Below are 174596 nucleotides of genomic sequence, written 5' to 3' on the forward strand. Positions count from 1 at the left end.
CTGCTCGCCGAAACCGATGCCCGGCGCCACGGCCACATCGGCCTTCTCGACCAGCAGCTTGGAGAACTCAAGCGAGCCGAGATGGCGGAATTTTTCCGGGATCTTTGCCCAGGCGAACATGGTGGCCGCCGGCGGCGGCACTTCGAAACCGGCCTTGCCGAAGGTGTCGACCATCACGTCGCGGCGCCGCTTGTAGACATTGCGGACTTCGGCAATGTCGGTACCGTCACCGTTCAACGCATGCGTCGCGGCCACCTGGATCGGCGTGAATGCGCCATAATCGAGATAGGATTTGACGCGCGTCAGCGCAGCGATCAGGCGATCGTTGCCGACGGCAAAGCCCATGCGCCAGCCGGGCATGGAGAAGGTTTTCGACATCGAGGTGAACTCGACGGCCACATCGATCGCACCCGGCACTTCCAGAACAGAAGGCGGCGGCGCGTTTTCGTCAAAATAGATTTCCGAATAGGCAAGGTCGGACAGCACGATCAGCTCATGCTTTTTCGCGAACGCGATGACGTCCTTGTAGAAATCCAGCGTGGCGACATGCGCCGTCGGGTTGGACGGGTAATTGATGATCAGCGCCAGCGGCTTGGGGATCGAATGCTTGACCGCGCGCTCGAGTGGCGGAAAGAAGCTTTCGTCCGGCTCGACCGACATCGAACGGATCACACCACCGGCCATCAGGAAGCCGAAGGCGTGGATCGGATAGGTCGGATTCGGGCAAAGGATGACATCGCCCGGCGCCGTGATGGCCTGCGCCATGTTGGCAAAGCCTTCCTTGGAACCGAGCGTGGCGACGACCTGCGTATCCGGGTTCAGCTTCACGCCGAAACGGCGGGCATAATAAGCGGCCTGCGCCCGGCGCAGACCGGGAATGCCCTTGGACGACGAATAACGGTGCGTGCGCGGATCCTGAACCACTTCGCACAGCTTGTCGACGATTGCCTTCGGGGTCGGAAGGTCGGGATTGCCCATGCCGAGATCGATAATGTCCGCGCCACCCGCTCGCGCGCTGGCCTTCAAACGGTTGACCTGTTCGAAGACGTAGGGCGGTAGGCGCCGGACCTTATGAAACTCTTCCATGTCTCTCCCCTTGGAAGGATAAAAGCCTTGAACCGCAACCAATGCGGCTCACATCAGGCTGGAGGCGTGCTTTGCGACCAAATTAGCGCAAACGCAAGCCTATTGGCCCGAGATTTTCGCGTCAGCTTCAGTGACGTGACCGGTCGCCACGGCCTGCAGTTCGGCCACGCGCTGCTGATATTCCCGCTCGGAGATGGAACCATTGCTGCGGGCACGCCCGAGGGCAGACATCTGCGATTCCTGGCTGGTATATTCCGCATCATCGATCTGGCTATTTGCGGCGGTCAGCTTGCCGTCGAAAGTCGGATAACCCGTGCCCTGCCTGCGCGCGACCGGACCGGCAGTGACGGCGCGTGTCGAAACGACAGTCGCCTGCGGCGCCGTGTTGGGAATGCCGTCATCCAGCGCAAAGGAATTGCAGCCGGAGACACCCACCGGAATGGCGATCAGGGCAGCCACGAAAGCCAGTCTGCCGAACCCATGCCTCATTTTTTCCATTCCCTGCGTCCACCTTTCATCGAAACGTCTGTTGGCGAACGCCAATCGCTGGACTTGTATTCGCTTTCGAGCGCCATATACAAACGAAAATGGACTTTAATTCAACAGAGACCGGACGGCCAGCGTGAGCGCAAAAAAAGACCAGACCGGCAATACGGAAAACCAGGGTTTTCCCGGGTTCGATCCCGCATCCGTGGACGCCTATCTGGTCAAGGATCCCCACACGCTTGCCATGAATATTGCCCGCGCCGCCGAAAATTTTGGCAAGGCCGCGACGGAATGGCTCGGGCCCCGCGAGCGCGGCGAGCTTGTGGATACGCTCGACCCACTGACCGACCTGATCAAGACGCTCTCCAAAGTGGCAGAATATTGGATGGCCGAACCGCAGCGGACGCTCGAAGCGCAGACCCTGCTTCTCTCCAGCTACATGGCCATCTGGTCGCGCTCCGTCGCACGCTTTTCCGGAGAACCGGTGCCGCCGGAACCGGAAATGCCAAAAGACAAGCGATTCTCCGACGAAGACTGGGCGAAAAATCCGTTCTTCGCCGTGCTTCGGCAGGCCTATGTGGTGACAGTGGCGTGGGCCGAACAACTGGTCAAGCAGGCGCAGGATCTCGATGAACACACCCGCCACAAGGCGGAGTTCTATCTGCGGCAGGTGACAGCGGCGCTTTCCCCCAGCAATTTCGCACTCACCAACCCGGAAGTGTTTCGCGAGACCGTCGCCTCCAGCGGCATCAACCTCGTGCAGGGCATGCGCATGCTGGCCGAGGATATTGCGAAAGGCGGCGGCGAGTTGCGATTGCGCCAGACCGACGAAAGCCGTTTCGAACTCGGTCGCGATCTGGCCATCACCCCCGGCAAGGTCGTCGCCCGCAGCGAAATCTGCGAAATCATCCAATACGCGCCGACAACGGAAAACGTATTCAAACGGCCGCTGCTGATAATTCCGCCATGGATCAACAAGTTCTACATCCTCGACCTGACGCCGCAGAAAAGTTTTGTCCGCTGGTGCGTGGAACAGGGGCATACCGTGTTCATGGTGTCCTGGGTCAACCCGGATGAGCGCCACGCGGCGATGGGCTGGGGAAGCTACATCAACGACGGCGTCGATTTCGCGCTGAAGACGGTTTATGCCGCTAGCGGCGAACGGAATATCAACGCCATCGGATATTGCGTCGGCGGCACGCTGCTCGCCACTGCCCTTGCCCGCAGAAACGAAAAACCGAAATCGCGCCAGCCGCGCGTCGTGTCCGCCACCTTTCTGGCGGCACAGGTGGATTTCACCCATGCCGGCGACCTGAAAGTGTTTGTCGACGAGGAACAGTTGGCCATCCTCGAAAAGCACATGACCGATGTCGGTTATCTTGCCGGCTCGAAGATGGCGACGGCCTTCAACATGCTGCGTGCCTCGGAACTGATCTGGCCCTATGTCGTCAGCAACTATCTCAAGGGCCGCGATCCCCTGCCCTTTGACCTGTTGCACTGGAATGCCGATTCCACCCGCATGACGCCGGCCAACCACGCTTATTACCTGCGCAACTGCTATCTCGATAACGCCTTGAGCCTGGGGAAGATGGAACTGGCCGGCCAGCCGATCTCGCTCTCCGACATCAAGATACCCGTCTACAGCCTCGCCACACGCGACGACCACATCGCGCCTGCAAAGTCCGTCTTCAAGGGCAGCATGCTGTTCGGCGGCCCAACCGAATTCGTGCTGGCCGCTTCCGGCCACATCGCCGGCGTGGTGAATCCGCCGGAGCGGAAAAAATACCAGTACTGGTCTGGCGCACCACTCTCCGGCACGCTCGATGACTGGATCGGCGCCGCCTATCCCGAAGAAGGCTCATGGTGGCCGCACTGGCAGGCATGGATCACCGCGCAAGACGACACCCAGGTTCCTGCCCGCCAGCCGGGTGACGGCAAGCTGAAACCGCTTGGCGATGCGCCCGGCACCTACGTCCTCGTCCGCTCCTAAGTTAGTACAGGAATGCTCTTCTCATCTCCCCTCGTGCCGGCCACGCTGATCAGCCGCTACAAACGTTTTCTGTTCGATGCCGTGCTGGAAGACGGCTCGACCATCACCGGCTCCTGCCCGAACACCGGCTCGATGCGCGGCCTGACAACACCCGGCTCACGCATCTGGCTGTCCGAACACGACAGCCCCACCCGCAAATATCGCCACATGTTCGAGATGATCGAGGCGGATGACACAACCGTCGGCATCAATACCGGCCTGCCCAACAAGCTTGCCGAAGAAGCCATCCTTGCCGGTATCGTGCCCGAACTTTCCGGCTACGATCTCCTGAAGCGCGAGCAGAAATACGGACTGAAATCACGTATCGATTTCCTGCTCTCGGGAAACGGTCGGCCGGATTGTTATGTCGAGGTCAAAAACGTGCATTTCGTGCGCACGCCCGGTCTTGCCGAATTTCCCGACACCGCCACCCAACGCGGCGCCCGTCATCTCGATGAACTCGGGGATATGGTCGAGGCCGGCCACCGCGCCGTGATGCTCTACGTTATCCAGCGCAATGATTGCGATGCCTTGCGTATCTGTGGCGATCTCGATCCGGTCTACGCCGCAGCCTTTAGACGAGCCGCCTCCCGTGGCGTCGAAGCCTATGCGCTGGCCTGCGAGGTGTCGCCGGAGGAAATCCTGGCGACGCGACTGATTGCGGTGGAAGAGCTTCTTTAAAGCCGAATCTCACCACAAATCCGCCTCCCCTAAATCAAGGTAATGGACGAACCCCGTCCCACTCCTTTATGAACAGAGGGAAATATCATGAAGGCTTGGCAATGGTAAGTTACATCGACGCGGTTTCCGCTCCCTTGAAGAACACTGGCGCAATCCGGCTCTATACGACCGAGGATTTCGCCGGCATGCGCAAGGCATCGCAACTGACCGCCCGCTGCCTCGATGAACTGGCGTCGCTCGTCAAGCCCGGCGTCACCACCAATGCGCTCGATCGTTTCGTTTTCGAATTCGGCATGGACAATGGCGCCTTGCCTGCGACACTGGGCTATCGCGGCTACAAATATTCGGTCTGCACCTCGCTCAACCATGTCGTCTGCCACGGCATGCCGGATGACAAGCCGCTGCGCGAAGGCGATGTCGTCAACATCGACGTCACCTACATTCTCGACGGCTGGTATGGCGATTCGAGCCGCATGTATCCGGTCGGCCAGATCAAGCGTGCCGCCGAACGGCTTCTCGAAGTAACCCATGAATGCCTGATGCGCGGCATTGCCGCAGTTCGCCCCGGCGCTCGTATCGGCGCCATCGGTGAAGCCATCCAGACCTATGCGGAAGCACAGCGCTGCTCCGTCGTGCGCGACTTCTGCGGCCACGGTGTCGGCCAGATTTTTCACGATACGCCCAACATCCTCCATTACGGCCGCGCCGACGAAGGCCCGGAAATGCGCGAAGGCATGATCTTCACCATCGAGCCTATGATCAATCTCGGCAAGCCTCATGTGAAAGTGCTTAGCGATGGCTGGACGGCCGTCACCCGCGACCGTTCTCTGTCGGCACAATACGAACATGCCGTCGGCGTCACCGCCACAGGCTGCGAGATCTTCACGCTGTCGCCGGGCGGCCTCGACCGCCCCGGTCTGCCACCACTACAGGGCTGACATGGCAAAACCTCCCGCCTCCCTCTTGTCCGACGGTGATAATTCCGCAGACGAAGCGGAGGCGGATGAAGCTTTTGTCGACGAACGCGGTTTCTTTGCCGAACAGGCAGGTCGGCGCGACAATATCAAGAAAGCCATAGAGGTAAGCGGCGCAACGGAGCCACCGGCGCATTACCACGGCCACCGCGAACGCCTGCGTGACAAATATCGCGACCATGGCGATACCTCGCTCGCGGACTACGAAATCCTCGAACTGCTGCTGTTCCGGTCCATCCCACGGCGGGATACCAAGCCGCTCGCCAAAATCCTGATCGCCCGTTTCGGCAATCTCGCGGGCGTGCTCGGCGCACCGCTTGGCCTTTTGCAGGAAGTGAAGGGTATCGGCGAGAATGTCGCGCTGGACCTGAAACTCGTCGCCACAGTCGGCCAGCGCATGCTCAAAAGCGAGCTTCGTGAAAAGCAGGTGCTGTCGTCATGGTCGTCGGTCATCGACTACTGCCATGCGGCCATGGCCCATGAGCCCCGCGAACAGTTTCGCATCCTCTTCCTCGACAAGCGCAACGCCCTGATTGCCGACGAGGTGCAGGGGCACGGCACCGTCGATCACACACCGGTCTATCCGCGCGAGGTGGTGCGGCGCGCGCTAGAACTCTCGGCAACGGCCATGGTGCTCGTCCACAATCATCCCAGTGGCGATCCGACCCCGTCCCGCGCCGATATCGACATGACCAAAACGATCATCGACACGGCCAAACCGCTCGGGATTGCCGTGCATGACCACATCATCATCGGCAAGGACGGCCATGCCAGCCTCAAGGGGTTGAGGCTGATTTGACCATTCGCGCCATGGGCCATCAACCGGCGAAATAGGCGTCCTGATCGAGATCGGCGAGCAGGCCCGGCTGCGTCGGCCTCCAGCCGAACAGAACCGCAGTCTGCGCGCTCGATGCCGGCGAATCCATGCCGGCAAAATGGGCGAACCAGCCAAAATGGTCGGCGACTTCATCGCCCGTCTTCGACACGACCGGAACATTCAGATGTCGCCCGATAAGCTCGGCAATTTTCCGGAAGGCGATGCCCTCCTCCGCCACGGCATGATAGCGCGGCACGGCCGCACCATGTTCCAGAGCCAGCCGGTAAAGCCGTGCCGCATCCAGCCGATGCACGGCCGGCCAGCGGTTCTCGCCATCACCCACATACGCGGCAACGCCCTTCTGCCGCGCCAGATTGATCAGCAGCGGCACAAAACCATGATCGCCAACACCGTGAACCGATGGAGGGAGCCGCACGAGCGAGGCCCGCACGCCGCGTTCAGCCGCAGCCATCGTCGCCTCTTCGGAAGCGACACGGGGAATGACCGAGGAGCCGACATTCGGCGCGTCGTCTTCCGTCGACGGGCGGCCAAGCTGCAGAAGCCCGGTCCCAGAGGTCACCAGAAGGGGTCGGTCGGAACCGACGAGTTCATCGGCCAGCGCAGCGATGACATAGCGATCGGCCTCGCAGCTTTCCTTAAATTTCGAAAAATCGTGGTTGAAGCCGGTATGGATGACACCATCGGCCTTGGCCGCACCGGCCCGCAGGCTGGCATGGTCATCCAGCGAACCACGATGCACATCGGCACCGGCCGCCTCCAGCGACGCCGCACCGGCATCGGAGCGGGAAAGCCCTAAAACCTGATGGCCGGCATCGAGAAGGTCGCGGACGACGGCCGATCCGACAAAACCCGTTGCACCCGTTACAAAGACGCGCATATGAAATCCTCATGCTCTATGCTGATAATCGTCAACTAGAGCCGAGGCTTACGGGTTAAAAGCCGTGACCTTATACCGGTATCGCGACTAACAGGCTGATATCCATGCCACCGATCGAGACATCCACGGACAACACGACTGCCGAAAATCTGCTAGGCAATTACCTGCGCGACCGGCGGGCCAAACTCGATCCGAGTGATTTCGGCATAGAGACCGCACGGCGGCGCACGCCCGGCCTTCGCCGCGAAGAGATCGCCCAGCGCGCCAATGTCAGCGCCACATGGTACACATGGCTGGAACAGGGCCGCGGTGGAGCGCCGTCTGCCGATGTGCTCGACCGTCTGGCTCGCGCCATGGGCATGAATGCCGTCGAACGCGAACACCTATTCCTGCTCGCCCAGCACCGGCTGCCGGAGATACGACGGCTGCCATTCGAGCCGGTTTCGGCGCAATTGCAACGGGTTCTCGATTCGATGGAATTCAGCCCGGCGCTGGTGCGCACAGCGCTCTGGGACGTGGTCGCCTGGAATGACGCGGCATCCGCCGTTCTCTACGACTACGCGACGCTGAAACCGAACGAGCGCAACATCCTGAAACTGGTGTTTCGCCATGCCCGCAAGGTCATGCCGCATTGGGAAATAGATGCCCGCAATGCCGTCGCCGCTTTCCGGGCAGAAGCGGTCCGCACCTGCGATCCGCAGGCTGTGCAGGCGCTGGTCGATGAACTCAGCGCCCAGCACCCGGAATTCGCGGCGATCTGGGAGGATTACGATCTGCAGAATTACGGCGAAGGTTTCAAACGCATGCGCCATGCCACGGCCGGCGATTTGGCCTTCGAATATTCGTCCTTCGCGGTCGATGGCCGGCCGGATCTCGGCCTGATGATTTTCACCCCGGCAACCGCCACTGACGCAGAACGCGTCAGGGCGTTTCTCAACGATCGCCGGGCCAAGGCCTGAACCTGTCCGTCAGCCCAGCTGCACCAGATGGCCTTCCGACACTTCCCGGTACTCGCGAACCGGCGGCTGGTAATCCATGCCGCGCACCGGGCTTTTCAGCTCGTCGTTGGAAATGCCGCGGCGAACGCCACGACGTGCCGGATCGGGCACGGGCACCGCCGATATCAGCTTTTTCGTGTACGGATGCTGCGGATTTCCGAACACCGATGCGCGTGGACCGATCTCGACAATCTCGCCCAGATACATCACCGCCACCCGGTGACTGACACGTTCGACCACAGCCATATCGTGGGAGATGAACAGGAAGGCGATATCGAGGTTCTGTTGCAGATCGAGCAGCAGATTGCAGACCTGCGCCTTGATCGACACGTCCAGCGCCGACACGCTTTCATCCGCCACGATCACTTTCGGATCGAGCGAAAGCGCCCGTGCAATGGCGATACGCTGACGCTGGCCACCGGAAAATTCGTGCGGATAACGATCCGCCATGTCGGCTGACAGGCCAACCTTTTCCAAGAGGTCAGCGGTCTTTTCCTTCGCCTGTTTTGCCGTGCCGAGCTTGTGCTTGATGAACGGTTCGGCAATCGCCGAGCCGACGCTCATACGCGGGTTGAGCGACGAGAACGGGTCCTGAAAGATCATCTGCACGCTTTTGCGCATGTTGCGAAGACCAACCTGATCGAGACGCATGACGTCATAACCATCGAGCGATACCTCGCCCGAGGTCGGCTCGATTAGCCGCATGATCGAACGACCGGTCGTCGACTTGCCGCAACCGCTTTCACCGACCAGCGACAGTGTCTCGCCCTTGAACAGGTCGAACGAAACGTTCTCCACCGCATGCACCGCGCCGGTCTGGCGCGAAAACAGGCCGGAGCGCACCGGGAAACGAGTGATCAGGTTTTTCACCGCCAGAAGCGGCGTCTTGCCCTTGCCGACCGTATCCGACAATTCGATCGGCTCGGCTGCCTCGCCTGTCTTCACGTCAACGATCGGGAACCGCGTCGGGCGCTGACGGCCTTCCATCGAGCCGAGTTTCGGCACGGCCGACAGAAGCGCCCGCGTGTAGGGATGCTGGCCACGGAGAAAAATGTCTTCGGTGGCACCGGCCTCGACCTGATCGCCACGGAACATCACGATGGTGCGGTCGGCGATTTCGGCGACGACGCCCATGTCATGGGTGATGAAGAGAACAGACATGCCCTCCTCTTCCTGCAAAATCTTGATCAGGTCGAGGATCTGGCCCTGAATGGTCACGTCGAGCGCCGTCGTCGGCTCGTCGGCAATCAGCAGCTTTGGCTTGGAAGCGAGTGCCATGGCGATCATCACGCGCTGGCGCATGCCGCCGGAAAACTGGTGTGGATATTCGTCGAAACGCGACGAGGCATTGGGGATGCGCACCTTCTCCAAGAGGCGCACGGTTTCAGCGCGCGCTTCGGTCTGGGTCATGCCCTTGTGCCGAATGAGAACCTCGGAGATCTGCCGGCCGATCGTGAAAATCGGGTTCAGCGATGTCATCGGCTCCTGAAAGATCATCGCGACATCATTGCCGCGGACGCCACGCATTTCCTTTTCCGAAAGCGCCAGAATGTTCTGGCCGTTCAGAAGGACTTCACCCTCGATACGGCTGGAACCCTGCGCCAGAAGCCGCATGATCGACAGCGAGGTGACGGATTTGCCGGAGCCGGATTCACCGACGATGGCCACCGTTTCACCGGCATTCACATCGAAGGAAATATTGCGCACGACGGTCTTCCAGCCATCGCCGGTCCTGAAGGATGTCGTGAGATTGCGGACGGACAGAACGGGAGCATTGGTCATAGGGGCTTCCATGGTTTTGCGAAGGATGCAGATGGAAGGCCCTTGGCCTCGCGTTCCGCTTCCAGCGCCGCAATCTTGCGGTCGATTTGCGTCCGGTCGGTCAGACCGTGGGGATTTTGGCGTGTCGGCATGGTGTCAGTGACATGCAGGAAACGTTCTTGCGCGACGGTGAGAAGCCGGCGCAGCTCGGCCAGCGGATCGGCATGGTCGTCGGCGCGAATATCGAGCCAGGGGTAATCCTGATCGCGGTAAAGAACGAGCGCCGCAGACTGTTTGCCGCGTTTGTCGCCGCCCGCCGTTTCACCGGCATCCATGGCATCGAGCAGGCGTTCCGCCAGCGGCTTAGCAGTGCCCTCGCGATAGACACGCATGGTCTCTTCGATGACCTGCGGCCCGGCCAGCATGTTGCCGGCCACGGACACGCCGTCCTCGACCAGATGCCCGGCCCAGTCGATGCATTTTTCGCCGGTGAAGGCGGCATTGCGTCCCGCAGCGTCAATCAGATGCATCTGGCGCTGTTGGTGGCCATCATCACGCTGCGTCAGGGCGGCGATGATGGCGTCGGGCGCAAAACCCTCCGCCAACATCTTCAGGCCGTCCGTACCGTAAAGGGGGCTGACAAAGGCCTGCGTGGCGATCGCGCCAACACCACCACGGATATGCGGGACGGCGGAGCCGACCGAAAAGAACCGGCTCGCCACGGCGATGCCAAAATGCCCGCTGTCCGGGTCGCGTGCCACGATCGACCACGTCATGGCTTAACGTCCTACCGCATAGGCCTGCATCAGCCGCGGCGTGGCCGCCGCCCTCAGCAGACCATCGGCCTCGCGCTTGGCAGCCGTCAGGCGACCGACGCTCCAGGCATCGGCGACCGTCACATCATGGCCGCGTTTGCGCAGATCGCCGAGTGCTGCCTCACCGACGCTCGTTTCAACCATGATATTGCCCGGCTGGCTGGTGCGCGGATAAAACGAGCCCGGAAAATGCGTGGTGTGGAACAGCGGCATGTCGATGGTCGCCTGCAGGTTCTTGCCGTGGTGCACGTAGCGCAGGAAGAACGGCAACTGCCACTGGTCCTGCTGGTCGCCGCCGGGCGTGCCGAAGGCAAGCGTCGGGCGGCCCTGATGCAGCGCCAGCGACGGCGTCAGCGTGGTGCGCGGACGACGGCCCGGTGCGAGGGAGGTCGGCAGGCCATCCTTCAGCCAGAACATCTGTGCACGCGAATTGAGTGCGAAACCGAGGCCCGGCACGATAGGCGAGGACTGCAGCCAGCCACCCGACGGCGTGGTGGACACCATGTTGCCCCAACGGTCGATGACGTCGATATGCACGGTATCGCCGCGCTTTTCCGAAAGATGCGCCATGGTCGGCTCATAGACCGCACCCTTGCCGCTGAACGTGCCCAGCATCGACATGGTGAGGTCGTACTGATTCTCGAAACCGGGCAGTTTTCCCGGACGAAGTTCATAGGAAGCCTCGGTGCCGATCAGCTTGCGGCGCTCGTCGTTATAGGCATCCGACAGCAGCGTCTGCATCGGCACCTGCGCGAATTCCGGATCGCCGTAATAGACTTCGCGGTCGGCATAAGCGAGCTTCATCGCCTCGACGACGGTGTGCACGAATTCCGGGCCGGTCGGGTCCATCGATGCCAGATCGATCTTCGACAGAAGCGCCAGCGACTGCAACAGAACCGGTCCCTGCCCCCAGCTCGGTGTCTTGGCAACGGTCCAGTCATGATAGTCGTAGGTCTGCGGCGCCTCGATGGTGGCGCTCCAGCCGGCCATGTCGGCGGCGGTCAGCACGCCCTTGTGCTTGGATCCGCTGGCATCCATCACCTCGGCGGTCTTCAAAAAGTCCTCGATCGCCTCGGCAACGAAGCCGCGATAAAAGGCGTCGCGGGCCGCATCGACCTGCGCCTCACGGCCGCTCACGGCCTCGGATTCGCGGATGATGCGCTTCCAGGTTTCGGCCAGAACCGGATTCTTGAAATTTTCAAGCGGCTCAGGCGCGGAACCGCCCGGCAGCCACGTTTCGTAGGAGGTCGGCCATTCTTGTCTGAAAAACTCGGCCAGCCCCTTGATGGTGGCGGAGACGCGCGGCAGCACCGGATGACCGTGTTCGCAATAATAGATCGCCGGTTCCAGCACTTCACGCACGGACATGGTGCCGTAGTCGCGCAGCATCAGCATCCAGCCATCAAAGGCGCCGGGAATGACGGTCGACAGCAGGCCGTCGCCGGGGATCAGCTTCAGCCCTTCCGAGGTGTAATGCTCGATCGTGGCGCCCGCCGGGGCCGGACCCTGTGCGCAGATCACCTCGACCTTGTCCTTCTTGGTCGAATAGATGATCGCCGGCATGTCGCCACCGGGGCCGCACAGATGCGGCTCGACCACCTGCAGCACGAAACCTGTGGCAACGGCGGCGTCAAAAGCGTTGCCACCCTTTTCGAGGATGGCCATGCCGACCGCCGATGCGATCCAGTGGGTGGAGGTGACGACACCGAACGTGCCGAGGATTTCAGGCCTTGTCGTAAAGTCACTCATGTTTGCATTCCTTGGATAAATTAGCTTTCGCGGGGATCCAGCGCATCGCGCAGGCCATCGCCGAGAAGATTGAAACCGATAACCACGAGGAAGATTGCCGCACCCGGCCACATCGCCATCCATGGCGCCTGGCTCAGAAAGTTCTTGGCGACGTTGAGCATCGAACCCCAGCTGGGTGCCGGTGCCTGCTGGCCGAGACCGAGGAAGGACAGAGAGGCTTCGGCAATGATGGCGGTCGCCACCGTCAGCGTCGCCTGCACGATGATCGGTGCAAACACGTTGGGCAGGATGTAACGCGTCATGATGTCGACATGGCCGAGACCGACCGAACGGGCGCCCTCGACATAGTCTTCCGTCTTCACCGCCAGAACCTGACCACGCGTCAGCCGCACAAAAATCGGCATGGCGGAAAGACCGATGGCGATCATCGCATTGGTGAGGCTCGGGCCGAGGAAGGCGGCGAGTGCAATGGCGGTGATCAGGAACGGCATGGCCAAGAGCGCTTCGGTGACACGCTGGATGACCTGATCGACCCAACCCCCGAAATAGCCGGAGAGCAAGCCGAACGGCACGCCGATGGCAACGGCGATTGCCACCGACACCACACCCGCCATCAGCGAGGCACGTGCACCCCAGATCATGCGGGAGAGAATGTCGCGGCCGAGATCGTCGGTGCCGAGCCAATGGGCGGCCGACGGTGCCTTGCGGATTGCGCCCCAGCTTGTGGCAATCGGATCGGGGATCGGCAGGATCGGCGCCAGAATGGCAAGGATCGCGAAAAAGGCGATGATCACCAGGCCGACAAGCGAACCACGATTGGCCTTCATCTTGCGCCAGGCGCGGCTTTTTTCGCGCGGTTTCAGGATCGGTGCGGTCTGTTCGATAACGGTCATAGCGTGGCCCTCAGGCGCGGGTTGAGAGCCGCGTACAGCACGTCGGCAATCAGGTTCATCACGATGAAGCCGATGGCCGTGCACATGACGATGCCCTGCACCACGGCGTAATCACGGGTGAAGACGGCATCGACGGTCATCTTGCCGAAACCGGGAATGGTAAAGATCTGCTCAGTCAGAACGGCGCCGGCCAGAAGCTCGCCGAACAAAAGCGCTGTCAGCGTTATGATCGGCAAAAGGGCGTTGCGGAACGTGTGGCTGAGAATGACCTCGCGCGGCGACAGGCCTTTTGCGCGGGCGGTGCGGATATAATCAGAACTCAGCACACCGAGCATGGCGGACCGCGTGTGGCGCATCAGCTGTGCGGCCAGCGCCGTCGACAGCACGAAGGCCGGCATGATCATGGTTTTGATCGAGCGCACCGGATCGACAAAGATCGATTCGTAACCGGATGCCGGAAGCCAGCCGAGCTGCACGGAGATCAGCAGGATAAGCATGATGCCGAGCCAGAAATTGGGAACCGAAAGACCCGACAGCGCCACGATATTGGCGATGTAGTCGATGGCGCGGTTCTTGTAGACGGCGGCGAGAATGCCGGTCGGAATACCGATCAGCAGCGCAAAGATCATCGCCATCACGGCAAGCTGGATCGTTACCGGCAGTTTCTGGCCGATCAATTCCAGCACAGGCTGGTTGGTACGCAGGGAAATGCCGAAATCGCCCGTCAGCATGGCGCCGAGCCAGCGGAAATACTGCATGATCACGGGATCATTGAGGTGATATTTTTCGCGCAGGAAGTCCAGCGTTGCCGGATCGCGCTCTTCACCCGCCATGGCGAGAATGGGGTCGCCGGGCAGAAGTTTCTGCAGCGAGAACACGAAGATCGAAATGATCAACAGTGTCGGGATCGCGACCAGAAGCCGCTTGCCGATATAGACAGGCATGTCATCGCCCTCTTGTAACTTGAGAGACCGCGCGGACGTTGTTGCCCGCGCGGCGATCGTATGTCCGGATTACTTTTTGGAGACGCCCAGCAGGCGCATCATGCCATCCGGCGAAGGGGAAAAACCCTCGACCTTTTTGGAGATGGCGTAGGCATAGGGGTTGTGGCCGAGATAGATGATCGGCATGTCGTCGGCGAGGATGACGCTGGCGGCATCATATTTCTGCTTGCGAACCGCATCGTCCTGCGAGGTGCGGGCCTCATTGAGCAGCTTGTCGACTTCCGGGTTGCAATATTTCACGTCGTTGATGCCACCCTTGCAGGTGACGAACTGGTGAATGTTGCCATCCGGGTCGATACGGCCCGACCAGTCGGAACGCGAAAGCTGGTAGTTGCCGGCGGTCTGTTCCGAAAGCAGCGTAGCGAACTCGGTTGCCTTCAGCGACACATTGAAGCCGGCTTCCGCCACCATCGACTGGATGACCTGCATGGCCTGCGTCTGCGTGGTGTTGTTGGCGTGCTGAAGCTCGATATCGAGCGTTTCGTAGCCGGCTTCCTTCATCAGCTTCTTGGCTTTTTCAACGTCACGCGCCTCTACCGGCAGGTCCTTGTTGAACCACGGGCTGGTGGATGGGAAAGGCTGGTTGCCGGCAAGTGACGTGCCTTCGTAGACGATCTGGCCGAGCGCTTCGCGGTCGATCGCCAGCGAGAACGCCTGACGCAGGCGCTTGTCCTTGCCGAGCGGGTTGTCGGCGCGCGCACCGTTGTTGATATTGACATACATGGCCATGTAGCCGGGGCCGATAACGTCGGCATAGGTGAGGTTCGCATCATCCTTCACCGACTGCGCGTCGGAGGCGGCGATACGCTCGGCGATGTCGAGATCACCCGAACGCAGGTTGGCGAGCTTTACCGTGGTATCGGGGATCGGCAGGAAGGTCAGCTTGTCGACGAGGATCTTGTCCTTGTCCCAGTAGTCGGCAAATTTTTCCAGAACGATACGGTCTTGCTGGATACGCTCGACGAACTTGAACGGGCCGGCGCAGACAGGCTTGGAGCCAAAGTTGGCGCCGAGTTCCTTGGCTGCCTTGGGCGCGACGATCATGCCGGCGCGGTCTGTCAGCTGCGCGAGCAGCGTCACGTCGGGCGATTTCAGCGTGAACTTCACTTCCAGCGGGCCTGATGCCTCAACCTTGGCGACGGAGGAAAGCTCGCTCTTGCGACGCGATTCCGGCAGCGTCATGTTGCGTTCGATGGTGGCGACGACTGCCGCCGCATCCAGAACCTCGCCGTCGTGGAACTTCACGCCGTCGCGGATCTTCATGGTCAGCACTTTGCCGTCTTCAGACCACGCCCATTCGGTGGCCAGCTGCGGCACGATCTTCATGTTCTGGTCGATATCGACCAGCTTGTCGCACATCGAGGTGTAGACGATACGGCCGACAAAGGTACGCGACTGCGCCGGGTCGAGAACGTCGGCATCGTCATTGAGACCGATGCGCAGTTCGGCGGACATGGCGGGTGCGGCCAGAAATGCGCTGGCCAGCAGCGCCGAGGTAAGCTTGGCAAATTTCTTCATATTCGTTCCTCTGGTCTGATTTGACACTGTTTTTGGCATTGTTCTTGTTGGCCGCCCGAAAAGGTGCGGCAGGTATTTCGAAAAACTCAGGAGGCAGCGCTGAGCTGATCTCCTTCGTCATCAAGAGCTTCCAGCGCGGCGATGTCCGCATCCGTCATGCCCGCTTCGTCCAGCGAGGTTGCCCGGATCAGCCGTGCCTGGTGCATCAGCAGATGCTGGCGCATCGCCTCGCCGGCCTTGCCCGGATCACGCTCGGCAATGGCATCAACAATGGCATGGTGCTGCAGATAGGAGGCACGCGCATTCTTGCCGACGCGACGGGCGCGTTCGCGGATCGACTGCCAGACCTCATCCTGACGGATGCGGTTGACGACATCGAAAATCGACAGGAACAACTGGTTGCCGGCACTCTGTGCGATCTGGCGATGCAACGCGCCATCCCACAGCTCCTTGGCGTCGGCATCGGTGCTCTGGCCGATCTTTTCGGCCAGCGACCGCATGCGATCGACTTCGGCGGGTTTGGCGCGCATCGCCGCCAGCTGCGCCAGTTGCGGCTCGATGCGCAATCGCACTTCCATGATCTCCAGCATGTCGGTGCCGGCGACCAGCGCGTCGACATGATTGCCCCAGTCGTCGGGTTTTTCGCCGACAAAGGTTCCCGCTCCCTGACGGCGCCAGATCAGCCCTTCGGACTCCAGCACTTCCAGCGCACGACGAACCGAGCGCCTGCCGACGCCAAGCGTTTCCGACAGCGCACGCTCGGTCGGCAGCTTGCCGTCAGCCAGCGTATCACTGGCTATCAGCGCCCGCAGGCGCCCCAGAGCATAGGCGGAATTGTCATGCGATGCTTCGCTCACTGCCGGACCATTCATTGAACCAATTTCGAATTGGTTCAAGACAAAGGCATTTCACCATTCACGTCAAGCTAGTTTTTCATCAATTTTTCGCACTGCACAAATCGTGTGCACATGCGTAAAAAAACTGGCAAACCGCAATCAATCCGTTAGAAAATTACTGTAGAAATTGCGACAATTGGTCGCCATATTGCGCATTCGACCGAGCACACCAAGCCGGAGCTATTTTATGAATCACTATGATCTGATCGTCGTCGGCAGCGGCCCCGCAGGCCGCCGCGCAGCCATTCAGGCTGCCAAGCTGGACAAAAAAGTTCTTGTCATTGAACAGGGCAAACGAGTCGGCGGCGTTTCCGTCCACACCGGCACCATTCCTTCCAAAACGCTGCGCGAAACGGCCCTCAATCTGTCCGGCTGGCGCGAACGCGGTTTTTACGGCCTCTCCTATCGCGTCAAGCAGGAGATCAGCGCGGAAGACCTGCGCCGCCGCCTGCTAATCACGCTCGACCACGAGGTCGAGGTGCTGGAACACCAGTTCTCGCGCAACCGCGTCCAGCTGATGCGCGGCAAGGCGACCTTCGTCTCCAAGGACACGATGGCGATCGAGAAGGAAGATGGCGAGATCCTGCACGTGCAAGGCAACAGCATCCTGCTCGCCGTCGGCACCAAACCGTTCCGCCCGGATTATATCCCCTTCGACAACAAGACCGTTCTCGATAGCGACGAATTGTTGGACATCGAAAAACTGCCGCGCTCGCTGGTGGTCATCGGCGCCGGCGTCATCGGCATCGAATACGCCACCATCTTTTCGGCGCTGGACACAGCCGTCACCGTTATCGATCCGAAATCGACCATGCTCGATTTCATCGACAAGGAAATCGTCGAGGATTTCACCTACCAGCTGCGTGATCGCAACATGAAGCTGCTGCTCGGCCAGAAGGCCGAAAAGGTGGAGCGACTGCCCGATGGCAAGGTCAGTGTCACCGTCGAAACCGGCCGCCGCATCGTTGCAGACATGGTTCTGTTTGCCGCCGGCCGCATGGGTGCAACCGACAATCTCAACCTCAAGGCCGCCGGCCTCGAGGCTGACAGTCGCGGCCGCCTCAAGGTCAATCCGGAAACCTTTGAAACCTCCGTGCCCGGCATCTTTGCCGCTGGCGACGTCGTCGGCTTCCCAAGCCTTGCATCGACCTCGATGGAACAGGGTCGCATCGCTGCCCGCGTCGCCGTCGGCGCCATCAGCAAGGAGCCGCAGAAGTATTTCCCTTACGGTATCTATGCCGTGCCGGAAATTTCCACCTGCGGCCTGACGGAAGAGGAAATGAAAGAGCGCGGCATTCCTTATGAATGCGGTATCGCCCGCTTCCGCGAAACGTCGCGCGGCCATATCATGGGCCTCGACAACGGCATGCTGAAGCTGATCTTCTCGCTGAAGACGCGCCGTCTGCTCGGCGTCCACATCATCGGCGAAACGGCGACCGAACTCGTGCATATCGGCCAGGCCGTGCTCAATCTCAAAGGCACGGTGGAGTACTTTGTCGAGAACACGTTCAACTACCCGACGCTTGCCGAAGCCTACAAGATCGCTGGCCTCGACGCCTGGAACCGCATGGGTCCGGCAGTGCCCAAGGACGACACCGTTGCCGGCCAGCCAGCCGAAAAGGTGACGGCAGCCGAAACCACCGAGCCACAGAAGAAAAAAGCCACCGCCAAGTGAGGCGTCCGCTCGGCAAGGAACGTCCGCGTTTTGGCCAGCGCCATCCGGTGCTGGCCTATTTCGCCACGATCATCGCCATCGCCGTCTTCGCCCTATTTCCGCTGATCTCGGCACTCACCAGCCTCTGGATTGCCGATGCGGCCGGCTGCCGTGTCGATGAAGCCGGCAGCTACCCTTGCATGATGTTCGGCACCGATATCGGCGAGCTTCTGGCCTTCCTGTTCATTCTCGGCTGGCTGGGCATGGCGACCGTGCCGCTCGGCTTTCTGGGGTTTCTTGCCTGGACCGGCTTCGTCATCACCCGAATTATCCGCAAGCGCCGTCGCCAAACTCAACAATAGGCAACAGCAGCAAGCACAAAACGAAAAAGCCGCCTTCGGAACAAGGCGGCTTTTTCATACGGCAGATACAAAAATGGCCCCTTGCGGGGCCATTCTCGAAAAGTTTCGTCGCGATTAACGCGAGTAGAATTCGACGACCAGCGACGGTTCCATGATGACCGGGTACGGTACATCCGAAAGCGACGGTACGCGAGCGAAGGTGGCAACCATCTTGTTGTGGTCGACTTCGACGTAGTCAGGAACGTCACGTTCAGCGAGCGAAACGGCTTCGAGAACCGTTACGAGCTGCTTCGACTTCTGGCGAACTTCGATAACGTCGCCGGCCTTGCAACGGTAGGAACCGATGTTGACGCGAACGCCGTTGACCGTGACGTGGCCGTGGTTGACGAACTGACGGGCAGCAAAGACCGTCGGCACGAACTTGGCGCGGTATACGATCGCGTCCAGACGCGATTCCAAGAGACCGATCAGGTTTTCACCGGTGTCGCCCTTGCGGCGGTTGGCTTCTTCGTAGATCGCGCGGAACTGCTTCTCGCGGATGTCGCCGTAGTAGCCCTTCAGCTTCTGCTTGGCGCGCAGCTGCACACCGAAGTCCGAAAGCTTGCCCTTGCGGCGCTGGCCGTGCTGGCCCGGGCCGTATTCGCGGCGGTTAACCGGGGACTTCGGACGACCCCAGATGTTTTCGCCCATACGGCGGTCAATTTTGTACTTGGACGATTCGCGCTTGCTCATCGCATTTCCTTTCGGATTGTTACACCGGTTTGTTGCCAAACCGGATGAAGGAAACACGCCCTCCTCTGAACCTCGTTTTTGGAAGTTCTGACAGGCTTCTCACGATAGCGACCGGAGAAAGCCACGGGACATGTCATTGAAACACCGGGCTTTGACACCCGGCGTTGGCGGGGTGATTACGGACATGTCATCAAAATGTCAACAGGCCGGCATTGAATTGCTGTGCGCCGCAGCCCATTCTTGGTCGTGGGATCCGGGCCCCTCTGGCGTATACCGGACAATACGTGATGTCGGATCCCCTTTAAAGCCAACCTCGTCCGGATAAGGTTGACTGATGGAACTCCTTTACATGGATTTTCTCGGCACGCCCACATGGATGTGGGCGATCTTCATTTCGCTTGTTCTCGGCCTTCTCGCGCTTGATCTCGGCGTCCTCCACAAGGATGCCAAGGAAATCGGCGTGAAGGAAAGCATGCTGATGTCGGCGTTCTACATCGCCATCGGCATCGCCTTCGGCGGGTGGATCTGGTTCCAGCAGGGCCAGCAACCCGCCGTCGAATATCTTACAGGCTTCGTCGTCGAAAAAAGCCTCGCGATGGACAATATCTTCATCATCGCGATGATCTTCTCCTATTTCGCCATTCCCCGACTTTACCAGCACAGGGTTCTGCTCTGGGGCATTCTGGGCGTCATCGTATTGCGCGGCATCATGATCGCCGGCGGCTCGATGATCGTCGAAAACTTCAGCTGGGTTCTCTATCTGTTTGCCGCTTTCCTGGTTTTCACCGGCATCAAGATGCTGGTCTCGTCCGACCATGACGAAAGCGATATCGGCAACAATGCGATGTTGAAATTCCTGCGCCGCCGCCTGCCGGTGACGAAGGAGCTGCATGGCGAACGCTTCTTCGTCAAACAGGCAGACGACAAGACCGGCAAGCTGAAGACATTTGTGACGCCCCTCTTCCTGGCACTGATCATGGTGGAACTGGCCGACCTCGTCTTCGCGGTCGACTCGATCCCGGCGATCTTTGCGATCACCACGGATCCCTTCCTGGTCTACACCTCGAACATCTTTGCCATCCTCGGCCTGCGTGCGCTCTATTTCGCGCTGGCGGCCCTGATGCACCGCTTCGCCTATCTGAAATATTCCCTGGCAGCGGTACTGATCTTCGTGGGTTCGAAAATCTTCGTCGCCGACATGCTGGGCATAGCCAAAATCCCGCCGTCGATCTCGCTCGGCGTGACCGTCTCGATCCTTGCTGCCGGCATTATCGGCTCACTCTGGGCGACAAGAAACGAAAAACAGGAAGCATAAGGGCAACCGCATCCGCCCATGCTTCAGGCGAGAGGCCCCGGCATAACCTGCCGAGGCCTCAGCTCGATGACGACTTTCCAATCGCCGGCATCGTCATCCTTGCGCTTGTCCCAAGGATCTAACCACGTCACCGATATCTAGCCGCAGCAGATCCTCGGGACAGGCCCGAGGATGACGACGGTCAGGTTTTCGGCTCTTATCGGCAGCCTGACACTCCGGCCTCAGCCGCCCGCAAACACTTACGCTTTGTTAAGCGCATAAGAAGGTGCTGATTGAACGCGCCCGGTGGCCTCCCATGTTGATATCAGGAGGAAATCAACATGCCCAAGCACAAGACGACCGAAAGCTGGACGGCACCAATCCACGTCGAGGATCCCGACACGGGCCAGGAAGCCACCATCGGCAGCACCCAACAGGCAAAGGATGTGCTCGACCATGCATGGCCGGCCTATCACGGCAGCCAGTTCGAACGGGCGGAACATGCCTGCGAGGAAGCGCTCGCCGGCCATGCCTCACCGGAGGACGCGCGTCGCGCCTTCATTGCAGCAGCCGTCGAGGCGCATCTGCACCTGCATTCGTAATCGGGAAAAGCTATTATTCGGCAGCGATCTTGGCGTCATTGCCATCCGGCGCCTCGGCGCTGCCCGGCGCCGTTTCGGCCTGCAGATCCGGGAAGGCGACGATGCGCTTGCCGGTAAAGTCCGTATGGACAACGATCAGCCCCTGCTCCTCGAAATACCCGAGAAGACGACGGGCGCGACGCGCCGAATGGGTGCCATAGGCCCGCGCAATACGGGCGTCGGACGGACAAGGTTCGCCACCGAGCGCCGCCTTGGCCATCATCAGGAACACACCCTGCAGATCGTCCGAAACGCCGTTCGAGAGCGACAGAACGGTTGCCCATGCCTCGCTTGCCGCCATTGTCGCGTCAACGCCCGAACGCGCGATCGCGGTACGGCGACGGAAATCGCTGAGCGAGATCGGCGCACCCGGCAGGCGGCGCATACGCGCACGCACCAGAAAATCCTGATAGAGCACGGCATCGGTGCGATAGGCCGATTGCGGATCGTCGAGGATTTCCGACATCACCGCCACTAAACGTTCTTCACGTTCCTCTTCCGACAGTTCCGGCACCGGCACGCGCGGCTCGGATGGTGCCGGCTGCATGATCGCCGGTGTAGAACGTGAAAGTTCGGCCAGAATATCCGTAGTCGGGCGCGGTGCCGGCGTCGGGCGACGCACAGCCGTCAGCGGGCGCGCGAACTCTTCCGGGTCCGGCGTAAAGATCAGGTCTTCGACATCCTGCGGCGCATCCGGCAGCGGCATCAGTTTTGGACTGGACGAGCGCGCAGACGTCTCCACCGCACCGATGACGATTGGCAGCGGACGACGCGACAGCGCCGGGCCAAGCGCTACAAAATTGCCGCGCTTCAGATCACGGAACATCTCCGCCTGCCGACGGTCCATGCCGAGCAGGTCGGCGGCGCGCGCCATGTCGATATCGAGAAAGGTGCGCCCCATCAGGAAGTTGGAAGCTTCGGCCGCGACGTTCTTGGCAAGCTTTGCCAGACGCTGTGTGGCGATGACACCAGCCAGACCGCGCTTACGGCCACGGCACATCAGGTTGGTCATCGCGCCGAGAGACATTTTTCGCGCGTCTTCGGAAACGTCGCCGCCGACCGAGGGGGCAAACATCTGCGCTTCATCGACCACGACCAGCACCGGATACCAGTAATCGCGATCGGCATCGAACATGCCGTTGAGGAAGGCGGCGGCGGCGCGCATCTGCTCTTCGAGGTCCAGACCTTCGAGCGTCAGGACGCAGGAGACACGGTTCTTGCGGATACGGTTGGCAATGCCGGCAAGCTCGGCTTCGGTGCGTTCGCCATCAACGACAACATGGCCGAACTTGTCGGAAAGGGTAACGAAATCGCCCTCGGGATCGATGACGACCTGCTGCACCCACGGCGCGGACTGTTCCAGCAGGCGGCGCAGAAGATGCGATTTTCCCGAACCGGAATTGCCCTGAACGAGAAGACGGGTCGCCAGCAGCTCTTCGATATCGAGCTTGGCGGCGTCCCCTCCCGCCAGATTCCCCATATCGATGCCGACCTGCAATGCACTGCCCTCGTCTGAAATGCTAAAGAATTGATATCATTGAAGCCGCGATCCACGGACACATTTCAGCGCCGGCGCGACTCCCGCCCTATAACAGAGATCTGGATTCGTTTCGCGGTTCAAGAGACGAAATGCACAGTCTTTGCTTCTGCGCTTCTCACGCCGCCCGCTTGAGGCCGAGCGACAACAGCCCTGCCCCGATCATCAGCGAACCGCCGGTGCGGTTAACGATGGTCTGCACCTTCGGCTTGCGGATCGTATCGCGTGCCATTGAGGCCAGCAGGCCGTAAAGCGAGGCATTGATGGTCGCCAGAATGAGGAATGTCACTTCGAACACGGCCATCTGGAAAAATAGCGGCTTGGTGAGATCCAGGAACTGCGGCAGGAAGGCCACGAAAAAGACGATGCTTTTCGGGTTCAGCGCCGTGACGGCGTAGGTGTGAAGGAACACGCGCAACGGCCGGACCGCCGATGCTTCCGCGCCGCCATCCTCCACCGCCTGCCCTGCCACCGGCGCGCGCCAAAGCTTTATGCCGAGATAGATCAGATAGGCAGCACCAACCCATTTCAGCAGCGTGAATAATGCAGCCGATGTCGCCAGCAAGGCACCAAGTCCGAGCATGGAAGCCGTCATCGCCGTAAAATCACCCAGCGCCACGCCTGCGACCGTCGCGCTGGCAACCTTGCGCCCGTGCGTTATCGAATAGGAGATGACCAGCAGGATTGTCGGCCCCGGAATGGCCAGAAGAACGGCGGAAGCTGCAACGAAGGCCAACCAGTGTTCGATCGACATGGATTTTTCTCCTCATAAGGAGGTAAGCAAGCCATGGAATGCGCAAACTGGCAAGCTATCGTTATCATGCGGCTTCGTCGTCCAACCGCCGTATCTTCGGCTGCTCCCGTTCCATGCCTGCGCCAGTTCGTAGCTCGCCTGCACGGCGAATCATGAACACGCCGTACCGGCACCGGCCCCTTCTGGACGAATCGCCAGATCGGGACTGACGGCAGCTCGACCATTCAACACCGTGATGGCGCAACACACGACATTCCAAGCCGCTCAACGGCCTCCGGCACAGAAAGCTGAAGCGGAGCTAAACATCGTCACGTAGAAGCTCGCCGAGGTCCTGCGGAGACTTCATCATGCGGCGCTCCTTCAACGATAGTCCTGATAATCGATGAGTTCGACATCCGCCCCGACAAACCGAAACGTCACGCGCCAATTCCCTTTGAGCGAACGCAATCGGAAACCGGGCGGGTGCAAATCGGCAGGGGCCGCCGCGACATCGAGCAAACCGAGGATACGCGCACGCTTTTCCGGCGTAGGCAGACTTAATCCCCTTCGTCGTGCCAGATCATAAAAGGCCTCCAAACCCTTGTGTCGAAAGCCCGCGACCATGCGCAACCGCATCGCATAAAGATAAGCTTAGCAACATTATCGGCACCACTCGTAGAGCACATCCGGCTCGCGCTCATCATTTTCGGCACCATCCGTTTCTCGCCTCGCGAGAAAGCCGTGCGCCTCATAAAAATGCCGTGCCCCGACATTGCGCTGGAACGTCCAAAGGTTCAGCACGTAATGTGCGGATTTTGCTTGCTTCAGCAGGCGTGCGCCAATGCCCTGCCCCTGAAACTGCGGCAGAACATAAAGCTGATCGATCCAGTTCTCGCGAAAAGCGATGACGCCGACGAGTTCATCCTGCCGCCCTACGCCCCAGATGGCGCAGTTCGCAAAAACATAGCCCGACCAGAAAGCCAGGTCTTCTTCCGGACTGTGACGGCTTGCAAGCCATGGAAGCCGCGCGTCGAATGCGTGGCGAAACACATTCGACGCGTCTGCCATATCCTTCAACGCCAACTGACGGCAGGTTAGCTCTTCGTTCACGGGTAGGCCCTCCATTGCAGAAATCGGGCCTGAAGGGCGCGGTCGACCTCAGGCATGATTTCGGGGGCACCGATATCGCGACGCATGTAGTTGTTCAGGTCGTCGATATGATTTTCACGCCAAGGCGTTCGCCGCCGCAGTGACGCGCCGATCAGCCCCTTCACAATCGCCCACGGACCGTGGCGACGCCACAGCGCCTCCAGCTGGGCTTCTAGTACATCATCAACCATTAATTGTAATTCACGCATAGCTTTTCCGTCCCGGCGCGCGCAAGCGGCCAGGTCCTTTCGAGGTCGGCGACGCGCACGGAAAAGCGGACGGCAAAAGGTGCCGAACGGATAAACCGTTTACGTCAGATTTTGAGATAAATGGATGCCGGAAGGCGGATTTCGGGCGTTATCAGCCCTTGAATGCCACTCGAAGCATATAGCGCAGGCCATTGCCGCGCATGGTTCGGGTGGATCCGCCATGGAGGCGATTGTGTGCAAAATGTGCTGTCATGTCATGCCTCCTATGTTTGAGTTGCGGATGTCGGGAACATGGCACGGGCTTTTTGGCGGCGCAAGTCCCCGCAATCGAAAATTGCATTCGGAGTGAAATCTGTTGCCATATCGCAACAGGAACCCTTCCGGCAGCGTCATCAATTCGTGCTGAGGCCAAAACCCTGCATCAGACGCCGCGTGGCAAAATCCGGATTACCGGAGGTGAAGACGGCAAAGTCGAACTCTTCCGGATGTTCGACGCCATCGACCAGCGGCACTTTGCGACGCGCCTGCCTTGCGATCGCCTCGGCCGGATCGAGCCAATCGACGGGCCATGGTGCGAGGCGGCGAAAAAGGTTGGCCATGAAAGGATAATGCGTGCAGGCCAGAACGACGATATCGGTCTTTTTGCCGTCCATCTCCACGAAACACGGCGCAATCTCGGCGCGGATCTCGTCGTCCGACAGCGCCTCGCCGCGAATATAGGCCTCGGCCATGCGGGCAAGGTTCTCCGAGCCGACAAGCCTCACATGGCATTGCGTGGCAAAGGACTGGATGAGATCGCGCGTATAGGCACGCTTGACGGTGCCGGGCGTCGCCAGAACGGAAACGAGGCCTGAACGGGTCCGCTCCGCCGCCGGTTTGATCGCCGGCACCGTGCCGACGAATGTCATGTCCGGAAATTTTTCACGAAGCGCTGCGCCCGCCAGCGTAAACGCGGTATTGCAGGCAATGATGCAGATCTCCGGGCGATAGTCAGAAAGCAACCTTTCGAACAGCGAGAGGATACGCGCGGTCAGCGCCTCTTCCTCCCAGCCGCCATAGGGAAAACCGGCATCGTCGGCGACATAGATGAAACCGCGTTCCGGCATCAGCACGCGCGCCTCGCGCAGCACTGTCAGCCCGCCAATGCCTGAGTCGAACACCAGTACCGGCCGCGAAACATTATTCGCCGTCATTCCCCTCGATCTCCGTAGCCTCACCCTTTTCCGCCTTCTGCTGCCGCGGTACGACTTTTCGTGGCCATTGCCGCGGGAAACGATCGAGCGAATTGATCACGCCGCGAAACACGCTGATTTCTTGGCTCGTAAAGGCCCGCCGCGTCAGCACAGCGCGGAGATTGTCGATCATTCTCGGCTTTTTCGCGGGCGGATGGAAATAATTGCGGGCATCGAGCGCCTCTTCCAGATGCTCGAACATGCCGAACACCTGTTCCTTGGTGGACGGGCTTTGATCAAGCGCGTCGAACAGCGTCTCGGCATGATCCTCCATGCCGCACTTCATCCACTCATAGGACATCAAAAGCACGGCCTGGGCGATGTTGAGCGAGGCAAAGGCGGGATTGACCGGAAAGGTAACGATCTCGTCGGCCAGCGCCACTTCCTCGTTGGTGAGACCCCAGCGCTCGCGGCCGAACAGGATGCCGGTCTTTTCACCCGCCTTGAATTTCTGCTGCAGCGTCTGGCAGGCAACCACCGGCGAACGCACCGGCTTGAAACCATACCGTTCGCGCGCCGTCGTGGCGTAAACGAAGTTGAGATCGACGATCGCCTCTTCCAGCGTCTCATAGACCTTGGCGCCATCGATGACGTGATCGGCCTTGGAGGCGGCGGAGCGCGCCTTTTCACTGGGCCAGCCATCCCGCGGCTTGACGAGGCGCAGTTCGGCGAGGCCGAAATTGGCCATGGCGCGCGCCACCATGCCGATGTTTTCGCCAAGCTGCGGCTCGACGAGAATGATGGCGGGGCCTTCGGCGATCAGGACGCGTTCGCTATTGGTGCCAGACATGTATTTTTCCGGTTCTTCTTATAAAATGGTCAGCCGGCAATAGCGCGCATGTTCGCGCGCTTCAAGCATTGCGTCGGGATGGGCGACAGCCGGATTACTGTCCCTTGGCCAGTTCCTGCATCTCGGCATAAACGGAATCGCTCTCGTCATCCTCGTAACGATGAATGTCGTCGATGACCGGATGACCGTCTTCCGTGATCACGTCGAAATGCACCTTCTCGACGGAATTCTTGATCTCGTCATCATCCATGCAGGTCCAGAACTTGAAGCTGACGCCGACATCGGTGGCGCCATCCTTGCCCGGCTTCTCTTCCAGCTTCATATCCTGCAGCGGACAGCCATCCTGCGAATTGGTGATCACGTCGTAACCGAAGGGATCACCCGGCTGGCCGTTGTCGGTGTCATAGGCCGGATGTTTTGCCGCTTCGTGATAGGCCGCCTGAAACCGCTTGCTGAACAGTTTTGACAGTGGATCGGCATCGAAAATGAACTTCCAGTCGCTTTCCGCGCTCTTCCAGTTTTCGGACGTGATTCGCATCACCTCCTTCACCGGATCGGTTGCCTCCGCGGCTTGTGAAACAGAGGCTGCGACAGAGAAAAGCAGCGCGAACGAAAGGGTGCGCATCGAAATCAGTCCTTGAGGTGAGAGCGTTGTTGCGACCTTAATCGCCATGCGCATTTTGGCAATGACAATCATTGAAGAGATCGTCGCCCAAACTCTTTGCGTCACGTCAATGCGATGATATAGCGCATGCGCAAAGACCGTTTTTCCATCCGGGTGTGGCTGTTTTTCAACGGCCGTTCCCTCCAATCTCTTGAACGAGGCAGATATATGAAAAAGATCAAGGTCGCCAATCCCGTTGCAGATCTCGACGGCGATGAAATGACGCGCATCATCTGGCAGTTTATCAAGGATAAGCTGATCCATCCGTATCTGGACCTTGAAATCGACTATTACGACCTCTCGGTCGAAAACCGCGACGCCACCAACGACCAGGTCACCGTTGACGCCGCCCACGCCATCAAGAAGCACGGCGTTGGCATCAAGTGCGCGACGATCACGCCGGACGAAGACCGCGTGAAGGAATTCAACCTCAAGCAGATGTGGAAGAGCCCGAACGGCACGATCCGCAACATTCTCGGCGGCGTCATCTTCCGCGAGCCGATCATCTGCCAGAACGTGCCGCGCCTCGTTCCGGGCTGGACAAAGCCGATCGTTGTCGGCCGTCACGCTTTCGGTGACCAGTACAAGGCAACCGACTTCAAGTTCCCGGGCAAGGGCAAGCTGTCGATCAAGTTCGTCGGTGAAGACGGTCAGGTCATCGAAAAGGACGTTTTCGACGCTCCGAGCGCCGGCGTTGCCATGGCCATGTACAACCTCGACGAATCGATCCGCGAATTCGCCCGCGCTTCGATGATGTACGGCCTGATGCGCAAGTGGCCGGTCTACCTGTCGACCAAGAACACCATCCTGAAAGCCTATGACGGTCGCTTCAAGGACATCTTCGAAGAAGTCTACCAGACCGAATTCAAGGCAAAGTTCGACGAAGCCGGCATCACCTATGAACACCGCCTGATCGACGACATGGTTGCCTCGGCTCTGAAGTGGTCCGGCGGTTACGTCTGGGCGTGCAAGAACTATGACGGCGACGTTCAGTCCGATACCGTTGCACAGGGCTTTGGTTCGCTCGGCCTGATGACCTCGGTTCTTCTGTCGCCGGATGGCAAGACCGTCGAAGCAGAAGCTGCCCACGGCACCGTGACCCGTCACTACCGCCAGCACCAGAAGGGTCAGGAAACCTCGACCAACTCGATCGCCTCGATCTTCGCCTGGACCCGTGGTCTCGCACACCGCGCCAAGCTGGACGACAACGCCGAACTGGCCAACTTCGCAGCGACGCTGGAAAAGGTCTGCGTCGACACGGTCGAAGCCGGCTTCATGACCAAGGACCTGGCCCTGCTCATCGGCCCGGATCAGCCGTGGCTCTCCACCACCGCCTTCCTCGACAAGATCGACGAGAATCTTCAGAAGGCCATGGCTGCCTAAGCCAGAGCTGTTCGAAAGACACGAAACGGCGGGACGCAAGTTCCGCCGTTTTTTATTGCCCTGCCTTTAACTCATCTCAGAAACCGCAACACCGCATCGAAAGCCCCCGGTCGATAACGCCGCTTGGGTGCTTGCCGTGTCTCGTAGCGTATCCAGTCATCGATAACATGCACGATCTCCTTTTTGCTGTGATTGCACAGTCCGCCGAAATGCCGGCCACGACTTCCCATGAGTGCACCGGTCCCGACCACGAAACGAGCTAGCCATTTCATTTGCATTTCCGCCTCGATTTCGGCGGACAAGACAATCTGCACGATCGTTGTCTTCCCGGAATGACTGAGACACACGCTCTCCACACAGTTCCAGGGAATGACGTCAGGCCGGAGAGCCGGCCAAAACAATCCTTTATGGAATGCGACAAGCTCAACTTTCCGCTTCCAAGCAGCTTTCAGGAAAAGCGGCAGCCCAACAATGCATAGTGCCGCAAGGCCAACCAACAGCATGTCGATACCGACCCAGCCGCCTTTCGCCAGCTTTTGGAAAATAAACGGCAAGAGGACGACAAGCAAAATGACGGCCAACAACGCCAATAAGGCATGCAAGCCACGCGACCCCCTCACGACCAGATCCTGTGGCAATACATCACTCCAAAGCAAACCAGTGGGCGCTACGATAACACCGGCAGGTGAAGATTTTCTGCCTGATCACGGTTTTGGCATTGAAGGCTGACGAGATATGTTGGCATGTTGTCGAACATACGCTTCAGGGAGAGTGCCCATGGCCGCTGGTGTCGAAATTCGTCCTCTCATCCAGTCCGATCGCGCGGGCTGGGAGCCTTTGTTCGAAGCCTATCTGCGCTTCTACGACTCGGAACTTCCCAAGGAGCAATACGACGTTACTTGGGCGCGCTTTCACGACGATGCCGAGCCGATGCATGTGCTCGGCGCCTTTGATGACGGCAGGATGGTCGGCATCGTGCACGCCATTTTCCATCGCTCCACATGGCTGCCGGATACGACCTGCTATCTGCAGGATCTTTACGTGGATGGAAGCCAGCGTGGCCGTGGCGTCGGTGAAGCCCTGATCGAGAAGGTGGCGCTTCTCGCGCGCGACAAGAATGCCGGCCGCCTGTACTGGCTGACGCAGGAAGACAATGCCACGGCCCGCCGTCTCTATGACCGCGTTGCGGTGGCACCCGGCTTCATCCAGTATCGCAAGCCGCTATAAAATCCGCATAACGGAGTGGCCTCTCTGCTTCACCTCACCCTTTAATGCCCGATGGAGGAAACAATGGCTGAAAAGATTCTGTTCTATACCCATCCGATGTCGCGTGGCCGTATCATCCGCTGGATGCTGGAGGAAGTCGGCGTTCCCTATCAGGCCGAAATCATGCAGTTCGGCACCACGATGAAGGACCCCGAATACAAGGCCGTCAACCCGATGGGCAAGGTACCGGCCATCGTGCATGGCAAGACGGTGGTAACCGAATGCGCGGCCATCTGCGCCTATCTCGCGGACGCCTTTCAGGAAGCCAATCTGGCGCCACCGATAAAAGAACGTGGCGATTATTACCGCTGGATGTTCTTTGCCGCCGGCCCGCTTGAAGCCGCCGTCACCAACAAGACGCTCGGCGTGGAAGTTGCCAGCGACCGTGAACGCATGGTTGGTTACGGCAATTATACCGAGGTCATGTCGACCCTGGAGCGCGCCATCGCAAGCCATGAATTTGTCGGCGGTTATCGTTTTTCCGCCGCGGACGTTTACGTCGGCTCGCAGATCGGCTGGGGCCTGCAGTTTGGCACGATCGAGAAGCGTCAGGCTTTTGTCGATTATTACGGCCGCCTGTCGGAGCGCCCGGCCTACAAACGCGCTACGGAGATCGACGACGCTTTGGTACGTGAGATCAAGGCTGCGGGCTGAATTGGTTCCGGACTGCCCCGGCAGCAAAGCAAGCGTCGTTGAGCAGCGCAGCGTCTGCGGCACGATCGGCTCAAGTCAAGCGCGGTGTCCGGCTGAAAGGCTGGAGTGATAATTAGGACGCAGCTTTCAGCGCCCGGACGGTATGACCCGCAAATCGCCGGTGTTTTGAAAATCTCAGATCACCACGAGAAGCCTCTGCCCTGTTGCCGGGCAGACCCAAACCACCGTTACCGACGGGTTCACCCTTATTGGATCGACGGTTTTTTCAAGAAGCTGTTGCGATCGGCCGAACTGATGCGCAGCCAGGCTTCGCGGCCATCGCGCAGAACCCGCATAGGAATCTGTGCACCGGCCGGACCGCTGCTCCAGACCTTTCGGTAAAAATCGGCCAGCCCATCGACTTCACCATCGCGGATTTCGGAGATCACGTCGCCGCGTTTCAAGCCGCCCTGCGCCGCGGGGCTACCTTCGGCAACACTCATGACGACAACCTCACCGTCACTTTCGGCCGAAAACGCACCGAGCCAAGGCCGAGGCTCGCGGTCGATCTCGCCGCGGTTCAGAAGCTCGTCGAGAATGGGTCGTAAAATATCGATCGGCACGACCATGTTGATATCGGTCACTTCGTTACGCTGGCTCATCTGCAATCGCAGCGAACCGACACCGAGCAGCGTTCCTTCCGCATCGAACAAGCCCGCACCGCCCCATGAAGGATGCGCCGGAGCGATAAAGATCGCCTCGTCGAGCAGATATTCCCAGTAGCCGGCAAATTCCTGCTTGGCGACGATCGCCGACTGCACATAATCGCCGGTGCCATCAATAATCACGACCGGTTCGCCAACCTGCGCCTTGGCGGAATCACCCAGCGGCACTGCGGGCAGATCGAGCGGTCCCAGCGCCTGCAAGAGGCCGAACCCGCTCTCCTGATCATAAGCCATTGGATGGGCTGGTACGACCCGACCATCCTGCAGTGTCAGCCACACATCTTCCGCTTCGGTAATCAGGTAACCGATAGTCAGGATCAGTCCGTTTTCGCGGATGACGATACCACTGCCTTCACGCCGTGTTCCGAGCGAGCCGGCGGTGAACGCATCTTCGGGAATGGTGGCACGCACGGCCACGACGGACCGCATAATTCTCTCGATATCCATGGTTCGAACCCCGAGCATTGGGCAGGCGCACAGCTTGCACCCGCCGGATCATTGGCATTGAAGGTAAGAACTCATGACGCACCGCGCAAGTGGAAGCTTATACTCTGCAACCACTGCGTCTGCGGATTATTAAGCATTCACTCACGGATTTATTGCCGAAATTCACGCTCGTGTTACTAATATTTAGTCCAACTTTGGGCTTGGGAGACTTTCCGTGAATAAGAAAATCGCTTTCGCTGCAGCCATTGCTGCCGGCATCGTCGCGTCTGTCGGTTCGGCACGCGCCGATGACCTTGTCTTCACCCTCAAGAATGCGACCAATTCCACATTGGAGCGCTTTTACACTTCGCCGAACGGCGTCGATGACTGGGAAGATGACGTTTTTGGTCAGGATGTTCTGGAGCCGGGCCAGAGCGTGAAGATCACTATCGCCGACGGTCGCCGCGTCTGCAATTACGACATGCGTTTCGAATTTACGGAGGATTCCGATCTCGACACGACCGAGGACACACAGGATCTCTGCAAGATGGGATCCTACACGATCCACGAGTGACAGGCTCGCCTGGACGCCACCCATGAGGCCATCATGAAACCGATGCGGCCTCATGGGTACCATGCCAATATCTGGGCATTTCCGACCGCGCCTGCGGCCGCTATATCTTTGTCATTCAAGGCAATGATGGATTCCCCGATATGACCGATACCGTCCTCGACCGTTTTCTCCGTTACGTCGTCATCGACACCCAGTCGGACGCCTCCTCGCCCACTCAGCCTTCGACCGCCAAGCAGCTGACGCTCGGGAAGCTGCTGGTGGAAGAATTGCAGGCGATCGGAATTACCGACGCCCATCTCGACGAACATGGTTATGTCTACGCGACCATTCCGGCCACTTCGGCCAAGAACAATGTGCCGGTTATCTGCTTCTGCTCACATATGGACACCGCCCCCGACTTTTCCGGCACCGGCGTCAAACCGCAGGTGATCGAAGACTATCAGGGCGGCGACATCGTGCTTCCGGGCGACACGAGCCGCATCATCAAAGCCAGCGACAACCCGGAACTGGCCAACAATATCGGAAATACGATCATCACATCCGACGGCACGACCCTGCTTGGCGCTGATGACAAGGCGGGCTTGGCCGAAATCATGACGGCCGCCGAAATCCTGATGAGCAACCCCGATATCAAACACGGCGCCATCCGCCTTTTGTTCACCCCGGACGAAGAAATCGCCCGCGGCACGGACAAAGTAGACCTCCAGAAACTCGGCGCTGATTTCGGCTACACGGTCGATGGCGAAACGCCCGGCCATATCGAGGACGAAACCTTTTCGGCGGATGGTGTTGATATCGAGATCAAGGGCGTCGCCATCCATCCGGGCTTTGCCTTCGGCCGAATGGAAAACGCCATCCGCATCGCCGGCGATATCATTGCAAAACTGCCGCGCGACATGGCGCCTGAAAGCACCAAGGGCAAGCAAGGCTTTATCCACCCGACCGGCGTATCCGGCGCGATGGAAGGCGCCTCAATCCACCTCATCATCCGCGATTTCGTCGATGCCGGCCTGATCGAAAAGGAAGAGCTGCTCGAAGGCATCGTCAAGGAGGTCATGGCTACCTATCCGGGCTCGACCTACACGTTCAAGGTCACAGAACAGTACCGCAACATGAAGAACGTGCTCTCTGAGCACCCGCAGATCATGGATTACGCGCTTGAAGCGGTGGAACGCACCGGCATCAAGGCGGTTCGCGGCAGCATCCGCGGCGGCACCGATGGTTCCCGCCTCACCGCCATGGGCCTGCCCTGCCCCAACATCTTTGCCGGCGGCCACGCCTTCCACTCGCCGCTGGAATGGGTCAGCCATCAGGATATGGGCAAGGCCGTCACCACGCTGGTGGAACTGGCAAAGATCTGGGAAGAGCGCGCCTGATTTTGCGCTGACGTGAGAATACAAAAAGCGGCCTCGACGGGCCGCCTTTTCCATATTCGCAGTAGTAACCGATCAGACGTGCAGGCCGGGCGCCTCATAACCGGTACGCTCGACATATTCGGTATAACCGCCACCATACTGGTGAATGCCATCCGGCGTCAGTTCCAGCACACGGTTGGACAGTTCCGACAGGAAATGACGGTCATGGCTGACAAACAGCATCGTGCCCTCATATTCCGACAGCGCCTTGATCAGCATTTCCTTGGTGTCGAGATCAAGGTGGTTGGTCGGCTCGTCGAGAACGAGGAAATTCGGCGGATCGAACAACATGGCCGCCATCACCAGACGCGCCTTTTCACCACCGGACAGCACGCGGCACTTCTTCTCGATATCATCGCCTGAAAAACCGAAGCAGCCGGCCAGCGCGCGAAGCGAACCCTGCCCGGCGCGTGGAAACTCGCTTTCCAGCCATTCGAACACGGTCTGCTCACCATCCAGAACATCCATGGCATGCTGGGCGAAATAGCCCATCTTGACGCTGGCGCCGAGGCCCACCGTGCCTTGATCGGGCTCTGTCGAGCCGGCAATCAGTTTCAAAAGCGTCGATTTTCCGGCACCGTTGATGCCCATGATGCACCAGCGCTCCTTGCGGCGGATCATGAAGTCGAGGCCTTCATAGATCGTGCGGCTGCCATAGGCCTTGTGCACGCCCTTGAGGTTGACGACATCTTCCCCCGAACGCGGCGCGGGCAGGAATTCGAAAGCGACCGTCTGGCGACGCTTTGGCGGCTCGACGCGTTCGATCTTGTCGAGTTTCTTGACGCGGCTCTGCACCTGCGAGGCATGGCTTGCGCGCGCCTTGAAACGCTCGATGAACTTGATTTCCTTGGCCAGCATCGCCTGCTGCCGCTCGAACTGCGACTGCTGATGTCTTTCGTTCAGTGCACGCTGCTCTTCGTAGAATCCGTAATCGCCGGAATAGGAATTGAGCGATCCGGCATCGATCTCGATGATTTTTCCGACGATGCGGTTCATGAACTCGCGGTCATGCGACGTCATCAGCAATGCGCCGTCATACCCCTTGAGGAAGGCTTCGAGCCAGATCAGGCTTTCGATATCCAGATGGTTGCTCGGTTCGTCGAGCAGCATCACGTCCGGCCGCATGAGAAGAATGCGGGCAAGCGCAACACGCATCTTCCAGCCGCCCGAAAGCTTGCCGACATCGCCGTCCATCATTTCCTGGGAAAAGCTCAGGCCATCCAGAACTTCGCGGGCACGGCCTTCCAGACCATAACCGTCGAGTTCCTCGTAACGGGCCTGCACATCGCCATAACGCTCGATGATCTGATCCATTTCATCCATGCGGTCGGGATCGACCATGGCGGCTTCCAGCTCGCGCAATTCCGCCGCGACAATGCTGACAGGCCCCGCACCTTCCATGACTTCCGCCACGGCACTGCGGCCCGACATTTCCCCGACATCCTGATTGAAATAACCGATCGTTACGCCCTTATCGACGGAGACCTGCCCCTCATCCGGCTCTTCGCTGCCAGTGATCATGCGGAAAAGCGTCGTCTTGCCGGCGCCGTTCGGGCCGACCAGACCGATCTTTTCGCCCCTGTTGAGGGCTGCGGTCGCCTCGATGAAGAGAATGCGGTGGCTGTTCGACTTGCTGATGTTTTCGATGCGGATCATGGCTGCCGGTTCGCAATAAGGGAAATCGGCTGCCTTATGTCATGGGAGACGGCTTGTGTCGCGGGGTTTTATGCCGACGCGGATATCATTCGGCCGGATGGCGGTCGGGCCGTGTTTTCCGTTCATTGTAGCGCGAGTACAAGGCGATCCCCATACCGATCGCAGCGACGATCCATGGTAGAACGTACCAGAAGAAAAAATAGGCGGATGTCATGATCTCAATCCTCCGAGAACAAGCCGTCCTGCCAGATGTAATACCAAAGCTGCGGCAATCCAACTGGCAACGGCCGACAGAACACCCCAGGTCAGGCTGATAGCAGCCACATGTGAACCCTGCCCTATTGCTCCCACCGCAAGACACGCCGTAGATGCCCTATCGAGCGCCGCAGCGAGATATTTTGTTCGCTCGTTATGCACCAACGCCATGACGACCCCACATCATGATCACTGGGCGCATTAATTCTCATTATTGGGCTGTTTCCAACCCACGCCCAAAACATGAAAAAGGCCGGGCTGTTTCCAACCCGGCCTTCCCAATTTCCAATCCGAAAAGGATTATTCGGCGCTGTCTTCAGCGGCCTTCTTCTTCGGAGCAGCCTTCTTCTTCGGAGCGGCTTCTTCGCCTTCGGCAGCGTCGTCAGCCTTGGCAGCAGCCTTCTTCTTGGAAGCAGCCTTCTTCGGCTTTTCCGAAGCGTCGTCTTCGTCGTCGGCCATCAGCTCTTCCTTGCTGACGGTCTTGTCGGTGACGTCAACTTCAGACAGCAGCTTGTCGATGACCTTCTCTTCGAAGATCGGCGCGCGCAGCGAAGCGGAAGCGCCCGGCGTGTTGCGGAAGAAATCGAGGATCTCCTTCTGCTGGCCCGGGAACTGTTGCAGCTGTGCGTAAAGCGCGCGCTGCATTTCTTCTTCGGTCACTTCGACGCCGGCCTTTTCGCCGATTTCGGAGAGAACGAGGCCGAGACGAACGCGGCGTTCAGCCAGTTTGGTGTATTCGGCGCGGGCTTCTTCCTCGGTCGTGTCTTCGTCGGCAAAGGTCTTGCCGGACTGAGCGAGGTCGGTGTTGATCTGGCGCCAGATGTTTTCGAACTCGGCGTCGACGAGGCCCTGCGGCGCGTCGAACTTGTACAGTTCGTCGAGCTGGTCGAGGATCTGACGCTTGACCTTCTGACGGGTCACGTTGCCGTACTGGCCTTCGATCTGGCTGCGAACGATTTCCTTCAGCTTGTCAGCCGATTCGAGACCAAGCTTGGTCGCGAGGTCGTCGTTGATTTCCAGTTCGGCAGCGGCAGCGACTTCCTTGACGGTGATGTCGAAGGTGGCTTCCTTGCCGGCGAGGTTCGCAGCCGGATATTCGGTCGGGAAGGTTACGGTGATGACCTTCTCATCGCCAGCCTTGACGCCGACCAACTGGTCTTCGAAGCCCGGGATGAAGCGGTTGGAACCGATGACCAGTTCGGCATCTTCGGCAGCGCCGCCATCAAAGGCTTCGCCGTCGACCTTGCCGAGGTAGTTCATGGTGACGCGATCGCCTTCAGCGGCCTTGCCCTTCTTGGTTTCGTAAGAACGGGCGCTTTCGGCGATCTTGAGGATCTGCTCGTTGACTTCGTCTTCAGAAACTTCAACGACTTCGCGCGTGACCTTGATGCCGTTGGTCGGCTTCAGTTCGATCGGCGGAATGACTTCGTAAGAGATGCTGAATTCGAAATCGGCCTGCGCGGACAGGATCTTGTCGGCTTCGGCTTCGTCCTCGGTCATGGAGATCGAAGGCTGCGTCGCGGACTTTTCACCACGATCCGACAGGATCTGTGTCGGGCGCTCGCGGACGATCTCGTTGACGAGTTCAGCCATGATCGACTTGCCGTAGGTCTTCTTCAGGTGCGCAAGCGGCACCTTGCCCGGACGGAAGCCGTTGATGCGGACCTTATCCTTGGCGTCGGCGAGGCGCACGTTCATCTGCGCTTCCATGTCCTTGGCCGGGATGACGACCTTGAGTTCGCGCTTCAGGCCCTCGGAGAGGGTTTCGGTAACCTGCATTGTCTAACCTTCATATCAAACAGCTGTGTGCACACGGCCGTGGTTTCGATCGCACGGTCCCGGAAACACAGCCGGCCGTGGCTTCAGATACAATCTCGGACGCAACCGGGGAGCTACAGCAGTTCTACGGCCTATAAAGGCTCCAACTGCCAACTCCGCGGCTCTGGTGCGGGTAGAGAGACTTGAACTCCCACGCCTTGCGGCACCAGAACCTAAATCTGGCGTGTCTACCAATTTCACCATACCCGCGCACCGAACCGCGACGAAAATCCTCAATTCAGAGGCCTTCCGGAGCGCGCGTCTCTATATCACCCGTTTTTCAGCACGCAAAGGAAAAATGACAGTTTTTGCACGCCCATACAGCCGCTTCCAACGCTTTATATTGCCATCGCTGTCATCACCGCCCGCATGCATGCCTGTCGCAGGCATTTCGGAAAGAACCGCAGAAAGCCGCAGATGTGCAGCATTCCGTGCGATTTACCAAAAAGCAATGCGCTCGCAGCATGGCTCTCTTTCCCAGATTGCACTCCACATTCAGGCCGGATTGTTTATAACAAAGCCATGCAAGCGATACATAACGCTTGCAACGGCCGGCAGCCGGATGATCACATCAAATCACCCTCAAGCGTCAGCTTGTGATGCAAATTCGGGGTCGCGCATCTCCTCCTCCCAAGCGCCTCCTTGATAGACTAGCGATCCTCCTCCTCCCGGTCGCTGGTCGTTTTCTACGACGCCCACCGGACCTCCTCCCCCGGTGGGCGTTTCACATTCAGCAAACATCGGTCAGACAGCCCATGCGCAGCAAATCTTGTGTGCGCCTGCCTCCATTTTGCTCATTTCCCTAATCGAACTTAACCAGGCCTGCACTTCACGCATAGGTACCCTTCGGGAATAGCGCTGTTCAGCCAATTAAATCGATTTATATTCCGACTCATGAAATTGACGCCGGTCAAGAACAGCGCCGGCAAGCCTCAAAAAAGGAACTCGCCATGAACATCGCTCGCTCGCTCACCAACTGGCGCAAGTATCGTCAGACCGTAACCGAACTCGGCCGCATGTCGGACCGCGAACTGCACGACCTCGGCATCGGCCGCAACGACATTCGTCGCGTTGCCCGCACCGCCGTCGGCAACTGATTTCCTCAAGCCCACAAGGGCTTTGATGGATACCAAAAGAGCGCCCCTTGCCGGGCGCTTTTTTTGTGCTTTATTCCTGCCACACAATTGCCCGGCACTGCACGACAAAGCGGCAAAGCGCTTTTTTTGTTCAACATCCTGCACATTTGCATGGCAGTCGCTGATTTTTTGCACTGCGTTTTGTTGTTCGTCGGTTGTATAAGCTCCTCAGTCGCCGAGGCAAAACGCGCTCGGCATCAGATCACTCGAGGAAAACCATGAACCCGATCCGCATCGCCAAGAACTGGATCAGCTATCGCCGCACCATGAACGAGCTCGGCAACCTGTCGAACCAGGCCCTGACCGATATCGGCCTGACGCGCTACGACATCCGTAACGTTGCTGCCCGTTCCTACCGCTAAGTATATCCTCGCGGCATGAGGCCGCGTTCATGGGGGATGTCGATTGACCGATATCCCTTCGACGGCGCCCACGTGGCGCCGTTCGCATGTCTGGGCATACCTGCCCTCGATTGGCCCTTTTCGCCTTGCGCTCCACACACACTCCGGCAGCCGTCCTCGCGCGCTCTTAAGCCGCCGCCAGACGATCAGCCCATCCATCGCCCATCGGCGTTGACCTCTCGCTCTGTGTTTCCATGTCGCAATCCGACCATTGCCGCAGGACATTTGCGACAAAGACAAAATACATCCGCGCAAAAACAATCACTTGTAAAATAGTTGCGTCTGGTTTCGTCCACCCTCCCAAAACCCATGCCTACAATTCTCGTGTTCCATCGTGGATACACCGGGAGGCGTCCCGGCGAGTTGGAGCCGGCGCAGGGCATAGGGTGAGACGCAAAACCTCATATCTTGGGTTCGCGGAAACTGGTTCCCCTCCGGCGACACGGGGGAAACGGCAAGGTGGTCAAACGCCTCTCCGTTTCTGAAGCCCGAAAGAGCGCGCCGGGCGTGCCTGTGCGGCACACATGATCGCCGGTTCGTGAGCAATCATGGGCACGGCTTTTGCAGAGGGACCGAAGTCGTGGGCAAAAACCGTCCAACGGGGCACTGAGAGGTGTCAATTACTCACTAAATTACGAGGCAGCTTTCAGTGCCCCGACCACATGCCTCGCAAAACGGCGGGTGTTTTTTGAAAATCGAAGATCGCCAAGTGACAACTGCGCTCTTATTTCGGGCCTGCTGTGTGTGATGGCAGGGCCGCGCCATGCTTTCCGGTTGGACGGCGAATGCGCGCATGATAATGAGCGCGCCATGACAAACACGCTCCCTTCCCCCATTCACGTTATCGGCGGCGGCCTTGCCGGTTCCGAAGCCGCCTGGCAGATCGCCAAGGCCGGCGTTCCGGTCATCCTGCACGAGATGCGCGGCACGCGCGGCACCGATGCCCACAAGACCGACGGCCTTGCCGAGCTGGTCTGCTCCAACTCGTTCCGTTCCGATGATGCGACGGCCAATGCTGTCGGCGTCATCCATGCGGAAATGCGCCTTGCCGGCTCCCTGATCATGGCCTGCGCCGACAGGAACCAGGTCCCAGCCGGCGGTGCGCTGGCAGTCGACCGCGACGGTTTCTCCGATGCCGTCACCGCCGCCATTCACGATCATCCGCTGATCACGGTTGTGCGCGAGGAAGTCACAGGCCTGCCGCCTGCAGACTGGGATCTCGCCGTCATCGCCACCGGTCCGTTGACATCCCCGGATCTCGCCGCCTCCATCCAGTCGGAAACCGGCCAGGATGCGCTCGCCTTTTTCGACGCCATTGCGCCGATCATCCATCGCGATTCGATCAACATGGATGTGTGTTGGTACCAGTCGCGTTACGACAAGGTCGGCCCCGGCGGCACCGGCAAGGATTACATCAACTGCCCGCTCGACAAGGATCAGTACGACGCCTTTATCGACGCGTTGATCGCTGGCGACACGGTCGGCTTCAAGGAATGGGAAGGCACGCCCTATTTCGACGGCTGCCTGCCGATCGAGGTGATGGCAGAGCGTGGTCGCGAAACCCTGCGTCACGGCCCGATGAAACCGATGGGCCTGACCAATGCGCATAACCCGACAGTGAAGGCTTATGCCGTCGTGCAGCTGCGACAGGACAATGCGCTCGGCACGCTCTACAATATGGTCGGTTTCCAGACGAAGCTGAAATACGGCGCACAGGCCGAGATCATTCGTCTGATTCCCGGCCTCGAAAATGCGGAATTCGCCCGTCTCGGCGGCCTGCACCGCAATACCTATATCCAATCACCGGTTCTGCTCGACAACTCGCTGACCTTGAAGAGCCGCAAGGGACTGCGCTTTGCGGGCCAGATCACCGGCTGCGAAGGGTATGTCGAAAGCGCGGCTGTCGGCCTGCTCGCCGGTCGTTTTGCCGCTGCAGAGCGCAAGGGCGAAGCACCGTCGCTGCCGCCGGCCACCACGGCGCTCGGCTCGCTGCTCAACCACATCACCGGTGGCCACATCATGTCCGACGATGAGCCGGGCAAGCGCTCGTTCCAGCCGATGAACATCAATTTCGGGCTTTTCCCGGAACTGGAACCGGGCTCGATCGTCAAGCCGGAAGGCGTGAAGCGTTTTCGCGGCAAGGACAAGACGATCATGAAGCGGCAGCTGGTATCCGCCCGCGCGCTGAAAGACTGCAAGGAATGGCTCGGCTGAGCACGCCCCTCGCGGGATACATCGATGACGAACGAAAAAGCCCGCTGATGCGGGCTTTTACATATGATCAGACTGAGTGTCTGCTGCGTCAGACCGTCGGCTGTTCGCCGGGCCTGCCTTCTTCTGCAGCAGCCTTGTCTGCGGCGCTGACATAATTGCCGAGCAGCCAAAGCCCCACTTCCGCAGCAATCTCCTGGCTTGGAAACACGAATTCGCCGTTCTGTGTCGGCGCGTCGAGGAACTCGATGACAAAGCCCTTGCCATCGGCATTGCTCGTTGCGCGCGCCCGACCGGGCTGGATGACATGGCAGGAATAGTGGCGACCGTAATTGCGCATCACGCCGGCCTTGCCGTCATGCAGGCGAATGAAGACGGCATTGCCGTCCGCCGTCTCATGCAATGCGCGGATCGCTTCCGTCGGAAAGGCGCGCCCGAATTCCAGAATGGCGAGACCCGGATCATGACGTTCGCCGTCTTCGCGATCCTTGGCCATGCGCGTGACATAATAAGCCAGCGCAACAACGATAACGCCGATGATCAACCAACTGACGAGGCTCATCTTTCCTCCCGAGAAAAACCCGCACCGTTGCGAGCATGCCGGCACTAGAGCATCAGGCTTGCGCGAGATTGGCCCTGCGACAGGTTAACCCGAATTACTTTATCAGAAATGTTTCTGGCCGCAAAAAAGTGCGCTGCATCGACCTGTCAGATACTACGGCGCAACAGCGCCGAGACCATGCGCAACTGCCGGCGCCATTGCAGCGGCAACAAGGATTGCTCAAGAACACTTGCGCCCAGCTTCCGCGCTTTTTTCAAGATAGCATCTGCCGCCGTTGCCGGCAGGAAGGCAGGCATGAGCGATGCCGGTATCTTGCCGGCTGCACGTGCCTTGCCCAGATGATCGAGACCAAGGCCGGCAAAGGCCTCGATAGCAGCCGAGATCCGCACCTTGTCGTCGCCGGCCAGGAACGTCTCACGGTCGAGGCCGACGGCCGATAGCAGATCGAGCGGAATATAAAGCTGGCCGCGCGTCGAGTGGATCGGCATCAGGAGTAGCGCACCCGATATGGCATGGGCAACGCCGGCATGACCGGCAGCCGTGGCTGACCTTGCCGCATCGGCCGGCGACAGAATGAGCCCGGCAAGCTGGATCAGCGCCGAAGCGGTTTCCCCCGCATAACCTTCGAGCGCATTGCGATCCGGAAAAGCGTCGTCATAGAGGTCGAAAATGCGGGCATCGAGCATGTCGACAAAAGTCTGACGCGGCAGGCGGTATGTTTCGACCGCTGCAAACAATGCTGCAGCAACCGGGTTGGCGTCCGCCTCTTCGTTCGGCCCCTCTTCGAACTGGCCGCGCCACCATTGCAGACGAATCTCGCCGGCCAGCGGCTGGCGGATCACATCGCGGATCTTTGCGATTTCGGCATTGAAGGCATAAAGGGCTGCCAGCGCGCCACGCTTGTCTTCCGGAGACAGCAGGCAGGCAAGATAACGATCGCGGTCGGTTTCGCGAAGCGTGGAGAGGCAGATGTCTGAATTGGCGTCGGCCGATGCGCTCACGGAGCCTTGTCCCTTATGGCGCTTCAGTCGACCGCGATCAGGGCCGCTGCCACCGGTCGCGATTCCATCAGCATGATATTGTAGGTGCGAACCGCAGCGCCGGTGTTCATCGGGTCCGATGCAATGCCGTGTTCATTGAACACTGCCTTCAGCGCTTTCGGGATGGGCCGCAGATCATTGCCGGTGCCGAGGATCAGGAATTCGATCTCGCCGGCATCCGCCAGCACCTTCTCGAAGGCACTCGCGTCAAGCGGCTCGCCTTCCGCAAAATCCCAGCCATAGATGCCGGACGGCAGGCAGAGGATCGAGCCGCGATGCGACATGTCGGCGAAGCGGAAACCGCCATTGCCATAAGCATCGATCTCGGCCCGGCCCGGAAAATGTGCGTCGCGGATCTGTAGAGGTTTCATCGGAAAGGATGCCCTTGCTGGATGTCGCGACGCCCGGATTGAATGTCTTACTTCGCGGCTTCGGTCTTGACCGGCTCGCCCTTGACGCGGACTTCGGCAACATAAGAGCGCAGAACGCGAACGCGGACATTTTCAGCGATTTCGACTTCGACTTCGTTGTCGTCGATGACCTTGGTCACCTTGCCGGCAATGCCGCCGCCGAGAACGACCTGGTCACCGCGACGGATCGCAGACAGGGTTTCCTGACGCTTCTTCATCTGGGCGCGCTGCGGACGGATCAGGAAAAAATACCAGACGACCATGAGCGGTGCGAAAAGGAAAAGCATTTCAAGGCCGGAGCCGAATGCGCCACCGGCTGCGGGGGCTGCACCACTGGCTTGGGCAAATGCCTCGGAAATAAACATCGATAACTCCCAGATTGACGCGATACGCGTAGAAAGCCGTAAAGGCCGCCGAAATATAGTAACCACCACCCCGAATGCAACAGAGACACCGGGTCGCGGGCTTGTTCGGCGTACCGTTTCAAAGCCTCCTACCCTTTCGAGACCTTGAACGCCATGCTACCGCCGGTCGAATACACAAAAAACCCGCACGGGAGCCCGATATGACCGACGAAAACACCGCTCTTCTGCTGGCCGAACTGCGCCGCCTCGCCAATGCCGTGGAGCGGCTCGCCGGGCCGCCACCGGCCGTAAACGACTGGAATGCCGCGGATTGTTTCGTCTGGGTGCCGGCAAACCAGTATCTGCAGCCGGTTCCGCGCCCCAACCGCGTGGCACTGACACTGATCCGCGGTGTCGATCACGTACGCGACATCCTGCATGAAAACACGCTGCGTTTTACCGAAGGTTACCCGGCGAATAACGTGCTTCTCTGGGGCGCGCGCGGCATGGGCAAGTCGTCGCTGGTCAAGGCCGTTCACGAAGATGTGCGCAAGGCAACCGGCGTTTCGCTGAAGCTGATCGAGGTACATCGCGAGGATATCTCCACGCTGCCGACGCTTCTCGACGTGCTGAAAAACTCCGGCCAGCGCGTCATCCTGTTCTGCGACGACCTCTCCTTCGACCATGACGACACCGCCTACAAGTCGCTGAAGGCGGCGCTCGACGGCGGTATCGAAGGCCGGCCGGACAATGTGCTGTTCTACGCCACCTCTAACCGCCGCCATCTCCTGCCGCGCAACATGATGGAAAACGAGCAGTCGACGGCCATCAACCCCTCCGAGGCGGTCGAAGAAAAGGTGTCGCTCTCAGACCGCTTTGGCCTCTGGCTCGGTTTCCACAAATGCAGCCAGGACGACTATCTGACGATGATCGATGGGTATGCCGACCACTTCGATCTCGGCCTCGACCGCGAGACCCTGCACCATCAGGCACTGGAATGGGCAACCACGCGCGGCGGACGCTCGGGCCGTGTGGCGTGGCAATACATTCAGGATCTCGCCGGCCGGCTGCGCAAGCCGCTTACTGCCCCCTTGGCCGGCAAATAAACACCAGACGCAAAAAAGCCCGGCACTGCCGGGCTTTTTCGTACAACCTTGAAACGCACTACATTACTCAAGGAAAGTGACGGGGTTGACCGGGGTCGCATCCTTGCGAACCTCGAAATGGACCTGCGGACGCTTGGCATCGCCACTCATGCCGGACGCAGCAAGCGTCTGGCCGCGCTGAACCTTCTGGCCACGGCTGACATTGATGCTGCCGGCATGGCCGTAAACGGTGACCTTGCCGTCGTCATGACGCACCAGAACAGTGTTGCCGAGCTGCTTCAGACCGTTGCCGGCATAGATGACAACGCCGTTTTCAGCGGCCTTGATCGGCGTGCCTTCCGGAACCGAGATATCGATACCGTCATTGCGGCTGCCATTGACGTTGGAACCGTAACCGGCAACCACCGCGCCGTTGACCGGCCAGCGATATTTGCTGATGCCAGTGGACGCCGGCGAGATCGAAGCAACGTCCGATTTCTTCTCGACATCCGAAACGCTAGCCGATGCGGCAGGCGCCTGTTCGGCGGGCTTTGCAGACTGCTGCGGCGCAACCGATGCAGTTTCAGTCTTGGCCGGAGCCGCCGGCTTTGCAACGGCCGGCTGGGCCGGAATGGACGCGGTCTTGACCGTATCCGAACCTGCACCCGGCAGCGTCAGCGTCTGGCCGATACGGATGTTTTCCGTCGACAGATTGTTGGCTGCCTTCAGCTGGTCGATCGGCGTGCCGGTAGCACGCGAAATCTTGGCCAGCGAGTCACCCGGCTTCACCGTATAAGTGCCGCCAACCGGCTTGCCACCACCAGCGGGAGGGGTCAGCTTGCCGACTTCGCCCTGCGCCTTGTCACGCGCCATCTGTGCGCCCGGCAAAACGGCAACCTTCTGCTCCGGCTGCTGCTGCGGCATCGGCGCCTGGCCTTCGCGAGCCAGATCCGTACCGTCGGCTGCAGCCTTTGCGGCGTTGCGCGGCGTACCATAGGTCGGGATGACTGCGATCTGTCCGGCCTGGACCTTGCCGCCGTTCGCCTTCAGGATTTCCTTTTCCGGAACGCCGTAACGCTTGGAGAGCGATGCAGCGCTTTCGCCAGGGCGAACCGTCACCTTCGGCGCATTGGCCGTCGTCCAGCCGGATGTCGACTTCGTGGTATTTGTCACGACATTGTCGGAAGACGGGGCAGCGAGCGAGCGCGGCGCAAGGCCTGCATTCTGCTGACTTGCCGGCATCGGCTGTGCCATCGCCTGCTGACGGTTTGCTGGCTCAGCGCTTCCCGATGGAGCGGCCAGTTCGGACCGCTGAATGCTGCTCGGGGCAGAAGCGGCACGCGCCGGCGACATGCCGCCGCCGTAACCGCCATTGTTCTGATACCCGCTGTTACCCTGGTAACCGGCATTGTTCTGGTAGCCGCCGCTATTCTGGTAGCCACCATTGCCATGCTGATTATTGTTGGCCATCGGCGCGGACATGCCGCCGCCGTTCAGATCGCCCTGCGGGATCGGAGCCTGACCATAGGCACCACCACCCTGCCGCTGCGGGATGGAGGCTGTCGACATATTGTCCGTTTTGGAAAACAGATTATCGAAGCGCGTCGCATCAGAACTGCAGCCTGTTGCGGCGCTTGCCAGCAAGGCCAAAGCAGCAAACCGCAAGCTCGATTTTCCGACTTTGTATGAACTCTGAAAACGCATAACCCGACCTACTCGTGACGCAACCAAGTGAGATTGATTAAAGCGCGTTAGTCTTACCGTCGGGTTAAAGCTGGCGAAAACTCAGTTTATTTTTGTCAAATTGATAACCATGTCGCCTGTGTTGCAACAAAGACTCACCCCGCCGATACGGCGAAATCACAGCTGCGCGGCGATATGCGGCACGAGCGGCAGATAAGGGACGGTAAAAAGATCTTCGCGTTCGAAACGGCTGCCCGTCTTGGTCAGGCGCACCATCATGCAGGTTTCCTCATCGACCATCAGAGGTGCCATCATGGACCCGCAATGCGTCAACTGATCCGCATAAAACCGTGGCATGGTTGGGAAAGCAGCAGTCACAATAATGCGGTCGAACGTCCCCTCGCCCGGCATGCCGTTGCCGCCATCGGCCTGACGAATAACGACGCCGCGAATACCGAGCGCATCGATTCGGCCCTGAGCCTGGGTAACCAACGTCTTGTAGCGTTCGACGGACATAACCCGCTCGGCCATCCGGCCCATGACGGCCGTCATGAAACCGCTGCCTGTGCCGATTTCGAGCACGCGCTGGCCTGGCTTGACCTGAAGACGGGCAAGGATGCGAACGGCGAGATCCGCACCTTCCATGAAGGAGCCACAGTCGATCGGAATGGTGCGGCTGGAATAGGCATTGTCGGAAAACTGTGCCGGCACGAATTGCGAACGCGGCGTCTGCTCTACTGCCGTCAGAAGATCGAGATCGGAAATACCTTCGGCCCTGAGACGCAGAACGAGCGCCGCAAAACCTTCCTTCTCGACCATTCCCGGCTTCAAGCGGCTACTCCGTTACCAAACTCAGGGCTTCAGCCCAGAACCTTCGCCAACTGATCCTGCACCGAATAATCGGTCAGGTCCAGCTTCAGCGGCGTCACCGAAATACGGTTTTCACGCACGGCGTTAAGATCGGTGCCCTCGCCCGGGCGACCGGTCCGCGAAGCGAAATACAGCCAGTAATAGGGAAAACCGCGGCCATCCTTGCGCTCGTCCACGGCCAGATCGAAATCGGTCTTGCCCTGTGCGGTCACTTCGATGCCGGCAACTTCATCCGGCGCGCAAGCCGGGAAATTGACGTTGAGCAGCGTACCGGCCGGCAGTTCAGCCTGAAGCAGCTTGCGGATGACACCGACGGCATGGGCTTCAGTGGTCTCCCACGGAACGATCTTGGCACCATCCTGCTTGACATAGGCCTGGCTCAGCGCGATCGACCGCACGCCCTGCAGCGTGCCTTCCATCGCACCGGCAACCGTACCGGAATAAGTGACGTCGTCGGCAAGGTTGGCACCGACATTGACGCCGGAGAGAACCAGATCCGGCTTGCCATCCATCACTTGACGCATGCCCATGATAACGCAATCGGTCGGCGTGCCGCGCAGCGCGTAATGCCGGTCACTGATCTTGCGAAGCCGCAGTGGCTCCGACAACGTCAGAGAATGGGCAAAACCACTCTGGTCGGTTTCCGGCGCGACAATCCAGACATCGTCGGAAAGCTGGCGGGCGATCCTTTCAAGGACAGCCAGCCCTTCTGCGTGGATACCGTCGTCATTGGTCAGGAGAATGCGCATCATCAGGCCCTATGCTTTTTCAATTCGTGTGAGGCCGCCCATGTAGGGCAGCAGTGCATCCGGAATTGTGACAGAGCCGTCTTCGTTCAGGTAATTTTCCAGAACGGCGATCAGGCAGCGGCCGACAGCCGTGCCCGAGCCGTTCAGCGTGTGAACGAAACGGGTCGCCTTGTCTTCCTTGCCGCGATAACGGGCATTCATGCGACGACCCTGGAAATCACCGCAGACAGAGCAGGACGAGATTTCGCGATAGGTATTCTGACCCGGCAGCCAGACTTCCAGATCGTAGGTCTTGCGCGCGCCAAACCCCATGTCGCCGGTGCACAGCGTCATGGTGCGGAAATGCAGGCCGAGACGCTTCAGCACCTCTTCGGCGCAGGCGGTCATCCGCTCGTGTTCTTCCAGCGAGCTTTCCTGATCGGTGATTGAGACGAGCTCGCATTTCCAGAACTGGTGCTGGCGCAGCATGCCGCGTGTGTCGCGACCGGCCGAACCAGCCTCTGAGCGGAAGGACGGCGTCAGCGCAGTGAAGCGCAGCGGCAGCTTTTCCTGATCGAGAATTTCGTTCGACACGAGATTGGTCAGCGTCACTTCGGCAGTCGGGATCAACCAGCGGCCATCTGTGGTCTTGAACAGGTCTTCCGAAAACTTCGGCAACTGACCCGTACCGAACATGGCTTCGTCGCGCACCATCAGCGGCGACGACACTTCCGTGTAACCATGCTCACCGGTGTGCAGGTCGATCATGAACTGACCGAGCGCACGCTCAAGCCGCGCCAACTGGCTGGTCAGAACGGTAAAGCGCGAACCCGAAAGCTTTGCTGCACGGTCGAAATCCATGTAGCCGAGGGCTTCGCCGATTTCGAAATGTTCCTTGGCCGGATGGTTCCAGCGCGGTTTTTCGCCGACCACGCGGGCAACGACGTTACCGCCTTCATCCTCGCCGACCGGCACGTCATCGTGCGGAATGTTGGGGATACGCGACAGCATGTCGTCGAGGGCGGCGCTCACTTCGCGCTCTTCCTGCTCGGCCGCTGGCATGGTGTCCTTGATTGCCGCCACTTCAGCTTTCAGCTTTTCCGCCAGCTCCATGTTCTTCTGCGCCATGGCGGCGCCGATTTCCTTGGAAGCGGCGTTACGACGGGACTGCATGTCCTGCAGGCGAGCAATCACCGCGCGGCGCTTTTCGTCTAGCGCTACGAGGGACGCGGCCTGCGGCTCGGCGCCACGCTTGGCAAGCGCTGCGTCGAGCGCCTGCGGGTTCTCACGGATCCACTTGATATCGAGCATCGTCGTTCCACGTCATCGGTCTGGGTATCGGTATGGGCCGCGCCAGCCGGCTCGGCCGTGAGGTTGCTCCGGCCTGAGCTAAACAGTGTTCCGGAACGAATTAGGCCTTGTCCGCCTGAGAACCGTCAGAGCTTTCGCCGGATTCAGCCAATTCCTGATCCTTGCGCTTACGCTCCACGAGTCGTGCGGCATAGATGGAAATCTCGTAGAGAAGGATGGTCGGCAGTGCAAGACCGATCTGGGACAGCGGGTCCGGCGGCGTCAGCACGGCTGCGACAACAAACGCAATGACAATCGCGAACTTGCGCTTTTCACGCAGCCAGTCGCTGGTCAGAAGGCCGACGCGAGCAAGCAGCGTCGTGACCACCGGCAGCTGGAAGACGAGACCGAAAGAAACGACCAGCGTCATGATCAGGCTGAGATATTCCGAAACCTTCGGCAGAAGCGAGATCGCCACTTCGCCATCGCTCGGCGCCTGCTGCATGGCCAGGAAGAACCACATGACCATGGGCGTGAAGAAGAAATAGACGAGCGCCGCGCCCATCAGGAACAGAATCGGCGACGCGACCAGAAACGGCAGGAAAGCCGCGCGTTCGTTCTTGTACAGGCCCGGCGCCACGAACTTGTAGAGCTGCGAGGCAATGATCGGGAATGCGATCACCAACGCGCCGAACATCGCCACCTTCACCTGTGTGAAGAAAAACTCCTGCGGCGCGGTGTAGATCAGTTCGGATTTCGAAAGATCAAGGCCGGCCCAAAGCACAGCCCACTTGTAAGGCTGCACGAGAAAATTGAAGAGAGCCTTGGCAAAAAAGAAGCAGACGAGGAAAGCAGCGAAAAACGCCGCCAGCGACCAGATGAGTCGCGTGCGCAGTTCCAGCAAATGCTCCATCAACGGCTGTGGCTTATCGTCGATATCGCCGGTCATGCTTCATCCTTAGGCGCTTTCGCCTTTCTAGGCGCGCGCGGTGTCTTCATTTCAGCAATACCGACTTCAGGCTGCGCCGCCTTCTTGGCCGATGCCTTTGTCGCTGCTGCTGCTTTTGCTGGTGCGGATTTGCTTGCGGAGGCCTTCGGAGCGATAGCAACCACCTTCTTCGCAGCAGGCTTGACCTTGACCGGAGCGGAGGCACTTACGGGCGTTTCCCCCTCGGCTTTTTGGCGGGACGCACGCGGCTTGCGCACAGGAACGTCCGGAGCGGAGGAAAGCGTATCCGGCACAGTCGCACTCGCGGTCGGCTTTGCCGATGCGGAAGCCATAGGCGTCGCCACGGCAGCAGCAGGTGCAGATACTGCCGTCTGAACGGGACCGGTTGCCGTCTGCGGCGTAGACTTATCAGCCTCGTCGGCGGCTTCATCCGTCCCCTCGCCCGTCAACAGCGGATCGTCGGGTGACGTCACGCTTTCGCCAGGCTTCGGAACGGCGGTGGCCTTTTGCAGGTCTTCGCGGATCTCCTGCCCCATCTGGCGCAGAGGATTGATCGCATCACGCAGCGCATTGGCGGGGTTCAGACTTTTGGCGTCAGAGATCGTCTTACGCACATCGTCCATGTCCGCTTCACGCAGCGCCTCATCGAACTGGGTGCGGAAATCGCCGGCCATCTTGCGCAGATTGCTCGTCATTTTTCCGAACGCCCGCAACATGGGGGGCAAATCCTTCGGCCCGACCACAACGATCAAAACGATCGCTATGACCAAAAGCTCGGTCCAGCCGATATCCAACATTCACGCGGCTCCCGCCGAATCGCGTCTACGAAGAGACGCGTTCTATTATCTGGTCTTGGTCTCTTCGGCCTGGTGGTCGACGGTGCGGGCATCAACGGTCTTTTTGTCATCCGCCGGTGCGTCGTCGTCAGCCATGCCCTTCTTGAAGCTTTTGATGCCCTTGGCAACGTCACCCATCAAGTCCGGAATCTTGCCGCGACCGAAGAAGATCAGCACGATGACCAGAACGATCAACCAATGCCATACACTGAAAGTACCCATTCTCTAACTCCATGGATCGCGCGGCAACCGCGCATTAGGCCCGATGTAAGCGCATTGCCACGATTTTTCAAACACCAAATCGCCCCATACACTGCGGAAGCGGCTTCTATATGAGCAAGTCGATAACGACTACGTCATCAACAGTGCGCGAGGGCGTCTTCAAAACAGGCAAACGGGTTATTCGTCACCACCGCTTGGCGCAAGAAGACCCAGTTCCTCAAGATCGAGTTGGGTGATCGGGTCTTCATCTTCGGCCAGATCGTCGCCGAATGACGGCACCGGAATGTTGAAATTCGGCGGAATGCGCCCGGAAAGCAGCCCCGCTCCCTTAAGTTCTTCAAGTCCCGGCAGGTCACGCAATTCCTCCAGACCGAAATGATCGAGGAAACTGATCGTTGTTCCCAGCGTCACGGGCCGGCCGGGCGAGCGGCGGCGGCCACGGAAACGCACCCACCCTGCCTCCATCAAGACATCAAGCGTGCCCCTCGACGTCTGCACACCACGGATTTCCTCGATTTCGGCGCGTGTCACAGGCTGGTGATAGGCGATAATCGCCAGGACCTCCAACGCAGCGCGCGAGAGCTTTTTCACCTCAGTTTCGTCACGACGGATCATGAAGGAAAGATCGGCGGCCGTCCTGAACGCCCAGCGATCCTCGACCCGCAACAGATTGACACCGCGTCCGGCATAAAATTCTGCAAGTTGCCGCATCACGGAGCCGACATCCGTGCCGCGCGGCAGACGGTCGGCCAGATAGGCTTCGGAGACCGGCTCGGCCGACGCGAACACCAGTGCCTCGACGGTGCGCTGGACATCCAGATCGGACATGGTGAAGCGTGCGACTTCTCCCTCGCTGGCCGCATCGTCCGTTTCCAATGTCGGAGCGTCGTCTTCTACCGTCTGCACCTTAGCTCTCCTGTTCGACCGGCTTCACCGGCGCCGGCCCATTATGTCCCTGCCGCATATAGATCGGTTGGAATGCACCGTCCTGACGAATTTCCAGCTTGCCTTCCCGGACCAGCTCCAGAGAAGCGGCAAAAGCGCTTGCCGTCGCCGTCACCCGCTCTTCGGCCGGCATATATTGCAGAAGATAGTCCTGTAGCGCGGTCCAATCCGGAATTTCACCGATCATCTCGGTCAGCAATTGCCGCGCCTCAACCAGTGACCATACCTTGCGGCGCTCGATCGTCACCTGCGTGACCGCCTGCCTTTGGCGCAGGTTGGCATAGGCCGACAAAAGATCGTAGAGGCTGGCATCGAAAGCAGACTGACTGCGCTGCGGAATATGCTCGGGCGCACCACGCACAAAAATATCGCGACCAATGCGGTTGCGGTTGACCAGCATGGTCGCCTGCTCGCGCATCGCCTCCAGCCTTTTCAGGCGGAAGGCCAGGATGGTGGCCATTTCCTCGCCGCTCGGGCCATCGTCGCCGCGCACCTGTTGCGGGATCAACAGCTTGGATTTGAGATAGGCAAGCCATGCCGCCATCACCAGATAATCGGCAGCCAGTTCGATTCGCACCTTACGGGCGCTTTCGATAAACTGAAGATACTGCTCCGCCAGGGCAAGTACCGAAATCCGCTGCAGATCAACCTTTTGCGTGCGAGCAAGATGAAGAAGCAGATCAAGCGGACCTTCGAAGCCGCTGACATCGATGACAAGCGCCGGGTCGGTGACCGCCCGCTCATCGGCGTCCTGCCAGAGCTTTTCCATCGGCGTGGCGCTCTTCGATATATCCGTCGCCATGCGCCTCTCCTCTGCCCGGCGGTTACGACACCGGCATCAACGACCAGAACTCTGCCCGCACCGCCGCTTCATTGGCACTATCGGGTTTACGGAAACCGGCCTCTACCGCCTTTGCCCGCCGCAGGGCATCTGATGCCAGCAGCGGCACCTCGGCCACGACCTGTTTCATTTCCTCCATCACGCCATTGCAATGCAAGACAATATCGCAGCCTCCGGCCACAATGTTGGCGGCGCGCTCCCCAAGCGTACCCTTCAGAGCATTCATCGAACTATCGTCCGAAATCAGCAGGCCATCAAAACCGATAACGCCGCGAATGATTTCATTGATCACCGTTCGAGATGTCGTGGCAGGTCGTTCGGGATCGAGGGCAGTGAAAACGACATGGGCGCTCATCGCCATCAACTCGTCCTTCATGGCGGTGAAGGGACGAAAATCATGTGCTTCCAGATCCTCACGCGACACGGTCACCACCGGCAATTCGTGATGTGAATCCGCCATGCCACGGCCGTGACCCGGAATATGCTTCATCACCGGCAACATGCCACCGGCCTTCAGGCCTTCGGCCGCCGCCTTGCCCATTTCGGCCACCGTTTCCGGATCGAAACCATAAGCACGGTCACCGATAACGTTGCTCGCGCCTTGCACTGGAACATCGAGTACCGGCAGGCAATCCAAGGTGATGCCCAGTTTCGTCAGATCGAAGGCATGCAGACGCGACATCAGCCACGCGGCTCGCAAGCCCTTTTCCCGGTCGGCACGATAGATGTCGCCCAACACCTGCGCCGCCGGATATTTCTCGATCATCGGCGGGCGAATACGCTGCACGCGGCCACCTTCCTGATCGATCGAAACAGGCGCATCGGGTCTGCCGACCGCATCACGCATGGCGGCCACAAGATCCGTAATCTGCTGGGGTTCCTGCAGATTGCGGGCAAAAAGGATAAAGCCCCAAGGCCGTTCGTCCCTGTAAAGGGCGATTTCATCCGGTGTCAGGGCGGTCCCGGCGCAGCCGAGGATCATTGCTTTTGATTCGCTCATGACAGGATCATAAAGCCAGTCACGGGAAATGCGAGAGCGCTGGTCTTCTTGCGCGGAAAAGGAAAACGGGGCCTGTCGGCCCCGATTTTTAGTATTATCCCTTGGTCGGTTCAGCGCGCCACGAGGCAGCTGCCGCCGGCAGAACGATAGTTTTCGCAAAGCTGCACGGCCTGATCCTTGCTGCCCGCCGGTATACGGACGCGGTAGAAGGTACCCTTGCCGGCGATCTCGGCAGCCTTGATATCGACGCCACGGCCGCCGATGACATTGCCGAACTTCGACGACAGGTTCTGGTACGACTTCTGGGCCTCGGCCTGCGACGGCAGCGAGGCAACCTGAATGAAGTATCCACCCGGCCCAACCGATGCCGTCGTCTGCTGCGATGCCGCAGCCTGCTGTACATTGCCACGATCGGATACAGACGCCACCACGTTGACCGGCTGGTCAACAGGGCGCGATGCGGGAACCGGCCTTGCAGGAGCAGCAACCGGAGCGCTGGCCGTCACAACCTGTGCCGGAGCAGCAGGCGTAGCCGGGGCGCTCATGGGTGCAGGCTGGGCAGGCGCCACATGCGAGGTCTTCGGAGCAACCGTCGGCTCGGCAAGAGCCGGCTGAGCCGGCAGCTTTTGCGGAATGGCAGCCTGCTGCACAGGAGCGGCAGGAGCCGAAACTTCCTGCTCGACCAGCGTGCCATCAGGACGAACCACCATGGTACGTACCTTGCGCGGCATGACGCTGACCGGCTGCTCACCCTGCGGCGCGCCATTGGCCTGCTGCGGCAAGAGACGCGGGTCCTGCGTGTCGAGATTTTCGGCCATCGCCTCTTCCTCGCCCTGCAAAGGCAGGTTGTCGGAAGTCAGCGTGCGCTGAACAACGTCCATCGGTTCTTCATTGCTGGAAATCAGGGTTTCCTGTCGCGGCGCATCATTGGCTCCACCGGCAACACGTTCATAGACGGCCTTGTCCTGGTTCGGCACGGTCTTGCCGCCCGGATTTTCAGGCGCAACCTTGACCGGCTCCTTGTCGGCGGCAATGACCAGCGGTGCACCGCCATCTGCCTTGCCGGGGACGCCGCTTGCATAGAAGGCATAGGCGGAAAGACCACCGAGCAGAAGTACGCCGGCGATTGCGGCAGGCGCAGCCCAGCGCATTTGGCGACGTGCCACAGGCTCCGCATAACCGTCGTCCTGCTCATCGCGCGTGCGTCCGCTATCGGGAAGCGGGCTCGACAGGCTGCGACGGAAATCTTCCTCCAGCGCGCGCTCGAAATCGTCGAGGTCGGCATCATAAGCGGATTTTGCAGGTGCGACGGCAACAGGCTGAGGCGCCGCCACGGGAGCCGTGGTCGGCGTTGCCCGCGGCATCGGCTGACGCGCGTGTACATTCTGCACAGCAGCTGCACTGCCACGCGCCAGAGACGGCGCGGCCGGTGCGGATGAGTGCAGAAGGTTTGCAAGTTCCGCATCAAGGTCGATATCGAAATCCGGGTCATGCTTGGGAGCCGTAACCGGCTCTTCTGCGGGCAGTTCCGGTACCTCCACCTCAACCATGCTTTCGACCTGCTCATCGCCATCAGCGATGAGCGTCGGATCAAACTGGTCGTTATCGAACTCGGCGACCACAGGCTCATTCACGGCCGCAACAGCGATCGGAGCGACAGCAGCCGTCGGCGCATACGATGTAGCAGCCGTATAAGACGCAGCCTGCGAAACAGCCATAGCAGCAGGCTGATAGGCAGGTTCCGGCTGGCGCGTTGCTTGAGACGGCGCGGCCGGAGCTGGGTCAACTAAAACCGGGGCGACTGTTACCGGTGCCGGCTTGTCATCGACAGGCGACATCTCAGAGAAATCAAGATCCAGATCCTCAAGCGCCAGCTCGAAATCATCATCGATCAGATCGGCATCGGTAGCCGATGGCGCGGCAATGACGGCAGCCGGTTTCTGGGCGGAGAAATGATCAGCGTCATGGACGATCTCACCGAGCGGCGAAAACGACGCAGCAGGCTTCTCTGCGTTTTCGGTACGAGCGTGATCGACGGCCAAAGGCTGCGGCCGCACTGGTTCGACACGTGCTTCGGCGGAAATCGGCTTCGGCATTTCGAAAACCGGCAGATCGATCCGCGCCTGTTCGACAGGCAATGCGATCGGCTTGTTTTCAACCGGCTCAAACTCCTCGCCGGTCAATTCGCGCTCAAGGCTGCTCCAGATCGACTCATTGGATTCTGCCAGGATTGGCGCTGGGGATTCTGCCGGGATTACTTCAGGTGCCTGCCTGACCGGCTCAGCGGGCCGGCTGACAGCGATCGGTTCAACCGGCAGGGCCACTTGCGCAGGTTCGACCGGCGACGGGCGGTAGCTTTCACGCGATGGCGTGTCGACGCGCTGGAAGTTGGCGATCGGCATGCGGAATCCGGGCTTGTAGCCCTTTTCTACCGTACGCGCCAAAGGCTCGGCTGTGACCGCAACCTCGGCAACGAAAGGCGCGGGCTGCTGGACCGGTTCGATCGGCTGCAAAGGAGATTGCGCCTCCGACTGTTCAGCCGGTTCGAATTGCGCCTGAGAAGCAGGAGCAAGAGACGATTCCAGCTCGGCCACGAGGTCCGCATGTGAGAACGGAGGCTTCTGATGGATCGGCATAGCCGGAGCGCCGGCGGCCAGATCAAACGGAAGATGCTGCAGCGGCGGAGCAGGCTCGACCGACTGCGGATATGATGGCTGCTCGAAGGACGGCTCAGCACGCTCGACAGGCACCGGGCGCGGAGCATCCATGAACGGCACCTCCACCGGCTGGCGTGCCTGGACAGGTGCACCGACAGCGCCGATATCATTGGCGGGATCGAGGCGCGGAGCGTCGTAACGCTCGAATTCGCGCATCAACTCGTCTTCGAGATTAAACTCGGGTTCACGGCGCGGTGCCGCAGCCTGCGCCGATGGTCGTGCCGACCTGTCTTCGTAACCAACGATACGGGCGAGTTCCGCCAACGGATCGTTTTCCGCAAAGATGTCCGGACCATCGTGCCGGCCGAGTGCAAGGTTGTTGTCTGCCATTCCCTCGTCCACTTACCTACGCGTAACAATTGCATATGCCAGCGCAATATGGGGAAATGGTGGCAATTCTACCGCATTTCTACCGGAGCGTCAGTGCCCGCAATGGCGAGCCCTGACTTCAACACGGAAGCAACGGCATGCACCAACCCAAGTCTGGCTATACTCGATTCTCTATTTTTGTCGTTAATAAATCGTAAGTCCACGTTCTGATTGCCTTTGGCCCAGTGTCCGTGGAAGGCGCTGGCAAGGTCATATAGATAGAAAACAACGCGATGCGGCTCCTGCGCCTGCGCTGCCGCTTCGATGATCCGCGGGTATTCCGACAGCTTGGCGACCAGCTGCAACTCGTTCGGATCGGTAATTCCGGCCACCGAATCAGCAAGATTGAGCGAATCGATATCAAGATCCGGGAACGCCTCGCGCGCCTGCCGGAAGACGGACATGCAGCGGGCATGCGCATACTGCACGTAGAAGACCGGGTTGTCCTTCGACTGTTCCGTCACCTTGGCGAAGTCGAAATCGAGCGGTTCGGAGTTCTTGCGATAGAGCATCATGAAGCGGACGCTGTCGGAACCGACTTCATCGACCACTTCACGCAAGGTCACGAAGTTGCCGGACCGCTTCGACATCTTCACCGGCTCGCCGTCACGCAGAAGGGAGACCAACTGGCAAAGCAGGACCGTGAGCTTCGACCTGCCTTCCGAGACGGCACGCGCCACGGCTTCCAGCCGCTTCACGTAACCTCCATGGTCGGCGCCAAGCACATAGATCATCTCTTCGAAACCGCGATCGAACTTGTCCTTGAAATAGGCAACGTCGGCAGCGAAATAGGTATAGCTACCGTCAGACTTAATGAGCGGACGATCGATATCGTCACCCACTTCAGTCGAACGGAACAGCGTTTGTTCACGATCTTCCCATTCTTCCGGCAACTGCCCCTTCGGCGGCGGCAACGCGCCACGATAGACATGACCCTTGAAGGTCAGGTCGTTGATCGCCGTGCGGATCTTCTGGGCGCCGTCGGCATGCAAGGTGCGTTCGGAAAAAAAGACGTCATGATGTACATTGAGAGCGGCGAGATCCTCGCGAATCAAGGCCATCATCGCATCAATCGCCCTGTTCTTGACGATCGGCAACCAGTCTTCCTGCGGCATGTTGTGAAGGCGCGTGCCGTATTCCTTGGCCAGCTCCTGACCGACCGGCACAAGGTAGTCGCCGCCATATGAGTCTTCGGGCCATTCCCCGATGGTTTCGCCAAGCGCCTCGCGGTAACGCAAAAATACAGACTTCGCCAACTTGTCGATCTGACCGCCGGCGTCGTTGATGTAATATTCCTTGGTGACGTCGTAACCGGCAAAGCCCATCAGGTTGGCAAGAGCGTCACCAACGACAGCGCCGCGGCAATGGCCGACATGCATCGGGCCGGTAGGGTTGGCGGAAACGAATTCGACATTGACCTTTTTGGCGCCGCCGATCGTCGAGCGACCGTAATCGGTACCATCAGAGATCATCACGGCGAGCACGCGCTGCCAGTAGCCGGTCGAAAGGCGGATATTGATGAAACCGGGACCGGCCACCGACACTTCGCTCACGTCGGCATCCGAACGCATCGCTTCGGCGATCAGATCAGCCAGTGCCCGTGGATTGGTGCCGAGCGGCTTTGCCAGCACCATCGCGGCATTGGTCGCGACATCGCCATGGCTCTGGTCTCGTGGCGGCTCGATGGTGATGCGGCCGAAATCGAGCTCGGCGCGCTTTTCCTTCACGATATCCAGAGTTTCCAGGGCGGCTTTGATCCGCAGGTCGAAATCGGCAAAAAGGTTCATCGTCTACAATCCGCGCGGCAGGCAAATGCACCCCCGCGATAAAGGTTCATGTGGCGGGGTGCCTAACGCAATTCGGGGGTGCGGTCAAACAAACGCTGGTGCGCTTTCACCGCATAAGTATCGGTCATGCCGGCCAGATAGTCGCCTACGTGGCGTGCCCTTGCTGCCTCGCTGAGATCGGGCATGTGACTGACCCAGTAATGGCTCTGCATCTCCTGCGGCGCGGCCATATAAGCCCGGAAAAGATCGCAGACGATATCGGCCGCACCGGCGCGGATGCGCATGATATCCGGGTGTCGATAGATGCGACTGAACAGCAGCTTCTTGATCTGCCGGTCCGTCTCCGCCATCTCTGTGGAAAAGGTCGCCATGGCGAGATCGGCACCACGAATATCGGCGGCGCTTTGAGGTTTTAGCGTGCCCAGCCGCTCCTGCGCGACACTGATCACGTCCTCGACCATATGGGTAATCTGCCGCCGCATGATCTCGTGGGCGAAACGGCTCGGCTCGAGCGTCGGATAACGATCGTGGACCTCGCGCATCATGGAGGCCAAAAACGGAACCTCCTCCAACATATCGAGCGTCAGGAAACCGGAACGCAAGCCATCGTCGATATCATGGGTGTTGTAGGCGATATCATCGGCAATCGCCGCCACCTGCGCCTCAAGGCTGGCGAAGCTTGCCAGTTCCAGATCGTGGATTTCGCAATAGTCGAGGATCGGCTGCGGCACCGGGCCTTTGATGCCCTCTCCCGCTTTCGTCATCATCGGACCATTGTGCTTGACCAGACCTTCGAGGCTCTCCCATGTCAGGTTCAAGCCGTCGAAATCGGCATAGCGGCGCTCCAATTTCGTGACAATGCGCAGCGACTGGGCATTGTGATCGAAGCCACCATAGGGTTTCAGCATCTCGTCGAGCGCGTCCTCGCCGGTGTGACCGAATGGCGTATGGCCAAAATCGTGGACAAGAGCCACGCCTTCCGCCAAATCCTCATCAATCTTCATGGCACGCGCCAGGGCACGGGCAATCTGCGCCACCTCGATCGTATGTGTCAGGCGTGTACGATAATGATCACCGTCGACACCGATGAACACCTGCGTCTTATGTTTCAGGCGGCGAAATGCCGTTGTGTGGACGATGCGGTCACGGTCACGCTGAAATTCCGATCGTGTCAGGCTTCCCGCTTCGGGAAACAGGCGGCCGCGCGAGGTCCATGGATCGGCGGCAAAAATCGCCCTTTCCCCGCTTCCAAAACCCAGACTGCGTGTATCGATCGTCATTCAAAAGCCTTCCAACACGGTACGAAGCATTGACGCGCCATTTAACCCTTCATACCTATAGAGCAACAAGGCTATAATGCCGATGACGATAATCTCGCCGGACCTTTACTCCGGAAGGAGCCAGAAATGACCACTACCGCCATGACAAGCGATGTCACCCTTTCAGACGCGGCTGCCAAGCGCATTGCCCAGATTGTCGGCGCCGATGCCGGCAAGCAGGCACTGCGCGTATCCGTCGAAGGCGGTGGCTGTTCCGGCTTTTCCTACAAGTTCGATCTGGTGGAAGACCAGCAGGACGACGACGTCGTGATCGCCAAGGGCGATGCCAAGGTTCTCGTCGACAGCATGTCTCTCGTCTACATGGCCGGTTCGGAAATCGATTTTGTCGACAACCTGCTCGGCCAGTCTTTTCAGATCAAGAATCCGAATGCTGTCGCAAGCTGTGGATGCGGCACGAGTTTTGCCATCTGAGACGGTTCCGAAAGTCTTTTCCCTTCCAATGCGCGGGCCTTGCGATAAAAAGGCCCGAACGGAAGGGATATCTGGCCCATGAAAATCGCGACTTGGAACATCAACGGCGTCAAGGCACGTATCGACAACCTGCGCGCATGGCTGACCGAATCGGCGCCAGATATCGCCTGCCTTCAGGAAATCAAATCCATAGACGAAGGTTTTCCGCGTCTGGAAATCGAGGCGCTCGGCTATCATGTCGAAACCCATGGCCAGAAGGGTTTTAACGGCGTCGCCATCCTGTCAAAGACCAAACCCGACGAAGTAATCCGTGGCCTGCCGGGCGACGACAACGACGAGCAGTCGCGTTACATTGAGGCCGTCTTTTCCGTTCCGAGCGGCGCTATCCGCGTCGCATCAATTTACCTGCCGAACGGCAATCCAGCCGACGATCCGGTCAAATACCCCTACAAGCTCGCCTGGATGGAGCGATTGCGCCTGCATGCCGCCAACCTGCTTCTGCTGGAAGAACCGCTGATTCTTGCCGGTGATTACAACGTCATTCCCGAACCGCATGATTGCTTCGATCCGGCCGTCTGGGCCACCGACGCGCTTTTCCTGCCGCAGACACGCGCTGCCTTCCGCCGTCTGGAGGCACTCGGCCTCACCGACGCCGTGCGTGCTACGACCGACGCGACGAAACTCTACACATTCTGGGATTATCAGGCCGGTGCCTGGCAGAAGAACAACGGCATTCGCATCGACCACCTGCTTCTGTCGCCAGAGGCCATCGACAGGCTGAAATCGACCTCGATCGAGAAGTCTACGCGCGCCTGGGAAAAGCCGTCCGACCACGTGCCGGTATCAGGCGAATTCGATTTCGCCTAAGTTTCGATATGCGGAGGCACCATGCGCTTCTACCGCCCGAAATTCCAACTCGCAGCTTTGCAGCCTCCACAGGATCGCCTCGTCTCTAAGCTTGGCGGCAGCCCGTGGGGCTTTCCACAGTCACGGTGGTCGACATGCAACGATTGCGGCCACCCGATGAGCATGGTGGCGCAAGTCGAACACGCACCTCCGATGATCGATATCGGCGTCTCTGGCAGTGTGCTGCATCTCTTCTACTGCGCCAACCTGCTCTGCATGAGTTATGGCAATCCAAGCTCTTGCAACGCGGTCACTCACCTGCCAGGAAATAGGAACGGGATTAACCGAACAACCGCTGAACGAGGACGGCGAGCGGGTCGTCAACGACGAGGTATGGATTTCTGGTTGGGATACCCATGACGACATCGTAACGGCAGAGCAAATCCCCTCATTCTATGACGAGCAGATTTATACGCGCCTTCCTGAAGATACGGCTCATCCTTGCGACGTTGATCTTGCCTGGCATACGAAAGCCGGCGGCGTTCCATACTGGACCGGTCATGGCGTGACGCTCGACCGGGCCTATACGCCCTGCCCGCCTTTCGAGCTTTTGCTGCAATTCCACGAAACGGTCTATCTCGAAGGTGAGGTTGCGATCGAGGAATTGGCAGATACATCAATCAACCTCTACCAACACGACAACTTCGGGCAGGTCTCCTACTGCGTCAATTTCGCCAATCTGGGAACCGGTACGGGATTTGTCTTCATCGACCGCACAGCTAATCCTCCTCTGGTGAGATGGCACTGGAGTCCGTGACTTTCACAAACATCTCCAAAAGCATCAAAGTATGTTCTCACAACGAAAATTGGGGCCCAAAGGCCCCATTCTCGTCTTCATGCCTACCTCTAAGCAGCTCAGTCGCCGCTTCGCTCAAGGCTCTGAGCAAGAGCGACTGCGTTGCGACGATCGTTTTCCGTGGACAGTGAGAAGGCATCTTCCTGCATCTGCTGCATCCACGGGCAATCCTTCTTGTTGCAACGATCGAGCGCTGCCGTCATGAAGGCGAGGCCGCGCAAGGTCTGGCCTTCGTCAAAAAGGATATTGCCGAACACTGCCATGGCTCCGGCATGGCCGCTTTTGCGGGCCTGATTGAGCCATTTTTTGGCCTGCTGGACATCAACCCGGCCGCCCTCACCTGCCAGCATCATGCGGGCAAGCCGGAACTGCGCCTCGGAGACACCGAAGGCGGAAGCGGCCTGGAAATACAGCTGACGTGCCTGAAACAGGTCAGCCTTCACGGGCGTGCCGGGAATACCTTCGCGATAATAACCGGCCAGCGAAAGCAGCGCATTGATAAAGAAACCGGTATCCTCCGAACCCGGCTCCACGCCTTGGCTGGCGATATCACTGTAAATCTTGAAAGCTTCGAAATCGTTCTGCACGACCCCGTCGCCATAGGCATACATGTTGGCAAGCGCCCAGCGCGAACCTGTATGGCCCTTCTCGGCAGCATAACGATAGGCCTCGACGGCGTCCTTCTTCTGACCGTTCTTGTAGGCCTTGAAACCGAACTTGAAGAGGTCGAAGGGGCCGGATTCTTTATTGACGCCGGCGTTCATGTCGAACGCAAATGCCGGAACCGCCGTCGCGGATGCCAGAATGAGCCCGATGAAAAGAGCCCGCAGAGAGCGTATATCAGTCTTCAGCATGGCTCAGACTTCTTCCGCCTCGCAGTTTCCCGGCTGCAGCACGAAGCCGCACCCTGCCGGTAAAGCGGCGGCTGCACCCGAAGCAGGTGCAAAGTCCCATCCCATGCTCATGCCGATACTCCAATACACACTCTGGCCCCTATTTTCGGAATAGCGGCGATCGTGATTGACCGCCACCGTCCCGGGGAGCTGAACCGCTGTTTCATCGGAGGAACAATAATCATGGTTTTCGGCAAGACTGCGACCTTGAGCCGCATTAGCAAGCATGAAAACGCCACCGAGGGTCGCATATCCCTGCGCGCCTTGATTCAATGGCATTTCTTTCGAATAACCGCCCATGTTTCCCCGACTACGAGCCCCGCCCCCGAGGTCCGTGAATTCCGTTGCAACTATCGCTGCTCCTCCTTTGTGGCGGGAAATGGACAAATTCCACCACAAAGATGCTGGCAATGATTGTCGCAAGGAGATGTTGCCAAATCGTCACATTTATTCGGCGAAGTTCCGATTTTTTGTCACAATATGCACACGTACAAAAGGTCCGGTTGGAAACCGGACCTTCTCTGCATTTCAAGTTTATAGAGTCGAAACTTAGAACTTCACTTTAACTGAGCTCGAGATAGCCGCCACGAGATCATTGTCGAAGTCGTAATGCACATCGTTGCCCACTGTTGCTCCGTCGATCGTTACCGTGCCGGATGAACCGCTGGTGAGGAGACCGAGGACGCCCGCAAGCCTGAACTCGACATTCTTGGTCGGAGCGTAGGAGACGCCTGTACCGAGGGTCCAGGTGTCTGTCTGCGTTCCATATCCCTGCGACGTTCCGCGATCCCAGGTCAGGGAAACGGCACCGCTCCACTGCTCATTGAACTTGTGGCCGATACCGCCGCTGACCGTCCAGCCATCGCGGTACCCGAGATCCAGCGATGTCGCGACGATGCCCGGACCACACAAGGTGGGAGCGCCGGGTACGGAGCAACCGAAGGTCACCCGCTGGAGCTGGCTCCAGTCGGTCCACTTGACCGAACCGAAAGCAAGCCAGTCAGGTGCAATACCGGACTGAACCTTCAATTCCAGAGAATCGGGCATCGCCTGAGACCCGAAAACCGGGAGAATGCCGCCATTTGGCAAGGGAAGCGGGACCTGGCTGAGATTTAGCGTACCGGTGATGTCATCAAGCTTCACTTCGCTATTGTAGACGAGGCTTGCCCGCAGAGCGTATTCGGGAATCTCGTAGGCGACGCCGGCACGCCAGCCCCACCCGTCGCCCTCCAGATCAAGACGGCCGATACCATTGCGACCACCAGTCAGGATAGGCGGTATGCCCGTCAAATCCTGAACGAGACGCTCCTTGAAGCCATAGACTTCCTGGTAAAACGCACCGCCAATCAGGCGAAGCTGACCCGGGCCCGCATCGAAACGATAGGAGCAGGTCAGCGCATAGTTACGGCTGTTGACCTTGGTCTCGATATTCTGGTTGGCACCCGCCCAGTTTCGGCCGGGCTTCAGATGCGCCCCCCACGGCTGCGAATAGTCGAACATGCAGTCCGCGTTTTCGACGCCGCCTTTTATGCCCAGGCGTGTAGTCCAGTAGCTTTCACTATCATCCGCCGTGTTGGGAAGTCCATTGAGGTTGCCACCCGGGCGCGCTCCAGGCGGTGCGGCCACCAGGGCCGGATCGTCGACCACATTCTTCAATTCGCGCTGAGGCGCCACATATGTTGTAGCAGCTTCCGCAGCCACCGAAGATGGATCGAAAAGCAGGTCGATATTATAACCGCCCCGTTCAAGCCCGCCCGCAAAAGCAGGCGCCTGTACGGCAAGAAATCCGCCAGCAGCAAGAAAAATTGTTGCAGTCTTTTTGTTAAACGTCATGAGAACCCGCTCCTCCCAGCAAGTGATGGGAATCAGTGTGATGCAGTCCCTGCCAAATAACAACTTTGCGTGACATTCGGAATATCTATGCATACGCCAAAAAATTGACGTGACCTTTTGAGGATAGTACCAATTTGGCGCATATGCGAAATTTCGTTTTAACATACGCCAATAAGTCTAGGCTTTTTAGAATTTTATCACGCAACTAACGGTGTATGTGCCTGTTCAGCAACATCATGGCGTTTTAAATTCATCCCCAGACATAAAAGGGCGCGTTGCTTCGGCAACGCGCCCTTGAGCTTACAAACCCTTCAATTTTAACGAAAAAGAATCAATCGGCCTCGTTCAGCCGCTGCAAAGCCGTCAACAGGCTGGCACGCTGGATCTCCAGCTCAGCTAGCCGCTCGCGCTCGGCCGCCACCACTTCCGGATCGGCATTGGCAACGAATTTTTCGTTCGACAGCTTTCCCTTTGCACGCGCGATGTCCGCGTCCACCTTCGAAAGTGTCTTTTCGATCCGCGCGCGTTCTGCCGCAAAGTCGATCAGACTCCCGAGCGGCAGGCACGCAGTCGCCTCGCCGACCACGACCTGAGCCGCACTCTTCGGCGCCGTACCCGCCAGCGAAATGGCATCGACACGGGCCATGCGGCGGATTGCTGCATCGTGGCGCTGCAGACGTCCCTCTGTCAGTTCGCTGGCACCAACCATGATCAGCGGCGCCGTTGCGGACGGCGGCACGTTCATTTCCGAACGGGCCGAGCGCAGACCGGTGACGAGATCAACCAGCCAGTTGATCTCGGATGCAGCCGCCGCATCGGCAAATTCCGGCGCAGGCCAATCTGTGTGGCACAGAAGGTTGTCACGGCTGTCGGTATGCGCCCACAGTTCTTCCGTCATGAACGGCATGAACGGATGCAGCAGCTTGTAAATCTCTTCGAGAACGTAAGCGGCACAGCCCTGCGCTTCCTTCTTGGCGGCTTCGTCCTCGCCCATGAAGATCGGCTTAAGAAGCTCCAGATACCAGTCGCAGAACTGATTCCAGACGAAACGATAGAGCGAAGACGCTGCCTCATTGAATCGATGCGATTCAATCGCCTCGGTGACGTCACGGATGGTGATGCCAAGTTCTGTCAGAATCCAGCGGTTGACCGTCAGCGTTGTCGCATCCGGAATGAAGTGCGGGTCGCGCTTCACGCCATTCATCTCGGCAAAACGCGTCGCGTTCCACAGCTTGGTGCCAAAGTTGCGGTAACCGGCGATACGGGCCGGATCGAGTTTTACGTCACGCCCCTGCGCCGCCATGATGGCAAGCGTGAAGCGCAGCGCGTCGGCACCGTATTCATCGATCAGTTCAAGCGGATCGATGACGTTGCCCTTCGACTTCGACATCTTCTGGCCGTTCTTGTCGCGAACCAGCGCGTGAACGTAAACCGTGTTGAACGGCTCGACCGCATTGCCCTCTTCATCCTTCATGAAGTGAAGGCCCATCATCATCATGCGGGCAACCCAGAAGAAGATGATGTCGAAACCGGTGACAAGAGTGTTGGTCGGGTAATAACGCGCCAGTTCCTGCGTGTTGTCCGGCCAGCCAAGCGTCGAGAACGGCCACAGAGCCGACGAGAACCAAGTATCGAGAACGTCCTCGTCACGCGTCAGGATCGAACCCGGCTCATAGTTTTCAAGCTTCTCCTGAACCCATGCCTTCCACGGGCCTTCATGGGCCAGGTAATGCTGGACAGCGGCGTCGAGCGCCTCTTCCTCCGATTTTTCGACAAAGCACTGACCATCCGGGCCGTACCAGGCCGGGATCTGATGGCCCCACCAGAGCTGGCGCGAAATGCACCACGGCTCGATGTTCTCCATCCAGTCGAAATAGGTCTTCTCCCAGTTCTTCGGAACGAAGTTGGTGCGGCCTTCGCGAACGGAGGCGATCGCCGGCTCGGCCAGCGTCTTTGCATCGGCAAACCACTGGTCGGTCAGCATCGGCTCGATGACGACGCCGGAGCGATCGCCGAACGGCTGCATGATCTTCTTTTTCTCGACATAAGGAATGTCGTTGCCTTCGGCATCCTTGATCGTGACGGCAAGGCCTTCGGCATTGATCGTTTCGATGATCTTTGCACGGGCAACCATACGGTCGAGACCGCGATATTCTTCCGGAACGAGGTTGATCTCATCGACCTCGGATTCGCTCGGCAACTCACCGGTCTTGGTGATGTCGGCGGCCTTTGCCGCACATTCGGCATAGGTTTCGCCGTCGGTGCGCATCGCGGCAACCGTATCCATCAGGCGATAAAGCGGGATCTTGTTGCGCTTGGCGACCTGATAGTCGTTGAAATCATGCGCACCGGTGATTTTTACCGCACCCGAGCCAAAATCCTTTTCCGGATATTCGTCGGTGATGATCGGGATCAGGCGGCGATGTTCCTTCGGTCCAACCGGAATTTCGCACAGCTTGCCAACGATCGGCGCATAACGCTCGTCGGACGGATGAACGGCAACGGCGCCGTCACCCAGCATGGTTTCCGGGCGGGTTGTGGCGATCGAGATATAGTCGCGTTCTTCGGACAGCGTGACGTTTCCGTCCGCATCCTTCTCGACATAGGTATAGGTTTCGCCGCCGGCCAGCGGGTACTTGAAGTGCCACATATGGCCGTCGACTTCCTTGCTCTCGACTTCGAGATCGGAAATCGCCGTTTCAAACTTCGGATCCCAGTTGACCAGTCGCTTGCCGCGATAGATCAGGCCCTGCTTGTAGAGCGTGACAAAAACCTCGAGAACGGCCTTGGAAAGCCCCTCGTCCATCGTAAACCGTTCGCGCGACCAGTCACAGGAAGCGCCAAGACGCTTCAGCTGGTTGAAGATCAGGCCGCCCGATTCTTCCTTCCACTCCCAGACTTTTTCGATGAACGCCTCGCGGCCAAGGTCACGGCGCGTAACATTGCTGCCATTTTCGGCCAGCTTGCGCTCGACAACCATCTGCGTGGCGATACCGGCATGGTCCATGCCGGGCTGCCAAAGCACGTCCTTGCCGCGCATGCGCTCGAAGCGGACCATGATGTCCTGCAGCGTGTTGTTGAGCGCGTGGCCCATGTGCAGCGAACCGGTGACGTTCGGCGGCGGGATAACGATGGTGAAGGTTTCCGCACCCGGCTTGGCATTGGCGCCGGCACGAAAAGCGTTGGCTTCGTCCCATGCGGATGCGATTTTCGGTTCGACGGCGGCGGAATCAAAGGTCTTATCGAGCATTTCCTGACCCGTTTTTCTTTTATGAATGAGATGGTGGGTTGTTACGTATGTGGGGCGGGTGAAGTCAATAAAAAAGCCGCCCCGTCGCCGGAGCGGCCATATTCAATGACGTACAACAGCGATCAGCGACCGATTAACGGCGTGGACCGCGTGCCACGCGCTCGATTTCCTCACGCACGAGACGCTCGACGAGCGTCGGAAGATTGTCGTCCAGCCATTCCTGCAGCATCGGGCGCAGCATGTCCTGCGCGATCTCCTCGACCGACTGCTGGTTGAAGCCATCGAGCATATCCGCCAGTTCGCCGAACGAGCGGGCAACCTGCGCGCCGGCTTCGGCGGACATCAGGTTGGCGGCGGCTTCGATCTTGGCTGGCAGGCTTTCGGCTTTCGGCTCCGCCATAGGTAAATCAGAATTCATTTCAGGCTCTTCAGCAACGGGGGCAAGCTCAAAGGTCGTCGCCTCCGCCGGGCGTGGCTCAACGGATTTCTCGACGATACGCGCCATTCGCTCGGGCTCGGCGGGCGCATCATCTGGAATGAACCCGGCAACGCCGAGTTCTGGAATCGGCGGAAGAACCGGCCGTGGCAACGGTCTCGGCTGCGATGAAACAACCGGCTGAGGAGCCTGTTCGGCAGATTTTTCAGCGTCCCTCGGTGTGTCTGACGGCACTTCAGGTGTCCGGCCCGAGGCCGCGCGAACGCGGGCAGCCACGTCGGCCAGCGACAAAGCTCGCTCCGGCACCGCGGTTGCGGCAGAAGGCTGGGTAGAAAAATCATAGGCCTGATGCGCAGGCTTTTCGGCAACATCGTCGCGCACCGGCACGCCCGGATCGTTCGCGGCCATTTCAGGCACGAACGTGTTGTCGCCAACATCTTCCGATGCACGATCCTCGTCGCTGTAATCGGAAAAATCACCACGCGCGGCACCATCAGCCACAGGCTCGTTGCTTTCGATAATCCGGCGAATGGACGCCAGGATCTCTTCCATGGAGGGTTCACGCGCTACGCTTGGCTGAGCCATACTCTTCCCCGATCTGACGGTTCATGGATCCGGAGCCTCAAGGATACGCGAGGACGAATCACCGGCATTTTAACGGAAAAGCCCGCCTCGAAACAATCGAAGGCGGGCCAGTCATGCTGCGCATGCACAGATTTGTTCGGCGCGTTCACACCGATACTTGATCAGAAAACGAACTCTTTGGTCTTCAGGAAACCTGGCAAAGGACGGATCGAGGAGTTGAACTGCGGGGTCGCCGAAACGCCGCCGCTTTCCTTGGTGAACAAAGTCGCGAATGCCGAATTGCCATGGCCGACAACAGCAATCAGTCGACCACCATCGCGCAGCTGGTCGAACAATGCAGCCGGAACCTCTTCGACAGCGCCGCTGATGAAGATTATATCATAAGGGCTTTCGGCATAATGGCCTTTCGCCATGTCGCCGGTGACCGCAACCACATTGCCATAACCGGCAAGCGAGGCCTTGGCCTGCTCCACCAGCGCTTCCTCGCCATCGATGGTGACCACAGCGCCGGCCAGATGCGAAAGCAGGGCCGCCGTGTAGCCGGTGCAACAGCCGATCTCGAGCACGGCATCCTCGCGCGTGACCGCTGCCATCTGCAAAAGCTTTGCAAGCGGCGAAGCGGCCAGCACATAGCGGCCCGGCGTCACTTCGATATCGTTGTCGATATAGGCGATCGGCTTGACGGCATCCGGCACGAAGGCTTCACGCGGAACGGCAAGAAACGCCTTCAGAACCGAGTGGGACGTCACATCGGTCGTACGGATCTGGTTATCCACCATGGTGATCCGTGCTTTTTCGTAATCGGTCATGCTTCTGCGCCTCTTAAAAGCGGTCCAACTGCCCCCGTATTACTGAGGGCGCTATCCGCTTTCAAGCCATCGCTTGAGTCCGAGGGAAAAAACACATTCGGCCGGCCTTCTTTCGGAGCTCCACCTTTCAATCACGGCTCAAATCCCAGGAACTGAAGAACCAGCCAGACTGCGGCCATTAACGTAAAATTCACTATGCGCTGGACCTTTGCGACAGCTTATGGCGATAGAGTGTCACGTCTTCAGGAGATAGAAATGCCCGACACCGTCACCGCTCACCAAAGTATAGACAATGTAACGTCACCCAGAAAATTCTGGTCCGTTCGCGACGACGGCGCACCCGTCAAGTTTGTGGACATGATCACCGAATGTCGCCACCACAATACTGTCGCTTACATCTCGCTCGGATCGGCCATCATCGATCTCGATGGCTCACCGACAGTGGAAGTGGCTGCCCGGCTCAGGTTCGATCGGAAAACAGCAATAAACCTGCACACAATGCTCGGAACGATGATCGCTGAAATGATGCGGAACGATGAAAAACCGTGATTTCTGACATCACGGACCATCCGCGAACTTTGAATTACTGCTGCAGATTGCCTCATCAATCCCACGCTTGAACGGTCAAAGACAGATCTTTGGTGCGCGCGAGCGTGGCGACCATAATGTCGAGAGATCAAAACACAGATATATCGCCCTGATCACGCCATCTTTCTCTCAACGGGCCTGCATCATTTCGGAACAGGCATTTCTCCACGTCGCGGTGACAGTAGTTACAGATTGTCCGACCATGGGAATCTGAGCGTTTCAGAATGTGAGCAGATACGGAACGGGCATCACCATGAAAAAAGGATGCAGGTTCAGAATGAAGGGGCTTGCGTGCCCCATAGATTCGTTCTAAACGCCCCTCACCGCACGCTTTTATCTACCGGATGGCCTCGTGGCGGAGTGGTGACGCAGAGGACTGCAAATCCTTGCACCCGAGTTCGATTCTCGGCGAGGCCTCCATCTTCTTATCTTTTATAGTCAGTTGAAAGACCTGAATATTTTCAGGCGTTGCATTCGGAGCGGCGTAAGCGCCGCCTCAAGAGCAGCAGCTGCGCCATTTCCCGCCTTTATTTAGACCTTTGACAGTCTGGACTTATGCCCGCCCCTCTGTCAAAAGCGCCACAGAACGCGACTGCCGTTAGCTTTAGAACGGGGTCGGGTGACCGATTGACGTCACGTCGCTGCCGCGAGATCACGCAGGCCGTTCTGCAATCCCTCTCTGTTCAGATCAGGCCGGCCAGTAATTGTCCGAGGTAAAATCGGTTGGGATTTTCACAAACCGTGCAATCGCCTGAGCCGCATATTCGATCTGCATACGCAGATAGCGAATCTCCACGGGCATCGGCGCGCCCGTCGCCAACTCCCTCACACGCCAGGCATCATAACCACTTGCGTTGATCCGGCGCTCCGCCTCCTTGCGCACGTCCTGTGCGGTTGGCGCGGCTGATCGCGTTGTTTCGTCCGAGCCCCTGTTTTTCCGGCCGCCTTCGATCACTGTCAGTTTCACCATGTCTGCCGCCTTTCACGCTCGACACCCTGATGAAAAACAAGTTTGCGCCCGCTTCCTTGCGCGTTTCTGACCGGCGGACTATCGAAAACCATCGAGGAAAAATCACAGGAAACCGCTGCGCTGGCGCAGAACAATCAAATCTGCTAAAATAACCGTGTGTTGGAGAGCTGAGGAGATCTCCAACACCGCTTCGCACCCCGCGGAGCGTGCAACGCAAGAGGTGGATTTGCGGCGGATCAATGCCCAACAACCTCGATAACGTAAATTTGTCATGCGGTAAGAGGAGAAACCGTCATGCAATATTTTGAATTTGTCACAACCATAAACCCGTTTGTACTGGGCGTGCTCGCCCTGGTTATCTGCGTGGGCATGTACGATCACTTTGTTGCGCATAAATAAGACTTGCAGCCGAAATGTCGTCGGCTAACGATCACGACGGTTCGCTGATTGGCGAACCGTGAGGTCTGTTTTCGCGTCGCAACAAAGCTGCTAGACAATCACACCGCATCAACACGGAGGTGAATGTGCAGCAGTCGGTCGAATTTGAAGATACCTCGCGCTCCCTGACGGAGACATTGCAGGCGCTTGTCAGCGGCATACGTGGTCAATCGATCACCCTGCGTGAACTGATGGATGCCGTCGGCGAACAGGGGCTGCTTCTGCTTTGCGCGATCGCTTCCCTGCCCTTCCTCATTCCCGTTTCCATTCCGGGTGTCAGTACCGTCTTCGGCGCAGCGATCATCCTTGTCGGTGTCGCGGTCTGCCTGAACAGGCTGCCTTGGCTGCCAAAACGTATTCTCGACCGCAAACTCGACACCGCAAAACTGGTACCCGCCCTTGAGCGCGGCATCGGCATCGTCGGCAAGTTCGACCGCTACGTGAAGCCGCGCATGATGCAATTGACCGGCAGCGCCGTCGCCAATCGCATCAATGCGCTGGCGATTACGGTTGGCGGCATTCTTTTGATGTTCCCGCTCGGCCTCATTCCGTTTTCAAACACACTGCCGGCGGTCGCCATCCTGCTTCTGGCCATCGGCATGATCCAACGCGACGGATTAATCGTGCTCGGCGGCTATGCGTTTCTGATCGGCACGAAAGTCTATTTTGCCGCCCTCGCTTATGCCGCCTTCAGCGCCGGTCAGGGCCTGATGTCGATATTCAGCTCCTGATCGAACCCCAGCGACAGAATCACCTAAATCAGAAAGCCCGCGAAAATTTCAGCAATTTTCGCGGGCTTTTGCGTTTATCGGGTATCGCGAGGGCGTCGCCTCGCCCACCAGACAGCGATTCTGCGTCGCCTGCGACGCACGAATGCCAGGTCGACAGAGAGGACGAGAAGACCAAGCGGAACCATCCAGAAGCCAAGAATAGGCAAAAAACCGAGGCAGCCGCCGATCACCAATAGAACCCCGAGCGTGACGCGACCGATACGGCTGCGCGGCATGGGAATGCGAAAACGCCCCAGCATCAGCTTTCCATCCCGGGGATCGATCCCGAAACCAGAGCTTCTTTCCTCATGTGCCGCTGTCATCTGGCCTCCATTTCTGCAGTTATTCACAGGCGGAAGTGGGAAGCCGCGGTGGATAAAACAAGTTCTGTCATTTTTTTGAAAAAACCGCTTGGCAAATCGTCCAAGCCTTTGTATTACCCCGCTCAACGCCGCGGCGACGCGGTTTTTCCCTGGTAGCTCAGCGGTAGAGCATTCGACTGTTAATCGACAGGTCGCCGGTTCGAATCCGGCCCGGGGAGCCAAATTCTAAGGGGTTCGCTTTTATTAGCGGACCCCTTTCTCATTTGAAGCAACGACTTAGCGCCTCGATCCTTGATCGCCGCGCCTAAAGAGCTTCAGAGCGCTTTGCTCCATCCCGACTGCCACACTGCCTTCGCACAACCATCCTGCTGATATCATCAACAGCTTGATAAACGCCGTGAATCCCCGTTGCGCACCCGCAGATTTTGGCGATTGCAGTTCACCAAAACACAACCAATGCACCAACATCATCCATCTGGGGGGCGGATCAGGTCGTCAGACAAGTGGCTGAACCAGCCATGATACGGTTATGGCGAGAAGATCTGTGGGGCAGACTGACGAACGCTGACACGTTCCCACTCCGCACGCCCCTCCTTTGGCCGCATGAACAGGGCTCAAGTGACAGAGCAAGACGGAAAGGTTGATGATGGGAAGTTTTTCTATTTGGCACTGGCTGATCATCTTGATCCTGCTTTTCGTGCCGCTGATTTTCGTGCTGCAGAGCCCACCGCCGGGAGCCAACCGTTTCGGTTCTCCGCCAAAGGCAATGAGCTTCGGCGAAGCCATCGCCAGCTTCTTCCGCAACTATGTGAACTTTTCGGATCGCGCCAGCCGTTCGGAATTCTGGTACGCAACCTTGTTCAATGTCATCGTCCACTTCGTCCTGGGATTTGTCGATCCGTCGGAGGTCGTCTCGTCGATATGGGGACTTGCCACATTCTTTCCATCGATCGCTATCGCCGCACGCCGTCTGCATGACATCAATCGAAGCGGTTGGTACCAACTTCTGTCATGCTTGTTTCCGATCGGCACGATCGCGTGGATAGTCTGGGCGTGCCAAAAGCCAAGCGACGCTGACACATCGATCCGGCACTCCGACCCAACCCCACCCGCACCGCCGACCCGCAATGGCGCGAGCGGCAGCAGGACATTCGGACAATTGCGCTGAAGAAATCGGCAGAAGGCAGGGCGGCGCCATTTTCCCGCTTCCACGGCCTTATCGTGACGGATATGGTTTTGAGAATGCCGTGCTGCCTATCAGGTGATCTGCATGAGAAGAGATTTGATCTTTTCCGACTCCGGCAATTCCGGTGCATGTTCGAGTTTCGTGCGCGCCCGATATTTCGTGTCGGATGCGTACCAATCGATCAGGCCGGAAGCCACGTCGAGCGCTGCGGCGTCCGTTTTATCGACGCCGTTCTCTTCGCACCAGGCGGTGTGAAACCGGTCGATCTCTTCCAGGTCATCGGAAGATAAGACGGTTGTCGATCCCATGGTCGAAATCATAGCTGGTCCCTGCGCGCTCACGCATCTCATTAAAAGTGTTCGCGCATAACGATTTCATGTGGACTTTGTTCCAGAACGGGGCAACGGACGCCCCGCGCCCTCACCCTTTGCTGTCCAGAATCGCGCTGAACACCTTCATGTCCTCCAGAAAATTCTGGAAACGTTCCTTGCCCATCGTCTCATAAATCCGGCTTCTGGCCTTCAGCGCCGCATCATGCACCGTCTGCAGCACCAACTCGCCTTCCGGCGTAATGTAGAGCATGCGTGCACGACGGTCGTTGCGGTCTACCTCCCGGCGTATCAGACCATCCCGCTCGAGAATTTCCACGCATTTCGTCACGGATGAGCGGTCGAGCGCGATGCGCTCGCCCAGCGCATTCTGCTGGATGCCCGGCTCGATATAGGTGAAGGCGAGCGCGCTGTACTGGGTCGGGGAAAATCCGTGCTCGGCCGCCTGCTCGGTAAACAGCGCCAGTGCCACCTGCTGGCAACGGCGCAGCAGGATTCCGTGGGTATTCAACATATGGTCGGCGGTTACGATCACAGAAATCCTCTCCCATGCGACAGATTGACATAGGTCAATTGGTGGCGTAACTGATCATCAGCTATCCAACTATTTGGCGCGGTGGAGGACTGCGCTGTCTCGCGACAGCGTCAGTGGGTCCGCTCGCGCCTTTTTTCGTGACTTTCGCATGCCCGAGATCCGTCAGCAATTTGCAGCTTCCAGACGCCAGGCGCTCCGCGCCACGGTGAAGGGCGCGACATTGCCCGACATTGCGCGGCGATGCAACGCGCCGGCCACGCCGGAAACCCGTTTCCCGTGGGCTAAAGGCTCACTTTCTTCATGGTCAGGACAGAGATGACGAGACAGTCGAACGATCCAAACGGCAAGCTGGTGATGTCGCGCCGCGGCATGCTGCTCAGCGGCGCCACCCTTCTTGCCGGCACCCTTGCGGCGTCGCTCTGTCCGACCATATCGCTGGCAGCCGTCGATACGGGTGCACAGAGCCGTTTCATGCAGCTTTCCAGCCTTCTGATCAATCACCAGCTCAACCCCGATGTCGGCGCGCGTATCGCCGAAACGGCAACCGGTGAGTACAAGAATTTTGCCGGCATGCTGGATGCCATCATCGCCATTGCCGAACAGAAACAGGCAAAGACGGTCGAGGACTTCTTTGGCGATATCCCGGAAGGTGAGCTTAGGGACTTTGCCCACTGGGTGATCTTCGCCTGGTACAGTGGCTGCTCCTCGGAAAAACGTAACGCCAAGGTGTTCACCTACGAAGAAGCGCTGACCTTCAAGACCACCAGCGACATCCTCACCATCCCCTCCTACGGCATTTCCGGCCCCAACCTCTGGACCCGGCCCAATCTGCCGCTCTCGGCCCCGATGCCGACTTTCTGACGACCCCACGAAGAAGAAGTTTTCCCATGGTTACCAAGACAAGTGCCGACGTCGTTATCGTCGGAACGGGCGTCGTCGGCGTCGTGATCGCCGAACAGATGCTCGATGCAGGCCATTCCGTCCTTATGATCGAGGCCGGCCCGCGTGTTTCCCGCGCCGAAGTGGTCGAGAACTGGCGCAATTCGCCACTCGGCGTCAAGGGCGACACCTCCGTCGCCTATCCGTCGCGCCCCTGGGCGCCGCATCCGATGGGTGGTGAAAAGCCCGAGGACGCTTATCTGCAATTCAGCGGACCCGATGCCTATGACCAGACCTTCATCCGCTACGCAGGTGGCTCGACGTGGCACTGGGCCGGCACGTCCTGGCGCCTGACGCCCGAAGATATGCGCATCAACTCGCTTTATGGCGTCGGCCGCGACTGGGCATTCGATTACGAGACGCTGGAACCCTACTACGTCCGGACCGAACACAAGCTCGGCATCTGCGGCCCCGCAGATCGCACGCAGCAATGGCCACAGACCGGAACCCGCTCCGCCCCCTACCCGATGCCGGCCCTGCCGTTCTCGCCGGGCGAAGTGAAGTTTACTGAAGTCGTGAAAACGCTCGGTTACAACAACATCCCGGTCGCGCAGGCGCGCAACAGCGGCATGCCTTATGATGGCCGCCCGGCCTGTTGCGGCAACAACAACTGCGTGCCCGTCTGTCCCGTCGCCGCCAAATATGATGCTGAAACCGCGCTGCATCGCCTGGAAAAGAAGGGCGCCACACTGCTCGTCGATTCGGTCGTCTACAAGGTGGAGACATCAGCCCAGAACAAGATCGAGGCGGTGCATTTCTACGACCAGCACAAGCAGTCGCACCGCATCAGCGGCAAGCTGTTCGTGCTCGCCTGCAACGGTCTCGAAAATCCGAAACTGCTCTTGATGTCGACCGACGACCGCAACCCGAACGGGATTGCCAACTCGTCCGATCAGGTCGGCCGCAACATGATGGATCACCCGGCCCGCTCGTTCACGGTCACCACCAAGGAGCCGTTCTGGTCGGGCATCGGCCCGGTCGTCAATTCCGGCATCATGGAAACCTCACAAGGCTCGTTCCGCTCGGAACATGCCGGCGCCTATTTCCGCTACAACAATTTTGCCCGTAACCGCTTCGTCACCTTCGCGGCCCTGAAAAAGGGTCTCGTCGGCAAGGCGCTGGACGAGGAAATCCGCCGCATGACCGCCTGCACGGCCGATATCGTCGCCGCGCACGAAATTCTGGCAGACCCGAACAACCGCCTCACGCTGTCGGACAAGAAGGACTGGCTCGGGCTGCCGAAACCATCGATCCACTATGATGTCGGCGATTACGTACGCAAGTGCTGGGAGGTCTATTCCCAGCCGATCGGCAAGCAGATTGCCGAGGCGATGGGTGCGACCGACATCAAGATCAGCCCGAAATTCAACAACAGCAAGCACATCATGGGCGGAACCATCATGGGCAAGGACGCTTCCAACTCGGTCGTCGACGTCGACTGCCGTGCGCATGACCATGAAAACCTGTTCATCCCGGGCGGCGGCGCAATGGCGGCTGGCGCCTGCGGCAACAGCACCATCACCATGGTCGCCCTCGCCCTCAAGGCCGGCGACGCGATGGTCGACCAGATGCGGGGCGCATGATCATGAAAAGCGTAAAAATTTTCGCACTTGCGGCACCGCTGGCATTTGCTGCCCTCGCTCCGGCATCGGCTCAGGAAACCAAAGGTCAGTTTTCCAAGGAACTGATCGAGAAGGGTCGTTATCTGGCGACCGCTTCCGACTGCGTCGCCTGCCACACCAACCATGCCGGCGGCAAACCGATGGCGGGCGGCCTGCCGATGTCGTCGCCGGTCGGCACGATCATCTCCACCAATATCACCCCGTCGAAGGAATTCGGCATCGGCAACTATACCGAAGCGCAGTTCGCCGATGCGGTACGCAAGGGTATTCGTGGCGATGGCGCCAACCTTTACCCGGCCATGCCCTATGTGTCCTATTCCAACATGACGGATGAGGACATTCACGCGCTCTACGCCTATTTCACGCAGGGCGTTCAGCCAGTGGAGGAAAAGGCGCCGGAAACCAGCCTCCCCTTCCCCATGAACATCCGCGCCTCGATGATGGGCTGGAACATGCTGTTCCGTCCGAACGAGACGCACAAGGACGATCCGGCACAATCGGCCGAGTGGAACCGCGGCAAATATCTGGCCGAAGGCGCTGCCCACTGCAGCACCTGCCATACGCCGCGCGGCGTCTTCATGCAGGAGCAGAAGGACCTGAACCTCACCGGCGGCCAGATCGGCCCATGGTTCGCGCCTGACATCACCAATGACAAGGTGCATGGCATCGGCTCATGGACGCAGGAAGACCTGGTCACCTATCTGAAGACCGGACGGCTCGATCATCGTGCACAGGCGGCCGGCAGCATGGCGGAAGCCATCAGCTACTCGTTCCAGCACCTGACGGATACGGACCTGAACGCGATCGCCACCTATGTCCGCAGCATCCCCAACCCGAGCGCTTCGAAGGCATCTGCCCCGACACGTTTCGATCAGGGCAAGGCCGGCAACGACCTGTCCGGTTTCCGTGGCAAGGATTACGCTGACGGCATCAAGGCCGACCACGCCGGTTCGGCACTCTACACCGCCAACTGCGCCTCCTGCCACGGATACAACGCGCAAGGGACTGCTGACGGTTATTACCCGAGCCTGTTCCACAACGCAGCGACGGCCGGCGACAATGCGACGAATGTCATCGCCGCCATTCTGTATGGCGTCGACCGGCACACAAAGGACGGCCATGTCTTCATGCCGCCTTTCGGCGATCAGCCGAACACGGTCAACGCGCTCACCAATGTCGAGGTGGCATCACTGTCGAACTATATCCTAAAGGATTACGGCAATGCCAAGCTCGCGGTGACGCCGGAGGATGTGCAGTTGATCCGCGACGGCGGCCCAAGCTCGCAGCTGGTGCTGTTCGCGCGCATCGGCATGGGCGTGGGCGCCGCTGCCGCCCTGATCGTTCTGTGTGCCGCCGTCTGGCTCTTCCGTCGCAAGCGCTCACAAACGCAAACCGCCGCGTAATAGCGGCGGCACTGCCGTCAAAGAAAAAAGCCTCCCGTCGAAAGATCGGGAGGCTTTTTTTGTATTTACAGCACGTCGCAGCCGATCTGTTTCATGCTCTAGAAAAGCTCGGCAACGGCCGACGCATTGGCCGCGACCATGGCCTCCGGCAGTGTCAGCGTCGAGTAGACACGGTTTCTGCCGTTGCTCTTGGCCAGGTAAAGTAGCTGGTCGGCAGCGTTGAGATTGTTGTCGAAACTTTCGCCTGTCTCGGTCTCGACCACGCCGATAGAGACGGTGACGGAAATCTCGTGCTTGTTGACCTCCATCACCAGTTCCTCGATCTGCTGGCGAATGCGCTCGCAGAAGGAATGCGCCTGGAAGGCGTCGGTATTGCGCAGATAAAGCGCGAATTCCTCACCACCCAACCGGGCGGTAAAATGTTTTGCCGGCGCACAGGTCTCGGCCAGCGTATCGGCCACCATCTTCAGCACCCGATCGCCCGCTTCGTGGCCATAGGTGTCGTTGATCTTCTTGAAGTGATCGATATCCAGAATGGCAACGCTGCTGCAATGATCAGGCGCTCTTGCATCTTCCATCTGCCGCGTTTTTTCGAAAAAGCAGCGGCGATTGGCAAGCCCGGTCAGATAGTCGCGATCGGCAAGGTAACGCAGCCGCTGGATCTGCTTCAGCGTCTCGATATTGTTGTCGATGCGGCACTGCAACTCTTCGGGCACGAACGGTCGGTAGATGAAATCGCAGGCACCAGCCTTCAGGAAGCTCGCTGAAAGCCAGCGGTCGGTCGAGGACGACACGCCGACGATCCGCATTTCCTCCGAAGAACGCGTCTCGCGGATGCGCCGGGTCAGTTCATAACCGTCCATATCGGGCATGTGGTAATCCGTCACGACCAGATCGATCTTTTCCTCGACCTCCAGGATCTCCAGCGCCTGTTTGCCTGAGAGCGCCTCGAGAACCCGGAAATTCTGACGTGTCAGGATCTCCACAAGGCCGGATCTCGCAGAACGCGCATCATCGACGACCAGGATCGTGAAGGCACTGTTGGACAGGATACGTGCCACAGTCTGAATGACGGTCTCGATCGTCCGCGGACCATCCTTGACGATATAATCGATGATCTTTTTCTGAGCGTAACGCTCACGCGCCTCCGGGTCGAAGATCGCCGTGAAAACGATCGTCGGCACACTGAAGTCGCCAAGCAGCCCCAGGATCTCGCCGCGCGGCGAATCCGGTAGGTTGAGGCCCGTCAGAGCCAGCGTGAACTGCTCGCTTTCCAGACAGGCACGCGCAGCAGCGTGGCTGTTACAGCAAACAACTTCGGCTCCGGTCTCTTCTTCCATCCGCTGCCGAAGCAGCATCGTCATGGCCGGAGAATCTTCGATAAGCAAAATACGATTATGCTGGTCTTTTGTTGTCACGGCGTTTGCACGACGCGAGTCTTTTCTGGCTGCCATCAACCCCACCGCAATAACAGTCACCCCAATCCCGCACGTTTGTAGAGGGCAACGTATTACCAACCGATTATAGTGGAAGTAAAATTGCGAGCGTAAAGAACATTTTAGAGCAAAAGCTCATGTTGTCATGGACACCAATTGGTAAAACGACCACCTTTCGGTTGCGCTAAACCTTCCTGTACAAGCTGATCACCAATCGACTTTCCGCCGCGCATAGCAACACGCAATTTTGCACCAGACTGTTCACGGTCACCGCTGTCGGAGAGAACAAGGTCAAACGGCCCGGCATCAAGAAGTTCGCGCAACCGGACTTTTGCTCGAAAACCACGCTGGCGCTCCGCATCACATCTGGCGGATTCCGCGCTGGGCACATCGACGTCAGCCAATCTTACGGCCGTCTTGTCGTGCCAGAACACACCGGATTCGGCGATGCAATTGTTCAGACCCGAACGACCGCAATAATAGAACTGCCCCTTGAAGCCAGCACCTACCATTTTGGCACCTCCATCGGGCGCCAACGCCTTTGCGCCGTTCACAGAGGGAATTACCGGCGGCGGCAATGAGGCCAGCATTGGTTTTGCCGTCGGCTGGGGAGCAGTGACAGGCACGGATCGAGAAGGAATCGAAGCCGGTGGCACGGGCACGTTACCGGAAGGCGTGGCTAACGCCGATCGGTTGCCCTGCACGGGCGCAGGCGGAGACGGACGTGGCGTCGGCTGCGGTTTTGCCGCCTCCTGCCGGCTCGCACTGGTCGCCGATGGCTTTGCCGGCGGCAGATAGCGCGCAAGGTCGTCGCGATGATCGTAAATAACGATCCCGGCGACAACCAGGGCTGCAGCTCCGTACCACGGCGCCATGCCGCCCTTTGCCTTGGTTGAACGACGCGTTTTGCGCGCCCTGCCCGTGGCTGCCTTTGCCATGACATGCTCCTTCACATCTTTTGCGACGGAGTATCGTTAATAAATCTTTCCGAATGGTTGGCATGGTCATCCGCAGCGTGTCGATTTGATGCAGATTTTTATGTGATCCACAGGCTTGAAATATAAGGCGTCTCACGAATTGTAGCGACGAGACGGCCCGAAACGTGACACTTGCCTCTGGAAATGCGGATTTCCCCCCTATATGCAGGGGTCTACAGATTCCTGTGTCAGATTTGATCACGTGCGTATGCCGCGACCTTCGCGGCTGTGTTGAGCCAGTTTTGCGCAAGCCCTGAGTTTTAGGGTCTCGTCACCGGAATGAGTCCGGCCCCAACGAGGACAATGATATGTCGAATGAGACGGACCATAACCGCCACGAGCCGAGCGATTCGGCGATTGCGCTTTTCCTGCAGGACAACGATCCTGACCAGCTGACCGACATTTTGGTCGCTGCACTCGATGAAGCCTTCCGCATCATGGAACAGGATATCCGCACCGAAACCTTCCACTGAGATTTGTCGTGAGCCGGCAAGATCTCCGGCTCACGCTGCCAGCAGCGCCTTCAGTTTCTCGAAACGCCGGCGCGCCCGCGCCAATTGCTTTGCGGCGGCAATCGGCTTGTCGATAATCTCTTGCAGCGATTCCACAAGAAGACTGGCAGCATCGCTCTCGCCGGTCCCGACCGGTACATTCTCCACGATCTCGCGCGCAAAGTTGTACATTTGTCTGTAGCTGGCGATTTCGGCTGCGACCTCGCTCCAATCGCGCTTCTGTCTGCTCATATCCATCCGTCTCTTTGATCATCAAATCAGGTCGGAAACGCGCCAACTGGGTAAAATGCCCGTCTTTATCGAAATCCTTAGTCAATCTCGGATTAACCTGTAACCGTTGCGTGAATTAGAATTATCTGAATAATCGCAAGCACTTGAAAGCTGCGGAGGCCTTACCCCTTGGCAGGCAAACGCACCCGCACCGTCAGCCCCTCTAAGCCCGGTCCATCCGCGAGCTCCACCGTGCCGCCATGTAGAACGGCGATCTCCTCCACGATCGGCAGGCCGAGGCCACTTCCCGGCCGATCCTGCAAAGCACCGCGCTCGAATCGGGTCAGTGCCTCGCTGCGTCGCTCAGCGGGAATGCCCGGACCATTATCCTCGACCTCCAGCACAGCCTCATGTGCCGTCCGTAGCGTGCGCAACGTCACCACCGCGCCCTCGCCTGCATAGAGCACAGCATTGGAGATCAGGTTTTTCATCAACTCGGTCAGAAGCAGCGGCTCCGCCTTCACCAAGACAGGCTCTTCGCCCTCGAAACCGAGATCGATACCGGCCTCGGCCGCCAGCACGACATGATCCGCCGTCGTGGCTCGCGCCAGAGCCGTCAGGTCTACCGCAGCAAACCCGTCCTTACGTGCGCGCGCCGTCGCATCAATTCGTGCCATCAGAAGAAGTTGACCCAGCGTTCGTTCGGCATCGGCCACCGCCTCGTCCGCTTTTAGTGCCGCCCGTCGCGCCTCCTCCAGATCGGTTGCGCGTGTCGCCAGCGCCAACTGGGTCCGGATGACCGCAAGCGGCGTGCGCAACTGGTGGCTGGCATTGCCGGTGAAGTGACGCAGTGCATCCAGCGCCGATTGCAACCGCACCATGAAGGAATTGACCGTATCGACCAGTTCCTGCACTTCTTTCGGCACCCTGTCGGCGATCGGCGCCAGGTCGTCGGGACTGCGATGCGCAATCGCGCCGCCCAGACGGCTCAGCGGCCGCAGAGATACGGTCACCGCGATCCAGACGATCAGTGCGGCACCGACGATCAGAAACGCAAGCCGCAGAGCAGAATGCAGCAAGATCGAGTTTGTAAGCTGCCGCCGGGCGATCGTCGTCTCCGCAACCGTTACCATGAAAGGCATGGAATTGATGCCAGTCGAGGCCGACCGCGCCAACGTCGCCACGCGGATCGGCTCGCCACGAAAGGTAGAGTCGAAAAATGCCGTCGGCTGTCCTTCATAGCGCGCGAGGAACGGCAGGTTCTTGTAGCCGGTGATGAAAGTGCCGGGCGGCCCGTCGACCCGGTAGAAAACCCTGTCCTGCGCCGCCGAGGTGAGCATTTCCAGCGCCACATAGGGAATATCGACTTCGAGCTTTCCGTCTTCCGACACGACCACCCTTTCGGCAATCGCCAGTGCCGAACCGGCAAGAACCCGGTCGGACACATCGTTCGCCGTCTCGCGTGCTTCCCGCCATGTATCGGACAATGCCAATGCCCCCAGCACGCCCGCTGAAGCCAGCAGCCATGCCAGCAGACGCCGACGAATGGAAAACATCCCAAGCTTCATGCGGTTATTGTGGGTTTAGAAGGGTACAGTTGAAAACTCACCGGCCCGCCGCCGCGCCTTCGAGATAATAACCGATGCCGCGCGCACTCTTCACCGTCAGTCCATGCGGCTGAAGGCGGCGGCGCAGGCGGCTGACATATTGTTCGATCGCATTGGCGGACAGATCCTCGTCAAAGCCGGTCATGGAACCGATGATCGCTTCCTTGGAGACCACCTTGCCGGCACGCAAAAAGAGAAGCTCGAGCAAACCCAGTTCACGCGCCGGAATATCGAGAGGACGCCCTTCGCTGGAAAAGCTGCGCGAGGTCAAATCGAAGGTGACGCCGCCATAGCCGATCTGCGACGAGCGCATACCGGCCTGCCGACGCAGCAGCACGCGGATGCGGGCTTCCAGTTCGGAAATGTCGAAAGGTTTGGTGAGATAATCGTCCGCACCGAGATCGAGGCCCTTCACCCGTTCTTCAGGCGCACCACGCGCGGTCAGGATGATGACCGCCGCGCGGTTCTGGCGCGATCGCATGGCGCGCAGGACATCCAGCCCGTCCATTTCGGGGAGGTTGAGATCGAGAATGACGAGATCGAAATTCTGGGCGGCGGCCACGGCTTCGGCGGACGCGCCGTCATGGACGACATCCACCACATAGCCGCTGCCACGCAGGATCGTTGCCAGCCCGTCGGCCAGCGCACCATTGTCCTCCACCAGCAAGATACGCACCGGCGACACCTCCATTTTCGCAAGGCCGAGAATAGCGGCAATGCGACGAAATGTCACCGGTGTTCAAGGGTTTAAGAACGACAGATTATCAACGGGAGCCGAGGTAATCCATCTTGCCGATCGGCACGCCCTTGTGACGCAGAATGGCGTAGGCCGTCGTCACATGAAAATAGAAATTCGGGATGGCGAAACCAAGAACGTAATCACGCGCCGTAAAGGTTTTGGAACCGCTGCCGGTTTTCAATACCACTTCGATCTCGTCCTTGCCGTCCATGGCCGATGCCTCGACCGCCTTCAGGATCTCAACTGTCTTTTCGATACGCGCGTGCAGGTCGGCAAAGGTGACTTCCTCATCGGCCATCGGCACGTTGTCGATACCGGCCACGCGCACCGCCACGAACTTCGCCGTATCGCTCGCGCGCTGGATCTGCGCGGTGAGCGGACCCATGTCCTCGATCAGGCGCGCTTCCAGCAGGGTCTTGTGCTCCAGTCCCTTTTCATCGGCAAATGCCTCGCCTTTCTTCAGAATGGCGGAAAGGTTCTCGAAAGAGCGGATGAAGGCAGGCAGCGTAACATCATAGAGAGAAAGCGACATGGGATCTGGTCCTGAAATTGGCCTTGGCGGGATGCCGAAGCGAAAAGGCCGAGCACAGGTAAGCACACCATTTCCTCAGACAAGCGGCAAAAAATTTGTTTTTCGAACGGTTGTGTTTGCGCGAACAGCCCCCATGCTTGTCGTTTGCCAGGCAGTCGGGCATGCTCTGAAGATGAAGGCTTTTACCCTCCCGCTGTTTTTCACGCTCCTCTGTCCCATCGCCGCGTCGGCGACGGAGGAAACGCTGTTTCCTGCCCTCTCCGGCCATGCGGATGCGCGAGAACTGAAAGTCTACTCCTCGCTCGACCGGCCGCTGGCGACGCCGATGATCGCCGGTTTCCAGAAGGCCAACCCGGATATCGCCATCCGCTACGAGGAAATGCTGACCGGCGAGATCTACGACCGTATCGTGCACGAAACCGATGCCGGCCAGAAAACCGCCGATTTCGCCTTTTCCTCGGCCATGGATCTTCAGGTCAAACTCGCCAATGACGGTTATGCTCAGGTCAGCGACATGCCGATGAGTGAGCGCTGGCCGGAATGGGCAAACTGGCGCGATACGGTCTATGCGCTCACCTTCGAGCCGGCCGTCTTCGTCTATCACAAGCCAAGTTTTAAGGACACGCCGCCGCCATCCACCCGCGCAGAACTGATCGACTATCTGCAGAGCCAGGGCGATGCCGTCCACGGCCGTATCGGCACCTATGATATCGAGCGCTCCGGCGTCGGGTTTCTGTTCATGTCGCGGGATCAGGAACAGTTCGGTGATATCTGGTCGGTCGTCAGGGCCATGGGCGCTGCCGGCGTCAAACTCTATTCCACCAGCGAGGCCATTCTCGAACGCGTCGCCGATGGCCGTTTCGTGCTCGGATATAATATTGTCGGCTCATACGCCTCCAACTGGGCAAGCCGGCACCCGAATATCGGCATTCTCCTGCCCAAGGATTATACCGTCGTGATGTCGCGCATCGGCCTCGTGCCGCAGGCGGCGGCCTCTCCAGACCTTGGTCGAAAGTATCTGGAATTCTTCATGTCGAAGGAAGGCCAGACTATCCTCGCCGTCGATGTGCAGATCCCCGCCGTCAGCCCGGATGTTGCCGGCGCCAATACCGGCACAGCTCTGCAAAAGATTCTCGGCGGGCAACTAAAACCAGTCCCTGTCAGTCTCGGGCTCATGGTTTATCTCGATCAAGTGAAGCGTGCGCGCCTGATTTCGCACTGGAACGACGTTCTCAGGCGCCAATAAACACTATTTCCACTTGCCAAACGCCAAGCACAGGCGAAGTGTCAGTTAGATGTCAGCTTCATATGTTGGCTTAACAAATGATCGGTGGACGCGTGGAGGCGGAAACCGGTGGATATGGGAGAGAGACTTTTAAGCTGGGCAAACCCGGCACCGCTCCTCCTGTCTCCAGCAAAGACACCGCGCCTGAAGGCGCCTTTGGAGGAAGACACTTGAAACACTTTTTGATCGCCTCGTTCATGGCTGGTGCAATGGCACTGCCGGCTTATGCTGCCGACTACACCATCGTGGCACCTGCAGCGCCTGGCGGCGGCTGGGACCAGACGGCCCGCTCGCTGCAGGCCGACCTGCAGAAGGAAAAGATTTCCGGTAAGGTTCAGGTCGTCAACGTACCGGGCGCCGGCGGCACGATCGGCCTCGCGCAGTTCGCCAGCCAGCAGAAGGGCAACGCGAACTCGCTGCTCGTCGGCGGTTACGTCATGGTTGGCGCCATCCTCACCAACAAGGCTCCGGTCACGCTCGACGCCATCACTCCGATTGCACGCCTCACCGGTGAATACGAAGCCGTCGTCGTTCCGGCCGCTTCCGAAATCCAGAACATCGGTCAGTTGATCGAGATGCTCAAGAAGGATCCGGGCGCGGTTTCATGGGCTGGCGGTTCTGCCGGCGGCACCGACCATATCGGCGCAGGCCTGATCGCCAAGGCAGCCGGCGTTGATCCGACCAAGATCAACTACATCGCCTATTCGGGCGGCGGCGAAGCACTGGCGGCTATCCTCGGCAACCAGGTCACCGCCGGCATTTCGTCTTACGGCGAATTCGAGCCGCAGGTTAAGGCCGGCACGCTGCGTCTTCTCGCCGTCTCCAGCGCCGAGCGCATCGAAGGTGCAGATGCTCCGACGCTGAAGGAATCCGGCCTCGACGTTGTTCTCGAAAACTGGCGCATGGTTGCCGCTGCTCCAGGCATTTCCGAAGAGCAGAAGGCCGCCATCACCGCTGACGTTGAAAAGCTGGTGAAGTCCGCCACCTGGCAGGAAACGCTGACGACCAAGAAGTGGCAGGACACGTTCCTCGCCGGCAAGCCGTTCGAAGAACAGCTCGCCAAGGACATTGCCGCAACCGAAACCATTCTCAAGGACATCGGACTGGTTAAATGACCACTGGTAACCACAACCATACCCACGCGCGCCGCCCTGATTGGGCGGCGCTTGCCGTGGCCGTCGTTCTCTCCGCCATCGCCGCCGTCATCTTTTTCGATGTGAACAGGCTGGAAAGCAGCGGCGGATATTCCGGTATCGGTCCGGCAACCGTTCCCGAAGTCATTGCCTTCTGTCTTGTCGGACTGGCGATCTGGACGGTCGTCGCCGCCTTCCGTGGCGATTTCCCCGAGCGCGAGCATCAAGAATTCCCGCCCGTCATCTGGATCGTTGGTGGCCTTGCCGCCCAGATGCTGCTTCTGACGACTGCCGGCTTCTCGATCGCGACAGGCATCCTGTTCGCCATGACTGCCGCAGGCTTCGGCAAGCGCAAGCTCTGGATCTCCATCCCCGCAGGCATCGCGCTTGCATTCGTCGTCTGGATCGCCTTCGCACAGCTTCTGCAGCTATCGCTTCCGGCCGGTCCGCTGGAGCGACTGTTCTTCTAAGGCGTGATGCACCCGCATCGCTCATCACGCCTTAGGCCTTTGTTTTCTCGCATGTCGTGATCGCGAACCGCTCAACCGGTGCGCCTGGCATGCTCTAGGAAGTAAGCCTCGATGAATACCTTCGATTTCCTTTTGCAGGGTCTTGCGATCGCCGCACAGCCGATCAACCTGTTCTACGCCCTGATCGGCGTCACGCTCGGCACATTGGTCGGCGTCCTGCCCGGCATCGGCCCGGCGCTGACGGTTGCGCTGCTCCTGCCCGTCACCTACCAGCTTGATCCGGCCGGTTCGCTGATCATGTTTGCCGGCATCTATTACGGCGGCATGTATGGCGGCTCGACCACGTCGATCCTCTTGAACACCCCCGGCGAAAGTGCGTCTATCGTCACCGCGCTCGAGGGCAACAAGATGGCCCGCGCCGGCCGTGGCGGCCCCGCTCTTGCAACAGCCGCCATCGGATCGTTCGTTGCCGGCCTGATCGCAACGATAGCACTCGCCTTCATCGCTCCCTTCGTCGTCAAATTCGCGCTCGCCTTCGGCCCCCGCGAATATTTCGCGCTGATGGTTCTCGCCTTCGTCACCGTATCGGCAGCCTTCGGCGATTCGACGCTGCGTGGTCTGACATCGCTGTTTATCGGTCTGGCGCTCGCCATCATCGGCATCGACCAGTTGACCGGCCAGACGCGCATGAGCTTTGGCATTCCTGATCTGCTCGATGGCATCGAAGTGACGACGCTGGCCGTTGCCATGTTCGCCATCGGCGAAACGCTCTATGTTGCCGCTCAGGGCAGCCGCGCGCCTGAAAAGGTCGAGGCAGTCAAGGGTTCGCTGTGGATGACCAAAAAGGATTGGGCTCGCTCGTGGAAGCCCTGGCTGCGCGGCACGGCGATCGGCTTTCCGATCGGCGCCATGCCGGCCGGTGGCGCGGACGTGTCGAGCTTCCTGTCTTACTCGGCGGAAAAGCAGTTCTCCAAACACCCGGAAGAGTTTGGCAAGGGCGCCATCGAAGGCGTTGCGGGGCCGGAAGCCGCCAATAACGCTTCGGCCGCCGGTACGCTCGTACCGTTGCTGACGCTCGGCCTGCCGACCACGGCAACGGCTGCGATCATGCTCGCCGGCTTCCAGCAGTTCGGCCTGCAGCCGGGGCCGCTCCTGTTCGCCACCAATCCGCAGCTCGTCTGGGGCCTGATCGCCTCGCTGCTGATCGCCAATTTCATGCTGCTGGTTCTGAACCTGCCGCTGATCGGCCTGTGGGTGCGCCTGCTGACCATCCCGAAGCCCTGGCTCTATGCCGGCATCCTGATGTTCGCGACGCTTGGCACCATCGGCGCCAACCCGTCGGTGTTCGAACTCGGCATGCTGCTCGCCTTCGGTCTGCTCGGATATGTCATGCGTGTCATGGGGTATCCTATCGCACCCGTCGTCGTCGGCCTCATCCTCGGCCCAATGGCAGAACAGCAGTTGCGCCGTGCGCTGTCGATCAGCCAGGGCGACCCCACCGTGCTCGTCAGCTCGCCGATTGCCGCGACGCTGCTCGTGCTGGCGGTTCTGGCGCTGGTCGTGCCGCTGATCATGCGTGCTCGCGGCCGTGGTGAAGTGCTGTCGCAGGTCGCCGGCGCGGAAGACTGATAAAACAAGGCCTCCCAAGGCAAAAAAACACCCCGCCCGGTTCGCCGGCGGGGTGTTTTGTTTTCAATGAGAAAGAAAAGGCTCAAAGGCCGAGGATATCGCCGAGCAGGCCCATCTTGGAGCCGGACAGGACGATCGGCGCAAACAGCACCGACAGGCACAGGCAGGGTTTTGTCATGCCCGCCACCGGGCGATGATCGAGATCCTCATCCGCCACCGACACATCGCCGCGGCCGAACGTGCCGCGATGATCGTGAAAATCACCATCCAGCACCAGCGTCAGCTCAAGCCCTTCATGGGTATGATTCGGTAACGCCCTGCCCGGCCGCGCCCACAGGAGCGACATTTCCGAGCCGTCATCCTTGTCATGCTCGATCATATGCTGCTTCAAACCCGGCAGTTTGGTCTTCCAGGGCACATCTGCAAGATCGTAGCCGAGATGATCACGGAGCGCCTGCGGAAGGACATGGTGTTTTTCGCGCGGCTGAACCAATCGCAGCGCTGGAGACGGTGACCGCATGATGTTTTCCATGCAGCGATCACCGCTGACCAGCGCGCGTGTTTTAGCCGCTTCCAGCGATTCACCGGCAAACGCTTCAAGCGTTCTGGCCATCATCGCGGAAGACGGTTTCATCTCGATATGAGACGCTACCAGCACACGCGCGGGTTCGGGCAGATCACCCGCCACATATTCGGAAATCAATGCGTCAAGCATGGCGACCGTCATTGAGCCACCTCGACAACGGTTTCGGCCTCAAACGCGCGGGCATCCATGCCTTTTGCTACACACAATTTCCGACACTGCCAGGCCATTGCCTGCATCACTTCGCAACCTTCCTGTATCCCTGCCTCCGCAACAGGGGAAATTTCCCCATAATGTGGGGGTAATTGCGGCAAGCCGCCAGTCCTGAAAAATTAGGGGTAGTGAAGAAATTAAGCCTGTCCCATTTCCAGAAACAGAATTTCTTGCGTCTGCGCCATTGTCCGTAGACAAGACGGTTACTAGGTCGTGTACTCTCGCCTTCGTCTGTAGATACACGGCACGCCCATTAAGTGAAAGAAAAGGCATTTCCATGACCCCGCATTCCTCGGTGCTCAGCGTAATCGGCAACACTCCCCTGATTCGCCTGAAAGGCGCCTCGGATGCGACCGGCTGTGAAATCCTCGGCAAGGCGGAATTTCTCAATCCGGGACAGTCGGTCAAGGACCGCGCCGCGCTCTACATCATTCGCGATGCGGAAAAGCGTGGCCTGCTGCGTCCGGGCGGCGTCATCGTCGAGGGCACAGCCGGCAATACCGGCATCGGTCTGACGCTGGTTGCCAAGGCGCTCGGTTATCGCACGGTCATCGTCATTCCCGAAACCCAGAGCCAGGAAAAGAAGGACGCCCTGAAACTGATGGGTGCCGAACTCGTGGAAGTGCCGGCGGTTCCCTACAAGAACCCCAACAATTACGTCAAAGTTTCCGGCCGCCTCGCAGAACAGCTGGCCAAGACCGAGCCGAACGGCGCCATCTGGGCCAACCAGTTCGACAATGTCGCCAATCGCCAGTCGCATGTGGAAACCACCGCGCAGGAAATCTGGCAGCAGACCGACGGCAAGATCGACGGTTTCATCTGCTCGGTCGGCTCCGGCGGCACGCTCGCCGGCACTGCCGAGGGTCTTCGCGCCCACAATGCGTCCATCAAGATCGGTCTGGCCGACCCGGATGGCGCCGCTCTTTATGAGTATTATGCCAATGGCGAGTTGAAGTCCGAGGGCAGCTCGATCACCGAAGGCATCGGTCAGGGCCGTATCACCGCCAATCTCGAAGGTTTCGCCCCCGATTTCAGCTATAAGATCAGCGATGTGGAAGCGCTGCCCTACGTCTTCGACATGGTCGAGAACGAGGGCCTGTGCCTGGGTGGCTCCACCGCCATCAATATCGCTGGTGCGGTTCATCTCGCGCGTGATCTCGGGCCCGGGCACACGATCGTCACGATCCTGTGCGATTACGGCAACCGCTATCAGTCAAAAATGTTCAACCCGGAATTTCTCAAATCCAAGGGACTGCCGGTGCCGCAGTGGATTGCCAAGTCCAGCAAGATCGCCGCTCCCTTCGAAGCTGTTTGAGATCCAGATGACCACGACACTCCTGTTCCGCGACGATTTCTATCTCTCCACTGCCGAAGGCACGGTCACCGTGCTGCACGAGGATGGTGCGATCGAACTCGACCAGACCTGCTTTTATGCGACTTCCGGCGGCCAGCCGGGTGATATCGGCTTTTTCGAACGTGCCGATGGGTCTCGCATCGAGATCGCCACCACCCGCAACGGCGCCACCAAGGACATCATTCTGCATGTTCCGGCTGAGGGCCAGCAGCCACCGCTGGTGGGCGAAAAGCTGACGATCCACATCGACTGGCCGCGCCGCTACAAGCTGATGCGCATGCACACCGCCTGCCATATTCTGTCGGTCGTCTGCCCTTACCCGGTCACCGGCGCCGCCGTCGGCGAGGATGAATCGCGCATCGATTTCGACATGAGCGACATTCCCGACCCACTCGACAAGGCGACGGCCACCGAGCGGATGATGGCGCTCGTCAACGAAAATCATCCGGTTTACCTGCAATGGATCACCGACGAGGAACTGGCCGCCAATCCGGATCTGGTCAAATCCAAGAACGTGCGCCCGCCGGTCGGCCTCGGCCGTGTCAGCCTCGTCTGCATCGGTGAAAATTCCAGTATCGACAGCCAGCCTTGCGGCGGCACACATGTGTCGGAAACGCAGGAAGTCGGTGCCGTCTACATTTCCAAGATCGAAAAGAAGGGCAAGGAGAACCGCCGGTTCCGTATCCGCTTCGGCACACCCGAAGAAACGGCCTGAACGCTACTCTGATATTGCCATACAAAGGGAGACTGCCATGAGCGGAGCAAAAAGCCGTTTCGTCGTATCCGCTGACTGGGTTGAAAAACAGCTCGGCACAAGGGGGTTTCGCGTTATCGACGCCGCCTGGTATCTGCCTGCGCATAATCGCAATGGTGCCGCCGAATATGCCGGCGGCCACATCCCCGGCGCGGTGTTTTTCGACCAGGACGTGATTGCCGACCACACGACCGGCCTGCCGCACAGCCTGCCCTCGCCCGAATATTTTGCAGAGGAAATCGGCAAGCTCGGCATTTCCGAACACGACACGATCGTTGTTTACGACGGTCCCGGTTTCTTTTCCGCGCCGCGCGTGTGGTGGATGCTGCGAACCATGGGTGCCGAAAACGTCTATGTGCTCGATGGCGGCCTCGACGGCTGGAAGGCGGAAAACCGCCCGCTCGAAACCGATTTGGGCGAACCGGTACCGACAACGTTTACCCCGCATTTCCGCCAGCGCCGTGTCACGAGCTTTTCGGAAATGCGCGCCGTCGTCGATAGCCGCGTTCGGCAGGTGGTCGATGCCCGCGGTGCCGGCCGTTTTACGGGAGACGAAGCCGAACCGCGTGCCGGAATGCGTTCCGGCCATATGCCCGGCGCCCGCAGCCTGCCCGCCACAAGCCTGTCGGCCAATGGCCACTTCCACGATCTCGCGACGCTGAAGCGCATGATGGATGAGGCCGGAATCGATCTCTCGCAACCGGTCGTCACCAGCTGCGGCTCGGGCGTCACCGCCGCCGTCATCACGCTGGCGCTGGAATCGCTCGGCCATACCGACAATTCGCTCTATGATGGATCGTGGTCGGAATGGGGTTCGCGCAGCGACACCAATATCGTCACCGGTCCGGCCGAGCCGATCGAGCGCAAGGAATCACAGCCGCTCAAGGCACACATCACCCGCCTGGAAATGACGGCGGCGCCAAAGAACAGCCTGCCGATCCCGGCAAACATACAGACGGCGCTGATGAGCGTGCAGGACATGCCGCTCAGCTATTATCGTTATCTCTACCGGCAGGTGGGAAAACGCTGGCACTGGTATGAACGGCTGCGCATGAGCGATGCGGAACTGTCGGAAATCCTCAACAGTTCCAAAGTCAGCGTCACCGTGCTTTACGTCAACGGCGCACCGGCCGGCTTTTTCGAATTGAACAAGCTGAATGACGATCTTGTCGAACTTTCGTATTTCGGCCTGTTCGAACGCGCTATCGGCATGGGCATCGGCAAATGGTTCCTGCTGCAGGCGCTTTACGCCGCATGGCAGGACAATCCGAAAAAGGTCACCGTCAACACCAACACGCTCGACCATCCGCGCGCATTGCAGCTTTACCAGATGATGGGCTTCTCGCCGGTCGGCACCAGCGAAGCCTGGGTGCCGCCGATGTCGGATGCCGAACTGCTGATGGCGCTTGATCGCTAAAAACAGGGCGCAAGGATTTGCAGTCCTTTCACCTCAGGCAAGAAACGGGTGGCGGCCGACCGGCATCCGTTTCATCTCTCCCGAAACCGAACGGGAGACAGACATGCACATCACCTTTACCGCCATGCCGACCGCCGATGCCGAGCACCTTCGCAACGGTGGCGCCGACGCCTATGGCAACCTGCCCGAAACCGCCACCTCTGACGGCCCCGGCCATCCCTGCCGTCACTGCCTGGACAATATCGACGCTGGCGAAGCGTTTTTGATCCTCGCCTACCGCCCCTTCCCGTCGCTGCAGCCTTATGCCGAAACCGGGCCGATATTCCTGCACGCAAAAAGCTGCAAACGATACGAGGCTACGGAAGTATTGCCGCCGATGCTTCAGAGTCCGGATTACATCGTTCGTGGTTATGGCGCGAATGACCGTATCGTCTACGGTAGCGGCGCGGTCACCGCGACCACCGGTATTGCGGATCGCGCGGGAATGCTTCTGGCGCGGGAAGATATCGCCTATGTGCATGTACGCTCCGCCCGCAACAACTGCTTTCAGTGCCGTATAGACCGACATTGAAAGTCAATTGACTGGCCTCTTCTCGAATTACATTCGGATTGCTATAATTTTACAGATGCAATGAAATGTAATTCAACAGCTTATCTCTATACCTCCTCTGACAAGATGGAGAGATACAGCATGGCTGTCATTGGTATGAAGACCCGCAGCGCCCAGCGCCGCAAAACCCGCATTTACGGGACCGTCAAATATTACAATCAGGCCGCCAAGGGCCGTATCGTTGATCTGTCCGACACGGGTCTGGCACTCGATCTCGGCAGCCCGTTCCACGCGGCTACCGGCAGCGCGGTGAAGATCGAGACCGACGAACTCGGTATTCTCGAGGGTACCGTGAAATGGTCGCATCGTGGCCGCCTCGGTATCCATTTCCGCCCGAACTCGAACGCGTCGGCACAGGTCCAGTCCTATTTCCGTTTCTTCCATCAGGAAATCCGCCCGGTTCTGACACGCTAAATATCGGCATTCGAACATATCCAACCCTCTGTCATTTTACTGATGCAACCCCATGCAATTGCGCTTAGGTTGCCTCGATAAGCACAGGGGAGATTTTATAATGTCGCATTTGTCCGGTCTTCATCCCATCAGCCGCCGCGCCCTGCTCGGCGGCTTTGCCGCTTCTTCAGCCCTCGTTGTCCTTCATCCATTCGCCGCCCGCGCCGCCAACAATCAGGCGCATCTGCGCATCATGGAAACCACGGACATCCACGTGCACGTCTTCCCGTATGACTATTACGCCGACAAGCCGAACGACACGCTGGGCCTCGCCCGCACCGCCTCGCTGATCGACGGTATCCGCGCCGAAGCCGGCAATTCCATGCTGATCGACAATGGCGATTTTCTGCAGGGCAATCCGCTCGGCGATTACGTCGCCTATGAGCGTGGCATGAAGGAAGGTGACAAACACCCGGTCATCTCCGCCATGAACGTGCTCGGCTACGATGTCGGCACGATGGGCAACCACGAATTCAACTATGGCCTCGATTTCCTCAACAAGGTTCTCGCCGGCGCCGGTTTCCCATTCGTCTGCGCGAATCTTACCAAGGGCATGCTGGCATCCGATCCGAAAAAGGATGAACTGATGTTCAAGCCTTACGTGATCATCGAAAAGCGGATCCGTGACGGTTCGGGCGCCACTTCGCCGATCAAGGTCGGCTTCATCGGCTTCGTGCCGCCGCAGATCATGACCTGGGATGCGAAGAACCTCGAAGGCAAGGCGCAGACCCGCGACATCGTCGATGCCGCCAAGGCCTGGGTGCCGGTCATGAAGGAAGAAGGCGCCGATATCGTCATCGCGCTTTCCCATTCCGGCATCGACGGCACCGGCCAGAGCGAGCGCATGGAAAACGCCTCGCTGTATCTCGCTGGCGTCGAAGGCATCGATGCGATCTTCACCGGCCACCAGCATCTGGTTTTCCCTGGCCCAAAGGACTTTGACGGGATTGCCGGCGCCGATGCCAAGAAGGGCACACTGATGGGCAAGCCCGCCGTGATGGGTGGCTTCTGGGGCTCGCATATGGGCCTGATCGACCTGCTGCTCGAAAAGGACGGCAGCAGCTGGAAGATCATTTCCTCCACCTCGGAAGCCCGACCGATCTATCACCGCGACGACAATCGCAAGATCGTTGCCGATGTGAAGGACAAGCCCGAGGTTCTGGCCGCCGCGAAAGCCGACCACGACGCCACGCTCGCCTATGTCCGCCGCGCCGTCGGCAAGACGTCGGCACCGCTCTATTCCTACTTCGCGCTCGTTGCCGACGATCCGTCCGTGCAGATCGTCTCCAACGCCCAGGCCTGGTACATCAAGCAGATGCTGAAGGACGGCGAATACAAGGATCTGCCCGTGCTTTCGGCAGCTGCACCCTTCAAGGCCGGCGGCCGCGGCGGTCCGGATTACTTTACCGATGTCGCAGCTGGCGATATCGCCATCAAGAACGTCGCCGACCTCTACCTTTATCCCAACACCGTGCAGGCCGTGCTGATCACCGGCGCGCAGGTAAAGAACTGGCTGGAAATGTCGGCCGGCATGTTCAATCAGGTCAAGGCCGGCGCCAAGGATGCCGTCCTGCTGAATGACGGTTTCCCGTCCTACAATTACGACGTCATCGACGGCGTCACCTACCAGATCGACCTCAGCCAACCGGTGCGTTTCGACAAGGACGGCAAGCTGATCAATCAGGATGCCAACCGCATCGTCGATTTGTCATTCGATGGCAAGCCGATCGATCCGGCCCAGAAATTCGTGGTCGTCACCAACAATTATCGCGCGGGTGGCGGGGGCAAGTTCCCGGAGATCGCCGGTGACAAGGTCATCTTCGTTGCTCCCGACACCAACCGGGATGTCATCGTCCGCTACATCGTCGATCAGGGCACGATCAACCCGTCGGCGGATGCCAACTGGTCGTTCAAGCCTCTGGCCGATACGACTGCGGTGTTTGAAAGCGGACCAAAGGGCCGCCAATATGCGGCAGCGGTCAAGGGCGCCAAGATCGAGGATGCCGGCGATGGCGAAAATGGCTTTGCAAAGTTCCGTCTGGTGCTTTGATCACCTCTGACATCATCAACTCTGGCGTCATCCTCGGGCTTGTCCCGAGGATCCAATCACGTCAATAATCACAAGCAGTTGCAGATCCTCGGGACAAGCCCGAGGATGACGGACGACTCGTTTCCATCCGAAAAAGCACAGTGATCCCCATGCCCACATTTTCCTTCCAGCAGGTCGACGTCTTTTCCACTGAAGCCATGCGCGGCAATCCGCTCGCCGTCGTGATCGGCGCCGACGCGCTTTCCGACGCCGACATGCAGGCCTTCGCCAACTGGACAAACCTGTCCGAAACCACCTTCCTGCTCAAGCCGACGACACCGGAAGCCCATTACCGCGTCCGCATTTTCACGCCGAGCCAAGAACTGCCCTTTGCCGGCCATCCGACACTCGGCAGCGCCCATGTCTGGCTCAGCCAGGCAATCGATGCTCCGGATGGTGAGGTGGTGCAGGAATGCGGTGCCGGCCTCGTGCGCATTCGTCGCGATGGCGATCGCCTCGCCTTCGCCGCCCCGCCGCTGGTGCGCTCCGGCCCGGTCGATCCGGTGATCGTCGAGCGCATCGCGCGCGGCCTCAATCTGCCGGATGCGATGATCAAGGACAGCAACTGGGTGGAAAACGGTCCTGACTGGATCGGCGTCCTCCTGCCATCGCGCACGCATGTTCTGGCGGCCAAGGCCGACTATTCCATTCTCGCCGGCACACGCGTCGGCCTTGTCGGCCCGTTCGATCCGAACCTCGATGGCAGTGATGCCCAGTTCGAAGTGCGCGCCTTTACCCGCAACGGCTACGAGGACCCGGTCACCGGCAGCCTCAATGCCGGGCTGGCGCAGTGGCTGATCGGCTCCGGCGTTGCGCCGGAGCACTATGTCGCCGCGCAGGGCACAGCACTCGGTCGCGCCGGCCGTGTGCATGTCGACAAGATGGGTGACGATATCTGGGTGGGCGGCAATGTGACCACCTGCATATCCGGCACACTGACGTTATAGTGCCTGGCGATTGGTAAGCGTGGGGGAGTTCGATGGACGCGCAGCGCTATTTTATCGCCCAGGCCTATAACAATGCCTGGGCCAATCACCGACTGCTGAAGGCCTGCGGGCAATTGTCAGCGGAAGAACTGGCCGCAGAGCGTGAAAACTTCTTTCCCTCGATCATCCACACGCTCAACCACATCCTCACCGTCGACTGGCTTTATATCAGCGCGCTCGAAGGCGATTGCATCGGAGCGGCCGCCTTCGAGCCGGAAATTCCCTTTCCGGCCTTTGCCGAACTTGATCGCGAACAACGCGCCGCCGACCACCGCCTGATCGACCACTGTCGACATCTCGGTGAAGGCGGCCTTGCTGCGAAGGTCCACATTCCGCGGCCTACGCATATTCAAGTGGAAACAGCCGATCGTACGCTGCTGCATCTCTTCCAGCACCAGATCCACCATCGCGGCCAGGTGCATGCCATGTTATCGGGAACATCGGTTGCGCCGCCGCAGCTGGATGAATTTTTTACCGCCGATCCGGCAGAACAGGCGCTCAGGCGTCAGGATTTTGCCGAACTCGGCTTCACCGAGGCCCTTATCTGGGAAACCGACCATGCCTGATCTTTATCTCTGTCTCAGGGCCCTGCACCTGATCTGCGACTTCGTGCTGATTGCCGGCATGCTGATGAACGCTTTTGTCATCGGCATGGTGCCGCCTGCCATCCGCACCGGCGTCATCGAGGTGCTGCGCAAATACGACCGTATCGTCAATACGACGGCACTCGCCGGCGTCTGGATTTTTGGCCTGTGGCTGGCCTTCGGCTACACCGGTTTTGCCGGCAATGGCTGGCTGCATGCAAAGCTGCTGTTCGTGGTACTGCTGTCGGCACTGCACGGCATGCAGCAGGGCTGGATGCGCCGTATGGCCAAGGACCCGAAACTCGATCCGCCCGCCTTCGTGCGCGCCGGCATGCCGATCATTTTGCTGTCGACGGTGATCATCGTTGCCTTGGCCGCCATCAAGCCGTTCTGACGTAGGTGTAGGCTATCCTCAGCTTTCGCCGAGGATAGCCGCCAGAAGCTGGCCCTCCAGCAGCGCCAGTTCCGGATCTCCATGGTGACGCGGATGTGGCCGCGGCACCGCAAGGTCCAGTTTTACCTCACCCTCGTCCAGCACGATCACACGGTCGGCCAGATGCACGGCTTCCGTTACGTCATGCGTGACCAGCACGGCGGTAAAACCCAATTCCCGCCAAACCCTTGTCAGCAATTGCTGCATGCTGATGCGCGTCAGGGCATCGAGTGCGCCAAGCGGTTCATCCAAGGCCAGCAGGCCCGGCCGGCTGACCAGAGCGCGCGCCAGAGCCACGCGCTGTCGCTGTCCACCCGATAGCTTTGCCGGCCATTCTCTCGCCTTCTCGGAAAGCTGCACCTCGTCCAGCACCAGTTCTGCCTCGCGTCGCGCAAACGCTTTTGGCACGCCATCGCCCAAGCCCACGGCAACATTGTCAGCCACGGAAAACCACGGCAAAAGACGTGGCTCCTGAAAGACGATACGGGCATCCGGCGCCACGCGATCACCGCCATCGTCGATGAAATCGATCTCGCCACCGGTCGGCTCATCCAGTCCGACCAGCAGGCGCAGAAGCGTGCTCTTGCCGCAACCGCTCTTGCCGACGATCGCCACGAACTGCCCGGCTGGCACATCGAGATCGATACCGCGCAGCACGCGATTGTCTCCAAATGCCTTTTCAACGCCGCGCAGGCGAAGCCCGGCCGGAGCCTTGGGCAAAACCGGAGGCTCGGCGATCGGCCTCACCTCGGTGCCGTCGGGGAAATAGGCTCTTTCCTGAAGCTCGAAAGCGTCCCACACCATCGCGGACGGAAGCAGATAGGAACTCACTGGCATCACCTCTTCTCCTCAAGCCTGATAGGCCGCGTTCCAGGACAGAGCCCAACGCTCGAGCGCGCGGGCAACGACATCGGCGAGCTTGCCGAGCACCGCATAGATGACCAGCGCCAGCACCACGACATCGGTCATCATGAACTCGCGGGCGGTGTTGGCCATGTAACCGATGCCGGAATTGGCGGCGATCGCCTCGGACACGATCAAAGTCAGCCACATGATGCCGAGCGCATACCGAAGGCCGACAAAGATCGACGGCAGCGCGCCCGGAAAGATCACCTTGCGGAACAGCGACCAGTTGCTCATGCCGTAAATCCTGCCCATCTCGACCAGATCGCGATCGACGTTTTTCACGCCGTGATAGGTGTTGAGATAGATCGGAAACAGCACGCCGAGCGAGGTGAGAAACAGTTTTGCCTCCTCGCCGATGCCGAACCACAGGATGACCAGCGGGATCATCGCCAGATGCGGAATGGTGCGCAGCATCTGCAGCGTCGTGTCGGTCAGCTGTTCCGACAGTTTTGAAACGCCATTGGCGATGCCGAGCAAAAACCCGATAGAGCCACCGATCAACAAGCCGCTCAGTGCGCGCGCGCCGCTGACGGCAACGTCACGCCCCAGTTCGCCGGACAGCAGCCGTTCCCAGAAAGCCGCCAGCACAGCCACCGGCGACGGCATGATGCGATCGGAAATCAGACCGGTCGATGACAGGATCTGCCACACCAGCACCAGCCCCACCGGAACCAGATAAGGCAGCCATGCTCCGCGCGAGATGGTGTGCAGGCCGGCCGGTTTCCCGCCCTTTGCCTGCGCACCGTCCGCCGCGCCCTTGGGAGGGTTTTGGGAAGCCTGTTGCCAGTCCTGTGGCTTGTCTTCGGTCAGCGTGCCCTCGGTCAAAGTTCTGGGCGTTCCACTTGTGGCCCGCCGCAGCTTTCGCCCTTCGGAAAACGTATCGATCGTCGTCATAGGCCAAGCCTCCATCGGTTATCAGGATGCCGCAACGGCACGCACGGTCGCGTGCCCGCCGCCACCGAATATCGGTTTTGCCGCCGCAAACTCGTTGCCGAAACCGGCCCGCTGTTCCTCGCGGACGATGCCGAGTTCAGGGAACAGCAGTTCCGCAACTCGATACGCCTCTTCCAGATGCGGATAACCGGAGCCGATCACCGTCTCGACACCGAGTTCCTGATATTCGCGAAGGCGCGCCGCCACGGTCTTCGGCGAACCGACCAGCGCCGTGCCCGCGCCTGAGCGTACAAGCCCGATGCCGGCCCACAGGTTCGGGGAGACCTCCAGCTTGTCGCGACGGCCATTGTGAAGCGCCGCCATGCGCCGCTGCCCGACCGAGTCGGACTCGGTTGCGAAATGCGCCTGCGCCTTGGCGATCGTCTCGTCGGAGAGTTTTGAGATCAGCTTGTCGGCCGCCTCCCATGCCTCCTCGTCCGTCTCGCGGACGATGAAATGCAGACGGATGCCGAAAGAAACATCCCTGCCCTGCTTTTCTGCCGCAGCCCGTACCGCCTTGATCTTCTGTTCGACCTGTTCCGGCGGCTCACCCCAAGTCAGATATTTGTCGGCGCGGCCTGCAAAAAACTCGATGCCGGCATCCGATGAACCGCCGAAATAAAGCGGCGGGCGCGGCTGCTGGATGGTCGGGAAACCGAGTTTTGCACCCTTCGCTTTGATATGTCTGCCTTCGAAATCGGCATGACCCGTCGTGACCAGATCCTCGAAAACCTGGAAGAACTCTTCGGCATGGGCATACCGCTCGTCATGTTCGAGAAAAATGCCGTCGCCCGCGAGTTCGGAAGGATTGCCGCCCACCACGATATTGAGCAGAAGCCTGCCATTCGACACCCGGTCGAGCGCCGCCGCAAGGCGCGCATAATAGGCCGGCGACGCCGTACCCGGCCGGATCGCCACCAGAAATTTCAGCTTTTCCGTGAACGGCGCCAGCGATGCCGCCGTCACAAAGGATTCCTCGCAGGAAACACCGGTCGGCAAAAGCACGCCGGAATAACCGAGCCGGTCCACGGTCTGCGCCAGTTCGCGCAGATAGCGGTTTTCCGGCGGCCGGTTCAGTTCGGAACCACCGAGATAGGTACCGTCTCCGCCGGTCGGGATGAACCACAGAAAATCGATCGGTTTGGATGTGTCCGTCATGTCGGTGCTCCTTTCTTTCGGGTTCAGCTGGCTTTCGGGCGCCAGACGATGCTGGCGATATCGAGTTTTCGCGGAATGATCTTGAGATCGTAAAATTCGTCCGCCAGCGCCTGCTGGTACTGGATCGCCGCATCCGGCAAGGTCGAAACGGCACCGAGATCGGCGCCACGGCGTGACAGCACCACCTTGGTCACGTTCTCCGGCACGCCGGTGATCGAGGCGATCGCCTTCACCGTCTCGTCGAAATTGGACTGCGCGGCGGTGCCGACCTTTTTGAGTTCGTCGATTACCTCAACGATCAGATCGCCATTGTCGGCAACGAAATCGCCATTGCCGAGAAAATAGCTCCAGCTGTCGACCACGCCTTCCGCCGTCGTCAGCACCCGCGTGTTCGGATCGGCCTCTGCAATCGCCGTATAGGGATCCCAGATCGACCAGGCGTCGATCGAACCGTTCTTGAAGGCGGCGGCCGCATCCGGCGGTGCAAGATCGAGCTGCGTCACGTCGCTCGGCGTCAGCCCACCCTTGCGCAAAACCTTGACGGTGATGTTATGGGCGCTGGAGCCGCGTTTGAAGGCCAGCTTCTTGCCCTTCAAGTCCGCCACAGACCGGATTGGGCTATCCTTGTGCACGAGAATGGCAGAACCCTGCCCGCTGCCGCGATAGGTGCCGACATAGAGCAGATTGCCCCGCGCGGCCTGCGCAAACAGCGGCGGCACATCACCGGTCGGGCCAAAATCCAGCGCACCGGCCCCGAGCGCCTCCAGCAATGGCGGGCCGGAGGTGAATTCCGACCACGCCACCTTGATGCCGCGATCGGCAAAGCGTTTTTCCAGCGCGCCTTGGCTTTTCGCCAGCGCCAGCACACCGTTCTTCTGCCAGCCGATGCGCAATTCCTTCGCCGCCGCACTTGCCTTGCCCGCGATCGGAAAAACCGTTGAAACCGCTGCCGCACCGATCAGCCCGAGTGTCTGTCTGCGTGTAACCATGGAACCCATCCCCTGTTCGACCCCGCGGCAACAATCACCGGCGGCGGTTCATCCATGGTCAAAGGCTCCCATACTCTATCGAATAGGTCGACATTGGCGCATTTCAAAAATTACCCGGTTTGAGAGTTTTCATTTCTCAATTTTAGCGTTGTCGGAATGCGAAACTCCTAATCTCGCCAATCACACCACATCGCGCAAAATGATTTTTCGCATTCACCCGCTTCCCGATGCTCCCCGTTTGTTCTAAGCCTTAGGCATCGCATTTATTGGAGGTTGGCATGGCGAAAGTGGCATTCATCGGTCTTGGGGTCATGGGGTTCCCGATGGCAGGGCATCTCAGGGAAAAGGGCGGCCACGAAGTCACCGTCTATAACCGCACCGCCGCCAAGGCCGAAGACTGGGCCAAAAAGTTCGGCGGCAAGACCGGCGCCACGCCGGCGGAAGCGGCAAAAGATGCCGATTTCGTCTTCACCTGCGTCGGTAACGATGATGACCTGCGTTCAGTGACCTTGGGCGAAACCGGCGTGCTCGCCGGCATGAAGCCCGGCGCCATCCTGATCGACAACACCACGGCCAGCGCCGATGTCGCGCGCGAACTGGCAACGGCAGCGGCTGAAAAAAATATCGGCTTCATCGATGCCCCGGTTTCCGGCGGTCAGGCGGGTGCTGAAAATGGTGTTCTGACGGTCATGTGCGGTGGCGACCAAGCCACTTTCGACAAGGCAAAACCTGTCATCGACGCGTTTGCCCGCATGGTCGGCCTCATGGGCCCGGTCGGCTCCGGCCAGCTGACCAAGATGATGAACCAGATCTGCATCGCAGGTATCGTTCAGGGTCTGGCCGAATCCATCCATTTTGGAAAACAGGCCGGTCTCGACATCGAAAAGGTAGTCGAGGTCATCTCAAAGGGAGCGGCAGGCTCCTGGCAGATGGAAGCACGCCACAAGACCATGAACGAAGGAAAATACGATTTTGGCTTCGCCGTCGACTGGATGCGCAAGGATCTCGGAATCGTGCTGGAAGAAGCCCGCAACAACGGCGCAAAACTGCCGATCACGGCGCTGGTCGACCAGTTTTATGGCGACGTGCAGGCCATGGGCGGCAAGCGCTGGGATACGTCCTCGCTGCTGGCGCGGCTGGAACGGAAGTGATGTGGCCTTTGCGCGGCATCGTTCTTGTTGCGGCCAGCTTTGCGATGGCCGTGACGGCATCGGCTGAAACGAAAGCGGACAGGATCGTCAAGATCCTGTCCGCCACCATCCCATCATGCTGGGCGATGCCCGCACCGCCGGAAGGGCAAAAAGCCGACCCATTTTCCGTCAGTTTCAAGCTCACCCCTGACGGCTCTGTTAAAAGCCGGCCGACGGCCGGAAAGGAACCGGCCTCCGATTATGAGCGTATGACGATAGAGAGCGGTGTTCGCGCCATCCTTAGATGTGCGCCTTATAGCGCACTGGTGACGTCAGGCCTGCCATACGAAGACTGGAAGGATATCACCATCCACTTCGATCCATCGCAAACCGACTTCTAGGCGTCATTCAACCCTTTCAACAGCGCTTCGTGAAAACGCTCCGGCGCCTGGATCTGCGGTGAGTGGCCGAGGTCCTCGAACTCCACCAGCTTTGCACCCGGGATGGCCTTGGCCGCATCCTTACCGAGTTGTGTATAGTCACCAAGCGTCGCGGCAATCTCTTCCGGCGCGCGGTTTGCGCCCGGCGCCGTCTTGTCGGTCATGCCGATCATCAGAAGGGTCGGCACCTTCACCTGAGCAAATTCATGCACGACCGGCTGGGTAAACACCATGTCGGATGTCAGCGCCTGGTTCCATGCCACTTGATCCCCGCCCTCGCCTTCATACATGCCAGCGCCCATTTCCACCCATTTGTCGTAGTCGGGTTTCCAATCGCCTGAGTAATAGAATTTCTGCTGATAGGTTTTGATACTGTCGAAACTGGTTTTCTTCTCGCCCTCGAAGGCGGCTTCGATCGTCTGGTAAGGCACGCCCTTGGCCTTCCAATCCTCAAGCCCGATCGGGTTGACCAACACCATCTTTTCGGTCGTTTCGGGATACATCAGCGCAAACCGCGTCGCCAACATGCCGCCCATCGAGTGGCCGATCACCGTCGCCTTATCGATGCCGCGGCTTTCCAGCAGCGCCTTGGTGTTTTCCGCCAGTTGATGGAAACTGAACTGATAACTATCCGGCTTGCTCGATTTGCAGAACCCGACCTGATCGGGCGCAATCACCCGGTAACCGGCATTGCTCAACTGGCTGATCGTGCCTTCCCAGGTGGCGCCACAAAAATTCTTGCCGTGCAGGAGTACCGCCGTCCGGCCATTCGGTTTTTCCGCGGCAATATCCATGAACACCATTTCAAGCTTCTGGCCCTGGCTATCCAGATTAAGCACTTCGGTCTTGAACGGATACTCGAACCCTTCCAGCCGTGGGCCATAGCTCGGGCGTTCCTGCGCTGCGCTCACCGCAGGCAAGGCCGTGCAGGCCAATGCGGCAAACATCACCGCGGATGTCAGGGATCGAACGGACATGAAAAACTCCTACCAATTGGCGGTGCGCAACCGACGCGCACCGTCTATCGGCAGAGCTAGACACAAGCCATCGAACGACAACGCGCAATAACGTGGCCGTGAAAGTTGTTTATCGGTCGAATTTTTTTGGCAAACACAAGGCGGGGGTCAATGCGCCCGTTGTTGGATGGCGTCGGCCCCTAGCCGACGCCCAAAGGCCATGCAGCCTTATTCTTCTACCTGAGACTTCTGGTTATCCAGGCTCATGTAGTCGAGCGGCAGTTCCGTCGTGTACTTGATCTGCTCCATGGCAAACACGGAGGAAACGTCGCGGATTTCGATCTTGGCGATAAGACGCTTGTAGAATGCGTCATAGGCAGCGATATCCGGCACGACGACGCGCAGCAGATAATCAACGTCGCCGCTCATGCGGTAGAACTCGACCACCTCGGGAAAATCTACGACCACTTCGGAAAAACGCTTCAGCCATTCGATGGAGTGGCTGGCGGTGCGGATCGACACGAAGACGGTGACCTTGGTGTTCACCTTAGCCGGATCGAGAAGCGCCACACGACGGCGAATGACGCCATCCTCCTCCATCTTCTGGATACGCCGCCAGCAAGGCGTCGTAGAAAGACCGACCTTCTTGGCAAGGTCGGCAACAGCCAGTGTGGAATCCTCCTGCAGGATGCGCAGGATCTTGCGATCAAGACGGTCCATTAAATCTCCCCTTCGAAATTATTTTTCGTCATACCGCGAATTTTAGCACATGTAACCGAAAATTCTTTCAATAACACAGTCTGTCCACATCCTGCCGAAGTGTCGGCAGAACGTCGTTGCTAAACCACAAATTGCGTTTCAACCATGCGCTGTTTCGCCAACTCGGATGTGGCAGAGGCAGAATGCGCGGGCCGTCATTGACAAAATAGCTGCGGCGCCAATCCCTCACCGTCTCGGTCATCGTTTTTGCCCGCATCTTTCCCATATGCCATGCCTGAGCATATTGGCCGACCGTCAGGATCAGTTCGACCTGCGGCATCGCGTCGATCACGGCCTGCCGCCAGAGCGGCGCGCATTCACGTCGTGGCGGCAGGTCGCTGCCCTTCTCGTCATATCCCGGAAAGCAGAAACCCATCGGTACGATGGCAAAACGGTCGGGATCGTAAAATTCCTCGCGGCTCACCGCCAGCCATTCACGCAGACGGTCACCCGATGCATCGTTGAACGGCAGGCCGCTTTCATGCACGCGAAGCCCCGGCGCCTGTCCCGCGATCAGGATTTTCGCTTTTGATGAGAGAACAACGACCGGCCGCGGCTCATGCGGAAGCCGATGCTCCACGCCACCTGCCGGAACATCTCGACAGAGGCGACAAATAGCGATCGAGCGGCGCAGCAGTTCCAGCCGATCGGCCACAGCCTCATCATGGCGGGTGTTGTTTGCGGACATGGCTTCAATCACGGACAAGAACTCACAACCATTCGAGCGACAATAGATCTTTCATGCCGGAGAGGAAATCACCACCTTCCTGCTCCAGCCTGCGTTCGCGGCGCCATTCGGCTGGCAGGGTGAATGGACCAGCCCAAATGCCCTTCGCGTCCGTTTGCGCATCCGCCTGCTCCCGGCGATAGGTGACCAGGCTCGTCGTTACCGCCATGCCGGAGCGCACCATCTCTCCGCCGACGGTGCGACCATCGACGAAACAATTCACGATGAGACGTCCGTACCGATCCCGTTCGCTACCGTGACATTCAGCACTGCCCCGTTGCATTAGCCGCTGCAAGATCGCTTTCGCTTCCTGCCCGCAAGCCCATTCCTGCCCATCATGCTCACAAGTCTGGTCGAGTTCCGGCGCATCAATATCGGCAAGCCTCAGGCGCTCGGCTCCGGCCGCAAGCGTGTCTCCGTCCACCACGCGGAACGGCCCCACCACCGGGTCGCTGGCTCCGCCCTGCAATCGTGCCGCGATCAGCACCAGCAGAAACAGAAAACACAGTGTAAGGGCTGCATCCTTGAAACGCCCGATCCGCCCGCGTTTGCGATAAAAGCCCCTCTGAGCCCGCATCACGTTTCTGCCCTAATTCCCAACAGAGGCTTCAGAAAAATGGAAAACAAATTCTTTCGCATCAGGACCTTCTTAATAATTTCCTACTAGGCTCGCACCATCCGGATCAGCAGTCCATGGGCAATGAGTAACAGCGTCAGCACATCGACGGACAAGATCATCGTGGACCGCACGCGCGCCCACCGCAGCAAACCTGTGTCCAAGGCCGTGCGTGCAACCCGCGAAAGACTGCAATATTCCGCTCAGGGCGCCCACGTCTTTGACCGCGAAATGCTGTCGCAGCATGTCCGCACCGTTTTGCAAAGCGCCTTGATCACCCCCGTGGTGATTGTTCTTGTAACCATGGCCGGCCTTGCCATCAATCAGGACACCACACTGCTGACATGGGGCATGCTCACGCTCGCCGTGCACGCCTTGAACCTCGTTCTGGCCAAGCGGGTCGCCCGCACGGAATTCACCACCGAGGAAGCCCTGCGCTGGCGCAAATGGCTGCTTGCCGGGCAGATCGCGCTTGGTTTCTGCTGGGCTTTGTTCGCACTCCAGAAATGTGATGCCTGCGGCAATACCGACGGTTTCTATTTCTACAAGGTGGCGGCGCTTCTGGTGGCGATCTCGATTACCGCCATGACGAACTTCATGCTGCGCCAGGCGGCCCTGTTCAGCTTTATCCCGACAGTGCTGATGCTGATGATGATCGCCATCACCAGCCGGAACCCGCTGGATTATGGCCTGACCGCCATGGTCGCCACGGCACTCGTGCTGTTCTACTACATTTCAAACCGGCTCTATCAGTCCAACCTCACATTGTTGTCCTTCCAGTCGGAAAAGGACGACCTGATCGCCGAACTCGAAGTCGCCAATTCCATGTCGGACGAGGCACGCCGTCGCGCCGAAGAAGCCAACCTCGCCAAATCCCGCTTCCTCGCCTCGATGTCGCATGAACTGCGCACGCCCCTCAACGCCATTCTCGGTTTTTCCGAGGTGATGAATTCCGAGGTGCTCGGCCCTCTCGCAAACCCGACCTACAAGGAATATGCGGGCGACATCCATCGTTCAGGCGAGCACCTGCTCAACCTCATCAACGAGATTCTCGATCTGTCGCGCATCGAGGCCGGTCGTTATGACCTGAATGAAGAAGCCATGTCGCTTCTGGAAATTGCCGAGGATTGCATCGGCATGGTGCAATTGCGCGCCCGCACGAAAAACATCACCATCCAGCAGCAGTTCGAACCGGAACTGCCGCTGGTCTGGGTGGATGAAAAATCCATGCGCCAGGTGCTGCTCAATCTTCTCTCCAATGCCGTAAAATTCACCAGTCAGGGCGGCGATGTCATGGTCAAGGTCGGCTGGACGGCCGGCGGCGGCCAGTATGTCTCGATCAAGGACAATGGTCCCGGCATCCCGGAGGAGGAAATCCCGGTCGTTCTTTCCGCATTCGGTCAAGGCTCGATCGCCATCAAGAGCGCCGAACAGGGAACCGGTCTCGGCCTGCCGATCGTGCAGGCCATCCTCGCCAAGCATGACGGCCAGTTCATCCTGAAGTCGAAGCTGCGCGAAGGCACGGAAGTGATCGCCATCCTGCCGTCAACCCGAGTCCTGCAAAGCCTGCCGGCCGTCGAGGACGCGCCACAGATCGAGCGTCGTCGCAAGAGCTTTGCCTGACCGCCTGCCCGCTTGGCCAACTGACCAGCGCCCCACCTTTTCCGACGCATGGTTTTGAGGCATGATTGTGCCATGACCAAACTTCTCGACCGCGCCATCGAAGCTGCCCGCGAACTGCCTGCCGAAATGCAGGACGAGATCGCCGGCATGCTTTTGCGTTTCATCGGCGAGGATGATGGCGAGGTGTATCAGCTGACGCCAGAGGAAGAGGCAGATCTCGCCGAAGCCGAACAGGAAATCGAGCGGGGCGAACTTACGGGAGAAGCAGAGGTTCGCGACATTCTGGCGAAATACATCCGGTGACAATACGCTTCACCGATAGCTCTTCCAGGCAGATCGATGAAGCACTGACCCATGTTCGCGAACGGTCGCCATCCGGTGCCGAGGGCACCTCACTCCGCCTTTCCGAGATTCTCGATCTTCGCGCGAGCCAGCCGAAAGCCGGCCAACGAACGAACAGGCCATCAACGAGAAGGCTCGTTCTAACACCTTATCAGTACATCATCTTTTACAGACTGCATGGCAATGAGGTGATCATCACCCGTTTCATTCATGCCGCGCGCCGACCCCGTGGCTAGAACCAAAGCCGCACCACCACCACATAAAGCGCAAACAGGGCGTTCGCGCATAGCAGGCAGAAGACCGCCAACGATCCGAGATCCTTCGCATGCCGGCCGACACTGGAAATTTCGGGAGAAATCCGATCGACCAGTTCCTCGATCGCCGTATTGAGCGCTTCGACCGAAAACAGGATCAACATCAAAACGAGATAGATCAGGTAGTCAGTCAGCGTTGCACCTACTGCAGCAAAGACCACCAAACCGGCGGCGAAGGCAATTGCCTCGTGACGAAAGGCTTCTTCTTGCCACAGCCGTGCCAGTCCTTGCAGGGAATAACGCGTCGCCGCAACAACGCGACGCAGACCGCTCGCCTTTTCGATATTGCTGTCCAGCGGTGTCTTTTCCATGCTTGGCTCCCTTTTCCGGCAGCCGCAATATCGTCGGCGCGATGCGGTTCTATCGCCCGGACCGCCTTCGACGTCCACCCGCCATTCCCGTCACCCAGCAAAATTCGGAAAGACATTTTTTCTGCTCCATCGGCCGCTGCCACCGGCAGAACATCTTACAATCAGCTATCGCGCTCGGCGGCCTGCCGCAATCTGATCTTCTGACCAGCCGCCCAGGAATCCGCATGCTCCTCGAAACGGAAAATGCGCTCAAAAACCTCGCCATTCTCAAACACCCGCACGATCCACCAATCGTCACGTTCGAAAATCTCGACCCTGTTGCAAGACAATATGTCAAATCCCAATCACTCCACCAAAATATGACAAAAGCTAACTTTTGAGAAAAATGCTGTCCACCCGCGAGTTCTTGCAATGGGTCTAAAATGAGGAAAAGACTTTGCCGAAAATCGCGAAAAATCAGGTGAATGACTAAAAATCACACAATTGTGAGGGCACTCCGCCCTCGCAAGAGGCGATGGCAGGTTGTCCACACAGAATCATTGATCACAGAAAAACTGAGAATGCCGTTCACGAAAAAGGGCGGCGCCATCGGTGTTTGCGCCACCCTTGAAAGTACATGCTCGGTATCTCGGCGGGTAACTTAATGCGTGTTCGTCACCCCCGCCTGCGCAAAGGTGGCCATGCCGGAATGGCAGGCGGCGGCGGACTTGACGATGCCGGCGGCAAGGGCAGCACCTGTGCCTTCGCCCAACCGCATGCCCAGCGCCAGAAGCGGTGTCTTGCCGAGCTTTTCGATTGCCGCCAGATGGCCCGGTTCACCGGAGACATGGCCGATCAGGCAGTGATCGAGGGCGGAAGGATTGATCGCCTTGAGGATGGCGGCGGCGGCGGTTGCCACATAACCGTCGATCAGCACCGGGATCTTTTCCATACGGGCCGCCAGAATGGCGCCGGCCATCGCCGCCACTTCACGACCGCCAAGACGGCGCAGCACTTCCAGCGGATCGGAGAGATGATCCTTGTGGAACTCGACAGCGGTTTTGACCGCGGCGATCTTACGCTCAAGAACGTCGCCATGAGAACCGGTGCCCGGGCCGACCCATTCTTCCACAGTGCCGCCGTAAAGCGCGAGATTGATGGCGGCGGCGATCGTCGTGTTGCCGATACCCATTTCGCCGATCACCAGAAGATCGGTACCGCCTGCAATTGCCTCCATGCCGAATGCCATGGTGGCGGCGCAATCCCGTTCGGACAGAGCCGGCTCGACGGTAATGTCGCCGGTCGGATAATCCAGCGCGAGGTCAAAAATCTTCAGGCCGAGATCATGGGTCACGCAGATCTGGTTGATGGCAGCGCCACCGGCTGCAAAATTTTCGACCATCTGCTGCGTCACAGAAGGCGGAAACGGCGTGATGCCGTGTTTGGTAACGCCGTGATTACCGGCAAAGATCGCCACCAGCGGGCGGTTGACCGCAGGTGACCGGCCCGACCATGCGGCCAGCCAGAAGGCGATCTCTTCGAGCCGCCCGAGTGAGCCCGGCGGTTTGGTCAGTTGCGCATCACGTTCGCGCGCCGCCACCAGTGCCCGTTGGTCCGGGCCCGGCAGTTCGCGCAGAAGAACGCGAAAATCGTCGAAGGGCATGCCGCTCACGCTCATATCATCATTCCTTGTCTGTCTCGTCTCGCGGGAAGGCTTGTGTTTGCTTCGGGAATCCCGCTTTGTGGCCCCCTGTTTATCAGGCATGGCCGGAGGAACAACTGCCAAACGCACGTCACATGATCGGCGAATTCGTTGCGGATATCGCACGCTCCGTCGGCTTTCTCAGCCGCCTTCCTGTTCATGCGCGCTTTTTCGAAGGCCATGACGGCAGCATTTCGCGGGCTGTCCGTGCCTTTCCAGTGGCAGGCGTCGCCATCGCCCTGCCCGCTATGTGCGTATTCTGGGCCACTCTGGTTCTCGGCGCGCAGCCACTTCTCTCCGCCATCCTTGCGCTCGGCACACTTACGATCACCACCGGCGCATTGCACGAGGACGGGCTTGCCGATGCGGCAGACGGGCTTGGTGGCGGACGCGACAAGGAACACGCGCTGATCATCATGAAGGACAGCCGCACCGGCTCCTATGGCGTGGTGGCCCTCATCCTGTCTTTCGGTATCCGCGTCGCCGCGCTTGCCCAGCTTGGGACAGATCTCTCGCCCTTCGGCGCCGCCCTCGCTCTCCTTGCCACTGCTGCCGTCAGCCGCGCCCTGATGGTCTGGCACTGGTCAATGCTGCCACCGGCCCGCACCAGCGGCGTGGCAGTCGCTGTCGGCAAGCCTGAGGACGCGGCGCGCACGATGGCGCTGGCGCTTGCGACCGCGATCGCCTTCATCGTGCTCCTGCCGAGCTACCATCTCGGCTCGATGCTGTTTGCGCTGGCTTTCGCAGTTCTGGCCGCTTTTGCCTTCACCCGCGTGGTCGATAAAAAACTCGGCGGCCATACCGGAGATACGATCGGCGCCACCCAGCAGATCACCGCAATGGCGGTTTTTACCGCCCTTGCCCTTGCAACGTGAGCACCCGATATGTCGGCCATGCACGCATCGAAAATTCTCTCGCCCTGCAGCGGCGTCTGCACGATTGCTGGCGAAGACACGCCGTTTGCCGGTCATTGCATCGGCTGCGGTCGCTCGCTGGACGAAATCGGTGATTGGCGCGATCTGGACAACGATGCGCGCGCGAAAATCATGTCCACACTGCCCGGCCGTCTGCGGCGCGCCGGCTTTGCCGTACCCAACATTCTGAAGGAGGCCATTGCACCGTGAATGGATTGACTGTCGTTCTGCTCATTCTCGGCGCCGGACTGGCGCTCCTCATCTTCAACGATTCCAGCGGCCACACGATGGGCATGGACAATGATGATTTCGCTCGGATCGTCTATCTACTGCCCATCGCAGCCGTCCTGTCGGCGGGAGTGCTGGCCGGCCGCCACGGTGGCCTGGGCGAAACCGCGCGCATGATCGCCATCTGGCTTGTCATCATCATGGGCCTGATGGTCGGTTATCTCTACCGCAACGATTTCGCTTCGGTCGGCAATCGTTTGATGGCTGGACTGATGCCCGGCAGCGCCGTCGTCACCACCGCCTCCGATGGCAGTTCGGAAATTATCCTGCACCGCGCCATGGGGGGACACTTTCAGGCACGGATGGAAGTCAACGGCCGCACCGTACCCATGCTGGTCGATACCGGCGCCAGTTCGGTGGTTTTGAGTTGGGACGACGCACAGACGCTGGGGCTTGATCCGGAAAACCTCTCCTTTACGGTCACGGTATCAACCGCCAACGGTCGCGCCATGGCAGCGCCCGTTCGCCTGGATCAAATGGCCATCGGCCCGATCGTTCGCCGCGACGTGCGTGCGATGGTCGCCTCCGAGGGCAGGCTCGACGAAAGCCTGCTCGGCATGACGTTCCTGTCGACGCTGAGTTCAATGCAAATCCAGACCGACGAATTGCGATTGCGAGACTGACGGCTATTCGGCCGCCATCAGTTCAGCTACCGGCACGAACTCATCCGTGCGGCTGCGGAAATGGCTGGGCGGCGCTCCGATAATGCGCTTGAAGGCGCGGCTGAACGATGCCTCGGCATCATAGCCAAGCCGGTCCGCAATCACCGATACACGCGTGCCTTCCTTCAGCCACAGCCGGGCCTGATGCATGCGCACCCGCGCCACGTAACGTGCCGGCGTTTCGCCCACCACCTTGGCAAACCGTTCGGCAAAACCGGAACGTGACGCGCCCATCTGGCGGGCGAGCTCGGCCACCGACCAGTCGCGTTCCGGTTCCAGATGGATGGCCGCCAGCACGCGACCGACATCGGGACTGCGCACCGCCGCGATCCAGCCATTGGTCTCGCCGCAGCCATGCTCCACCCATGTGCGGATCATCGTCGCCATCAACACATCCGCCAACCGCGCCAGAATGCCACCGGCGCCGACCCGGTCCATGTCCACCTCGCGCGCCATGGCATCGAGAAGATGCGGAATGGTCGGTTCGCTGCGAGCAAGATCGGTGGTGGTCATCACGTCCGGCATCATTTGCAACAGCGGATGCAGCCGGTCGAGATTGAAGCGCAAGGAACCGTTGAAAATCTGCGTCTCGCCGGGCCTCTCCTGGCATTTCACGTCGTAAACGCCGGAGCAGATCTTTGTGCGCCCATACCGTTCGAACGGCACCGGCGGAACATCCGGATATTCGGCAACCACATGCGCATCGCCGCGCGGCACCAGCACGGCGTCCCCGGCCTTCAGTTGCAGCCAGTCACTCTGTCCTTGCAGTCGCAACACGGCGGAACCGGACTGGATGAAATGAAACCGCGCCGCTTCCTGTGCTGGAAAGGCGGTGGCCCACGGCGAGGCTGGCCGGCAACGGCCATATTCCACGCCATCAAGACGCAATCCCCGCAGCATTTCGCTCAGCGGATCGGAAGGGAGTTCAAATGGAGAATTGGACGAATGATCAAGCATGCCGGATTTTTTAGCATGGAAACTCCAGCCGGTCACGCCTATTCCTTGACCAACAGCAAATCAGGAGATCCCCATGCTGGACCATATCCCTTCCCCGGGCGGCGACGCCCGGACGATCGAACACGCCCGCTGGGGCGCTGTCGTTTCCATGACGCTTGGCGTCTTCGGCCTTGTCACCGCGGAGTTTCTGCCTGTCAGCCTGCTGACGCCGATTTCCAGTGACCTCAACGTCACTTCCGGCCTCGCCGGCCAGTCGATTACCATGACAGCCATCGTCGCCGCCATCGCAGGCCCAGCCGTCATTATCGGCACGCGAAAATTCGACCGCCGCTGGACCGTGCTGGCACTGACCATGACGCTGATCATTTCCAGCCTCATTGCCGCTGCCGCCAACAGCATCCACATGCTTCTTGCCGCCCGCTTCCTGCTCGGCATCGGGCTTGGTGGCTTCTGGGCCATGTCGGCAGCACTTGCCATGCGTCTCGTGCCGCCGCATCTGATGCCACGCGCCATGGCCATCATCATGGCCGGCGTCTCACTTGCCACCGTCTGTGCCGCCCCGCTCGGCGCCTGGATCGGTGCCACGATGGGATGGCGCGCCGCATTCGGCCTTTCGGCCGGCATCGGTGGCGTCGCACTGCTCGTACAGGCCTTCACCCTGCCCGCCCTGCCGCCGAGCGGCCATGCCGGTCTTGCCACCATGGCAGCCCTTCTGCGCCGGCCGGCCATGCGTCTGGGCCTCGTCACCATCCTTCTGGTGATTACCGGTCATTTTGCAGGCTTCACCTATATCCGCCCGTTCCTCGAACGCGTGCCGCATCTCGGTGTCGAAACAATCTCGCTGATCCTGCTCGCCTATGGCGTCGCCGGTTTCTTCGGTAACCTGCTCGGCGGTTTTGTATCGGAGCGCAGCCCGCGCCTTTCGATCACCATCTTCGCCAGCCTCATCGCCGCAGCAGCCGTCAGCATGGCGGTTGCCGGCAGCTCGGAAATCGTCGCGGCCACCGCCGTCGCCATCTGGGGCCTCGCCTTCGGCGCCATCCCGGTCAGCCTGCAGAGCTTTGTGGTGCGCGCCGGTTCGGATGAAGCCGAAAGCGCTGGAGCACTGATGCTGACCACGTTCCAGATCGCGATTTCCAGCGGCGCGGTTCTGGGCGGCATCCTCATCGAAACACAGGGACCGATCGCCGTCGTCACCTTCCTTGCCGCCGGCGCTCTTCTCGGCGCCTCGGTCATGGCCAGCCGTGGCCAGCAGCGACGCCTGTCGATGGGCTGATCCTTTCAGACCTGTGGTCCCGACGATCCATCAACAAAAATCCGGCCGACATCCCCGTCGGTCGGATTTTTCATTTTCGGCTCCGGCAGCGAGCATTTTTGCCCTTGGCAATGATCAAGTCACGGCGCTACGACAGCACATCTTTCATTCTGTCCAAGCCGTCCCATGCCCCCTCGCAAAATCGCTTCCCTCATCTTCACACCGATCCTTGCCGGCGCCAGCCTGCACGAACGCCTGCTTGCCGGCCTCGGCGCGCTGATCGGCATTGCCTTGACCGGCGCTCTTGCCGGCGTGCTGATCGGCCACGGCCTCTCACCGCTTCTCGTCGCGCCGATGGGCGCGTCTGCCGTGCTGGTATTTGCAGTGCCCGCCAGCCCGCTCGCCCAGCCATGGTCCGTGATCGGCGGCAATACGCTGTCGGCCGCCGTCGGCCTGCTGGTCGCACATTTCGTGGCCGAACCGGTTCTGGCCACCGGCATCGCCGTCTCGCTCGCCATTCTGGTGATGTCGCTCACCCGCTGCCTGCATCCGCCCGGCGGAGCAGCCGCCCTGATGGCCGTGCTTGGCGGCGGTGCCGTCGATGCCTGGGGACCGTTTTTCCCGGTCATGCCCGTTCTGCTCAATGCCGTCGTGCTCACGATGGCCGGCATCATCTTTCACCGCCTCTGCGGTCGTTCCTATCCGCACCGCCCGGCACCGGTCGTCACAGCGGCAAATATACCGGTGCCACCAGACATTCCGAATTTCGAAGAAGAGGATGTCGATGCGGCGCTCGCCCATCTCGACGAGACTTTCGACATCGACCGGGAAGACCTGATCCGCCTGATGCGGCAGGTGGAAGCCGAACACATCGCACGACGCACGGCCATCAAATGACAAACGGCGCCCCGAGAGGCGCCGTTTTCCATTTCCGTATTGTGCCGTAGCGATCAGATTTTCAGATCGTTCTTGTCGGCTTTGGCCGATGCCATGATCTTTTCCAGCCAGCCAAGCATCACCGCCGAAACGACGAAGGCCAGATGGATGATCGTGTACCACATCAGCTTGGCATCGGTGTATTGCGCGGCGTTGAGGAAAATCTGCAGAAGATGGATGGACGAGATCGCCACAATCGACGACGCGACCTTGATCTTCAGGCTGCCGGCATCGAGTTTGCCAAGGAAAGACACGTCCGCCTCGGTCTCGTCAAAACGGCTGACGAAATTTTCGTAGCCGGAAATCATCACCATCACGATCAGGCTGGCGACAAGGGCAGCATCGATCAGGCCGAGCATGGCGAGGATCATTTCGCCCTCACCCAGCGTGAAGACGTTTTGCGCCACCTTCCAGAACTTGGACAGGAAGGACAGCGCGTAAACCGCCAAAGCCGCAGCAAGGCCAAGGTAAAAGACGATGAGTATCCATCGGCTCGACAGAATGATCTTTTCCACGAGCAGTTCCAGCGATTTCATTGAAGTGTAGTCTCCGAGTGTCTTGGGGTGCGGATCAGATAGTCGCTGACCACGACACCCGCAAGACGACGGAACTCCCCCGCGTCGCTAGGTCGCGATTTTCCTGACGATTGCCAGTTTTGGATTAGCTGCGCAGGCGGTAGCCGGTGCGGAAAATCCAGCCGAGGATCGACAGGCAGATCACCAGGAACAGGCCGATCATGCCGAGGCTGACCACCGGATTGACGTCGGCGATCTCGTAAAAGCTCCAGCGGAAACCGCTGACGAGATATAGAACCGGATTGAAATGGCTGACCGCCTGCCAGAACGGCGGCAGCATGTCGATCGAGTAGAAACTGCCGCCAAGGAAAGTCAGAGGCGGCACGACCAGCATCGGCACGATGTTCAGCTGTTCGAAGTTCTTGGCCCAGATGCCGATGATGAAACCGAACAGGCTGAAGGTGATCGCCGTCAGCACCAGAAACAGCGCCATCATGAACGGATGGGCGATATCGATATCGACGAAGAACGAGGCCGTTGCCAGAATGATCAGGCCGATGATTAGCCCCTTGCTGGCCGCCGCACCGACATAACCGAGCAGCACTTCCGTCATCGCCACCGGCGCCGACAGAAGCTCGTAGATCGTGCCGGTGAATTTCGGGAAATAGATGCCGATCGAACCGTTGCTGATGCATTGCGTCAAAAGCGTCAGCATGATCAGGCCGGGCGTGATGAACGAGCCATAAGAGACGCCACCGACTTCCTGAATACGCGAGCCGATCGCCGTGCCGAACACGATGAAATACAGCGAGGTGGTGATGACCGGCGAAATCACGCTCTGCAACAGCGTGCGACGCATGCGGGCCATCTCGAAGAAATAGATCGACTTGACCGCTTCGAAATTGAATGTGTTGGCGCTCATGCCCGCTCTCCGATCAGCTTTACAAATATGTCCTCGAGCGAACTCTGGTGAGTGGAAATATCGCCGATAGGCACATCGGCGGCAGACAGCGCTTTCATCAGCGCCGCGATCCGGCTTCCCTGGCCGTTGCCATGCGTCTCGTCCGACGCGTAATCATGCACAAGCGCATTGCCATCATCGACCAGCTTGAGATCGAAACTTTCAAGCCCCGGCGGCACCGCCTCCAGCGGATGCGTCAACTCCAGTCGCAACTGTTTTGCGCCGAGCTTCTTCATCAGCGTGGTCTTGTCCTCGATCAGCAGCAGCTCACCGGCATTGATGACACCGACACGATCCGCGATCTCCTCAGCCTCCTCGATATAATGGGTGGTGAGGATGATGGTGACGCCCGTGGCGCGCAGTTTTTCCACCACCTGCCACATGTCGCGCCGCAGCGTCACGTCGACACCGGCGGTCGGCTCGTCGAGGAAGAGGATACGCGGTTCATGGGCCAATGCCTTGGCGATCAGCACGCGCCTTTTCATGCCGCCGGAAAGCTCACGCAGCATGTTGTCGCGCTTCTCCCACAGCGACAGGTCTTTCAAAATCTGTTCTATCAGCGCCGGGTTCTTGCCCTTGCCATGCAGGCCCCGCGAAAAGGTCACCGTGTTGATCACCGTTTCGAACTGGTCAGTGGTCAGTTCCTGCGGCACCAGCCCGATCATCGAGCGGGTGGCGCGAAAATCGCGCACCACGTCATGGCCGCCCACCGTCACCTGCCCGCCCGAAGGATTGACGAGCCCGCAGACGATCGAGATCATCGTCGTCTTGCCGGCGCCGTTCGGCCCCAGAAGCGCAAGGATCTCGCCTTCGCGGATATCGAGATCGACGCCTTTCAGCGCCTTGAACCCGTTACCGTAGACTTTTGTCAGGTTGCGGATGGAAACGACGGGAGGTTTGCCGGAATTCGGCTGGATTGGCGACATCTGAATGGGCGACATGGGGAGACTTCTGGCTGGAATGCTGTGGCGCCGGATATAAGTGTCAAACCACCGAAAAAACATCCCCCGTCAGCAGTTTCCCGTTTTCAGGGACAATCAGCTGAATACGCCGACAAAAAACTGGATCGACACGCAGACGAGGAACACGCCAAAGGCCCGCTCCAGCGCCTGCCGGCTCATCGCATGCGCCGCTCTCGCGCCATAAGGCGCCATGATCAAGGTGATCGGAATGATCAGCACCACGGCGATCCAGTTGACGTAACCGGTCGAAAGCGGCGGCAGGCCGGGCGCGCCCCATCCGCCGATGACATAGCCCACCAGACCCGGCAGCGAGATCAGCACGCCCATGCCGGAAGACGTCGCCACCGCCTGATGGATGGAGCGGCCGTAAAGCGTCATGAACGTGTTGTTGACGACACCGCCGCCGACACCCATCAGGCCGGAAAGAATGCCAAAGCTGGTGCCGACCAGAAACCGCGCCGGATTTTTTGGCAGCTCATCACCCAGCCGCCAGCTGGCCCGATTAAAAATCATCCGTCCTGCCAGAATGAGGGCGATGACGGCAAAGATCAGCCGCAGCGTCACGCTCGACGCTCTGGCGGCAACGAAAGCGGCAATCAGCGTGCCGAGCGGCACGGCGATCACCCAGCCCTTCAACAGTTCCATGTCGACCGCGCCGCGCGCCCGGTGCGCCATGAAGGAGCGGATCGAGGTCGGCACGATGATGGCAAGCGAGGTGCCTAGCGAAAGCTGCATGCGCACCTCTTCCGGCACGCCCAGCAATCCAAAGACATGAAAGAAGATCGGCACGAGAATGGCACCGCCACCGATACCGAACATGCCGGCGAGCAAACCGGACAGGACACCGCTCACCGCCAGCACGGCCGCGAAGAAAAGAATTTCCGTCAGTTCGGGCATACATTCTCCTCAACGCAAAACCGGCATTGCGGAGTCTTGTCTGCACCGCGGCACGTTCCACCGCCACACATGATTGGGTTTGTGACAGCACCACAGCCTGTGGACAAGTGCGGTTGTGACGCAAATCGGCACCATCCTAAAACGCGAACCCCACAAAAAAGATACAACCGTCATTCAGCAGTCATCTTGCCGCGCCATGTTGCCGTCGTCGGGACCGGCCAGCACCGCCGCACACGCTGCCGCCCCCGAAGCATGACCGTCCGCCGCCTTGCCCGCCCGTCCTCGTCGGGCCGCCAAGGCACCGCCTGGCTGGCGGTCACTACTGATGGAAACGCATGGCCGCCCATGCGCTTCCGGTGTTGATGCATGCAGTCGTGATGATCGAAAGCCGACGCCCCATCCCGCGTCCGCTTTCCACCCTTGGCCGGCCTCAGCGCCGGCCTTTTTTTGTGTGGCGTGTGAATCGCCGCAGACGGTAAAATTCCCGGTAGAAACACCCTCGGCATGGATATGGTCTTGGCTGCTTCCGCTGGCGTGCCATATCCCCGGTCAGTATGGCCGGATACATGGACACACCGACCGGCCTCAAGGAATAGCCGTCTTGTCTTTGCTCGCCTTCGTTTCGTTGTTCTGCAGCGCCTTCATCGCCCTCACCCTGCATGAACTGGCGCATGCCATCACCGGACATCTGGCAGGGCTGAACATCCGCCGCATCCGCATCGGCACCGAACCGATCCTGCTGCGTTTTCGCGCGTTCCACACGGATATCCAGATCGGCCTTCTGCCCACGGGCGGCGGTGTCGATCTCTACAGACCGCTGCGGCCCTCCCGGCGCAGGCGACTTGCCTTTGTCGCGGCCGGTCCGTTGATGGACATGGTTTGGTTCTGCATTCTGATTTGGCTGATGACGCAAAGCCACGAGAACGAAACGGCCAATGCCGTATTGATGCCCGCACTGGTGGTGCAAATCTGCATGCTGATTTCCAGCCTTTACCCTTGCCACGCGCATTTCTACGGCGAGCGCCTGCCAAGCGACATGCTGCACTTCTACCGCATCCTTCGCGAAAAGGACGATCCGGCAGAATTTTATCTTAAGGCCTATTTTGTCCGACTTGCGGGTTACCACAAGGACGATCTGTCCAGCCTTATCCCCTCGCGTGGCTCTGAACGGGTCGCGCACATTTATCTCGAAAGGATGCTGGACAAAAAGATCGATCGCCGTGCGCACGTGGAGGCCCTACTTCGCGAGATCGGTCTCGGCCTATCACCGCTTGAGGAAGTCGCCATTATCGACGGCCTGATAACCGACGCCATTCGCCACCCGCCGACCCAGTATGAAAGCGAGCTTGACGCCCTCTCGGCGCGCGCCATTACGCTATATCCCGATCTCAAAACCCTCAAAGGTTCGCGTGCCGCCGTTCTCGCCCGCGCCGGTCGCCATCAGGAAGCGCTGGAACTGCTCGAACAGGCGGAATACGAGCGTGTGTTCGACCGTAGCCTCAACACCGCCTTCCGGGCTCTGGCGCTGTTTCATGCCGGCCGGCAGGAGGACGCCCGCGCTGCACTGGACCAATCCGTTCGTATCCTGCGGGAGGACGAGCCAAACTGGCGGCATGGTCAGGATATTCTGCAGATTGTCGGCCAGCAGATCGGTTATTGGCCGGACTTTGCCGATGACCCGCCGGAGCCTGAACAGGGAACGGAAAGTTCAGCATGACACGGAGACCGTTTCGAAAACACCCCGGCGGCAACAAGGCATCCGAGATAAAAGCCGCCGTGATCACGGTCATCGTTTTTGCCACCATCACATTCGCGGGTTTCTGCCTGTTCTTCGCCGGTGATCCCGTCCCGCCAGAGGGGGCAGACATATGGTCGATCCTTTGCTGGATCGGCATTCTGGTCGGCGCCATTGCCGCCTATTGCACGTGTCAGGCATTGTTCGACCTGTTCGTCGCCGCCACCATAGGCAACGAGTGGATGATCGGCATCATCATGCTGCTTTTTCTCGTCTGTCTCATTTTCGCATTCGTCGATGGACTGGCCCTCCTCATCGACTGACCGAAAAACTCCGCCCTTGAGCCGGCGGCCCTCACCGGCTATCTGGGGCCTCCATAAAACTCCTCCGTCAAAACAAGGTACCTCCCGGCATGATCCCAGATTTCCTCGTCACCCATTCCGGTGGCTTCCATGCCGATGAGCTGATGTCTTCCGTCATCCTCACGCGTCTCTTCCCGAACGCGAAACTGGTGCGCAGCCGCGCGCCGGAATGGATCACGCCCGGCTCCGACCGCATCATCTACGATGTCGGCGGTGCCTATGATGCCGAAGCCGGCATTTTCGACCATCACCAGCGCGGCGCACCGCTGCGCGAAGATGGTTCGCCCTACTCATCCTTCGGCCTGATCTGGAAACATTTTGGCCGCGCCTATCTTCTGGCGCTCGACGTGCCGGAAGCGCACGCCGATGCCGTGCATGCCGCTTTCGATGAGAAATTCGTGCTGCCGATCGATCTCCTCGATAACGGCGCAGTCGATCCGTCCATCGCCGGGCCACTGGTCAGCCTGACGCTGCCGAGCCTGCTCGCCACCCTGAAACCCGTTTTCGACGCCAAGGATGCCGACGCTGACGACCGCGCCTTTGACGTAGCACTCACTATAGCCCGCACCTTTATCGAGGCTGGCATCGCCCAGCGCGCCTCAAAACTGCGTGCCGAAAGCCTCGTCCTCGATGCAATCGCCGCCACCGGTGAAAACCGCGTGCTGGAATTGTCGATGGGCATGCCGTTCCGCCCGGCCATCGTGAAGGCCGGCGCCGATCATCTTCTTTTCGTCGTCCATCCGCGCGACAAGGACTGGTGCGTGACCGGCATCCGCCTCAGTGATGACGGTTTTGAACAGCGCGCCGATCTCCCCGCCGCATGGGCGGGCCTGAACAATGGTGAACTGGAAAAGGTCTCGGGTGTGATCGGCGCGGTCTTCTGCCACAATGCCCGCTTCATCGCCGCAGCCAAAACCCGCGAGGCGGCACTTGCCATGGCGGAGATCGCCGTGAAGGAAGCACTGGCTGGTTAAATCGCCAGCCGGACTGCTGAAGTCGAAGACACAACCATCGTCATCCTCGGGCTAGTCCCGAGGATCTGCTGCGGTCTGATGTCATTGGCGTGGTTAGATCCTTGGGACAAGCCCCAGGATGACGACCCGGTGAAAGGCGCCAATGCCCGCCAGACACACTCAGTCGCAATAACGGCTGCTCGATTTGCGCTGTCTCAGGTCGAAGTGAAAATGGTTCCAGTGCTCCTTGTTGGAACCTGGGCCGAGCACGGTGTTGAAATATTTGCAGCTGTCGGTGCGCACGGCCTTCAAGAGCGCGCCTTCGCGGAAGGAAAACAGGCCCTTCTTGCGCACGTCGATATCCTTGCCGTTCTTCAACACGAACTTGCCGACATCGATGGCATTGCCACGCGAATGTTCGGACATCGGATTGTATTTCTGGCGGCTGTTGTTCATGCGGCGGCAGGAATAACCACCCAGCGGCACGATGCGCTTGACGCCGCTCCAGTAGCGATAACGCGAGGATGGCGCCAGTTCGTATTTCACCCAGCGGGCAAAGGCCAGCGTCGTCTGGCAATTGAGTTTGACCGACGGTTTGACGTCGATATCGCCGGAAAGGCCGGTCAGCTCGACCGGGTAATCGATGCCGCAGCTCGGCCCGTCGCTGATCCGCTCGGCATTACGGAATTCCACACCGAGACGACGCAGTTCCACCCGGCATGAGGCTTCGGACGCCGGCATGGCCTCCGGCCCGCGCGGCGGCGCGATCGGTGCGCGTTCATCCATCGGATTGGGCGTGCGCAACATCGCCACCTCTTCGGTGCGCGCAGCACCACCCACCTGGCGGGTGCCAAACGGCGTCGACTGGCGCTGCCACGGCTGCTCGCCGTTGATGTCGCCACCGCGATCAGCACGTTGACCGCTACCCGAACGTTTGGGCGGCACGATCACCGGCTCATCGGCGAGGTTTTGCCCCCCGCCCCGACGGCCAAGCGCACGCGGACTGTCGCTGCCGATACCATCGACAACCGGCTGGTTGCCGACACCTTCGGCAATATCCGTCTGCTGTTCCTCGGCGAGACCCACGACGCCGTTATTGCCGCCGACGCCGAGTTCGGAATCCATGTTGACGCCACCATCGGCACCTTGCGCCGACATGCCGTTTGACATGCCCTGTCCGCGTGAAACGGCAGCCACGCCTTCATCGCTGTCTATGCCCGGAAGGCGGCCCTGCTGCACGCGGGCGTTTCTGACCGGTTGGCCGGAAGGTTCGGGCGGCATCGGGCCGCCCCATTGTTCATTGCCCGTTGCCGGCGGCATCGGCTGCTGCGCAATGCCGGCATTCTGCCCGCCATACCCACCATAAGACGATCCGGGATTACCGTTGACGCCCGGCTCGCGCAGGTAACCGTAGGAGGATTGGCTTTGATCGACGGAAGCCGGCGGCATGGGATTTGAAAGGCCGGCGGTGGAGGTGGAGGTGCCGCCATAGGTCTGGTTGGCCGGCATGTTTGCGGGCGGCATGGGGCGGATCGCGCCGACGCGCGTGCCGTTGTCTATGCCGGCCGGCGGCACGAGACCTTCCGCCGAACATGCCGTCAGCATTGTCGTGATCATCAGCGAAGCCGTGAGCCGCCGCCAGAAAAGAGCATACGCCATACCAGAATGCCTTACCTGTCCAAGGGGTCGTCCGTTCTTCGTGACAGATTCGCCACTCCTCCGGATTCTAGGCGCGCTTAGTAAACGAAACCTTGAGCGATCAAGGCGGTTTCAAGGTCATATCGGGACAGAAGTGCCGTAAAACGGGCCATTGGCACGCAAAAGGCCGCCGAATTTTTTCTCCGGCGGCCTTCAATCACATCAAGGGAGAGCATCACGCCGCGTTGCGCATGTTCCCCATCGCAGCATTGCCCAAGCGGAAACCGGAGATCAGCTGCTGCAGATGGCGGCTCTGGTCGGCCAGCGTCTGGCTGGCTGCCGTCTGTTCCTCCACCATTGCGGCGTTCTGCTGGGTCATCTGATCCATCTGGTTGACGGAGGCATTCACCGCCTGCAGCCCGTTCGCCTGCTCGCCTGCCGCCTTGGCAATGTCGGAGACATAGGTGTTCACACGTTCCACCAGATGCACGATCTCCACCAGCGCATCGCCTGTCGAGCGGACAAGGGTCACGCCCGCCTCCACTTCATGGGTGGAATTGCTAATCAGCGCCTTGATTTCGCGGGCGGCATTGGCAGACCGCTGAGCCAGTTCGCGCACTTCCTGCGCCACGACCGCAAAACCACGGCCCGCCTCGCCGGCTCGCGCCGCCTCGACACCCGCGTTCAGAGCCAAAAGATTGGTCTGGAAGGCAATCTCGTCGATGACGCCGATGATCTGGCTGATCTTGGTCGAAGACTCCTCGATCCGCCCCATCGCCTCGACGGCATTCCGCACGATCTGGCCGGAACGGTCGGCACTTGCCTTGGTTTCGGCCACCACCTTGCTTGCTTCCTTGGCGCGCTCGGAAGCGGCCTTGACGGTCACGGTGATCTCATCGAGCGCCGCTGCCGTTTCCTCCAGAGCCGCCGCCTGCTGTTCGGTGCGGCGTGACAAATTGTTGGTGGCGCCGCTGATATCGGCGGCGCTGTCGTAAACCACATGGCCGGTTTCGGAGATCGCCTGCACGGTCGAATTCAGTGCCTCGACGGCCGCGTTGAAATCGTCGCGCAGTTTTGCGTAATCGGTCCCGATCTCGGAGAGCGACATGGAAAGATCGCCGCTCGCCAGGGCTTCCAGCGCCTGCCCCAGCTGCGACATCGCCCTGCCCTGCTTTTCGGCGGCACCGCGCAGCATGTCCTCATTGCCGCGACGCTCTTCGTCCAGCGCCCGCTGCTGCTCGATCTCGCGGCGCTGCATGGCCGCGCGCTCATCAACGCTGTCGCGCAGCACCACCAGCGCCCGTGCCATCGCCCCCATTTCGTTGCGATGATCGGTGCCATGAACCTCGATGCCGGAACGGCCATCGGCAATCGCCTGCAGCACGCGGCGCACGCCGGCAATCGGGTTGGCGACGCTGCGGATCACCACATAGGCTCCAGCCAGAAGAAGCAACAGGCCACCGCCGGAAATCGCCGCAAACCGCGTGGCGTTCTGCCAGAACATCGCCTTCAGGTCGTCGGAATAAACGCCGGTACCGACCACCCAGCCCCAGGGCTCGAAACCGGCGACATGCGAAAACTTTTCGACCGGCTGATCGGCTCCCGGCTTTGGCCAGTAATAGTCCGAAAAACCCTGCCCCGTTGCCTTCACCACCTTGGTGAATTCGACGAACAGGAATTTGCCGTTCGGATCCTTGTTCTGCGACAGATCGGTGCCGTTCATTTCCGGCTTGATCGGATGCATGACCATGAAAGGCCGCATGTCGTTGATCCAGAAATAACCGCTGCCATTGCCATACCGCATGGCGCCGATCACCTTCTTCGCCTCGGTCTGCGCCGCTTCGCGGGTCATTGTGCCCGAAGTTTCCAGCCCATGATACTGTTTGAGAATGGCGATGGCGTTGTCGTTCATGGCGGCGAGACCCGCCTTGCGCTCGGCTTCGGCCGAGCGATAACTCTCGAATAGCGAAAAGGTCATTGCCGCGCCAAGAACCAGCGCGGACAGCAATACCAACAGGTAAAGCCTTGCAGAGATTGTCAGATGCCTCATGTCACCCCCCAATAGTGATTTGTTCTTTTAAAATTTATTCGAATTCTTTTACTAACGCGTAAAAGTGCATTTGCCCGTTAAATTGGCATATGCACCGCTTGCCGAAGCAAGACGACATGCCTATTGTCGGGATTTATTGCACCGCACAAGAATAACGCACTGGAACAGACGATGACCGACACTGCCAAGACTGTACCCACGGGAGAACTGACGCTGCGCACGCTCGCCATGCCCGCCGACGCCAATCCGGCCGGCGACATTTTCGGCGGATGGGTTATGGCGCAGATGGACCTGGCAAGCGGCATCCGGGCCGCCGAGCGCGCCCATGGCCGCGTGGTGACCGCAGCAGTCAAGGAAATGGCGTTCGAGCTGCCGGTGAAGATCGGCGACACGCTGAACATCTACACGCAGATCGCCAGGGTCGGCCGCACCTCGATCACGCTGACCGTTGAAGCCTAGGCGCAGCGCGCGCGCCACCGCGCGCTGGAAAAGGTTACCGCCGGCACGTTCATCATGGTGGCACTGGACGAGGACGGCAAACCGAAGCCGGTGCCGGGCGAATAATTCCCGACACCGATCCGGCGACGGATCAGGCGGCCTTCGCCGCCCTCTCCGCAATCCTTCGCAAAAGCAACGGCAATTCCGGCGGCGGCACCTTCTCCATCCAGCGATAGTCGCTGCCGTCGCGATTGCGCCGCATCATCCCGAGATCGACCATGTCGCGCCGCAGCAGTGCGGCATCACCAAACGTGTGCAGCGTATCAAGCAAAGCACTGATCTCGCGTTCCGAAAACAATCTGTCGCGCGGGATCTTTGACCACAGATACCACAGGCACAATTCCTGCTGTGCCCTCTTGGTCGGCCAGCGGATGATCAGCCCGTCGCCACTGAACAGGCGCAAGGTGCGGCCCACCCGTGTTTCATCGGCAACCGGCTGGGGCACCGGATCGGCATTTATATTCCAAGCCTGGATGACCTCGGCACGCTGCTGCTTGTCGCGCAAGTGCTGAAAATTGCGAAAACCCGCCGCTTTCGACAGCAGGTTCAAAACTTCCACATGGCTGGGCTTGTGATCGAGCGCCGAAAACTTTTCGCGCACGGATTTGGCGAAGGCCGAAAGATCGGCAACTTCCATCGGAATGATGGTTCTGGACATAACTTACCCTCGATGCGCCGTTCCTGACATGAGGTATCGATGGTCGCCGTCTTGTCGATTTCGGCACGGGATAAGTGCTCAACATCAAAGAATAAGCAGGTTTAGCTTCCCTTGCGGGACGGCAACGCCTCGGTGAACTGCAGACCGTCGCGCATACCTATCATAGCCAATGGGCGCGTCAAGAATGGCGACGCCTCATTCCGCCGCCAGACGCAGTGGACGTGGCTCGTCCAGTCCCAGAATGTCCGAAAAATCCTTGTGGTTCGGGCAGTTCGAAAGCCGCACCTTGAAGGCCTCCACCAGCCAGGATGCCGCCGGCCCCAGCGGATGCGACGCCTTGTGCATGGCATAAAGCGGATATTCGCCCTGCTGATAGGCGTCGAGTTTCAGGGCAACCAGCCTGCCATCGGCCAGATCGTGACGCACCAGCGATGCCGGCAATCCGCCCCAGCCCAGTCCGCCCTTGATCAGCTGGTGTTTGGTGGCGATATCGCTCACCCGCCAGATCTTGAAGGACAGCACATTGAAATCGCGGCCATTGGTGAGACCGGATGCATCGGTCACCACCATCTGCACCTCTTCGCGCACATCGGCGAGCGTCAGCGGCCGGTCGATCTGCGCCAGCGGGTGGTCGGATGCTGCCACCGGCAGCATGAAGGAATGGCCGATCTTTTCCGCCACCAGCGTATCGTCCTTGCTCAGCATCGCGCCGCCAAGCCCGATATCGGCACGGCCGGACGACACCATGTCCATCACCATGCCGAGTTCGCCGACATGCAGGTTGAGCGACACGGAGGGAAAGCGGGCGCGAAACTCCCGCAATTCCGCCACCACGGCATCGGCCGGCACCATGACGGAGATCGCCATGGTCAGCTCCGCCTCAAGCCCCTGTTTGATGCTTTTCGCCCGCGCCCGCATCAGCTGCAGATCGGCAACGATGCGGCGGGCATCGGCCAGCATGGCGCGCCCCTCATCCGTCAGTTTCGGCTGGCGGCCGCCGCGTTCGAACAGCGACATTTCCAGCTGAGCCTCCAGATTGGCGATCGTATAGCTGACCACCGACTGGGCACGGTTCATCCGACGTGCGGCAGCGGAAAAGCTCCCCGTTTCGGCAACGGCCAGAAAAACCTGCAACTGATCGAGCGTGGGATTGGCGTCCATTCGACCTATCCATTTCCTAGATAACTAGCTTCGACATTATCCCGGTTCTCTCGATAGGTGTCCACGCCTATTTGTGTCGTCAAGCGAGGACGGGACATCTCGGCCCAACCTTCGAAGAAACAACCACAATCCGATCAAGGAAATTGTCCATGTCGTCCATTCTCCTCGTCACCTCCAGCCCGCGCGCCGAATCCCTGTCGACGAAAGTGGCAACCGAATTCGTCGATAAGTTGAAGGCCAACAATGCGGCCGCAACTGTCGCGTATCGCGACCTCGGCAAGAACCCGATCGCCCATCTCGACCCGGTCACCACTTCCGCCATCAAGAAGCAGCCGGCTGACCGTACGCCAGAAGAAGCAGCAGCCGTCGTCGAATCCGACACGCTGACCAACGAACTGCTGGCCGCCGACACGGTCGTCATCGCCACCGGCCTCATCAACTTCAACATCTACTCCTCACTGAAGTCGTGGATCGACATGGTCGCCCGCGCCGGCATGACCTTCCGTTACACGGCAGAAGGCCCGGAAGGCCTTGCCAAGAACAAGAAGGTCTACATCGTGCTGTCTGCTGCCGGCGTTTATTCCGATGGCCCGGCCGTCGCCATGAACCATGCCGTTCCGTACCTGAAGACGGTTCTCGCCTTCATGGGCATGAACGATGTCGAAGTTATCTATGTCGAAGGCACGGCTTTTGGTCCGGAAGCATTCGAAAAGGCCATCGCCTCTGCCGCTGCTCGCACCGACGAGCTGGCCAAGGCTGCCTGATTTTTAAAAAATCCACCGCTGAAATGAAAAATGGCGACCGATGCAGATCGGTCGCCATTTTCATTTGAAGCCCCACGATGGGCGCGGACCGATCAGACGGCCTCGCGCTCAAGCTCCACCACCTGCGCGGCATGCGTGTTCTTGCCGCGGTGCGCCGCTTCGGCCATACCCTTGAGCTGCATGCCGATCGCCGGTCGCACCTCGGTCAGGCGGTCGCCCACCGGCACCGGCCGGCCAAGCAGATAACCCTGCAACTCATCACAGCCAGCCTGGGTCAGGAACAGCGCTTCTTCAATCGTTTCCACGCCTTCGGCAACGATCTGCATGCCAAGGCCATTGCCGAGTGCGATGATGGAGCGGACGATAACCTGCGCGCTGTCGACCACGCCGAGATTGCTGACGAAACTGCGGTCGATCTTGATCGTGTCGAACGGATAACGGCTGAGATAGCTCAGCGAGGAATAACCGGTGCCGAAATCGTCCAGGGCCACATCGAAGCCCATGCGCTTCAATTCGTCGAGCACCTGCAATGCGCGTTTGTCGTCGTCGATCAGCACGCTTTCGGTGATTTCGAGCTCGATCTGCGAGGCCTGAGTACCGGTCTCCTTCAGCATCTCGCCGAGGCGGACCAGGAAACGGCTTGCGCGGAACTGCAGCGGGCTGACGTTGACGCTGATGCGGCGACCTTCCAGTCCATGACTCAGGCGGCAAGCCTCGGCGATCACCCATTCGCCCAGAGCCACGATCTGGCCGGACGCTTCCGCCACCGGGATGAATTCACCCGGCGACACGAGGCCGCGCTGCGGATGGTTCCAGCGCAGCAGCGCCTCATAGGCAACGACATCGGCGGTGACCGCATTGACCCGCGGCTGCAAATAGAGTTCGAACTCGCCACGCGCGATGGCGAGGTCGAGATCCGCTTCCAGCGCACGCCGCTTTTCGATTGCCTCGTTCATGCCCGGCCTGAAGACGAGGCTTGCGCCACGCCCCTGCTGCTTGGCATGGAAAAGCGCGATATCGGCCTTGCCCACCAGTCCATCAAGGTGGGCCGCATGTTCCGGGCAAAGCGCTCCGCCAATGCTGACATCGAGCTGCAGTCTTTCGCCTGTCGCGATCTCGATCGGTTCGACCATGCTGGCGAGCAGGCGATGCCCAAAATCCTCGATCTGGAAACTGAAATGCGTGTTGGCCAGGATTACAGCGAACTCGTCGCCTCCCAGGCGAGCGACCAGATCATGGGGACCAAGCAGCCGCTGCAAACGGGCCGCCGTCTCACGGATCACCGTGTCTCCGGCATGGTGGCCGTGGCCGTCATTAACATCCTTGAAGCGATCGATATCGACCATGGCGATGGCAAAGCTTGCGCCGCGGGCGCTCAATTCCGCCACGCGTTCAGCAAATAGTGCGCGGTTCGGCAGGCCGGTCAAAACATCGTGCTGCGCCAGATGGCGGATACGTTGTTCGGCCTCCTTGCGCTCACGCAAATCGACGAAACATCCAACCCGCGCCCGTTGGCCGTGATAGAGGATATCGCGCCCACGCGCTTGCACCGGAATGCGTTCCCCATTCGAGGCGACGAGAACCAGTTCATGGATCGTGTCGTCGTTGAAAGTGGTGACCGTCGCGACATCGATGTCAGGCCCGTCGCGAAGAAAATCGTAGATGCTTGTACCGGGCAGATCCTTGGGCGACCGCCCCAGCAGTTTCGCCAGTTGCGGATTGCCATCGATGACGATGCCATCGCGATGAATGATGATCGCTTCGAAAGTGGCGCTGGCAAGGGCGGCCACGCGCTCGCCATCATCGCCGGCGACGGTCTTTTTCGTTTTCTTGCGCTGGAAAGCTGCCAGCGTCCAGGCCTTGCGACCGGGAATAAGCCAGCCGATTCCTGCAAAGGCAAGCGCACTGATGCCAAGCCCCCAGTAAAGATCGGAAAGAATGGATCCCGTCGGCGATGCCACCGCTACCGTGCCGGTCGCAGCCGCAACAGCCTGCGGCGCGGTGCAGGCAAGAAGGCTAAGCGCGAGCCAGCCTGTATGTGTGCAACGTGCTCGCATCAGCGGACCAGCAACTCAGTGACAAGATGAGCGCAAGGTACCGACAAGGCCTTAATTTTGCATGATCGCGAGATGGCAGCAATCAGCGATTTCAGCAACAGGATCAAACCTGTCTCTGACTTTTTCGTGAGAGCGGAGAATGACTTACGTTACGACAGAATACTCTGCGCCAAGCGGTCAGGCCGAACGCTCCGGCGCGCCATCGGAAAACAGCGAGGCGCCGTTCTGATCGATGATCTGGCGTGCCTTGCGAAACGTGCTTTCCACCGCATCGTCCATTGAGGTGAACATGTCGGCACGAATGAAAGTGCGCACCAGAACGGCGTCACCGACCTGTTTTTCGATACGGCCAGCCAAGCGATACTGGCTGCCTTCCTTGATCGGCGCCGGGTGGATCATGCAGCCCGCATGTTCCTGCGGCTCGACAGCCGGACCCGCCGCCTTGGGGGCGTCACCGGAGGAAAACATCGAAAGGAGATTGGAAATAAATGAAGCCATGGTCGCAGCCTTATCATACCGGTCATGATGCCGGAAGCCCCGGCATACCGCGGCTTCCAATCGAAACGCCCACCGATCAGATGATCAGGTTGGCCAGAATTTCGTTTTCGGTGATGTCCTCGTAACCAAGGCCCGCCGCTTCGAAACGCTGGAACAGGCCGGCAAAGTTTTCCGGCGCAGTGGTTTCGATACCTATCAGGATCGAACCGAAATTGCGGGCCGATTTCTTCAGATATTCGAAACGCGCAACGTCGTCATCGGGGCCGAGCATATCGAGAAAGTCGCGCAGCGCGCCGGGGCGCTGCGGCAGCCGCAGGATGAAATACTTTTTCAGACCTGAGAAGCGCATGGCGCGCTCCTTCACATCCGGCAGGCGTTCGAAATCAAAATTGCCACCTGACACGACGCAGACCACCGTCTTGCCCGCCAGATAATCCGGTCCCAGTTCTTCCAGCGCCCGGATCGACAGAGCACCCGCCGGCTCCAGCACCACGCCTTCGAGATTGAGCATCTCGGTAATCGTCACGCAGATGGCGTTCTCTTCGATCAGTTTTACCTGTTCCGGCGGAAAACCCTTCAGCCGCTCAAAGTTCAGCGTGCCGATCCGCGCAACGGCTGCGCCATCGACAAAATTGTCGACCTTCGGCAACGTCACCGGCTCGCCGGCCAGCAGCGACGTCTTCAGGCTCGGCGCGCCTTCCGGCTCGACGAACAGAAAGTTTTGCGGTTCCACGACATCCTTCAGGAAACCGGTCGCGCCCGATGCCAGCCCGCCACCGCCAACCGGCAGGATGACGAGATCCGGCACCGAGCCGCTCGGCAGCTGGTCCATCACTTCTGCCGCAACGGTCGCCTGCCCCTCGATGATATCGGCATCATCGAAAGGCGGCACCATCATCGCGCCCGTCGTCTCCACATGCTCGCGCGCCGCCGCATAGCACTGGTCAAAGATATCGCCGACCAGACGGATCTGGATGAAGGCGCCACCGAACATGCGGGTCTTGTCGATCTTCTGCTGCGGTGTCGTCACCGGCATGAAGACCACGCCCCGCACTTCGAAATGGCGGCAGACGAAGGCAAAGCCCTGAGCATGATTGCCGGCCGAGGCGCAGACAAACACGCGGTCGCGCCCATGTGTCTCGACGGCCTTGCGCATGAAATTGAAAGCGCCCCGGATCTTGTAGGAACGGACGGGCGACAGATCCTCGCGCTTCAGCCAGATTTCCGCACCATAGCGACGACTCAAATGTTCGTTGAGCTGCAATGGCGTTTCGGGAAATATTTCCCGCATGGCCACCTGCGCATCCGCAACCGCGACTTTATCCAAGACCTGCACTCCCTGACGTATTCCGTGTTGCAGCGGCTATGCCACAACGGCGCGCAAGACAAAAGGATAATTGCGAACCGAGCGGTACGGTTGGAAGAATGGATGGAGAAAAGTTCTGGTGCGGACGGCGGGGATCGAACCCGCAAGACCGAAGTCGAGAGATTTTAAGTCTCTTGCGTCTACCAGTTTCGCCACGTCCGCGTGACGTGTCTTTTCAGGCACATACGCCTTGCAGTCAACAGCGCGTTTTGAAATCACGCGCATTTCACTCCGCGCCCTCTCATCGAGCACAGCTTATATTAGCAACCTTATCGTCGCATTGCCGTTTGGCTTGATCGCATACCTTTCGCAACGGAGAAATCATGCCCAGATTTTATCTGCATATTTCCGACGGCAAGCAGGCCGAAGTCGCAATCGATGCCGAAAACGCCCATGCGGCCATGAATGACGGGCTGAATGCGCTCTCCACCTTCGCCTGCCGCAATTTCCCGCCACCTGACGATGTCTCGATCACCGTTCTTGATGACAGACGCCGTAAGGTCGGGCGCATGCGCTTTTCGTTCGACATCGAATATGCCGAGGCCGTCGTGATGTAGCCTGCCCCATCAGAAAAAATACAAAAGGGCGCGGCATCACTGCCACGCCCTTTCAAATTTTGGGGACCGATCAGGCCAGCTTGGCGGCAATCTTGGCCACATGCGCGCCCTGGTATCTTGCTGCTTCCAGCTCGATTTCCGAAGGCTGCCGCGAGCCATCGCCGTCGGTGATGGTGGAAGCGCCGTAAGGCGAACCGCCCTTCACGGCTTCAACGCCCATCTGGCCCTGGAAGGCATAAGGCAGGCCAACAACGGCCATGCCGTGGTGCAGGAGCGTTGGGATGAAGCCGAGAATCGTCGATTCCTGGCCGCCATGCTGCGTGGCGGAAGAGGTGAACACCGAACCGACCTTGCCGACCAGCTTGCCGTTGAACCACAGGCCACCGGTTTGATCCCAGAAATTGCGCATCTGCGAGGCGACCGTGCCAAAACGCGTACCGGCACCGACGATGATCGCGTCATACACTTCGAGTTCATCAACCGTTGCGATCGGGGCAGCCTGGTCGAGCTTGAAATGCGAGGACTTTGCCACGTCTTCCGGCACCAGTTCGGGTACGCGCTTGACCGTTACATCGGCACCGGCTGACTTTGCGCCCTCGGCAACGGCATAGGCCATCGTCTCGATGTGACCGTAGGACGAATAATAAAGGACCAGAACTTTCGCCATTGTCTTCGTTTCCTTTTTCTCTGTTTGCCCGTAACGGGCCGTTTGGGATCTGGTTGCTGCTTCCGGCTCGCCGCCAAGCAGCTTTTTCAGAAATTCAAGGATCATCGGCGTCACCTGTTACAGCCATGTGAGATCAAGCTAACGACGGGTATCCTGCGCCGCCAGTCGGCAGTCACAGCACGCAGTGTCCACATTTGCTGAACAACCTTTGATGATCTTGTTCACTTGCCGCCCAAGGCAAGGGCGCGCGGCAACAATGAGCGGCAGCGCTTGCAATCGGCGTCCGGCACGCTAACGTCCCGACATATAAACCGCATCCGCTTTGCCAAGAGTATCCCCATGAGCCAGACCAAAACAGTCACCGCCGCCATGCTTGCCATTGGCGACGAGCTTCTATCCGGGCGCACAAAGGACAAGAATATAGGCCATCTGGCGGATATTCTGACGCTGTCCGGCATAGACCTCAAGGAAGTGCGCATCGTCGCCGACGAGGAGGATGCGATCGTCGAGGCGCTGAATGCGCTACGCAGCCGGTACGACTACGTCTTCACCTCAGGCGGCATCGGCCCCACGCATGACGACATTACAGCCGACTCCGTGGCCAAGGCTTTTGGCCTGCCCTGTATCCACGATCCGGCGGCGATGACGCTGCTTGCCGACATGTACAAGCGCCGCGAGATGGAATTCACAGAAGCCCGCCAGCGCATGGCGCGCATGCCGGAAGGGTCAAAACACATCCCTAATCCGGTCTCCACCGCGCCCGGCTTCATCGTCGGCAATGTCTATGTCATGGCCGGCGTGCCGCAGGTGTTTCAGGCCATGGTCGACAACGTTCTGCCCATGCTGCGGACGGGAGCAAAAATGCTGTCGCGCGCCATACCCTGCCCTTATGGCGAAGGCGATATCGGCACGCTTCTCGCTGCCATCCAGAAGGCGCATCCGGCGACCAGCATCGGCTCCTATCCGAAATATGACGGTCAACGCTTTTCCACCGAACTCATTGTTCGCGCCCGCGAAACAGGCGCGCTCGAGGAGGCAGCGGCCGCCGTCGAAGCGATGATCGTGGAGCTCACCGCACGGAAAACCTTGGCCAATCCCTCGCCGGACGCCTGATCGTGCTTATGCTGCCTCCTCATACCCGGGCGCCTTGACCAGCGGGCCATCGCGACCCACGTTCATCATCAGAACGGGTCAATAAATCCCGGCAGATGAGGAGGCACCGCAATGAGCTACAAAACCATCATGGCCGTACTCGACGATCCGGCCAGTGCAAGGCAGATCAGCGATTTCGCCAGCTTCCTGTCTGAGCGGTTTTCCGCCCATATCGTCGGTGTCCATGCCGAAACGCTGGCCGCCGTGCCGCTGATCGCGCCGATGGAAATTCCCGATCCCGCTGCCGTTCAGGTGCTGCAGGAAGCCGCCCAGCGCGAAACCTCAACGGTCGAAAAAATCTTTCGTGACCGCATCGAATCCCAGGGCGTTCCGTCGGAATGGCGCAGCTTTGTGTCCGCCAATGGCTATGCCTCCGGCAATGTCATCGAAAATGCGCGCGCGGTCGATCTGATCGTCGCCAGCCAGGGCAATCCTCCCCAAGGCGGGCCGGACAATCACGCAGATCTGGAAGCTTTCCTGTTCGAAAGCGGGCGCCCGATGCTGCTGGTGCCGCGCACCATCAAGGAACCGCAGCCGATCCGCCGCGTGCTTATCGCCTGGAACGGTTCACGCGAGGCGACCCGCGCCACCTTCGACGCACTGCCCTTCCTCAAGAATGCCGAGAGCGTCGAAATCTTCTGCGTCGATCCGCCGGAAACCTCTGGTCAGATGCCGGAAATGGCGGGTGTCGAACTCGCCGCCACGCTGTCGCGCCACGGCGTCAACGTCACGCTCAGGACAGAACATACGAGCGGCATCAAGGCCTCGGCGGCAATCGAAAACCGGCTGGCCGATTCCAGCGTCGATCTTCTCGTCATGGGTGGTTATGGCCATGCCCGCTGGTGGGAAGTGCTGTTCGGCGGCGTCACCCGCACATTGCTCGATTCCATGACGGCACTGACCTTGCTGTCGCGGTAAGCGAAAGGCGATCCTCCTTCTCCCCGTCTTGCGGGGAGAAGGCGAAGTGTTGCGGACTCCTACGGCCGCACCTCCATATAGACGGACTGCCTGCCATCCTTACCGATCACCACGATATCGTAAGATGCCGCAGGGTCATCGCCCATGCCCAGCGAACCGGCCGGCATGCCTGGCACGGCAACGCCAACGATGTCCGGCCTCTCCCTCAGAACCCGTTGCACCGCTTCCAGCGGCACATGCCCCTCGAAGACATAACCATCGGCTACCGCCGTGTGGCAACTCCAGGCATATTCCGGCACGCCCCACTTCGCCTTCACGGCATCCATGTCGTCCACCGCTTGCATGCGCAGTGGCACACCAGCCGCCTGAATGGCTTTCGCCCATTCTTCGCAGCAACCGCAATACGGTTCCTTGTAGACCACCATTTCAACGGCCTGAGCAGACACGGCCGTCATCAGCGCCAAAGCAAGCGCGCCAATCATCGATCTTGGTTTCATCACGACATCTCCATCGTCTTCGAATTTTTAGTCGGAATGTCAGGCGACAGATGCGCCTGTCGCTTCGAAGACCGGAGATCTGGGTGGCGGAACCGGCGGCGCGAAAAACATTGCGACAAGCCCCCTCTCAGTCGCAATGTCAAAGCAGGTCGCGATCCTGACTGGCCGCACCACCGGAAGGTCCGGCACGATCATCGGCATCACCGCGCATGGCGTTTGACCCGCGGCAATCGTGCAGCCGGTTTCACGACACTGATGACCGCCCCGCGCCGCATGCATGGCCACCGGTTCATGCCTGACGGCATATTCAAGCTCGACAACGCTGCCGGGCAAGACTGGAGGATGGCTGTCAGCCGTCATCAGCCCATGCGCCAGAACCAGCACGGCCGCGAACAGGATAGTGATCCGCTTCAAGGTGGTCATGCCGGCATGATGTCACTATCGCACGCGCGGATGAAGCGGCGTGGCCACGGACAAATCGGCGCAAGCTTTCGATCGTCAAGCCGGCGCCGGCCTTACCGTCGTCAGATACGCCGGTCGAAAACGGCAAGCGGGCTTTTAAGCCGGTAAAGCGTGGTCGGACGCCGTGCCCGCTCGGTCTGGCGCTTTTCGCCCTCCACCTCTTCCAGCAGGTTGAGATCGTTGATCTTGCGGCGGAAGGCGCTCTGGTCCAGCCTTTCGCCCATCACCGTCTCATAGATCGCCTGCAGTTCCGACATGGTAAAAACCTCGGGCAGCAGCCTTGCGGGAATGGTGGAATAGGCGCCCTTGCCGCGCAGCCGTTCCAGTGCCGCCCGGATGATATCGGCATGGTCGAACGGCAATTCGCCAACAGCGTCGGCCGGTCGCAGGTCCAGCGCCACCCCTGCATTGTCGAGCAGATCCCGCGGCACCAGCGCGAAATAGGCGATGGAAACAGACCAGTCGCGGGGATCTCGATTCATGGAGGCAAAGGTCTGCAGCTGTTCGAAAAAGATGCCGCTCAGCCCTGTCTTGGCCTTGAGGATACGCATCACCGCGCTCTCAGCATTTGCATCCTCCTCGACATGCACATAACCGCCGATCAGCGCGGGCATGTCGGCAAAAGGCTCGGCTGCGCGCGGCAGTAACGCAACGTGAAGGCGCTCCTCACGCGGCGTCAACAGCACGATATCCACCGTCACGATCGGCCTTGGAAATTCTGTTTCCGCCATATGTTTCAAACCCCTCGCCCGCATGTCCGATCTTCTTCCTTTCATACTCGGCCGGATAAAAAACAACAATTTGCAACATGCAACTTGCAAAATACATTTTGCAAGTTTATATCCGTAGTCAGCGACAGGGCAGCGGTCTCTCAGAGAAACCGCCGCCCCGACGCCCGCAAAACCGAAGGCAGAAGCAAAGGAGTGTTACCATGGGTATGGGACGTTTCAGCACGGCCGACTGGGCCGATTACAATGCACGCCACGTCAACGGCCGCAGCCGTTCGGAAGTCTTTGGTGCCACCGGCATGGACCCGCGTTTCGATCCCGCCGTGTTCGGTTATCGTGAAAGCCGCGACAGCGATTTCAACCCGCTGTCGACGCCGATCATCCTTGCCGCCGATGTCACCGGCTCGATGGGCATGATCGCGCATGAACTGATGCGCAACGGACTGGTGACGCTGACCTCGGAAATCTACGATCGTCGCCCGGTCACCGACCCGCATATCATGGTCGCAGCCGTCGGTGACGCCACCTGCGACAGCGCCCCCTTGCAGGCCACCCAGTTCGAGGCGGATATCTCGCTTGCCAGCCAGATCCGCGGCCTGTGGCTGGAAGGCGGCGGTGGCGGCAATGACGGCGAAAGTTACAGCGCCGCCCACCTGCTCGCGGCCTTGAAGACCACGACCGACGCCTATGAGAAGCGTGGCCGCAAGGGTTACCTCTTCACCATCGGCGACGAACCGATCCTCAATGGCCTTACCGGCCCGCAGATCACCCGCATTTTTGGCACGGAAGGCCCGCGCCACGGCCTGACCGCCCGCCAGTGCCTGGAACTCGCGCAAAAATATTATGATGTCTTTCACATCGTCATCCGCGAGGGCTATGCGTCGATGCGGATGAGCAAGGTGCTGGAGACGTGGGAGCCGCTCCTGCCCGGCCGCACCTTTGTGCTGGAGGATTATCGCCGGCTCGCCGAACTGGTGGTCTCGATCATCGAGATCAACGAGGGCCGCGACGCCGACGACGTTGCCGCCAGCTGGGGCGCAGATGCCGGCAACGTTGTTGCGAAGGCGGTGCGGGCGCAGCCTAAGAGAAGGTTTTTGAACTTTTTCTGATGCCTCGACGGTGCGGCATAAACCCTTCTCCCCGTTTTACGGGGAGAAGGTGCCGGCAGGCGGATGAGGGGCAAACGCCTCAAACTCAGCGCCTGCCCCTCATCCCCTCGCTGCCGCTCCGGACCTTCTCCCCGCACGCAGGGAGAAGAAGCAAGTCGCCCCCCCTCCTGCACACCACTCCCCAACACAAGGAGACCACCCATGACCATCCGCGCACAAGCCGTGATCGGCGCCGCCTATGGAGACGAAGGCAAAGGATTGATGGTCGACCGGCTGGCGGCCGCCAGGCAAAACGCCGTCGTCGTTCGCAGCAATGGCGGCGCACAGGCGGGTCACACCGTCCTCTCGCCAAGCGGCCAGCGGCATGTATTCCACCATGTCGGCTCGGGCACGTTTGCCGGTGCAGCCACCCATTTCAGCCGGTTTTTCGTCGCCCAGCCGATGCTGCTTCTCGACGAACTGACGGCGCTGGAAGACCTCGGCTGCCGCCCGCGCCTCACCAGCGACCCCGACGTATTGGTCACCACGCCCTATGACGTGATCATCAACCAGGCTGTCGAAATGGCGCGTGGTGCCGACCGCCACGGCAGTTGCGGCCTCGGTTTCGGCGAAACGATCGAGCGCAACCTGCGCCCGGCATTCACGCTCACCATGCGTGACCTGTTCCGCCCGGACCTTTGTGCGCGCCTGATCGCCATTCGCGATCAGTGGGTGCCGCAGAGACTTGAAACGCTTGGCCTCACGGCCCTGCCCGACGAACTGGCGACAGCCCTCAAGGCCGAAGCCACGCTGCAGCGCTTCATACAGGATTGCGACGCCACGCTCGATCATGTCTCGCTCTGGCCCGATCGGCGTCTCGCGCAACTGGGCTCGGTCATTTTCGAGGCCGCACAGGGCCTGCTGCTCGATCAGCATTTTGGCGCCTTTCCGCATGTCACCCGCTCGAATACCGGGCTTGCCAACATGCTGGCCGTTGCCACGGAAGCCGGCATCGAAAAACTCGACGTCACCTATGCGACACGCATCTACACCACGCGCCATGGCGCCGGGCCGTTGAAAGGTGAAACACCGAAACTGGAAAACATCCGCGTCGTCGACCCCACGAATGCGCCCAACCAGTGGCAAGGCACGCTGCGCCTCGCCCCGCTTGATCTCGGCATGCTGCGCGGCGCCATTGCCAAGGATCTCGCCTTGCCCCGTAAGGGCATTGTAGTAAATGCCGGTCTCGCAGTTACATGCCTCGACCAGGCGACCGGACCATATTCAGCCACCGACGGCGACGATATCCTGATGCTTGATCCCGCCGATGCGGCTTACGCGATCGCGCAGGCGGTCGCCCTGCCGCTGGTTGCGGAAAGCTGGGGGCCAGGCCGTGATGATGTCGGAAGAAACGTGGATGTGGCGGCGTGAAGAGGAAGGCAAAATGGTGCAGCGGCGTGCCACTGACCTGAACAATACGCGACTTGGCCGATACTAAAAAATCGTGATTTTTCATCCTCGCCCGCTGAGGCGGCGGCGACGCCTTCTGAGCATGCCGCCTCGCCACCCCCTTAATCCTGCTCGTAAACCACCCAGGCTTTTTCGAAATTGCGTGCTGCCAGATCCTCTTCGCGCATCAGCACATAAAGCGCGCCCGGGAAAGGATACCCCGTCGCCTCGTCAGTGCCGATCTGCAGCACCAGATGCCAATCCTTGCCGCCAGCCAGCAGGCGCTTGCCTTCGTCGGTCTGAAACGCCTCACCGCTACCGGCGTCGAGCCCGTTCGAAGCGAACTGGCTCATTGCCTGCATGCCGGACTGGATGGCACGCGGCCAGCCGCCAAGCTGATGGTTGCCGCCCTCGATCGCAGTCGGCCATCCCAGAGAAAACAACCAGCCCGAATAGGTGGAAACGTCATCGCCATTGATCTCGCCAACGACGTCCCAGCCTGAATCGCCGACCGGCACCGTCGTCACTACCGAACGCGGCGTCATTGCCGCGGCCTTCAGGCTGGCAGTGCCTGGAAAATCGGCCAGTTCCTTCGGCAGCGGCTTGCGCTCCAGATCGGCAACTGGCGTGTCATCATAAATGACCTTCCAGCCCGCCTTGCCGCGCGGCTCGTAGCTCGCCGGCAGAACCGGCATGTCGTAGAAGAACAGAAGACGTCCCGTCACCGGCAGCACCTTGTCGAAACCCGGCTCTTTTGCCATAGCGGCCAGATCCACCTGCGCGATGAACGGCAACGGATAGGGCTTTGCCACGATTTCCGCCAGCATGCGCTGTTCGGCGGCGGCCTTGGCGGCTGCGTCCGGCGGAAGGCCTGTCATCCCCTCCAGATCCTTTTCATCTATCTCCGCGCCGGCATCTTTCATGATCTTCAGCGTCGATGCCTTTACCTCATCATTGGCGCGCTTGCGCTCGGCCACGAAAGCCTTGCCTTCGGCCTCCGGCATCCATGGCGGCGCGATCCCGGCATCACCATAGAGATTGGCGGCATCGGCATTGAACTGCGCAGCGAGTGTTTCCGCGCTGTCATAGGCCGGCCGCACCGGCCATTCGACACCTTTGGGCAGATCCGGCAGGCCGCCGACCTTCGACGCACCAGGTGCCAGCGTCGCCTCGTCGGACGCCTTGGTATCCAGCACGATCCCGTCGCGTGCCACCTTGATGATCGCCTCGACGCCCGCGGCAGACATGCCCGCCTCTGTCAGCCGGTCAGACAATTCGTCCCTTGAGGACGGCAGCGCCATGACCTCATCTTGCTCCTGCGCCAGTACGGCATGAGGGATCATCATGGAAACGCAGGCAAACAGGCTGCCGGCGAGAGCGAGATGGAAACGGCGGGACATGGTCGGCTCCTCGGGCGGGTCGCGGGATCAAAAAAGCAGTGCCGTGACTCGTGCGGCAAGATCAAGTCGCAGCCGGCTTGCGCGCTCAAGGTGAAGGGTTTGCGACAGATGCTGCGAAAGACTTGAAATATCCCGCATTTGGCCAAGATAGGCGGCGGGCATTGGTTGGAACGGGCATTTTCAACATGGTTTTACGCAGGGTTCGGACCGGTTTTTTCCTGTCATCATTGATTACGGCATGTGTTCTTTCACCTGCCATTGTAGGTGCCCAATCCGGGCTTTTTGGTTTCCTTACCAGCAACTCGTCCGTTTCCTGCAAGCCCCGTGACCGCGCCTGCATTCTGGATGCCGCGCTCGATATCACCATCAAAAATTTTGAAAGCCGCGAGGTGCCCGAAAACACCCGCCCCCATGCCGAGCGGGGTGGCAAACTGCTCGCACTCGTGCCGGAAAGCGATCAGCCTGCCGTGCGCGAGCGCTGGCAGAAAGCCGGAGCGGACGAACAATTTCTGGCCGACCTCACCGAATACCAGATGCAGGCCGCTCCGACGGACTGGATTACGGTCGATGTTGTCACGACCGCGCTTGAAACACAGTCCTCTCCCAACGGCACAAAGCTTTCCGATTTCCTCGATTTCGCCTTCAAGGCCCTCTTGGAAAACGACCCCGACGGCGCACTCGAGCTGTTCGACCAGCATGTCGAAACCATCTGGTACAAGTCCTACAGCACCATGGCGGTGATTTTCGACTGGATGGCAAACAATCACATGGATGCGATCGAAAGTTATGCCGGCGAATACAAGCTGCCGAAATCCACCTTCTATGATCCGCGCGACGGCCTGAGCCAGGCCGCTGCAACGCTCTGCGGGCGCGGCGACACGGAGGATGGCGAGCGCCTGCTGACCATTCTGGAGCGTGACAAACAGAAATGGCAACCCGATCGCGACATGCAGGCAATGGACTGGTCGCGCATGACCACCGGCATTCTCGCCTGCCGTGGCGAGGCAGCGGCACTCGCGCTGGTCGACCCGGTATTGCAACAGATGCAGGCCGACCTCAAACGCGCCGAGGCCATCAAGGTCGACAGCGAGCGAGAATTCGTCATGGGCGTCATCCGCAGCCGTGTCGCCGAAAGCATGATCCAGCCGATCACGCTTCACATGATGGAAGACAACCGCCGTGACGAGGCAATGAAAGTCTTTGTGCGTCTGCCGGTACAGCAATCAACGATGACGCTGGGCGATGTCGCCAAAGGCCCGACAGCCATGCAGTTCCCCGAGCAATCCTTCAACGAGTTTCTGGATCTGCATCGCAACGACGGCTTTTACAGCAGCGATCCGGCAAAGTCGCTGACATGGTATGTCGAGACCCATGATCCACATGCCTCCGGCAATCTCGACTACGAGATGGATGCAGTCGAGATCGCCGGAAAAATCTGGCAAAGCGATATCTCCCGGCGCGCGGCTGAAAAAATCCTGAAGACGCTTGCCGAAAAGGCCGAGAAACAACCCGACCTTCACCGCGACGATCTCGATCTCGCCCGCCTGCAGCTCGCCGGTTTCGGAAAACGGCTGCAGGGCTGCGATGTCACGGATGATTTCCTCAACACCATCCTCGCTCGCATCCCCGGCTACAAATATGGTGAACAGCGCAGCAACGTGCTGATCGATTACATCCGTTATCTCGACACTCCGGCGGCAACATCAAAAACCGGCATTTGCCTGCTGCAATAGTTTTCCGTCCAAAAACCCTTTCCCCATCGACAGGTTAACACCAATGACCACGACGCCATTTCCCGAAACCCGCGAAGCGCTCAGCCTGTCGCTGCAAGACGCAGGTTTCGACATGCCGGTTGTCGAGCATCTGACGGCGCAGGCTCGTCCGGCCATACTGCTTGTCACTTCTGGCTTCGGGGAAACGGAACCGCCGCTTGGCACATCAAGGCTCGGTGGACGGCCTGACCTGCCGCCGGACATGGCATGGCCCACGCGCCCGCCCTATCCGGACGCCGAAGCTCGCGCCGGATATCATCGCCGCGAGGCGGAGCGACTGCTGGCCGATTCCGGAAAACCGCGGTCATGGATGACGCCGGAACAGGGAGAGCGTTTTTCAAAGGAGCACCGGGACAAGGCGGACGCCATCGAGAGCGAGTTTCCACTCGCCTTTTTCGGCCAGTTCGATCTCGCCGACCTGTCGCAGCAACCGGGTTTCGATCTCGCCTTCCCCGATGAAGGCCGGCTTCTGGTCTTTTACGATTTCTGGGAACAGCCCGAGGATTTCACGCCGGCCGCCTCGGTCGGCTGGAAGGTCGTGTGGGATAAGACACCGGCATCAGACCTCGTCCGGGCGCCCTTCCCCGCAGCCCTCACGGCAATCTCGGATGACGACTGGTCTTCCATATTCAAGCCCGCCCACATCACCGGCAAAACGGTCCTCACACCCATTCCGCCAAACGACAAGGGCTGGAATGCATTTCCGCTCGATGACGACGAGGCGCTGGAAGATTACCACGAATGGCTGTCGCAGTTCGGCACGCCGGATATGCAAGGCCGTGCCAACCACCAGTTCGGTGGCTTCCCGCAAACTCTGCAGAACGGCCTGCAGGCGAGAAGCCAACTCGCCGCCAATGGCATCGATTGCGGCAGCGGCGACGCATGGCGCACACCCGAGGCGCAGGCGCTCCTCGCATCCGCAAACGACTGGCGGCTTGTGCTGCAGATCGGTGTCGATGCCCATACCGGAATGAAGCCGCCCGGCGCCTATTACGTGCTAATGCGCGATCAGGATATTGCGGCTCGAAATTTCGATCGCGCCCGCGTCACCTATCAATGTGATTGAGCGCTATTGCCGCCAGGCCGCTTTTCCGACCTGCCGCGATCCTGTAGCCTGCCGATGGGCGCCCCATGCGATACGGGAGAATGGCCGTGGCGACATCGATGATTCTGAGAAAATGGACCGCCAGCATCCGCACTTTAGATGTGGAGGCTTACACTCGTTACGTGGAAACGACCGGTGCCGGCGACTACCGGACGACCGCCGGCTATCTCGGCCATCAGATCGTGGTACGCACGATCGGTGACGGCACGAGCGAGTTTTCGACACTCAGCTGGTGGAGCAGCATGGAAGACATCAAGGCGTTTGCCGGTGAAAACCCGGAAATCGCCCGATATTACCCAGAGGACGACAAATATCTGCTGACCCGCCCGGAAACGGTGGAGCATTACCATGTCGTGTCCGGCGCGCATCCTCCCGGTTGACGACAACCGTTTTGTGCGTCTTACCGCCAATGCCCTGCCCGCTCTAGGCCGGCAGGGCCGAGCGGACAGGATTTGTCAAATGCCATCAGTCCTGATGGCAGTCAGGCTGGGGACGATCAAACCTGGCGCATGCCGCCATCAACACACAATTCGGCGCCGGTGATGTAGCTCGCCTCATCGCTCAACAGGAAAAGTGCGGCCGAGGCCACTTCCGACGGCAAGCCCATACGCCCCATCGGTATCGGCGCGATCAAGGCCGCGCGCGCCTCTTCCGGCACGGCCGCCATCATCTCCGTATCGGTCGGGCCTGGCGCCACGACATTGACGCGGATACCCTTCGGCGTCAGTTCCGCCGTCCACGTGCGGGCGTAAGAGCGCAGGGCGGCCTTCGTTGCGGCATAGGTGCCATACGAGGCAAAACCGCCCTGATCGGCAATCGATCCCATCAGCACCACCGAAGCCCCGTTGCCCATGGCGGCGAGTGCCGCCTGCAGGCCGAAAACGGCACTCTGCACGTTGACCGCAAAATGACGCTCGACATGGTCCAGCGTCTCTTCCGTCAACCGAGCCGGTTCGGACATGCCGGCATTCAGCACCAGCGCGTCGATGCGGCCATGCGCCTGCTGTACTTCTTTGACCACCCGCACCATGTCTTGTGGAACACTCGCATCCGCCACGAGCCCAGTCGCGCCCGGACCGATCGACGACGCGGCACTTTCGACCTCGGCCTCACGTCTTCCGGTGAGAAAAACGGTCGCACCTTCGGCCACAAGGCGCTGTGAAATTGCAAGACCAATCCCTTTTGCGCCGCCCACGACCAGTGCGACCTTACCTGCCATTCGAGCCATCGTAACATCCTTAAATTGACGATGGCGCATAGATATATATCGTGTATCTGATATCAATTACGCACTTTGAGTAGCCTAGATATGAACAATGATACCGACCTCGAGACCCTTTCACATAGCGCGCTTGAAAACATGGCGATGGTGCGCCCCGTTCTCGACAAGATCGCCGACAAGTGGACGATCCTGATCCTGACGGTGATTTGTCCTAAACCGTCGCGTTTCAACGAGATCAAACGGCGCCTGAACGGCATCACGCACAAGGCGCTGGCCGATGCCCTGAAGCGCCTTGAACGCAATGGCCTGGTGACGCGGACGGTTCTGCCGACGAGCCCGATCGGCGTGGAATATGCCATCACGCCATTGGGCCACTCGTTGCGCCAGCCCTTCGAGGCGCTTTGTGCCTGGGCGCTCACCCATGGCAGCGATATCCATGACGCCGCGGCGCAATACGATCGTGGCAGGGCGGGATGAGATCTGGTTCATCATACTGTCCCTGTTCGGCCTTGCGCCGGCACCGACAATGACCGACGCCTCGGTCCTGAATTAAACTGCGGATACCTGCCTCTCCCAAAGGAACATTCATCCAATGCCCAATGCCAAGACAAAAACACTGCCGAAGGATTTCGAGGCTATTTTGGCAAGCGGGGATGCAGAAGCGATCCGGTCGGTTTTCGACGCCTGCGACGTGAATGCGCGCGGCGGCGTGTTCAAACAGACGGCGCTGGCCTTCAACGAACTTCCCGATGAGATCGCGCATTGGCTGATTGCCAACGGCGCCGATCTTCAGGCACCCGATAGTTATGGAGAAACACCACTGCACAGCCGCGCCGGGCACTGGCAGGGCAGGATCACCGGTCTCATCGAACTGGGCGCTGATGTCCATGCCGTCGATACGCGAGGCAATACCCCGCTGCACAATGCCGCCAACGTCGGCAATGCCGAGACGGTGAAAATCCTGCTTGCGAATGGCGCGCGCAAAGAGGCTGCCAACAATCAGGGCCTTTCCCCGTTGGAACATGCTCTTCAACGCTGCACCAATCCGGGTATCCCGCAGCTCGTTGAGGTCGCGGACCTGATCTTGAACACACGCCCGCAACAAAAGGCCAGCGCCAAAAGCTTTGCCGCTCGCCTTTTCGGTCGCGCACCGAAGGAAACGGATCCTGTATCGGCCAGAATGCGGGAGTTCGTGCAAAAGATCGGCGCCAATTTCGAGTTTCACCGTGCCGGCTTCAACCCTGAAAGCCGGGATGCCACCAGCGCAGCACTTGATCGCCTTTATGTGCTGTTCAATGTGCCGCCCGTGCCGCGCCGCAGTTTGCATGACGGGGTATCGCCCATCATCGCCAGCGCGAGCACCTGGCCTGACCGCCACGAGGAATTGTGGGAACTGCTTGTGCCTTCCAGCGGCCATGCCGCAACTGTGCAGGGCGAGGTCATTCGTATTTCCGGGCGCATTTCACGAGAGCTGGACGGCAATGGCGGCATCAACTGGGATGCGGATTTCAAGTTGATGGCGGACGCCCTCCTCGACCACCTCGGCTCGGGCAAGGCGCTGCCGTCGCCGGATCTGCAGGAAGCGGCAGGGATCGTCAGTGACGTGAAGCGGAAACGGGGCGATACGGACCGGCTGGCGGAATTGGCGGTACAATGGGTCGCGCTCAATCCGAAACCACTTCCGCTGCCATTACCGGCATACAGTCGCTAGGGCCGTTTCCATTGACCATTAAACGGATCTAGCCGCGTCGGGAACCAATATGCAAATCGAAGACCTGCCAGATGCCGACGATCGCACGGCCGTTGCCGAGTTCTCCTTGTCTTTCAATGGATACAAACATTTCGGCTCATTTCAGGCAGCGGCAGACGCAGCCAATGCGCAACGTCGTGACACGCTGGAAGACCTCAGGAACGAACTGTTCATGGCTTCGCGTGGCTCGAACCATCGCGGAGATAATGAGTTCCTCGATGTCTACCGCGAGCTTTTGCCGTTTTTCGAACGCCTGCTGACATCGCCCCGATGACGGTGCCTAAGCCTGCAAGGTCAAATCCGCACAGGCGCGGCGGCACTGCTCTCGGTCTGGCGTGTAACTAGCCTGCATGTCCTTCCATTACCAATAGTCACCCGGGCCTGCTTAGGATTTTTCGGACCGAGGGAAAGGATAAGCGCCCGGCGTGAATGCCCAGTCCGGCCACGCTGGGGGAAACCCCTCCTCCACTCGCGGTCCGTGATCGCACCGTTCCGATAATCCTCAACGAGATCAGATGCCCGGCTTCTGGCATCTCTATCGATCATATCGGCAACTTCGGCGGCAGGCGTTTTCTGGCACTCTCGATCATCCACTCGACGACGCCCAGCGGGATGCCTTGGACCAGGCCGTCAAAAGTCATGCGCCCATCCTGATCATGGTAGTTGACGCTGGCGATCATCGTGTCGTGCGTATCCCACAATTCGAGGCACATCATGTCGTCGACGACATTGCTGAAGAGCATGACCCGATAGGTCTGCCCCTCGATTTCCACCATGTCTTCCACGGGTGCTCCATGTGTGCGGATATTTGCTTCGCCCTGATCCAGCCCGAGCCGCGCGGTTTCACGCGCTCGTCCAATCCGCATGATCTTCTGCAAGCCCGCGGTTCCACCAGTCATGCGGGTCAGCGTATATCGTCGTTTCCGGCCAGCGCGGATCGATTTCCGTATCCTGTCGCCATGTCAGATGCACTCTGGCAATGCGCCCGTCATCAAGCAGAAAAAGCGCGGTATCACGATCGTAACGACGGCCGATCAGTCGGGCATTCAGGCCGCAAAGCACGTGTCCCGGCCCGACTTCCTTGCGCAATTCGTGCTCGAAGCCTGCGCGGAAGCTTTCGCTTCCGGCGTTATCCTCCACGGCCTCCCATGGCGTGAGCCATCGCATCTCCACACCCCAATGCCGCGTGGCCGCCAGCAGCAGCACCGTCCCGCCCGCGATCGCCACGCAGCTCACCGCGTCGGCGATCTCCCGCAATGGTCCATGTCCGATCAGGGCGTCCTCGGTGATTTGCTGGCCAAAGCCGGGATCGGCGTAAGCGGAATAGACGTCGTCTGTCTGGCTGATGGCATTGAAGGAGGTCGCGACGATGCCCGTGCCGCATCCGCTGCAGCGCAAGAGATAGGAACCGTGTTGCACCACCGCCTGCCGTTCTTCCGATCCGCAGGTCGTGCATATCTCGATACCGGGCCCCTGCATGTCGGGTCGCGGATAGGTACGAAATTCAGCCGCCCACTTATCCTGCGACGGCTTTATCTTGAAGGGCGGCAGCCGGTCGTAAATGAAATCAAACCTGAAATTGCGGTCCGGCATCAGGGTCACCGTCGCCGAATACCAGGCATGCTTTTCTGCATGCGCCTTGGCCATGGCGGTGCGCAACTCCTTCAGGGCATCGGTGGCATCGTCCTCGACGACGAAGGACTTGTTTTCACCGGCATCCAGCCGACACATTCCGGCCTCTTCGGAAAAGCGTGTGATGGCGTTAAAACGATAGGTCGCGGCAATCCAGCCGGTATCCGGCAGCGCCGCTTCAACGCAGGCGACGATCTTCTGGTAAAGGGCTTCGATTTCAGACGGCATTCCGGTCCAATCCACATCTCATGCAACAGATGCGCGCACGCCGCTCTTGCGCCTCTCTCGGGCACAGTCACGGCACGGCGCGTCCCGCACGGCACGGCGCGTCCCGGACATAGCGCCTGCTCCCCGGCCGGCAAGTTGGTACAATTACCCCGCTCATCCACAGCCACATCGCCCACCTGCTTGCCTTTAATCGGCAATTGCCGCTATGACAGGCTGCAAGAAGGCCGGAAAACCGGCCTTTTGGCGTTTCCGCTCTCACCGGCGCGGCCGCCCGTTTCCTTCACACATTGCTTGCGGAGCCCGTCGGATGTCTCTTCCCGATAAAGCCTTTCCCGTTTCCTGGGACCAGTTCCACCGTGATACCCGTGCCCTGTCCTGGCGCCTGTCCGGCCTTGGCCAAACCTTCAAGGCCATCGTCTGCATCACCCGTGGCGGTCTGGTACCGGCGGCGATCATCTCACGCGAACTTAATATCCGCATGATCGACACCGTCTGCATCGCCACCCGCCATGATTACGTCAATCAGGGCGATACCGTTCTGCTGAAGGGCATTTCGCCCGAACTGATGGAGAATGGCGGCGAAGGCGTGCTGGTCGTCGACGACCTCACCGATACCGGCAAGACGGCGCTGGAAGTGCGCGCCATGATGCCGAAGGCGCATTTCGCCTGCGTCTATGCAAAACCGTCAGGCGTGCCGACCATCGATACCTTCGTGACCGAAGTCTCTCAGGATACCTGGATCTATTTCCCCTGGGACATGGGCTTCACCTATCAGGAGCCGATCGCCAAGGGTCACCGCGGCTAAACTTCACGTTTCGGCGACAACTGATTCGCCCGTGAAAATGCTGGCCAGCCCTTTCCATGCAGGGCTGGTCTTCCAAATGCGCAAGGCGTCTCATTTCGGCACGAAAAACAGAGCCTTCACGCCTTCTCACCGCCGCTCCTTCCATATTTAGGGGGGCTGCGATGCCTAAGCCACAGGCGCAAGCGCTCTGACGCCGGCGCGACACAATCCACCGGAAAATGTGGCAATTTATCGTCGCTTTTGTGGTGCACGGCCGTTCATTTTCCGGCTCATCAGTCCACAAGCCCGTAAAACTTTCTCGCAAGCCTCTGAGATTCAAAGGCTATTTTTTCTCCCCGTTTTCCACAGCCCCCAACCACAATATCTTGTGGTTAAAAAAGTGTGGCAGACCAGCCCTTGACCCAAAGCCTGCGACTCGGCATGAATGATCCCATGTTGCGGCGGCGACTGGACCGGAAATAACGAGGCCGGCCCTTCTTCGATTTGTAGATTTCCTGAATGGTTCGGGCCGGTCATGATGATCGCTCGGCAACGGGTTTTCGTGCGCGTTCGAATGTCTGCCAATGCGGTGTTCAAGGCTGGTAAAATAATCTGTTAATGCTATATTTAGTGTTTGCAGCCAGCATCGGACACAAGATACAGGTAGGCAATCACTGCTGATTCACCTGGATCATCGAATCCGACCGGCTGCCCATGATGGCGAGCGGCCGGCGCTGAAGATTTGCGCCCAGAGCGGCGCCACGAACTAAGGACGAGACCATGCGCATTGAACGTCGTTTCACCAAGCCCGAGACCGGGGCTTATGGCGAGATCGCTTTCCGCAAGGCGGTGAGCGAGATCCGCAACCCGGACGGCTCCATCGTTTTCCGTCTCGCCGATATCGAGGTTCCGACCCAGTTTTCGCAGGTCGCCACCGACGTTCTGGCGCAGAAGTATTTCCGCAAGGCCGGCGTGCCGAAATTCCTGAAGAAGGTCGAGGAAAACGATGTTCCTTCCTTCCTGTGGCGTTCGGTTGCCGATGAGAAGGCGCTGAAGGATCTGCCGGAAAACGAGCGTTACGGCTCGGAAACCGACGCGCGTCAGGTGTTCGATCGTCTCGCCGGCACCTGGACTTACTGGGGCTGGAAGGGCAAATATTTTTCCACGGAAGAAGACGCTGCAGCGTTCAAGGACGAGCTTGCCTACATGCTCGCCACGCAGCGCGTTGCTCCGAACAGCCCACAGTGGTTCAACACCGGCCTGCACTGGGCCTATGGCATTGATGGCCCCGGTCAGGGCCACTTCTATGTCGACCCCTTCACCGGCAAGCTGACCAAGTCCAAGTCGTCCTACGAACATCCGCAGCCGCATGCCTGCTTCATCCAGTCCGTTGAGGACGACCTCGTCAACGAGGGCGGCATCATGGACCTGTGGGTGCGCGAAGCCCGCCTGTTCAAGTATGGCTCCGGCACCGGTTCCAACTTCTCCTATCTGCGCGGCGAAGGCGAAAAGCTTTCCGGCGGCGGCAAGTCGTCGGGCCTGATGTCGTTCCTGAAGATCGGTGACCGCGCTGCCGGCGCCATCAAGTCGGGCGGCACCACCCGCCGTGCGGCCAAGATGGTCGTTGTCGACATCGATCATCCGGATATCGAAGCTTACATCGACTGGAAGGTGAAGGAAGAGCAGAAGGTTGCCGCTCTCGTCACCGGTTCCAAGATCGTTGCCCGTCACCTCAAGTCGATCATGAAGGCCTGCGTCAACTGCGAGGCCGATGGCGAAGATTGCTTCGACCCGTTGAAGAACCCGGCCCTCAAGCGCGAAATCCGTGCTGCCAAGAAGGATCAGGTTCCGGAAAACTACGTCAAGCGCGTCATCCAGTTCGCCAAGCAGGGTTACAAGGATCTTGATTTCAAGACCTATGACACCGACTGGGATTCGGAAGCCTACCTGACGGTTTCGGGCCAGAACTCCAACAACTCCGTCTCCCTCAAGGACGACTTCCTGCGCGCTGTCGAAAACGACGGCGACTGGAACCTGACCGCCCGCAAGGACGGCAAGGTCATGAAGACGCTGAAGGCACGCGACCTGTGGGAAAAGATCTCCTACGCCGCATGGGCTTCTGCCGATCCGGGCCTGCACTACAACACCACCATGAACGACTGGCACACCTCGCCGGCCGCGGGCCCGATCCGCGCCTCGAACCCGTGCTCGGAATACATGTTCCTCGATGACACCGCCTGCAACCTGGCGTCTCTGAACCTGTTGCAGTTCAAGTCGGCGCTCACCAAGCGTATCGACATCGCCGATTACGAACATGCCGTTCGCCTGTGGACCGTCGTTCTCGAAATCTCGGTGATGATGGCGCAGTTCCCGTCCCGCGAGATTGCCGAACGTTCTTACGAATACCGCACGCTCGGCCTCGGTTACGCCAATATCGGCGGCCTGCTGATGTCGTCAGGCATCCCGTATGACTCGACCGAAGGCCGCGCGATCGCCGGTTCGCTGACCGCCATCATGACCGGCGTTTCTTACGCCACGTCCGCTGAAATGGCATCGGAACACGGCCCCTTCCCGGGCTTTGCGCCGAACCGCGACAACATGCTGCGCGTCATCCGCAACCACCGCCGCGCCGCTCACGGCGAAACTGCAGGCTATGAAGCCCTGTCGGTCGATCCGGTCGCTCTCATCCACGAAGAGAACCCGGATCAGGATCTGGCCGTGCATGCCATGGCCGCATGGGACAAGGCGCTGGAACTCGGCGAAAAGCACGGTTACCGCAACGCCCAGGTCTCCGTTATCGCGCCGACCGGCACGATCGGTCTCGTCATGGATTGCGACACGACCGGCATCGAGCCCGACTTCGCACTGGTGAAATTCAAGAAGCTCGCCGGTGGCGGTTACTTCAAGATCATCAACGGTGCGGTTCCGGAAGCGCTGCGCACGCTCGGTTATTCGGAAAGCCAGCTGGCCGAAATCGAAGCTTATGCTGTCGGTCACGGCAACCTCAACCAGGCCCCGGCCATCAACCCGTCCTCGCTTGCCGCCAAGGGTTTCCCGGCTGACAAGATCGAAGCCGTCAATGGTGCGCTGAAGGCTGCCTTCGACATCAAGTTCGTGTTCAACCAGTGGACGCTTGGCGCCGACTTCCTCAAGGAAACCCTGAAAGTTTCCGACGAGCAGCTGTCGGACATGAGCTTCAACCTGCTCGAGCACATCGGCTTCTCCCGCAAGGACATCGACGCCGCCAACATCCACGTCTGCGGTGCGATGACGCTCGAAGGTGCGCCTTTCCTCAAGGAAGAACACCTCGCCGTCTTCGATTGCGCCAATCCTTGCGGCAAGATCGGCAAGCGTTATCTCTCGGTGGAAAGCCACATCCGCATGATGGCTGCTGCCCAGCCGTTCATCTCGGGTGCGATCTCCAAGACGATCAACATGCCGAACGACGCCACCGTCGAGGAATGCGGCGAAGCCTACATGCTGTCCTGGAAGCTGGCCCTCAAGGCCAACGCGCTCTACCGTGACGGCTCCAAGCTTTCCCAGCCGCTGAACGCCTCGCTGATCGACGAAGACGATGCCGAAGACGCTCTCGAAGAGCTGATCCAGGCACCGGCTGCCGCACAGGCTGTCACCGTCACCGAAAAGATCGTCGAGCGCATCATCGAGCGCGTGTCGCGTGAACGTGAAAAGCTGCCGAACCGTCGTCAGGGCTACACCCAGAAGGCCAATGTCGGCGGTCACAAGGTTTACCTGCGCACCGGCGAATTCGGCGACGGCCGCATCGGTGAGATCTTCATCGACATGCACAAGGAAGGCGCCGCTTTCCGTGCGATGATGAACAACTTTGCCATCGCCATCTCGCTGGGTCTCCAGTACGGCGTGCCGCTCGAAGAATATGTGGAGGCCTTCACCTTCACCAAGTTCGAGCCGGCCGGCATCGTGACGGGCAATGATGCAATCAAGAACGCCACGTCGATCCTCGACTACGTGTTCCGCGAACTCGCCGTCTCCTACCTCAGCCGCCACGATCTGGCGCATGTCGATACGTCTGACTTCTCCAACACGGCACTCGGCAAGGGTATCGAAGAAGGCAAGACGCAGCTCGTGTCGACCGGCTGGACCCGTGGCTACAAGCCGACCCTGATCCAGGGTGGCCAGGGCATCGACCGCGCCGCCGGCGATCCGAAGGGATCGGCCACGGCCGCCCCTGCCCGCGCCTCGGCAACGGTAACGTCGCTGGGTGGCTCCTCGTTTGCCGGCTCTGCCGCCCGCAAGCTGGAACCGACCGTCGCCATCTCGACCTCCGAAATCGTCGCCTTCAAGCGCGATTACGAGGAACGCGCCAAGGAACTGGCTGAAGAGATTGCCGAGGACGCAGCCGTTGCGACTGAAAGCGAACAGGCAGCAACCGCACTGTTCTCCGACAAGGCCGCAGCCGATGCCGCCTCCGCCAAGGCCGAAGCCAAGAAGGTGGAAGCCGACCGCCGCATGAAGTCGATCATGCAGGGGTATACGGGCAACATTTGCAGCGAGTGCCAGAACTTTACGATGGTGCGCAATGGTACGTGCGAGAAGTGCGACACTTGTGGCGCGACGAGCGGTTGCAGCTGATTGCCTCACCGCTAGCTTAGTCATTGTCTCGTCCACGGTAACATCGCCGTAGGTGAGATTGACTGGATCAGTCCAGTCAACCTCACCGCAACCAACCGCAGAGCCAAGCAGTTGACGTCAAGAGCAGGATTCTTGAGAAAGCAACCGAGCTACTTAACATTCATAAGTTAGCGATAAATAAGAATTGACCTCTTAGAAACGGGGGCGACTCACTGGCTGCAAAGCAACAGGAGTCGCCCCTTTTGCGTTTCTACATTAAGACGCGACAGCGCCTCCAATTACATTTAGTAAAATGGCGTAAAATACTGAAATTTAACGACTTGTTAATGATTTTATATTGCAAAATATACGACTTCGGACTACGATATTAATCGAATCGGCAAGCAAAAGGAGGATGTTTTTGAGAAGGAGGATTTTCCTCCGCGAAGTCGCAACCGAGACGGCAATCTCGGTCACGACAACTTGCGAATAGTGCTTCAAGCATTCGCATGACTGACAGATTCAAATCCGCCTAGCCTTAAGCAAAAGCACTATAGGAGGATTCGGGTCCGAGAGTCGAGTTGGCTTGTCGCGTTTCACACAGCTCCTGAAAGGAGACGAAATGGCAGACAGAAAAACCTTCGATGTTGGAAGAGATTCGAAAACCGGTCACTTCATACCGGTGAAGGAAGCCGAACGTCGTCCTGGCACGACGACGGTCGAACGTATTCCCAAACCAGGGCGCGGCGACACCAAAGGTGAGCCCGCACGTCGTAAGTAAGTGGCGAGGGCAAGGTGACTTGATCCTTGCCCTAGCTCACGCAGACAACTCCTGTAGTGGATGACCAAAATGAAAGATGATCAGGATGACGTGGCTATTCGGGCCGCGTCGAAGATTTTTGGCGACATGCTGAGACGCCAACGTCAGAAGAGCCAGTGGATGTTCCGCGAATTGGCTGAGAAAACTGAAGTAGAGGAAGACATAATCAGTCAGCTTGAAGCTGGCGAACCAGTCGGAACTGAAATCGAGCATGAGAGACTCTGCGAATTCCTTGGCCTTCCGGTCGATACGTTTGCAAAGTTGATCCGCAACCAAAGGGCGCTGCTTGAGACAACTGGACAGTCATCTTCTGAAACTATGCCGTCTAACGTGGTGAAGATCAGCGGATATAGGAACAAATGGGCAAAGACCACTACACATCCCGAGGCCTGACAAGCACGGAGATGATGGTCGAGACCTTGAGGTGCAGAAACGATTTCGAAATTGCTCATGTAGAGCGAGTCGATATCGTTTCTATCCTCGAATTTAAACTCGTCCAGCATTTCCCGGAATTCCGTCTCATCATCATGAGAGATGGCGACATGGAAACAGAAGCGACAGCCGATCCTCGCAACAATAGAATTTTCGTTCGACGGTCGCTCTACAGAGCGGCGTGCGACAATGATCCGGAGGCAAGATTGGTGCTGGCGCACGAACTTGGCCACTACCTGTTGCATGAAGAAAAGAACGCGCAAATGCATACGGATAGGAAGGGATCGGTTCAGGCGATCAAGCAAATGACAGCGCTCGAAAGTACGGAAGATCAAGCGGACATGTTCGCCCGCCATTTCCTCGCCCCTCCCCGACTAGCTTACCACTACCGCAATTCTCCTAGCGAGTTGGCCTCATCGGCAGGGATTCCGCTAAGGATAGCTCGTGGCAACATTACGATGTCAAAGTGGCCTGAAGTTTACGCCATACGGCATCTCCATGATGGCTCTTTCGACCATGCCACAAACACCAAATAACGAGTGATTGCAATAATCTGCGCCTTCAGAGCGCGAGACAAAGGTAGGTCATGTCAGTTCCAAAATTTGGTTTCTCCGCATACTTAAAGCTCATCAATGCGAACCCTCGCCCTCAACGCCGGTTGATCCGTGAGCGCTATCAACCGAGCAGCGGCGGTTACGATTTTCATCGTAGCCTTCGGCAACGTATTCAACGAATTGCATTTGAAGGGCTGTCACGGGAAGCGAGCCTAGCGTCAACACAGCTTATCACGAAGCCTTCCGAGCGCGAATCTGCGAGGAGAGCGATTGAGCGCTTCTTCACCTGGCGCGAACAAAATCCTGGCGACCTTGAGCCAAGTGGTCATTTACTGTTCGTCAGCCCTAGGGGGTATTTCAAGATTGATTTTACTGCGAATTTCATCTTGGAGATAGGCGGGCGAAGAACGGCGGTTCATATCTGGAATACGCGCCATACTTTAGCAGGAAATCTGGCGCGAGCTGCGTTGGCAACCGTAGCCGCCCGGCACCCTGCGGAAAACCGCCCAGACGATTTCGCGGTACTATCTCTACAAGACGGCTCATTTTATCGTTGGTCAGACGCAGATAGGTCGACGGCCGCCCTAGGAGAGCGATTACTACAGATCATCGACCTAGATTTTGCGGCTGCTCGCACCGAGCTTGGCTTACCAGCATCACCAGACGATGACGCTCCTGCTGCATATCGTTAGATGGCCCGTTGACGAATCTGGCGATAAGATCGTGGACGAAGACTACGATGCTCTCGGCTAATTCTCGACATTGGACGATCCGGCTGGCGTCGCGGATTTGATCGAAGTCCGACAGACCTGATCGGGATATGCGGTTGTTCAGACTTTGGGGCCTGAGCAACCGCTTCAGGTAGCTCATTTTCTTTTGCGAGCAAAGCCGCTCAGCTTCCTGTCCTAATGGATTGTCAATGGTATGAGTGCGTTGCCGTCCCGAAAAGTCTCTACAAGATGTACGTTTTCAAGCCCTTCCCAATAACGCGGGTTGATGTGTTCGAATACGATCATCTGAAACTCATTGCCCATTTCATTAGCTGTTATGATGAACTGATCCAAGAGATGGAGGGCCAGCCTCACCTTCGCGACGTCGCTCTCGTCGACATCCTCCTCCCCGTCCCCAGTCTTCTGATCATCCTCGCCCCAATACGGCCGAGAAAACTGATCGACAATCAGGAAGGGCGCAACATGAATGCCTCCGTTCCTCATTATCAACTCGTGCAGACCTAAGAAGAGGAACAGGTGAAGAAACATGTGATTAGAACTGCTACCGACGTTCTCGGTCGAAGCAGTCTTCGGTTTGCGAAGGTGGAGTTTCTTCTGCGAATAATTAAAGGCGGAGCGATACTCCCCGTAGTTTCCGAGAGCGGCCTTCGTCAGTGTGATGTAGTCTTGGATCGCCTCGTCTAGCGCTTTGATGAATAGCTCTTTGCGGTCTTCGACCGGTGACACGACGAGTTCATCGATCTGAGCCTCCAGGCTCTTAATCAACTCACTGTTGTCAGGGGGCGGGTCTGACTCCGGATCACCATAGAGTTCCAGCTTAGCTTTCGTTTCGCCAATGAAGATGTACTTATCTTTATCGCTCTCGAAGTTTTCGATCTCGGCAGGCAGCCCTTGAAGGTCCTGCTCAAGCTTTCCGCGATGTGCCTCCAGCCCCTTGATGATCTCCGCGACGTTGCTATCAAGCGGCGTCCGTCGAGCAGAAGCAGCCTTTATTTCTTGTAAGCCGCTGGAAAGACTTCTGAGGATGTCGTCAAACACGGATGTTTGAACCGTTTCATCGAAATTTCTAATCAGGTAGTCAACCGGCAGAAGGCTGTCCGCTGTCTCCTTTAAGGTCGTCTTATGATTTCCGTACTCCAGAGCAAACTTTCGGAGCCCCCTGATCTTCCGCGACACTCGGTACAGCTCTGAAGAAATCTCTTCATACTTTGCAGACACCTTCGGGTCCGGGCCACTCTCTCGCTCTGCAACCATATTTCTCAAAGCGGTCATCGACGCATTGGGACCTGTGTCTTCGGCAACGAGGCCAAATCCTTTGGCCCGAGCTACCGTCTCGGCTAGCTGCACACCGAACTGCTCGCGTTTTTCCTCCGTCTTCGCGGAAAGCTTTTGCTGACGAGCAAGGCTTCGCTCCAACTCCGAGCGCTTCTCACGTTTCAGTATATTCTCGACCGTGTCTATGCCCACAGCAATATCGAAGATACGCGGTAACGCCTCTTGGTACCGGGCCTGGTTTTGCTTGTCGAAAAACTGATCACTGTGCGTGATGATGTCTTGCGAGATTGTATTGAAGAGCAAGAAATAGCGGAAGGATATGCGAGAGCCCGCTTGCAACGTCCTTCCACCAAACGGAATCTTCACGTCCTGATCAATGCCAAAATCGGCGCTAAGGAGCTTCTTCAGGGCGCTTTCGTTGATATTGGGATTTGGCTCTGCATCCGGGACATCACCTGTCGAAGAGAAGTAGTAATCAGGCGATGCTGACGTCCCCTGCGGCGCGCGTCTAGCCAGCATGTAAATCTTGTCATTCACGTGAAGGCGGAGGCCATACCACGAGACGTTTTCGTTGATGATGCTTTCTGAGATGCGATGGTCACTGGCAAACATACAGTAGTCGATGATGTCCAGGATGGCCGTTTTACCAGTGTGGCTCGCGCCAGTAATTATGTTTACCTTGTTTGGCAAAAACGTAATGTTGCGTCTAACTCCAACTTTGAGCCAAAGCTGCAAGCTTTCGATATGAAACTTCATAGTTTGATCCGCGCATTGAGGTAGAAAACGTCTGCCCTTCCTGAGATCAGAGCAGCTATGTTGGCTGAAGCGCGGTTCACCCGCTCGGCTCTTTTGCCCATCTCTGGATTGTAAGGCAAAGCGGACGCGATCACTGCGCCCTCATCCTTCAGCCGAACTACACCGACCTCACACAGGAACTGCAGAGCACTCACTGTGGGAATTAGGGATGCCGTATAGCGTTCGTTGAAATTATAGAAATGCTGGATGTTATCGATTAGGTACTGTTCGAAGCTCACAAAGCGGAACCTGCCATCAGCCAGCTTTCTGACCGTCTCGCGGTGCGCCACAATCGGCAGGATCAACGCAATCTTTGGAAGGGTGAGGTAGCCAGCCTTTTCTAGGACGACAGAGAGCGCGAATGCGTTGATACCAAGGTTGTTGTAATACGAGCTGACCTTCACTTGTAACGATCTTTCCAGTTTGTCAGCCAGCCGATAACCGGGCGATCAGAAAGATCGTAGAATCCACCATTGCTCATAGGGATCGGAAGCTCCTGAGAAGCGAGGCTCAGCCTTCTCTGCCGCAAATGGCCGACAATTGCGCGGGCAGAAGCGCCCTCGTCTCCACATACCCGTAGGCCAGGGTAGACTTCGAGGAATTTACCCTCCCACATGGTGGCGGCCTCATCTTCCAAGTCATCAACATCAGATTGGGTGATGTCTCCATCTTGGATGAGCCGTTCTAGGTTGTCGCGGAAGTGCAGCCGTCTGGTGGTAAACTTAGTATGGAACTCCGTGTTGTCCGCTGCAATGTCGTCGATATCCACCAACTGCTTGATGAATGTCTGCTCGGACAGGTTTTCAGGTAATAAAGGTGGGAACTGTCGAAACAGCAGCGTACCGCTACGAGCCTTATCGAAATGTCGTCGGTATTTTTGATTGAACTCGTCAAAGCTAAGGATAATCTTGCCGCCCGCTTTAACGGTGACGAAGGAATTCTGCCGCACTTCGGAATCGACCGCGTTGAAAACGTCGTCGATCCGCGACAGATGTATCTGCTTTTCGGCGATAGATGTCTTACAAAGATCGATGATTTCATTCTTTCCCAGCGCGAAAGATAGATTTTGGAAGAACCGCTCGGAAACACCCCGGTCGAGCGCGAGGACATCATCGACATAGCCCTGGATCGTGATGTCTCTGGTCGAGCCTCTGAGTGACACTATATCCGCAACGAGTTCAGCATAAGATTTGCCGGATGACTTGAAGGCGTTCAAAGAAGTTAGGAAGGCGTTCTTGTCGTTCTCCGACTTGTTGGATGCAAGCAGGAAGCTGGTCTCTTTTAGGAAGGCCAGCTGGGAACTTATCGAAGTGCGACCGTCGGCCGGGTCGATAATCAGCTTGCACCAGTTCGAAATCGATTTCCAGAGGTCTCCATCCAGCGTCGTCAGGTTGATTGGACTACCCTGGGCACTCGTCTGCACCGTATGCTTCAGCTGGACAAGCAATCGCGTGCCGTCGGCTCTCTCGACGTGTACGTCGTCCAAGACTTCCAAACCGGCGGTTTGGCCAGCCTTCAGATTCAGCAATTCATTTAGAAAATAATAATACTGATAGTCGAAACCAATCGATTTATCTTCTGCGCTAGTCGTATCGACACGCAACTGACCGCTCATGTTCTGCCCACAAAAATAGTCATCACTTACCCAAAGTTGTTGCCGTATGACGTAGCAGCTGAAAATTCCTTCATCAATGTAGCTTAATCAGCACGAGGAGTTTAAACGCACATTAGCGCCCCTAAAGACGTCTGCGGAGCTTGGAGAGTTATGGAGCAAAACAGGCACGTATCGGGCATTTGTTCTGCAGATTTCGGACGGCAATCTGCGTCATATCAACCAGTCCCCTGTAGCCATTAAAAAAGCGCTTCCAGTTCGTCCATTTTTGCCCACTCGATGCAACCCTCTGGCAACTTCGCTTCGTGGTCGATCAAACCGCGAAATAGTTCAGTCACGACCTTTTTTCGCTCTCCATCATCCTGGAGCGCGCGCACAGCCGAATACGGCTTTTCACCAGTTAAGGCAGTATCGAAGAAAGCGGCCTCGAAATGAACTCGTGATGCGACGAGACGGGTTGTCTTGGCCTCCAGTTGCTTCTCAACTGCCGCCAGTATGTTTCCGTTGGTCGTCCATGCTGGATTGACGATCTCTTTCTGCTCGCCTGTCTTTTTATCCTTGCTCATGGTCTTAGGAGTATCGGTATCGTGGAGGATCGAATACGAGGCTCCGAACTGATTCAAGATTTTTGCAAGAGAGGCGATGGTGGCCTTCCCTCGGGCGCGTATTACGTGAATATCAGAGAAGGACTTGTCCTCGTTCATGATTAAACGGAAAGCCGAGTATTCCGTATCTCCCTCGACCAAGACGACGCGACCACCAAAGAAAAACTCGGCCACGTAAGGATCATAGAGGTTCAGCAGTTTAAGATTGGCTTTGTCGTCGGAGCTCAACTGTGCAGCCTCCGGGCGGTATAGCGTCGTACCGACGATCTCACCTTTTGCTTTCCGCTCCACGCGTACGACGGAAGTGTTGTCACGAGAGAGGTCGATGAATACAGGGGAATGTGTTGTCACCATCACCTGCCACCCTTCCTTCGACGCCAAGTCGTACAAGACCTTACAGGCGTCACGGATCGCGCTCGGATGCAAGCAAAGCTCCGGCTCGTCGATGAGAAGAACATTTGCCTTCTTCTGATCGGTCGCGCTGTCTTTAAGAAGCTTCAGAGTCGCCCAAAGCATCGTGCGCCTCGCGCCGCTACCTTGCGACTCTAGGTCGGACATGTGCCCGTCCTTATGCCCCGTTGTCAGTCGACCGCCGTCTGGGAACAACTTGAGAGCCGATTCTGAAGCGTCAGAAGATTGGATGTATTGGACTACATGATCCAGAAAAATCGATGAGACTATATCGTTGAGAGTTTTCTCGGCCTCTTCGATCTTACCTTTGTTATGGTCGAGCGCGAGCTTCTGGAAGTCGTTTATGTCACCGAGAAGCTTTTCGTATATTTTGACGCCATCCTTTTCGAGTAGCTTGGCGGAATCCAGAATTGCCTTGCTCAACAGGTCATGAATTTGCTTGGCTTGGGCTTCTGGTGGATCGAACGCCCGAACGGGATGTACGGCAGGGCGGCGAGCGTTGGCGACGTTCGCCCAGCCCCACGGTTTTTTGCTATCCCAGGCTTGAGAATCCACATTCCAGCCGAAACGAGTCCCTTTGCCAACGGCAGTCCAAACCCATTTTTCCTTCACATACTTGCGGCCTTCGCCAACAACAGGCTTACCGTCGAGATCACCGAGCCATTGCTTGCCAGGGTCTCCAACAATCACCTCGGTTACCAGCTCTATTTCTACAGGGTTCTCTGGATCGACATTGCCGTTCGGAAAATCGTCCTGCTTAAGCTGCCCCGCCTTCGATCCTTCACTCATGGCGATCTCATAAGCCCGTAAAATCGAACTTTTTCCTGAGTTATTTGGTCCGACGAGGACGACGATGTCATCGAGATCGACCTTCACCGCATTGCTGCCGATGCAACGAAAATTTCTTACGGAAAGCGACCGAAGCTTCCCACGTTCCAAATCGACTTGCGCCTCAGCCATGGCCCCCTCAAAGCAGAAAAAATCTTGTGCGCAAAATCTAATATGCAAACTGCGATTCTTAAAAGTACAATCAGCCCAAACTCCCTCATTTGTTTTTGTAGTGGTCTGTTTTGACTGAACAATCCTTTCCAGCACCACCTGCTGTGCATCACTATATCCCCATTTTCTATTCAAAACGCTGGGCTTCTGGAGTGCCGCGTATGTTGACCAGATACGCTCTTTGGCGACCTGGTGTCATCGCGGTTGATCGAAAAGCGCCGAAGGGAGTTGGCTGGGAGCTGAACGGCTACTCCTTCGATGGCTTTTCCGGAGACGAAGCGGAAGCGGTCGAAAGTCAGCTGATGAAGCCTAAGGACGATTTTGCCAGCAGGATGCTATGCAGACTGGAAACAAGCGGCGCAGACGGCCACTGGACTGACGATGAACGTTATGCGTGGACGTGGTTCCTAGTTTCACTTCTGGTTCGTGGGCCAGAGGATGTTCGTTCGGCTAAAGCCAACATCAGCTCCGATTGGGAAAACCCCAATAAACGCATGGAAGGGCGTTATCAGAAACTTTTGGCCGAATTTCCCGAAATGCGTGGCCACGCTCATCCGACGCTTAAGGAATACATCGCCTCAATGGGACGAGATTACGGAAAAAGATTGGGCGTTAAGATCATGGCTGACATGGCCGATCACCACGAGATTTCGACCCGGATTGCCAACATGCACTGGCAGGTGCGAACGATCAGAGGGGGACGCAGACTTCTAACATCAGATCGCCCAGTCCGGCGTGACTACCCGTTCCGTTCTAAGAACTCTCTCCTCACGCTTCCTATCGGTCCGAAGCTGGCTTTCATCGCAGCAAACTCGCGCGATGCTATCGACCGATCTTTCCGCGAGGGAGAGGACGTGTTTGTGCAAAAGAACAATAAGCAGATAGTGCGGCAAGCCCGGCAATTCGCATTTGCATTTGATGACTCTGACCGAGAGTGGGTAGAACGCAATTTAGCTAAGGAAGCCCAACGCGGCTTTTTTCACTTCATCCGTGGCACCGGAGCGCGTTCATAGTAGTGCGATTGTTTTTAAGACGAGCTGTCCGGACCGCCCTGTGTCAGGCGCTTCCGCGCTTCATCGGTGATCGTAACTCGTCGCAATTCGACGACAAATTCCTCGCCACCATCTCTGACGATAAGTCTTTTCGCGGTGCGCACCCGATCAAAAAAGCGTTTCAATTCCGCATCCTGAGAGGATAGCTCAAGGAATTCCGGTGAATTATCGATGACCATAAGCCTTCTTCAAGAAGAAATCCTTTGGAGCTGACTAATCTTAAACCGGCGATAAATCGTAATATGAGTTTACATATACAATTTACGAGTTTAGCTCCGAAACAGATATCCGAGATACATTCAAAATAACTTTATTACAAGTCAGTAAAAATTATCGCGCCGCCGAACAATACTCTGCGATTCGACCAGATTCAGCGATTTAACGATATATTTACCAAGAATAGCCAGCCTTCCGCTTAGCCAATGTGGGGACAGGCAATGACGGATAGCTTCTTGCTAGATACATGCGTGCTGAGCGAGGTAAGTAAGCGCCAGCCCAACCCAAACGTCATACGCTTTCTGGACACAAGCGCCAACCTCTTCCTTCCCGCTGCCGCCCTGATGGAATTTCAGCTTGGGATCGCGGAGGCATCCAGTAGCGATCCTGTTCGGGCGGTACGACTGAGTAACTGGTACAGCCGAACAGTCACCGCTGGCCTACCAATCTTAGATACCACCAGGGAGGTCGCGGAGGTATGGGGCGTCCTTGCTGCCGATCCGAGACTGCGAAACCTAGTCGTTGGCCACGCACGCGCGAAGAAGCCAAGAAATGGGCAGGACCTTCACATCGCTGCCTGTGCCCTGGTCCATCGCCTTCCGATAGCTACGATGAACGTTAGCGACTTCTCGCTTATTGACCGCTGCTACCCTTTGCCGGGCATATATGATCCGTTAGGCAATCGCTGGCACGCTCGCATGAGCCCTCTGCAGGTTCAAGAGCAAAGCGCAGTGGCTCCATCGTTCAGGTAGGTACAAGGAAAATCCGAAATCCAGCGGTCTTCCCGCCCCATTTCCGAAATGAAATTTATCTACGGATTTTTTAAATGTCGGGAGTTGCCGCGCTAACACCACGGGCCGACCATGCTTGGTTATCACGCGCACCGAAGCTCTTGGTGGCCGATTTAGACAGAGATTAGTGCCGCACAGCCCGCCACCGACCTTAAGACATTCTCTTCCGCTTCGCGCCAGAAGCGGTCATAAGACCTTGCTGCGATCAGCTTTAGCGGGGCCTTTGTTCCGAGCGACGAACTATCGAAGCTTGAACCCTCGACCTTCGACGGTGGACCTGAGGTTCTCGCGTCCGTCCATGGAAAGCAGATCGTTTGCGGAAGAGCTTACCGCCCCGACAAAGGTCTTTTCCTTCATGCAGAGGTCCTCGCGGAAATGCTTGAAAGGTTCCTCGTAAGCGGCAATTCTGGATGCCCGATCCGCTTCATAACGGTTTTGATGTAGGACAACGTCCTGGGATGGGCGCGGCCGCAGTCGCCCCTGCGCCTCAGGTGCCGGATAGCCAACTACCATGCCGAACGTGACGTAAGCGTAATCGGGCAGCCCGAGCAGATCGGCGACTTCCTTCGACTTGTTACGCATCCCGCCGATGTAGACGGTGCCCAACCCAAGCGACTCCGCCGCAAGGGCTGCGTTCTGCGCTGCAAGTGCCGCGTCTATGGTTGCCATCACGAATGCATCGAGATGATCGTGAACAATGGCGCTTCCACCATTCGCCTTCGAAATCCTATTGTTTCTCGACTGGTCAGCGACCCAAAGCAGGAACACTGGGGCGACCTCGATGAATGGATTGCCGTGACCGGATGTCCGATAAAGCTCCGATTTCATCTCGGGGTCGGTCACCGCGATCACGCTCCACATATGGAGATTGGACGAAGTCGAGGCCGACTGAGCTGCTGCCACCATCGTTTCCAGCGCACCATCAGGCAAGGCATCAGGAAGATATCGTCGAACCGAGCGGTGGCTCATCATGTGCTCGATCTGGTCGTTCCAGATGATGTCTTTCGGTTCATGTCCCATGCCATAACGTTCTTCCAATATCTGCGCCTGGCGGGTGGTCTTGTCAGACATTCTCAACTCCTGTCGTTTGTCGTGGACAGGATTTACGTTTCAATGGACAAGAGATTTAGGGCCTCCCGTTGAAATGACTTTCCATGCGGATGGACAATTGAAGAGCAAAGAGAGCCATGGATCAATTCAGCGCTATCCGAGCGTTCATGAGGATCGTCGAGACGGGGTCGTTATCCAAGGCTGCGATGAGTCTCGAAATGCCGAAATCGACGGTGAGCAAACTACTGGCTGACCTTGAGATTCATCTGGGCACGAAACTGCTGCAGCGCTCTACACGCAGTGTGGCCCTGACCGCCGAAGGCACGACCTACTATGAGCATGTCGGCCAAGTCATGCTCGGCCTGCAGGATGCCGATCTGTCCGTGCGTGAAAGCAGTGCGAGCCCGAGCGGACGTATTCGTATCGACGTGCCTTCGTCGCTTGCCAACACTCTGGTCATCCCCGCGTTGACGGAATTCCGTGCACTTTATCCGGACATCCAATTGGTCATAGGGATCAGCGACAGACCGGTTGCACTTATCGAAGAAGCCGTGGATTGCGTGCTCCGGGTTGGCCACCTGCCGGATACCTCATTGATCGCCAGGACGATCTATATGGATCGTCTGATCACTTGCGCTAGTCCAACCTATCTCGCAACGAGGGACCGGCCCGTGACGCCAGAAGAGCTTCGACAGGGGCACGACATCATCGGGTACTTTTCAGCCCTGACTGGAGAGGCCCGGCCGCTTGTGTTCAAGCAAGGTGATAGGGTCGTCGAAATCAGCGACACTAATCTGCTCTCAAACGACAGTACGGGCCAGCGCTCCATGATCCTTTCAGGCTTGGGTATCGGGCAATTGTTCCGCTCGACAGTGGTCACCCATCTGAATACCGGAGCGCTTATCAGCGTCCTGGACGATTGGACGGACTACGCCGCCCCAGTCTCCATTCTTTATCCTTCATCGAAGAAATTGACGGCCCGGGTTCGTGTCTTCATCGACTGGTTGACGGACCACCTTCGTAGGTCACATGGCGGTGATCAGATATGATCTGCTCGCAGTTATGAATGACTGGTTTGGGCCGATGGCCGTCATGACGCAGAAGCGCCAAAGCGGACCTCCTTACCCCTTGCCGTAGAAAAAGAATTTCCTGTCCTCGTCGGCGTGTAAGTCATGATGAGCGATGTGATGGTCGCTTTTAGGAACTGTGTCCGAACAGAGCAGGTATGGAAAATTATCAAAGCCAAACTCGGCGACCACAGATTGAATGTCCTTTTCATAACAGGCCAAGAGGGATTTCATGTCTGTAGATGGAAAGCTATCCTTGAATACTCGGTTATATTTTGGCTGAAAATAACGGATGAACGACGCCTCATACAAGGTAGTGCGCTCGGCTTCATTGGTGCCATAGAGTTTATCGAGGCCGAGGTCTATGCGGCTTCCATCCTCGTCTTGCTCTTTCGCATGCGGATTGAAGACTGTGATCAGCCGAGTTCCTGGCATAATCTGTACTAGGAGCACAGACAGACGCCTCCCATCCGGCACGCCTTGGATTGCTATCTTTTGTAAAGTTTCATGCTTTGATAACCGGTCAAGTGCGCTTCGGCTCCCTGCTTTTCCGAATGCCTGGCCGACATAAAGGACATTGAAGTCAAAGCCTCCACACTGCGCGGAAAGCTCCTTTCCAATTGCCCATTGATCTGGCCAGACTTTCTGGCCATTGGGCATCAAAATGTAAGCCCCTTGATCTAGCTTCAAAATGCCACCAGCAGGCATCTTTGCTTGCACTGTGTGGCTTTCACCAGAGACGGAGTAAATGAACGACGCCTTATTTTGTTCTTGTGAAGCCGTCTCAAACTTCACAGTTGGCGTATGACCAATCATATAGATATGGCATTTCTCCGCTTCTGCGGCATGCTCCTCGTGGAAGGTTGGATCGTATAGCTGATGGGCATCCAGTACGATATTGGACGTGGCTATCAGATTAAGCAGATTCTCGGTGTCAAACCGCATTTGCGACATGCGCGATTCAAGCTCGTTTTCTGCCACTTCGATATACCCTCAACTGGAACTCCAGCGTTTGAGCACTATTCCTACATATCTGCAATCCAGGCGAGCCAAAGAGGACAAGCGACAGACCGAGCTGCTCCTGAAGGCATGGGAAGGAAGCGGCAAGGTCTACGGTTATCGCAAGCTGCACGACGATCTTCTCGATCAGGGCGAGATGTGCTGCCCGAACCGGGTTGCGCGTCTGACGCGTCTCGCCGGGATCAAGGCGCAGATCGGCTACAAACGCCGTCCCGGCATATATGGTGGCAGACCGTCTGTCGTCGTTGATAATACGCTCGACCGGCAATTCGACGTGACGGCTCCAGACACTGCCTGGGTGACGGACATCACCTACATTCGAACCTGCGAGGGCTTCGCCTATCTTGCCGTTGTCATCGACCTCTATTCACGTCGTGTGATCGGTTGGGCACTGCAGAGCCGCCAAACCACCGATGCTGTTCTCCAGGCTCTGCTTATGGCCGTGTGGCGACGCAGGCCGAAGGAAAAGGTGCTGATACACTCGGACCAAGGCTCGCAGTTCACCAGCATGGACTGGGCCTCGTTCCTCAAGCACCACAATCTGGTTCACTCGATGAGCCGTCGCGGCAACTAGCATGACAATGCGGTGGCCGAGAGCTTCTTCAATCTTCTGAAGCGAGAACGGATACGTCGCAGGGTTTACCGTTCACGCGATGAAGCACGCCAGGACGTGTTCGACTACATCGAAATGTTCTACAACCCGAAACGCAAACATGTCAGAAACGGGATGCTGTCGCCCGTCGAGTTCGAGAAGCAGCAGAAAATATAACCCGAGGGCTTTTATGAAACTCGGGGCTATTCACGCGGAGCATCTCTGCAATCAACTAGAGATGGCTTCACTCTATCTCAGCTGCGGCATTGCAAGGGGATGGACACCCCAGTTTCATCGGCAAAGGGAATGAAGCACCGTCGTGGCATCGATCTTGCTGCTCCATTCCCTCCTGCTGAGTTTAAAGAAGATGACGGAACCAGCTACCGTACGCTTATGAGCATGGCGAAATGGGACGTTCTCGGTGCCAAATGCGGCGGATGCGACAGAGTATCCTGGCTAGATCATCGAGCACTTGCCCGAGAGTTTGGGGACCAGTATCTGATGCACCTCAAGGATAGACTGCGTTGTTCATGCGGCAACAGGAACGGGAATAAAATCTCTGTTGGGAAACTGCCTCGATAAGCGGGGACGCATTTTCCGGCGTCGAGTGATTTCCTGCCCTTTTTAGAGGCCGCCTATGACCGAATCTGGCTGCGATCACACAGATACAAAACGACAGTCTCGTCAGGCTTTAGCTTAGACGGATACTCATCGCCCTCTGGCTGAAAATGGAGCTGATGCAGCATTTCTTGCATGATGACATTGGATTTCCGGGTTGTGGCGAACAAATTGCTGTCTCCTGCGAGAGGCATAAGTTCGCCAATCAATTTGGTCATCTGCCCCTTCTTGCGGTGTGCGTCTTGGAGGTATATCCAACCCAACTCGTACGGAAAATCTTTTGGGGCGCGGCCACTGTTCGCGCTCGCAAACACCTTGGCACGATAAGTAACCTTAGGCTTTTTGATAGCTGCAGTTCCAACTATCGCCCCATCGTATTTGATAAACCCCAGTCGAGAAGCTTCCTTCAATCTATCTTTCAAGCCTTCTGCAACTTCGCCGCCATCGGCAACGATCTTACAGAAGTCATCAAGCTCCTGACCGCTGCATTTTCCTGGCGTCTTACAATTTACAGAGTATCTCTTCTCATCTTCACGGCGTCGAATATGGCTCGTTGCCGCTGTTAGCGCCTTCTCCGCGTCATCCATCGTCAGTTCCTCCGAGAGGCCGCTGTGATCCTTAAGTTGAAGTGACCCGCCCTTCCGTATCGTTTCGAGCAACTCCTTGCGCTCATCGATTGCTTCTACGATTTTGCCGGCATACTTATTGAACTCTCGATCCCGCACCGGATCGTTGCGTTTATCTTGTCGAAACAGCGTTCGCGTACGAATATTGATATTGTCGGCCTTGCCCTCAATCCGATGGACCAAGCCTAAAATCGCTCTAATGTTACTCTCGCTATCGTCTAGCTGCGATTCCGCCCATCCCAATTGATCCGCCATACTCCTGATGCTGTCATCGAGCGTACTTTCCAAGCCGGACAGCTCGGTCGTTATGCGGTCGGCAGCAGCCTCAAATCTGTCCGCAAAAGCTTTTCCTTCTGCATCCAAAAAGATGCGCAAAAGTTCCGAGGGGTGAAGAGGTCTATTTCTCGACCCATCTCTTCGATTATAGACACCTTTTTGCGTGCAATGGGGCTTTGTCTCGCTGGACGAGATAGCAATCCGCAAAATCGGCTTGTCGTCCATATTTTCGATAAACATTTCAATCGGAACTGGTGGGATACAACTGATTGCTTTGTTTGCAATCTGAAGCATTGCGCCATCTGAAACGTCACAGCCGCGAACGACGCCAACCTGAGCCCCACCCACATTTTCTTCGCTAACCCCGACAAGTATCTGCCCGCCAGTGGGTGAATTGGCAAACGCAACAAGATCGTCAGCGCTAACTCCGTCAGGTACTTTCTTGAAATCGACCTGTTCGCCCTCACCGGCGCTTAGAAACTCCCGCGTCAGCGCACTCAGATGCTTAATGCGCTTACTCGATGTCATGATCAGCTCCAAGGTCAACCGTGAAAGTAGTAGCGCGATAACGCAGGCCTAAGTCCAGACCGGCCAGAAATCATCCCCATCAATTCCATTTGTCGGAAGCGGTTTCCGAGCAGCCAGTCCGTCAGCCTAGCCTTTTCCTTGATCATTCCACTTTACGGCTGAGGCGTTTTCCCGGCTGCTTTTCGAAATAAGCCAACTCCCGCTTCGCGATATATGGCACCTCGACACCATGCTGCTCGGCGCGAGTGAAGACTTCAGCTAGTGGGAGACCCAAGCGGATGCTCGCAATCTGAAGACTGATCGCGCCTACAGACCAGCCATCCAGAATCGTCCGTTCATAATCAGGATCGCTTGGCATGAACCCCTTGTTGTCACCACGCCGATAGAAATCGACGGCTTTCAGGATACACCCGATGGCATCTTCATCAGTCATATAGCCTGCTTCAAACCCGGTTACTGACGGCCAAGGCTCCTCATGCCACCATCTTGGTGACCTGGTCCGATTTTCGCTCCCTCCCCACTCGAAGCGCCAGTACGATCCTCGGGCGCGGAAATAGAAGTATCAGCCATCGAGCAGACCTCCAGCCTGTACCGGGCACCATCCAGATAGGTCATGAAGCTCGAACCTCGGCAGTGTTTCCAAGGCAATCCTTGTTGGTGTCGCAAGATGCAAACGCTGTAGATCGAAAGGCCCGTCGGCATCATGGTCAAACCTGAATGCGTGCCCTGCGGCGGCCAGCTTGCTTCTTAGCAACTCAAAATCTCGCCGAGACCCGAAAGGCTTTCAAATACCGTCGGTGCAATCGAACCCCGCCTCGGCCGCGAACCCCTCCACTTCGACTCGTTCACCCAAGGACATCTTTAAGAAGGTAGGAAGGTATGTGCAGTGGCCATTTTTCCTCAATGGCTTCAGTACCAAGGCGCTGGCCATGATAGCTCCAAAATTGTGATTGGAAAGAAATCCTCGTGCGAGGAAGTGCGTCCCAGCTACGGATCAAAGATCAATTACGAAGCCCGGCCTGTATCCGTTCGTCCCTCGCTCGTGGCGGTAACCAACGGCGTTGCATACGATGCGTGTCCCTCCCTCGACATAGTCAAAGAACTGATGGATGTGTCCGTGGACCCAAACGTCAGGCTTGCCGCGATGGAACACTTCGCTGAGGTCTGATGCGAATGCGGCATTGCTTGGATGGCCGCGAAAACGTTCAATGAGTGATCGCGGTGTGGGGGCGTGGTGGCTGACGACGACCGTCTTACCCTGCCACGGCTTGTCTAGTTCCGCCTTGATGAATGCTCTGCTTTCTGCGTGGCGGGCAATCAACTCGCGACTGGTTACCAGTCCCGGCATGCCTTCAGGAAATGCATCGGACCGGAAGATTTCACGGAAATCTAGCATGTAGCGACGGCAGAAGTTGATCGCGAACGCTCGTCGTTCATCGACCGTGAATTCATCGTCGTTCCCGCCCCAAGGAATCTCGAAATCTGTCCATAGCGTCGCCCTGAGAGCGGCGGTGCAAAAGTCTGCCACGGTAGCGGCGTGATAATCACGTCGTAGGGGCGGAGTAAAATCCGGCCACCTATCTTCCTTCTGCATTGAACGCAGGAGGGACAAGGGGATCTACACCGTGGAATTGTATCTCAAAGTTCGCCTGGCTGTTTCGGAAGGGATGAGCCGGCGTCAGGCTGCAAAGCATTTCAACATATCTCGCGATAGCGTTTCCAAGATGGTGTCGTATTCGACACCGCCTGGGTATCAGCGTCAGTTGCCGATCCGGCGGCCGAAGCTGGATGCGTTTGTCTCGACCATCGAGCATTGGCTGGAGGAAGACCTGAAGGTGCCGCGCAAGCAGCGCCATACGGCCAAGCGGGTGTTCGACCGTTTACGTGACGAGCGCGGCTTCACCGGCGGCTACACGATCATCAAGGACTACATGCGCGAGCGGGATCAGCGTCGCCAGGAAGTGTTCGTGCCGCTGGCTCACCCGCCGGGCCATGGGCAGGCCGAC

The 174596-nt window shown here is 58.8% G+C and carries 173 protein-coding genes, 4 tRNA genes and 4 pseudogenes (1 of these 181 cut by a window edge); 81 read left to right on the forward strand and 100 right to left on the reverse strand.

Annotation, left to right across the window (positions count from 1 at the left end):
* Together GAO09_RS25340 and GAO09_RS25345 are read right to left on the reverse strand one after the other, a co-directional pair.
* A protein-coding gene (locus GAO09_RS25340) for an LL-diaminopimelate aminotransferase (RefSeq protein ID WP_153359019.1) crosses the window boundary here: on the reverse strand, nucleotides 1-1086 show its 5' portion. It extends 135 nt beyond the left edge of the window; only the first 1086 of its 1221 coding nucleotides appear in the window; its start codon is at nucleotides 1084-1086; its stop codon lies off the left edge, out of view.
* A gap of 99 nt (nucleotides 1087-1185) precedes the next feature.
* Entirely contained in the window at nucleotides 1186-1584 is a 399-nt protein-coding gene (locus tag GAO09_RS25345; RefSeq protein ID WP_153359020.1) for a hypothetical protein, read from the reverse strand.
* A 124-nt stretch (nucleotides 1585-1708) separates the two neighbouring features.
* Here GAO09_RS25345 and GAO09_RS25350 point away from each other — a divergent pair, with 124 nt between their 5' ends.
* The 4 genes from GAO09_RS25350 (at nucleotide 1709) to radC (ending at nucleotide 6055) form a co-directional block, all read left to right on the forward strand.
* Nucleotides 1709-3562, forward strand: a complete 1854-nt coding sequence (locus tag GAO09_RS25350; RefSeq protein WP_324184752.1) for a PHA/PHB synthase family protein — start codon at nucleotides 1709-1711, stop codon at nucleotides 3560-3562.
* Between the two features lie 12 nt (nucleotides 3563-3574).
* Nucleotides 3575-4282 carry a DNA/RNA nuclease SfsA gene (sfsA, locus tag GAO09_RS25355; RefSeq protein ID WP_153359022.1) on the forward strand — a complete coding sequence of 236 codons (708 nt, stop codon included), beginning with the start codon at nucleotides 3575-3577 and terminating at the stop codon, nucleotides 4280-4282.
* A 101-nt stretch (nucleotides 4283-4383) separates the two neighbouring features.
* Complete coding sequence (gene map / locus GAO09_RS25360; protein WP_153359024.1) at nucleotides 4384-5220, forward strand: type I methionyl aminopeptidase; 837 nt, start codon at nucleotides 4384-4386, stop codon at nucleotides 5218-5220.
* 1 nt (nucleotide 5221) lies between these two features.
* The gene (gene radC, locus GAO09_RS25365; protein ID WP_153359026.1) at nucleotides 5222-6055 is read left to right on the forward strand and encodes a RadC family protein; all 834 of its coding nucleotides are present in this window, start codon (nucleotides 5222-5224) and stop codon (nucleotides 6053-6055) included.
* A gap of 19 nt (nucleotides 6056-6074) precedes the next feature.
* Here the strand turns inward: radC and GAO09_RS25370 are convergent, their stop codons facing one another.
* On the reverse strand, nucleotides 6075-6971 hold the full coding sequence (locus GAO09_RS25370; protein WP_153359027.1) for an SDR family oxidoreductase: 897 nt from the start codon (nucleotides 6969-6971) through the stop codon (nucleotides 6075-6077).
* 104 nt (nucleotides 6972-7075) lie between these two features.
* On the opposite strand from GAO09_RS25370, the gene GAO09_RS25375 reads away from it, so the two are divergent.
* Nucleotides 7076-7930, forward strand: coding sequence for a helix-turn-helix transcriptional regulator (locus tag GAO09_RS25375; protein WP_153359029.1), 855 nt, complete (start codon nucleotides 7076-7078; stop codon nucleotides 7928-7930).
* Nucleotides 7931-7939: 9 nt separating this feature from the next.
* Here the strand turns inward: GAO09_RS25375 and GAO09_RS25380 are convergent, their stop codons facing one another.
* The 7 genes from GAO09_RS25380 to GAO09_RS25410 all read right to left on the reverse strand — a co-directional run bounded on the left by GAO09_RS25380 (nucleotide 7940) and on the right by GAO09_RS25410 (nucleotide 16581).
* The gene (locus GAO09_RS25380) at nucleotides 7940-9751 is read right to left on the reverse strand and encodes an ABC transporter ATP-binding protein (protein WP_153359031.1); all 1812 of its coding nucleotides are present in this window, start codon (nucleotides 9749-9751) and stop codon (nucleotides 7940-7942) included.
* The gene (locus GAO09_RS25385; RefSeq protein ID WP_153359033.1) at nucleotides 9748-10506 is read right to left on the reverse strand and encodes a DUF1028 domain-containing protein; all 759 of its coding nucleotides are present in this window, start codon (nucleotides 10504-10506) and stop codon (nucleotides 9748-9750) included. Before GAO09_RS25385 ends, GAO09_RS25380 begins: the two co-directional genes overlap by 4 nt.
* A 3-nt stretch (nucleotides 10507-10509) precedes the next feature.
* The gene (locus tag GAO09_RS25390; RefSeq protein ID WP_153359035.1) at nucleotides 10510-12294 is read right to left on the reverse strand and encodes a gamma-glutamyltransferase family protein; all 1785 of its coding nucleotides are present in this window, start codon (nucleotides 12292-12294) and stop codon (nucleotides 10510-10512) included.
* Between the two features lie 20 nt (nucleotides 12295-12314).
* On the reverse strand, nucleotides 12315-13187 hold the full coding sequence (locus GAO09_RS25395; RefSeq protein ID WP_153359037.1) for an ABC transporter permease: 873 nt from the start codon (nucleotides 13185-13187) through the stop codon (nucleotides 12315-12317).
* Nucleotides 13184-14131 carry an ABC transporter permease gene (locus GAO09_RS25400; RefSeq protein WP_153359038.1) on the reverse strand — a complete coding sequence of 316 codons (948 nt, stop codon included), beginning with the start codon at nucleotides 14129-14131 and terminating at the stop codon, nucleotides 13184-13186. Before GAO09_RS25400 ends, GAO09_RS25395 begins: the two co-directional genes overlap by 4 nt.
* Nucleotides 14132-14200: 69 nt before the next feature.
* A complete protein-coding gene (locus GAO09_RS25405; protein WP_153359041.1) occupies nucleotides 14201-15709 on the reverse strand; it encodes an ABC transporter substrate-binding protein in 1509 nt (502 codons plus the stop codon).
* 86 nt (nucleotides 15710-15795) lie between these two features.
* Nucleotides 15796-16581: a FadR/GntR family transcriptional regulator gene (locus GAO09_RS25410; protein ID WP_153359043.1), complete on the reverse strand. Its 786-nt coding sequence runs from the start codon at nucleotides 16579-16581 to the stop codon at nucleotides 15796-15798.
* Nucleotides 16582-16792: 211 nt separating this feature from the next.
* Between GAO09_RS25410 and sthA the strand changes: the two genes are divergently transcribed.
* Nucleotides 16793-18280: a Si-specific NAD(P)(+) transhydrogenase gene (gene sthA / locus GAO09_RS25415; protein WP_153359046.1), complete on the forward strand. Its 1488-nt coding sequence runs from the start codon at nucleotides 16793-16795 to the stop codon at nucleotides 18278-18280.
* Nucleotides 18277-18621 carry a hypothetical protein gene (locus GAO09_RS25420; RefSeq protein ID WP_153359048.1) on the forward strand — a complete coding sequence of 115 codons (345 nt, stop codon included), beginning with the start codon at nucleotides 18277-18279 and terminating at the stop codon, nucleotides 18619-18621. The genes sthA and GAO09_RS25420 overlap by 4 nt, the downstream gene beginning before the upstream one ends.
* Before the next feature lie 114 nt (nucleotides 18622-18735).
* On the opposite strand, the gene rpsD is transcribed toward GAO09_RS25420, so the two are convergent.
* Complete coding sequence (gene rpsD / locus GAO09_RS25425; RefSeq protein WP_153359050.1) at nucleotides 18736-19353, reverse strand: 30S ribosomal protein S4; 618 nt, start codon at nucleotides 19351-19353, stop codon at nucleotides 18736-18738.
* Between the two features lie 334 nt (nucleotides 19354-19687).
* On the opposite strand from rpsD, the gene GAO09_RS25430 reads away from it, so the two are divergent.
* Entirely contained in the window at nucleotides 19688-20668 is a 981-nt protein-coding gene (locus GAO09_RS25430) for a TerC family protein (RefSeq protein ID WP_153359056.1), read from the forward strand.
* A 320-nt stretch (nucleotides 20669-20988) separates the two neighbouring features.
* Nucleotides 20989-21249 (forward strand): DUF982 domain-containing protein, encoded by a 261-nt coding sequence (locus GAO09_RS25435; RefSeq protein ID WP_153359058.1) that lies wholly within the window; start codon nucleotides 20989-20991, stop codon nucleotides 21247-21249.
* Between the two features lie 13 nt (nucleotides 21250-21262).
* Here the strand turns inward: GAO09_RS25435 and GAO09_RS25440 are convergent, their stop codons facing one another.
* The 7 genes from GAO09_RS25440 to GAO09_RS25470 all read right to left on the reverse strand — a co-directional run bounded on the left by GAO09_RS25440 (nucleotide 21263) and on the right by GAO09_RS25470 (nucleotide 27563).
* On the reverse strand, nucleotides 21263-22786 hold the full coding sequence (locus GAO09_RS25440) for a helicase HerA domain-containing protein (protein ID WP_153359060.1): 1524 nt from the start codon (nucleotides 22784-22786) through the stop codon (nucleotides 21263-21265).
* Between the two features lie 157 nt (nucleotides 22787-22943).
* Nucleotides 22944-23579 (reverse strand): LysE family translocator, encoded by a 636-nt coding sequence (locus tag GAO09_RS25445; RefSeq protein WP_153359062.1) that lies wholly within the window; start codon nucleotides 23577-23579, stop codon nucleotides 22944-22946.
* A gap of 639 nt (nucleotides 23580-24218) precedes the next feature.
* Nucleotides 24219-24668 (reverse strand): GNAT family N-acetyltransferase, encoded by a 450-nt coding sequence (locus GAO09_RS25450; protein ID WP_324184754.1) that lies wholly within the window; start codon nucleotides 24666-24668, stop codon nucleotides 24219-24221.
* Nucleotides 24665-24916 (reverse strand): hypothetical protein, encoded by a 252-nt coding sequence (locus tag GAO09_RS25455; RefSeq protein ID WP_153359066.1) that lies wholly within the window; start codon nucleotides 24914-24916, stop codon nucleotides 24665-24667. The genes GAO09_RS25450 and GAO09_RS25455 overlap by 4 nt, the downstream gene beginning before the upstream one ends.
* A gap of 392 nt (nucleotides 24917-25308) precedes the next feature.
* Nucleotides 25309-26109, reverse strand: a complete 801-nt coding sequence (murI, locus tag GAO09_RS25460; protein ID WP_153359067.1) for a glutamate racemase — start codon at nucleotides 26107-26109, stop codon at nucleotides 25309-25311.
* Entirely contained in the window at nucleotides 26096-26938 is an 843-nt protein-coding gene (locus GAO09_RS25465; protein WP_153359069.1) for an RNA methyltransferase, read from the reverse strand. The genes murI and GAO09_RS25465 overlap by 14 nt, the downstream gene beginning before the upstream one ends.
* A gap of 94 nt (nucleotides 26939-27032) precedes the next feature.
* Nucleotides 27033-27563 carry a hypothetical protein gene (locus GAO09_RS25470; RefSeq protein ID WP_153359071.1) on the reverse strand — a complete coding sequence of 177 codons (531 nt, stop codon included), beginning with the start codon at nucleotides 27561-27563 and terminating at the stop codon, nucleotides 27033-27035.
* Between the two features lie 207 nt (nucleotides 27564-27770).
* Here GAO09_RS25470 and GAO09_RS25475 point away from each other — a divergent pair, with 207 nt between their 5' ends.
* Nucleotides 27771-28985 (forward strand): NADP-dependent isocitrate dehydrogenase, encoded by a 1215-nt coding sequence (locus tag GAO09_RS25475; RefSeq protein WP_153359073.1) that lies wholly within the window; start codon nucleotides 27771-27773, stop codon nucleotides 28983-28985.
* A gap of 71 nt (nucleotides 28986-29056) precedes the next feature.
* Here the strand turns inward: GAO09_RS25475 and GAO09_RS25480 are convergent, their stop codons facing one another.
* Complete coding sequence (locus tag GAO09_RS25480) at nucleotides 29057-29623, reverse strand: hypothetical protein (RefSeq protein ID WP_153359075.1); 567 nt, start codon at nucleotides 29621-29623, stop codon at nucleotides 29057-29059.
* Nucleotides 29624-29762: 139 nt separating this feature from the next.
* Here GAO09_RS25480 and GAO09_RS25485 point away from each other — a divergent pair, with 139 nt between their 5' ends.
* Nucleotides 29763-30212 (forward strand): GNAT family N-acetyltransferase, encoded by a 450-nt coding sequence (locus tag GAO09_RS25485; protein ID WP_153359077.1) that lies wholly within the window; start codon nucleotides 29763-29765, stop codon nucleotides 30210-30212.
* 63 nt (nucleotides 30213-30275) lie between these two features.
* Nucleotides 30276-30905 (forward strand): glutathione S-transferase family protein, encoded by a 630-nt coding sequence (locus GAO09_RS25490; RefSeq protein ID WP_153359079.1) that lies wholly within the window; start codon nucleotides 30276-30278, stop codon nucleotides 30903-30905.
* Between the two features lie 245 nt (nucleotides 30906-31150).
* Here GAO09_RS25490 and GAO09_RS25495 read toward each other — a convergent pair whose 3' ends face one another.
* Nucleotides 31151-32056 carry a S1C family serine protease gene (locus GAO09_RS25495; protein ID WP_153359081.1) on the reverse strand — a complete coding sequence of 302 codons (906 nt, stop codon included), beginning with the start codon at nucleotides 32054-32056 and terminating at the stop codon, nucleotides 31151-31153.
* Between the two features lie 214 nt (nucleotides 32057-32270).
* Here GAO09_RS25495 and GAO09_RS25500 point away from each other — a divergent pair, with 214 nt between their 5' ends.
* Nucleotides 32271-32609: a hypothetical protein gene (locus GAO09_RS25500; RefSeq protein ID WP_324184756.1), complete on the forward strand. Its 339-nt coding sequence runs from the start codon at nucleotides 32271-32273 to the stop codon at nucleotides 32607-32609.
* Between the two features lie 140 nt (nucleotides 32610-32749).
* The gene (gene pepT, locus GAO09_RS25505) at nucleotides 32750-33985 is read left to right on the forward strand and encodes a peptidase T (RefSeq protein ID WP_153359083.1); all 1236 of its coding nucleotides are present in this window, start codon (nucleotides 32750-32752) and stop codon (nucleotides 33983-33985) included.
* Nucleotides 33986-34057: 72 nt separating this feature from the next.
* Here pepT and GAO09_RS25510 read toward each other — a convergent pair whose 3' ends face one another.
* From GAO09_RS25510 to GAO09_RS25520, 4 genes are all read right to left on the reverse strand, one after another.
* Complete coding sequence (locus GAO09_RS25510) at nucleotides 34058-35680, reverse strand: ABC-F family ATP-binding cassette domain-containing protein (RefSeq protein WP_153359085.1); 1623 nt, start codon at nucleotides 35678-35680, stop codon at nucleotides 34058-34060.
* Between the two features lie 85 nt (nucleotides 35681-35765).
* Nucleotides 35766-35894, reverse strand: coding sequence for a hypothetical protein (locus GAO09_RS30290; RefSeq protein WP_274379785.1), 129 nt, complete (start codon nucleotides 35892-35894; stop codon nucleotides 35766-35768).
* 341 nt (nucleotides 35895-36235) lie between these two features.
* On the reverse strand, nucleotides 36236-37714 hold the full coding sequence (tig, locus tag GAO09_RS25515; protein ID WP_153359087.1) for a trigger factor: 1479 nt from the start codon (nucleotides 37712-37714) through the stop codon (nucleotides 36236-36238).
* Nucleotides 37715-37878: 164 nt separating this feature from the next.
* Nucleotides 37879-37963, reverse strand: a tRNA-Leu gene (locus GAO09_RS25520).
* Nucleotides 37964-38703: 740 nt separating this feature from the next.
* Here GAO09_RS25520 and GAO09_RS25525 point away from each other — a divergent pair.
* The 3 genes from GAO09_RS25525 to trmFO all read left to right on the forward strand — a co-directional run bounded on the left by GAO09_RS25525 (nucleotide 38704) and on the right by trmFO (nucleotide 41504).
* Entirely contained in the window at nucleotides 38704-38850 is a 147-nt protein-coding gene (locus GAO09_RS25525) for a DUF1127 domain-containing protein (RefSeq protein ID WP_153359088.1), read from the forward strand.
* A gap of 257 nt (nucleotides 38851-39107) precedes the next feature.
* Nucleotides 39108-39251 carry a DUF1127 domain-containing protein gene (locus tag GAO09_RS25530; RefSeq protein ID WP_132273419.1) on the forward strand — a complete coding sequence of 48 codons (144 nt, stop codon included), beginning with the start codon at nucleotides 39108-39110 and terminating at the stop codon, nucleotides 39249-39251.
* An 849-nt stretch (nucleotides 39252-40100) separates the two neighbouring features.
* Nucleotides 40101-41504 (forward strand): methylenetetrahydrofolate--tRNA-(uracil(54)-C(5))-methyltransferase (FADH(2)-oxidizing) TrmFO, encoded by a 1404-nt coding sequence (trmFO, locus tag GAO09_RS25535; protein WP_153359090.1) that lies wholly within the window; start codon nucleotides 40101-40103, stop codon nucleotides 41502-41504.
* 88 nt (nucleotides 41505-41592) lie between these two features.
* Here the strand turns inward: trmFO and GAO09_RS25540 are convergent, their stop codons facing one another.
* The 4 genes from GAO09_RS25540 to yajC all read right to left on the reverse strand — a co-directional run bounded on the left by GAO09_RS25540 (nucleotide 41593) and on the right by yajC (nucleotide 43878).
* Complete coding sequence (locus GAO09_RS25540; RefSeq protein ID WP_153359091.1) at nucleotides 41593-42063, reverse strand: hypothetical protein; 471 nt, start codon at nucleotides 42061-42063, stop codon at nucleotides 41593-41595.
* Nucleotides 42064-42209: 146 nt separating this feature from the next.
* Nucleotides 42210-43064 carry a phytoene/squalene synthase family protein gene (locus GAO09_RS25545; protein ID WP_324184758.1) on the reverse strand — a complete coding sequence of 285 codons (855 nt, stop codon included), beginning with the start codon at nucleotides 43062-43064 and terminating at the stop codon, nucleotides 42210-42212.
* Nucleotides 43065-43087: 23 nt separating this feature from the next.
* A complete protein-coding gene (locus GAO09_RS25550) occupies nucleotides 43088-43474 on the reverse strand; it encodes an Mth938-like domain-containing protein (RefSeq protein WP_153359094.1) in 387 nt (128 codons plus the stop codon).
* 47 nt (nucleotides 43475-43521) lie between these two features.
* A complete protein-coding gene (gene yajC / locus GAO09_RS25555; protein WP_153359096.1) occupies nucleotides 43522-43878 on the reverse strand; it encodes a preprotein translocase subunit YajC in 357 nt (118 codons plus the stop codon).
* A 200-nt stretch (nucleotides 43879-44078) separates the two neighbouring features.
* On the opposite strand from yajC, the gene GAO09_RS25560 reads away from it, so the two are divergent.
* Nucleotides 44079-44963, forward strand: coding sequence for an ATP-binding protein (locus tag GAO09_RS25560; protein WP_153359098.1), 885 nt, complete (start codon nucleotides 44079-44081; stop codon nucleotides 44961-44963).
* Nucleotides 44964-45026: 63 nt separating this feature from the next.
* On the opposite strand, the gene GAO09_RS25565 is transcribed toward GAO09_RS25560, so the two are convergent.
* The 13 genes from GAO09_RS25565 to GAO09_RS25625 form a co-directional block, all read right to left on the reverse strand.
* The gene (locus GAO09_RS25565; RefSeq protein ID WP_153359099.1) at nucleotides 45027-46646 is read right to left on the reverse strand and encodes a peptidoglycan DD-metalloendopeptidase family protein; all 1620 of its coding nucleotides are present in this window, start codon (nucleotides 46644-46646) and stop codon (nucleotides 45027-45029) included.
* Nucleotides 46647-46802: 156 nt separating this feature from the next.
* A complete protein-coding gene (locus tag GAO09_RS25570; protein WP_153359400.1) occupies nucleotides 46803-47444 on the reverse strand; it encodes a protein-L-isoaspartate(D-aspartate) O-methyltransferase in 642 nt (213 codons plus the stop codon).
* A gap of 41 nt (nucleotides 47445-47485) precedes the next feature.
* A complete protein-coding gene (gene surE / locus GAO09_RS25575; protein ID WP_153359402.1) occupies nucleotides 47486-48244 on the reverse strand; it encodes a 5'/3'-nucleotidase SurE in 759 nt (252 codons plus the stop codon).
* A 9-nt stretch (nucleotides 48245-48253) separates the two neighbouring features.
* Entirely contained in the window at nucleotides 48254-49534 is a 1281-nt protein-coding gene (gene serS, locus GAO09_RS25580; protein WP_153359101.1) for a serine--tRNA ligase, read from the reverse strand.
* A gap of 100 nt (nucleotides 49535-49634) precedes the next feature.
* Complete coding sequence (gene tatC / locus GAO09_RS25585; protein WP_153359102.1) at nucleotides 49635-50462, reverse strand: twin-arginine translocase subunit TatC; 828 nt, start codon at nucleotides 50460-50462, stop codon at nucleotides 49635-49637.
* Complete coding sequence (gene tatB / locus GAO09_RS25590; protein WP_153359104.1) at nucleotides 50459-51259, reverse strand: Sec-independent protein translocase protein TatB; 801 nt, start codon at nucleotides 51257-51259, stop codon at nucleotides 50459-50461. The genes tatC and tatB overlap by 4 nt, the downstream gene beginning before the upstream one ends.
* Nucleotides 51260-51304: 45 nt before the next feature.
* Nucleotides 51305-51520 (reverse strand): twin-arginine translocase TatA/TatE family subunit, encoded by a 216-nt coding sequence (locus tag GAO09_RS25595; RefSeq protein ID WP_153359106.1) that lies wholly within the window; start codon nucleotides 51518-51520, stop codon nucleotides 51305-51307.
* Nucleotides 51521-51697: 177 nt separating this feature from the next.
* Nucleotides 51698-52426 (reverse strand): SMC-Scp complex subunit ScpB, encoded by a 729-nt coding sequence (scpB, locus tag GAO09_RS25600; RefSeq protein WP_410767683.1) that lies wholly within the window; start codon nucleotides 52424-52426, stop codon nucleotides 51698-51700.
* A gap of 1 nt (nucleotide 52427) precedes the next feature.
* A complete protein-coding gene (locus GAO09_RS25605) occupies nucleotides 52428-53267 on the reverse strand; it encodes a segregation and condensation protein A (RefSeq protein WP_153359108.1) in 840 nt (279 codons plus the stop codon).
* A gap of 22 nt (nucleotides 53268-53289) precedes the next feature.
* Nucleotides 53290-54306, reverse strand: coding sequence for a beta-N-acetylhexosaminidase (gene nagZ, locus GAO09_RS25610; protein ID WP_153359110.1), 1017 nt, complete (start codon nucleotides 54304-54306; stop codon nucleotides 53290-53292).
* Between the two features lie 110 nt (nucleotides 54307-54416).
* The gene (locus tag GAO09_RS25615; protein ID WP_153359112.1) at nucleotides 54417-57353 is read right to left on the reverse strand and encodes an SPOR domain-containing protein; all 2937 of its coding nucleotides are present in this window, start codon (nucleotides 57351-57353) and stop codon (nucleotides 54417-54419) included.
* A gap of 68 nt (nucleotides 57354-57421) precedes the next feature.
* Nucleotides 57422-59179: an arginine--tRNA ligase gene (gene argS, locus GAO09_RS25620; protein ID WP_153359114.1), complete on the reverse strand. Its 1758-nt coding sequence runs from the start codon at nucleotides 59177-59179 to the stop codon at nucleotides 57422-57424.
* A 62-nt stretch (nucleotides 59180-59241) separates the two neighbouring features.
* Nucleotides 59242-60459, reverse strand: coding sequence for a deoxyguanosinetriphosphate triphosphohydrolase (locus GAO09_RS25625; RefSeq protein ID WP_153359116.1), 1218 nt, complete (start codon nucleotides 60457-60459; stop codon nucleotides 59242-59244).
* Between the two features lie 141 nt (nucleotides 60460-60600).
* On the opposite strand from GAO09_RS25625, the gene erpA reads away from it, so the two are divergent.
* From erpA to GAO09_RS25640, 3 genes are all read left to right on the forward strand, one after another.
* On the forward strand, nucleotides 60601-60930 hold the full coding sequence (erpA, locus tag GAO09_RS25630; RefSeq protein ID WP_410767688.1) for an iron-sulfur cluster insertion protein ErpA: 330 nt from the start codon (nucleotides 60601-60603) through the stop codon (nucleotides 60928-60930).
* A gap of 78 nt (nucleotides 60931-61008) precedes the next feature.
* Nucleotides 61009-61797, forward strand: coding sequence for an exodeoxyribonuclease III (gene xth, locus GAO09_RS25635; RefSeq protein ID WP_153359120.1), 789 nt, complete (start codon nucleotides 61009-61011; stop codon nucleotides 61795-61797).
* A 262-nt stretch (nucleotides 61798-62059) separates the two neighbouring features.
* Nucleotides 62060-62593, forward strand: coding sequence for a hypothetical protein (locus tag GAO09_RS25640; protein WP_153359122.1), 534 nt, complete (start codon nucleotides 62060-62062; stop codon nucleotides 62591-62593).
* A 98-nt stretch (nucleotides 62594-62691) separates the two neighbouring features.
* Here GAO09_RS25640 and exoR read toward each other — a convergent pair whose 3' ends face one another.
* From exoR to GAO09_RS25670, 6 genes are all read right to left on the reverse strand, one after another.
* A complete protein-coding gene (gene exoR, locus GAO09_RS25645; protein WP_153359124.1) occupies nucleotides 62692-63486 on the reverse strand; it encodes an exopolysaccharide production regulator ExoR in 795 nt (264 codons plus the stop codon).
* 3 nt (nucleotides 63487-63489) lie between these two features.
* A complete protein-coding gene (locus GAO09_RS25650) occupies nucleotides 63490-63825 on the reverse strand; it encodes a hypothetical protein (protein ID WP_153359126.1) in 336 nt (111 codons plus the stop codon).
* A gap of 249 nt (nucleotides 63826-64074) precedes the next feature.
* Nucleotides 64075-65358, reverse strand: coding sequence for an OmpP1/FadL family transporter (locus GAO09_RS25655; protein WP_153359128.1), 1284 nt, complete (start codon nucleotides 65356-65358; stop codon nucleotides 64075-64077).
* Between the two features lie 331 nt (nucleotides 65359-65689).
* Entirely contained in the window at nucleotides 65690-68608 is a 2919-nt protein-coding gene (locus GAO09_RS25660; RefSeq protein ID WP_153359130.1) for a valine--tRNA ligase, read from the reverse strand.
* A gap of 133 nt (nucleotides 68609-68741) precedes the next feature.
* On the reverse strand, nucleotides 68742-69629 hold the full coding sequence (locus tag GAO09_RS25665; protein WP_153359133.1) for a PopZ family protein: 888 nt from the start codon (nucleotides 69627-69629) through the stop codon (nucleotides 68742-68744).
* A 161-nt stretch (nucleotides 69630-69790) separates the two neighbouring features.
* Nucleotides 69791-70438 carry a protein-L-isoaspartate O-methyltransferase family protein gene (locus GAO09_RS25670; protein ID WP_153359135.1) on the reverse strand — a complete coding sequence of 216 codons (648 nt, stop codon included), beginning with the start codon at nucleotides 70436-70438 and terminating at the stop codon, nucleotides 69791-69793.
* Between the two features lie 255 nt (nucleotides 70439-70693).
* On the opposite strand from GAO09_RS25670, the gene GAO09_RS25675 reads away from it, so the two are divergent.
* Together GAO09_RS25675 and GAO09_RS25680 are read left to right on the forward strand one after the other, a co-directional pair.
* Entirely contained in the window at nucleotides 70694-70987 is a 294-nt protein-coding gene (locus GAO09_RS25675) for a hypothetical protein (protein ID WP_153359137.1), read from the forward strand.
* 385 nt (nucleotides 70988-71372) lie between these two features.
* A tRNA-Cys gene (locus tag GAO09_RS25680) sits at nucleotides 71373-71446 on the forward strand.
* 268 nt (nucleotides 71447-71714) lie between these two features.
* Here the strand turns inward: GAO09_RS25680 and GAO09_RS25685 are convergent.
* A complete protein-coding gene (locus GAO09_RS25685; protein WP_153359139.1) occupies nucleotides 71715-71996 on the reverse strand; it encodes a hypothetical protein in 282 nt (93 codons plus the stop codon).
* Between the two features lie 102 nt (nucleotides 71997-72098).
* Complete coding sequence (locus tag GAO09_RS25690; RefSeq protein WP_153359141.1) at nucleotides 72099-72389, reverse strand: hypothetical protein; 291 nt, start codon at nucleotides 72387-72389, stop codon at nucleotides 72099-72101.
* Between the two features lie 131 nt (nucleotides 72390-72520).
* Here GAO09_RS25690 and GAO09_RS25695 point away from each other — a divergent pair, with 131 nt between their 5' ends.
* The gene (locus tag GAO09_RS25695) at nucleotides 72521-73165 is read left to right on the forward strand and encodes an exopolysaccharide biosynthesis protein (RefSeq protein WP_324184761.1); all 645 of its coding nucleotides are present in this window, start codon (nucleotides 72521-72523) and stop codon (nucleotides 73163-73165) included.
* A gap of 74 nt (nucleotides 73166-73239) precedes the next feature.
* Here GAO09_RS25695 and GAO09_RS25700 read toward each other — a convergent pair whose 3' ends face one another.
* A complete protein-coding gene (locus GAO09_RS25700; RefSeq protein ID WP_153359146.1) occupies nucleotides 73240-73527 on the reverse strand; it encodes a hypothetical protein in 288 nt (95 codons plus the stop codon).
* A gap of 146 nt (nucleotides 73528-73673) precedes the next feature.
* On the opposite strand from GAO09_RS25700, the gene GAO09_RS25705 reads away from it, so the two are divergent.
* Nucleotides 73674-73748 (forward strand) — tRNA-Asn (locus GAO09_RS25705).
* A gap of 425 nt (nucleotides 73749-74173) precedes the next feature.
* Complete coding sequence (locus GAO09_RS25710; protein ID WP_153359148.1) at nucleotides 74174-74695, forward strand: DUF805 domain-containing protein; 522 nt, start codon at nucleotides 74174-74176, stop codon at nucleotides 74693-74695.
* Between the two features lie 89 nt (nucleotides 74696-74784).
* Here GAO09_RS25710 and GAO09_RS25715 read toward each other — a convergent pair whose 3' ends face one another.
* Together GAO09_RS25715 and GAO09_RS25720 are read right to left on the reverse strand one after the other, a co-directional pair.
* Nucleotides 74785-75021, reverse strand: coding sequence for a hypothetical protein (locus GAO09_RS25715; protein WP_153359150.1), 237 nt, complete (start codon nucleotides 75019-75021; stop codon nucleotides 74785-74787).
* Between the two features lie 112 nt (nucleotides 75022-75133).
* On the reverse strand, nucleotides 75134-75577 hold the full coding sequence (locus GAO09_RS25720; RefSeq protein WP_153359152.1) for a MarR family winged helix-turn-helix transcriptional regulator: 444 nt from the start codon (nucleotides 75575-75577) through the stop codon (nucleotides 75134-75136).
* Nucleotides 75578-75892: 315 nt separating this feature from the next.
* Here GAO09_RS25720 and GAO09_RS25725 point away from each other — a divergent pair, with 315 nt between their 5' ends.
* Genes GAO09_RS25725 through GAO09_RS25735 form a run of 3 tightly spaced genes read left to right on the forward strand, consistent with a single transcriptional unit; the run spans nucleotide 75893 to nucleotide 79541 of the window.
* Nucleotides 75893-76438 carry a sorbitol dehydrogenase family protein gene (locus GAO09_RS25725; protein WP_153359154.1) on the forward strand — a complete coding sequence of 182 codons (546 nt, stop codon included), beginning with the start codon at nucleotides 75893-75895 and terminating at the stop codon, nucleotides 76436-76438.
* Nucleotides 76439-76464: 26 nt separating this feature from the next.
* Nucleotides 76465-78099 carry a GMC family oxidoreductase gene (locus tag GAO09_RS25730; protein WP_153359156.1) on the forward strand — a complete coding sequence of 545 codons (1635 nt, stop codon included), beginning with the start codon at nucleotides 76465-76467 and terminating at the stop codon, nucleotides 78097-78099.
* Nucleotides 78100-78101: 2 nt separating this feature from the next.
* Nucleotides 78102-79541, forward strand: coding sequence for a cytochrome c (locus tag GAO09_RS25735; protein ID WP_153359159.1), 1440 nt, complete (start codon nucleotides 78102-78104; stop codon nucleotides 79539-79541).
* A gap of 98 nt (nucleotides 79542-79639) precedes the next feature.
* Here the strand turns inward: GAO09_RS25735 and GAO09_RS25740 are convergent, their stop codons facing one another.
* The gene (locus GAO09_RS25740) at nucleotides 79640-80995 is read right to left on the reverse strand and encodes a GGDEF domain-containing response regulator (RefSeq protein ID WP_153359161.1); all 1356 of its coding nucleotides are present in this window, start codon (nucleotides 80993-80995) and stop codon (nucleotides 79640-79642) included.
* Between the two features lie 125 nt (nucleotides 80996-81120).
* Entirely contained in the window at nucleotides 81121-81930 is an 810-nt protein-coding gene (locus tag GAO09_RS25745) for a hypothetical protein (protein ID WP_209018841.1), read from the reverse strand.
* Nucleotides 81931-82262: 332 nt separating this feature from the next.
* On the opposite strand from GAO09_RS25745, the gene GAO09_RS29750 reads away from it, so the two are divergent.
* Complete coding sequence (locus tag GAO09_RS29750; protein WP_165931989.1) at nucleotides 82263-82427, forward strand: hypothetical protein; 165 nt, start codon at nucleotides 82263-82265, stop codon at nucleotides 82425-82427.
* Between the two features lie 30 nt (nucleotides 82428-82457).
* Here GAO09_RS29750 and GAO09_RS25750 read toward each other — a convergent pair whose 3' ends face one another.
* The 4 genes from GAO09_RS25750 to GAO09_RS25765 all read right to left on the reverse strand — a co-directional run bounded on the left by GAO09_RS25750 (nucleotide 82458) and on the right by GAO09_RS25765 (nucleotide 85554).
* On the reverse strand, nucleotides 82458-82697 hold the full coding sequence (locus tag GAO09_RS25750) for a hypothetical protein (RefSeq protein ID WP_153359166.1): 240 nt from the start codon (nucleotides 82695-82697) through the stop codon (nucleotides 82458-82460).
* Between the two features lie 161 nt (nucleotides 82698-82858).
* Complete coding sequence (locus tag GAO09_RS25755) at nucleotides 82859-84244, reverse strand: sensor histidine kinase (RefSeq protein WP_153359168.1); 1386 nt, start codon at nucleotides 84242-84244, stop codon at nucleotides 82859-82861.
* A gap of 37 nt (nucleotides 84245-84281) precedes the next feature.
* On the reverse strand, nucleotides 84282-84959 hold the full coding sequence (locus GAO09_RS25760) for a response regulator transcription factor (RefSeq protein WP_324184823.1): 678 nt from the start codon (nucleotides 84957-84959) through the stop codon (nucleotides 84282-84284).
* A gap of 88 nt (nucleotides 84960-85047) precedes the next feature.
* Entirely contained in the window at nucleotides 85048-85554 is a 507-nt protein-coding gene (locus GAO09_RS25765) for a DUF1993 domain-containing protein (protein WP_153359170.1), read from the reverse strand.
* 172 nt (nucleotides 85555-85726) lie between these two features.
* Here GAO09_RS25765 and GAO09_RS25770 point away from each other — a divergent pair, with 172 nt between their 5' ends.
* The 4 genes from GAO09_RS25770 to GAO09_RS25785 all read left to right on the forward strand — a co-directional run bounded on the left by GAO09_RS25770 (nucleotide 85727) and on the right by GAO09_RS25785 (nucleotide 90071).
* On the forward strand, nucleotides 85727-86800 hold the full coding sequence (locus tag GAO09_RS25770) for an ABC transporter substrate-binding protein (protein ID WP_153359171.1): 1074 nt from the start codon (nucleotides 85727-85729) through the stop codon (nucleotides 86798-86800).
* A 209-nt stretch (nucleotides 86801-87009) separates the two neighbouring features.
* Nucleotides 87010-87954: a Bug family tripartite tricarboxylate transporter substrate binding protein gene (locus GAO09_RS25775; RefSeq protein ID WP_153359173.1), complete on the forward strand. Its 945-nt coding sequence runs from the start codon at nucleotides 87010-87012 to the stop codon at nucleotides 87952-87954.
* Nucleotides 87951-88442, forward strand: a complete 492-nt coding sequence (locus tag GAO09_RS25780) for a tripartite tricarboxylate transporter TctB family protein (RefSeq protein ID WP_153359175.1) — start codon at nucleotides 87951-87953, stop codon at nucleotides 88440-88442. Before GAO09_RS25775 ends, GAO09_RS25780 begins: the two co-directional genes overlap by 4 nt.
* Before the next feature lie 111 nt (nucleotides 88443-88553).
* Nucleotides 88554-90071 (forward strand): tripartite tricarboxylate transporter permease, encoded by a 1518-nt coding sequence (locus GAO09_RS25785; protein ID WP_153359177.1) that lies wholly within the window; start codon nucleotides 88554-88556, stop codon nucleotides 90069-90071.
* Nucleotides 90072-90153: 82 nt separating this feature from the next.
* Here GAO09_RS25785 and GAO09_RS25790 read toward each other — a convergent pair whose 3' ends face one another.
* Nucleotides 90154-90786: a ChrR family anti-sigma-E factor gene (locus GAO09_RS25790; RefSeq protein ID WP_235938464.1), complete on the reverse strand. Its 633-nt coding sequence runs from the start codon at nucleotides 90784-90786 to the stop codon at nucleotides 90154-90156.
* Nucleotides 90787-91144: 358 nt separating this feature from the next.
* On the opposite strand from GAO09_RS25790, the gene GAO09_RS25795 reads away from it, so the two are divergent.
* The 9 genes from GAO09_RS25795 to GAO09_RS25835 all read left to right on the forward strand — a co-directional run bounded on the left by GAO09_RS25795 (nucleotide 91145) and on the right by GAO09_RS25835 (nucleotide 99508).
* Nucleotides 91145-92182 (forward strand): cysteine synthase A, encoded by a 1038-nt coding sequence (locus tag GAO09_RS25795; protein WP_153359180.1) that lies wholly within the window; start codon nucleotides 91145-91147, stop codon nucleotides 92180-92182.
* 7 nt (nucleotides 92183-92189) lie between these two features.
* A complete protein-coding gene (locus GAO09_RS25800) occupies nucleotides 92190-92936 on the forward strand; it encodes an alanyl-tRNA editing protein (protein WP_153359182.1) in 747 nt (248 codons plus the stop codon).
* Between the two features lie 37 nt (nucleotides 92937-92973).
* A complete protein-coding gene (sseA, locus tag GAO09_RS25805; protein WP_153359184.1) occupies nucleotides 92974-94392 on the forward strand; it encodes a 3-mercaptopyruvate sulfurtransferase in 1419 nt (472 codons plus the stop codon).
* A 103-nt stretch (nucleotides 94393-94495) separates the two neighbouring features.
* Nucleotides 94496-94963 (forward strand): DUF1203 domain-containing protein, encoded by a 468-nt coding sequence (locus GAO09_RS25810; RefSeq protein WP_153359195.1) that lies wholly within the window; start codon nucleotides 94496-94498, stop codon nucleotides 94961-94963.
* Nucleotides 94964-95083: 120 nt separating this feature from the next.
* Nucleotides 95084-95416 carry a PilZ domain-containing protein gene (locus tag GAO09_RS25815; protein ID WP_235938466.1) on the forward strand — a complete coding sequence of 111 codons (333 nt, stop codon included), beginning with the start codon at nucleotides 95084-95086 and terminating at the stop codon, nucleotides 95414-95416.
* Between the two features lie 100 nt (nucleotides 95417-95516).
* Entirely contained in the window at nucleotides 95517-97505 is a 1989-nt protein-coding gene (locus GAO09_RS25820) for a bifunctional 2',3'-cyclic-nucleotide 2'-phosphodiesterase/3'-nucleotidase (protein ID WP_153359199.1), read from the forward strand.
* Between the two features lie 149 nt (nucleotides 97506-97654).
* Complete coding sequence (locus GAO09_RS25825; RefSeq protein ID WP_153359201.1) at nucleotides 97655-98491, forward strand: PhzF family phenazine biosynthesis protein; 837 nt, start codon at nucleotides 97655-97657, stop codon at nucleotides 98489-98491.
* A 32-nt stretch (nucleotides 98492-98523) separates the two neighbouring features.
* A complete protein-coding gene (locus GAO09_RS25830) occupies nucleotides 98524-99096 on the forward strand; it encodes a DinB family protein (RefSeq protein WP_153359203.1) in 573 nt (190 codons plus the stop codon).
* Entirely contained in the window at nucleotides 99089-99508 is a 420-nt protein-coding gene (locus GAO09_RS25835; protein ID WP_209018842.1) for a CopD family protein, read from the forward strand. Before GAO09_RS25830 ends, GAO09_RS25835 begins: the two co-directional genes overlap by 8 nt.
* Before the next feature lie 18 nt (nucleotides 99509-99526).
* Here GAO09_RS25835 and GAO09_RS25840 read toward each other — a convergent pair whose 3' ends face one another.
* From GAO09_RS25840 to GAO09_RS25855, 4 genes are read right to left on the reverse strand one after another with little or no spacing between them, the layout of a single operon-like run.
* Entirely contained in the window at nucleotides 99527-100384 is an 858-nt protein-coding gene (locus GAO09_RS25840) for an ABC transporter ATP-binding protein (RefSeq protein WP_235938468.1), read from the reverse strand.
* A gap of 12 nt (nucleotides 100385-100396) precedes the next feature.
* Nucleotides 100397-101347 carry an ABC transporter permease subunit gene (locus GAO09_RS25845; protein WP_235938470.1) on the reverse strand — a complete coding sequence of 317 codons (951 nt, stop codon included), beginning with the start codon at nucleotides 101345-101347 and terminating at the stop codon, nucleotides 100397-100399.
* A gap of 21 nt (nucleotides 101348-101368) precedes the next feature.
* Nucleotides 101369-102544, reverse strand: coding sequence for an FMNH2-dependent alkanesulfonate monooxygenase (gene ssuD, locus GAO09_RS25850; RefSeq protein ID WP_153359207.1), 1176 nt, complete (start codon nucleotides 102542-102544; stop codon nucleotides 101369-101371).
* A 23-nt stretch (nucleotides 102545-102567) separates the two neighbouring features.
* On the reverse strand, nucleotides 102568-103533 hold the full coding sequence (locus GAO09_RS25855; RefSeq protein ID WP_153359209.1) for an aliphatic sulfonate ABC transporter substrate-binding protein: 966 nt from the start codon (nucleotides 103531-103533) through the stop codon (nucleotides 102568-102570).
* Between the two features lie 278 nt (nucleotides 103534-103811).
* Here GAO09_RS25855 and GAO09_RS25860 point away from each other — a divergent pair, with 278 nt between their 5' ends.
* Nucleotides 103812-104684 carry an NAD(P)-dependent oxidoreductase gene (locus GAO09_RS25860; protein ID WP_153359212.1) on the forward strand — a complete coding sequence of 291 codons (873 nt, stop codon included), beginning with the start codon at nucleotides 103812-103814 and terminating at the stop codon, nucleotides 104682-104684.
* Nucleotides 104684-105064 carry a cell envelope integrity protein TolA gene (locus tag GAO09_RS25865; protein ID WP_153359214.1) on the forward strand — a complete coding sequence of 127 codons (381 nt, stop codon included), beginning with the start codon at nucleotides 104684-104686 and terminating at the stop codon, nucleotides 105062-105064. The genes GAO09_RS25860 and GAO09_RS25865 overlap by 1 nt, the downstream gene beginning before the upstream one ends.
* On the opposite strand, the gene GAO09_RS25870 is transcribed toward GAO09_RS25865, so the two are convergent.
* The 4 genes from GAO09_RS25870 to GAO09_RS25885 all read right to left on the reverse strand — a co-directional run bounded on the left by GAO09_RS25870 (nucleotide 105061) and on the right by GAO09_RS25885 (nucleotide 108122).
* Nucleotides 105061-106080, reverse strand: coding sequence for an alpha/beta fold hydrolase (locus GAO09_RS25870; protein ID WP_153359216.1), 1020 nt, complete (start codon nucleotides 106078-106080; stop codon nucleotides 105061-105063). The two genes, GAO09_RS25865 and GAO09_RS25870, sit on opposite strands and share 4 nt — an antisense overlap.
* A gap of 207 nt (nucleotides 106081-106287) precedes the next feature.
* Nucleotides 106288-106779: an Lrp/AsnC family transcriptional regulator gene (locus tag GAO09_RS25875; protein ID WP_153359218.1), complete on the reverse strand. Its 492-nt coding sequence runs from the start codon at nucleotides 106777-106779 to the stop codon at nucleotides 106288-106290.
* Between the two features lie 67 nt (nucleotides 106780-106846).
* Nucleotides 106847-107506 (reverse strand): uracil-DNA glycosylase family protein, encoded by a 660-nt coding sequence (locus GAO09_RS25880; protein WP_153359219.1) that lies wholly within the window; start codon nucleotides 107504-107506, stop codon nucleotides 106847-106849.
* Nucleotides 107507-107528: 22 nt separating this feature from the next.
* Nucleotides 107529-108122, reverse strand: a complete 594-nt coding sequence (locus GAO09_RS25885; RefSeq protein WP_153359221.1) for a thermonuclease family protein — start codon at nucleotides 108120-108122, stop codon at nucleotides 107529-107531.
* Between the two features lie 123 nt (nucleotides 108123-108245).
* Between GAO09_RS25885 and GAO09_RS25890 the strand changes: the two genes are divergently transcribed.
* The 3 genes from GAO09_RS25890 (at nucleotide 108246) to GAO09_RS25900 (ending at nucleotide 110362) form a co-directional block, all read left to right on the forward strand.
* Entirely contained in the window at nucleotides 108246-109784 is a 1539-nt protein-coding gene (locus GAO09_RS25890; protein ID WP_153359222.1) for a sensor histidine kinase, read from the forward strand.
* A 72-nt stretch (nucleotides 109785-109856) separates the two neighbouring features.
* Nucleotides 109857-110087 (forward strand): hypothetical protein, encoded by a 231-nt coding sequence (locus GAO09_RS25895; RefSeq protein WP_153359224.1) that lies wholly within the window; start codon nucleotides 109857-109859, stop codon nucleotides 110085-110087.
* Complete coding sequence (locus GAO09_RS25900; protein WP_324184806.1) at nucleotides 110084-110362, forward strand: type II toxin-antitoxin system RelE/ParE family toxin; 279 nt, start codon at nucleotides 110084-110086, stop codon at nucleotides 110360-110362. The genes GAO09_RS25895 and GAO09_RS25900 overlap by 4 nt, the downstream gene beginning before the upstream one ends.
* Here the strand turns inward: GAO09_RS25900 and GAO09_RS25905 are convergent.
* Nucleotides 110359-110751 carry a diacylglycerol kinase gene (locus GAO09_RS25905; protein WP_153359226.1) on the reverse strand — a complete coding sequence of 131 codons (393 nt, stop codon included), beginning with the start codon at nucleotides 110749-110751 and terminating at the stop codon, nucleotides 110359-110361. The two genes, GAO09_RS25900 and GAO09_RS25905, sit on opposite strands and share 4 nt — an antisense overlap.
* A 2-nt stretch (nucleotides 110752-110753) precedes the next feature.
* On the opposite strand from GAO09_RS25905, the gene GAO09_RS25910 reads away from it, so the two are divergent.
* Entirely contained in the window at nucleotides 110754-111131 is a 378-nt protein-coding gene (locus GAO09_RS25910) for a hypothetical protein (protein WP_153359227.1), read from the forward strand.
* Nucleotides 111132-111391: 260 nt separating this feature from the next.
* Here GAO09_RS25910 and cobT read toward each other — a convergent pair whose 3' ends face one another.
* The gene (gene cobT / locus GAO09_RS25915; protein ID WP_153359228.1) at nucleotides 111392-112408 is read right to left on the reverse strand and encodes a nicotinate-nucleotide--dimethylbenzimidazole phosphoribosyltransferase; all 1017 of its coding nucleotides are present in this window, start codon (nucleotides 112406-112408) and stop codon (nucleotides 111392-111394) included.
* Nucleotides 112409-112527: 119 nt separating this feature from the next.
* Here cobT and GAO09_RS25920 point away from each other — a divergent pair, with 119 nt between their 5' ends.
* From GAO09_RS25920 to GAO09_RS25930, 3 genes are read left to right on the forward strand one after another with little or no spacing between them, the layout of a single operon-like run.
* Nucleotides 112528-113307 carry an adenosylcobinamide-GDP ribazoletransferase gene (locus tag GAO09_RS25920; RefSeq protein WP_153359414.1) on the forward strand — a complete coding sequence of 260 codons (780 nt, stop codon included), beginning with the start codon at nucleotides 112528-112530 and terminating at the stop codon, nucleotides 113305-113307.
* An 18-nt stretch (nucleotides 113308-113325) separates the two neighbouring features.
* Nucleotides 113326-113556: a DUF1289 domain-containing protein gene (locus tag GAO09_RS25925; protein WP_153359230.1), complete on the forward strand. Its 231-nt coding sequence runs from the start codon at nucleotides 113326-113328 to the stop codon at nucleotides 113554-113556.
* On the forward strand, nucleotides 113553-114257 hold the full coding sequence (locus GAO09_RS25930) for a TIGR02281 family clan AA aspartic protease (protein WP_324184807.1): 705 nt from the start codon (nucleotides 113553-113555) through the stop codon (nucleotides 114255-114257). The genes GAO09_RS25925 and GAO09_RS25930 overlap by 4 nt, the downstream gene beginning before the upstream one ends.
* Nucleotides 114258-114260: 3 nt before the next feature.
* On the opposite strand, the gene GAO09_RS25935 is transcribed toward GAO09_RS25930, so the two are convergent.
* Complete coding sequence (locus tag GAO09_RS25935) at nucleotides 114261-115253, reverse strand: AraC family transcriptional regulator (protein ID WP_153359232.1); 993 nt, start codon at nucleotides 115251-115253, stop codon at nucleotides 114261-114263.
* Between the two features lie 73 nt (nucleotides 115254-115326).
* Between GAO09_RS25935 and GAO09_RS25940 the strand changes: the two genes are divergently transcribed.
* Nucleotides 115327-116529 carry an MFS transporter gene (locus GAO09_RS25940; protein WP_153359234.1) on the forward strand — a complete coding sequence of 401 codons (1203 nt, stop codon included), beginning with the start codon at nucleotides 115327-115329 and terminating at the stop codon, nucleotides 116527-116529.
* Between the two features lie 165 nt (nucleotides 116530-116694).
* Nucleotides 116695-117387, forward strand: a pseudogene (locus GAO09_RS25945) (HPP family protein); the annotation flags it as partial.
* A gap of 71 nt (nucleotides 117388-117458) precedes the next feature.
* Here GAO09_RS25945 and GAO09_RS25950 read toward each other — a convergent pair.
* The 4 genes from GAO09_RS25950 to GAO09_RS25965 form a co-directional block, all read right to left on the reverse strand.
* Nucleotides 117459-117980 carry a TIGR00645 family protein gene (locus tag GAO09_RS25950; protein WP_153359238.1) on the reverse strand — a complete coding sequence of 174 codons (522 nt, stop codon included), beginning with the start codon at nucleotides 117978-117980 and terminating at the stop codon, nucleotides 117459-117461.
* Nucleotides 117981-118104: 124 nt separating this feature from the next.
* Entirely contained in the window at nucleotides 118105-118881 is a 777-nt protein-coding gene (locus GAO09_RS25955; protein ID WP_153359240.1) for an ABC transporter permease, read from the reverse strand.
* A complete protein-coding gene (locus GAO09_RS25960; protein WP_235938472.1) occupies nucleotides 118878-119861 on the reverse strand; it encodes an ABC transporter ATP-binding protein in 984 nt (327 codons plus the stop codon). Before GAO09_RS25960 ends, GAO09_RS25955 begins: the two co-directional genes overlap by 4 nt.
* Nucleotides 119862-119957: 96 nt before the next feature.
* Complete coding sequence (locus tag GAO09_RS25965; protein ID WP_153359242.1) at nucleotides 119958-120779, reverse strand: sulfite exporter TauE/SafE family protein; 822 nt, start codon at nucleotides 120777-120779, stop codon at nucleotides 119958-119960.
* A gap of 601 nt (nucleotides 120780-121380) precedes the next feature.
* Here GAO09_RS25965 and GAO09_RS25970 point away from each other — a divergent pair.
* From GAO09_RS25970 to GAO09_RS25980, 3 genes are all read left to right on the forward strand, one after another.
* Complete coding sequence (locus tag GAO09_RS25970; protein WP_209018843.1) at nucleotides 121381-122496, forward strand: M50 family metallopeptidase; 1116 nt, start codon at nucleotides 121381-121383, stop codon at nucleotides 122494-122496.
* On the forward strand, nucleotides 122493-122837 hold the full coding sequence (locus GAO09_RS25975; protein ID WP_153359246.1) for a hypothetical protein: 345 nt from the start codon (nucleotides 122493-122495) through the stop codon (nucleotides 122835-122837). The genes GAO09_RS25970 and GAO09_RS25975 overlap by 4 nt, the downstream gene beginning before the upstream one ends.
* An 89-nt stretch (nucleotides 122838-122926) precedes the next feature.
* Entirely contained in the window at nucleotides 122927-123850 is a 924-nt protein-coding gene (locus GAO09_RS25980) for an MYG1 family protein (RefSeq protein WP_153359248.1), read from the forward strand.
* 159 nt (nucleotides 123851-124009) lie between these two features.
* On the opposite strand, the gene GAO09_RS25985 is transcribed toward GAO09_RS25980, so the two are convergent.
* Together GAO09_RS25985 and GAO09_RS25990 are read right to left on the reverse strand one after the other, a co-directional pair.
* Nucleotides 124010-125488, reverse strand: a complete 1479-nt coding sequence (locus GAO09_RS25985; RefSeq protein ID WP_153359250.1) for an extensin-like domain-containing protein — start codon at nucleotides 125486-125488, stop codon at nucleotides 124010-124012.
* Nucleotides 125489-125702: 214 nt separating this feature from the next.
* Entirely contained in the window at nucleotides 125703-127517 is a 1815-nt protein-coding gene (locus GAO09_RS25990) for a methyl-accepting chemotaxis protein (RefSeq protein ID WP_153359252.1), read from the reverse strand.
* A 171-nt stretch (nucleotides 127518-127688) separates the two neighbouring features.
* Here GAO09_RS25990 and GAO09_RS25995 point away from each other — a divergent pair.
* A pseudogene (locus GAO09_RS25995) lies at nucleotides 127689-128081 on the forward strand (acyl-CoA thioesterase).
* 25 nt (nucleotides 128082-128106) lie between these two features.
* Here the strand turns inward: GAO09_RS25995 and GAO09_RS26000 are convergent.
* Complete coding sequence (locus GAO09_RS26000) at nucleotides 128107-128673, reverse strand: DUF2087 domain-containing protein (RefSeq protein ID WP_153359254.1); 567 nt, start codon at nucleotides 128671-128673, stop codon at nucleotides 128107-128109.
* Nucleotides 128674-128868: 195 nt separating this feature from the next.
* Nucleotides 128869-129834 (reverse strand): LysR family transcriptional regulator, encoded by a 966-nt coding sequence (locus GAO09_RS26005; protein WP_153359256.1) that lies wholly within the window; start codon nucleotides 129832-129834, stop codon nucleotides 128869-128871.
* A gap of 149 nt (nucleotides 129835-129983) precedes the next feature.
* Here GAO09_RS26005 and GAO09_RS26010 point away from each other — a divergent pair, with 149 nt between their 5' ends.
* Entirely contained in the window at nucleotides 129984-130598 is a 615-nt protein-coding gene (locus tag GAO09_RS26010; RefSeq protein WP_153359258.1) for an FMN-dependent NADH-azoreductase, read from the forward strand.
* A 92-nt stretch (nucleotides 130599-130690) separates the two neighbouring features.
* Here GAO09_RS26010 and GAO09_RS26015 read toward each other — a convergent pair whose 3' ends face one another.
* From GAO09_RS26015 to GAO09_RS26030, 4 genes are all read right to left on the reverse strand, one after another.
* Nucleotides 130691-132655 (reverse strand): putative bifunctional diguanylate cyclase/phosphodiesterase, encoded by a 1965-nt coding sequence (locus tag GAO09_RS26015; protein ID WP_153359259.1) that lies wholly within the window; start codon nucleotides 132653-132655, stop codon nucleotides 130691-130693.
* A gap of 177 nt (nucleotides 132656-132832) precedes the next feature.
* Nucleotides 132833-133153 (reverse strand): HlyU family transcriptional regulator, encoded by a 321-nt coding sequence (locus GAO09_RS26020; protein WP_153359260.1) that lies wholly within the window; start codon nucleotides 133151-133153, stop codon nucleotides 132833-132835.
* Between the two features lie 76 nt (nucleotides 133154-133229).
* Nucleotides 133230-134444 (reverse strand): threonine ammonia-lyase, encoded by a 1215-nt coding sequence (gene ilvA / locus GAO09_RS26025; protein ID WP_410767689.1) that lies wholly within the window; start codon nucleotides 134442-134444, stop codon nucleotides 133230-133232.
* Between the two features lie 152 nt (nucleotides 134445-134596).
* Nucleotides 134597-134681: transfer RNA gene (locus tag GAO09_RS26030), tRNA-Leu, on the reverse strand.
* Between the two features lie 161 nt (nucleotides 134682-134842).
* On the opposite strand from GAO09_RS26030, the gene GAO09_RS26035 reads away from it, so the two are divergent.
* The gene (locus tag GAO09_RS26035) at nucleotides 134843-135076 is read left to right on the forward strand and encodes a DUF6894 family protein (protein WP_153359262.1); all 234 of its coding nucleotides are present in this window, start codon (nucleotides 134843-134845) and stop codon (nucleotides 135074-135076) included.
* 70 nt (nucleotides 135077-135146) lie between these two features.
* On the opposite strand, the gene wrbA is transcribed toward GAO09_RS26035, so the two are convergent.
* A complete protein-coding gene (wrbA, locus tag GAO09_RS26040; RefSeq protein WP_153359420.1) occupies nucleotides 135147-135743 on the reverse strand; it encodes an NAD(P)H:quinone oxidoreductase type IV in 597 nt (198 codons plus the stop codon).
* Nucleotides 135744-136082: 339 nt separating this feature from the next.
* Between wrbA and GAO09_RS26045 the strand changes: the two genes are divergently transcribed.
* Both GAO09_RS26045 and GAO09_RS26050 read left to right on the forward strand, forming a co-directional pair.
* Nucleotides 136083-136856, forward strand: a complete 774-nt coding sequence (locus tag GAO09_RS26045; RefSeq protein WP_153359263.1) for a competence/damage-inducible protein A — start codon at nucleotides 136083-136085, stop codon at nucleotides 136854-136856.
* A gap of 111 nt (nucleotides 136857-136967) precedes the next feature.
* Nucleotides 136968-137813, forward strand: coding sequence for a universal stress protein (locus tag GAO09_RS26050; RefSeq protein ID WP_153359264.1), 846 nt, complete (start codon nucleotides 136968-136970; stop codon nucleotides 137811-137813).
* A 59-nt stretch (nucleotides 137814-137872) separates the two neighbouring features.
* Here the strand turns inward: GAO09_RS26050 and GAO09_RS26055 are convergent, their stop codons facing one another.
* The 3 genes from GAO09_RS26055 to GAO09_RS26065 all read right to left on the reverse strand — a co-directional run bounded on the left by GAO09_RS26055 (nucleotide 137873) and on the right by GAO09_RS26065 (nucleotide 139503).
* Nucleotides 137873-138310: a DUF411 domain-containing protein gene (locus GAO09_RS26055; RefSeq protein ID WP_153359266.1), complete on the reverse strand. Its 438-nt coding sequence runs from the start codon at nucleotides 138308-138310 to the stop codon at nucleotides 137873-137875.
* A gap of 39 nt (nucleotides 138311-138349) precedes the next feature.
* A complete protein-coding gene (locus tag GAO09_RS26060) occupies nucleotides 138350-138733 on the reverse strand; it encodes a hypothetical protein (RefSeq protein ID WP_153359268.1) in 384 nt (127 codons plus the stop codon).
* A gap of 101 nt (nucleotides 138734-138834) precedes the next feature.
* A complete protein-coding gene (locus GAO09_RS26065; RefSeq protein ID WP_153359270.1) occupies nucleotides 138835-139503 on the reverse strand; it encodes an NUDIX hydrolase in 669 nt (222 codons plus the stop codon).
* Nucleotides 139504-139703: 200 nt separating this feature from the next.
* Here GAO09_RS26065 and GAO09_RS26070 point away from each other — a divergent pair, with 200 nt between their 5' ends.
* Both GAO09_RS26070 and GAO09_RS26075 read left to right on the forward strand, forming a co-directional pair.
* Nucleotides 139704-140609 (forward strand): hypothetical protein, encoded by a 906-nt coding sequence (locus GAO09_RS26070; protein WP_153359272.1) that lies wholly within the window; start codon nucleotides 139704-139706, stop codon nucleotides 140607-140609.
* A gap of 201 nt (nucleotides 140610-140810) precedes the next feature.
* A complete protein-coding gene (locus GAO09_RS26075) occupies nucleotides 140811-142019 on the forward strand; it encodes an adenylosuccinate synthetase (RefSeq protein WP_153359274.1) in 1209 nt (402 codons plus the stop codon).
* A 140-nt stretch (nucleotides 142020-142159) separates the two neighbouring features.
* On the opposite strand, the gene GAO09_RS26080 is transcribed toward GAO09_RS26075, so the two are convergent.
* Nucleotides 142160-143437: a DUF1963 domain-containing protein gene (locus tag GAO09_RS26080; RefSeq protein WP_153359276.1), complete on the reverse strand. Its 1278-nt coding sequence runs from the start codon at nucleotides 143435-143437 to the stop codon at nucleotides 142160-142162.
* 185 nt (nucleotides 143438-143622) lie between these two features.
* Between GAO09_RS26080 and GAO09_RS26085 the strand changes: the two genes are divergently transcribed.
* The 3 genes from GAO09_RS26085 (at nucleotide 143623) to GAO09_RS26095 (ending at nucleotide 146694) form a co-directional block, all read left to right on the forward strand.
* Nucleotides 143623-145170 (forward strand): hypothetical protein, encoded by a 1548-nt coding sequence (locus tag GAO09_RS26085; protein ID WP_153359278.1) that lies wholly within the window; start codon nucleotides 143623-143625, stop codon nucleotides 145168-145170.
* 43 nt (nucleotides 145171-145213) lie between these two features.
* Entirely contained in the window at nucleotides 145214-146275 is a 1062-nt protein-coding gene (locus tag GAO09_RS26090; RefSeq protein WP_153359280.1) for a YwqG family protein, read from the forward strand.
* A gap of 86 nt (nucleotides 146276-146361) precedes the next feature.
* Nucleotides 146362-146694 carry a hypothetical protein gene (locus GAO09_RS26095; RefSeq protein ID WP_209018844.1) on the forward strand — a complete coding sequence of 111 codons (333 nt, stop codon included), beginning with the start codon at nucleotides 146362-146364 and terminating at the stop codon, nucleotides 146692-146694.
* Nucleotides 146695-146810: 116 nt separating this feature from the next.
* On the opposite strand, the gene GAO09_RS26100 is transcribed toward GAO09_RS26095, so the two are convergent.
* Nucleotides 146811-147542, reverse strand: a complete 732-nt coding sequence (locus tag GAO09_RS26100) for an SDR family NAD(P)-dependent oxidoreductase (protein ID WP_153359282.1) — start codon at nucleotides 147540-147542, stop codon at nucleotides 146811-146813.
* Nucleotides 147543-147623: 81 nt separating this feature from the next.
* Between GAO09_RS26100 and GAO09_RS26105 the strand changes: the two genes are divergently transcribed.
* From GAO09_RS26105 to GAO09_RS26115, 3 genes are all read left to right on the forward strand, one after another.
* Nucleotides 147624-148013 (forward strand): winged helix-turn-helix transcriptional regulator, encoded by a 390-nt coding sequence (locus tag GAO09_RS26105; protein ID WP_153359284.1) that lies wholly within the window; start codon nucleotides 147624-147626, stop codon nucleotides 148011-148013.
* A 115-nt stretch (nucleotides 148014-148128) separates the two neighbouring features.
* Nucleotides 148129-149247: an ankyrin repeat domain-containing protein gene (locus GAO09_RS26110; RefSeq protein WP_153359286.1), complete on the forward strand. Its 1119-nt coding sequence runs from the start codon at nucleotides 148129-148131 to the stop codon at nucleotides 149245-149247.
* 49 nt (nucleotides 149248-149296) lie between these two features.
* The gene (locus tag GAO09_RS26115; protein WP_209018845.1) at nucleotides 149297-149560 is read left to right on the forward strand and encodes a hypothetical protein; all 264 of its coding nucleotides are present in this window, start codon (nucleotides 149297-149299) and stop codon (nucleotides 149558-149560) included.
* A 268-nt stretch (nucleotides 149561-149828) separates the two neighbouring features.
* On the opposite strand, the gene GAO09_RS26120 is transcribed toward GAO09_RS26115, so the two are convergent.
* Both GAO09_RS26120 and GAO09_RS26125 read right to left on the reverse strand, forming a co-directional pair.
* Nucleotides 149829-150152 (reverse strand): hypothetical protein, encoded by a 324-nt coding sequence (locus GAO09_RS26120; RefSeq protein WP_153359288.1) that lies wholly within the window; start codon nucleotides 150150-150152, stop codon nucleotides 149829-149831.
* The gene (locus GAO09_RS26125) at nucleotides 150130-151146 is read right to left on the reverse strand and encodes a hypothetical protein (RefSeq protein ID WP_153359290.1); all 1017 of its coding nucleotides are present in this window, start codon (nucleotides 151144-151146) and stop codon (nucleotides 150130-150132) included. The genes GAO09_RS26120 and GAO09_RS26125 overlap by 23 nt, the downstream gene beginning before the upstream one ends.
* Nucleotides 151147-151453: 307 nt before the next feature.
* Between GAO09_RS26125 and gpt the strand changes: the two genes are divergently transcribed.
* The 6 genes from gpt to GAO09_RS26150 all read left to right on the forward strand — a co-directional run bounded on the left by gpt (nucleotide 151454) and on the right by GAO09_RS26150 (nucleotide 159018).
* Nucleotides 151454-151951, forward strand: coding sequence for a xanthine phosphoribosyltransferase (gpt, locus tag GAO09_RS26130; protein WP_153359292.1), 498 nt, complete (start codon nucleotides 151454-151456; stop codon nucleotides 151949-151951).
* A gap of 759 nt (nucleotides 151952-152710) precedes the next feature.
* On the forward strand, nucleotides 152711-156541 hold the full coding sequence (locus tag GAO09_RS26135; RefSeq protein ID WP_153359294.1) for a vitamin B12-dependent ribonucleotide reductase: 3831 nt from the start codon (nucleotides 152711-152713) through the stop codon (nucleotides 156539-156541).
* 601 nt (nucleotides 156542-157142) lie between these two features.
* On the forward strand, nucleotides 157143-157301 hold the full coding sequence (locus tag GAO09_RS29755; protein ID WP_209018846.1) for a hypothetical protein: 159 nt from the start codon (nucleotides 157143-157145) through the stop codon (nucleotides 157299-157301).
* Nucleotides 157302-157370: 69 nt separating this feature from the next.
* Nucleotides 157371-157733, forward strand: a complete 363-nt coding sequence (locus tag GAO09_RS26140) for a helix-turn-helix domain-containing protein (protein ID WP_209018847.1) — start codon at nucleotides 157371-157373, stop codon at nucleotides 157731-157733.
* An 11-nt stretch (nucleotides 157734-157744) separates the two neighbouring features.
* The gene (locus GAO09_RS26145) at nucleotides 157745-158308 is read left to right on the forward strand and encodes an ImmA/IrrE family metallo-endopeptidase (RefSeq protein WP_209018848.1); all 564 of its coding nucleotides are present in this window, start codon (nucleotides 157745-157747) and stop codon (nucleotides 158306-158308) included.
* A 50-nt stretch (nucleotides 158309-158358) separates the two neighbouring features.
* Nucleotides 158359-159018, forward strand: a complete 660-nt coding sequence (locus tag GAO09_RS26150) for a hypothetical protein (RefSeq protein WP_153359300.1) — start codon at nucleotides 158359-158361, stop codon at nucleotides 159016-159018.
* A 213-nt stretch (nucleotides 159019-159231) separates the two neighbouring features.
* Here the strand turns inward: GAO09_RS26150 and GAO09_RS26155 are convergent, their stop codons facing one another.
* The 4 genes from GAO09_RS26155 to GAO09_RS26170 form a co-directional block, all read right to left on the reverse strand.
* A complete protein-coding gene (locus tag GAO09_RS26155; RefSeq protein ID WP_153359301.1) occupies nucleotides 159232-161088 on the reverse strand; it encodes a DUF3732 domain-containing protein in 1857 nt (618 codons plus the stop codon).
* Nucleotides 161085-161531: a three component ABC system middle component gene (locus GAO09_RS26160; protein ID WP_338015101.1), complete on the reverse strand. Its 447-nt coding sequence runs from the start codon at nucleotides 161529-161531 to the stop codon at nucleotides 161085-161087. The genes GAO09_RS26155 and GAO09_RS26160 overlap by 4 nt, the downstream gene beginning before the upstream one ends.
* Nucleotides 161528-162742: a hypothetical protein gene (locus GAO09_RS26165; RefSeq protein WP_153359305.1), complete on the reverse strand. Its 1215-nt coding sequence runs from the start codon at nucleotides 162740-162742 to the stop codon at nucleotides 161528-161530. Before GAO09_RS26165 ends, GAO09_RS26160 begins: the two co-directional genes overlap by 4 nt.
* Nucleotides 162743-162978: 236 nt before the next feature.
* Complete coding sequence (locus GAO09_RS26170) at nucleotides 162979-164715, reverse strand: ATP-dependent nuclease (protein ID WP_153359308.1); 1737 nt, start codon at nucleotides 164713-164715, stop codon at nucleotides 162979-162981.
* A gap of 143 nt (nucleotides 164716-164858) precedes the next feature.
* On the opposite strand from GAO09_RS26170, the gene GAO09_RS26175 reads away from it, so the two are divergent.
* The gene (locus GAO09_RS26175; protein WP_338015104.1) at nucleotides 164859-165767 is read left to right on the forward strand and encodes a DUF4238 domain-containing protein; all 909 of its coding nucleotides are present in this window, start codon (nucleotides 164859-164861) and stop codon (nucleotides 165765-165767) included.
* 14 nt (nucleotides 165768-165781) lie between these two features.
* Here GAO09_RS26175 and GAO09_RS26180 read toward each other — a convergent pair whose 3' ends face one another.
* Entirely contained in the window at nucleotides 165782-165931 is a 150-nt protein-coding gene (locus GAO09_RS26180) for a hypothetical protein (RefSeq protein ID WP_209018849.1), read from the reverse strand.
* 312 nt (nucleotides 165932-166243) lie between these two features.
* Between GAO09_RS26180 and GAO09_RS30390 the strand changes: the two genes are divergently transcribed.
* The gene (locus tag GAO09_RS30390) at nucleotides 166244-166774 is read left to right on the forward strand and encodes a PIN domain-containing protein (protein ID WP_338015102.1); all 531 of its coding nucleotides are present in this window, start codon (nucleotides 166244-166246) and stop codon (nucleotides 166772-166774) included.
* 279 nt (nucleotides 166775-167053) lie between these two features.
* Here the strand turns inward: GAO09_RS30390 and GAO09_RS26185 are convergent, their stop codons facing one another.
* Nucleotides 167054-167884 carry a nitroreductase family protein gene (locus GAO09_RS26185; RefSeq protein ID WP_153359314.1) on the reverse strand — a complete coding sequence of 277 codons (831 nt, stop codon included), beginning with the start codon at nucleotides 167882-167884 and terminating at the stop codon, nucleotides 167054-167056.
* Between the two features lie 116 nt (nucleotides 167885-168000).
* On the opposite strand from GAO09_RS26185, the gene GAO09_RS26190 reads away from it, so the two are divergent.
* Nucleotides 168001-168912: a LysR family transcriptional regulator gene (locus tag GAO09_RS26190; RefSeq protein ID WP_153359316.1), complete on the forward strand. Its 912-nt coding sequence runs from the start codon at nucleotides 168001-168003 to the stop codon at nucleotides 168910-168912.
* 72 nt (nucleotides 168913-168984) lie between these two features.
* Here the strand turns inward: GAO09_RS26190 and GAO09_RS26195 are convergent, their stop codons facing one another.
* Nucleotides 168985-169911 carry a hypothetical protein gene (locus GAO09_RS26195; RefSeq protein ID WP_153359318.1) on the reverse strand — a complete coding sequence of 309 codons (927 nt, stop codon included), beginning with the start codon at nucleotides 169909-169911 and terminating at the stop codon, nucleotides 168985-168987.
* Between GAO09_RS26195 and GAO09_RS26200 the strand changes: the two are divergent.
* Nucleotides 169883-170719, forward strand: a pseudogene (locus GAO09_RS26200) (IS3 family transposase). The gene GAO09_RS26195 and the pseudogene GAO09_RS26200 overlap by 29 nt on opposite strands.
* A 458-nt stretch (nucleotides 170720-171177) precedes the next feature.
* Here GAO09_RS26200 and GAO09_RS26205 read toward each other — a convergent pair.
* From GAO09_RS26205 to GAO09_RS26215, 3 genes are all read right to left on the reverse strand, one after another.
* Nucleotides 171178-172590, reverse strand: coding sequence for a GNAT family N-acetyltransferase (locus tag GAO09_RS26205; protein WP_153359320.1), 1413 nt, complete (start codon nucleotides 172588-172590; stop codon nucleotides 171178-171180).
* A gap of 142 nt (nucleotides 172591-172732) precedes the next feature.
* Nucleotides 172733-173023, reverse strand: coding sequence for a hypothetical protein (locus GAO09_RS26210; protein WP_153359322.1), 291 nt, complete (start codon nucleotides 173021-173023; stop codon nucleotides 172733-172735).
* A 561-nt stretch (nucleotides 173024-173584) separates the two neighbouring features.
* Entirely contained in the window at nucleotides 173585-174202 is a 618-nt protein-coding gene (locus GAO09_RS26215) for a metallophosphoesterase family protein (protein ID WP_153359324.1), read from the reverse strand.
* 13 nt (nucleotides 174203-174215) lie between these two features.
* Here GAO09_RS26215 and GAO09_RS26220 point away from each other — a divergent pair.
* Nucleotides 174216-174596 (forward strand): annotated as a pseudogene (locus GAO09_RS26220) (IS21 family transposase); the annotation flags it as partial.

Source organism: Endobacterium cereale (assembly GCF_009617585.1).
Classification (GTDB): Bacteria; Pseudomonadota; Alphaproteobacteria; order Rhizobiales; family Rhizobiaceae; genus Neorhizobium; species Neorhizobium cereale.

Coding starts and splice junctions, on each gene's coding strand:
- GAO09_RS25345 (WP_153359020.1), bottom strand. CDS start 1,584: ATGGAAAAAATGAGGCATGGGTTCGGCAGACTGGCTTTCGTGGCTGCC.
- sfsA (WP_153359022.1), top strand. CDS start 3,575: ATGCTCTTCTCATCTCCCCTCGTGCCGGCCACGCTGATCAGCCGCTAC.
- map (WP_153359024.1), top strand. CDS start 4,384: ATGGTAAGTTACATCGACGCGGTTTCCGCTCCCTTGAAGAACACTGGC.
- radC (WP_153359026.1), top strand. CDS start 5,222: ATGGCAAAACCTCCCGCCTCCCTCTTGTCCGACGGTGATAATTCCGCA.
- GAO09_RS25370 (WP_153359027.1), bottom strand. CDS start 6,971: ATGCGCGTCTTTGTAACGGGTGCAACGGGTTTTGTCGGATCGGCCGTC.
- GAO09_RS25375 (WP_153359029.1), top strand. CDS start 7,076: ATGCCACCGATCGAGACATCCACGGACAACACGACTGCCGAAAATCTG.
- GAO09_RS25380 (WP_153359031.1), bottom strand. CDS start 9,751: ATGACCAATGCTCCCGTTCTGTCCGTCCGCAATCTCACGACATCCTTC.
- GAO09_RS25385 (WP_153359033.1), bottom strand. CDS start 10,506: ATGACGTGGTCGATCGTGGCACGCGACCCGGACAGCGGGCATTTTGGC.
- GAO09_RS25390 (WP_153359035.1), bottom strand. CDS start 12,294: ATGAGTGACTTTACGACAAGGCCTGAAATCCTCGGCACGTTCGGTGTC.
- GAO09_RS25395 (WP_153359037.1), bottom strand. CDS start 13,187: ATGACCGTTATCGAACAGACCGCACCGATCCTGAAACCGCGCGAAAAA.
- GAO09_RS25400 (WP_153359038.1), bottom strand. CDS start 14,131: ATGCCTGTCTATATCGGCAAGCGGCTTCTGGTCGCGATCCCGACACTG.
- GAO09_RS25405 (WP_153359041.1), bottom strand. CDS start 15,709: ATGAAGAAATTTGCCAAGCTTACCTCGGCGCTGCTGGCCAGCGCATTT.
- GAO09_RS25410 (WP_153359043.1), bottom strand. CDS start 16,581: ATGAATGGTCCGGCAGTGAGCGAAGCATCGCATGACAATTCCGCCTAT.
- sthA (WP_153359046.1), top strand. CDS start 16,793: ATGAATCACTATGATCTGATCGTCGTCGGCAGCGGCCCCGCAGGCCGC.
- rpsD (WP_153359050.1), bottom strand. CDS start 19,353: ATGAGCAAGCGCGAATCGTCCAAGTACAAAATTGACCGCCGTATGGGC.
- GAO09_RS25430 (WP_153359056.1), top strand. CDS start 19,688: ATGGAACTCCTTTACATGGATTTTCTCGGCACGCCCACATGGATGTGG.
- GAO09_RS25435 (WP_153359058.1), top strand. CDS start 20,989: ATGCCCAAGCACAAGACGACCGAAAGCTGGACGGCACCAATCCACGTC.
- GAO09_RS25445 (WP_153359062.1), bottom strand. CDS start 23,579: ATGTCGATCGAACACTGGTTGGCCTTCGTTGCAGCTTCCGCCGTTCTT.
- GAO09_RS25455 (WP_153359066.1), bottom strand. CDS start 24,916: ATGCGTGAATTACAATTAATGGTTGATGATGTACTAGAAGCCCAGCTG.
- murI (WP_153359067.1), bottom strand. CDS start 26,109: ATGACGGCGAATAATGTTTCGCGGCCGGTACTGGTGTTCGACTCAGGC.
- GAO09_RS25465 (WP_153359069.1), bottom strand. CDS start 26,938: ATGTCTGGCACCAATAGCGAACGCGTCCTGATCGCCGAAGGCCCCGCC.
- GAO09_RS25470 (WP_153359071.1), bottom strand. CDS start 27,563: ATGCGCACCCTTTCGTTCGCGCTGCTTTTCTCTGTCGCAGCCTCTGTT.
- GAO09_RS25475 (WP_153359073.1), top strand. CDS start 27,771: ATGAAAAAGATCAAGGTCGCCAATCCCGTTGCAGATCTCGACGGCGAT.
- GAO09_RS25485 (WP_153359077.1), top strand. CDS start 29,763: ATGGCCGCTGGTGTCGAAATTCGTCCTCTCATCCAGTCCGATCGCGCG.
- GAO09_RS25490 (WP_153359079.1), top strand. CDS start 30,276: ATGGCTGAAAAGATTCTGTTCTATACCCATCCGATGTCGCGTGGCCGT.
- GAO09_RS25495 (WP_153359081.1), bottom strand. CDS start 32,056: ATGGATATCGAGAGAATTATGCGGTCCGTCGTGGCCGTGCGTGCCACC.
- pepT (WP_153359083.1), top strand. CDS start 32,750: ATGACCGATACCGTCCTCGACCGTTTTCTCCGTTACGTCGTCATCGAC.
- GAO09_RS25510 (WP_153359085.1), bottom strand. CDS start 35,680: ATGATCCGCATCGAAAACATCAGCAAGTCGAACAGCCACCGCATTCTC.
- GAO09_RS30290 (WP_274379785.1), bottom strand. CDS start 35,894: ATGACATCCGCCTATTTTTTCTTCTGGTACGTTCTACCATGGATCGTC.
- tig (WP_153359087.1), bottom strand. CDS start 37,714: ATGCAGGTTACCGAAACCCTCTCCGAGGGCCTGAAGCGCGAACTCAAG.
- GAO09_RS25525 (WP_153359088.1), top strand. CDS start 38,704: ATGAACATCGCTCGCTCGCTCACCAACTGGCGCAAGTATCGTCAGACC.
- GAO09_RS25530 (WP_132273419.1), top strand. CDS start 39,108: ATGAACCCGATCCGCATCGCCAAGAACTGGATCAGCTATCGCCGCACC.
- trmFO (WP_153359090.1), top strand. CDS start 40,101: ATGACAAACACGCTCCCTTCCCCCATTCACGTTATCGGCGGCGGCCTT.
- GAO09_RS25540 (WP_153359091.1), bottom strand. CDS start 42,063: ATGAGCCTCGTCAGTTGGTTGATCATCGGCGTTATCGTTGTTGCGCTG.
- GAO09_RS25550 (WP_153359094.1), bottom strand. CDS start 43,474: ATGAAACCTCTACAGATCCGCGACGCACATTTTCCGGGCCGGGCCGAG.
- yajC (WP_153359096.1), bottom strand. CDS start 43,878: ATGTTTATTTCCGAGGCATTTGCCCAAGCCAGTGGTGCAGCCCCCGCA.
- GAO09_RS25560 (WP_153359098.1), top strand. CDS start 44,079: ATGACCGACGAAAACACCGCTCTTCTGCTGGCCGAACTGCGCCGCCTC.
- GAO09_RS25565 (WP_153359099.1), bottom strand. CDS start 46,646: ATGCGTTTTCAGAGTTCATACAAAGTCGGAAAATCGAGCTTGCGGTTT.
- GAO09_RS25570 (WP_153359400.1), bottom strand. CDS start 47,444: ATGGTCGAGAAGGAAGGTTTTGCGGCGCTCGTTCTGCGTCTCAGGGCC.
- surE (WP_153359402.1), bottom strand. CDS start 48,244: ATGCGCATTCTCCTGACCAATGACGACGGTATCCACGCAGAAGGGCTG.
- serS (WP_153359101.1), bottom strand. CDS start 49,534: ATGCTCGATATCAAGTGGATCCGTGAGAACCCGCAGGCGCTCGACGCA.
- tatC (WP_153359102.1), bottom strand. CDS start 50,462: ATGACCGGCGATATCGACGATAAGCCACAGCCGTTGATGGAGCATTTG.
- tatB (WP_153359104.1), bottom strand. CDS start 51,259: ATGTTGGATATCGGCTGGACCGAGCTTTTGGTCATAGCGATCGTTTTG.
- GAO09_RS25595 (WP_153359106.1), bottom strand. CDS start 51,520: ATGGGTACTTTCAGTGTATGGCATTGGTTGATCGTTCTGGTCATCGTG.
- GAO09_RS25605 (WP_153359108.1), bottom strand. CDS start 53,267: ATGGCGACGGATATATCGAAGAGCGCCACGCCGATGGAAAAGCTCTGG.
- nagZ (WP_153359110.1), bottom strand. CDS start 54,306: ATGAGCGAATCAAAAGCAATGATCCTCGGCTGCGCCGGGACCGCCCTG.
- GAO09_RS25615 (WP_153359112.1), bottom strand. CDS start 57,353: ATGGCAGACAACAACCTTGCACTCGGCCGGCACGATGGTCCGGACATC.
- argS (WP_153359114.1), bottom strand. CDS start 59,179: ATGAACCTTTTTGCCGATTTCGACCTGCGGATCAAAGCCGCCCTGGAA.
- GAO09_RS25625 (WP_153359116.1), bottom strand. CDS start 60,459: ATGACGATCGATACACGCAGTCTGGGTTTTGGAAGCGGGGAAAGGGCG.
- erpA (WP_410767688.1), top strand. CDS start 60,601: ATGACAAGCGATGTCACCCTTTCAGACGCGGCTGCCAAGCGCATTGCC.
- xth (WP_153359120.1), top strand. CDS start 61,009: ATGAAAATCGCGACTTGGAACATCAACGGCGTCAAGGCACGTATCGAC.
- GAO09_RS25640 (WP_153359122.1), top strand. CDS start 62,060: ATGGCAATCCAAGCTCTTGCAACGCGGTCACTCACCTGCCAGGAAATA.
- exoR (WP_153359124.1), bottom strand. CDS start 63,486: ATGCTGAAGACTGATATACGCTCTCTGCGGGCTCTTTTCATCGGGCTC.
- GAO09_RS25650 (WP_153359126.1), bottom strand. CDS start 63,825: ATGGGCGGTTATTCGAAAGAAATGCCATTGAATCAAGGCGCGCAGGGA.
- GAO09_RS25655 (WP_153359128.1), bottom strand. CDS start 65,358: ATGACGTTTAACAAAAAGACTGCAACAATTTTTCTTGCTGCTGGCGGA.
- GAO09_RS25660 (WP_153359130.1), bottom strand. CDS start 68,608: ATGCTCGATAAGACCTTTGATTCCGCCGCCGTCGAACCGAAAATCGCA.
- GAO09_RS25665 (WP_153359133.1), bottom strand. CDS start 69,629: ATGGCTCAGCCAAGCGTAGCGCGTGAACCCTCCATGGAAGAGATCCTG.
- GAO09_RS25670 (WP_153359135.1), bottom strand. CDS start 70,438: ATGACCGATTACGAAAAAGCACGGATCACCATGGTGGATAACCAGATC.
- GAO09_RS25675 (WP_153359137.1), top strand. CDS start 70,694: ATGCCCGACACCGTCACCGCTCACCAAAGTATAGACAATGTAACGTCA.
- GAO09_RS25685 (WP_153359139.1), bottom strand. CDS start 71,996: ATGGTGAAACTGACAGTGATCGAAGGCGGCCGGAAAAACAGGGGCTCG.
- GAO09_RS25690 (WP_153359141.1), bottom strand. CDS start 72,389: ATGCGCAACAAAGTGATCGTACATGCCCACGCAGATAACCAGGGCGAG.
- GAO09_RS25700 (WP_153359146.1), bottom strand. CDS start 73,527: ATGACAGCGGCACATGAGGAAAGAAGCTCTGGTTTCGGGATCGATCCC.
- GAO09_RS25710 (WP_153359148.1), top strand. CDS start 74,174: ATGGGAAGTTTTTCTATTTGGCACTGGCTGATCATCTTGATCCTGCTT.
- GAO09_RS25715 (WP_153359150.1), bottom strand. CDS start 75,021: ATGGGATCGACAACCGTCTTATCTTCCGATGACCTGGAAGAGATCGAC.
- GAO09_RS25725 (WP_153359154.1), top strand. CDS start 75,893: ATGACGAGACAGTCGAACGATCCAAACGGCAAGCTGGTGATGTCGCGC.
- GAO09_RS25730 (WP_153359156.1), top strand. CDS start 76,465: ATGGTTACCAAGACAAGTGCCGACGTCGTTATCGTCGGAACGGGCGTC.
- GAO09_RS25735 (WP_153359159.1), top strand. CDS start 78,102: ATGAAAAGCGTAAAAATTTTCGCACTTGCGGCACCGCTGGCATTTGCT.
- GAO09_RS25740 (WP_153359161.1), bottom strand. CDS start 80,995: ATGGCAGCCAGAAAAGACTCGCGTCGTGCAAACGCCGTGACAACAAAA.
- GAO09_RS29750 (WP_165931989.1), top strand. CDS start 82,263: ATGTCGAATGAGACGGACCATAACCGCCACGAGCCGAGCGATTCGGCG.
- GAO09_RS25750 (WP_153359166.1), bottom strand. CDS start 82,697: ATGAGCAGACAGAAGCGCGATTGGAGCGAGGTCGCAGCCGAAATCGCC.
- GAO09_RS25755 (WP_153359168.1), bottom strand. CDS start 84,244: ATGAAGCTTGGGATGTTTTCCATTCGTCGGCGTCTGCTGGCATGGCTG.
- GAO09_RS25765 (WP_153359170.1), bottom strand. CDS start 85,554: ATGTCGCTTTCTCTCTATGATGTTACGCTGCCTGCCTTCATCCGCTCT.
- GAO09_RS25770 (WP_153359171.1), top strand. CDS start 85,727: ATGAAGGCTTTTACCCTCCCGCTGTTTTTCACGCTCCTCTGTCCCATC.
- GAO09_RS25780 (WP_153359175.1), top strand. CDS start 87,951: ATGACCACTGGTAACCACAACCATACCCACGCGCGCCGCCCTGATTGG.
- GAO09_RS25785 (WP_153359177.1), top strand. CDS start 88,554: ATGAATACCTTCGATTTCCTTTTGCAGGGTCTTGCGATCGCCGCACAG.
- GAO09_RS25790 (WP_235938464.1), bottom strand. CDS start 90,786: ATGCTTGACGCATTGATTTCCGAATATGTGGCGGGTGATCTGCCCGAA.
- GAO09_RS25795 (WP_153359180.1), top strand. CDS start 91,145: ATGACCCCGCATTCCTCGGTGCTCAGCGTAATCGGCAACACTCCCCTG.
- GAO09_RS25800 (WP_153359182.1), top strand. CDS start 92,190: ATGACCACGACACTCCTGTTCCGCGACGATTTCTATCTCTCCACTGCC.
- sseA (WP_153359184.1), top strand. CDS start 92,974: ATGAGCGGAGCAAAAAGCCGTTTCGTCGTATCCGCTGACTGGGTTGAA.
- GAO09_RS25810 (WP_153359195.1), top strand. CDS start 94,496: ATGCACATCACCTTTACCGCCATGCCGACCGCCGATGCCGAGCACCTT.
- GAO09_RS25815 (WP_235938466.1), top strand. CDS start 95,084: ATGGCTGTCATTGGTATGAAGACCCGCAGCGCCCAGCGCCGCAAAACC.
- GAO09_RS25820 (WP_153359199.1), top strand. CDS start 95,517: ATGTCGCATTTGTCCGGTCTTCATCCCATCAGCCGCCGCGCCCTGCTC.
- GAO09_RS25825 (WP_153359201.1), top strand. CDS start 97,655: ATGCCCACATTTTCCTTCCAGCAGGTCGACGTCTTTTCCACTGAAGCC.
- GAO09_RS25830 (WP_153359203.1), top strand. CDS start 98,524: ATGGACGCGCAGCGCTATTTTATCGCCCAGGCCTATAACAATGCCTGG.
- GAO09_RS25835 (WP_209018842.1), top strand. CDS start 99,089: ATGCCTGATCTTTATCTCTGTCTCAGGGCCCTGCACCTGATCTGCGAC.
- GAO09_RS25840 (WP_235938468.1), bottom strand. CDS start 100,384: ATGCCAGTGAGTTCCTATCTGCTTCCGTCCGCGATGGTGTGGGACGCT.
- GAO09_RS25845 (WP_235938470.1), bottom strand. CDS start 101,347: ATGACGACGATCGATACGTTTTCCGAAGGGCGAAAGCTGCGGCGGGCC.
- ssuD (WP_153359207.1), bottom strand. CDS start 102,544: ATGACGGACACATCCAAACCGATCGATTTTCTGTGGTTCATCCCGACC.
- GAO09_RS25855 (WP_153359209.1), bottom strand. CDS start 103,533: ATGGTTACACGCAGACAGACACTCGGGCTGATCGGTGCGGCAGCGGTT.
- GAO09_RS25860 (WP_153359212.1), top strand. CDS start 103,812: ATGGCGAAAGTGGCATTCATCGGTCTTGGGGTCATGGGGTTCCCGATG.
- GAO09_RS25865 (WP_153359214.1), top strand. CDS start 104,684: ATGTGGCCTTTGCGCGGCATCGTTCTTGTTGCGGCCAGCTTTGCGATG.
- GAO09_RS25870 (WP_153359216.1), bottom strand. CDS start 106,080: ATGTCCGTTCGATCCCTGACATCCGCGGTGATGTTTGCCGCATTGGCC.
- GAO09_RS25875 (WP_153359218.1), bottom strand. CDS start 106,779: ATGGACCGTCTTGATCGCAAGATCCTGCGCATCCTGCAGGAGGATTCC.
- GAO09_RS25880 (WP_153359219.1), bottom strand. CDS start 107,506: ATGTCCGCAAACAACACCCGCCATGATGAGGCTGTGGCCGATCGGCTG.
- GAO09_RS25885 (WP_153359221.1), bottom strand. CDS start 108,122: ATGCGGGCTCAGAGGGGCTTTTATCGCAAACGCGGGCGGATCGGGCGT.
- GAO09_RS25890 (WP_153359222.1), top strand. CDS start 108,246: ATGAGTAACAGCGTCAGCACATCGACGGACAAGATCATCGTGGACCGC.
- GAO09_RS25895 (WP_153359224.1), top strand. CDS start 109,857: ATGACCAAACTTCTCGACCGCGCCATCGAAGCTGCCCGCGAACTGCCT.
- GAO09_RS25905 (WP_153359226.1), bottom strand. CDS start 110,751: ATGGAAAAGACACCGCTGGACAGCAATATCGAAAAGGCGAGCGGTCTG.
- cobT (WP_153359228.1), bottom strand. CDS start 112,408: ATGAGCGTGAGCGGCATGCCCTTCGACGATTTTCGCGTTCTTCTGCGC.
- GAO09_RS25920 (WP_153359414.1), top strand. CDS start 112,528: ATGATCGGCGAATTCGTTGCGGATATCGCACGCTCCGTCGGCTTTCTC.
- GAO09_RS25925 (WP_153359230.1), top strand. CDS start 113,326: ATGCACGCATCGAAAATTCTCTCGCCCTGCAGCGGCGTCTGCACGATT.
- GAO09_RS25935 (WP_153359232.1), bottom strand. CDS start 115,253: ATGCTTGATCATTCGTCCAATTCTCCATTTGAACTCCCTTCCGATCCG.
- GAO09_RS25940 (WP_153359234.1), top strand. CDS start 115,327: ATGCTGGACCATATCCCTTCCCCGGGCGGCGACGCCCGGACGATCGAA.
- GAO09_RS25950 (WP_153359238.1), bottom strand. CDS start 117,980: ATGAAATCGCTGGAACTGCTCGTGGAAAAGATCATTCTGTCGAGCCGA.
- GAO09_RS25955 (WP_153359240.1), bottom strand. CDS start 118,881: ATGAGCGCCAACACATTCAATTTCGAAGCGGTCAAGTCGATCTATTTC.
- GAO09_RS25960 (WP_235938472.1), bottom strand. CDS start 119,861: ATGTCGCCCATTCAGATGTCGCCAATCCAGCCGAATTCCGGCAAACCT.
- GAO09_RS25965 (WP_153359242.1), bottom strand. CDS start 120,779: ATGCCCGAACTGACGGAAATTCTTTTCTTCGCGGCCGTGCTGGCGGTG.
- GAO09_RS25975 (WP_153359246.1), top strand. CDS start 122,493: ATGACACGGAGACCGTTTCGAAAACACCCCGGCGGCAACAAGGCATCC.
- GAO09_RS25980 (WP_153359248.1), top strand. CDS start 122,927: ATGATCCCAGATTTCCTCGTCACCCATTCCGGTGGCTTCCATGCCGAT.
- GAO09_RS25985 (WP_153359250.1), bottom strand. CDS start 125,488: ATGGCGTATGCTCTTTTCTGGCGGCGGCTCACGGCTTCGCTGATGATC.
- GAO09_RS25990 (WP_153359252.1), bottom strand. CDS start 127,517: ATGAGGCATCTGACAATCTCTGCAAGGCTTTACCTGTTGGTATTGCTG.
- GAO09_RS26000 (WP_153359254.1), bottom strand. CDS start 128,673: ATGTCCAGAACCATCATTCCGATGGAAGTTGCCGATCTTTCGGCCTTC.
- GAO09_RS26005 (WP_153359256.1), bottom strand. CDS start 129,834: ATGGACGCCAATCCCACGCTCGATCAGTTGCAGGTTTTTCTGGCCGTT.
- GAO09_RS26010 (WP_153359258.1), top strand. CDS start 129,984: ATGTCGTCCATTCTCCTCGTCACCTCCAGCCCGCGCGCCGAATCCCTG.
- GAO09_RS26015 (WP_153359259.1), bottom strand. CDS start 132,655: ATGCGAGCACGTTGCACACATACAGGCTGGCTCGCGCTTAGCCTTCTT.
- GAO09_RS26020 (WP_153359260.1), bottom strand. CDS start 133,153: ATGGCTTCATTTATTTCCAATCTCCTTTCGATGTTTTCCTCCGGTGAC.
- ilvA (WP_410767689.1), bottom strand. CDS start 134,444: ATGCGGGAAATATTTCCCGAAACGCCATTGCAGCTCAACGAACATTTG.
- GAO09_RS26035 (WP_153359262.1), top strand. CDS start 134,843: ATGCCCAGATTTTATCTGCATATTTCCGACGGCAAGCAGGCCGAAGTC.
- wrbA (WP_153359420.1), bottom strand. CDS start 135,743: ATGGCGAAAGTTCTGGTCCTTTATTATTCGTCCTACGGTCACATCGAG.
- GAO09_RS26045 (WP_153359263.1), top strand. CDS start 136,083: ATGAGCCAGACCAAAACAGTCACCGCCGCCATGCTTGCCATTGGCGAC.
- GAO09_RS26050 (WP_153359264.1), top strand. CDS start 136,968: ATGAGCTACAAAACCATCATGGCCGTACTCGACGATCCGGCCAGTGCA.
- GAO09_RS26055 (WP_153359266.1), bottom strand. CDS start 138,310: ATGAAACCAAGATCGATGATTGGCGCGCTTGCTTTGGCGCTGATGACG.
- GAO09_RS26060 (WP_153359268.1), bottom strand. CDS start 138,733: ATGACCACCTTGAAGCGGATCACTATCCTGTTCGCGGCCGTGCTGGTT.
- GAO09_RS26065 (WP_153359270.1), bottom strand. CDS start 139,503: ATGGCGGAAACAGAATTTCCAAGGCCGATCGTGACGGTGGATATCGTG.
- GAO09_RS26070 (WP_153359272.1), top strand. CDS start 139,704: ATGGGTATGGGACGTTTCAGCACGGCCGACTGGGCCGATTACAATGCA.
- GAO09_RS26075 (WP_153359274.1), top strand. CDS start 140,811: ATGACCATCCGCGCACAAGCCGTGATCGGCGCCGCCTATGGAGACGAA.
- GAO09_RS26080 (WP_153359276.1), bottom strand. CDS start 143,437: ATGTCCCGCCGTTTCCATCTCGCTCTCGCCGGCAGCCTGTTTGCCTGC.
- GAO09_RS26085 (WP_153359278.1), top strand. CDS start 143,623: ATGGTTTTACGCAGGGTTCGGACCGGTTTTTTCCTGTCATCATTGATT.
- GAO09_RS26090 (WP_153359280.1), top strand. CDS start 145,214: ATGACCACGACGCCATTTCCCGAAACCCGCGAAGCGCTCAGCCTGTCG.
- GAO09_RS26100 (WP_153359282.1), bottom strand. CDS start 147,542: ATGGCTCGAATGGCAGGTAAGGTCGCACTGGTCGTGGGCGGCGCAAAA.
- GAO09_RS26105 (WP_153359284.1), top strand. CDS start 147,624: ATGAACAATGATACCGACCTCGAGACCCTTTCACATAGCGCGCTTGAA.
- GAO09_RS26110 (WP_153359286.1), top strand. CDS start 148,129: ATGCCCAATGCCAAGACAAAAACACTGCCGAAGGATTTCGAGGCTATT.
- GAO09_RS26115 (WP_209018845.1), top strand. CDS start 149,297: ATGCAAATCGAAGACCTGCCAGATGCCGACGATCGCACGGCCGTTGCC.
- GAO09_RS26120 (WP_153359288.1), bottom strand. CDS start 150,152: ATGCGGATTGGACGAGCGCGTGAAACCGCGCGGCTCGGGCTGGATCAG.
- GAO09_RS26125 (WP_153359290.1), bottom strand. CDS start 151,146: ATGCCGTCTGAAATCGAAGCCCTTTACCAGAAGATCGTCGCCTGCGTT.
- gpt (WP_153359292.1), top strand. CDS start 151,454: ATGTCTCTTCCCGATAAAGCCTTTCCCGTTTCCTGGGACCAGTTCCAC.
- GAO09_RS26135 (WP_153359294.1), top strand. CDS start 152,711: ATGCGCATTGAACGTCGTTTCACCAAGCCCGAGACCGGGGCTTATGGC.
- GAO09_RS29755 (WP_209018846.1), top strand. CDS start 157,143: ATGGCAGACAGAAAAACCTTCGATGTTGGAAGAGATTCGAAAACCGGT.
- GAO09_RS26140 (WP_209018847.1), top strand. CDS start 157,371: ATGAAAGATGATCAGGATGACGTGGCTATTCGGGCCGCGTCGAAGATT.
- GAO09_RS26145 (WP_209018848.1), top strand. CDS start 157,745: ATGATGGTCGAGACCTTGAGGTGCAGAAACGATTTCGAAATTGCTCAT.
- GAO09_RS26150 (WP_153359300.1), top strand. CDS start 158,359: ATGTCAGTTCCAAAATTTGGTTTCTCCGCATACTTAAAGCTCATCAAT.
- GAO09_RS26155 (WP_153359301.1), bottom strand. CDS start 161,088: ATGAAGTTTCATATCGAAAGCTTGCAGCTTTGGCTCAAAGTTGGAGTT.
- GAO09_RS26165 (WP_153359305.1), bottom strand. CDS start 162,742: ATGAGCGGTCAGTTGCGTGTCGATACGACTAGCGCAGAAGATAAATCG.
- GAO09_RS26170 (WP_153359308.1), bottom strand. CDS start 164,715: ATGGCTGAGGCGCAAGTCGATTTGGAACGTGGGAAGCTTCGGTCGCTT.
- GAO09_RS30390 (WP_338015102.1), top strand. CDS start 166,244: ATGACGGATAGCTTCTTGCTAGATACATGCGTGCTGAGCGAGGTAAGT.
- GAO09_RS26185 (WP_153359314.1), bottom strand. CDS start 167,884: ATGTCTGACAAGACCACCCGCCAGGCGCAGATATTGGAAGAACGTTAT.
- GAO09_RS26190 (WP_153359316.1), top strand. CDS start 168,001: ATGGATCAATTCAGCGCTATCCGAGCGTTCATGAGGATCGTCGAGACG.
- GAO09_RS26205 (WP_153359320.1), bottom strand. CDS start 172,590: ATGACATCGAGTAAGCGCATTAAGCATCTGAGTGCGCTGACGCGGGAG.
- GAO09_RS26210 (WP_153359322.1), bottom strand. CDS start 173,023: ATGACTGATGAAGATGCCATCGGGTGTATCCTGAAAGCCGTCGATTTC.